The organism is Sphingobacterium sp. CZ-UAM (genome assembly GCF_002000245.1).
Taxonomy (GTDB): Bacteria; Bacteroidota; Bacteroidia; order Sphingobacteriales; family Sphingobacteriaceae; genus Sphingobacterium.
This window is the reverse complement of record NZ_MTCM01000002.1, coordinates 115,344-346,029: the sequence shown is the minus strand read 5'-3', so window position 1 is coordinate 346,029 and position 230,686 is coordinate 115,344. Positions and strand designations below refer to the sequence as shown.

The window sequence follows — 230,686 nt, the reverse complement described above, 5'->3', positions numbered from 1 at the left end:
ACAGGTCGCACTGGCAGATTTTGCCGATAGATGGGAATCCAAATATCCCTATGCCATCAGATCATGGCGGGAGAACTGGGACGAACTGACCGTCTTTTACGACTTCCCACTTGAGATCCGACGAATTATCTATACGACAAATATCATCGAAAACATGAATGGGAAGATCCGTAAATACACCAAGAATAAACTGTCATTTCCCAGCGATGATGCTGTACTGAAATCTGTATATTTGGCTTTGAGAGAAATCTCTAAAAAGTGGACGATGCCTATTCAGAATTGGGGTATTATCCTAAATCAGTTCTTAACTTTATTTGAAAAAAGAGTCCAGTTATAAGGAACATAACTGAACTCCGTATTTTATTTACACACTTAGTGGGACAGTCCCATAAATTTGAAGCGAGGAATGAAGACAATTAGTTATTACAATTTTAATTGCTGTCTTTGTTGATTTCTAAATATAATAGCAACCTGCCTTTCCTCCGAAGTATTTTTTTTAGTTGCGAGCAAAAGGTCTTCGACATGATCTATAGCAACCTGTCCGTATGACAATATAACATCACCCTGCCTCAGTCCATTTTTATAAAGACTACTTTGCTCATCTATTTGCACAACTATTACACCTTTCGTTTCAGACAGACCACTTGCTGATTGTTCTCCCAAAGTCTCTATAGATTTAATTTGCGTCCCGTTCCATTCAACAGGTTTACTAAGCTGAAAACCTTCCTTTTGAATATGTATATGTGGTATTGGAACCTTATCAGCAATCGCTCTCAGCCTTGTATTGATAATTCCAAAATGTAACATTTTAAAATTTTTAAAACCTGCATTATTCCAGTTTTTTAAACGAAAATCAGCATTTAACATATCCATAAAATTTAAATCGACAACCTTGCCATGCACCTCCACTCCTTTTGCCTGATCTATAATCAAATCAACCTTATTTCCATAAATATTATAGTCGACCTCGTCACCCCAGTTTGTAATATTAATATCTTGGTGCGCCATCATAACAATATTATCACGAAAAACATCATGGCTATTTTCAAACCAAACATGAGGATGGAAACCGTTATTAATGATCACGTTATTATAAACCTTCCTATAAAAACCTTCTCGAAGCTTCAATCCGCCATTTAAACATACATTATTGTAAATTTCATAATTAGATGATCCGTCGTCCAAATCGATATCCCAGCCATGATCGCATCGAAAACGATTATCGTGTATTTTGGTTGTTTTTAAAGCATCAAGCAAAATAAGATTGGTATGATGAGCTGTTAGTTTATCCATTTCATTTCTGTTAGGATGCCAAAACCGATCTCTTCCCCAAGAATTAAAAGCACCATGGTCTCCCGTCTCCAACACCGTATTGAAAACATCATTGAAGGCAATTTCATGACCTCCCCAAGTACCATCTCCTATATTTATTCCTGCACGCGGTACATTATAAATTGTATTGTGCAATATACGTAAAGATTGAGCCATGGATATCTGTATTCCTGCAACCTGTTTTTCAATCAAACCAATAGCATTGATTAAATTGTCATTGGCTTCACAATCAGCCGGATAATCGTTAGTTTTTGGTCCAGTAATAGTATCCATCTCATGAAAAGGGACAAACTTATCGTATTGGAACGATGGTGAACGTACCGCATCTGGGTTACCGACAAAGTTAATTGCTCCGCCACCTATTTGCTGGATAAGGTTCCCTTTAATCTTTATATTACGGTTATAATTACTTACAAATATTGCATTTCCTCCAAGTTCAGTTAGATCATTTTCTTGTATCAAACAATCTGTCGCGCCTTCAATCTTTAAGGCTCCCTGACGGTAAATCGTCCAATCACTCCGAAGCAGCGGTTCCTTAGTTTTCATAAAAGTCGGAGCCGTATGTATAAATTGAATTCCACGGATCTCTACCTGACGCACAGGGAGGTCTTCACTTCCAGCAATAGTCACTAAATTCTCTAAGATCGGCGCAATGAATTCCACGCCCCGGGGAGTTTTACCCTCCTCGGGTATATAATATAAGGTATTGGTCTGCTCATTTAAGAACCATTCCTGTGGCGCATTTAGCTCTTCAAAAATGTTTTCAACAAAACGATAAGTTTCATGCATTTCACTAGGTCTATTATTCTGTTCCCCGCCCTTCAGTATTAGCCTGTTATCTTGATCCTTCGCAACAATTTCATAATGAAATCCTCCCCATCGCCCACTATGTAACGCATGAATGATTCCTCCTTTGGGATTTTTCCAGCCTGAGATACGCTCAGGGCTGACAACATCTACTGCATAGCCATTAAAAGGTAATATAGATGAATTATAATCAGGGTAACGCGCTCTAATAAGTTTTTTATTATTTGCATATAAACTTTGGAAAGTGAGCCCTTTCGGTACCTTTGCTTGCCATACTCCAGACTTACCCCTAGTCCACTTTAAATCGAGTACCTTTCCCCCACTGATTGTTACCTTCTCTCCTTTAGCGGCTTTAATCCGAAAGGGATACTTCCCTGTCCCTGAAATTGTTTGATCAATCACTAAAGGATGATCTAAAAAATACCGCCCAGCCTTTACTATCAGTTCAACTTCACCCTGATTACTTGCCTTCTTCCATTCCTTCACACAGTTAATGCCTCTGTCAAGCGTTCTATATGGACTCGCAAGCGTCCCGCTATTATTGTCATTGCCATCTTTACTTACAAATATTCTTTTTATGACAGCAGTATTCCTTTGTGCAATTGACTTTGGCAAACCCATCATATACATTGCAATTAAAGGGATTATAATGAGTAATGTAGCCTTTATTTTCACGTTAATAATATTTATTGAGTTATATAAATTTCTTGGCAATCTATTGTGTTGAATCTGAATTATTTTACTGTATTTCTATACCATCAACTATCTTGATTTTTAACTTTATCATACTCTTTCACGTAATCCGGATTTTCAGTACCCATTAATCGATCCCAAATCCGAAAATATAACCCGTAATTTCCTTTAAACTTACTATGATGCATATTATGGTGTACAGAAGTATTTATAACCTCAAACAACCAGGTATGACGAAACCACTTCGGTGCAATTTCGTATCCCAAATGCCCGTAAACATTAATCAAAAATGCCAATATGGTGAATAAAAAAATCGTAATTGGATGTATTGGTAGCATAAAAACGATAGGGATGAGAACCAATCCCTCAATGACCGCTTCAAAAAAATGAAAACTATAGGAAGTCCAAGGGGAAGGATTCGTGCTTTTATAATGCACTAAATGTGTGAATTTAAAAATCGTTTTGTTATGCAACAATCGATGCATCCAGTAAAAATATGTATCGTGTATAATTAGGCTCATGATTAAACCAAAAGCAATAAACCATACCGGGTACTGGGCGATGTCGTTATAAATTAGTGTATATTGCTTTAATGGACTAACCTGTATAGCGACGGCGATTACAGTAAACACGAGTATACTCTGCATGGAATATCCTATCTCTCGTCTAAAATCTTTTTGAGATGCCAATTTCTGCTGGATTTTGTACTTCCCAAATTTTACCGGAAGTAATATGTAAAAAAGAACAAATGGGATCCCCGCAAGAAGAAAATAGCGGATAGTAGAAATACTTAGAATTTCGATTGATACTTCGATTAACTTTTTCATAAATTAACAAACATTTACCTCAAAGATAAAAAGCCCGTAGGGTCGAACTACTTTACAAAAGATAATTTCGAACCTTAACATATGATAATTTTTAGAAGGATTTCTGTTTTACATACATTCTTTTTCGAATACGGCTTAGCGATACAGGAGTGATACCCAACATAGAAGCGATGTATTTTCCTGGAACGCGATTAACGACATTAAAACGTTCAGCGAGTAGTTCGCGATAACGTTCTTCTGGGGATTGCATCACAAAAGATTCCATCATCTGCAATGTTTCTGCAAGCATACGCATTAAGAAAAAATTGCGTAGAGGTTCGTATTCAGGATAGGTTTTTAATATCGACTCCAATATGTCATAATCCATTTCCAGGAGTATGACCGGTTCTAATGTGCGATAAATAAATCGTGAAGGTTTACGATGAATGATCGTATCATGCGACGCAATAAACTGCCCTTCCCAACGTAAAAATAGCGTTGCGTCATCCCCATTATCTTTTATTGAATAGGAACGCATAATACCTTTTTCGATAAAAGCAAGCTTACGATTGGTATCACCTCTTCGAATATAAACCTCGTTGGCATCTAATGATACCATTTTTGTCATATTAAACAAAGGTTGGGTATCATCAGGTAATATACCAGACAATTCAAAAAGCAATTGCTGCAATATGTTAATTGAAGCTTCCATATGATTAAATAACAACGGCCTCATATAGACGCCTCAATTTAGAGATCTATTTAGTTCGCCTAACGCTCCTGTAACCTTTTTCTGGTTCACGAAGCTACTGTTTAGAAAGGACATGAATTGTCCGCCCATTAATTTTGAAATCTACAGTATCCAAGCTTGTTTTTAAGTATGTCAATATCGTTTGTATGTCATCTGGCTGATCAATATCGATCGTAAATCGTAAGTTCTTCGTAGACGGGTGATCAAAAACAAACTGATAATCGTATGTCCTTCCCAATCGCTCGGTAATCTCAAACAAATTTACATCATCAAAGTATAATATATGATCCTTCCAGGCAACCCATGGTCTCACTTCATCATTCGATAGAAATAATTTCGTCGAAGAGGTGCTATATTGACCAACTTCTCCTGCTGCCAATCGCTGTGTTTGTTTGTTGGCCTGTAGCTCCACACTGCCGCGTACAAGGGCAGTTTTGATTTCACCGCTAAATGTATTCACACCAAAAGCAGTACCTAACACTTTGATTTGTAGATCTCCACTATGGACTATAAAAGTTTTATTAGCGTTGTGGGCCACATCAAAATAAGCCTCACCCTCCAAATAAACTTCTCTTGTATCAGCTGTAAACACAACTGGAAACTTAATGGAAGTTCCAGCATTTAACCAAACTTGTGTTCCGTCTGATAATTCAATTTTAGTACGCTCCCCAGACGGCACAACAAGCTTATCCATGACGAGCTCATCGCCTTTAATCGCAATTTTATCTTTGCTGATATATCGGATAGAATTGTCAGTGAATTGAATTTCACTTCCTTGCTCCGAAATATTTTCATGATGTGTGCCCATAGGTATCTCCTCTCCGTTTCCGCGGTAAAGCACAATTCCCTTCTGCTTCTCACTTTCTAACGAAGCGAGTTTTCCGTCTACCTCTGGGTATTGATATAGAATAGCAATCCAAATTCCAATACCCACCACCGCCAATATTGCCGCAGCATAACTTATCATCCGTTTAAGCCGAAGCTTTTTCTTCCGATAAGCAAATTCCCGCATGCCTTCTGATAAGGAAAATTGTGCGTCGAATTTTGCGCCATGCAACTTTCCCTGGACCTGTTCTGCAAATAGTAGCATGTCTATTTCTTCTTCCGACATGTCCTCTATATTCTTCTTATCACTCGGATCGAGACGAGCTAATATCTTATCCCAGTCCATTGGATCTTTGTTCATATCCCTTCTATTTAATTAAAAACAAAAACACTATAATACCTATCAGCAATTGACATTCTTTTCGTAAAAAGATATACGCTAATTTAATCTGTGTTTTAACAGTATTGACTGAAATATCAAGATTTTCCGCGATCTGATGATAAGTCAATCCCTCTTTCTGACTTAGCAGAAAAATGGTCTTTCGCTTATCAGGCAATTGGTTTATGGCATTCCAAAGCCCATTCTCACGTTCATTTTCCAATATTTTCCGGTCAGCATCGGTCTGATACGCTAAGCTTTCAGATGCCTCTGAGATATAGTCACTATCATAATTTACTTTATCAGTCCTTTTAAGATGGTTTATGGATAAATTTTTTATAGATCGATAAGCATAACTTTTGAAACTCCCCTGAATTCGTATACTATTCTTTTTTTCCCAACAGGATAGAAAGAAACTCTGCACAATATCTTTTGCTGCCTCCGGATCTTTAACGACTCTTACGGCTATATGACAGAGAAAACAATAATGATCTCTAAATAATTCGTCCAGCAAGTGTTCCGTCAGCAATAAACTCACCGGAACAGGCTCCTCCCAATTCTCTTTTACAAAAGCGTTATGCATATCACGAATTTCGATAGGTTTTACCACCTCAATATACGAAGAAATCATAGTAACACAATAATAATCAGTTGATCCACTTTTTTGTTTTTTAATTACATGTATTTACCACGGACCCATTCATCAGTTCCAGAATACGTTCATTCCGAATAATCATCATTCCCTGCCGATCTTCAGTGATACCTTCTTGTAGACGATATGTGTAACGTGGAATACTATTTTCCAATACTGTTGGCATATAACGGAACTGAATATTGCCGACTGACTGAAGTGCCTCTCCTACTTCGATAATATGCGTAGAAACCACAAACAGACATGCTTCATATTCTGCAAACTCGCTTGTCACCGCCAAAGTACCGTCATAGGCATCTTTTACGTTGGTACCCTTAAACAATTCATCAAAAATCAACATCAATCTAGCGCCACTGGCGGCTGCTACAGCTGCTTCTTTGACACGCATGACTTCGGCATAGAAATGACTGTAGCCTAAACCGATGTTGTCCGCGACATTGATCGAAGAATATAATCCATCCCGGACCGAAAACTCAAAACTGTCAGCAGCCAGTGGAAATCCCATATGTGCTAAATAAAGAGCAATTCCTAAGGATTTCATCCATGTCGATTTTCCAGCCATATTAGCTCCAGTAAGGAAAAGTACATTATTGGATTCTTGCAACAATAGATCGTTTCCTACGGCTTTACTAATACTAGGGTGTTTCAAGTTTTTACATGCTAGTCTATTTTCTGTTGCAGGTAAAGCTGTGGCATATTGAAATCCTTTCACTCGCGCAATCTGAGCCACAGCATGATAAACGTCTACCTCATAAACAAAACGTAACAGAGATTCCATATCTGCGAGGAACTTACCCTTTAGCAAATGCTCATAAAATGCTAAGGTACTTAAAGGCAACGCGCGATAAATATCGGTTCGTTGGAGTTTAATTAAAAGTGGATTCAACATAATCGCTTTTATCTCATCGACACGTACTTGAAATTGTGGTACAGCAGATACAAAAACATCCAACATTTTTTGCACTGTATTCAACAACTGGATGACAGCTTGTAGTCCCTGTACATTTTTTTTGTACCGATCATCGCGGGCCAAACTTGACAAAAATTTATGCAATACCGTTGTACCATACACCAATGTCTTACTACGATAAGAAGTTGTATCCAAATATTCCCGCATGGTCGCTACGAGTTGTTTATCGAAGTCAAATCCAAAATTTTGCTGTTGAAAATAATTAAATATGGAACTACGATCATTAATAGCATGCATATCAGTTAAGGGATTGTTAAACATTTCGTCCAACAGCTGCTCCCCCCCGCGTGTACATACATTGTTAAATAGGTTATAGATAGTACCCGTTTTAAATTTACCTAACAGATTTAGCTCCTCTAGCGTCTGTTTATCGATTTTGAATTTTTCCATTTCGTTAACTGATTTGTTCCAAGCGTATCCCATTGATTTTTTTTTTGCCGTTTTTAAGGATTTCCAAAATCCCCTCATTTTGGATGATCAGCATACCGTGGCGGTCATTAGTCACACCTTTTTCTAAAACATAGGTATACACTGGTTTTGGTCCTACCATCTGTGTTGGTAAATACCAAAAATCGACAGCTTTTACTTGGCTCAATTGCTTGGCCGCTTCCACAATATGTGAAGAAATAATAAACCGACTAGTCTCTTTCGCTGCAAAAGCTCGAGCGACTTCTACCGTCGCTTCATGTGCATCTTTCACATTGGTTCCACGAAAAAGCTCATCAAAGATGATAAACAAAGATTTTCCTTTGCCCAGTTCCACCGCTATTTTTTTGACCCTTAGGACTTCGGCGTAGAAATGGCTGGCGCCAATCCCTAGGTTGTCGGGTAAATTAATTGTGGTATAAATGCCATCCATTACAGCAAAATCCATTGCTGTTGCTGCAATTGGAAATCCCATATGGGCTAGAAAAACTGCTGTTCCGATCGACCGAAGAAAGGTACTTTTGCCCGCCATATTCGCACCAGTCAATAGGGTCAGACTAATCGTACCTTCCATAGTCACATCATTGGCTATTGGTCGGTCGAGTTCGGGATGATACAGCCCCTTGATATGTAACACTTTACTACCTTTAGGGTGTGGGACGGGATAAACAAAATTGCGCCCTCGTGCGATAGCAGCAATAGCTAAATAGACATCTAATAAATAGATATGGTTCAACAAAGACTCGATCCTTGCATTTATTTTTGTTCTAAAAAGCAAATCATAAGCTGTCACGGCAGAGAAGGACACTTTTTCTTCCTGATGTTCCTTAAACACAGGTGCGAAAGCTTCCTCATCCAAAATCTCGTTGATGGCATCACGTTGCGCCCGATAGGCTACTGCGTGAACGATTACATCTGTATTTATAAACGTGCGAATGCCCTTTAAGAATTGGATTATGGCTGATACACCATTCTGAATATCCTTTTCTCCTAGTCCCTGGCTGGTGGACATCGTCGAAGTGCTACGATTGTGAATATATTTTTCCGTCATATCAAAAACGACGGAGTCAAACGGAAAACTGACCTCATTCGCGGTAAAATAGCTCAAAATAGCCACCCGGTCGGCGATTGCCTTTTCGTCGGCCAAAGGCTGGCGAAACAAGTCGCGGAGGAGGTTTTCTCCCCCTCGGGTCCGGGTTTTATTATAGATTTCAAAAATCCCTGTTTGCTCTCTTTTGCCAAAGATCCGAAGATCATCGAGCGTCTGTGCATCTGTTTCTAATAGTATCATCTTATTTACGTTTACGTCTAATTAATACAATTACTCCGATCAACAATAGCAACACCGGTACAATATAAACCAAGCTGAAGCGTATTATCTCTGCGGTTTTGTTGGAGATGGTAAAAAGAATATCGATCGGATCTGCTGGAACGACATAAATTGGTAGGCGGTTATTATCTAACCAGCTAAACATCGCTACTGAAAAACCGCCGGCTCCCTTTCTGATTGTAGAAAGGAAATCTGCATCACCAGCAACTAAAATCCGTTGTTCTTGTCCGTTTTTCTTCCGAGACAAACCCAACATCGCAGTATAACTTGCTTTACGGGTATCTCCCTTTGTCGGTGTGAAAACCGGCGGAACAGAATCTACGACTAAGGCGCTCACGGTATTATAGGCATGGCGTAATGAATCTGTTTTTAGAATTTCAAATGGTTTGAAATCGTTTTGCGCTGTCCGCTCCACTTCAACCATACCCTTCATCGATAAAGAGCCCTGTGTCACTGGTTTCCTTGCAGCTAACCTTCTTCGTTCCAATAGAAATTGATCACTCAAGTTGAATCCTTCCTTGGTGATCATAGGTTTGATCATATCAGGCGATTCATTTGGGGTTACTTCAACTATTTCTCCAGCAGCTAGCTGCACACCTAATCTCGACAACAACGGATTTAACATTTGTTGTTTTCCTGGTTCGCCAAGAAATACCGCTCGTCCTCCTTTCTCAATATATTCCCCAATTTTTTGTTGTTTTACCGGACTTAGCATTGTCTTAGGATCGGCTACAACAAGGCATGCTATATCAGAAGAAATATGTTGATGATCTAAGTTGATCGTATCGCTGTCAAACCCCATATTGATCAGCGCAGCCCGATTCGTTATATCGTTTGTGAAATAATTAAACTCCCGCTCCCCAGTTTTATAAATACTTCGCTCCAGATTTCCACTGGTAAATAGAATTTTAGGAAGATTATTTTCTTGCAGACGTTTAAATGCTGCAGCTATATTCATCTGGTCTGGCCAAAACAGTCCGTCGTCAAACGTACGTAAGAATGTTTTCTTTCCTTTGTACTCCAGTTGCATAACCAAACGTTTATTTTCTGGAGTCAGATCAATACGTTTTCTGAGTTCTTCCGGTGATATAAAGCGGTCGGGGTCTACCCTATGTATCTTAGCCACTAATCCTGCAATCTCTTTTAACGACTTCTTTGGAAATTGTTTATACAGCGTGCTATCTCCTGGCATGACATCGTAGAAATAGACGTAGTCAAATTGGATATCGGGTTTGAAGCGAACAAAACCTTCCCATAAGTACATCTCATATTGTTTCCGTTGCTCGGGCAATCCACCACGGGCAATGCTGTTGTCCAACAAATTGATATATAAAGTCACTTTTAAGGGTGATTTTCGATCAAATTTATGCAAGAGGGACTGAATATTAGGGTGAATGGTATTGACATCATTTCTTGTTACATCCCAATAGCCAATCAGAGCTGGTCTGGATGAGGCATATCCCAAGGTGAGTACGACGAGTACGACAGCTATGTACTGCGCAAAAGACTTCGTCCATTTCTTTGACTCCATAGCCCCTTTCACCTTAAAATATGTAAAACAAAGGAACATACCGATAATCAGCAAAAAATACAGTACATCGCTCGTGGTAATCAATCCTTTTAACATACGTTCAGTTCTACCAGATATGGATAAGAAATAGGTTAATTCCCGAACGAAATCGTATTGCTGCCAAAGGTTACCCACCGCAGACAAAGCAAAAATAACGATAAACGTCGCTACGCCCGATACAATCTGATAGGTACTGAGGCAGCTCATAAAAATCCCGATTGCCGCATACGTACTGATTAATAAAAACAACGATAGTAAAGCTGAAAGTACAATTCCGCCGTCAACATTGACAATAGTCAGTAGGCTGATAACTAAAAAGATAGATAAAATCCCCAAAAGGCAGACACAATAAAACACAATCGCCAGATATTTACCGAGCACAATATGAGCCGGTTTGACAGGTGATGAATAGAGTAGTTTGATGGTGCCATTGTTCAGCTCACGGCTAATTAAACCCATGGTTAATAAAGGCAAAAAGAAATATAAGTTACCGATGACACCACTAAACAGCCCACCACGCAATAAAATAATTTCAGTTAAGGAAGTCTGCACAAACCCCTCAAAGGCGGGATTATTTTGAATGCTGATATCCTGAAAGTTGGTCATTTGTGATAGGCTCCCCGTAAAAATAAAAGCACAAAGTAACCAGAAGGCGATTCCCAGAAACCAGGCAACGGGTGAATAAAAAAGATTACGAATCTCGTTTAACGCAATCTTGTAGATAAGTTTCATTTGATTAGCTTTAGAGTAAGTAAAATATGTATCAATCTGATTTTTAAGCCCTATTGGCTTGGGTAGAGAGTTGCTTAAATACGTCTTCCATCACACCTTTTTCCAAATTTATTTCTCTAAGCCGCCAACCATGCGCCACACTCGCTGAAATAAGACGTTCGGCAATATCTTCGCCCTGTTCGAAATATATTCGAACTTGTTTCTCCGATAAAAAGTCAACCTTAGTGACACCATCTATGATTTGTAGGCTATTTGATACTGGTGGATTTTCCAAATGCATCAATAGGCTCTGCGGTTGTAAATAATTATTGAACGCATCTATGGAATCCGAAAAAATGACCCGACCACCTTCAATCATAATAATGTCTCGGCATAAGGCGTGAATTTCACTCATTACATGCGAGGACAGTAACACTGTACGATCTTGAGCGATTTCACGGATTAGTTTGCGAACTTCGATGAGCTGATTGGGATCCAAACCGTTTGTGGGTTCGTCCATGACCACCAAACTAGGCTTATGTATGATGGATTGTGCAATTCCAACACGCTGCTTATATCCTCCAGATAGGTTTTTAATCAACCTATTGCTAAAGTGGCTGATCTGGCATTTTTCTTTCACTTCTTCAACAGCCGCCCCAATTTTCTTCTTATCTAACAGACGTAGTTCCGCCGCATAGCGCAGGTACTCATCCACCGTGAGATCTGTATAAAGTGGTAAAATCTGAGGTAAAAAACCGATTTCCTGTTTCGCACGAAGAGGATCTCGTCTCAGATCTATTTCATTGATCGAAACGGTCCCTTCGCTTTGTGTCAAAGCCCCACAGATAATATTCATCGTCGTTGACTTGCCGGCACCATTTGATCCCAATAGCCCTACGATTCCTGTTTCGTTGATTTCGATATTAATATCCCTGATAGCCCAATTCATGGAGTACCGGTGAGATAAGTTACTTACTTTTAATATACTCATGTTTATCAGCTTTTATTAGTCAATAAATATTAATGTAAATTGGCATCGCCTATTGCTTGCAGATCTAAGTTATACTTCGTTTTGTAGTAAGCTAATAAGGCCTCATATCTTCTACGGTATACTCCTGTTGGATCAAAGTCAGCGTTTAGGTATTCTGCTTCAAACGCTTCTTTGGTATGCGAGGTAATCCGACTCACGTAATCGAAAATATCATCAGCAGCAACGGAGGTAGGGTTGAACATACCAAATGATTTATAATTCCAAGAGCCCACATATGAATAATTAATTCCTTCAATAAACGCTGGGGCTTGTTCCATTTTCCCTCTCGCCACAGCCGAAGACCATAATACGCCATGAAGCTGGCCTCTAGCTTTTATTTTCCTCGCCGCCGAAAAGCTGTCCCATCCCGCATCTACGTTACTGAATGCAATATGCGTTTGGGTACTGGCCACATCGCTATACACTGGGGTTTCCTCGGTATTCATTGTGTATTCAATTTTTTTGCACAACAATATTTTATAGGGAAGCATAGTCTTTAAAAGCTCTGGAGAATAGTAGGCAAACAACTCTTTATCGAAAAAATTTAGGGCCGTCTCCACATGGGCTGGATCAGCCTGTTGGGCGACGTATGAGATGTTACCGTTGAAGTTCCAGCGGAAATCGGCATCAGTAAACTGATATAGGATAAAGGTCTTATACGTTTGATAAAAATTAACAATACGTGAATCATACGCATGATTTCCCTGTGGTAAACTATACTCTAACTTGATCACGGAAGGTTCCAGTACGGCCTCTTTTTTACAGCTTACGAGTAATCCGATAAGGGTAATTACGTAAAAACATATTTTTAGATAATTTTTCATAAAATTACAATTATTGAGGTTGTCGAATTTCGGCTAATGGATTTTGGACGATCTTGGGATTTAAACCGATCACACGAAGGGGTATTGGCCACACATAACTCGGATCCCGTTCTTGAAGCACAAATTTTTGAGCTTGAGATGCAGAAGAGAAACTAAGGTGTGTGATCTTGGGCATACCATAACGGCGTAGGTCAAACCAACGTCCACCTTCGCTATAAAACTCTCGACGGCGTTCCTCATGAATATGGCGCAGGAGGTCATTGCCAACAGTCTGCAATGTCCAAGGTACATATTTGTCTTCTTTGAGACGTTTTTCACGTAAAGCATTTAAGAGATCGAGACATTTTTGACCGGCCGCGACATTACCTTGTTTATATAACTGTGCAAAGGCCTCTGCGCGGTTCAGATAGACTTCGGATAAGCGGAATGACTGCGCTGGAGCAGCCCCTATATCGGCCGTCGACAACTTACGCGTAATTCCATTAGACCAATAAATACCCTTTCGTAAATCACCATCTTCATAACTAGACATTAATTCCGAAGACATCCTATAGACTAAACTATCGGCAACGATCACATCCCCAACTGTTCCAAATGCCCAAATGGTTTCTGGGTTGTTTATACTGATCACAGGCTTTTCTAACGGTTTTACCTCCCCCCAATTGCGCAAATCCATTAATTTATACGCTCCGGCCATCAAGTTTTCAGTATGCTGAATTACTTCATTCCATTTATCCATGTACAAGTATATCCTTGAGGCAAGCAAATGCCCTGCTTCGCTACCCATACGATATTTACTATACACCTGTCCGCTGCCTTCAATTAGTCGAATCCCTTCTTTAAGATCTGTTTCAATTTGTGCATACACTTCAGCAACAGTATTGCGGGATTTATAATCAGACTCCACACCGCCACTAATTAAAAGTGGAACAGCAAGATTTTTGTTTGGATCCGTCTGTGGATCATTATAAGGCATCCCATAAAGGTTTACCAGGTTGAAGTAATAAAAGGCCCGTAATAAATAAGCCTGTCCGCCCACATAATCTTTAAAGCGTTGTTCACCCGTCATTTTAGGCAGATAGTCTAGGGTGGTATTACAGGCCTGAATTGCAGCGTAGCAGGATCTCCACGAAGACACCGTCACAAGGCCACCGATTTTTTCAGGCATATCTGGTTGCCAAGTGTAAGCAGGATACATTAATTCGTTTTGCTTATAAGCGATCATCTGGATATCGTCATTGAGAAAAGGTTCTTCCGGATGGAGTGCAAAATCGTTTGGATATGCGTCACCCATCATATACTCATTCAACGATTCTGCCGAGCGAGGTACCACTTCGGACTGCGTAGACTCTTCCAAGAATTTTGAGCAGGAGCTCGTAACACCTATCAGGCCCACTGCGATAAAATACATATAACGTCTCATCATTTATCAATTAAAAGGATACATTTAAACCTAAATTATAGGTGGGTACCTGAGGAAGTGCGGAAGTACCTGACCCTGGTAATTCTGGATCCTGACCTTTCCAATCTTTGCTCACTACCCTGAAAACATTCGTCATCGAAAAAGACACATTTGCACTCATTAGATGCAACTGTCGAATAAAAGATTCGGGAATTCTATAACCAATTTGAATACTACGACATTTTACATAGTCGGCTTTGGCCAGTTGGGCTGTAGAGTGATCATACATCCAGTATCGGCTTTCAATATTGTTACCAAAATCAGCCGTCTGAATAATGTTGCCATCTACAAAGCCCGGAATATCTGTTTTTAATTCATCGCCAGGTTGTTTCCAGCGATCGATCATCCAGCGGGGCATATTTTGGTCGGGTTTGGGTACAGTTTGACTACTAGTTCCATTAAATAGTGCATTGCGCAGTTTATGAGCGCCAAAACCGAAGCTGAATTGCGTGGATAAACTAAAATTTCGATACCGAAGTTTACTCGCTAATCCTCCCGTGAACGGGTAGTGGTTTACACCGGCCTTAATGAAATATTGGTCCATGCCAAGTATATGCGGATCATCTACATCATCAATCTCCTTAAATAATGGCATTCCGTTTTGCGGATTTAAACCTTTAAAATCAAACACATAAAAGGTTCCCAAGGGCTGACCAGGAACTTGGGCGGAGCCAGCGGCATATTGTCTAAACGTATAGCTGACCACATCGGAGCCCTGATTTAGCTTATTCTTGTTGAACGAACTGTTTGCACTAAGGGACCATTCCCAATTTTGTTTCCGTAGAAAGTTGAAATTAATGTTTACCTCAAGGCCTTTATTGATTAATGTCCCCCCATTTATAATCATCTCTTGTATCCCATATTCTAATGGCAGGCTAAGGCGAGTCAAAGCATCTTTGGTTTTCCGATAGTAAAATTCGGTAGTGAGATTAACAAAGGATTGAAATAGACCTATGTTGATTCCTAGATTACTTACTCCTGTCTTTTCCCAACGCAAATCCGGATACGCAAGAGAACGCATTGTTAATTGATACTCGTTGGTTCTTGGATTTAAAGCACCTGCCAATCCAGATTCTTTATTTTTTAGTATCAAATCCGGTCCCACATCTTGCACTGCATTCCCTTGATAACCATATGATCCTTTCACGCTTAGATCACTTAACACTTGGTTATTACGTAACCAAGATTCATCCGATATATTCCACCGCCCAGATATACTCCACATCGGAAGGAAACGACTATTTGTGTATTGTCCAAAGCGATTTGATGCATCATAACGAAGGTTCGCATCAATGATATATCTTTGATCAAACGCATAACTTACATCCGCAAAACCAGAAAACAGATTATCTATCTTATTAACTCTATTTTGGATCATCCAGAAATAGTAGTTATCTTTTTTTGCAAAACTTTCGCCTCGGTCTTTAAGATAACCATATTGGAATTGGCTATTGCCAAGGCGTTTACTACTATTTATTTCCTGTCCGATTAAAAAAGTAAGTTGGTCCCGACCATTAAAAAGCAACTTTCTATAATTTAAGACATTTCGCCAGGAGTATTTGTACAGATTGGTATAGTTCTGGTCGAAGATACCACCAAAGGGTAAAGGCGAATTCAACTCGTCCATGCTCCCAGGGACCACAGTTCCATAATCATAACCTCTAACGGTAGCCACATCAAAACTCCTTTCGGTCGAATATTGTTCATTGTTTATTGTTGAAAGTGTCCCGCCGAAGGTTGATGTGAATTTCAAATCGTTTAAAATCTGATAACTTATATTTAATGCGCCGGAAAATTGACTGTTTACAGTTGTATTTCCAGTTTGGTCAATCTCATTGAAGATATTGAAATGCAGTGGGTAAGAAGTTTCATTCGGATTCGTTCCAAACATGGGTCTCTTAGATTCGTAAAATTGGGTCGATGGAATTGTTCTACTGGTGGTCAGTGCGTAGGTCATCGGATTATTGAGTTTAAGATTATACCCTGTACCCTTATTATAGCTACCATCTAACTTGAAATCGATTTGCCATTTGTTTCCAAGTTTCGTATTCATACCTATACTTCCACTAATGCTGCTCAATGCATCTTTCCTTGCCGATCCTTTGTTGTTGCTATAGTTCAAAGAAGAATAAAATGAACTTTTTTCACTTCCGCCACTCAGGCTGAGGGAATGGGATTGATTAAAGCTATTTTGAAACAAAAGATCAAACCAGTCGGTATTTTCTGTTTCCATCTGATTTACCCGGGCTTCAAATTCCGACTGCGTGATACGTCTATTCACCAAATCCAAATAGGCGGCTTCGTAACCCACGTCGAGGGGGGCACCTTGAAGAAGTAATCCCTGTTTGATCAATTCGGCCGACAATTGAATCCGCTCTTTCGAATTCATCAATTTCATATTGCCATAGGAAGGTTTTTGTACAAATCCAAGACTCGTGCTATAACTCAAAACGTTAGGACCAGCCTTTCCCTTCTTCGTTGTTATAACGATTACTCCATTAGCAGCACGTGTACCATACAGCGCTGTTGCGGCAGCATCCTTCAAAAAACCGATACTCTCAATATCATTGACATTAATCCCTGCTACGGAATTGCCCATTAAATCGGTATTGGCAACACTAGTACCACTACGTACCCACGAATCCAAAAAAGATGGATCTATCCCCAACGGATTATCGGGATTTATATCACTCGAATTTTCACGAACAATACCGTCGACTACCCAAATGGGGGTTGCATTTCCGATCAGGGTGGAGGTACCACGCATCCTTAACCGCGGAACAGAATTGGGACTACCGGAGAGTGTCTCTACAGATAATCCGGGCACCTTGCCTTGCAACATGGATGCGATATTGGGTACATTCGGTTCAGCGACGTCCTTTCCCTTTAGGGAAAAAATTGATCCTGTTGATAATTTTTTATCGATGGTTTGATATCCTGTCAAAACGACTTCATCTAGTGTCGAATCCTGAGGATTGAGCACAATTTGCAAATCCTTTAAATTGCGTATGGTAACCTTCAAAGGTGCAAAGCCAACGTGACTAAATTGAATTTGGTCACCTTTATTGGCTGGAATTGAAAAATTACCATGCTGGTCTGATAGTGTCTGAATACCTGTTGTACCATTGATGACTGTGACGAGCGCTTTCGGTTGATTATCGGCAAGTACGACCTTGCCATTTACAAAATTATTAAGTACCGCGCTTATACTTACAGCTATTGCAGATGTATTTGGGATATCAGCCTTACTGGCTTCTTTAATAATGACAACATCATTCTGGATGACGTAATAAAGCCCGGTACCTTTTAGAATTCGGTTTAATAGGTCTGTTAACTTTTCGTTTTTAGCTTCAACAGTTTGTACCGCGACTCGGTCCACCACTTGTTCACTGAAAACAATGCGGATTGAAGATTTATCCCGAATTGACCTTAAAATCTTTCCGAGTTTAGCTTTTTTAACGGAAAGCGTCACAGGTTTGTTGATCATTGTTTGTGCATAGGCCATCGTCCCCCCAAGCGACAGCCAAAACGATGACAACATAAGAACACGAGCAAAGCGATTTATTGCCATAATTCGTTAAATTTAGGTTAGCGATTAATGTTAGGTCGATTATTTCAACACATCTCCAAGTTGTTTATTAATATTTTCGCCATACAGACCAAAAGCAATTATTTTTCCAGTAGGATCAATTAAAAAATTCATTGGAATAAAAGCGACATTGTATAACGTTGAAACTTGTTGATTCGAGTCGTCTAAAAGTTGTTTCCAAGGCATTTTTTCATCGGTTAGCGCCTTACGCCATTTTTCGGGCTCTGTATCGATAGACACACTCAAGATAGTAAATTTTGGAGAGTTATATTTCTCAAAAGCAGCTTTCACAAAAGGCATCTCCTTACGGCAAGGTGCGCACCAACTTGCCCAAAAATCCAATAAAACATATTTACCTTTAAAATCCGATAATTTCACAGCAACACCTTTCTCATCGTTCAATGTAAAATCAGGTGCCTGCTGATTAAGCAAATTAGAGGACAGCTTTGGCTCTTCTAACGTTAACATTAGATGTGCTAACTTTGATCTTTGAGCATTTGCCCCCAGCCCTTTCACTAGAGCTTTTACTTCATTCAGCGGTATTTTATTTAATAAAAATGCATTGATCACATAAGCACTAATGGATTCATCTGGATATTTGGCGATCCAATCTTTTGCAGCACTCTTTCCTTTTTCCACATAAAGCAAAAAATCTTTTTGCAAGTTTTCCAGTGCTTGACCGTCCCCAATAGCCTGTGCTTGGGCCATTTTCTGAGCCAATTCATTCGGATAATTAATGCCACCACCACAACGATTCAACATAAATGCGTCCAATTCTTTCCATCGATCGACAAAGGAACTCCCAGTAATGGCAACATCCTTAAATGAACTGCCCTTGCCAGATATATTAACTTGGCCCGCTCCCATATCCATGAAAAAAAACTCATTTTCCTTGGGCTGCAATCCCAGCTGCACAATATAAATAGTACTTGAATCAGCGTTGGCCATAAACTGAAACTTATTATTGGCGACACTTGTAGAGTCAACGCGTTTGGTGATAAAATCCGTCAAATAAACTTTTTGACCATCGTTCAGTGTTTCGAACTCCGCATTTATTTTCAGTTGTTGTTGTGCCATCAATTGGACTGAAGACAATGCAAGCAGGCCTGTCCAGAGGCTTCTATTAATTTTCATATTCATAGTTGATTTAAAGATGTTTTCTCAAATATTCGTCTATTTCGTTATTTAGATTACCAATTGTACGCATCACGACCTTACCTTCTCTATCCAATAAGATTTTGGTAGGAAACGCAGTTATTCCATAAGCCTGAAGCACATTAATTTTTTGATTCCCCTCTTCGGCGAGTACATGAATCCAAGGAATATCATCTTTTCGAATCGCCTCCTTCCAAACTTTTTCACGATCCTGCATGGTTTTACTATGGCTTTCATCTGCTATTGCAAGGATTTCAAAGCCTTTATCTTTATATTGATGATAAAGTTCCTTCATGTGCGGGTGCGCCTGACGACAAACCACACACCAGCTACCCCAAAAGTCAAGCAAAACATATTTACCACGAAGATTACTCAACTTCACTAGGTTACCATTTTGGTCGGTACGTTGAAAATCAATTGCTTCGGCACCAGTGGTGGTCACTTTAAGACGCGAAATTTCCTTTTTTATCGATTCGGCTGCATTCAACACTTTAAGAGCCGGAGACAAAGACTCAAATGCCAATGAATACCCTTCGGCGGTATATGCATTGAATTCCTCTGCTAAAAGATAGAGACTAACGTAAGAATTAGGGTGTTGCCTAACAAAATCCTGTTTCGATAACTGTATGGATCGGGTGATATTAGTCCCCTCCTTGTTTATTATTTCCATTACATCCACCGAATCTTTCATTCGTGTAAGCTGTTTTTTCAATCTATAAATATCAGCATTAGTATTAAGGTTGACATTCAATTCATTGATATCATCTAGATAACATTCATCCCGAACGTTATCTCTCTCAAAAAAATGACGTAAGGTCGTCACTTCTAAAGCGTAGGTAGTTTGGAGAGCATCATTTTCCGCGCTCCAATTAGACAACAATGCACAGGCCTCAGCAACATAAACATCGTTTTTTGCGTTTTCTAGCCAATCAATGTACCATTTTTCACCTGCTGCAGATCTATCACTTTCAGATACTACATCAATCTGTTCATCCCGTGGTACCTTCAGAAGAGTTTTAAGGTAAGCTTTCCTTTCCTTTTTCTTGTCTTCCTGTTGTTGATAAGCTTTAAGGTTCAATGCAATTGGTTCCTTATCCGCTTTCGCTATTAATTTCGCTAAACTATCGATTTGTTTAAATATATATCCATAACGCAATTGTTTGGCCCATGCTTCAATTTGATCCTTAGCGAAGGAATTGGATAGCTGAAAGTTTGTTGTAGGGATAGGAACATTTGGAAGCGCCGAATTGTAATCCTTTTCCAACTCACTTACATAAGCACTAGGACTAGGGAGCAGAATATCCGGCTTTACACCAGTTTTTTGTGTTGTTTGACCTGTCGCCCGATAAAACATAAAAGATGTCAATGTCAACGAACCTAAACTTACTGCCGGAATATTCTTGCTTTCATCTCCCATTTTTCCAATTGGCCAAACGTCCTGTGCGGATCCTTTTCCATACGATGTCGGTCCTCCGATAATGACCCCTCTCTGATAATCCTGTATAGCCGCTGCAAATATTTCCGATGCCGACGCACTTCTTTCGTTTATCATAACCGCTAATGGCCCCTTGTAAATCTGTTCCAAATCGGCCTGCATCACCTGAACTCCAGCACGACCTCTAATCTGCGCTTTGGGTCCTTTGCCCGTCAATGCTCCAGCTAATCTAACTACTTCATTCAAAGATCCACCAGGGTTATTACGCAAATCAATAATCAGACTAGTCATCCCTTGTTTTTTTAACGATTGTATATGTTTCATTACATCCAAAGATGCGTGAGCACCATTCGGATTGGCTACATCATCATAAAAATCAGGCAAATAAACGATCCCTATTTTTTCTTTTCCTTTTTTAAATAGAGCACTTCGAGCCAATTGTGATTCGTTTTTAAGTTCTGTACGTTTTAAACTGACTATTTCTTGGATTGAGTTCCTTTTAATACGCAAACGGACAACCGTCCCACTTGCACCGCGGATCATATCGATGACATCCTCAGCTGGCAGAGAAAATACATCTTGCATTTCACCTTTCTCATTTTCAATCTGAAGTATTTGATCACCGACATGGATCAACCCCGTATTATTAGCCTCTCCTCCTGGCTGGACTCCATCTACAAAGTATTCACCTTCATCTTCTTTCATAGATATTCCAATTCCAAAGTAGCGTTTGGCTATATTTTCCTGCTTTTGTTTAGTTTCCTTGGGTAGGTTATATATCGTATGCGGATCCACCTCAAAAAGAATGGCGTTCATGAAATAGCTAAAATTTATATCCTCAGCTTCGGGTTTGGTCATACGATCGAAAAAGGCGTCCATCCACCTCTTTACTGCCGCTCTACTTTCCTTTTCTATCTCCCTATCTTTTTTACCATTATTCTTATCCTTTATCAAATTAAATTTACGTAACACACTAAATTTTAACGACTTTCGCCACCTTTCCCTCTGTTCCTTCAGCGAGCCAGCATATTCGTTTCCATCTCGAAAGGATTCATTAATTGTAAATACAAAAGGCTTGGCTAGGATTTCATTACAGATAGCACGTAATTCCTTTAAGCGTTGCAAATAGATTGTATTACTTTTTTCGAAAAATTCAATAGAATTCGCCTGAATATCTTCGTCCAGCCTACTTTTATACAATCTTAACTGCCGAATGTCTTCTTGCAAAAAGATCTTATGGTTTATATCTAAGTAACTAAAATATTTATCCCACACTTTTGAAGAGAATTCATCATTCAGCTCCATTGGATATACATGTTTCTGTGCAATATAATACATAGTCGTTTTTAAAATAAGCTTCTGCCTTTCCACTCGCGGTAAATTTTCAGTTGCTTCTACAATTGTTCCTCCTATCAAAAGAGACGAGAGCAGGATAGCTTTTATTCTCCAACGTGTTTTAGGAATTCTGATCATGGTTAGTCAATCGTGTTTTTATAAGATACTATAAACAAAGACAACCAGAACTAATGATAGGGTGAATCCAATATGATTTTTTTTTTATTTTTTTTTAAACGCACTGTTACCACTTGTCATTGGAAAGATCAAGTTGACATTCTTATTTTGCTTTTTAGCATTTTGTATTTAAGTTTGAATTGTTTTAACTACCGACTATAAACATCCCCTGATTATGGATTACACCGTTTACTCTGATAAACAAATTTTTGAATTAGTTTGTAAAGGCGATGAACGGGCCCTTCAACACTTTATGTCACGGTTTTGGCAATCGTTATATAAAACAGCTTTTCATACATTTCAAGATGCTGAGGTATGCCAGGAACTGGTACAAAATGTATTTATTAAAATCTGGAGAAACAGAGAAAAAATCAAATTAAAGTATTCAATTCATACTTATCTATTCAGTTGTGTTCGTTATGAAGTCTTAACAGCATCCAATTTTTGATTAATAAACTATGATCGCTCCTTCAATGATCATAGGATCGGAGGAATGTTGCTCTATAATATGAGAAATCGTTTGGTCAGTCTGTCCGGTTCAGTGATCGGTGCTATTCCTTATCGTAATCAGAGTTTAGCGGGCGGATTACCTATGGCTTCCGGGATAAATATCTTGTAGAGGTCAATGCAGGCTATACAGGGTCTGAGAATTTTGAGAAAGGCAAGAAATTTGGCCTATTCCCTTCCATTTCGGGTGGTTAGATCGCTTCTAATGAGGAATTCTTCGCTCCGCTAAAAAACACCTTCAGTTTATTAAAAATCAGAGGTTCTTACGGTGTCGTTGGTATCGATAACATTGATGGAGGGCGGTTTCTTTACTTAACGCAGATCGGTGATGGAGGCAGCACGGGTTTTGGACTCAACGGAAGTTGGGTACCAGGAAAACCCGAATACGTACTAGGTGTAGAGAACCTCACATGGGAGAAATCCTATAAAAGTGATATCGGTCTAGAAATTGGTCTCTGGAACAAGCTCAACATTGTACTGAGCAGATACCATGAAAACCGAAAGAATATTCTCATCCGTAGGCGATCCATCTCCTCTATTGCTGGTTATAACAATATGAATGTATTCGCGAATCTTGGCGAAATGAACAATACAGGAATGGATGCCAATCTGGAATATAATGATAAGTTCGGAAATGTAGGCCTGCGTTTATTCGGAAACATAACTTATAGTAAAAACAAGATTATCTACGCTGATGCCCCCCTGCGGAAATACGTTTATCAAGCTGAAACAGGCAAACGTTTTGGCGAATATAAAAGCTACGTAGCCACAGGTTACTTTGTCGGTAACGAGGAAATCGCAAATCCCCCGGAACAAAAGTTCAATCCGGTCTTTCCAGGCGACGTCCGGCACAAAAATCTGAATGCCACGGATGATAAAGTCATCGATGTTTTCGATGAAACCTATCTCGGAAAATCATGGTTCCCGAGATGGCTGTATGGTGCGGGATTTGGATTATCCTATAAAAACTTTGACCTTTCCATATTCTTTCAAGGTGTTGGTGATGTTGGTATTATGGCCAATGGTTCAGGCATCGACTGGCCTGGAGCAGGTTCCCGGGGGGCAGGAGTAATTCCGTTTTCAGGTTTTGGGCTTTACCCGAATAACACAATGTCTATTGTCGAAGATCGCTGGACTCCTGAAAATCCACGTCAGGATACATATTACCCACGCCTGACGATGGCAAACAGCTCGGACAACAATTATCTAAATAGTACCCACGGGCTAAAAGATGGCGCTTACACGCGTTTAAAACAGGCTTCAATCAGATATAACATGAAGACACCAAAGGTTTAGACAAACTCGGATTTACCTCACGTTACGTATACTCTTCGGGACAAAACTTACTGACGTTCAGCAAATTTAAAATTTGGGATCCAGATTTAGGAGATAATGGGGCAAAATATCCATTGAACCGTATGCCTGTCGGTTCATTTTTTACTTCAAGACACTATATAATTTTTCGCCGCTGTCTCTAAAAATTGTTGTGTTTTTTTCTAATAAATGATTAACAAAGTAATGGTTAAACTCGTGAAGTAAGGTGGGTAAATAGCTCTGTAACGGAAATTGTACCATACCAAGACTATCCATACTCCATGTCCCCATAATTGCGTATACTTCCTTATAGCCCCTGGATTTTTAATGGCTACCCCATAGTTACCACCACCATTCTCCACACTGTTCACAATCAAAAATTTCTCGGAGGGTTTCTTACCGTAGAATTTAGGATACCAGCCTAATTCAATATGTTCATAAATTGGAAGAAAGCGCTTTTGTACCTCATTATACAGTGCCTGGTTAGCCTGAAAGAACCGTTTACTATTACTGTCTTTGTAAAACTTCTGTAATAGTGTTGCAAACTGAACCGCATTATCCCTACCCCATCTTTTGTCTAGTGTTTCTTCGACATTTTTTTGCTTAAGATTGAACTTGTCATCCAGATGTATGGCCATACTCATCACGGCGTCGTAGCCTATACCATACTCCTGTTTAATCTTTTTGGCAAAGGTTATGGGAATACATATCCGCCGAAACACTTAAATGTGGATTTATTATTTTTCCTAAGCCTGATGTGGAGATTTTGATATCATTGGCCATAGATCAGGCGATAGCGGCTTCAATTTCTCCCGTCGCCAATAGCATATTTTCGTCCTTAAGCCCAGGTAACATCGTACCCTCGGTCTTGAAGACCTCCACATCTGATATCCCGATAAATCCAAAGAAAGTGCGAAGATACATTTCCATATTATCCACGATTCCATTGTCATAGATACCGCCCACCGCAAAGTTAAGATAGACCTTTTTATTTTTAAGAAGTCCTTTTACATGACCATCAGCATAGGAAAACGTCTTTCCAGCAATCGAAATATGGTCAATCCAGGATTTCAATGTCGAAGGGATACTAAAATTATAAAAAGGGACACCGATAACGATGATATCAGCATCTTGAATTTCCCTTATTGCTTGATCCGAAAATCTAGACAGTTCTTTTTGCGCATCAGTCTTTTCCGCATCGCTAACATTGAATGCGCTAAAATGCTCAAGTTCCATATGGGGAATCGGTTCCGTAGCGAGGTTGCGAACAACGACTTTACTAAACGGTTCTTTTTCCAGTAATCGATCAATTACAACCTGTGATAGTTTACTGCTGACAGAGTGTTCGCCACTAATACTTGTTTTGATATTTAAGATATTTGCCATTTTTATTGTTTTTGTTATTGATAGGAACAAAATTATTGTAAATTCACATTCTAAAGTATAGCAGTTACCTAAAGGATAGTGAAATGGGAAAACATCATGATCATCAGGATTGCCTACAAGCCCTGAGGCCAATTCGCGATACGCTGGACGTCATCAGCGGAACGTGGAAATTGCAGATTATTATTTCTGTGAATGCGGGAAACAGGCGTTTTACTGAAATACAGCGAAGTATTCCAAAATTGACACCGAAGGTGCTAGCGAAGGAATTAAAAGAACTGGAACAGAATGGGCTGATTGAACGTACCATAACGGAAGGTTATCCTATTCTTATTGAATATTTCCCCACAGATTATGCGCATACCTTGGATCAGGTAGTTGAATCACTGCAATATTGGGGCGAAAATCATCGACGGCATATTTTTGGGAAAGACTCGAAAAAAGAGAAGGAGACGAAATAATGCCCGTAATTTTTTAATCAGAATATATTACTCCACCCAGATTTCATCACAGGCAATAGAGACCTTTCGTGTAGGATGATAGCGCCATTCCGGCAGGGAGGAAAATGGTAAGGCATAAACACGAATTATTTTAACATCATCCGCTACCGAAGCTTTAAATTTGACTTTCTGCACCGTATAGTCCTCGTCTATTTCTTTAATATTAGATAAAAGTAACTCCTTAAAATTTTTGCCATCTTTTGAAGCCGTAATACGAATCTCTTTTGGAGGAAAAATCCAATGCCTTGCATCCTGAAGGAAACTGAGTTCAATAGTATCCACTTTTTCTGCCTTTTCGAAGTTGAACGCAATCTCCATCGGTTCTCCCGTCCATAAGAGCCAATTATAGCTATAATCGAGATAGCCAGGGACACGATCAGTCAGGGTCTGCATACCGTTGGCAGGGAATGAAGGGTCAAATGGGTATGTGATCGTCATTTTTGCTTCTGCCGCTTTATTCGCACGTACTCCTGCACTAAATATCTCACTCCATTCTTTCGCATAATGATCGGGCGAGGCACCGCCCTCGGCGAGTTCAACCACGCCGAGTTTTTTCGCATCTTCAACAAACTGTTGCAGCTTGCGTTGTACGCTTGACCTTACGTGCCATTTTCCATCCTCGTTGCTAAATATTCCATGTTGTCGTGGTCCATAAAACCGCGCCTGTTGTAAATAGGTATAATCTAGCCCTAAGCCCAATCGTCTAATACGTTGTTCCAATTGTGGGTTACCCTCACTCAGTATTTCAGCTTTTTCCAATAAGGTACTATAGTGATCCATTTGCTCCGGACTTAAATAATCCTTTCTATTATCAATGGGATTTCCATAAATTGATAAAGCGGATGAGGCAGCAGGCAAAGCCTCTCGCCGGACATTGAGATATGCTTTGACTGGCTCGCCCGCCTTGCCATAATAACCATGTAAAAATTCGTCCGTAAGCTGATCTTCGGAGACCGTACTGTCCCAGAGCCGATGAGCTAAAATATAAGCATTTAGTTCGGCCATGTCGCTGTAGCTCGCGCCCCCACCCTGCAAAAATACGCCCTCAACACCTTGCTGTTTTAAGTAGTCCAGACTTTTCTGCAAAGTTCCCTGAATAGGGAAAGGAACCAGATAATTTGTAAACTGCGTTAAGTAATCCCATACAAAGATATGTGCTGCTTTGGATTTCCAATCACGCAGCTGCCTGCGGAATGTAGCCGCAGAAGGTTCATTGCCAATATCACCTCTACGAAAAGCGTCAATATTGCTTAATATCACCGAAACATTGTCTGCCACGCGCAAATGCGCAGGGGCATTGGCCGTCTGTAGGTAAGCGAGTGTTGTAAATTGCTTATCCGGAAATTTAGCGGCTACCTTATTCACAAAGTGGATCAATGACCCCTGGGCTCCGCCTTCGCGTTTATCAATAGCTTGGCAGCGATCACAGGTGCAGCTTCCAATGTCGTCATTTTGCGCTATCGACCAGTATTTAGCTTGCGGATTTTCGAGCATTCTTTGTCTGAAATATGCAACGGTATGTTCAAAAACAGCTTCGTTGGAAAGGCAGAGCTGGGTAGCTTGTCTTTTCCCATGATACAGCGAGTAATATTCGGGATGTTCTTTAAAATAAATGGATGGCGGTAATATCTTGTTGAAGGTATGCCCCCAGTCGCCCCATTTTTCTTCTAAATTATGTAGACCATACCAGTCCAAATATTCCTGATCCAGTTCGACCGGGAAATATACTTCGCGAAACTGGAAGTTGGGTTTTGCGAAAACGTGAAAATCAGCATCAACCACGAGCGAAGATAACTTTGGAATGAAGGTATTCTCCCTGCCGGTATACCATTTTCTGGCGCCGATAACATCTCTCACATAACGGTAAGCACCATAAAGAACTCCTTTCCCGCTACCTTTAATATACATATTCGCCCCATTAAACTGGATCGAATAACTGTCTTCCGGATATGTTTTGTCTATTGGCACCTGCTCCAATATGATTGCTGGCTGGGCCTGTCCCTGGGCCTGCAAGTTAAAGCCCGTCCCCGTGCTCAATAAGGTAAATTCGTTGATTACCGCTGCTGCTTTCAGCAGGGTTGCATTGTTTTGGTCAGTGCGGATAACATAATTGGTCACACCTTCATTCACCAATGTAATCCGTTCTTTAGCCTGGGCGATTGTTGTGACAAAAAGCAGCGCTAACATATACTTCCACATATTAAAAATATTTCCTTAATGAGAGATTTAGATCATATTGATTCATAAACCTATTTTCAGCAACCTTGTAATAACTCCAACCGCCCATAAGCGTAAATCCCCAGCTTTCGATACGATGTTGCCATCCGGCATTGACTGATCGCGACAAAAATCCAAATCTGTTGTTCAAAAACTGATACCGGGAAGGGTCGTCCGGAGATGTGCCGATATTGCCAATGATAGTGACATAAGAATTAGGCTTTTCGCTATTGTAATAATGTCTTACAGCCAGTGAGTAGGCTTGATTCCAACGCTGTTCATCATGCAATAAAAATCCCCGGAGGTAGATAAAGGTCGGCCCAAAATAGCGGCCAGCGGAGGCCACCATGCCATAGTTGTTGGTATGGTCTGCTGACCGAACATAACGCCCACCTAGATCAAAGAGCCAAGGCCCTGCCTCCCGATAAAGACTATATGCGGCCCGCCAGGTCGGAAATACTGTTCCATCAGCCCAGGCAAGATGATGATAGGCATATATTTTTTCGCTATAATTCAGCCAGGCCTCTAATCCCACCTGATACCCTTTTTCGCCCCTTCTGTTTCCATAGTTAAATTGACCTATGACCATATCCTTTGCACCCACTTTTTTTCCATACTCCACCCCGGAAATAAAGAAGTGCCCATTGGGTCTATCTTGTGCGCTTTGGGTATGATTGAACCCTACATAGTAACGATAGGGTAAATTTTCCCGGTATACCTTTGCCTGTTGACGATAGCGCTCCACTTGCGGTGATTGCTGTTGCAGCTGTTCGGTATAGGACAAAGCGGTCCGATAATCTTTATTTACAGCAGCGATATTAGCTAACTGCTCACGAATAAACAGCGTAGTATCCCCTTTATCCCAAAGCATCTCATAGCCACTTTTGGCTTTATTATAGTCCTTACCGGCCATATAAGCACTGGTGCGGAGGTATAAATAACGCTTATCGCTAGCATCTGCCTGCTGCATGCTGTCCGAAATCGAAATGGCGTTTTGCAGCTCTCCTCGTTCAATACATTTGAGGCCTTCTTTGTACCAATTGTCGAGGTTACGGTTAACGGCATTCCGTATACTCCTGGCTTCAAATTCCCGATAAGCTGCTGCCAGCTCCATATCATCAGGAAATCGCGTTCGTGCCAGCTGCCAAACCTTAGTAGCTTTGTCTATATCGCCTTTCGCTTCATACGATAGTGCCAAGGCTGAGTAGCTGTCTTTATACTTCGCATCATTTGCTATTACAGTTTCGAAATAGGGAATAGCCCATTCTACCCGTCCCATCTTTTGATAACTCAATCCCAGGATATAGTTAAAATCAGTGTACTGCGGGTATTTTGCCAATACCGTCCGGCTCAGCATAATCGACTGGTCAAGCTTCCCCTGATGCAGATAGCGGATTGCCTGCGGCACTAAACTATCCACATCGTATTTTTTATTTTGCCAGACCACCTGTGCTAAAATGGTATCCGCTAACAAGGACTGACAGAAAACGACTATTAATATCAATAATTTTTTCATTGCTCTATTTTTTAGCTCCATTTGGTGATAAGGGTGTTAAGGTCCCTTTGCGTTTCATTTCTCCCCAAGCATGTTTTTTACCAAAGAGCTCCTGTATATATCCTTTGATTGAACTGTACACAATGATCGGGTGATAGATAAAAGGTTCTAAAAATGCGGTGAGGCATAAGCGGACAATATCCTGCCTACGTTTGTAATATTTATAGACATAATTGTCCAATAAGATCGAAAAGCTGGTTAAAAAAACCGAAAACATATATACGAAAACCAGCAGCAGGATGGCCATCTGCCAATTGATGCCGTTTGTCAGGATCAGGTAGATATAAAAGAAAATACCCAGAATTTCCATAATCGGTGCAAAGAATTCAAAAATAGCATTGTAGGGAAATACGACCAGCCCAAACCTTTTATAGCTGGGATTGAAGAAAGCCTTGCGGTGGGTACGCATGATCTGCATCAAGCCCCTAGCCCATCGGATACGCTGCCGGGTTAACATTTTGAGGCTATCTGGTCCCTCAGTCCAGCATAATGTTTGGGGAATATATTTGACCTCATATTTTTCGTTATTGTCGCACATCTTCATACACATCCTAGTGACCATCTCCATATCCTCCCCCAGCGATTTTGGATCATATCCACCGGCCGCAATAAGAATTTCCTTGTCAAACAAACCAAGACCACCAGATACATTGGGAATACAATTCAGATAATTCCATCCCATTTTACCGAGAAGGTATGACCGGATGTACTCCATCTCCTGAAACCGCGCCAGGATGGGTTTAGGTAAGGCCGCCTCAACCAACATCCCTGAGTCCACATAACTCGAGTTTGACATCCGTAAAGTGGCCCCCACAGCGATGACACGTTCCTTAGCGTCCAATACAGCCTCCATCAGATACACCAACGTATCATTGGCAAGTACGCAGTCAACATCTGTATTCAATATGTACGGAAAAGCCGCAACGTTTATCCCTGCATTGACCGCATCAGCCTTGCTTCCGCCGTTTATCTTGTCAACGACAGTCAGGTGTTTATGGGAAATATCACGCGATTTATAAATCCCTTTAATTTCCTTGCAGGGCACCAGGTAATCAACCAAAAAATCGACCGCCACCAGATCAAATTCTTTGATCAGTTTTGGCAAAGTATCATCTTTACTTCCGTCATTAACGATCACGACCTCATACCGTGGATAAAACAGCGTCATCAATGAACGCACATTATTTACGATAGTCACTGACTCATTGTAAGCAGGTGCGACGATACTAACTCCTGGCGCAATCTCGGATTCCAATAATGTTTGGATCCGTCTTGAGCCGCGCTGTCGGAGATTCCTGCGAATCGAAAGCGATGACATGCGAAACAGCATCACATACACAGCTAAGAGTAACAAACAGTACAATCCAAAAATAAACTCTACCGAAGAAATAAAATGTGTCATATCAAACCTTTCATCTAAATGTAGTGGACCATCGGATGATTAATAGAACGAACGAGTTTGCGCTCTTCGCCATCCACCTGCTCCTCAATTTTTCGCAACAGCGCTGAACTATAAGGTTTTTGGGCGACCAATGAGCGATAAGCATGCTTTCGCAGGCTCAAGGGCAAATTGGCGTCCATAAACAATCCGTTCAGAAAATCAATTGACTTTCCTTGGCCAACACGTCCGAGCGCCTTCAGTATTTCCAATTTAGCTGCCAGGCTGCTTTCCTCCGTATATAATGCCTGCAGTCGCTCCTCACTATCCTTAGCGAGTAGCTTTCCCAAAGAGTTAATCGCTTTTAACGCCGTTTTTGATTCTTTGTCGGCTGTAATTAATGTCCAGAGCTGCGCTTCGTTTAACTCTTGATAGTAGACCATCAGGTCCATGAACAAGCTATTGACAGCAAAGGACTTTGATACCTCCAACCACTGTGAAAATGCGTAATCGCCATAATAGTTTCCCTGAACAACTGTCTGAAAGATATCAAGCGCATGAAGCTGACTGATCCCGTATAGCCCGTCAAACACTTTATCAAAGGCCTGTTCGCCTTCTACCTGCAATAAGTATTTAGATGCTGCGACACGGATTTCAGCCTGAGGACTTTTCTGCAACCGATCCAGAATAGTGTCCTGAATCGACACCTTCATCAAGGCTAGATTGGCCAAGGACCTAACAGTGGTTACGATATTTGTCGCGGAATGCCTAATTTCATATTGCGATTCTTTGTCAAAACCCAGCTCATTGAAAAGATGGCGCATGCTTTGGCCCTTCTCCCCGCCGATTGTAAAGATAAAATCGTGCAAGATATGGCGTACAACCTTACTTACAAGCTTATTATCCAGATCCAGTCCCAATTTATCCACCGGAAAATGGCTTGTACGGTTCTCCACCAAAATATATTCATAGATAAAATCCCTTAATGCCGGATAAATCCGAGAATAGGCTCTACGATATCGATAATCCCGGTAATAAAAAAAGGCGATTCCAATAAGACAAGCAGTCCAAAAAAACACGCTCAAAACGAGGGCAACGATAACAAATACCGGCCAGCCGTTACCTTCAAAAAAGGCGCGAATATCATGGATGATATATCCCAATGTGCTAAGCATGGCCGATTCTTAAACGTACGCGTGAAATCAGTTCAGAAGGAGATATTGGCTTTTTGATATAATCATTTGCCCCCACTTCAAAACCCTCTACAATACTGTTGTCATCACGATATCCTGAAATAATAATAACCGGTACCTGATTATTGGTATTGCTCTTTCTGATCCGGTCTATAATTTCAAAGCCATTGGCAAAAGGTAGTGCCAGATCAGTAATGATCAGATCAATTGATTCGTCCGAGACCAGAGAAAGCGCTTCCTTGCCGGATTTGGCAAGGAGTAGATCGTACCCTTCCCGTGAAAGAACAAATTGCATGATGCCTAACAGAATCTCATTATCTTCGACAACAAGGATTCTCTTTTTTTTGTCCCACATAGTGTGATTATTTAGTTTTTCATAGTGAAACAAAATTTGATAAAAAAAAGATAAATCTCTGTAGTACAACCACTACAGGTCTTTCTAATGCATTTAAAAGCAATAATTAAGCAAAACAACCGATAAAATGACATTAAAAAGACAAAAAAAACGACAATTGTAAATAGCAATACTTGAGTTATTATGTAAAATTTAAACTTTTAGGATCAGTTCACTTATCGATGCTAAAGATGGAGATTTTTTCATTTCTGATTGATTTTGGAACAGAAACACCGTTGAATATCGGGTATTTGGGAAAGCATTTATACCGCCGTTGCTAATTATGGCGCATTCGCCATAATTGGAAGTCAGGCCAGACTTAACAGTTATAACATCAGTGATTTGGTTGAGAAGAAAAATGCCATTGGCTTATGTTATTATTTCTTATCCTATGGAAAGTTGATCAAAGAACAAATCTTTTAAATTTGTAAGACTGTAAATGATCAAAATGTAGATAGAATGGAATAGAAGTGTATCAGTTGTAGCCGGTACTAAAAAAAAATAACCAAAAAATATAAAGCTATGCAAAAGATAATTCCAAACCTTTGGTTTGACAACAACGCACTGGAAGCCGCAGAATATTACCTATCGGTTTTCAACGATGGCAAGATCATCAATATTACTTATTACCCGAATTCAGCAGCCGAAGGACTGGCAGATTTCCAGAAGGATTTTGCTGGCAAAGTGCTTACCGTAGAGTTTGAGATTCTGGGAATGCGTTTCATCGGGATCAATGCTGGACCGGAATTCAAATTTAACGAGGCTATTTCGCTGATGATCCCCTGTAAAGACCAGGCTGAAATTGACTACTACTGGGAAGCGCTTACATCGGATGGAGGACAAGAGAGCGTTTGCGGATGGCTGAAAGACAAATACGGATTAAGCTGGCAGGTATGTCCGGAAAATTGGGCGGAACTAAACAAAAAACCCGGCGCATTCAAAAAAATGATGGGAATGAAAAAAATTATTATTGCTGATTTCTAAAACTAGTACTGATAAAGTCCAACATTCCTATATTTAAAGAATTGGTCTGTCAACATAACGATTCATAAATCTCATCTCGCGAATTGTAAATCCATTATAAAACAATTCTAAACCGCTATATATTTGAGATTAAATTAAAGATGACCATGTTGAGTAAATACCAATTCAGTAAAAATCCACTACATTATATTTATGCCCTGATCTGGTTGGGTGTATTCGCAACCTTTGCTTTTTATCTTTTCACAGGGGCGATGTTCAGGCCGGAAAACGGCAAGATCCATATTGTCGCAATTCTTATCGCTTGGGTGGTGGAATATCTTGGTCTTACACTGACTTGTCTCATCATCTTATGTTTAGGGATATACAAAGCATTTCGAACTGTTTTAGATAAGAAAGAAACTGAATCTTAGTAATTCCTTTAGTTGTGCTACAAGTTCTGGCGTGAACAAATGGCTGCTGGGCTTAACAATGAAGAAAAATTGCTGCTTTCATATGCCTTATCCTATCTATTTCGTTTCTCCCTGACTTGCCAGTCTGAATGAAAGTTCATCATGTGCAGTCAGATCCAGCCGCAAGGGGGTAATGGAGACCAGCTTATTTTCTACGGCCCAGCGATCTGTGCCTTCTTCTGCTGGCTCAAGGGGTACAACCGTAATCCAATAGTTTTTTCTTCCCATAGGATCCTTGTCCGGAACGACATTTCCATCATAGAGCCGTACCGATTGCCTTGTCCATGAAATTCCTTGAGGTTTTGGGGGGAAATTCACATTATACAATGCCGGGCCCTTATCGTTAAGCAAGATTTTCAGTACATCGGCTGTCCATTGGGCTAGACCTTTAAAATCCGGTTCTGTCTTTCCAACAGGCGTACTCAGTGCGATACCGGTAGCCCCAAGTAGCATAGCCTGTTTGGCCGCAGCAAGGGTACCCGAGTGCCACATGGAATTACCAAGATTGGGGCCCATATTGATTCCGGATAGCACCACCTGGGTACCGGGAAACATATGCAGGCCTAAAGCCACACAATCTGCCGGTGTCCCGTTGACCCGAAAGGCTTCAATACCTTCAAAAGTAATGGGAGAACGTCGATAATTTAGTGGACGGGAATGGGTAATAGCATGTCCCATGGACGACTGTTCAACATCTGGCGCAACGATCCTAACCGTACCAAACTGCCTCGCGGTTTCTGCCAGCGCTGCTATTCCTGGTGAATAGATACCATCATCATTGGTGATAAGTATGTTCATATTTATACGTTTTATATAAAAACCAATCTCACCCACGCTTTGTTCAGCTGATATGAAAGAATATGGCAAAAGAGTAAGGCTGGTCCATAATCCCGCCGCCGGAGATAATAATAATGATGGTAAAGATGAGCTCTGTCAGCTGATTGAAGAGCTGGGGCATCAATGTACAGTGGTTTCAAAAAACGATGCTGTCAAAAAGATTGATCCATCCACCAATCTCATTGCCGTAGCTGGGGGTGACGGTACCATCAGAAAAACTATTATGGCTTTACTGGAAAAAAAAATACGGTTTAAAAGGCCAATTGCAATCTTGCCTCAGGGTACTGCAAATAATATTGCCCTTTCACTTGGTATTCCGTTGGACCCTGAAAAAGCAATTAGCCAATGGAAAAATTTTTATCCCAAAAAAATCGATATCGGCATGGTGACAGGTTTAGGACGAAGGCCCTTGCATTTTATCGAGTCCATTGGTTTTGGTTTATTTCCAGTACTGATGAAAAAAATGGACACAAAAAATACCGAAACACTTCCTGCTGAGGAGGAAATTAAATGTGCGCTGATGCAGCTCCGCAAACTGGCCCTGACATTCCCGCCAAAACGGCTAAAACTTGTTACTCCAGCAGGTAAAATTGAAAAAGAATGTATTATGGTCGAAATCATGAATATCTCCAGTATGGGCCCCCGGCTAGTCCTCGCTGCTGATGCCGATCCCGGAGATGGAGAGTTTGATATCATCATCGTAACCGCAGAGCAGCGTCAAGATCTGATTGCCTATATAGATGGACTATTGGCGGGGAAAAATAAGCCATTTAAAATAAAACCAATCAGAGCCAGCCGCTTATCCATGGAATGGCAGGGTGATGGGCTACATATTGATGACGAGCACAAAGACTACCGTGGACAGCGACTGAAGATCTCCCTACTCGATAGTCTATTGGAGATTGTTGTAGGGGACGCAAAAAACTAAAATGACATTATTATAGCCAATTCTTCCTCTTGAACCACAGGTAAATCACCACAGTGACAACAATCATGGCTACCATTACTGCCGGATACCCAAATATCCATTTCAATTCCGGCATATAATCGAAATTCATTCCGTAGATCCCCACTATAAAGGTTAAAGGCATAAAAAATACAGAGAAAATGGTTAATATACGCATCGTCTCATTAGTCCGCTGAGATGTTGTTGAAAAATAGATATTCAATAAATTGTGGCTATTCTCAGAGAGATAGGACGACAAGTTTTTGAGTCTTATAAAAAGATCTTTTGTATCTCTTGTATACACATTTCCCGACTTAGAATCTAAAGCATCAATTATTTCCTGAGAAAGCTCAACCATCCTTTTTATCAGGTCAACTTTCCGTTTCATATGGTAGAGTCCCTTAAGTAAGGGTATATTTTTGGGGCGAAGAAATATTACAGACTCATAATAATCAATCTCTGCAGATAACTTAGATAACGCAGGCTGATAGGTATCCAAACATTCAGCAACAAGAGAATTGACGAGCATCATTACACTTTTGTAGGGCTTATTCTCTCCCATGGCAATAATACGGTCGACTAATGGCTGTTTATGACGGTGGATTGTAATAACAAATGTTTCGCTATAAAATATGGCAACCTTGTGCGTTAACTCTTGCACGGTGTCAACGTTTTTTGGATTACTTTCGCTGTGCACCCTAAAAATAATAAAGGAGTAGTTTTCCATCACTTCATGTTTAGGTAAGTGATCAGGCTGAAGGCAATCCTTTATAAGCACCGGGTGTATCTTATATCTTTCGGCAACTTCCTGCAGTTCCTCACTCTCAGGAGCATATACATCCAGCCATGTGAAACCTGGCGTTATCTGCCCATTAACTTCGATTGTCATAATTATCCTTTTTTAATTTATAGGTTCTAAAATAGAGAAAATTATACTTTTTTCCCGACCCATTGTGAAGCGGACAATAGCAAATAAAACAAAAGATCCTATTATTTTTCGATTGATGATAGTACCGGGATTTAGTTCAATTTCGTCAACAAATAGATCTGACATCATACGAGAGAGATTTTATAAAAATCCAAACATTCTGTGTACGACTTTGCTTATAGATATAATATGTATGGAAAATAACGGCACCAAAAAGCCTTATTCTTTGGAATTGGCATCGAGCTATCTTAAACACAGCTCAACTCAAGAACTTCCGATGAAATGGGGAATTGATCAAGCCAAAGACGAAGGCAAGAATGCAATAATGATTTGCCCTAAAAGGCAAATCGACTACTTTTTTTGAAATTAACAAAATAAAAAATCACCGACTATGGAATGGATTACTGACCCGCAAATTTGGATCTCATTTTTTACTTTAACTGTGCTGGAAATTGTTCTGGGCATTGACAACATCGTATTTATTTCAATACAAAGCAGTAAGCTTCCGCTCGAACAACAGAAAAAGGCCCGTCAATTGGGTCTTGCATTAGCATTGGTAATGCGCGTAGCGCTCTTATTTTCGATTAAATGGGTCATGGGCCTAACAGCTACAATCTTGGATATTGCGGGCTGGTTCAATACGGATAATCCGGCAATCATCAGATACCTTTCGCTTTCAGGCCGGGATCTTATATTATTTTTTGGAGGGATGTTCCTGATTTATAAATCCACAACCGAAATCCACCATCGTGTCGAAGGGCATATCGAAACAGGCACAACAAAACTTAAAAAGGTAACTTTCTCTAACATTATTATCCAAATACTTATCCTCGACCTTGTATTCTCCCTCGATTCGGTAATCACAGCAGTAGGAATGGTCGACCGAATCGGTGTAATGATCGCCGCAGTAATCGTAGCGGTAGCAATTATGATGTTCTCGGCAGAACCTATTAGCAGATTTGTAAATAACCATCCATCCGTTAAAATGCTGGCTTTAGCATTTCTATTGCTTATAGGTGTTTCTTTAACAGCAGAAGCATTCGACCAGCATATTCCAAAAGGGTACATCTATTTTGCCATGGCATTTTCTGTCCTGGTTGAATTTTTAAATATACGATCGGAAAATAAGGCGTTAAAAAAACTTTCGGATTCAAACCCTACTGGCGTATAAATCCGATATTATTGTTTGTATCTTATATAATTCCAAAAAATTGTGGATTGAAACCACTACGTTAAAAATTGCTAAATAATAGCGGGACAAGGCAATTGGTTTTATAATTTTAATTATATTGTAAATTCATTAATATTCGAAAAATATGAAATGTCCAAACTGTAACGAAACACTACTGATGACGGAACGTCACCGAATTGAAATAGATTACTGCCCAAACTGCAGAGGAATATGGCTGGATAAAGGAGAACTGGATAAATTACTGGAACAAGCCAGCAATAATATCGACAGCAGCCAACCTCAGCATAAAGATGTTAGCGATTTCAATAAGTACGAAAGAGAAAATTATCAATCAAAGCAACACTACCGTGATAGTGACGGCTATACGGACAATCACAAATATCCACATGGGCGAAAGAAGAAATCTTTCCTCTCCGATCTCTTTGATTTTGACTAAAAAGAATTCTAAACCTGTCGAATTCGATGGGTTTAGAAAACAAGCTGGTAGCAATAGCTTGATAATGGAGCTCATTGGATTGTCAATAAATTAAATAGGTCTCTGAATACGATTCAAAGACCTATGCAAAAGTTGAAGTGAAGAACCTCATCTTTCATTTTTATTGGCGATTACAATCGGTAGGAAACTGTCGCCACGAAGTTTCTGCGTTGCTGCGGATTAACAGACCAGTAACCGATATAATATTGCTTGTTGTTGATATTATTGAGGTTGAAATTCACGCGGAATTTGTTGAAGCTATAGTATACCGTTCCATTCAAAAGAGCATAACTTGGAAGCTCAAATACACCGGTTACGCTATTGTCGATGACCTTATACTTGCCGCCATAGTTACCGCCGAGGCCAATGCCCAGATTTTTTAGTTTACCGTTCTGAATCTGGTAAGATCCCCAAACATTGGCCAATGTACTCGGTCCCTGTCCACCTGGAGCCCGCCCCTCTTCGTTGTAGAAATCATTTCCATTACCGGCGATGACCGCAATATGGTTGTAACTGAATCCGGCTTTGACCGAGAAACCTGCATATGGTATCGCTTCGATGTCAAAATCAAATCCCTTGCTCTCAACCTTTCCGCCCTGTATCTTGCCTGTCGGTGTGCTATACACCCGATTGGCCACCGTGATATCGTAGAGGGCCAAGGTGGTCCATAGCTTGTCCTTAATCAGGCTCGCCTTGGTACCCAGCTCCCACTGGTTGGCCCGCTCCGGCTTAAAAGACTGTACGCCGGTCTTGACATTATCAGCATTGTATTGAATAGTTGGCGCGACATTGTAAAATGCATTCATATAATTGGCGAACAGTGAAACGCGATCCTTGACTATCTGATAGACCAAGCCCAACTTTGGAGAAAGTGCCCACTGGCTATAATTGTCATCCGCATCGGAAACCTCGCCCTTTGAATCAAAGTAATCCGCCCGTAAACTCGCCATCAGCGAAAGCCGGTCGGTCAGATCCAATAGATCCGAAGCATAGACGCTGAAAGAGCTGTTCTTGATATGTGATGGATCGCCCGCCTCAGTACCTGCCAGCAGCTGGTCGATCGCCTGCCTGGTCAGTGGAACCGCCGGCAACTCATCCTTATTTTCATTCAGCGGTCCCTTGATCAGTCCCTGCGGATTTACCCGGCGTCCCAGACCCCAGCCCGAGCCATTTTCCTTGACATCGCGCACAAAATAGTCCACACCGACCAGAAGCCTGTTTCTCAAACCCGCTAGTTTAAAGTCGCCGTTAAAATTCTGCTGTATGTCAAAGGTTCTGGTCTTCTGATTCTCATTGTGAAAATACTGGTCAAAAAAACTGTCACCGGGTTGATTTCCCCAGATATAGCTGTAGATCCCATCAGATTTCACATTGCCCATGGAGACAACGGTCTGTGAGTTCCACTGCTCATTGATCTTATAGAGCACCTCTCCCTGCACGTTAGTGCGCGGATTTTTGATGGCCAGATCGTTGCTGGTAAAGGACAGTTTGGGATTGAGGTTCAGTTCGGCGATATTTTTAAAGGTTAGGGGAGCCACGCGGTCCGAATGGAAGAAAACTGGCGCGACGGCCCTTTTCATATCGAGGAGCTCAGCCATCAGGTTGACCGTCAGCCTGTCATTGACCTTATAGGTCAGCGAAGGCGCAAAGTAGAAGGAGTTTTTAAAACCCGCATCCTGAAAACTATGCTCGCGGTGAAAGGCCGAGTTGACCCGGAGGGCGACAGTCTTACTTTTATTCAAAGGTGAGTTGAGATCGACCGTTGCACGGTGCAGATCATTGCTGCCATAGTTGTAGGTAACTTCACCGCCGAAATCAAAGTAAGGCTTTTTGGTGATGGTATTGATCACCCCGCCATAACCGTAAAAGCTCGCTCCGAAAAGCGTACCCGAAGGCCCTTTGAGCACCTGTATCTCCTCTACGCCGGCCGGATCCAAGATACCACTCGACAAACCCGGAAGCCCATTGACGAGATTGCTCTGCGCCTCGAAACCGCGTAGCGAGAAATAGGCTCCCCCATCGCCGGCCCTACCGGTCGATTCCCAGGTGCGGCTGATACCCGAGACATTGCGCAGCAAAGCATCATCAAAATTTGTGATTGCCTGTTGTTTCATTATTGCATGGGAGACTGTCGTATACACCTGCGGGTTCTCTAGATTGCTCAGCGGCATTTTGGCGACAGAGCTAACCGTCCGGTTGGATTTTAAGGCAGATACCAGTACCTCCTGCAACTGTGCATAGTTTTCATCGAGTACAAAGTCAAGTACGGTAGGTTTATTCCCCTCGAGGGTTACTGGTTTCTCAATAGAATTTAAACCCGTAAAACTCGTGATGAGTTGGTAGCTCCCCGGCTTTAGGCGATCAAATTTGTAATGACCATTTTTATCTGTCTGTGTCCTTCTATTCGTTCCCTTAATGGTTAGGTTGACTGATTCCGCCGGATTCCCATCCTGCGTCGTAATCTTTCCAAAGATACTGGCCGTCTGCGCATTGGCGGCACCAGTAAGCGACAGCATCGCTACAGCAATATGTATAGATTTCATTCCCATAAAAAATTTATGGAACCGAATATAGTACTATTTCATGTTTAATTGAAATTAATTAGACTAATTATAAATAATTAATTATTCGAAGCTAACCTGATGGTTAAATAATCTAGGGATCAGCGTGCTTTATCGCTTCTCGGCAATTCAGGAGGGCTATTCGCTGCGAAAAAAAACATATCAAAAAGCGTTACCCAAAAAAGATAACTAACCCTATCGATATAAATTATTTTCAACGTCCTGTAACGGCAGATTATAGGCACTGCAGTCGCACCATTTACCGCGTGGTAAGCGCACAAAAAAAGCCAAATTTCACAAACCAGGATTCTTCGTTATGTCTGGGCAGTTTACAATTTGCTACCGTTAATTTGTTTTATTTGCCATACGGTCTCGCAAAATTTTCTCGCGACCAGCATCCCAGTATTTACAATCTAATTCAATAAAAATTGAGCTGTACGGTACCAAAGATTCCGTTTTCAATACAATAACCTGAAAAAGGGAGGCTGCTTGATCCATTTTGCGAAAAACATCCTCATGTATCAATGGCTGTGGTATAATGTGCTTAAATATGGTATCCAAGCTAGTTTTATAATCTTTTAGGCCTGGTGCAATATTTTCATCTAAGTATTGCAATTCTTTATCAGCATAGAAAATAGGTCTGATATGAGCTTGCTGATTGATCAATCCGACGACCCCTCCCAGGACTTCCGCCATTGGTTTTTCTGTGTCAATGACAATAATATTTTCTCCTGCCGGGGCCGGGTAGGCTTTGTCGACAACCAACACCCAATTGCGGTGGCCCAGCAAGGGCAGCTTTTGCGAAAATGCTTCATGCCAGCCTTGCTTTGGAACCGGATCCCCTAAATGACGCGGAGATGAGTTACAGCCAATAAGCACGCAGAAAGAAAAAATCAACAATAAATTGCTTAGCCTTATTTTCATAACCATTGTATTTTTAATTTATCGCCTTTATTAATAGTCAGCTTATCCTTGAAAACAACGACCAGACGTTCGTTTGTACGTTTTAACTCGGCAACTGCGATGGGCTTTTCGTTCTGCAAAACCCTTACCTTTTTCTTATCAGTAGCGAGATCAGTGGAATTTCCCAAATGGAATTCGTTGAGGACCAACTGTCCATAATGTAGTGTCAACTGACACTCACATTTTCCTGCCTGCTTTTGTTGCGAATAAGTTCCCCAACCCATGGCTGTTGTAAAAGGTGCTTTAAAGTCAGCTGCCCCAATTTTGGGTGCAAAACCAATCCGCCCTTTGGGGCCATGGTAAATGAAACCACAGGCATTGATAAATGTACCATAACTTGCCATGGCACGTGCATAATGATCACTGCATTCTATTTCATTAAATGGATTTCGTTTTGCTGCATGATAACGATCATGTATTACTCTAGTAAGTATTAGACTTTCATCGGTCATACCCTCCGCCATCATATGTGCTGCAACCTGATGTTCAAATCCACTCATGCATTCATGAAAATAGCCCAGTTGCCAAGTGGTATTATCACCATAGGCTTTATCTTCGTTTTTAGGGTTGGTATTCAACACCATTCCTCCCTCCCCAGCTAGCGCATAAGGTCTGCCACCAACATGTGTCTTAATATATGGACCTACGTCTATTGTAAAATTATATTTCCATAACGCTTTCAATGCGGAGATTGTTTTTTCCTTATTATTGATGCGTGGCATATCGACCTGAAAGCACCAGGCCTGCCCATATACCTGATCGATGTGACAGGTATTATACGATCCTAATTTCTTCCTTCCGAGCACAGCGTCCGGACGATGGATATAGTACTCGCCATTAAAGAGCTCCTTATCCATATTTTCTGCTCCCTTTTTGACATAATCCAAACAGGTCTGCTCAAATTTTTTATCGCCTACTTCATTGGCCATATACGCCGCGGACTGCACGGCTGCAAGACATAGGCCCACAATCCAGGCAATTTCACCTTCCCAAACCGCATCCAATGTATTTTCCATTGGTGTATCGGTCATTCCATCAGCATTTTTATCCTGGTTAAGAATAAATTGGACGGCCTGCTTCAGTTTCGGCCAGTTTCGTTGTAAAAACGTACTGTCCTTGCTGGTCTGATGGTCCCGATAAAAACGCAGGATAACACCTGCCTGCCCATCGATGGCGGGCCTTTTTTCGTATTCTGCCCGGAAGATAATTGCACCGGTTTCGGGCTGAAATCCCACCCCCAGGTCGGTAACCTCCCGTAAATTGCGCTCAATATCAGGGAATAGGCGTCCCATAGACTGTCCATACTGCCAAACATGGGTACAGGTCCCCGCGCAAGATCCGACACCCTCCCAACCCCAAAACCTTCCGGAGGCGAAACGCATGGTATTTGCCGTAGCCAACGTGCCGATATTGACAAATGTCCGATCCATAAACCAATGGGGCAGTGTTGTATTATTCCAGGTTTGTTGCCAAGCCCAGGTTTCTGCATCAAGTTTTTCCTTATTTGTCAGATAATATGCTATCACCGACGTTGCATCTTTAAATTTTGTACCATACCAATAGCCATCTTTAGCATCTTTGATATGCTGCTGCAACTTTGGATGAGGGTTATTAAAATGCCAGGAAATGGCAAAAGAACTATGACTATTTTCTTTCACTTTAAGTGTACGCCGTACGGTAAAAGCACCTACCTGAAATTCGGAAAAATCTACTACCGAATCATTAGTGTCAGGTTGTACGTTTTGCGGCACAATTGGCCAGTCCTTAAGTCTCGTCACGGCTTCCGCCTTAGGGTCTATACAGGTAAAGGCCATTGTCCCATAATCCCCGGCCTGTTTGGCGATATCAGGCACTTGATCGCAACTGTAGCTAAGCGTTTTGAAACCAGATCTTTCTACGACTTGTGACACCTTTTTTACCGCCTTAAAATCTTTACGCCCTTTGTGTACCCCATTTTCCATCCATCCCGTAAGGACTACTTCAATGGCTGTCTCCACTTTGTTGCGCAGTTCGATGTGCAAAGTTGTCAGGGGTAAGGAAGAATTGTCTTGATCCAGAGGAATAAACGGCGAATAAGCAGTGAGCACTACATCCACGGGGAAATCAGTACTCACATAGGTTATACGACAAGTCGGATAAGTGGGCTCAAAAAGAACTTCGTCCCAATGATTTTCTCGCAGTTCCTTGACGACATGTTTACCGTTCAAAAAAACGGAAACAGCAAACCCTTGTTCCATACTACGGAGATTATCCGCAATAGCTGGCTCAACATAGGCCGAACCATCGCGTGGGCGAACATGTACAAGCTCCATACCGTTATTCCACCGCACATTTTTGGGTTCTATTCCCTCCTGTTCACCGTCATAAGCTGTATTAAATATCTGCCACAACCATAAACGCCCATCGCCGCCGATATAAACTGTGCCTGCATGCAGACCACCTATCGGCATACCAATATAACGTAATTCGTTCTTGCTCTTGCTGTAGACAATCTTATCGCCTCTTTCATATAAAGAGGCGATCCATTGTTTGTCAATATTTTTTTCCTCCGGAATGTTATGTATGGGATTATCCCAGGCAAACATGGAGTTTGACCATACCGGAAACCTACTCGCTATCACAGCTAAGCCCAGTAAGCCGTTTTTTTTAAAAAAGCTTCTTCTATCCATTCGTTTCATTGAATTACCATCCGGGATTTTGCGGAAGTAAATTTTTGTTTCTGTCTATTGCATTCTGTGGAATTGGCCACAGTTAGCCCGATTTTTCCATATCATATAAAAGACATCCTGCGTAATATCAGAAGCGTCTTCTTCGGTCGGGAGTTTTTGTAATGCTGTTCGGTACACTTTTTCCCAATACGTATCAAACAGCTTTTTAAAGGCAATGGGATCCGCATTATTGATCGCTTCAATCAGTTCAACATCGTCTCGGTTCAAAGCTATGTTTCTCGTAAAAGGTACTTGATTAGAATTTATAATTTCCCAAGTATAGAAAAAAAAGTTTAGAAAGCAATTCTCAAAGCCTCATTTTTAGACAATTGATCCTGTTGAATTTTTCTATTCATTTATATTATGTGGTATGATATCCCACACCTCAGGGTATAAATCACCAAATCGAATAAAGTCTGTTTTTACGGAATCTGGAGGCAAGATTTTGACCTGATTTATGGAGATCATCTGTTACTATCACATCATAATATTACTTTGATTAACAATCGTCTGAGCAGGTTTCGCATCTCCCCATATATCTCTTATCTCATTCTCAATATGATCGCACATGTGAGAAATCGGGATATCATTGGGACTGCCTTCAAAAGGATTTTCAGTACTCTCTCCCACTTGATCTAATGAGGTATAAACCCAGGATATTATGATGCTAAATGGTATGACAAGCCACACCATGTGGCCTTTCATCCATCCAGTTGTAAATTCATTAAATGAATTAAATTCCTTTAACATAGCAAAAGGCAACAGAAGACAAAAAAGCCAAACAAATATCCGATTGACAGTTGCATATTGTCTGGGATAAGGAAAATTTTTTATTTTTTCACTTCTGGCTTGTAGCGTAGAAAATTCACGCAAATATTTATGTAGTTCGAAAAAACGGGCATTGTCAAGCTCAGCACGATCAAACAAGCTCACCAGTGCGGCGCTCTGTAGACTCATGAGCTGTGTCAGGGGATTACTGGCAGAAATCACTTTTTCAAGTTCATCATTACTCATATATTTTTGTAGCACTGTTGGCAAGGCTATTTCCCGTTCTGGAATCGTATAGAAGCTAGCGTATTCGCGATTATAAGACTTATCAATATTTTCCCAAGCCCGCTTGGAGCGTAACTCATACCGCAGCAATGTGAGCCATGCCAAATGGCGAAATGCAATCTCCCGCGCAATATAGCGGTCTTTGATAAAATCGCGGCACATTATTGCCCAAGCCCTGCTCATGCCGATCTTGAGTCCCCAAATGTCACGTGCCTCCCACGTCCTATTATACGTCTGCTGGTTTTTAAATCCGACGACAAAGGCTGTTGCTGTTCCTAAAAACGCTACTATTGGCCAGGGTACTACCAGCCATTGAAGGCCCAATAATTCATACAACACAACTGGAACAATACTGATCAAGAGCAACAAAAACAGGTTCCGTCGCGTCCAGAAAAGAAATTCGGTTATTTTATAGGTTCTTCCAATATACATCGTTCAATATCTTATAAAAAATGATAATCAATCAGGTAAAATACTCGCTCTTTCGAATATTTAGTTTTTTCATTTTTGAATGTAGGGTGTTGCCGGGAATCTGCAGAATTTCTGATGCACTACCCGGACCCGAAATCTTCCCCGCACAACGCTTTAAAACCTGGATAATATAATTGCGTTCCAATTCATCGAGTGAATAATTTAAATACGGCAGTTCTTCCTGTCCAGACTCGGCATGCACCTTAGGGAGATAAACATAATCAATCTCTGCAGTTGTGGTCAAAAGAATTGTCCTTTCAATCAAATGTTCGAGTTCGCGCACATTTCCGGGCCAGCTATAGCTACGCAATTGCTGAATTACTTTTGATCCTATCTTCTTCATTTTACGCCCTGTATTGCGACTATATTTCTGCATAAAAAAGTCGGTAAGCTGGGGGATATCTTCCACTCGCTCACGTAGCGGCGGTAGGTGTATAGGAAATACATTGAGCCTGAAATACAGGTCGGCCCGAAAACGTCCTGCCTTTACCTCTTCTTCCAAATTACGGTTGGTCGCCGCAATAAGCCGGACGTCAATCTTTATGGTCTGCTGCCCACCGATCCTTTCCAATTCGCGTTCCTGAATAATCCGCAACAATTTTGATTGCGCTTCTAAGGGAAGTTCTCCGATCTCATCCAAAAAAAGTGTACTTTGATGTGCCAGTTCAAATTTACCGATACGGCGTTCCACGGCGCCTGTAAATGCGCCTTTTTCGTGTCCGAATAATTCGCTTTCGATCAGATGGGCTGGCAAAGCCGCGCAATTTACCTTTACCATGACTTTATCTTTTCGATCCGAGGATATATGTATACCCCGGGCGACCAACTCCTTTCCAGTCCCGGTTTCCCCCGTTATCAAGACGGTAGTGCCGGTACCTGCAACGAGCGACATCAGGTGATATACCTGCTGCATAGCTTCTCCACTTCCGATGATTTCAGAAAAATTGTAAATAGTTTTGATCTGCTCTTTTAGGTAATCATTTTCTATTTCCAGGTTCTTTTTATAGGCCAATAGTTGCTCATTAGCACGGATATTATCAATAGCGATTGAAATCTGTGAACAGATGCCTTTAATTAGCATTTTATTAAGCTGATCCGCCAACAACCATATCGTACCGATATTTTTTTCACCGATGCGCAAAGGCAGGCCATACATATTCCTTCGCCCTGTGGTCTTCCATAATCGGGCATAGTCGTTTCCTTTTTTAATTTCCTCCTCAACATTGAATACCAGCCCTTCCTTGCTGGCCAATATTTGCGCAGTATATAGTTCATTAATTGTAATCGGGTTGCTTGCCAATTTATCAAAATCGGATTTTGCATCGGCAAACAGTGTGGCATCATACATAAAAGGAGATAAGTGGATACCATCGGCTTCGATCACACGAATCATGGACAACCGGGTGGACAGGGTTTTGTCCAAAACGCGACTGATAGCTGACTGAAGATCTTGCTTTGTCCGCAGTTGGGTAATATCATTGCTGAAATCTAATAAAAAAGATTGCTCTTCCTGCTTTTTAACAAGTTGTTCATTCGCTAGCGTATTGGAAATAGCTGTTGAGATCTGCGCACAAATGCTCTGGAGTAAGGGGATGTTAATTTCGGCTGTCTCCAATAACAACAGACCTAAATTTGTCTCACCATTCCGCAAACGTATCCCCGTAAATGTCGCTATCCCCAAAGACTTCCAATACTGGAGATAACCTGAGGAAATACCACGCTGCACTTCCCGGTCTACACTAAATAACAAAGGTATGGCACTCGTTAAAATGCGATTCTGTAAACCATCATTGAGGGGTAATTGTTGAAACCAATTCACTCTGTTTTTCGGTACGGGATGCGTTCCGAAGTCATAAATATAGGGTTCTGTAAAAGATTTCGTATCACCACAGATTCGCCGAACGACAAAACTTCCTGTCGGGCTAAGTTGCTTCAAGACATCGCGAACAGTCTCCGTTAACTCTTCCTTGGTCCGAACAGCGGCCATTCGGCTACTGAATTCGAGCAGAAAAGTCTTCTCCTTTTCCCTTTTTAGCAGCTCTTCGTTTTTTATAATATTGGAAACCGCACTCGATATCTGTGGAATAATACCAATGATGACATCTCTGAAATTCTGGCTAAAGCCATTTATTTTATCGGTATAAATATGAAGGAAGCCGATAGCGTGTCCCTCACGCATCAATTTGGCCATTAAAATTTCACGTACACCTTTTTCATAATTGACGCGCAGAAATTTTGGACTTCTGGGATCATCCATGATATCCGATAATACGAATGAAACTGGCTCGCATGAATTCAATACACGCTGAATAAATGGTTCATTAAGGGGAAAACGGGCTTTTATCATTTCTGCATAACGTGGATGATCCCGAATCGGGGACCCATCATTGTCAACAAGAAAGGGGCTGTAGGTGTCGTCTTTGTAATCGATGGTCGTAACAATGGTATGGGTAATAAAGTATAAGCCTTTTATACCTTCCTTAAAAAGCCGAATGAGATCATTTTTATCTCGAACTTTAGTTAGATCATTGCCCAATGCTAATAGTATCTCGCGTTCTTTTTGGTAATATGCGATGTTGGGCTTGGACACTTCATTTTTAGGACTGGTTGTTTTATTTGCTTTCATGATATACAGAAGTGCGGTACGACGGTACCCTTACATTTTTACTGATGTGTTTATGCAGTTGGCTATAGTTCGAATATACGCAATTCTGTTTAATCAATTTATCCACTTAAAATAAATCGACAGTGGCATCAAGAATAATACAAGCGGCACAATTACCGAAAAGCTCGTCCCCATCCATTTTATAAAACGGTTGTACCGCCGATGCGATAGTCCAAGCGAAGTAAAAGCACTGGTAAAACCATGCAAGAGGTGCCAGAACAGGGAGACACAACCAAATAAATAAACCAATACTTCCAGCGGGTTGCTAAACTTCTCCAGCATCATTTCATAAAGTGGCAGTTCCTCATCATAACGAAACTGGTGAATACGATTTGGTATCCAAAAGTTGGACGTGTGTATAACTAAAAACAGAAGCAAAAGTGTCCCCAGCAAGGTCATACTCTTACTATACCATTTTATTTTAGGCGTAGCCAATGGATAGGCATATTTGATGGGGCGCGCGTCCCTATTTTTTTTCCACAATAGAAGACCTTGCACGATATGGAGAACAAATCCAACAATAAGAACGATTTCCAAGGTCCTGATCACGGGATTTGTGGCCATAAAATGTGCACCAATTGTAAACGTTGCTCCACCATCATTATAAAATATGAGTGCATTGACCGACATATGCACCAGCAAAAAACTGATAAGGAACAGTCCGCTCAATGCCATTGTAAATTTTCGGCCCAACGAGCTCGTAAAGGTGTTATAAAAACTCTTCATTGTTATAATCTTGTTAAGATGGGATAGATAGGCTTCAAAATCCAAGGACATTGCCTGCCCTTGGATCAGAATATATTTATTTTTGAGCAATAAGGCGAAACCATTCTTCAAAGGTCAGCTTACCCAATTTTGCATCCACAGAAGGCACTAAGGTTAATTCTTCCAAGGGCGCACCAAAATATAAGGCATCTTTACTTCCAACAACTTTTTTGGGGTTTTGTGTTTTGAGCAAATATTGTTGCACCAGGCCCGCAAGTTCAAATTGTTCGGGGCCACCAATTTCGACGATGCCATTCATAGGTTGGCCAAGTGCGAATTCGGTCACAAAAGAAGAAACGTCTTCGGCTGCGATCGGTTGTATTTTAGCAGTCGACAGATTGATCACATCGCCATCCTGTGCAGAAGCAACGATGCCCCCTAAAAATTCCAAAAATTGCGTGGAATGAATAATCGTGTAGGGAATGCCCGATTTGACAATAAGATCCTCTTGTACTTGCTTTGCCCTAAAATATCCACTTGCCTGGAGGCGGCCCGTACCGACAACAGACAATGCAATATGATGTTTAACTCCAGCATTAATTTCGGCCGCCAGCAAATTTTTTCCAGAAGTCTCAAAAAACTCCATCACATCCTTATCTGCAAATGATGGTGAATTGGCTAGGTCAATCACAACTTCGGCTCCGTTCACAGCCTCTGCTAAGCCTTCGCCCGTAATCGTATTTATACCGGTATTCGGGGATGCTGCAATGACTTCATGCCCCAGTGTTCTCAACTTAGCAACAGTTTTTGTTCCAATCAATCCTGTGCCTCCAATAACTAAAATCTTCATTTTTTTTAAATTTAAAATTTATCAATTCTTTGTATATGGTGACTGGAACAACAGTGAGTCCAAAAGAAACAACTGTCAAATAATCAGACTTTTAAAAAATGCATCAATTTAATAGTTCATGAAATAAAGCGATTTCATCTTAGTTTTCACTATATATAGTGAAAACCATGAAATGTCATTTAAATAGCATACATTTTTGCCCCTTATGGAATAGACATATTCTCGCTTACCATTTTAAATCACTATTGAAATCCTAAAAATCCGTTTCGAAAATAAGGGCTGGGATCCTAAAGTTTGCCAAACTGTTATTAGGCTATCCTTTCAACGGATGCTGCAAATAAATAATGATAAGATTCAGCAAAAGAAATGGTAATTCTATTGCCATGCCTTTTAGATCTCTATCAAGCAGGTGAAGGCATATGATCATTAAAATACCTGCTGCCATTAAGAAATTTCCCCAAATAAAGGTTTTTGGAAAAATAATAAGCAGTGCGCTTAGCATAGTTGTAGCCCCGATAACCATCAAGCCTGTTTTACCGATGTTCCATTTGCCAAACATTGCTATCATTTCTGATTTGCCCGAAAGCATTGCCCATCCTTGTTTAAGGCCCATAAATATGGCAATGATCATTAGTGCAGCATTAATAATTTTTAGTGTCATATTGTGTTTTCTAAATGGTTAATTTTATGGTTATAACATTAAAGGGCCATAATCCAACAGATTAGTTTGCATACCAATAATACCGTAGTATCAATAGCGAAATAAAAAAACCAGCGGTATTTTTATAAACAGCTGGTTTTTCATTGACTATCTAGTGGTATAACCACCGTTTGCAAAAATTGTTTGTCCTGTGATCCACCAACCATCAGTAACCAAAAATTCGACTAGTGGGGCGATATCTTCTATTTTTGTCAATCCACCAAGCGCCGACGCTGATTTGTGATAGGCTACAGCATCTGGAGTTTCCTGGCCATAGAAGAAAGGAGTATCCATGGGACCAGGGGCAACAGCCGTAACAGAAATTCCCCTTGACCCAAATTCTTTAGATGCAGCTCTTGTAAAATGTTCAACAGGAGCTTTGGCTCCCGCATAGGTAGAATATAATCCCGTATATGCAGCCAATAAAGATGTAACTATCGTACAAATCTTTCCATTGTCATTCAATTTTTTCCCAGCTTCTTGAAGGAAAAAATAGGCTGATTTTGAATTGATTCCAAACATGATATCATATTCTTCTTCCGTAGTTTCAGTAAACGGCTTTTTTAGCACCATCCCAACAGTATTGATAGCGATATCAATTCCTCCAAATTTAGCTATTGCTTCGTCGAAAAAACGGCTTACATTTTCAACTTTCGTTAAATCGCCCTGATACAAAAATGCCTCTGCGCCTAAACTTTGGACTTCTGCCAAAGTTTTTTCGCTTTCCACCTTTGAGCTTTCGCTGTTATAATGTATTGCAAGCTTTGCTCCTTTTGAAGCAAAATCTCTACTTAATAGTCCACCAAGGTTCTTACCGCCACCGGCGATCAAAACAACCTTTCCTTTTAAATCATGTGTTGCCATAGTATAATTTTAAGATTACAATACAAAATTCAATATTCGGAATTATATCTATATGGTGAACTTTTCGGAAGATTAGCTTTCCAAAAAATTTTGCCTAAAATGCCCTGGAGTAACGCCAGTCCATTTTTTGAAGAATTTGGAGAAATTAGAGGGGTCATATGTTAATGCCGCGGCAATTTTCGCAATGGGCAACTGACTATGGACAAGCATTTCTTTTGCCCTATCAATGATCTTTAAATCGTAGAAGTAACATGGATGATTTCCCATCTCCAGTTTTACCACATCTGTCAAGTGGGTATGTGATATTGCCAATTCTGAAGCAATCTCATTGATTTCTAAAAATTCCATTTTACGACCGGCTATCACATCGTCTATGTGATTGTCCAAGAAGATCAAGTAGTTTTTACAGATTTCCTTGCTTCGTGTTATATTATCTTCCGTATACATAAATCTCCTATATTAATAGACTTAAAAGTACAAATAATATTTTTCTTTAATCTAGCCATAAATGCAAAATAACCCATTAAACATTAATAAAATAATATATAATGATAAAAACTTTACACCCAATACTACAAGAATAGCTTTTAAGTTTGATATTTTTATCGATACAAGTTTGGGAAGTTGTCCTTCATTTGTTATTTTAAATCTTTACCTATAGCAATTTATATATGATATTGACGCAACAGGGTGTTGACTTTCGTTTTTTATTTTTGAAAACAATGTCCTAAATTAGCTTTACAAACTAGTATCAATCAACAGCCAGGTGCAATACGATTACCACAATTTAAAAGAAGAAACACTCTTCCAACTTGTCAAGAATAACGACGCGTTAGCCTACAAGGAATTGTTTGATCGTTATAAAGAACTGCTGTTTCGCCATGCCTACCGAATGACACAGGACTACGAGCTAAGCCAGGATATTGTTCAGGACGTTTTCCTTGTCCTCTGGAATAAAAGGGCAATTATAGAAATCAGCCAATCGCTCGAACCGTATTTGATCAAATCCATCCGCAATAAAATACTGGACTATTTTAGCCATCAGGAATTGGTAGAAAAATACCGGGAGGATGTTTTATCCTTTGTCGAGGAGGGTATCCGTTATACCGACGATTTCCTGCTGGAAAAAGAACTTGCTGCTATGATCGAACACGAAAAGAGCAAACTGTCGCCCCGTACAAGGGAAGTTTTTGAACTCAATCGCGAGCAGGGCCATAGTTATAAAGAAATCAGCGCACTCTTATCCACTTCCGAAAAAACAATTAAAAAACAGGTCCATAACGCCTTACGCATATTGCGCACGAAATTTGGATCCTTCTTTTTTTTCTAATCATTTTTTTATTTTTTTTATACTCCCTTTTCCCTATTCGACCGTCATTATTATTAGATAGCCTTCTTATGGCTATCAGCCTAAAGAATGGAGAAAGACACAATACAGGAACTATTCCAAAAATATAAAGCGGGGACAGCGTCTCCAGAAGAACTGCGGATCATTCACAGCTTCTATCTGCATAAAGCAAAGCGTTCATCCACGGAGCTGGACGATCAATTTATTCAGGAGCAGCTCGATGCAATGGATCGGAATTTATTTCCACGAAAAGCCAACTATATTTCGATATGGAAATATGCTGCGGCAGCGATCGTCATTTTCAGCGCAGCATTTGGACTCTATCAGTATACACAGCAGCAGCGTGCTGAAAAGGAAGCTCAACAGGCGACCGAACTGTTTGCTGCCATAAAACCAGGGCATGACCAGGCTACACTTCGCCTGCCCAATGGCGAAGTCATCGCATTGGGTCAACAGGACAAACTGATCAATAAGAATGGCGTCGTGCAGCTGAATACAGGCAATATCGATCTCAGCAAAGCTGGGGGTAATCAACTGATCACGCTGGAAACACCGCGTGGTGGACAATTTCAGGTACAGCTCGAAGACGGCACCAAAGTATGGCTGAACGCCGGTTCGACCATCAGCTATCCGGCCAAATTTAATGGAAACGACCGATCGGTCGTTTTAAAGGGTGAAGCTTATTTTGAAGTCGCGCACAACGCGAAAAAACCTTTTAAAGTTAACGTCGGAAACGATGAAATCCAAGTGCTGGGTACCGGGTTTAACATTCAAAGTTACGCAGACAACGCCACGCCAATCACCACGTTGGTCCATGGAAAGGTAAAAGTGACCCGCAAAAATAACCAGCAGCAATCACTGATCTTACAGCCTGGACAGCAAACCTTAGCACAAACAAATCTACAAAAGACAAATACGGATATAAGCGGTATTACTGCCTGGAAAAATGGACTTTTCAGCTTCAGACGGAGTTCGGTAAAAAATATTGTCCGCGAATTGGAACGCTGGTATAATATTGATTTTGTCGTTGATCAAACCGCAGCCGAAAATCGCCTGATCACAGGAGAAATCCCTAGAAATGTCAATCTTGACGATGTCATGCAGATCCTTTCTTATTTTGACATCCAAGGCCACATGAAAAACAATAAAGTGTATTTAACCATCAAAAACAATAGCATAAACAGATAACTTAACCCAACACCTATATGAAACAATCCTATTCGCCCAGGCTGAACAAAAAAGCCAGGGCCGTGCTACTCTATGGCTTTACAGTACTGTGCAGCTCCTACAGTTTTGGCCAGATTAACATCCAGGCCAATAACGAATCAGCGCTTGCAGTGATGAAACAGATCGAAAAACAATCGACCTATCATTTTGTCTATGACGAGACTCAGCTGACGATTCCCAAAGTTAAACTTCGCCTCAGCGATGTCTCGCTCAAGGAAGCGCTGGATGCGATATTTACTGCCAATAACATCCAGTACAAGATTGTCAAAAACACCATTTTGCTGAAAAATGCACCAACCGGAAGGTCCACTTCCACGACGCCCTCAACGCCCAGCCAACAATACAAATTGCATGGCAAGATTTCCGATGCCGAGGGGAAGGCATTGAACGGTGCCACCATCACAATTAAAAACAGTGGAATCTCCACAAAGTCCGATCAAAATGGACAATTTGAATTGACTTCACCCACGCGTAGCGCCGTACTGAACGTTTCCTTCTTGGGGTACGAGTCCCTTGAATTTAATGCCAATGACGAACCGGCTGTCATTGTACTCCAGCCAAGTATGACCAGCCTTGCGGAAGTTGATGTGACCATCAATACGGGTTATCAGACCATTGCCAAGGAACGCGCTACCGGCGCATTCGCTAGCCTGCCCAAAAACAGCCTGCAACAACAGCGCCTCAACAACTTAGGAAGTCTGCTGGAAGGCCGCATTGCGGGATATCATGATGGCTTGCTTCGCGGGACAACCTCCATGAGGGGCGTCACCTCTCCTTTATACGTGATCGATGGTTTCCCCGTAGATAACGCAACCATGGATGTCAATGGCCGTGTAGTCGAGAATCTTCCAGATCTCAACCTGGAAGATATTGAGTCTGTTACTGTCCTAAAAGATGCGGCGGCAGCCTCCATTTATGGAGCCCGGGCAGCCAATGGAGTTGTCGTTATAGTCACCAAAAAAGGAAAAAATAAAGGCACTGAAATCAATGTATCAGCGACTTTGACGCATACACCTTATTATTTTAACACCGACCGCTTAGCATCGGCCGCGGACATGATCGCCATCGAACGCGAATGGGCAGCGAAAAACCCTAATTTGAAAACAATGACAGCCGAGCAGGCAAAAAGTACTTTAAACGATATGTCTTACCAAAGTCTTGGTATCCGCAGCATCCTTAAAAAATATGCCGGTCTGATCAATGAATCTCAAATGAATGCCGAGCTGGACCGCCTCTCCCAACAAGGCTATCGTTTTTATGACGATATCGCCAAGTATGCCAAGCGCAATCCTCTTTCGCAACAGTACAACCTGAACCTTTCCAACGGTACGGAAAAAAGCAAATACTACTTTTCGACGACCTATAAAAAGGATCTACTGGAAGACCGTTTCAGTAAAAACCAGAATCTCGGCATCAACCTCCGCAATATCACCCAGATCAACAAATGGTTAACAGTCGAGATGAGCTCATTTCTCAATTATGCCGATAATGACAGGCAAACCTATGATGTGCTAAAACCCGGTTTTTCTTTTCTGCCTTACAATAGGTTAAAAAATGACGACGGCAGTAATTATACCGCTTACATGGCCGATTATATGAGCCTGGCAAATATCAACAGCATTAAACAGTATGGCCTAAATACACTGGACATCACGCCAGTGGATGAGATAAAAAACAATATCGAACAGTCAAATGGCTTTTCAAATCGAAGTTTCCTCAAACTGAATGCAACGATTGCAGAGTGGCTCAGCTATTCAGCGTCTTTTCAGTATGAAATCAGCAACAGAAAGATCGAGCTTCTCTATGGTAAAAACTCGTATTATACACGATCGAGAGTCAATCAATTTGCATTAATAGCCGATGGAAAAGCGAAACTGATGATGCCCAATGGGAATATCAACAAAACAACGGATCTCAAGAATAATGCATTCAATTTTAGGCAACAGATCAATATTGACAAAGATTTTGGCGAAAAACATAGCCTAAATGCGATATTGGGCAGCGAGCTCAGAAACAACCGCATGCGTTCTCAGCTTCAAAATCTCTATAACTTTGATCCCGATGCGCTTACCTATACCATGCTGGATCCGGCCATAGGTACCGTGGGTTCTTTCAACCAAACTTATGATAATGCCAACCAATACGAATCCACCAACCGCTTTATTTCCTTTTATGGGAATGTCGGCTATACCTATTCGAAAAAATACCTTCTTACAGGAAGTTTGCGCTGGGATAGGTCTAATTTATGGGGGACAAGTTCAAAATACCAGAACAAACCAATCTGGTCTATCGGTGCCGGCTGGAATCTTCATGAGGAAAATTTCGTGCAGCTGGACTGGTTAGATCAACTTAAGCTAAGAACCTCGTATGGTATCGGTGGCAATATATTGCAGAATGTCGCGCCATTTATGACGGCCTATTATAATACGAACTCCCATGTGGGAGGAACTCAAGGTTCAGTCTCAGACCGTCCCAACCCATCACTTTCGTGGGAAAAAACAACAACCACGAATATCGGATTGGATTTTGGTTTGTTCAGAAACCGTCTTTCGGGCAGCTTGGATTACTATAGGAAACAAGGAAAAGACCTCTTCGCCTCCACCATGGGCGTACCTACCGAAGGCTTCGGCTATTCCACCTACGCCATCAACAACGGAGAGATGACCAACCACGGACTGGAACTTACCCTGAACGCCAATATCCTGCAGAAAAATGATTTTAGCTGGAACAGCAGTGTCCTATATGCCTATAATAAAAACAAAGTTACGTATGTCAATGTCAAGGCGCCATTCTATATCTTACAATTGGACTACCCTGACGCTTATCCCCGCATAGGAAATCCATACCAGGCGATATATGCCTACAAATGGGCTGGACTCGACCAGCAAGGCATACCACAGGTATATGATGAAAATGGAAATAAAAGCTCACAAACGCCAACCACATTGGAGTCTATTGTATATGCGGGTACGAAAGTGCCTACGCACACCCTTTCATGGACAAATAGCCTCTCCTACAAAAACTTTGATTTTTCGATGATGTTCACATACGAAGGCGGAAATAAAATCAGAAATACGGATCTCCCCTATATGGGTATCGGCAATTATCTGACATTCACTACCCTCGCTCCGATGAACAAAGATATCCGCAATCGTTGGCAACAGGAAGGCGATGAATCAAGAACCAATATTCCCCGTCTGGTGTTTCCCGAAGAGACAGATCTTTACAACTCAGCAAGCGGGACGGTCTACCAATACGCCGATATCAATGTGCTCGATGCGCGCAATGTACGCATTCGCAATATCAGTCTTGCCTACCGGCTACCGGCCGACTGGGTAAAAAAGATGCGCCTAGCGCAAGCCCGATTGCAGTTCAATGCTGAAAATGTCGCCATGTTTACCAAATCCAGCAATGCAAAATTTATGCTGGAAGGCTATCGTGCACCGAATTATGTTTTTGGTGCCTACCTAACTTTTTAATTTAAAATTCTTATGAAAAAATTATTATTACTACTTGCGATCACACCCTTACTATTTTTCGCATCCTGCAATAAATATTTGGACATATTGCCTAAAGGCAAGAAAATTCCACAGACTTATGCGGATTTCGAGGCGCTTTTGCGCGATGAAGCAACTGTTCATCAGGTTCCTATTCCGCAGGCCATTATTTTGGCCAACGATCGTTTCGTCTCTCCGGCCAATCTTAATTATTATAAATTATGGGATATTAACTATAACTGGAAGGAACAAGAAGACCGCAAGATTTACAATAACTCCGATGAAAGCACCTATTACAATGCCTATTCGAGCATATCTGTCTGCAATCTGATCTTGGAGCATGGGCCGGCAATGACCGAGGCCACGGCCCAACAGCGGGATCAATTGATGGCTACCGCCAAGGTACTCCGGGCCATCAGTTATTTTACCTTAGCAAATTATTATGCGGCGGATTATGACCCTAAAACGGCAGGCCAATTGCTATCGGTTCCATGGATTGAAAGTGCTGATATCGGTGCCCCTTCAAAGCAGGTTACGATTGCCGAAATATATGATTATATGATCAAGGATATCAAAGACGCACTCCCAAACCTGCCTACGACAGGACTAACTATCCTGCATCCGGGCAAAGGAGCAGCTCATGCACTATTGGCACGTATCTACCTCCAAATGGATAACTATCCGGATGCATTGGAAAATAGTGAAAAAGCACTGGGATACAACGATAAACTATACGACTGGACGGCCTATTATACGGCCAATAAATCACAGATCGAAGATCCGAATAATTATACCCTGAAGAAGACGCCTATGGATTTTACCTATGTCGAAAACTACTACTTCAGACATGGTCAATCGCCAAACTACACTGCTGCGGAATTATCCCTACAGGTAGAACGTGCTGCCCGATTTGAAAAAGGGGACAGTAAATTCGCCTCACGCTGGAAGTTGCGTACCGTCGTGCCCAACACCTATTTTGCGAGCACGATGACCGGATTCTATAATACCCAGGGCTTGACAACTGTCGAAGCCTATCTGATTGCTGCAGAATGCCATGCACGACAGGGAAATATCCAAAAGGCAATGGATCTCGTTAACAAAGTCCGTAAGACTAGGATCCTAGCGGCAGACTATGCCGACCTGACCGCACAAAATGCCACAGACGCCATCAAAAAAATACAACAGCTTAAACAGAATGAGCTGATTCATTCCATCGTCCCTTTTGCAGATTACAAACGCCTCAACCAAGAAGGTGCTTTTGCGAAAACACTGACGAAGACGGTCGATGGCAAAACGGTTCAGCTGAGCCCAACATCACACCTATGGATTATGCCTTTTCCATTAGGAGCAACCGAGAATCCTGGCAACGGATCCATTAAACAAAATGTTGAAAAATAAAAATAAAATACATGAAAGGAAAAGCTTTAACACTAGCACTGCTACTGGCAACAACAGTCGGTTATGCGCAGCAGCAAACCGCGAATAAATACCAACAATACCTTCCAATTATTGAGAAGGGCACATTAATACAAAAAGATTCGTTGGCCAAAGCATTACTCACAGAAGTAAAAACTTACAAAACGGAAGCGGACTATCGTACAGCCATCAATATTCTCCGTTCACTGGACAAACAAGAGGAAATGACCAGTGTTGAAAATATCGCCAAGAAAAAGTACCCCAAGGGAGCAATAACACGGGATGCTTTTATTACAGATGTTTTCTACAATGCAGAAACGTCGATGGCGAAAGAAAAGGCCTATACTGAACTTATCAAAAAATGGCCAGTCAAAAATTTCAGTGACGAGCCACTGACTTATGATTACGTTTTGGGAAATTTGGCGCAGAGTTTTGCCAATGATGGCAATGCCCAAAAGGCTGTTCATTACCTGGGCGCAATGAAAGAACGGTTCTGGCGCGGCAATGGCTATATTCCAGTTGGCCAGATCCTATTGAGGACAGGCGATACGACGACTGCGGCACCACTACTGAAGACTGCCATGGATGACAGTTATTATTATCTGACGCTGCCGGAAGATCAAAAAGACAATAAAGCCCGATTTGCATCAATGGGCTATGCAAGTTCAATGTCGGCTTATGTAAATATCCTTGTCGCACAAAAAAAATATACTGAGGCGATTAGCTATATCGAGAATGCCCTGAAAGCAGCACCTGAACAAGCGGATGGCCTTGCAATGGTTTACTATAAATCGCTGATTGGAACTGGCAGAAAGCTTGAAGCCTACAATATATTGACAAAATTATATGCTAAGGGGCAGTTTGCGATCGAAGAAGATCTGAAAAGATTATACACAGAATTGAATGGTTCAGCTCAGGGTTACGAGACCTTCAATGCTTCATTAAAAACGGAGTTAACCCAAAACATCCGCAATCACATCAAGGATATGGCAACCTTTAAACCAGCACCCAACTTTGAATTATTCAACCTCAAGGGTGAAAAAGTATCTTTGGCCAGTTTAAAAGGAAAAGTTGTTGTCCTGGATTTCTGGGCTACCTGGTGCCAACCTTGTGTACGTTCATTCCCGGGAATGAAAGCCGCACAGGAATCTTATGCAAACGATAAAGACGTCCAATTCTTGTTTATGAATACTTGGGAGCGGGATAAAAACTATAAAGAAAATGTCGTATCCTTTCTCACCAAGAACAACTATCCTTTTGAAGTGCTGTACGACGATCAAAAAGATCCGCAAACCGGAGAAGTTATGGCAGCCAAATATGGTGTAAAAGGTATCCCGGCAAAATTTGTCATTGACAAGGAAGGAAATATCCGCTATTTTCTAACTGGCTCCTCATCAAATGTAGACTATATCAAATTAGAAATGAAAGAGCTGATAGAAGCCGCTAAAAAACCTTATAAAGGCTAACGGTATTCATAAATGCTACTATGTCTGCCTCGATTTAGAGGCAGACATAGTTTCCTATCTTTCGCTATAGCACTTGCTTTACCTAGTTACAGTCCTGTAGCTGGTGGGCCGGATGAGTTTATTGCAGCCACATTTGTCAGCTTTACTTCTACCTCAAATGTTCCCTCCATCAATACCCGAAACCCAAAAACAGGATTGATATTGTGATTGGGGTGTCCATCCATTGCTGCAAAACGCATCGGTATACGGTAATAAATATTGTAGTCCCAATTTGTCTTCCCATCATTAAATTTTGTTAGGGGAAAGGGAGCCACTTCATAATCACATACCAATGCTGTGCTTGTGGCGACGACCGGATTGAAACGGACGTGTGATTCAAAGGTCGGGCGATCACCCCTTTTGATCACCTGCCCTGCTTTGGGATCCCATGGCCGGCCATTTTTGTCGACAATTTTCAGGATCACACGCGCCCCCTCATCAGAAACTTTGGTACAGGTCAGTTTGATATTACTATTATACGCCGGTGTAAAAGTCTCAGCAGCATTCGACCCGGTCAATGAAGCATAGGTCAACTCAAAGACATCCTCCAAAAAAGGTTCGATGACATGGATCTCCGCAAATGAGGGATAGATTTTTGTCCCCTTGCGGTTTGTTGCCTGCAAATCAAAGGTATAGATTCCCAGTGGCAAATTTGCAGATGCCCGATTAAAGCTAATCTGACCACTGACCGAGTTAAACTCCATGGGTGTCACCTGCTTGGTTTCGCGCTTTGCTTTCAGCAGCGCGACCGTTGTGTCTGTTGCCGCATTGAAAGTCATACCTTCCTTAAAAACTTCAATTTCATACATCTTTGTGAATTCCTCAGGTGCAGGCTCGCCTGTCAGCTTATTCCGCAGGTTTAACATCTTAAATTCAAATGGCGGAGTCGATCCATCTGCATTTATCCGATCCGAAAGGGTGAGTGTCATCCCACGTTTACAATAGATTACACTGTCACGATAACGAATGGTATCACTTAAAAAACCTTGCTCTATTTTCTCACAGGAGGATAGGATTACACCGATCATTATTCCTAATAGGACGGTATATCTGGTTATAGTTTTCATTTTCATTAGCCTATATTTTTAACCTCTATCAATTAGAAGCCATTTTTTCTTTATTAAAAAATAAACGATGATCACCGTGCAGCACATGTATAACACCTGTAGTGGTGATAATTCCTGAGGTCTGTACGTCTACCCGTACATCCCGCTCTGCTTCCGGGATCGCATTTTGGTTTGGTTCTTCCGAATCAAGCGTTCCATTGACTTTCGTGTAATATAAATAATCAACATAATCGACGTAGGAACTATAATCTCTCGTCCGTCTCAGCCCCAATTGAAATCGAACCCCAGGGATAGTGCCAAACAAATTGTTATAGTATGCCCCATTTAGATCCAGCTTGTCACGCTCCACCTTTCCTTTGAACATATATATCTTTAACGAATCCAGTCTTTTCGGATCAATATCATCAATGTCAAAGGATATATTTTCGTCACCCACCTCCGCAATACGCTGTTGTTTTTTGGCACTCACATAATCCGCAACGCCCCAATTTGTTGTCGCATAAAAGGTGATATCACTGTTCACCAGCTCTTTTAAATTAGCACGATCAATGATCCGCACCAAAGAATCAAATTTTGGATGCGATGCCAGATAATCATAGGTCGTCATATTTACTTTTGCTTGATGAACGCCGCCATCGTTGATATAATCGTTTTTCGAGCATGAGCTCAGTACCTGAAAAAACAACAGGGCAAAGAATGGATATACACAGGTCTTTTTTATGATTGTAGTCATTATTTCTAAAGAATTTAAGTTGCTAACGTTATCATTAAATCTTTCCACGCCAGTATTCGGTTTGAACTAAAAGTCTATTCTCACTAAATAAACGCGGATCTACCGGCCAGAAAAAGCCACCTTGCTTAAACCGCGCCTCGCTCAGCCAAGCGATATGATCCGAATACGTGCGTGTGCGGATCATGTCAAAAAACAGATGGCCTTCCAGATAGAGTTCTTTTCCGCGTTCGATCATATATTCTTTCATCACTTCTGTTTTGGCCAAGCCCGGCTTTAACAGACTTGAAGGATCGGCACCATAGCGCGTCCTTGATGCATTAATGATGCTGATTGCACGATCGGGATTATTTTGGTAGAGGGCGATTTCGGCCTGCAATAGTTTGATATCGCTCAACCGAAACAAAATCAAATTATTGCTATTATAAGGTTCAAGCTGCTGACCTGGATTCCGAAAGACGATGTTACTATATTTAATACATACGGGTTTATCCGAAGTATAATTGACAAAATTATTTTTGAATCGTACGTCCAATGTATCAAGTCCCCGGGTTTGCACTGTTTCCCAGACCCATTGCCTGATATCTTCATGCCAGACCCAATCCTCTTTCTCTTCGATCTTGTAAAAGTGACTACTTAGGTAAGCCGGTTTGGTAAAAAAGTCAGCTGTTGCGGCATAGGTTGGAATATAGCTACTATTCAAAAATTTCATTCCAATATGAGCACTTGATCCTTCTAAAGTATTTTCACTGACATTTAATTCAAAAATCCCCTCGCTCGATCTTCCTTTAAAAACATCCGCATATTTGGCGGTATCTGCCAGTGTATAGCCTCCTTGTGCGAGTAAGGTATTGATTGTCGTGTCAGCACGCATGATATCATCCATGATCGGTGTATTTGTGGTTAGGTCCGTAGTCGTTCCCCGCCATAGGTACAGGTGTGCCAAGAGCGCATAGGCCGATCCTCTGTTGGCTGTGACAGCGCGTTCTGCAACTGTTTTATACCCCCAACTCAATAAGTTTATCGCATGTTGGCAATCCTCCTCGATCTGTTTCATGACCGCAATGCGGGAGGTGCGTCCCAGATGAGGCGCATTAATCGGATCATCATAGGCCTCGGTAACGAGGGGCACATCACCCCAGATTTTGGTCAGCATGAAATAAGAGAAAGCCCGAATAAAATAGGCTTGTCCCATAATTTTTTTACGAAAAGCCTCGGGATCTGTCTGTTCTAACACCAAGATATCATTCGGCACTAATGGCATTTCTTTGAGAATGATATTGGACATCGCTATTGTTTTATAAAATACGGTCCAATTGCCATAAGACTGCGCAAAATAATTGCTGGTCCAATTTCCTTTTCCAATTTCCGGATGACTGTAGCTATCCCTATTGATCCCGATATAAATATCCGGCGTCATGTCCCCATAAATGTAATAGCGGTTTCCAACGCCATAAAAACCGTCCATCAGGGCATTCCTCAGCAGCGCATAATTACCTGCAATAGCACTTTCTCCGGCTTTGGGATCTTTCCAATAGACCTCTTTATAGGTGGAATTTCGAGGTTCCTCTTCCAAAAATTTGTTGCACGACGTGGTACCCATGCCGATAGCCAAAAGAAGTACCAACTTCCAATAATTGATTATAAATAATGTTTTCATGACGCGCTAATTAAAATTGTAATTCAACACCAAACGTGAACTTTCTGGGGATCGGATAACCATTCCCCTCATATTCACCATAATAATTTACTGCCTCAGCATCTGGTAATCTTTTCGAACGCTGGAACATCAGTAGATTATCCACGATACCATACATACGAATGCTTTTCATCCCCCAGCCTGTTACCAGGCGGTTGGGCAAACTGTAAGAGAGACTCACACTTTTCACCCGGAAATAATCCCCCTGATCCAAGAAAAATGTTTGACCAGCAACGGTATAGTAGCGCCAAGAACCCAAAGGATAAGCCGGATAATCGGCACGGTCACCAGGTTGGCGCCAGATATTGATCTTACTAAAATCGGGCGTCGCATACTGCGCAAATCCACTGGTTGAATTAGTCGCAGCACCATTTTCGAAGAGATCGGATTGATACAGATTGAGCACATCCCTGTCGAACAAAAAGGTGAAGAGTACACCCAGATTGAAATTCCTCCAGGTCACATTATTTGTCCAGCCCCCCGTGAATTTGGGATTTGGATCGCCGATCGGCAGTTTGTCCGGATTGATACCATCATTGAATGGATCGATCATGTAATCTCCGTCCACATCCCTAATCCACATATCTCCCGGCGCATAAGGACTTCCTCCAGCATTGTAGCGGTCGCCTGTCAGGGGATTAATCGGAATATCGTTCAGTGTTGAATAGATGCCTAACGTTTGGTATAAATAGAATGTATTGATCGGACTTCCCACCGATAGAATATGGGCTTTATCGAAACGGGAACCAGCGACCACCAAATCGCGACCGGAGTTCGGGAGATTCATAATTTTATTCCGCACATAGGAGACATTCAGACGGCTAAACCACTGCACAGGGCTTGTCCTTGAAAGAGGATTGGCCATTAATACCACCTCGGCGCCATAGTTACGTACTCCCACTGAATTGGTCAATGCCCGATCATATCCGGTTGTCACAGGCAAAGCCACGTCAAATAAAGATTGCTTATTTTCCTTATTAAAAACGTCAAAAGCAAAAGAAAAACGACCGTTGGCTACCTCACCATCCAGACCAATATTCCATTGCATCGAACGCTCCCAGCTGATATTCGGTTGCGCCACCCCATCGACCAAATTGGGGGTTATGGCTGTGACACCATTGTACGAAGTGGCATTGTCATTTCCCCAAAAATTACCGGCATTGACCCTGTAAAGATTATACTGTAGATAATTATTTCCCGGCAATCCACCGGTTGTGCCTAAACTCGCCCGAAGTTTTAACATAGAGAACGGGGACTGTCCATCTTTCATAAATGATTCTTCCGAAACGAGCCATGCCACTGATGCGGCAGGAAAATAGCCCCATTTATTGCCTACCCCAAAACGAGAGGAACCATCCCCACGTATGCTGGCTGATATCAGGTACCTGGAATCATAATCATAGGCCAACCGCGAATAAAAAGAGGCCATACTGTAAGCCTGATAATCGGAAAAAGCAGTTAGATAACGTTGCTGAAATCCTTGTATAACTTTGATTTGGTCCGAAGCACCATTCGAAGCACCTGCGCCTACGGACCGATATTGATTATATTCCAGATCGCTTCCCAAGATCATGCTCAGATTATGTTTATTAAATTCTTTATTATAACTGAAATAATTAGAAGACAACACGTTAACCTGGTTATCTGAAAAAACATCTTGTCTGTTACCGGTAAAATTAGCCACCGAAGAAGGTGTGCTCACATCGCGTCTGCTGTTTGAATAGATATAAGAAGTCTGGGATGTAAATTTCAACGCTTTTGAAAAATCATACCCTAGATTCAGGTTGAAAGTAAATTGATTTCCCGTATTCACATCCGAATCATCGTTATACATCCCAAGAAGATAATTTTTCCGTGTCTCGCTCAGGTTGAAATAAGATGCCGGTGTATATCTCGCCGTCACCCCGACTCCCCCACCGCCAGCCCGGGTACGTTCCGTACGCGAATAAGCTACAATCGGATTAATCATCAAACGTTCCTTCAGCGCTTTTGACATGAGGTTCAGCCGTGTTGAATAGCGCTTGAAGCCCGTTGCTTTGACAATTCCCTGCTCATCATATAATCCCGCACTGAAACGATAATTGGATCCGCCCGGGCCTCCACCACTCAGGCTCAGGTCCGCATTGTTCACCATACCTTTGCGGTAGTACATGTCCTGCCAATCGGTTGATCCATTAAAAGCCGGATTTAAACTGTCGGTCAGCAAAAAAGATATATTTCTATTTTCAATATCAGGACGATACTGCTGTAATTCTTCCAAGATACGCATTTTCTGCCTGCGCTCTTCGGCGCCCAAGGCTACGTCGCGCAACTCCGGGCGTTGTGTCAAACCCGTATAGGCCGAAACCATCACCTGTGGCTCCCGGCTGATCCCTTTCTTGGTCGTGATGAGGATCACACCACTGGAAGCTCTTGATCCATAGATGGCAGCCGCAGAAGCGTCTTTCAATACATCAATGCTTTCGATGTCCTGCGGATTTATTCCAGCAATAAAATTTGTACCCGTTCCCGTTACTGGCGAAGTGTATTGTTGTGGTGGTTGCGGAACGCCATCAACAACATACAAGGGGGCGTTTCCGACACTAAATTCATCGTACTCCCGATTTAAGCTTGTATTTCCACGTACTTGAACAGTGGGTGTTGCCCCAGGTTCCCCGGTGAAGTTCTGTACATTGACTCCGGATAAACGTCCTTGCAGGAGCTGATCAAAACTTGCCGCTGGCAGGTTCGCCAGTTCTTTTCCTGAAATACTAGAAATCGCTGCGGTGGCTTTCTTTCGGGAGACTTTTTGATAGCCAATGACAACGGTTTCGTCCAACGTGGAAAATGTGGCGTTCAATTGAAAAGTTAGCCCTGATTCCGAACTGACCGTGAGCCGCTTTGATTGATAACCAAGCAAGCTTGCTTCGATAACGTCGCCTGATTTTGCTGCCATCGTAAACTCACCTTTACCATTCGTTTGCGCACTTATCTGTGTAGACAAATTTCGCAGGGTAGCTCCTACCATTGCACTTCCCGAACCATCCCGTACTACGCCTGTTACCTGTTGCGCAAATAAATCAAATGAAAGGAGAACAACTAGGACTATTAAAAGACCTGCGTTTTTCATAACTGATTAATTTGGTTAATTGATATTAGTTGTTAATAGATAATCGAAGTTAGCTTAGAATCAGGTCTGATTTCAATCCGAATTTAACCAATCGCGCTTCGATTATGACCAAAACCCGGCGTTGGAAGAAAATAATAAAGGGATACTCTGCTTGACAAAGTACCCCTTTAATTGTTCGTTTATCTGGATGTTACTTTAAGGTAACATCCAGATAAACGGAGTGTCGCCCGTAGGTATCATAAAATGGTTTAAAATCAACCCCATCAATTTTGAAAGCTAACTGCCGCGGATCACCTGTGATAGATTTGCTGATATCTTGCGCGTCAAGCGTCACTTTACGCCAGTCTTTTCTAGCCTCAGGCTCTTGAGCAGCCAATAAGATCGGTCCATAAAATAAACTGGCAATATTTTGTTGATCCATGACCGGATCCAGGTGAAACTGAAATGGCATTTTGAGCCTAATACGATCGCCATTCTTCCAATTGCGACTCAGTTTCAAATACGTACCGGGCTGCGCCTGTACCTGCTGGTCTTTCCCATTAATAGTCACATAAAATCCTTTGGTTGCCCAGCTGGGCACGCGAACATACAGATCAAATTTGCCATTCCCCTGTATGGTCAGCTCCGTCTCGTCTTGCTTTGGAAAGCTAGTAGTCTGCTGCACAGTCAGCTTACGTTCTGTCCATTCCAAAGTTGAGGGAATAAATAGATTGACGTATAAAGCCTGATCATCCCGGCTTTTAAAATAAATACTATGCTGCAATTTGGTGCTACTCTCGATTGCGGTACCGTTACAACAGGTAAAGCCAGTCATATTGGGATTTCCAAATTGCTTTATTGCTCCCGGCCGCAGTGGCACGTGGTAGGTATTAGCCGGCGTATTTTCAGCTACCGAAGCTAAAATATGATTATACAAACCGCGTTCGTAGTAATCCATATATTCGGTGCGTTGATCAAAAAGAAACAGGTTGCTTGTTAATTTCAGCATATTGTAAGTTGCACAAGTTTCATTCTGTCCACCTTCAGAAAAACCATTTTCATATAGGGTCGCTGGTTCTGCCGTAAAAACCTCTGCATTGGCGGGATTGCGTGCCCCCGCTACACCGCCAATGCTATACATGTAATCATTGACTGCTTTATACCAGAAATTGTCTGCCACCCGGTAGTATTCCGGCAGATTGGAAACCTGGTAGAGCTCGATGCTGCCCACAACCTGTGGAATATGCTGATTGGCATGCAATCCACGAAATGTATCGACATTCTTGGCCAATCCATGTTCATGATTCGCATTACCAAAGAACATATCGATGTTATCAAACAACTGTGCGGTTTTCAAATAATGTTCCTTACGGGTGATGCGGTAGAGATGTGCCATCGCCTCATTCATTCCGCCAAATTCGCCAGCAATATATGTGTTCCACATTTGTATCAGCGTTTCCTTGGGCAGCCGGCTAAGGCGTGCATGCACCCAGTCTGCCATCCCTGTGGCTACCTGTAACGCCTTTTGATTACCGCTCACTTCGTAAATATCAATTAATCCGGCCAAAATTTTATGCAAGGTATAATAAGGCGCCCAAACCTGGGTTTTCTGTCCACCATACTTCGCTCCTTTTTCCAGCATAATAAATTGATCTGGCGGATAAGCGCTGATATAACCGACACCCCAATTCCAATAATCCGTCCGGATCCCTTCGCGGCTCAGATCCGAGTCATAAGCTGATTTGCCGGGCCCATAAGGTACGGCAGTTGGATCAGCTGTAGCCACAGCACTTGCTTGCTGCGGTTTACCCGACAATTGAGCCAGTTCGTACAAGGTATTGACCATGTAGGTCATTTTCTCGGCAAAATTAGCCTGCAACGTTTTATCATAGCTTGTACTCGCATAAGCCTGCGCGATCGCAGTCAGATAATGCCCCGTTGCGTGGCCCCGGAGCTTGGTATCCTGACTATCCCATACCCCCAAAGGCTGGGCCCCTTCGGGCTGCGGTTTCCCAAATGCATCGCGAAACATATATAGAAACGAGTTGGGGTCAGTCTTTGCTAAGGTGTTGATAAACTTATCGCGATTTTCAATAAATTTTGTTTGCTGGTTATCTGCGTCTGCTTGTAAGGAGACCTGATTCAGTGCAAAAGCCGCCAACTTCAGCGTCGGTGCCGAGGGGGCCTTGCTGGCCTTTACAGTCACGATTGCTTTAGGCTGTATAGCTGTTCCCGGCACCCGGCCTATAATCGTATATCGTCCAGCTTCCAGGACGGTACTGTTATCGTGGGGCGAAGGCCACAATACCCGCACTTTGGGGCCAATGATACCTTCTTGATATACTCCTGGCACATAACTTGGTAAGCGCGGTAAATCACCTAGAGCCGTTTCCACCTGCACATCTGGCACCGCAACCAGATAGGCATTATAAAGTTGCGCCCGGGTAATTGGAAACTCCGGCAAATTGTCCTCCATCTTGCTTACATTTACAGCCCGATTACTAACGCCGCGCTGTGAATTGCTGTAAATTCCGGTAACCTGATTTTTAGTCAAAGGAACACGGTAGATCCGAAAATCATGCAACATGCCATCCAAGGTCGGCGATCCCGTCAGCAGCGATTTTCCGATATATAATTTGTTCTTTTCACCAGCAGTTCCAAAAACCTCAGTCAACTCGCGCGGGATCTGCTGCGACTCCGCGACAGGTATAGCATCTACATAAGTCCGCATCGTTTTAGCCGGAATATCCACCACAATGGTCAGATAAACCCACTTATTCAATTGCAATGCTGGAGCAACAGCTCCTTTTTGATTATTTTTACCTGTAGTCATTAAACTTTGGAAGCCAGCCTGCGTGCTCGTCCCGAAAGGAGCGGCAAAGAAATGTTTATGCCCATCCTTTCCAAAGTCAAAAAAAACCTGATCCTTTTTTTCCGAACGCAGGTAAATCCAGCCCGATATACTCAAGGATTCCATATCGGTCAATGCATCAGCAGGTATCTGAACAAAATCATTTTTTTCACCCGATAATGACAATACTTTGCCAAAGCGCTTATCGTTGATAAATGTCGCATTTTGGCCAGCTGTAGCGTGCAGGTTGTTGCGCGACCAATCTTTCAGATCGCCATTAAAGACATATCGCGCGATCATGCCCGTCTCGCCGATTCCATCCAATATTTGATCCCCGCTTTGTGCCTGTAACTGGCTCAGCCCCTTCGTTAGGACCATGGCCATGAGGATAATACGTAAAAGAACTCTGTAACTTTTCATCTCTATCTCTTTATGAGCTCAAAAGCTCGATTTTTGTTCGTTAATAAGCATTCCATGCTGGTGGTTCGACACCAAGTAGGTGTTTGACAAAATAATCGCGACGTTTCTTTTCTCCGAAATCACCACCGGAAGCATGTCCCATACCCGGAACCATAATAAAGTCGTGATCTTTGCCATGCTTGATCAGCTGATTGACAAATTGATAGGTCGAAGCAGGATCCACATTATCATCCAGCTCCCCCACGATCAACAGCAGCTTGCCTTCCAGTCGATATGCGTTTTCGATGTTAGAACAGGCAGCATATTCAGGCCCGATCGGCCAGCCCATCCATTGTTCATTCCACCATATTTTGTCCATCCGGTTATCATGACAGCCACAGGAGGAAACTCCGACCTTATAAAATTCGGGATGGAACAACAGGGCTCCGGCAGCGGACTGTCCACCCGCAGAAGTCCCGAATATGCCAACTTTTTTAATGTCCATATAGGGATATTGAAGTGCTGCAGCCTTCATCCAGGCAATACGGTCTGGAAAACCAGCATCTTTTAGGTTTTTCCAGGCGACATCCTGAAATGCCTTCGAGCGGTTGGACGTGCCCATTCCGTCAATCTGAACGACGATAAAACCCAGTTCAGCCAGCTCGGCAAGCCCGGCCGGATTAGCAGAAAATGATTTCGGGACAAAGGCGCTATGCGGACCGGCATAGATATACTCAATTACCGGATATGTTTTGTTCGGGTCAAAATTTCTAGGCCGCACAATGATGCCCCAAATATCGGTTTTACCATCCCTACCCAGCGACTTAAACACCTCAGGCTTGCGCCATCCGCTAGCTTCCAGATCCGAGATATCCGCCTGTTCCAGCTTCATGATGATCTGTCCATCTGTCACCCGACGTAATACCGCCTGTGGAGCTTGGTCCACACGAGAGTAGAGATCGACAAATAAGGAATGATCCGAATTGAATGTTGCCTGGTGATTGGCTGCTTCCGGAGTAATTTCTTTCAAGCCCTTTCCATCAAAACCAATCGTATAATAATGAACTAGATAGGGGTCCTCGTCCCTATGCATGCCACTGGCTTCAAAAATAATATTTTTGTTATCCTCATTCACATGGACGACCTTACGCACCACCCAATTCCCCTTTGTAATCTGACGCTTCAAAGCGCCGGTTTTGGCATCGAACAGATACAGGTGATTCCATCCATCGCGTTCCGAAGCCCAGATAATATCCGCCGATTTTTTAAGATCATAGCGATATTTTTTTCCACTATAATCAATAAATGTGGCGCTTCGCTCGGAGATAATTGCTTGTGTTTTGCCGTCTATGGCACTGAGTTCCATAACGTCGTAACGTTGGTGACCACGCTGATTATATTCAAAGGTGATCCCGCTATTGTCCGATTTCCAGACGGGTCCAGACAGTGAAAACTGATTGGCGACCTGGGCAGGATCTACCGACATCAGCCGGCCATCGACTACATCAATAATAGTTGGATAATATTGAGACAATGCATCGCCCGGTTTATTATAATCCCGAGTTTGTAACTTAGGCTGTAATTGATCGGTTGGCGAAGATTCCAATAATGTCAACTGTCTGATTTCAGCCTTTCTCACTTTTGACACCGCCAATTTCTTTGAATCATTGGACCATAAGATACGTGCACTATAATACTCTCCGGGGCTTCCATCAAAGGTCAACTGCCGCTCAGTTTTTGCATCCGATTTTTTACTGCTGTATACATTATTATTTTTGATATAGGCTGTATAGACTTTATCGGGCGACTCTACCGGTTCACCTTTACTATCATCCCAGCGCGCTCCCCAATAGCCCCCCGATCTACGGTCTGTGCCCGTTGAAGGAATATCCCGCAATTTGCTCAACTTATTTTCCACAGTATTCCACTTCCAGACCGCTTTCTCTTCCGTGAATTCCACTTCGTTCGCCGTCAGGACTTTCAAATCCCTTCCCCACAAAACTCCCAATTCTACCGCTTTGCCTGACAGATCTGACAGCTGCTTTTCAATAGCAGCAACATCAGTTTCTATTGTTTTCTTCGTCGCTACATCCACTAGATATAAGCTTCGTTTCCCATCTTTGCGATTCACGCGATACGAAAAGCGATCTCCTTTTTCAGACCAGATCACCTGTTGTGGCACCTGATACACCTTAGCAAACGAACTTCTGATCTCTTTGGCACGTTTATAATCCTCCACTGTCCCCTGCGCCATCCCTGTAAGCTGCAATAGCAGTAATAAAACAGCCGTAAATGTTGACTTCATATGTATTGTTTTTTATATCGTATATATTAATCTGCCGTTCATCGCACCCAGGCAGCATTGAAAATCAGCGAGCTTACGTCTTCAGGTTTTTCTGTTTCACAACATAATAGAGTGGTATCCCCAATAGCGTGATGATAATACCGGGCCAGGTAAACTGCGGTTTATAGATCACCAACAAAATAATAAACGAGATGCCCATCACAATATAGATGGCCGGAATAAAGGGATAGCCAAAAGCCCGATAAGGCCGCGGTACATCCGGACGTTTATGTCTTAACCAAAAGATGCCGATGATACAGAGCACATAGAACATCACCACCACACAGGTAATCATATCCAGCAGGTCACCGTATTTACCGGTCAGACACCATATCGATGCAACGACTGCCTGCAACCACAGGGCGTAAGCTGGTACCGCATGCTTATTTAACCTTGCTGTTTTCTTAAAAAACAAGCCGTCCTTAGCCATGGAATAATAGATCCTTGCACCAGCGAGGATCAGTCCGTTATTGCAGCCAAAAGTGCTGACCATAATCATAATCGCTAAGACGGCTATGCCCAGGGGACCAAAAATTTCCTGCGCTACCAGCATGGCCACGCGGTCTTTTGGTGCGCTGGCCATCTGCTCGATTGTTAATACACCCGTATACATCAGATTGGTCAAAATATAGATCACTGTTACAACCAGTGTACCCAGCGCCAGGCTCAATCCAATGTTGCGTTGCGGATTCTTGATCTCGCCTGCTACCGCAGCAGAGGAATGCCAGGAGTCACTGCTGAACAATGCCCCGACCAATGCAGCAGATACGGCGCCAAATGCACCAAAAGTGGCATAAGCGGCTGTCGATCCGTCCACATTTAAATGCTGTAGATCCCATCTGTTCGATGTGGACCAATTTTGGTTCCATACCTCCAGATCGAAAGCCGCAAAACCGAATATGACCAATAAAACTAAACTTAATATTTTGATCAATGTCAGCACCGTCTGAATTGTTTTACCATGCTTTACACCGCCGGTGTTGATACGGGTGAGCAGTAAAATAACAGCGATAGCCAACAGCTGCGCCGATGAAATATGATAGTCACCGATGAGCAACAGGTAAACATCCTCATCAAGTACAGGAAACAAATAAGCTGTAAACTTGGCAAAAGCTACTCCCACAGCTGCAATCGTCGCCGTCTGGATGACCGCAAAAAAAGTCCATCCAAACGTAAAACTGACCACTGGACCGTAGGCTTCTTTGAGATAAATATACTGCCCACCGGCTTTCGGAAACATGGCACTGAGTTCGCCATAACTCAAGGCTGCAGCTAGGGTCATAAATCCGCAGATCACCCATACCAACATCAGCCAGCCGGCAGAGCCCGTATTTCTGGCGATATCCGACGATACAATAAAGATTCCCGAGCCGATCATACTGCCGGCAACGAGCATTGTGGCATCCAACAGTCCCAATGACTTTTTGAATTCCTGCCTATTTTGTTGACTACGCATAATTTAGGGTTAGGTTGCGCTTACTTAAAATTGTAGAATTTCCAAGTTGCCTGATGGTTAGGTTCGAGCTTTTGGTCTGTTAAGATGGCCCTTAGCATCTCCATGGGCAAGTAATTTTCCTTGATGACCCGGTCATGAAATTCGCTGTAGGACATTTTACCCGATCCCACCAATTCATCACTGATACTCAGTAACTGCAAACCGCCGATCAAATAAGCCAATTGATATAAGGGGTCGTAAGCACCTTCGAAAGACCGCTTCACTTCACCATGTGCGTTTGCAGGCTCATGGCCGACCTGATCAACTAGATAATCAATACATTGCTGGGGTGTCCATTCACCCAAATGAAATTTGATACTGAAGGTGATCCGCGCACAACGGTGCATCCTCCAAAATAACATCCCGATACGTTCTTCGGCTGTCTTTGCAAATCCCATCCGATAGAGCAGCAATTCCCAATATAAGGTCCAGCCTTCGGTCCAGAATGGCGTATTGAAATTTTGCTCGCGGTAAGGCTTGTAGCGTTTGTTCATAAAGTACTGCAGATGATGCCCCGGATTGAGTTCGTGCTGCACTGTACCTAACGAAAAATGCGGATTATTCCCTCGCATACTCATCATCTTCTGCTCATAGGTCATCGTGTTGGTCGGATAGGAAATACTGATCTCACGTCCGCCCGTAAAAAAAGGATTGACTAATTGCCGTTCAGGCGTCATCATGATCATTCCCCAGGTTTCATCCGCCAGTTCCGGAATATCGATCAGATCATGCTGTTTGATGAATGTCTGGGCCCGGTCATATAATGCATTGATCAGAGCGGGCTGCTGACCTTCGGGTACATAGGTATTTTTAACTTTTTCCTGCGCTGCTTTCCAATCGTTGCCAAACCCCATCTCATGGGAAGCTTTTAACAGCTCCGACAGACACCATGCCCACTCCTTGTCAGCAATGCGCAATAACTCATCCGCATCATAAGCGATCATTTCCTCGCGCAATTTTTTATTGAGCGCCGCTTTTCCAATCGGCTGCCCACCAATATTACTACCATCATTAAACACTTTCCAGTTGCTCTTTGCCTGCAATACGTCTTTGTATTGGATCAACTTTTCGTTTAAATGTTCATAAGATTTGGGCACCCACCAGGTAAACAAGGGGTCATAGCCATTATAAAAATCGTACGCGCTTTCCAGACGTAACCGCAATGACTCCACCATATTGACCAGGAAATTGACATCCGTTGATTCGATCGAGGCCATATTGGCTAACTTTTGGATTGCCACATCCACCTGCCCTGCCGTTTTCTCGAGTATGATAGCAACATCCTTTCCCACAACAGTGGCACCTCTACGACGTTGCTGTTCAAATTGAAAGATATTATCGGCGAAGGGCAAGTAGAATTTTAGCCGATTGTAAGAAGCTAATGTTTCTTTGAGTTCATCCTGATGTCGTCGCACTTTTTGGTTGAGCAGAATGTAATCGACCTGGCCATTGGTATTTAAACCTGTATAGTCAAATTTTTTGAGTTTGGCTAGGTAGCCATCGTCTATCTTAATTAGCCTATTGATCTGCTCGGGCGAGGCAGCCGACTGCTGAAATCCCCAGTTTTTAGGCATCGGGCCGTAAAAATAATTGACCGCTTCCAAGTCTTGGCGATATTGGATGATATAAGGTTCAATAGGTGTTGTGTGTTGATACAAATCCATATTTTGGGCATCTGTTAGCGAAGAAGCCGTACAAAGTACGCCAATGACTATAAATTTCTTTACGTTAGGGTCAGTGTTGTTTCTCTTCATCTTTTCGATTTATTGTTTACTATTGAAACCAATCTGTACTAAATGCCGAGATATTTGCTGTTCAAATCCATTTCACTCCTTACGCTACAATACCGGATGCTGCCAATCGGGTAAAATGACTCCGCACGATCATTCCTACATTGTCATAGGAACAATTGTTCTGTCTGTCAGCCTGCTCTGAAATCTGAACTTCCCGGCCATCCTGTAAGAGGTAATACGTGCTGCAATAGTTGGTCTTCAATTGAGTAATTTATAATTTTCTTATTCAAAGAAAGCAACTCTACAAACAGCAAACTAACCAGCTTTTAATCATTACTTACTGGATATTGACATTTACAATTATTCGTAAAGTAAATGCCTGTAATTAGCGATATACATCTTGGGTGAGATGCCGAGAATGCTTCTAAAAACCCGGTTAAAATTAGTGACACTATTAAATCCCGAACTATAAGCAACTCTTGAAATACTATCATAATCTTCCTTGCCCAATAAGCGACAGGCTTCTCTTACCCGCAATTCGTTTACATACGAAACGAAAGTTTTACCGGTACTTTTCTTGAAATATCGGCAGAATGCCTGGGGGGTAAGATTAGCCTTTTCGGCGATTTCATTTAAACTAATATGCTCCTTATAGTTGTTATCCAGAAAATCACATAACGATGTTATCCTAAAGGAGCTTCCAGTTCCAAAATCAGCAGTCGCCACTCCTGTAAGAGGTTTAAGTTTGAACGAAAGCCGGTTTAACGATTTCAACAGGTAAAAGAAACTTACGAGCTGACCTAAACTATCCGCATTCTTCAGCGATTCTATCCTCCGGCTTACCTGAGCCAGATATGTTTTAGGAACCTGAAAACCACGACCATTTTTATCGATAAAATCCAGTAGCATACTTAATTCAGGCAAATTTAAAATCCCCGATAAAGTGCCTTTTAAATTGAAGAAGACAGAAACAGATTGTACAAACCTATCCATAGAATCATTTTTAAAGACGTGAGCCTGATTCGAACCTAATAAGAAAATATCGCCATGTTCAAAACAATGCACATTATCATCGACCAATAGCTGCCCTGAGCCCTCCTTAATCCAAATCAACTGATATTCCTCGTGACGATGCATATAAGGATAAAATTTATCCAACAAATCCTCCTGAATAAAAACAGTCCTATCCTTAGGAATAGGAACTTGGTATTGAATTGGTTTCATAAATTAGAATCGTTAAGTTGAAATGATTTTCAATAAAGTGTCATTTATACATTAAATTTACTATTTAGCTATTTACAAAACAATCCGTTCATGTAAAATATCAAAAATGTATTAGCTTAGGTTAAAATCTGGCAATTAATAGAGATCCTAATCAATCAAATTTGTAGTAATTCACTTTATAGTCCTATTATAGAATTATAAATTGCTAAACCTGACAATATGAATTTAAAAAATAGTTACTATATCCTCATTACCTTACTTTATATCCTACTGACCAATGCTGCATTTAGCCAACAGGAGGAGCACCCCGTATGGAAAGCTACTAAAAACCAGCCGGCGACTTTGGGTATTGATCAAGGAACTAAAAGCTTCACTTTAGCGCAGCTGAAAATAAAGGTATTCAATCACTCACAGACGCTATCAGCCTTTCAACAGGTCGATGGCGATGCTGCTTTCGACTATACACCGGTGGAAATGTTAGCCAAGCGCGACCGTAACGGTTTCTTTCATATCGGTGACATCAACATCAGTTTGAGACGTCGCGGAGAAATGCAATGGTCGAGTTATTCTTCGGCTAAAGACCGCAAAAAGGTCATCGCATTGCCTCAGTCCAAAACGATCTTGGCTGCTGCTGACATCAGTCCAACATTAGGGAACATTCCCTTACAGGTCAAGCGCAGTTGGGAGAATGTAGGGGGTGATCTTGTCCTGAAATTTCAACTCAGTAATCCGACCGATCAAGCGATTGAAATCGGGGCTTTGGGAATTCCACTTCCATTCAATAATAATATGGACCGGAAGGATCTGAATCAGGCACATGCACAAAATGTATTTTTCGATCCCTATATCGGAAAAGATGCGGGCTATCTCCAAGTAAACCATCTGCATGGAAACGGACCAAGCTTATTGGTAATCCCTTACAGCAATGCCGGATTTGAAGCCTACAACCCTTTACTTGATGACCCTACGCCCAGAAGTATTACTTTCGAAGGCTTCCATGAGTGGATGATCCATAGCAAAGCACTTGCCGAAACGTCCTGGAAGGGCATAGAACAGTGGAATATCCCGACCTCGACGCTCTTACAACCAAAACAATCCAAAACTTTTGCCCTCAAGTTTGTCTTGGCTCCGGGCATTAAAGAAATTGAGCGTACCCTGTTAAAGAATCATAGACCTGTGGCCATTGGTGCTCCCGGCTATGTCGTTCCCTTAGATAATCCGGTTAAATTGTTTATAAAACATAACAAGGCTATTAAAAACATTGCGGTCTATCCGGAAGGCGCTCTAAGCGTTAGCAAGCTAAAAGACAGCCCACAGCAATGGCATCACTTTGAGATCAAAGGTCAGCGGTGGGGACGTGCACGTCTGACTATTACCTATCAGGATGGCATCGAACAAAGCATTCATTACAAAGTCATTAAGTCCGAAAAAGATGTGGTCAATGATCTTGGACATTTCTTGACGACTACCCAATGGTTCGAAAATGACAAGGACCTGTTTGGCAGGTCACCCGCTGTGATTAGCTACGATTATGAAGAAAAGAAATTAGTCACCCAAGAGCCACGCGCTTGGTATGCCGGTTTGAGCGATGAAGCCGGGGCTGCCAGCTGGCTAGCAGCCATCATGAAGCAGATCTTGCAGCCCAATCGCACCGAGATCGCAAAATTGAAACGCTTTGTGCATGAAACGATGTATGGCCGAATCCAGCACAAGAAAGGTGATCAAAAATACGGCGTTGTCAAAAGCTTATTTTATTACGAGCCTGATTCCATGCCGGCAGGCACCTACCAAACAGACATCAACTGGAAGACCTGGTCGGCATGGCCTAAAAAAGAGGCGGATAACATCGGTCGTTCGTATAACTATCCACATGTCGCTGCTGCCCATTGGGTCATGTACCGACTCGCCCGCGATTATCAGGATCTTATCCGGGAAGAGCGATGGAATGTTTATCTAGACCGTGCTTTTCAAACCAGTATGGCGATGATCGAGAAAGCACCTTATTATGCACAATTTGGCCAAATGGAAGGCAGCATTTTTTTGCTTATCCTCCATGATTTGCGCCGTGAGGGAATGACAGCTGAAGCGAATCAATTGGAAGCAGTGATGCGCAAACGGGCCGAACATTGGAAAAGCCTCGCTTATCCCTTTGGAAGTGAAATGCCCTGGGACTCTACTGGACAAGAAGAAGTCTATTTATGGTCCCGGTATTTTGGTTTTGACGACAAAACCCGGGTTACCTTAAATGCCATCCTCGCCTATATGCCTACCGTCCCCCATTGGGGATACAATGGTAGTGCCCGCCGCTACTGGGATTTTGTCTATGGCGGAAAATTATCCCGGATCGAGCGTCAGCTGCATCATTATGGTTCAGCCTTAAACGCAATCCCGGTATTGACGGAATACCGTGACCATCCAGATGATTTCTATCTGCTTCGTGTAGGCCACGCTGGTATGATGGGCGCATTAGCCAATGTGACTGCAGACGGCTTTGGCCCGGCTGCCTTCCATTCTTACCCATCTACCCTAGCCAACGATGGTATTTCGGGCGACTACGGCACTGGATTTTATGGATATGCTGTCAATTCAGGCACCTATATCGTCGACCATCCAGAATTTGGCTGGTTGGCATTTAGTGGAAATCTTAAAGAAAATCGGGATACCATCGAAGTGGATATAAAAACAGCTTCTAAAGGCCGTATTTTCTTAGCAAAAGAAAATTTGTGGCTGACCACGGATGCCGGAGAAATCGAAACCCTGACCTACAATCAAAAGGATAAAAGCATAGTCTTACAATTTAATCAATCCGTACTCGTACCCCATATATTGCTCAATATCAATCCAGAGAGTGGGTATATCGTTGAAGGCCTCGAAAACAAAGACAGATTCAACCGATATGAAGTTCCATCTTCCACAAGCAGTCTAATCCTTAGAAAAACAAAATAACGTATACTTCTTGTGATTCCTACTTCCTCATCTTTAAAAATGCCCTTCTGGTCGAACAAAACCCATATCGCGGAGCATATCAGCTACCGTAGGATCCAAAGGGCATTACCATTGTCTCCATGTTAAAGACATTGGCATTCAACGTGCGCTCTAATTCAGTCGGATAGACTAAGTCCAAACTGCTGCAGTTCAGAACTAAACTCCTCCAGCTCGGATAATTAGGATTACAGCCAAACATTAACGTGATAGACCGTAAGGCATCGAAGGAGGAATTACTTATTCGAGTTGGCACTTAAACTATTTTCACTTAGCTACTTTGGTAATTGCTCCCTGTGAATATCGGTCAGTACCTGATAAAGATCCTCAGGTTTAACAGGTTTTAATAACCATTGCTTAATTTCCAATGACTCACAAACAGCGACAACATTGCTCTCCTGTGGATCAAATATGGGAATAATAGGCTGTATATATTTTTCATTAAAAATCTTTTCCCGAATCTTCTTTATCGTGTCTATGCCACTCATAATAGGCAAGTCGTTCATCATGAGGATTGCTCCATAGCGGCTGCCGCGCATCAAAAGTTGCAAGACTTCGAACCCATTCTTTGCCTGTAGCACAGCGATATTTTTTTTTGTCAATAGCTGGACCAAGCTTTCCCGTTCCCATTCATCATCGGCAACGACCAGGACAGTGTCAATAGATGCCAGCTCTTTCCAATCTTCTGTTTCCCAAATAGAACGTAAGTCAAGGTCGAAAAAGAAATGGCTTCCGACAGCAACCGTACTTTCCAACTGCAGTTCACTGCCCATCATTTTTAGCAAGCGATTGGATATCGTGAGCCCAAGGCCTGTACCCCCATAGCGTTTGGTCATTGAAGTATCCTCCTGCGAAAAGGCTTCAAAGATCTTTGCCTGCTTATCTTCGGGTATACCTATGCCGGTGTCCCGAACGCTGAAACGCAGAAGAGCAGTTTCGGCCTCACGGGACAGAACGGAGATTTTAAATGTAATGTTTCCTTTCGCGGTAAATTTGATGGCATTGCTCATTAGGTTCATCAGCACTTGTTTGATACGAAGTGCGTCTGTCCAAATATAACTTGGCACCTCGGGTGCGATATCTAAATAGAATTCCAGGCCTTTGCCTGCGATCTGAACATTAAAAAGTTTATTCAGCTGATTGATAAGTTCATTAAGGTCGGTTTGCTCAATTTCCAATTCCATTTTACCGGCTTCAATTTTGGAGAAATCCAGTATATCATTGATAATGCCTAACAATAATCCGATCGACTGTTCGACCATCCCTAAATACTCGCGCTGTGTCGCATCGAGATTGGTTCTGGTCAATAAATCGGTAAAGCCTACTATTCCATTCAGGGGAGTCCGTATTTCGTGGCTCATATTGGCCAAAAACTCGGACTTTGCCATACTTGCCTGCTCAGCAAGTCCTTTTGCCCTTTCAAGCTCTTTATGTTGTTGAATAATTTTGCTGATATCTGTAGCTACACCAAGATATCCGATGACCTTCTCCTCGATGTTCCTGATAATGGTCACGGCTAAAGAAACAAACAATTGAGAGCCGTCTTTGCGGATGTAAGTCCATTCACGTTGCTCCGAACCATACAGTTCAGCTTTTTCCACAAAAACCCTGAATCCTTTGACAGGGTATCCCAGCTCTGTGGATAGCTCAGTTTCCCTTGATGCTAACTCGCTCTGCAAATGAAAATGTACCGGACTTAATTTACCGATTATTTCTTCGCTGGCATAGCCCAAAAGATTTTCGGCACCTTTATTAAACAACGTTATTGTGCCTTCGATATCTGTGGCGATAATGGCAACCGCAGAAGTGGCCTCGAGGATATCCTCAAATAGTTTTTTTGAATTTGACGACTCCGCTTCCATTCTTTTACGTCTGTCAATATCCTGGAAGGTACCATAAAGCCGTACACAGACACCATTTTCAAAATCAGCATTGCCCAATGCACGGATCCAAAGTGCATGCCCTTTAAAGGTGATAATTTCCAGTTCAAGATCCCAGGGCTCTCCAGTGGAAATAGCCTGCTCAATGGCCTGCTGGATTTTATTCCGGTGCACTCCTTCCTTGTAAAAATTCAGCGAGCTTGCAAGATCAGGCTCATAATCCTTTTCGACTTCATGGATCTCTTTGGTAATCTCGGACCAGATAATTTTTCCATTCTTCAGATTGTACTCCCAGCCACCGACCCGGGCAACCCGACCAGTCCTTGTCAACATTGCTTGGGTATGTTTTAGATCCTTCTCCAAATAATGCTGCTCAGTGATATCAACCGCATTACCAATTACATAAGCCTTCTTATTTCCGTTGGCCTGGAGAATATTATTAAACATCCAAATACGGATGCCCCCAGCACGTGTGACCGTACGCATTTCGCCTTTGACAATTCCTTTTTTTACAATTTCAACCAGGTAATCCCTAAGATTTAAATGGCCTTCCGCTGGCACAATATCAAAAAGCGAAAGCTTTTCTATTTCCTCTTTTTCATAGCCTAACAATCTGGCTCCAGCCTCATTCACGGTAATAAAATTGCCCTCGAGATCATGAGTACACATGAGACTCTGCGAGTGATCAAAAAAAGCTTTCAGCTTCTGCTCATTTTCTTTATATTTCTCCTTTTCTCGTCGATTGGTAATAAGCGTAACCACCTCATCCCGTAGCAGGGATAGGATGTGTTTCTGGTTTTCGTCGAGTTGCCTGGGCACCCTGTCAATAACGCATAACGCACCCAAAGAAAATCCATTGGCATCAACCAAGGGTAATCCAGCGTAGTACCGGATATGAGGATCCGCCGTTACGAGCGAATTGAACTTAAACCACTCATCTTCAGCAGCGTCCCGAACCTCCAATAATCGATCTTCTGTAAACGTATATTGACAAAAAGATAAATCGCGTGGCGTCTCTTCCACGTCGAGTCCAACGCGTGATTTAAACCATTGCCTTTCTTTGTCTACCAATGAAATTAAAGAGATAGGCATATCACAAACGCGTGAGGCGATCTCCGTGATACGATCGAATTCTGCTTCCGCAGCAGTGTCCAGAATTTCATATTCGTGCAGTGCCTGAATCCGTTGCGACTCATTCTTTGTCGGTGATTTTCCATCCATAAAATCACAAATAAAATTTATAAAAACAAGTTAAATTTCTACACCTTCATAACAAAAACACCAACAATCCTCCTCTCCCATCGGCAATTTACAATAACAGACAGTATAGACTAAACTCTAAACTAATATCGATTAATATATATAATATAGTGACTAACAAATGGTAGATAAAAATAGTTTATTAAAAAATAATGTTTCTTGAAACATAAGAACTAAGTAACGCAAAATGGACACTCGCTAAAACAAAAAAGTTTTCATTAAAACACATTTTTAACTACTTAAAAAATACAAGCTAAAGACGATTGATCATATAAAAATTACTTATTCCATTATAAATATAAAATTATGAAACGATCTGGGTCTATTTATTGTTGTTCAACATAATTGCTATCAACAAGAATATTATAAGAGATTTATTGAACATAATCACAATCTTATTTAATACACATTTGGGTAATTAGCATTCGTCATCATAACCATCAGGTAGCGTAAGCGCTTGTCGAACAAATAAAACAACACAAGAAATGACATTCCAGAATAAGGTAAATCAAGGGAACAAAAAATATAATGACATGGGCGGGATTAATCCTAACCAAAGAATTCTGGAAACGATGTGTAGTCATATCCAAATGAGGTATGGGTTGATACGCAAAAAAAAAGGTAATAAATGGGATAATTATTGTTTTTATGACTACCAGGCTCAACAGATCATCGTTCAGGATAGTAACACCTATGTAAAAATATATCGGGAAATAAGAAAAGGTTTTGAACCAATTTATATTGACAATATAGACCGATGTACAAAACAGCAATGGGGCGAGCTTCTTCAGGAATTTGGATTAAAAAGCTATATTTCCTATCCCATACTTAATAAAAACAACACTATTATTGGCCACTTAAGTTTTATGAATGATGAACCGGTTAAGTTTGACCAGCCTAAATTGGAAACGCTATTCCCATTCTGCAGTGATCTTATTGCTACTGACTTTAGCACAACAACTGAAACGCTGCATCTCCAAAATATACTCGAGCAGGAACGCATTTATTCCAAAAACAGAGATCTTATTTTATTTTCTTTGGCCCATGACTTAAACAATCCAGTTAGTATAATTAAGCTGTTATCTCAATATCTAGGACAGAGTCTAAATGGAGCGCAACAAGTTCTGGCAAAAAAAATAGAAAATGCTTCTAGCCGGATGAAGGGTGTAATCGATGATATTTTAGATTTTAGCAATACCCGGTTTGGACGTGAGGCTGAAAGTTATACAGACCTTGTGAATATGGAGCCGTTAATCAAACAGGTTTTGTCCGAATTTGAAGTGATACATGACAGAAAAGTCTTAACACATATGAGGCTTCCCCTCAATGTGCATTGCGACAAAGCCAAAATGGGAAGAGCCTTTGTTAACCTGATCAGTAATGCGATAAAGCATGGGGAACCGCATCAAGAAATTGAAATAAATGCTTTTATAGAAAAGGACAATTTTATATTCAGTGTAACAAATCAGCTCTCTGCTGCCCATCTATTAAATACTTCGGATCTATTTAAGCCATTTGTTCGTGGCTCGGGTAGCAAGGGGCTCGGTCTGGGACTGTATGTGACCAAAGAAATAGCGAAGTCCCATCAAGGGGATATTGAAGTAGTAATAGAAGACAGGAAAATTACGTTCAAACTCTTGATACCTATAAACTAGTATATTTCTTTTTAATGTTGCTCCAGTAGTACTGAATGTTGATTCAGAAAGTTCACTTTCCTTATCATAGATATCCTCGCTCCTGCCTGCTTGTGAGCCGAGTCCTGATTTCATAAAAGAGCAAGAAAACGGCACATCGACCGAAGAAAATGAAGATTCAAATACGGACTTATCACGTATAAAGAATGACGGTCCAGACGACACGGAAGAAGGACAGGCTAACGTGAAGAAAGATGTTGAGGATGAAATAACTATTATGCTTTTGGTACCGGTGCATTCGCTGCAATTAATTTTTCATGCTTTAATTCTTCCCAAAAATCAGCGGGAATTTTAGCCTTGAGAGACTCGGCATTTTGTACCGCCTGCGCGACCGTATGTGCTCCGGGTATAACCCCTGAAACTTCACTTGGTGCAGCAGCAAATTGTAATGCTGCTGTCCGTAGGTCTACGGCATGATCGTCTGCCACTCTTTGTAAAGCATTTAATTTTTCTTTAACCCCAGCAGGAAACTTGCCATCATACAGATAGCGGTCTTTGCCTGACAGAAATCCAGCACACAGGGGTGCACCTACAACAATGGACAAGCCTCTTTCAGCGATTTTTGGGAATACCTTATTCAGATCATCATCATGTTTGATTAATGAATATTGGCAGGCTGAGAGAAAAATATCGGGATCCGCCACATCCAATGTTTGCAATATCGGTTCGATGGTATTGACACCTAGCCCCCACCCTTTTATTATCCCCTCCTGCCTCATTTTAGTCAGCTCAGGCATGGCTCCTTTCGCCGCTTGCTCGAAATAACTAGCATAGCTATCTTTCATATCGCCATTGTCGGGTGAAAGATCATGGATATATACGATATCTATGGATGATACACCCAGGCGCTGTAAGCTATCCTCTACGCTTTTTCTGACACCGGCAGCACTGTAATCATATCGATAACTAAAATTCATTTTACCCTTCCATAACAACTGCTCCATTGTAAAACCCTCTTTAGGTGACAAGAGTCGTCCTACTTTAGTCGAGAGCGTAAAACTGTCCCGTGGCTGATCTTTTAAAAATAAGCCCATCCTACGTTCGCTGATGCCCAATCCGTACCATGGAGAAGTATCAAATAATCGTACCCCTGCATTCCAAGCCGCTTCCACTGCTTGGAGGCATTCAAGATCTGAGTGTTGCTGAAAACCGTTTCCTAATGCCACACCGCCAAAGCCGGCTTTTTCATTGGGACGAAACCTCTTATGTTGATCTAAATTTTCAGGTTTTACCATCTTATGTTCTTTAATTGTTGTTGTCAAAATATCTGGTGCTGCTGCGCTCAAGATTAACCCCGATCCTGCAAGGCCTGTCTGCACTAAAAATTTTCTTCTTTTCATACGTTCAACCTTATCTAAATTCCCTTGCCTGTGATAAAGTTTTTTTGTTACGGCCAGCTAGATCAAAAATTTAGCGTGAACAGTACCATCAGGAATCTTGCATAAAAAACCAATCTCAAACCTACTTTGTTTTAAAAGATCAGTAGTGGAACAGCAAGCGCTTCAGCTATTACCCGAATTCGATCCTATCCGCCATACTTGATGCTATATTTTGGTCGAAAATGGCGAATCGGGTCACGGCGAAGAGAAAGTGTATGCCCCTAATCATATCTCAGGTGAGCGTTAATGATAGACAGTCCAACTTAGTCTAAGGCGGGTTCATATTCAATGCCATTTATTCCATCAAGAACACCATAATTGATTTTGGCAGTAATCGTGCAAATTTCGTTAAATCTATTTTTCACTTGTAGATCAATGTATACCTTGGTCAGAAAACGCCCATTGACATCCCTAAAACTCCAATAATCCTTCAACCAGTGTTTTCTATGTTCAAAATTGCCTAATGACCGGTTTAAAACCTGATGTGCTAACAACTCGAGCTTTTGCTGTTCTAAATCAAAGCTTATGTATTCGTCCATCGCAATACGAACAATTTTCTTTCGCTGAAAATGGCCGTAAACCGACCAAGTCCCTGCTGTAATAGCCAAGAAAAAAACTAATATGTCCATAATCCGTCGTATAGATGATAGGACGAAAGGTAGCAAATTGTATGATAGAAAAAGAAAACACTGGTTTTATTTTTTGAAAGTGTATTTCTGGTTCGAACATCTATATTATAAAAAAATCTTATTTTTAATCTGTATTTTTCTAATGATAAGAAAACAAAAAATATAATCTAAATCTATAAAACTAAATGTTAAACATGATCAAGCCTATGAATCCGGGACAGTGGATGTTAATTCTGTTGATTTTTATAAGTAGTCAATCCAGCAGTTTTGCCCACGCAGCAACCACTTATTTTCAATTAAAAGTTTATCACTTCCAAACCACAGAACAAGAACAGGTGATCGATCGTTTTCTTGAAAAAGCCTATTTGCCGGCAATGCATAAATTAGGATTTAAAGAGATTGCCGTATTCAAACCGATTGACAATAAGGATAAAGCGGATAAATTGGTTTACGTCTTCAGTTCATCAACTAAACTTGAAAAATATGCAAGTCTTGATGTCGATATCTTAAAAGATAAACGGTATTTAGAATCGGGAAAGGAATACCTCGATGCCGCACATACCCATCCGCCTTACTCAAGGATTGAAACGATTTTAATGAAAGCCTTTGAGGGTATGCCATTTCTTACTCTCCCCAAATTAAACGGGGATAAAAGTGAACGCGTTTACGAATTGAGAAGCTATGAAGCTCCAACCGAAAAGTTATCTGCAAATAAAATCTCCATGTTCAACAATGGTGAGATCGATATCTTCAACAAGTTAAATTTTAATGCCGTTTTCTATGGTCAGGTTATTGCAGGCAGCACGATGCCTAATTTGATTTATCTTACGACCTTCGAAAACATGAACGAACGGGACGCGCATTGGAAAGCGTTTGGCCCTTTATATAAACCAATGGCGGAGCTGCCCCAATACCAAAATAATGTTTCTAAAAACGTAACTACCCTTTGTCGGCCAACACAGTATTCAGATATTTAATCAAATTGAGTCCCACTGAGATTTTTTATTCAGATTAAAGATTTCATTTTTTTTTCATAATCGGCGTTTAGCTTTGATTAACAAATTATAAAAAATGAAAATTTTGGGATTATTAGCCATCGGCTTGTTGCTAGGTACAACAGGGATGGCACAGGAAACAAAATCTAAAGTTCATTCATCGCAAAGCGCAGAAACTACCTTGCAGAACAATAAATCAAAAAAAACTGCAACGTTGAAAGCGGAAGGAAATGGGGTGGTCGAACAAGAAATCAGGGGCAAACAAGAAGTTGCTCAATCAATAGATGCTGCTGAATCAAAAGGCAAAACAGCGGTAAGCCAATTGACAAAAACGGTATCCGGAGCTGAAACAGGCAAAGCTGTCAGCGAATTAGCCACAGCTGGTAAAATAGATGCAAAAACCGAGCATCCGGATAATCATGGTGCTGCTGTAAGCACTGTCGCTAAATCAGATATTGCATCAGATGTTAAAGGAAGTACAGTAAGCACTGTCGCCTCTTCCGTAGGGCAGGCTCACGCTGCAGTAAAAACAGTGGATGTTGCTACACAAGCGGCGGTCAAAAGTACCCCCAATGTAAAGGCAAACGTCAATGCCAAAACAAAAATTGACGTAAACTCAACCAATGTGCGTACAAATACGAAAATTCGTACCGGAGTGGGTATTAAATAAGCAGATAAAATCTAACTTTGAGCTGAAGTCATTAGTTCAAAGTTAGATTGATCAGAATGAGCAGTATGTTTCACAAGGCATGGTTTACAGCTTTACTAATTTTCGCTATACGGATCGGCGTCGCTACAGCAGCTATCCCACAGGATACTATTGCACAGTCGGCATCCTCAAAACAAAAGCACGAGGAAGCTAACCGGCCAGCCAGTCAGGCCAAAGAAACTGTTAGCCAAACGAAAGAAAAAGTAATAAAATCTGTACCCAAGGCTCGCAATCAACAGATCCCCCGCCCTGTAATACCTCGAATTAATTCGGTGAACCCTGATGTTCGGGTAAAAGTGAAAACAAAGATCAACACAAAAATTAGGATAAAACTTTAAGCATCTATTTCCATGAAAACGCTATATTTTTTGATAGCAGCATTAGCCGTTACTCAACTATTCGGCAGCGTAGCTTGTTTTGCCCAAGAGCCTGACAGTACAGCCCGGAAAACGACGTTTACCTGGACTACATTACTGAGCAACAATGCCAATTACTATGGACAAACCGCATCGGAGAAACTTCCCTTTGCCTATACAGATCTACGCATGCTGACGACTTCGGGATGGCATATTTCCGCGGGTGGCTACCAGCTGCTGAAAGAAAACTCCGCTCCTTCCGAGCTTCATGTGGGAACGGGATTTGAATTTAAACTGAACAAAGCCTTGTCCCTGAACATTGGTTATACGCGTTCTTTTTATCAGAAAGAATCTCCCCTGTTGCAGGCCTCCAATCCAAACAATGTTTCAGCTGAACTGGGATTCAGCCATATCTTTCAGACCGATCTGGAAGGTGATTACAATTTTGGTAAAGAAAACGATGTATTCGTAACGCTGACCAATAGCAAAATCGTGAATATCCATAGTTTTACGTCAAAAGATCTCCTCTATATCAAACCGAATATCGCCTTGACCACCGGTACACAACGTTATTATACGACATATCTGGAGGAGAAAGAAAGGAGGCTTGGTCTTCCAGGATTTTTGGATGACAAATTACCACCTGTCAATCAAAAGCCGGAATATGAGGAAACGACTGTTGAGTCAACCGGGTTCAAAATGCTGTCTTATAATTTTCAGCTTCCCTTGATCTGGCAATATGGCAATGGTGCATTCTTACTCTCCTATCAACTCTCGGTACTGGGAAAGAATGCCGCGGCGGAGCAAAAACATAATTCGTTTTTTAATGTGGGATATTTTTATCAATTTTAATTGAAGCTATTTGCAAAGGGTATGAAGGTACTTATCGTAGAGGACGAACCGGAATTGGCCCGGGAAATTACCGATTTTCTCCGGCTTGAACAATACGATTGTCAGGTTTGCTCAACCCTAGCAGATGCGATACGCGTACTTAGGGATCGTTTCTTTGATGCCATAGTCCTTGATCTAAGCCTGCCGGATGGAGATGGCATGAACCTATTGGATATGATCAGAACGGATCACCCGGATAGCGCTGTCGTGATTGCCTCCGCGCGTGGTGCTCTTGAAGACCGCATACTGGGATTAAAAAATGGTGCAGACGACTACCTTCCCAAACCTTTCTCCTTGGCCGAACTGCACATACGCCTATTCGCTATCTATCGACGCCGTTTGGGCCATACCGCTCAGCCACTACAGGTGGGTGAATTTAGTATTGATATTGAAAACAGGGCTGTTTATTACCAGGATCAAGAAATCGTCCTCTTCAAAAAGGAATTTGATATCCTGACCTATCTTCTACTAAACAAGAATCGCCCCTTGAGCCGCTCGCAATTGTACGAGCATGTGTGGGGAGACCTGAGCTTTCCGAATACGGACTCAAATTACATTGATGTCCATATCAAAAATATCAGGAAAAAAATGTCGGTGTTTGCACCTGTCCCCTGGCTACAGTCGGTTCGGGGAATCGGCTATAAAATTGTATTGCCGTGAAACTGAACACTAAATTTACGCTCTATTTTGCTTTTTCGAAACTGCTGATCTTTGGCTTTTTCTTATGCATCTTGCCGATAGTCTTCAGTTGGTATACGCAATACTCCATCGATAGATTCCTACATGGCCAAGAGACCAAAGTATTTGACAAGATCCGTGAAAACGGCATGGAATACTATCTGCAAGGGGAACAGAACTACGGCAGTTATACCATGCTCAAAGAAGATTATATTGCCATTCAGACGGCCAGGGCTGACTCTTCCGATTTAGGCCCGTCACATATAGACAATCAGCGGCGCATTGTGGAAAGCGACACCTTAAACTACCGGATTTTGCATCGCTTTTTTGAAGCGGATGGAAAAATGTACTTATTGGAAATTGGTAGATCGCAACATAGCATCTCACTTTATGCGGCTATCCTGCAACAGGTCGCACTCGTTATTTTAATGGTATTGTTTTTACTGACCATCTCCGTGGATTATTTTTATGGACGCCATCTGTTGAGCCCGTTACAACGAATTATTCGCTATCGGCTTTCCGAACAACAGTTTCCATTTGACCTGGAATTTAAAGCAATCCCAACGACGACAACAGACTTCCGCCTGCTGGATGAACACCTTTGCGACCTTATGCAAAGGGCTACACACGCCTATACACGCGAAAAGGATTTTACCGCCAATGCTTCCCACGAACTGCTGACACCAATCAGCATCCTGCGAGGTAAGATAGAAAATATGCTAATCCAGCCAGATCTTAACCTGGAATTGCAAGAAAAGCTCCTTTCATCGTTACAAACACTCGATCGTCTGAACGGGATCGTTAAAACACTGCTCTTCCTGGCACGCGTCGATAGCGGCCAGTACCAGCGTACACACAAGGTTTTAATCAGACCATTGCTAACAAGGGTAACCGAAGAGCTTGAACCACTCATGGCTGAAAAACAGATTTATCTGTCTATTGAGGTTCCTAAAGATATTGCCTTAAGCCATCAACACGAAGAGCTTCTCTTCCATCTGTTCCATAATTTGATCAATAATGCAATCATATATAACCGTCCACAAGGTTGGATCAACATTACCCATAATTTTGATGGAACAAATCATCAAATAATAATTTCGGATAGCGGAGTGGGAATGACTGCGACCGAATTAGAGAACCTTTTCGAACGTTTCAGGAGTAAATATTCAAAAGGGAATGGGCTGGGTATGTCGATCGTAAAAAGCATTGCGGATTTTTTGCAGATCAACATACAAATAAATTCTAAACCCCAAAAAGGTACAACAGTCTATCTTTACTTTCCTTCAAAGGAACCAATCGATTAAATTTCCTCAATAACAAACTTATCCGCGCCCGGAAAATCATCATTTTTGTCCTGATCCACTGGAATGCAAACCTTATTGGCTATATAGCGGTAAAAAAATAATCATGCTTTTTATATATTCAACCAATAGGAGTAAATACTAAGCCAGGCTATGACGATCCATCACAATTTACAAAAGTCTAAATCGGTTTATGGTGAGTCTGTACAGAAAAATGGATATTAAAACAAGATCAGATACAACGAAAATACCTAGTGCTAGGTATTTTTTTTTGATCAAGGCCTAGATAAATTTGCTTTATCAATACGAAGCTATAAGAAAGGGTTTGTGCCAATCTCGAGAATATACAAATTCATCATACGTTAACCCTAAAAAATTAATCCTATGAAAAAAGTATTATATCTATCGTTAGTAGCTATCTTAGGAGTGGTAGCGATATATGCTTGCACACGCGAGGACGTAGTGGAAGAAAACAATACAGGAACGGTATCCTTTTTTACAAAGAGCGATCTGGGTAATATAGATATATTTATCGAAGGGAAAAAAGTAGGTACCATCAGACATTATCACGCTGGAGGTGTTACCTGTGGGCAAGCCGATGTAAACGTCAAAGAGTATGAAGGTACCCATTCTTTTACGGCTAGTTCTACAAATGGAACTACTTGGGCAAGCAGCGTAACATTTACTGCCGGTGTTTGTAACACCATGGAACTCACCGGCAGCAATGGAGGCGGCGGTGGTGGTGGAGGCAACAGCAATTGCAAACAATATAGTCTGGTAGGCAAATGGCTAAGAACTAATTCATCTACACACCCACCCTGTGTTAGAAATGAAGTGATTACCTTTAATGGCTCAACGGGTACAGTCACATCGTCAATCGGCTGTTGCTTCCCCGTTGGGGATGTAAAATGGAAAGGCTATAACCAAAATAATTGCACTATTTACACCTTGAATAGAGGTACAAATGATTGTTCAATTGGCGATTACAGCTCGGTATCCGTTATTTTTTCAGGCAATAATTATGTCGCTATCGGAAACGTTGGTTATACAAGAGTACCATAAGAAACGAGGAATGAAAAATGAAAGAAATTGGGGCCGTATCAAAACACCTATTTTGACACGGCCCCTTAACTAGCGTTTATCCACCTTACTGGTTAACGGGAAAATAGGACTTTCAACATGTGCCTGTTCAATCAAACGACCCAATTCCTTTACTTTTCCTGGATTAGCTTCCGCAATATTATGCTGCTCTTTTGGATCTCGTTTAAGATTATACAACTCTGTTGTAGGGGATCCGCTCCTAACTTTCTGCAAAATAAGTTTCCAGTCTCCTCTACGAACAGCCTGACGTCCACCATCCTCATGGAATTCCCAATAGAGATAATCATGTTGTTTTTGCTTTTTATTTTTGCCTAACAGGGTCGGAACAAAGGAAATTCCATCTGTATATCTTGGCTTATCAGCCTTTGCCAGTTCGACCATCGTTGGCATGATATCCCAAAAAGCGCCCAGATAACTGGATGTTTTACCTCCGGTGATCTTACCCGGCCAGTACGCGATGAACGGAGTCTTTATCCCCCCTTCATAAAGGTCACGTTTTGTCCCTCGCAATCCGCCCGAACTATTGAAAAAGCCGGGATCTGCTCCGCCTTCCTTATGCGCCCCATTATCGCTGGTAAATATAATAATGGTATTATCGAGCAAGTTATTTTGTCGTAATCGCTCGACAATCTGACCGACATACGCATCCATCCGACTTACCATACTGGCGTACATCGCGTGGGGCTTTTCGACACTGGCGTACCCGGGAACTGTTGCCCGAGGACCGTAATCGTTCCCCCGATAAGGTTTTTCATCAAACTTGTGGGCATATTGTTTGTAATACTCATCCTCCGGTCCAGCGAGTTCAGCATGTGGTAGTACCGTGGGGACAAAAAGAAAGAAGGGTTTATCTTTGTGGGCATCGATAAACGCAAGGGTTTTCTCCTGAATCAATGCCGGAGCATACTGGCCCCGCGCCATCAATCCATTACCATCAAGTTCTATCTTTTCCTTATTATGCCAAAGGTGTGTAGGATAATAACGATGGGATTGACGCTGACAATTGTATCCATAAAATTCGTCAAATCCCTTTTGGTCGGGCGCACCTGTCGTATGAACCATGCCCAGTCCCCATTTGCCAAATGCGCCGGTGGTATAGCCAGCCTTCTGCAACAGCATCGCGATAGTCTGTACTGAATCGGCTAATGGTTCTTGCCCCTCGGGTTCGATTTCTTTATTGCCTCTGACGTGGGTGTGTCCTGTATGCTGTCCTGTCATCAGTGATGAACGTGATGGTGCGCATACAGAAGTACCTGCATAAAAGTTATCAAACTTCATACCCGCACGAGCCAATGAATCTATATGCTTGGTTTCAATCTTGGTCTGTCCATAAGCGCCCAAATCCCCATAACCAAGGTCATCGGCCATAATAAAGACAATATTCGGTCTTTTATTCCCACTCTGGGCAAAAATGCTCGTTGTTGCGAATAGAAGAGCAGCCAAGACTGCTCGTTTTAGTACGATCAATTGTGATGCTTTCATATGTTCTAAATTACTGCTAAAATAGGAAGGTTAGTACGATGTGACTACCATCCTTCATTCTGTTTTAAGTTTTTATTCTGTACCAATTCTGCCGCTGGTATTGGATATAAATAATAATATTCAGGAAACGGAGATGGTGCTTTGCCTTCGTAAGCAATATAACCTTTTGCCTGTCCATTTTCGACCGGTATAGGGGCATTCGAAGGAACGTCTACGCCCTTGGTAATATACCGACCTAATTTCTGAGCGACAGCATAATCCATTTTTTTCCATCTTCTGAGGTCGTCAAACCGGAATCCTTCGCCCATCAATTCAATAGTACGTTCCCGACGAATTTCCCATAGCGCCGGGCTTACAGCCTGATCACGGGTAGGATCCTGCGGGATAGCGGTCAGCTGCAGCGGAGCCACTCCGCCGCGTGCTCTCAATCTATTTACCGTTTGATCTATAATTTGTTGGTTGATTTCCCCAAGTTCATATTTTGCTTCTGCATATCCCACCAACATTTCCCCAAGTCTGAATATCGGAGCATCGTTAATATCCACATTTTGGATCCGATTGATCTTATTGCTGAATTTGTAAAACCTGTAGCCTGTATAGCTCACACTAAAAGGTTGTCCATTGGTGAAATCTACATAATGTGGTTCCTCTTTCAATATCAGACCTTCCCAGTTCATCCACGGTAAAGTTTTATGTTTCTCATCTGAAAGTGTAGCCATCAGATCGATATATTCCCGATCCTTGGGCTCATCCGTAAACTCCCAAAGCATATTTGTTTTTCCCATTTTAACTTTATAGGGCGGGGGAATCGTAAAATATAAACGGGTATCCCGATTCCGGAATTCATCGTATGCATTTTGATCTCCATCAAATGTCGAACTTATCCAACGCGTTTTTCCATCTTTCATCAGGTACATATCCACAGCTTTCTTTGTGAGATCCCATCTGCCGGATGAATTACGCGCCAGAGATGCTAAACTATGGGTAATCTGATTCAATTCATACTGTTTGTAAAGAAAAACTTCGGCGACATTCGCCAATGATTCACTGTTGAACAATAAGTCATAATTACTCAATAACGGTATCGTACTGGATAGAATTTTTTCGGCCGCTGCTGTTGACAATCTTAGGTATTTTTCGGCGTCTTTAAGTTGGTGATATTTTCGCCATGTCCCCTCCCGCAAGCCAAACCGAGCGGTCAGCGCCAAGACGACTTTACGATTTATGGTATTGGGGCCGTCACCGTTTTCCTTGATATTTTCTCCGGCATAGCTGAGCATTTCTGTGATGTGTGTAGCGATCTCGTCACGGCTTGCCGGAGTGCCGTACAAAATATCAGTGTCACCGTCGTTAATGGTGCGTTCTACCCAGATCGCCTGACCAAATTTGTTCAGGAGATCCATATATTGGTAGGCCTTAAAAAAGTAGCCAATACTACGGATATGCTTCTTTTCCGGCTCAGACAATTGACCTGCCTGCTCAATATTATCCAAAAGTACATTGATAGCGCGTATCTGCACAAATGGATTGCTGTAATCGCTACTTGTTGAGGGAACTACCATCCGCTGCCAAGCCCAGTCAGAAGTGGCGTTTGCCTGCGCTTTGGCAAATAGGTCGCTGTGAACCTCAGCATCCGGCACAGCATTGCTGTAGCCCGGAAACGTACCATAGAATTGCCAAGCATAGGAAATAAAGTTATTATAGTTTGTGAACGTACTTTGTTCGGTCAATGTGCCTTCCGGATCGAGATCCAGTAAATTGCTGCAGCCTGTTAGCGATGTGGCTAGCCCTAGGCAAAGGATATAGTGTATAAATTTCTTTTTCATGATATTCTGCGGTTTTTGAAGATTTAAAACGTGACATTAACGCCGAAACTGTATTTTTTCAGGAACGGATAAATACCTCCCGACCCTATGTTTTCACCATCGGCTTCCATCCCTCTCGGCATATGATCAGCTTTAAATAAATTCTCACCCGAAACAAATACCTTGATGTTGTCAATCACTTTGCTCCGTAAGGTTTTATTGTCAACAGTATACCCCAATGTAATGTTCCGTACCCGAAGATACGAGCCATCAGAAAGATATTTGGTCTGTGTTCTTCGATTTGAGGCGGTATTTAAGCTTGCGTTGGCATATACCCTTGCGTAAGTAGCATCCGTATTGTCTGGAGTCCAGTAGTCCAGATTATTCTTATAGATCGTACCAAATTCGTTATTATACGGCCACATCAAGAAATTGCTCAACCATAGATCCCGCTTTCCCACGCCTTGGATAAATACGCTCAAGTCAATATTCTTATACGAGAAATTACTATTCAGACCAAACTGAAACCGTCTATTACTATTGCCTATAACCTTCATATCGCCAGGATCGGATACGGTACCCGTGCCACTGAAAATAATACCGTCAGCATTTAAATCAGCATATTTAATATCTCCTGGATTCTGCGCTACACCTTTAAAATACGGAATTCCCTCTTTTAGCTTCCCGTTTTGCAAATTGGGATTTAAAGTATTTTCCTGAAAATCATCCATCTTATAATAACGGTCTGTGACATATCCCCATATTTCGCCGAGTTCTTTTCCTTTGTAAAAACCATCGATCAACCCAGCACTATTATTGATTTTGGTAATGAAACCTCTATTATCTGAAAGATTGAATGTAAATGAATATTTAAAATCTTTGATCTTGTCTCTCCAGGAAAGTTCCAGCTCCCATCCTTTTGATTCAAGATCCGTAATATTCTGGAATGGAGGTTGAGCACCCAGAACAGCTGGTAAGTCAGCGCCCTGGTAGAGCATCCCTACGGTCTGCCGTCTGAACCAATCAAAACTTCCGTTCAATTTGCTATTGAACAATGCGATGTCAACTCCAATATTTAAAGTACGCGCTTTCTCCCAGGAAAAAGTAGAACTGATTAAATTAGGCGGATTGATTGTCAGATAGCGGATACCAGTATTCGGATCAATCCAATTGGCATTTCCCGCCCCCATTTGAGGTATTGCAGGAAAATAAACTTGATTTTTATTGGTATCAAATACGACCTGATTACCGATTTCCCCGTAAGATCCCCTGAATTTCAATAATGGAATACTGTTTTTTAGCCCCTCCATAAAATGCTCCTCGGTGATATTCCAACCAGCGGAAACTGATGGAAAAAAGCCAAACCTGCTCCCCTTGAGGAATCGGGAGGAACCGTCTAGCCGACCATTCAACTCCAATAGATAACGGTTCTTATAATCATAGTTAATCCTGCCGAAATAACCTAAAATAGCGTATTGACTAAAACTGTCGGATGTATTTTGTGTTCCTGTACTTGTGCCCAGAGAAGGTGAACCCGGACTTAAAATTCCATATCTTGTTGCTGAAAATGATTCTGTATAACTTTTTTCATAATTTGTTCCCACGAGCATTTTTAGATTATGATCATCCAATGCCCGACTGTAACTTGTATACAGGTTTAAAGCATTATAGTCGGTTAGGGAATTTGATCGGGTATAAAAATCTTGATTGAACAGGTATTCGGTATTAAAGTTATTCGGATTCATATACCGATTTCTGTTCTGTGCATTTTTATTGTTTAGATTATTCTTACTAAAGGTATATTCTGCAGTAATATTCCAGCCCGGTAAAGGATTATATTCCAATTTTCCAAAGAGCCTCAGATTTTCCTCATACCTGCGTGAAGCATCTTCATATTTCAGATAATTGTTTGGCGTGCCGTAAGGAATGGATTTTCCGTCGCTATCCGTAGTTTCCCCGGGATTAAGGTATGAACCGAAGGTTAGTGCCCGATAAAACATCTCACCCATATTGGCGGGAGTCAAACGATTATCTTTTTTATAAAAGACATTGACACTCGCATTAAAGTTCTTGAACAATTCGGCATTCACATAGGCATTGAAATTATATCTACTATAGCTATCTTTTTTGGTAATCATAATACCATCTTCATTGCTATACATACCAGAAAGTCGATAGGCTATTTTTTCCGAACCACCTCTGATGGAAAGATTATGCAAGTGCTCAAATCCGGTCTGGAATACCTCATTATATAAATCGTATTCTTTAAGAGGATATTTGGTATTATTGACTTCAGCTATTCCATCGGCATACTTAGCCGGATCCGTCTGGTAGTCTTTTAATAAATCAAGCCAGGTATCCACATTTTGTCCTGCCCAATTTGAGGTATTGCCGAAGTCTTTTAATGCCTGTACAAACTCGAGAGGGCTCGCCTTCTCGGGAAGTGTAGATGGCCGGCTCCAAGTCAAATTACTGGAATAATTGATGCTGGTCGGTTGATTTCGGGATCCTTTTTTTGTGGTAATTAGGATAACACCAAATGCTGCTCTGGCACCGTATATAGAAGAGGCCGCAGCATCTTTCAGTACAGTGACATTTAAGATATCTTTGGGATTGATATCGTCCATATTCATAGGGACGTTGTCTACCAATACCAACGGGCCGCCGCCATTGATGGAAGTGGCTCCACGAATGTTAAGTTCGGTGGAGGTTCCGGGACGCCCACCCCCAAATGTTACCTGTAAACCAGGCAAAGCCCCCTGCAAGGCCTGGGAGCTACTGCTTACAGGTCGATCTCCCAATACTTTCTCCATATCAACGGAGGCAACGGATCCGGTAAGGTTTGCCTTTCGCTGTGTACCGTAACCAACAACGACGACTTCTTCTAGGGAAGTCAGATCCTCCTGTAGGATCACATTCATAAAGGTTTGACTAACCGGAATCTCCTGACTGATAAATCCCACATTACTGACAAGTAAAATCGCATTTGGACTGCTTACTTTCAAAGTAAACTCGCCTTTATCATTTGTACTTGTACCACGATCCTTATCCTTTTCAACCACCGTGACTCCTGACAAAGGTAAACCCTGGCGGTCTAACACCCTTCCCTTAATATCAAGCCCTTGAACTTCTTTGTTATTCACGGTGATTACATAGGTGTTTCCATTCATATTTTCCATCCTGAGTTGAAATCTATTCAGCAATGGAACTAGGGCATTGTTCCAGTTTTGATTTTCAACAGAAATATAAGGAAGGCTTTTATTGGCTATTACATTGTCAAAATAGATGAATTTGACTTTTGTCTGCTTTTCAATCGTCTTTAAAATGGTCTTAAGATCGGTATTTTTTATTTTTAGTGATACCTTCTCCTGTGCTTTGGTACTTATTCCGAAGACCTTAACGGTAAATGCAAAAGTGAGCGCTAGGGTTAATTTTGTCATTAATGCATATTTAATGGTACCTGATTTTCGTGCAAAAAATACCTGACCATGTAAATTTTTTTTCATAGTTTTAAATTGATTATGGAACCATAGAGTGCTTTATCTTTCTCAGGGACTTCGCACTCTTATTTCATGAACTTGAAGGATACATCAGTAGGTGTATCCTTTTTTGGAATTTTAGGTATAGTCTTTCATCATCGTTTTAAGGTTAATATAAAATAATTGATTCGTTTTCTTCTCTGATATGTAGCGTAGGATTAGCTGTCAAAATGGTCTTTAAAGCCATCTCCAGGCTGTAATTCTCCATTGTCCCCGTAAAGGTGATTTTCTCCAATTCGGTATTATCGATTACGACATTTCTGTTATACCATTTACTAATTTTGGAAGCAACAATACTCATTGGATCAGCTTCAAAAGCAAGTTTGTTCTCCATCCATAACGCTTCGGAGGGCATTTTTTCTCCAGTCTGTACGGTAAGAGCTGTACGTTTTACCATAATTCTACCGATCTTGTCTTTCGCTGGGTGGACTATTCCGTTGCTTGCTATAGTGAGCTTCTCTCCAGGTACCATCCGATAGGTTTCGCCATTCTTTTTGCTTTTCAGTTCAATAGCACCCTCCACAAGTGAGGTTTGTGTTTTGTTCTCGTCCTGATACGCTCTGATATTGAATTTAGTACCCAATACCTTTACCTCTGAATCATTATACGATACGATAAATGGATGTTGTTTATTTTTAGCGACAGCAAAGAATCCCTCCCCCACTAATTTGACCCTACGCTCCTTTTTATTAAAATCTGCTGCCAAATAGAGTTTACTGTCTCCGTTTAACCACACGGTACTACCATCGGGTAAATTGAGGATACGTTTCTCCCCTTTACCACTACTGTATTGTATTTTATATTCAATACTACTCTCGCGGGATGAATACCACCATATGCCTGCAAGAAAGAAAATCATCAGACTGGCAGCTAGTAAATAAAGGTGATAGCGGCCCTTAATGGCGTCTCTTTTTGGGACAGGACCTGAAGCATCTGTATCTTCTAGCTTATGCCATAGCTGATCAAATGCCTTATCGGCTTTTTCGTTGGTAGATGGCTGAGTTCGATACTTATTTCTGATAAAATGATAAAGGACTCCGTTATCAGGATTGTCAGTGGTCAACCGCTCCAAAAGTAACCTCTCTTCGGCGGTCAGTGTTCCCTGAATCTCTTTATTTAATAATTTTAGAAATTGATCTTGATCCATCTTAATTTTGAGTCTTTAAAATAAGAGCCAAAAACCGACAAATATCACCAATGGAAAGCAGAGATAAAAAACAATAAACTGATTACTAGTTATTTATTTTTTTTAGAATTATAGAATCTCTCAAACGTCGGAGGGCCAATTGTATATGTCGGTCGACAGTATTTGTAGAAATCTCCATAATGGCAGCTGTTTCATGATAGGTACAGCCTAATTCCTTTACTAAAGTAAAAGCCATCTTACATTTGGAAGGTAATTCCTCAATTACCTGCTGAATCATCTTTAGTTTTTCACTAGAAATGTATTCTTGTTCTACGCTAGGATATTGATAGTTAAAGTCAATAATTTCTGAAATATCAACATGGGCATGTTGCCTTTCAAGATATTTTATGGCATTATTTCTCACAGACCTAAAAAGATAGGTCTTAATATTCTCTATTTCCATTAACTTATCTTCCAATAACCACAATTTCATAAAAATCTCGGAGATAATATCTTCCACAGGTTCGGCCGACTTAATAATTGCGTAGCCAAATTCATATAAATCGGAGTAAAATGTTTTGAACAAAGTTTTAAATGCCAGCTGGTCCCGATTGAATACAATTGCGTAGCGCAATTCAATCCATAAAAAGGGTTCTTGATCCAACTTTTGCATTTATATAAATCTATGAAATGGTCTATTAGAAATAAAGATATCAATTTTTGCAAAAATATAAGAATTTTAAAAATCGCATTACGACCCGAGCCTGTGTCGCTTGCTTTGAAATTTTTTAAAAAAGTAAAGAACCAGCAGAAATTGTGTATATCCGTAAACTGCATCTTCCACTGGAATCGTAAGTATCCTGATTCCCATAAATTCAGTTGGATTGTAGTTGACTATCGCTGACTCCAATCCTGTACCGGTGAGTAAACCATTGACAGGCAAAAACCCTAACATAAGCAAGGTAAAGACTAAAGAGGCCTGCGTAATCCATTGTACCCGGAGAAAAAAGTGGAACAGCACGAGTGTCACGATGGTCACCGTTGCGGTGAGGACTGTATAGATTCTGTCCGCATAGCGAAGTGCTACCACAGCACATACGATGATACTCACAAAGACTACGATATTGTTAAAAGCGGAAAGAGACTGTAATCTGAAAAATTTATCGATACAGAAGTAAGTAAATATACAGGAAAAAGGGATGAAGAAAAAGAACAGCCACTCTTCCAATGGCAATCCTGCCACAAGCAGCCCCAAAGTATATCGTGTATCAAACCACCATACCCCCTTACTCGTAAACCAGACATCCCAGGCGATAAAAAATAGGGCAACAAGCGCCGCTGCCTTTAAGAAAGGAACAAACTCACGGTCGAATCGTAGCCGCTTGTCGAAGGATGCGACAAAACAGATTATGACCGTAAAAAATAAGATAAGCGAATAAGTATATTGCATCATTTTTTGTCATTGTTATTATACATTTTAAAATACTTCATCGGAACATATAAAAAGCCGAAACATTCGCCCTCGTCCTTGCCCAAATGTTTATGATGTTGTTTGTGGGCACGGCGAAGCGCCAAAAAATAACGATTATTTGTTTTGCTCAGCAATTTGAACCGCTGGTGAATAAATATATCATGTACAAAAAAATAGGCCATGCCATAAAGCATAATCCCTAAACCAATGTAAAACAAATAATTGTAATCCCTTAACGAGCCGAAATACATCAACGCAATGGTGGGTAGGGCAAAAATGACGAAAAAGTAATCGTTCTTTTCCAAAAATCCCTCGTTACTATGATCATGGTGATCTCTATGCAAGATCCAAAGGAAGCCATGCATAATATATTTATGAATCAGCCAGGTAGCGCCTTCCATGGCGATAAATGTAAACAGTATAATAATTAAGTTCATATCATGTAAAGCTGAGCAAGTTATAGATAAGCTGTTTTATAGCGCAGATAGCTTTTAAATGCGACATAAGCTTTCTGGATATTGGGTATTCTGATCCTATTTTCCAGAATTTCCTTGGAAGATTTCTTCCGGATCTGTTCAAACAGGGAGAGGTAATATTTATACGCTAAATAAACGCCAAACTTAGCCGATGCTGGTAACTTTTTGATGCCCAGCAATGCTTCCCTAAATTCGTCATGAATTTCATCTTCAATCCGGCGTTTCATTGTATTATCAAAGCGGGTCATATCCAGGTTTGGAAAATAAGTACGTCCAAGTACCTGATAATCGTCTTTAAGGTCCCGCAAAAAGTTGATTTTTTGAAAAGCTGAACCGAGTTTCATCGCATAGGGCTTTAACTCTTCATAACGCTGACGGTTGCCTTCGGTAAACACCTGTAAACACATCAAGCCCACGACCTCTGCGGAACCATAGATATATTCTTTATAGCGTTCAGAATCGTACTCAATCTTATTGAGGTCCATTTCCATGCTATGAAGAAATTGATTAATAAGAGCAAGGTCGATATGATATTTATGTACGGTTTCCTGAAAGGCCTGCAAGATCGGATTTAATGAGATACCTTCTTCTAATGCACTGTTGGTTTCCAGGTAGAGACGCCCCAATAACCGTTGCCTATCATAGCCGTGAAAACTATCTACAATTTCATCAGCCAGCCGCACATAGCCGTAGATCGCATAAATACTGGCCCGAATGCTGGGCTTGAGCGCTAAAATACCGAGCGAAAAACTTGTACTATACTTTTCAGTTGTTTTTTTGCTTACTTCATAAGCGAGTTCATCAAATAGCTTTTTCATGGTCTTATGTTTTACGATGTAATTCAATGGCTTCTTTGGCAACAATTTTACCCGATATGATGGATGGCGGCACACCTGGACCAGGTACGGTCAGCTGCCCCGAATAAAAAAGATTAGGAATTTTCTTGTTTCTGATCTTGGGTTTCAATACCGCTGTTTGTTTTAAAGTATTTGCTAATCCATAAGCATTTCCTCCATAGGCATTATAATCGCTAATAAAGTCGCGCACGCAGTAACTTCTTTTGTATGCAATCTGTTCGTATAGATTTTGTGTACCGGTATGCTTTTCCAGACGTTTTAACATGTGGATCAGATATGCCTCACGTGTTTCTTCATCATCCGCAAGACCTGTTGCCAAGGGCATCAACAGAAAAAGATTCTCACCGTCTGGAGGAGCTACCTGAGCATCGGTTTTGGATGGACAACAGGCATAAAACAAGGGATTTTGCGGCCATTTTTTTTCACCATAGATACAGTCAATATGATCGTCCAGTGAGTGCTCAAAGAACAGCGAATGATGTGTCAGATTAGGAACGGGTGATTTCATACCTAGATAATATATCAAACTGGAGGGAGCAAAGGTCCTGCTCTTCCAATAGTCTTCGTCGTAGTTTCGCAACTCCGGAGCTAATAATGTTTCGATATGGTGATAGTCGGCTGATGCGACAACAAGATCAAATGCATGATATGCTCCATTAATGTACAGCGAGGTGATTCTATTATTTTCGATCTTTAACGCATCGACATTATGATCAAAATGGAAAGTGGCCCCTTGCTTCTCGGCAACCTGCTGCATAGCCAGCACCAATTGATAAAATCCTCCTTTCGGATAATGGGTACCCAATGCATAACCGCCATAGTTCATCAGGCTATATAATGCAGGAATATCTTTGGGTGAAGCGCCCAAGAATATAACGGGAAACTCCATCAGTGTCCGTAACCTTTGATCCTTAAAGTATTTTGAAACATAGGATCTGAAGTTAGAAAGTAAATCTAATTTAAAAGCGCTAAATGCAATCTTTGGAGAAAGAAATTCACTCCAATTGTGACAGGGTTTATTGACAAAATCGCGCATACCAACTTCATACTTGAATTTTGCTGCTTCCATAAACCGATCCAGTTGTTTACCAGCCCCGGCTTCGATCTGTTCGAATAATTGTTTCAATTCCTGATAGGATTCAGGTATACAGATCCTTTCGGAATTAAATATCATTTCGAATTGTGGATTGAGCGAAACGAGCTCAAAAAAATCGGCTGTACTGCATCCAAAATCCACGAAAAATGACTCAATAATGTCAGGCATCCAGTACCAACTCGGCCCCATATCAAATTTAAATCCCTCGGTTGTGGTAAACTGCCTCGCCCTCCCTCCGGGCTGCGCATGTTTTTCAAAAACATGTACATCATATCCTGCCTGCGCGAGATAGGCCGCCGCTGAAAGCCCCGAAAAACCTGCACCAATAACCGCTACCTTTTTTTTCATTTTTGTTGATTTAGCTACTTCTATATGAGTAATCCTACGATGTATTTATCCTGACGTTTTCCCGTCTGCTCTTTCCTTACGGCATTGTGCTGAAATCCATTTTTACAGATCAGGTTGAACATCTAGGGCTAGGCTACATCTAGCCAAGTTCAAAATATGGCCACACAATTGATCATCAGATTTCGCCAATACAGTCAATCCACAAAGCTGTTTTCTTTTACCCAATTGTGTCAATTATAATTTAACTTCCGCCAACAATTTATCCGGTGTGACATTTCTATCATAGATTGCCTGATGAAATTTGCTTAATTTATCCAATAGACCGATCAGTGTTATTTTTTCACTGTAGGTCAGATCACCCGAAACAATCTGTGTAGCATGCCGTATTTTACCCATCTGCCGATCCAATGCCAATAAGCCTTTTTCGGTAATATAAAGCACCTTACTTCGCCGATCCGATTTTGAACCTTGTTGACCGATCCATCCTTGTTTGATTAAACGGTTTATAATAGCCATTCCGGCTGGCTTTTCATGAATATTCCTTCTGATCAATTCCATTTTTGTCATCTCACCAAATGACCGTAGTGTAATAAGATAGATAAACTCCTCTTGTGTGGAAAAATCAGATTCCCAAATAGCAGCTTTTGAATAACTTTTTGCAAACCTATTCATATGCACTATTAAAGTGCTGATGACACTCTCCGCACTACGACCATTCTCCTTGCCTTCCCAGGAAGGTTCAACGCAACTGCCGGTTTCCTTTGTTACTATCCAACGTTTAAATCCATCGACGTCCGCACTATGGCTACCGCCCAGGTTATCCCGCTCATACTGCTCCAGCAATCCGATGACTTCTTTTAAAAGCTCATACTTCATATTTCTAAATTAGAACATAAATATACCATATAAAGTTTTATTTATTTTAAAAAAGGATAAATTTAGTATAAAAATAAATCATAAAAAGGATTAACATTACTATTTAGCCTATGCAAACTTGAATCAATTGTACAGCAGTTAGTATTTTACTTGACCTTCAGTAGAGCTCACTGACATAGAACTATTTCATTCACTTCAATGTACCATCTTTACTACAATCAAATAATTTAACTAACCATTAGTTTGTCTGCCATTACCAGGATTTATTTTATTTTTACTTCTCTAAAGTACTTACATGGACAGCAAAACAATCGCATTAAAGAATAAACTCGAGCCAAAGAAATTGTTAAAGGTCGCGGCATTTGACAATTCAAAAGCTGTAACCAAACCGCATCGACACAATGGATACCTTGAGCTTGTATTTTTGTCGGATACATCTGGAAAGCACGTAATTGATGGTAATGAAAGTCCTGTCAGAACGCCATGTGTTCTGATCATTCGAAAGGATTCTGTACATCATTGGGAATTGGCTGTCCCCATAGCGGGATTTGTCCTCCTAGTCAAAAAATCATTTATAGATCAGAGCTTAGATCTTGAAATCGCCAGGATGATCGATGAGATCAGTAAATCAGATACCATATATTTACAAGAGAATGGGATAATACCAGTCCTCCTCGAGCTATTGGCTCAAGAAGAAAACAAAATATGTCAGGAGGGATTGTTTAGATCATTATTGGCGAAGATACTCGAAAATACAGATAAGATGGAGCAATCCTCCTCGATATCCAATGACCTATATTTCCGATTTATCGAATTGTTAAACACAGAATCAAAAATCGTAAATAATGTCGCTTACTATGCAAATCTGCTACATACGAGCCCTCAAAATTTGAGTGCAGCCTGCAAGAGAAACGCTAATAATACAGCCTCTCAGATACTGGCTGCCTATATTATAAAAGAAGCGAAAAGACTTATTTTCTATACCAACAGCTCGATCGCTGAAATTGCTTTTTCATTGGGTTTTTCCGATAAATCGAATTTTTCCAGATACTTTAAACGGTATACAGCCTTCACCCCTTCTGAATTCAAGAAGCAACAGGGCTAAAATTCCTTCTCGCCAAACTCACTCTTAGGTAGTTTAGAAGATTGATTTAGCTTGTGCATATTAAAATTGAGGTTGAGCATCAATACATTTTTTTCGTAAATATAGTTGGTCGTTGTAAAAAAGTCAGTTGCTGATGTCGTAATACGCTGCTCATTGACTCCCCAATTACCAAGTTCGATAAACTGCCATTGAAGCTGCGCTTTGATCGCTCCTTTCAAAAAGCTCTTACTCAAATTGAAATGAGGGGTTACAAAGCGGGAATCCTTCCCTTGTACAGTAGGCCTTGCAGAGAGGTAGTTTACCTGTAAACCCGTACTCCAATCTCTGGCGAAATCGGCCTGAATCCCAGCGTTCAGGGAATAGACCCAATCGCTGTTTGTATTTGTTTCTTCATATGTCAATACCTGTCCTGATATTTTATAACGATACAGGTTCAGTCCACCATTCATTTTTAGCCAAGGGAGGATCTTCCCTTCCCCACCTATTTCGCTCCCCCATCGAGTTGCATAATCTGCATTGGTGAATACCCGATTGAGGATAGTATCTGCATATACTGAATTAACGCGTTGAATCGGGTTTTTAAGATGTTGGTAATAGCTATTAAAAAATACACTTCCCTTGTTGAACTTCTTCACAAAACCGGTCTCGATATTGGTTGTAAACTCTGGTAATAAGGTTGGGTCTCCCTGTTCCAAGGTCTCTGAGTGCTCTCGCTCGGGTATAGGATTTAGCTCAAAGTTATTATTTCGTTGAACCCGCCGGGAAGCAGCGAACTTCCAGGACCAGTCCTCGCTCAGCTGATGCATCAAATTGAATGTAGGATACAATTGATGAACCGAGTATGGATATTCTACTCCAGTATTGAGCAAAAGGACATCCCGTTGATAATATTCGTAACGAAGCCCAAGTGAAAATTGGGTTCGTTCAAGTTTATGATCATATTGGCTAAAAATAGCATGCACCGTATTATTTGCATTTAACTTTCCTGTAAATTCGGGAATAAGTTTCATCGCTTCACCCGGCTTCTCGGTGGCGAAATATTCAAAGTTGCCTTTCTGCCGGTCATTTCTCAATTGGTAACCGCTCAACAGCTCGCCCTGTGGCAATTTCCATTGGTGTTGGACCGAAATCCGTAGTCCACGTAAGGGGTTGGTATAATTATTATTTGTCCATTGAACAGTATCGGTCCCTCGTTCGATATTCGCATTTTTGGTCGATCCATATATATTGGCATATTCATAAATTGCAGCAGCCTGCAATAAATGCGCTTCGCTGAGCTTATATTGATAATTGAAATCGATAAGATAGAATTCCCCTTGCTTATTCTGAAGATTAGAGTTAAAATAATTTATTGCTGAAAGCTCCCTGCCTGACGAAGGCTGGATCGTGCGGTTTGTATAATAGATATCCGCTAGACGGTCTTGAAATTTCCGCGACGCCAGCAGCCCCAAATTAATCTGCTGTTTCTTTGACAGTGCATAAGCACCGTTCAATCTGATCCCAAAATTGTACTTGTCGAAACTCCTTTCGCCTTTGGATGGAAAGAACGTCTGCCGGTCTCCAATAATGGTATAGACATCACCTTCCCGAAATCCTGCATTGTCATTACGCAGATAATTGGCCGAGCCGTTCAATTCAAGTTTATTTTTTTTGAGCTGGAAAGAAATATCTCCACCAAACCGCTTTTGACTCTTATGATTTCCATAATCATCTATACTGGGCAATCCTCCCTGAAGATTGAGTATCCATGCAAAACCATCCGATACAGCTTTTTTTGTCCTGAGATTGATAATTCCCCCTTTACCATCAGGATCGTATTGGGCCGAAGGGCTGGTAATATACTCGACGTCGGTCACATCGTTCGCTGCAATCTGGCTTAAAATTGTCGCAGGGTCTAAAAAGGAAGGCTTTCCGTTAATAAGTACTATAATGCCTGTATTTCCCCGCATACTAATATTACCATTTCCATCAACAGAAGCTGAAGGTAGATTTTTCACAATATCCAAAGCGGTACCACCGACCGCATTCCTATACTGACTTGCTTGATAACGCTGCCTGTCACCACTATGTTTCTGTGCCGAGGGCTCTCCGGTTACCGCCACCTCATTCAACCGCTGATCCGTGCTCACAAGCGCAATTTCAGCTAGATTGATCTGACTTCTGCCATCGAAATCCACGTCAACCTTTTTTTGGCGATAACCGATAAATTTAACCACAAGAGAATAGCGCCCTTTTTTCAGATCGAAAAAACGAAAACTACCGACCGAATCTGCAACCATACCATCGATAACACCACCCTGCGGATTGAGGATAGCAACGCTCGCAAAAGAGATCGGTGAACCTGTAATGGAATCTTTTATACTTCCAAAAATTGCGGATTTTTGCGCATGCAGCGTTGTTAATATAAATAAAAGGTAGAGTAGGGTAAATAGTCTTTTCACTAGGATCTAAGTTTATCCAAAAATAGCAAAGTTAATTGCTATCCCATATTTACATTGAAATTATACCACAGTATTTTCAAATCGACCATTATAGATTCATCTATTCTTTTGCAGTATACATCCGCTAAGTATTGGCCATATCCGTGTTGATACCAAATCTAAATAATCAACATGTCTTCAAATAACAATGAAGAATGTTTACAAAAATTTCTGTAATTTCATCGATAGAAGGCAAGCCGCCCCCTACTCTTTACACTTTTCTTAATCCGAACTCACATAAATAAAAAATTGAATGAGCTTAAAAACAATTGATATATCATCGGCAACAGCATCCGAAATACAGGGTTATCTACATGCCGCCATTGCGCCACGACCGATATGTTTTGCATCCACGATCGATAAAAACGGAACAGTCAATTTAAGTCCATTTAGTTTTTTTAATGTGGTCAGTGTCAATCCACCGATATGTGTTTTTTCGCCCACAACCAGAGCACAGGATAACAGCACGAAACATACGCTTGAAAACGTCCTGGAAATACCTGAATGTGTAATTAATATCATTAGCTATGAGATGGTTCAACAAGCATATTTGACAAGCGCAGATTATCCAAAAGAAGTAAACGAGTTCTCGAAAGGCGGATTTACTGAATTGGCATCGGAGACGATAAGACCACCTCGGGTAGCGGAATCGCGCATTCAATTGGAATGTGTAGTAAATGACGTAATATCACTGGGAAAAAACGGTGGAGCTGGAAATTTGATTATAGCAGAAGTGAAACGGATGCATATCAATGAAGCTATTTTGGATAACAATGGCAAAATAGATCCGCATAAACTAGATCTAGTGGCACGTCTGGGTGGCGACTGGTACTGCAGGGTGACGAGTGATAATTTATTTAAGATTGCCAAACCAGCAGAGAAGTCTGGAATAGGTATCGGTATAGACGCTTTTCCTGGTGAGGTCAGACATTCCACTATATTAACCGGAAATAATCTAGGACTATTGGCTCTTGTTCATGCGCTACCCTCCAATGAAGAAATAGAAGCCTTTCGTAATACTGAAGAGATAAAAGAACTTCTTGATCCAAGAATCGAAAACCGCATTACGCAACTGCATTTAAAAGCAAAGGATCTGTTAGAACATGGCCGCGTGATGGATGCATGGAAGGTGCTGTTGATGTAGCTTGCCAGTAGTTGCCTTTCTTAAATTGGACATTTAAGAAAGGCAACCCGCAAAAAAACTGTTTAATGTCGGCTTCGCGAGTCTGTCCTATCGGATAAGAGAAATATACTAATCCATAGCAAACAACATGATACTGTTGCCATGATAGTTAATTTAAGTATTAACCCCGGAATAATCAGTGTACTCCAGCCAGAAAGAACAAGATTCGGAAAAGAGACATACAGTCAGACTATTACTAGTATCAGCATTAATAATGGAATAAAAAATCGCTTTGTTAACTTCGACTTCATATCTTGATTTCTATATCTTAAATATAAATACTTCAGTATAATTTAGCAAATAGCACCACCCTATACCATTCATTATCTGAAGAATAGCTTTCATTTGATAAAGCGAGATACTGTCTTGATTGGGGCTAGCTTTCAAAAAAGAATTTATAAAATTAACGTCAACCAATAATGATTTATTATTTTTAAAGTAAATGTTATTCATAATAAAATCAGAAAATGAACAAAATCACTAAAGAAGACGTCGCCGAAGCGGAAAATCAACTTTTCCTTGCCCAGAAGGCAAGCGATGTGGATACACTTGACCAACTTTTGTATGATAACCTCATAGCGCTTACCCCGACAGGAGAAATGCTAACGAAAGAAATGGATTTAAATGCACATCGATCGAAATCAATGATTATAGAAGAAGCTTCAACGGAAATTGATGAGATAAATATTATTGGAGATACTGCAATTTCTATTGTTACGATGACTGCAAAAGGCAAAATTATGGGCGCACCGTTGGCGGGAAAATTTAGGTATTTTAGGGTATGGAAGCATGTTAACGGTTCATTACAAGTAATTGGTGCAAGTTTTATGCAATTGCCTGAATAAAAAACAAAGACTTACAAACTGGGAGTTGCTAGTAGACTTTACTTATATATTCCCACATATCGTCCTTTGTATGATGATATACGTTTATAATTTAATCCGTCTTATTAAGTACATAGGATGTGGTCAAAGCTGCCTCACTGGGTTCCGAGAAATGTTACTCATTACGGTGATCAATAAAAGTTAAAATAAACCGGTATTGTACATACGCTTCTCACAGGTTTATTATCTTTTTTTGCTGGAGTCCAATTTGGCATTTTTTGAATGATCCGCATAACCTCTTTGTCACATTCCTTATGAAGTGATTTGATAATTTTTATATGAGATAGTTCACCCGTTGGTTCTACAACAAATTCTGCTACAACCTTACCTTTAATCCCCAGTTCAATTACCTCCTTCGGATACTCCAAATTGTTGCTGGTAAATTTTTGAAGAGCCGCAGCACCACCCATAAATTCTGCGGGGATGTCAGGTGTAACAAATGTCGTGTCTGCAAACGATAGCTGTGGGATAGATTTGGCCGTATTGTCTAGCAAGTTGCCCCCCACTTTTTGAGATTGCCCATTCACCATAAGAACAGCAAACAATAAAATAGCAAAAATCCTATTTAGCCCTATCATAAATTTAATAATTTCATATATCTAATTTAAGAAATAAATAGATTAAATCTTTCAAAGTAAATAATGCCGTTTTATATACTAACAGTTAGTATACCTTTATTTCTCATTTATAAAAATTTATCATCGGTAATACCATAAATTGATCGAGATATTAGATCCATTTAGCCGTGCATAAGACTTTATTAGATCGTACTAGATATCAATTTAATTAAATAGTCGAATAGTTATTGTTTCAATCATTGAAAAATAATATTTTTGGCAAAAACCTAATTATGAAAAAGTTTTTCAAGTTTCTTAAGTTCACATTTGTTTCCATATCAGCCATTCTTGCGCTTGCTTTTTTTTATATCATCATTTCCAATAAGACTTTCATCGGAACGGTAAACAAAAAAAATACAGATTACTTAAGCCTCCACAAGGCAGATGTAACGGACAGCATTCCAAGTACATTATTCGACGATAATTTCTTTAATTCGGATATTTTTTTGTTTGGAGAAATCCACGGTTATGCTGATAACCAAAAACTGGATAAGGAGCTCTTTTTATATTTAAATAAAAAACTGAATATTAAGTACTATATCGCGGAGATGGATAGTATAAATGCGGACAAATTAAATCTTTTTCTTTCAAAATCCATCAAAGATGAGACATTACTAAAAGAGGTTGTTATCGCCATACGCAAGCGTATCCCCCAACAATCCAGTATCGAATTATATCGTAAATGGGCTGAAATACATGATTATAATCAAAGACTAGCAGACACTGCAAAAATCAAAGTTATTGGCATTGACAAAAGCTTTGTCAGTGATAAATCGACTATATCCAGAGATTCGGCAATGGTGCAAAATCTAGCGAAATATATCAAAATACATCATCTGAAAGGTGAAAAATTTTATGGGTTATTTGGCTTTTTCCATGTTTTACAACAGGGAAAAGATACTTCTAGCACTCCCTTCGCTGCAAAATTAAAGAACTCTGGCCTCAAAATAACAAGTTTGATAAGCTATCCTATTGATAGCGAAATGTATCTTCCGAAGAATCCGCAATTCCCAACTCCATCGGATGAAAAAGTAAATTGGATAAATGCAGATGGGCCACTTATGTTAGTAAAAGGAATTAACGATCTCAAGAAACTGAGTCAGCCAAATAGCATTTCATTATTTAAGCTAAATGGGCAGAAGTCACCCTATTTCGCATCCCAAGACCTAATCACAGTAAAGTCAAGGATATTTGGTGAGAATATTACCCCGAGCAATACGACTTTTACGACAGATTATTTTCAATATGTATTTTTACTCAGAAATTCAAAAGCGCTTTCAAAATTGAACTAGAATATAGCGGCAAAGGATTGTCTAAAATTTTAAAAAGCTATTTCAATTTAAACTGATCTATTAAACTTTAGGTATTTTTAAATGAAAACTAAAGCTAACACAATGAATTTAAAAATCTTATCGTCAACCGGATTTGTACTCATATTTAATACGATCAATTTATTATTTAGTACAACGCCCCTCTCTGCGCAGCAACGATTCGAAATAGTAGGTGTTGGCAAGGCCATGTCAGATAATGATATCATCTATCTCACCTACAAGGAAAATGGGAAGCTTATCATAGATTCAGCAAAGGTAAAGCACAACACCTTCCGATTTAAGGGTGAAATCGGGAATTATCCGCTATCTGCGTCATTGTCTAGAAATCAGAATCCTACACATAATTATGATTTCATAAATGACTATAGGAGCATTTTCCTTGAATCCGGGAAAATAATATTAAGAAGCAATGATACACTCGGCAATTCTATTCTATCAGGCAGTGAGTTAAACCAAACGCTTCAATTGAAAGACGAAAGGCTATTCCGTATCTCAGATGAACGCAAACGCATAAAGGAACCTTGCTTTTTTAGTGCGGAGGAATTGAAAGATACTCTTCTGGTCAAAGTGAATCAACGGATTTTAGATTCGTTATTTTAAAATCCCCACTAATTCCTGAGTAGCATATTGTACGTAGCTGAATAATAATCATCAATCAACTGCAAAATCAAATTATCTTTTTTGCTGTCTATAGCAAAACCTACCCATTTTTTGGTCGGGAGGTACTTACTTCGGATCCATTGAACTGGCAGCTCTCCTTGTTTTTCGGTGCGCAACCACTCCAATCCGCTCTCGTTAAAATAAATCTTTTCGTTGGATAGATCCATAACGATAAATGGTCTTCTCTTAAAATAAAAAATACTCATATCGAGATCAGCGAACTCATTGATGCTGATATATTTTTTTAGATGCATATATGCATTGATTTCAGTTAACATAATGGTCTGTTTGTCTCTATTGGTTCTTAAAATCATCCGAAGATTTCCATCAGCGATCACATCTGATTGATTGGTTGATCAGCTCAAATTAACCGCTGCTTACTTTCTCGGAATTTGGTTTATTTTAGTTATGAGTCAAATCTACTAGAATATGCGCTCGAGGTTGGGGTAAATTTTGGTCTATTAGGTGGAAAAATAGTTATTCTATTCAATTAATTAATATCAAGTATAAAGCGCGAACTGGATTTTTGATTAAAATGGTGATATTCTTTAATTCAATTTTTCAGGATTAAAAAAAATATAAATTTCCGCAATCCAAGCAATCGAAAAAGTCGTAAATGCTTATAAGTACAGAAAAATTATAAACTAAAAAATTTTTGTTATGAAAAAGATAACATCAAAAACCGCCTTAACATCAATCTCCGATAGCGAAATTGAAAAAAAGGATTTCAGACGAAGAGACTTTCTGAAATTAACAGGTGCTAGCATAGCATCAATTGCCATACTTGGTATGACAAGCTGTAAAAAAGACCATGATAATGACATGGACAATAGTGGTAAAGGCATGTATTTTGGCAGTGGAGATATTGCCATATTAAATTATGCATATGCATTGGAACAACTTGAAGCTGCATTTTACATCCACTTAGTCAATAATCCTTATTCCGGTATTTCGGAAATGGAAAAAGCTTTCTTTACAGATCTCCGCGATCACGAGATTGCTCATCGCGAGTTTTTTAAAATGGCCTTAGGGGCGAAAGCTATATCTAGTCTTGAATTCAACTTATCAGGTATTAATTTTAGCAGTCGAGCGTCAGTCTTGGCCACCGCCAAAACATTTGAAGACCTGGGTGTTTCAGCCTATAACGGTGCGGGATGGTTAATTAAAGATCCAAACTATCTGTTGTTGGCGGGCAAAATCGTTTCGGTCGAAGCCCGGCACGCCGCCTGGGTCAGGGATATGATCGACAATGGTAGTTTTGCGAATCAGGAAGTTGTCGATTCCAATGGACTAGATCTAGCCAAGAGCCCAAGCGTTGTTTTGAGTGCTGCGGCACCATTTATTAAATCAAAAATAGATGTTAAGGATCTACCAACTTATTAATTCACCTAAAATCTGACAATCATGAATCTTTTAAACGTTTTTGAACAAATAAATACTGTAGATCCTGAATTTAGCGATCGAATCAGTCCTCGTCGTGAAGCTATTAAAAATCTTGCTTCTATAAGCAAAAAAATCACTTTCGCGACGCTCCCTTTTTTTGTTAGCGAGCTCTTTAAAAAGGCTTACGGTGCTACTGCACCCACTGACGTCAATGGCGTGTTAAATTACGCGTTGACGTTGGAATATCTCGAAGCGGAATACTATACAATGGGGGTAGCTAAAGCGGGCCTTATTCCATCAGGAAAGCCCCTTGGTGCCATCACCAACATTCGAGACCACGAAATTGCCCATGTCAATTTCCTCAAACAGGTGCTCGGTAATAAAGCCGTCTCTAAACCCACATTTGATTTTACTGCTGGTGGCACTTTTGGTAATGTCTTTAGTAATTACGACACGTTTTTAGCTGTAGCGCAAGCATTTGAAGATACTGGCGTGCGGGCATACAAAGGACAGGCTGGAATACTCCTTGGCAATCGGGTCGTACTTACAGCAGCCTTACAGATTCATTCGGTCGAAGCGAGACATGCCTCACACATCCGTCAGATGCGACGTGCCCGCGGAGGCGCCGCAGCTGATCAAAAACCGTGGATCACAGGAAGCAACGACACCGGTATTGGTGCAGTTGTAGACCCTATATATGCTGGTGAAAACAATATTATCCAAGCTGGAGTGGATATCACAAGCCTCTCTGGTCATATGGGAAAAATTTCATCAAATGCCGCTACTCAAGCATTTGACGAACCACTTGCTGCAGAAGCTGTACTTAATATTGCAGGTTTATTTATTAAAGCATAACAAAAAAACGTAGTTTATCTGTTTAGCATGTCCTGATTTGTTTATCGAATCAGGGCATTTTTTTAGATCCCGCCCATGACACAAAGTTCACTAAGCGTAGGCACATCTTTGCCACCTTCATCCTCGAGTGTAATCGCAAAAGCTTGCGCTTTGGGGATGTCTAGCATTTTGCTTGCACCATCTGTTTTTGCATCCAATGGAAATACACCAGCATTCACCGGCTTACCGTCTACCATCGCCCACAATTGATATTGCTTACCTTTTGGTGCGGTAGGCATCTGCTCAAGACTTAGGTAAACTGTTTTGGAGACCTGGTCCCAAAATACCAATGCTTGGAGATTAGGTTTATTTTCGACTCCTTTTAGCGGGATTGTTTTGATGGCAGGATTTTGTACTAGACGCCATTTATCCTGTAAGATAGCTAAGTTTGCTTGCTGTTGGTCAAACGACAAATTTGTTTGAGTCAATTGGTCCTTCACCTCATTAGTTTGCCGATAAAACAGTACATTCACACCAACACTGAGCACAAGTAATACACTTGCAGCGATTGCCCATCTATAGGACTTCAAATGTAATGTTTTATTTCCCTGTGCATTGCTGACCAGCCGTTCAGTGTTATTGTCCAATCCGTTTTCCTGTCCCTCTGAAGAACCATCGGGAGCAACTAGATTTTCTGCATTTAGCCTATTCCAGATATCCTGTTTTAAAGATGCAGGCATAGTCATCGCTTGGATATCAGCCAAATCTTCAAGCGTTTTCTCCGCTTCGGCGATGGCCTGTTCCACTTCGACATTATTTTTTCGAATACAGTTCAAGATGCTCACTTCCTCTTCCGATGCAAGCCCCAAAACATATGATTCAATAATCCCTGACGATATGTATGCTTTAATATCCAAAACTAACGATACTCCTTTAATAATTGTTGTAACTGCAAAAATGCAGCTCTGGTACGTGTTTTGACCGTTCCTAAAGGGACGTCAAGCTGTTCGGCAATTTCCTGTTGCGTATAGCCTTCATAGTATGCCATTTCAATTAAGATACGCCATTCAGGCCTTAATTTATCCAAAATATTTCTGAATCCAATAAAATCTGCTTTGACATTTTGTTCGATTTGAGTCTGATCCAGTTCTTCCTTACTATTTACGATATTTGAAAGCGGTTGGTTTTTCTGTTCGTTTAGCACAGCCTTGGATTTTCGGTAGTCTAATGCAGTATTTCGGGCGATATTGATCATCCAGGTATAGAGCCTACCTTTTTCAGCATCAAAAAGATCAACGTGTTTCCAAACCTTTACAAATACATCCTGTATGACTTCCTCCGCATGTTCAGCCGAAGTTACAATACGGCACACAACTCCATAGAGTGCTTCTGAATAGTTATCATAAAGATAACTAAAAGCCTGTTGGTTCTTTTTTTTCAATAAAAGAATCAGTGTCTCTTCGGGAAGGTTATGTAATGGACTCAAATTTTACGTTTATAACTTAATAAAGATGGAAATTATAAGTTTAAAAATCAAGCGATTCAGATAAAACAAGTTAAAATACCTGATGAGCCAAATAAATACCTAATCCATGTCCTGCTTTTAAGATTTATTGATCTCCGATTGGGCAGTGTGTACGACGAATACTTTTCAAAATATTATTTAAAATCGCCTTATTTGAATAATAATTACTCAACTTTGTATAAGTTGAATTCAAAAAAGAAAATGATGTTACATAAAATTCTTATTTTGAGCTTAGGAATCTACAGTCTGATAAGTTGTACTTCGCAAAAGAATATTAAAACAAATGATAAAGCTGCCGAGCGTATAGAGCTATCTGAAGGCCAACAAAAAATGTTGAAAGGATATCCTTTGCAAGTTAAGTTCAATGGTATTTTAGAAGAAAGCCGTTGCCCTAAAGGGGTAGACTGTATATGAGCAGGTGTTGCAGTTGCCGAAATTGAAATATCGGAAAAGGCTACCAAGCCTGTAATCCTGAGTCTTGCGACAACAGATATGCAAGCCAGAGGATACCAGAAGGAGACTAACGTCAACGGGCATACCGTTGCATTACAAAATGTATCTCCTTACCCTACAGCAAAACATGGAGCAAAAGAACTGAAAGGGAATTATAAGATTGTTATCACAGTACAAAAAAAGTAAAAAAGACGTGTTTCACACCATATGGTGAATCAACTAGTTCTATATTTCTTAAGAGTTCACTGATAAGCATCCTTCTAAGGGATATACATCCTGCGATCATTGGAATACATGATTGATAAACTCATCCAGCAGATGGAGATCACTTCCTCGCTGATCCGGGCAGTTCTTTGATCCAGATATTCCGAAAGTCTACTGGTTGGCCTTCGCTCTGTAAGGCGATAAAGCCACTGCTCAACAACTTACCGTCAATTTTCATTTTAGGGTCGTAACCGTTCGCAACCCCGCCTCCGATTTGCGGTTTTGAATATTCAAGAACAGTGTCACCATTAATGATGTGTTTGATCAGTGAATCGCCCAATACAATTAATTCGCCTTTAACCCACTGATCACCATCATAAGTTTTGGAAGTCGAATTTAAACAATGTGAGGCGGCTATCTTACCTTGATAAACAACATTTGTCCCAGGCGAACACATATTACCCGTAGGTCGAGGCTGGCCATCACCCAATCCACCCAAAAGTTGCATTTCTACAGAGATGGGCCAATCTTGTTCTTTCAGCATCGTTCGGGGATCTTGTGAATGAAACATAATACCACTATTGCGTAGCGTGTAGGAAGGAGCTCCCTTATGAAGGTCTCCTACAAACCTATACTCAAATTTTAAGTGATAATACGAAAAGGGCGTTTTATAATATAAATGACCAAACTGATCATTGAAATCATCGTATTGATCGTACCTGATCTTGATAATCCCATCTTCAACCCTAAAAGTATTACCAAAGTTAACACCTACTTCATGGTGATGAATTTTGACAAACCAATCTTTAATATCCTTACCATCGAATAATGGTTTCCAACCTTCGTTACTATCCCGATTCCCTTTTATTCCTATGCAGCCCTCCAATAACAGAATAACTGCTGAGATTATATAGATCAGTCTTCTCATTTAATACTTATTTGGTTTAAATTGTATAGCAAGATACGATATATTCCATTAAGCTTCATCGTTCAATTGTTAATTACTATGAGCAATAGCACAGAAAACTTCGAATGCCATTTTCATTCGGGAAAGTCTTTTTATAAAAAGCAGTGATAGTCTCATAATTTAGAACAATGCTGTAGCTGAGCACCTGTCAGGATCATCGCTGTTCGATCAACCGATTAGGTCGCTTCAATTTAACAAAGATTGTAAATCTAGAAGGCTCCTTGAAACATTGAAAGAATTCGCTGCAGAATATTTTCTACATAAAAATGCTCCCGAGATTATAATCCCGGGAGTTTTTTGCATTAATAGGCGACCAATCTTTCTTCGATCTCTTTGACAGCTTTCACAGTTTTCATAAAGGAATCGGGGGTAACGGAAATTGAATCTATCCCTTCTTCGACCAGAAACTGGGCAAAATCTGGATAATCGGATGGGCCTTGACCGCAGATGCCTACCTTGACTCCTTGCCTCTTTGCCGTGCGAATAAGGGTCGCAATCATGATTTTTACTGCAGCATTGCGTTCATTATATAGACCGGAAACCAAGGCTGAATCGCGATCCAACCCAAGTACCAGCTGGGTAAGGTCATTCGACCCGATGGAGAAACCGTCAATATGACGAGCAAACTCTTCAGCGAGGATAATGTTTGAAGGAACCTCCGCCATCAGATATACTTCCAGTCCGTTTTGCCCCCGTCTGAGACCATGTTCCTCCATCACCTGATAGACCCGTAGCAAATCATCTACCGTACGGCAAAATGGTATCATAACCACCACATTGTCGAGTCCCATTTTTTCCCGCACTTTTTTTATCGCTTTACACTCCATCCCAAAGGCCTCTCTATAGGCCGCTGAGTAATATCTCGAAGCTCCCCTCCAACCGATCATCGGATTTTCCTCTCCGGGTTCAAAGTACTTTCCACCGGGCATATTATAATACTCGTTGGTTTTAAAATCTGAGAAACGAACGATTACCTTATTCGGATAATATGCGGAAGCGATTTTTCCTATTCCATAGGATAGTTTTTCAATAAAATATTGTTCTTCGTCCCCGTAACCGGCAATAAGCGAACTAATGTAGTTGCTCAATTCCATATCATTCAGTTCCCGATGTTTTAAGAGCGCCATCGGATGAATCTTGATATAGTTGTTGATAATAAATTCTTCCCGCGCCAAACCTACTCCTTTTGCAGGATACTCTGCATATCGAAAGGCAATGTCCGGTGATCCGATATTCATCATTATTGGCGTACCCACATCCGGTAAGTCCGAGAGATCATGCTCATGTCTACTAAATGGAATTATTCCTTGGTAAACTATCCCGGTATCACCTTCGGCACATGAAACAGTTATTTCCTGTCCTGTAAGCAATGTTTCGGTCGCTCTATCACAGCCCACGATAGCCGGCACCCCCAATTCACGGGCTACAATGGCCGCATGACATGTCCGCCCACCTTTGTTGGTAATTATTGCAGCTGCCTTTTTCATAATCGGTTCCCAATCGGGATCGGTTATCTCTGCAACCATAATATCACCTGTATTAAAGTTGATCTCTTGTATATTTTGTTTATCGATACCTTTGAAATTATGAACTCTCCCCGAAGCAACCTTGTCTCCCACCGCGGTACCCTTAAGTAGAATCTGAGATGATCTGTTTTTTGCATTGATCCTATATTCTGTGATGCAGCTGGATCTTTTTAATGAATGAATAGTTTCAGGTCTGGCCTGAACGATGTATAGATCACCTTTCAGACCGTCAAGGGCCCATTCTATATCCATAGGACACCATTTTCCTTTGAGTGCTGTATAATACTCTTCAATTATACACACCCATTTGGATAACAGAAGAATCTGCGCATCACTTAGACAAAACCGTTTTGCGCTTTCCTCTGGCGTATCGATCACTTTCACCTTCTCCCCTTGCGAAGTACTGTAGATCATCTGTAACTGTTTTCCTCCCAGTTTCTTTTCTACAATCGATGCATAACCTCTTTTCAGCAAGGGTTTATATACAATAAATTCATCCGGATTCACTACGCCCTGAACAAGGAGTTCTCCCAAGCCATAAGATCCATTTATAATCACGGCTTCTTTGAAACCACTTTCTGTATCAATAGAAAAAGCGACTCCCGAACTCCCCAAGTCGGAGCGCACCATCTGTTGTATGCATACAGAGAGACCTATATTAAAATGGCCAAAGTTAAATGCTTCCCGATAACTGATCGCCCTGTCAGTGAATAGCGATGCAAAACAATTTTTAATCGCCATCAACAGATCTTGTTGCCCCCTAATGTTTAAGTAGGTATCCTGTTGGCCAGCAAATGAGGCGTCAGGCAGATCTTCTGCGGTGGCAGACGAACGCACTGCGACACCGAAGTCGTATTCATTCTCTAAGCCGATAAGCTTTTCGTAAGCTGCCAGAATTTCCTTTTCCATTGCTATCGAGAAAACACCTTGCTGAATCAATGTTCTTATCCTCTCCCCACAACTGGTCAGCTCACGTAGGTTTGTACTGTCAACACCCTGCAGTATGTCCTTGATCTTCTGATCGAGTTGATTTTCCGTGATAAATTGAAAGTAGGCCTTACTGGTCACAATAAATCCATCCGGAATATTTACCCCTAAAGGTTTCAAATGCTGTAACATTTCGCCTAGAGAAGCACTCTTCCCTCCTACCAGATCAATATCCCCTATAGAGGCTTCAATCAGGCGCATTGTAAATCTGTTGTCGTTCATTATACAATAATTTTACACGAAGTTAGGCCTCATTTTTTGAAGTCATTTGTTAAATATTAAGACAAACTGATATTATTTTAATAATTTTATTTACAACACAATCATATTCGTATTTATATTATATAAATGGAAAACTACTTCGGACAGACAATCCTAACGAAAAACTCAATCTTCACCTTTGCAACCGCCGATGTTTATCATGCTTCTAACAGCTTCCATAGCCATCGGGAACTTGAGCTGATTTATATCGTCTCCGGACAGGGAACTTTTTCGATAGGTCAGTCTTCCAAAAGAATTGCTAGTGGAACAATAATCCTCATTGGGGCTAATACGCCGCATATGTTCAAATTCGAAACGAACCGCTATTATGATTATGCCATGAAGCACGGCAGAACGCCAGTTCCTCTCAAACTATTAACCTTACATTTTGATCCTTACAAATTAGGGCAAGATTTTCTCAATCTTCCTGAAAACAACCCGCTCAGTAAGTTGCTAACAGCTTCAAAGGTTGGATTACAGTTAGAAGGGCGAACAAAAACAAGCGCGATAAGGAAGCTCAAACGGTTAGAAAGCTGCGAAAGCTACGAACAGCTCCCCTTGTTGCTATTGCTCATCAATGAAATCAGTGCCAGCCAGAATATACCCCACAGTGATGCAAGTGATGATATTAAACCTTTTAAGAAAATAGACGAGACACGCCTGAGCAGAATCTATCTGTACACAATGGACAATTTTTACAAAGACATCAAATTAAGTGACATCGCGGGCATTGTCTATATGGTTCCGAATGCATTTTGCCATTATTTCAAATCGCGTACTGGACGAAGTTACTTCGATTTTCTTATTGAAGTCAGAATTGAGCATGCCTGCAAGCTCCTACGGGACGGAAATGAAACTGTCTCCGCTATCTGCTCAAGCTCAGGGTTCAATAATATCTCGAATTTCAACCGCTACTTTAAACAGTTAACAGGAAAATCCCCGATCGTCTATCGGCAGGAACACAGGCCTTCCGATTCGTCTAGCTTTTACCCATTAAATGGATAAAAGGAGCTATTTTGAAAATATCTAGCTCATAATGTGCCCCGTACAACGAATATCGACAGAATATTTGCAAGATAACGGTTAGGTTTATATATTTGCGACATCAAAAGAAATCCTAATGCGGAAGTGGCGTAATTGGTAGCCGCACCAGACTTAGGATCTGGCGCCGCGAGGCGTGGGGGTTCGAGTCCCTTCTTCCGCACTGAGATCCTCCTGAGCTTAAAATCGCAGGAGGATTTTTTATATCCCCATTAAACGAGCATTTCGAATGACAAAAAGGAAAGGATAAATTATTCAGTAATGCTTAGTCAATTATATACGCTAATCTTTATCACCAACAAATAGTTTCACAAATAACAAAAAACATCTTTTGCTAGCCGTTGTTTTCCTTTTGAAGGTTATAGGCTTCATATAGCAGCTGACCGAGACGAAAAGGCCACAAGCATGTTGATCATAACTATTTTAGAGCTATTGACAGACAGCTGTCATCGTCGAATTTATCTTTGGGGTATTCAACTAAAATTATATAATTATGGCACTATTGCACGCGTATCTAAATTTCAATGGTAACTGCGAAGAAGCATTTGACTTCTACAAAACAGTTTTTAACACGCCACTAATCGGCGTTCATCGTTTCGGCGACATGCCTGCGGATCCCGAACATCCTATTGCAGAAGCTGATAAGGATAAAATTATGCATACTGCACTCAATATTAACAATTCGGTTATGCTAATGGGCTCAGACTGTCTGGAGAGTTTCGGCCAGAAAGCGACCTTTGGAACTGGCAGTTATCTGATGTTGGATGCACAATCTGCGACAGAGGCCACAGAACTTTACAATAAGCTTTCAGTGGGCGCCCAAAATATAGAAATGCCTTTGGGCGAACAGTTTTTTGCTGAATTATTTGCATCCTTTCAGGATAAATTTGGCATTGCATGGATGATCCATTTTGAAGGCAATAAAAAAATGAAAGGGTAACATCCGCTCCGCTTACAGGAAACGATGGAACAGCTATTTTACACATGCAGTGGGATGAAAGCCCTTTTCGGATATTGATATGCAGACGGAATAAATCTTGAAACGGGTCTTGGCACTTCGCAAAAAAGGTCAGCACGGATCTTCCATGCTGACCTTTTTTGTAGCGATTAACAAATTCGAGATTGCTGTATCACCTAAACCGACCAATCAAATGGTTTGGTACAGGGATCGCACTCAAATTTTAATACCTTGCCTAAACTTTTTGCTTTATTGCCTTTTTTCACAAACACATAGGCTAGATCTAAATATTCTTCGACATCCTTTCCATTTTCATCTCTACCCTTTAATATGACAGAATAATATTTCCCATCATTATCTTTTTTAAAAAACACCTCGTTAACAGTGACTTTTTTGGGAGTCTCATTATCACAACAGCTGCACCATAAAATAACAACCGCTTCTTTTTTAAGATACCCAACGGCTTTCTCTGCCTGTGCCTGAGTTAGCGCTTGGAGCTGATCTGCTTTTGAAAAAAAAGCTGTACAGAGCAATACAAAAAGTAAAATAACCTTTTTCATCTATTTAAATTTGTTTTTTAATTGTTCAGAACTATTCAATTTTTAAAGATTACGTTCAGCAAATACTATGCCTTTTGATTGCGTTTCCCATACCTCCTGCAACAAATTAAAAAATACTGTTCCAATCACGGACCTATTGACTCGCCATCTCCCACTCTAAATCCTCCGCATTTACCCACTTACTTTTCCCAAACCAAAGCACTCGCTCCAAGAATAGCGGCATCCGCTTCTTCCAGTTCACTGAAAACCAGTTTTACCTTATTTCTGAATAATGGAAAGAGATTTCTTTCCATATGTAATTTCGCAGGTTTTAAAATGAAATCACCCGCCTTTATTACCCCTCCAAAGAGGAGAATAGCTTCGGGAGAAGAGAACATGACAAAATTTGCCAATGCCTCACCTAATTTTTGTCCTGTATAACGAAAAACTTCAATAGCTATCGGATCACCCTGTACCGCACATTCATGAACAGTTTTTGAATTAATGGCATCTTCGGGATACTGATTTAGCATCGATTCAGGAAATTCAGCTCTCATTTTTTTTGCTGTAATTGTGATCCCTGTCGCAGAAGCATATGCTTCCAAACTTCCCTCCGAACCTGTACTCCAATGTTTCCTTCCTCCAGGTTTAACAATCGTATGGCCTAATTCCCCAGCAAACCCATCATGTCCATAAATGAGTTTTCCACCGGCGACAATACCACTTCCTACACCTGTTCCCAGAGTGATCATAATAAAATCCTTCATTCCACGTGCTGCGCCAAAAAGCATCTCACCATAAGCCGCCGCATTCGCATCGTTGGTAATGGTACAAGGAATATTAAACTTAGTAGTCATTAAATCACTAAAGTAAATCACACCTTTCCATGGAAGATTGGGAGCGTGATCTATTGTTCCCGTATAGTAATTTGCATCGGGAGCTCCCACACCGATTCCATCAAAGTTCTCTTCACCACCAAACCTTCTGATCAAAGGATAAGCTTTTTCATGCAAAGCATCAATGAAATCTTCAACATGCTCATAATCATCTGTTCTTAAACTTCCTTTTTCAAGCACCTCACCCCGATGATTGACCACTCCAAATTTCGTATTGGTACCCCCAATATCTATTCCTAGCGCTACGCGTTTTGATAAATCTATTAATGACATTGTTATCCCTTGTTTCTAATTTTTAAAAAATATAAAAAAGATAGTGTTTTATAAGGAATTAAACAAGGATTTTGCCTATAAGTTTCGATATTGATGGCCAAACGATCCGATACAAACATGGTCTTTTTAAACGGATATTACGATCACATACTGCCGAATATATGTGTTGGTTCGATTACATAAGGTCATAAGTTACATATCTAATCCGCGAACTTCGACGGGTTAAATATGGAACTTATGTGAAGATCATGTTTAATGTCGCTAATTCGTATTTTCGGCGTAGTATAAATCTGAAAAAATCTTTGCTAATTTCGAGGGATCTTCGCTCCAGGCCTTGTACATCCCCTGTCCCATTACATCAGGAACAATATCAAGCATACCCTCCGATACATATCCCAAAATTTTCAGAACTGTGTTATCCGCATCCGGCATATCCCAATCACTTCCTTTGTTCATATCCGTATCAATTGCACCTGGATTCACTGCATAAACAGCAACTCCATCTTTAGCCAGTTCTATTCGAACAGATTGTGTTGCAGAAAAAAGTGCTGCCTTTGAAGCTGCATATCCGGCGATAGAGGGTAAAGGTGAATAAGCTGCAATTGAAACAATATTAATCAATTTTGACGGTTTATTTTTTTTCAGAATAGGTTTAAACGCGCGCATCATTTTTATTGTTCCAAAATAATTTACATGCATATCATTCTCCATTCCTGTCAGGTCCCCCTCCAAAATATTTCCCGCGCTTAAAGCTCCCGCATTATTGATCAATATTTCAGTGTCCTGCGCGATCGACGCAATCATTGAGATCTGCTTGTCGTCGGTAATATCAAGAGGCAAAATAACGACTCTATTGTCATCAAATGTGGGTATCGTATTCAAATTTCTACAGGTAGCATAGATTTTTTTTGCACCATTGTTCAATAGAGCTTTTACAAATGCTTGGCCTATACCTCTATTGGCACCCGTAATGAGGATGACTTTATCTTTAAAAATCTGCATATCGCTTAATGTTTTAGTTAACACAAAGCTATCTGAAGAGAGGAAAAGATAAAATCCGAAACTTGCTACATTTGTCACTCTTTATTTGAGGTCATAGAAATTTTCCCAAGAAAAATCGAGCATTAAAGATCACGGCACCTGTATTGTTATCAGCATTTTGCGTCCCTATTTTTTAAAGGTCCATACCTGTGTTTTTGTATCGTATTGTCCCGCTTTATCATTTTGCCTCAATTCCTTTAGTTTATAGTCTCTACAGGGATCACTTTCGTCGATTTTTGCTGTATAGCTTATTCTATCAATCACATCTGATTTGAGCCGTATATAGAATGTTCCATTTTCCATTTTTTCTAAATTAACAGCAATAAATTTTTGCGAGCTGTTTATTGTAAAAGAAAGCGGAATATGTTGGTCATTTGGCGCTATTTTATATATTTCGATTCCTTCCACCGGATAAAGTGGATTGTCACTAAATATCAAATCCTTTCCATTTTCATTTACATAATTTATATTACTTACCATTGGAATATAAATCTCGGCACAAAACACATTATCATCGTTGCTTTTACAGGCTCCAACAGCAATAAAAATAACGGAAAGGGCAAATAATTTAAAGTAATTTATCATAATCTACCTATTTGATTAGCATAACATTAAACGGAAGTCCCATTTGATTCGCTACAACATCAAACGGGGGATGGATTTGCACGGTCAATAGAAATGTTCGAAATAAAGTTGATAGGAAAGACATCTTAGAAGACGAAGTCGGTTGGGTCTATTAACTTCGCAGATAAAACAACAGAACTGTAACTTAGTAGCTATTTGCTTCCAATCCCATATGTAAGATCGGATATTCTTTACCCTGTCCGTCCAATGGGGACCTTTTAAGCACTTTAAATCCGATATGCTTGTAGAAATCCACAGCTTGGATATTTTGTTCATTTACATCTACATTAGTCACTTTCAAATATTTTATAGCATGGTAAATAAGTTGTTTTCCAATTCCTTTACCACGATAATCATTGTGAATGAATAACATCTCAAGGTTTTCTCCAGAAATTCCCATAAACGCTACTAATACGCCATTTTCCTCATAGCCCAACAACACCACATGTTCAAAATAGGTTGGAATTTGCTCCTTATAATAATTAAAATCCGCCTCTTTCAGAAAATCGTGCGTGTTCAATACGGAACTCTCCCATATTAGAATCAGATTTTGATAATCGCTCGTCTCAATTTTTCTAATCATTGCCGTAAATTTTAAAAGACAAAAGTCTGATTTTATTTGCACATTATATTGCACAAGTAAAAAAATCAACCAGTTTGTCGAATTGTAAAAGGGTTACCACGGATTGTAAATACAAAGGATTTAATCTTACAGTAGTCATTAATTTTAGATGTATAAAGGCTGATGTTATTTGTTCAGCCCCTTAGACCTTAGACAAAATGACAACAGCAAACAACGTTCAGACAATTGCAGAAAAAGTTAAATCTTTCGCGATGGGATTTATTGGCGCATTTTTTTTGGCTCTTGGAGTCAGTTATTTCAGTGAACAATCATCTTATAGGGTCCCAAGGATATTACTTCCTGTCTATGAATTTTTAGGAAATATAGGTTTAGCGATCGGTTTGCTTATATTGGGAGGTATACTTTTATATTATGCTTACATCAAATTTAAAAAATATGGTGGTAGACCAGTTATTATGCTGATTGTTCTACCCTTGTTTACACTACTAGCTTTTGGCATAAATACATTGTTCAACAATAATCAGTCTGGCAAAAGTGCGCAAAATAGACAAGCGACAGAACAGGTTGGAAATGCAAATCGTCCCGAGTTAAACAACGAGAAAGCTGAAAAATATTTGGATAAACTGGAAAACCTATTCGCTGAAATGACCAAGGCTAAAGAGCGTGCTGATGAAAATAGGTTTAAGCTTCTTGAAACACAGTTTTTAGATTTGGGAACTGAATTAGCCATTATTATCCCAGAATTGGCTAAAACAGATCAATATCCAAGTTTCATAGAGTATAACGCCTATGTTTCCAACAAAATCCAAAAAATGCGAATGAACTAACAGACTCCAACATAACAATCGAAACGGATAGTCTTCCCAACAAGGGTCCTAGCGCTTTCAGTTGAAGAATAACATTTCCCTATGCTCCCGAAAAGGATAAGAGAAATGTGCTACACATCGCATTCATTTCTGTTCTTATTATAAATAAAAAGGCCTTACATTAAAATTAGAGCCAGCGTAGGATTTTTTTCGCTAAATAGAATTGAAAGAAAAGTAGACAATGAAATTGATTATTAAGCAAACAGTACATAAACAAAAAAGGTTTTCAAACGGGGAGGATGAAAACCTTTAAATAACCAATTATAAACCTAAATTATGATAGGACAAATATAAACATTTAAAAGTATAAAAGCAAAAATATCTACCAAAATAATAGACTTTTTTTACTTTATTTCTGCACATGTCAATTTTGAACAGCCGCGCTGCTCAGGCTTTCATAGATATCCTTCCCAAATACGTCCATAGCTCACGTTATTTTTAACCCGACGATAGAAGCTCAACCCCGCTCCCGATAGGATGGTTCAGCTGTAAACATGAACAGCTTGATACTCGATCGGTATATACTGATCTTATTATAAACTCAATCCCAGTGTAACTGCCACACCTTTTGATTGTAGGTTCACATTCCCATAACCTATTCCTGTCAGTGGTATCTTAATAAAGGGCTTTACCCCGATATTGACCTTGTCGCTGATTTTCTTTTCAACTGATATTGAAAAATCTGCTACACCAAAAATATGCTGGTTCTCTCCCTTGACCTCATAGGTTACACTTTTTTTATCTCCATAACTTCCTTTGGGTTCATAGACTGCCCCCTTTTTGCCACCATAGCTGCTTTCGGCTTCATAGTCAAACGTATATTTTTCTTTCAGCATAAAATAACTGGACAGACCAGCGCTGACATTAAACTTTATTCTTTTATTTTTCAAAACCGCATAATTGGCTGTCAATGGGACATCGATCACATCACATACGGCGCTGACCTGGCTAGGCAACTGCGTCATTTGCGGGGGATTCGAAGGAGCATAAAAGCTGTATGCTGACTTATAATTCTTCTTGGCATAGATCGCACCAACAGAGACACTCAACCCTTTAGTCAGTGGATAGGAATAAGCCAAACCAACGTTCTGACTTAAGGAAGATTTACCGGCACCTTTTACACTCGTTAGGTCGGGTCCTGCCAAAAGTGTTAACACCGACGGCTCTCTTTTTGCCGCACTAGGCTCCTCAATTCGCTTCTGATTATACAAGGCGGCCAACCGATCTCCTGTTGTTTCAACCGGATCCACGGATAAGTTAAAACGTGGTAGTTGCCCAGCTTTAAATTTCATCTTCGGAACTGTAAAATCGGTTTTAGTTTCAATCCGACTGAGGATACCATTATTTGCTTCTGGAAACGCTGCTAACGCATTATTTTGTATCAGCTCTTCACCAGTTTTTTCCACTAGACCAAAATCAACATCTGATTTCAACCCAGATTTTATATTTTCCGTTTTTCCTTGAGGCGTTATATGTGAAAAATCATGCTGAATAATCGTATCCCCAACCTGCTGCTCAGATCTATTTACAACAGTGGATTGACTAGCGTTATCCATTTTTTTGCTTTCTACCCATGCGTCCTCATTCCAAATAAAAAAAAGAGTGAGAACCGCAGCTGCTGCTATAGATAGTGCCGTAAGGAAATACAATGTTGACTTTCTTTTATTCCGGTCATTGTTCAATCTAGACTCCATCTTCTCCCAATCCGATTCATTAAAGTCAAAATTGGCATTATCGAGACCTTCTCTAAAGATCTCATCAATCTTGTTCTTGTCCTTTTCCATCATGTATTCTCCCCAGTTTTACCTTTTGTCTCCTCTTGGGTTTTCACCATTTCAGCTAGTCGTACTCGGGCTTTATGCAGGTTGGATTTTGAAGTTCCAACTGCAATACCCAGCATATCACTGATCTCTTCATGTCCATAGCCATCAATCGCATAAAGATTAAACACTGTACGATAGGCCGGTGGAAGCCGATGTATCATCCCTAACAGATCTTCGTAATTCAATTTTTGAGTTATCGTATCATGATCGGCAATAGCGTGTTCAACTACAGCAATATCAACCAAGTTACCCTGTCTAATTTTCGCGCGATAGAAATCTATTGCTGTGTTCGTCATGATTTTTTTTATCCAGGTAGATAAAGGCTTCTGATAATCGTATTTGATTATATTTTTAAATACTTTAAAAAATCCCTCGTTTAAAATACCTATTGCATCTTCTTTATTATCGGCATATCGTAAACATATGCCCAGTGCCAGTGCATAATATGTGGCATAAAGATCTTTTTGAGATCTACGGTCCTCATTTATGCATCCCTTAATAATATGGATAGATTTTTCGTCAACTTCTGTTATCGCCACTCGATATTGTCGCTTTTCTTTTGATAAATATAGTATAAAATGTAGTACGATGAGATAACAAAAAAGGTTGCCTGCCATGAAAAAAATATTTTTTTCATGGCAGGCAACCTTTTCCTCAATATGATCGTAATGGATAGTATCAACAATTAAAACTTAGTATTATGGAACTCAACAAAAAAAATGTAAAAACAGCCTTAATGGCCTTCGTCATGTTAGCCCTGTTTATATCTTGTTCTAAAGATGACGATAAAGCTCCTGAAGATAAAAAGAAAGGAATCCAAATAGCATCAACTGTTCAATTCGGTGCGATCCTAACGGATGCTAATGGAAGAACGCTCTATTTCTTCTCGAATGATACAAAAGGTGCGTCTACATGTACGGGAAATTGTTTAGCAACCTGGCCGATTTATCATAACAATGAGACTAGTTCCGATATGAAGATCGATAAAAGTCTTCTGGGTGAAATTACGAGAGCCGATGGTAGCAAACAGAGTACCTACAAAGGTTGGCCCTTATATTATTATGCCGGAGACAGCCAATCTGATCCTGTAAAAGGAGATGCCGTAAATAAAATTTGGTATGTGGCGAAGCCCGATTATCTACTGATGGTTGCCAATGCACAACTTGTCGGGCATGATGGGAAAAACTATTTGGGAGATTACACAGAAGGTACGGGCAGCACCTTGTATTTAACCGACGATAAAGGCCGAACACTTTATGCCTTTAACCCCGACAAATTCAATAAAAATACGTTTACTAAACCCGATTTCAGCAATGATAACGTTTGGCCGATCTATCAAATGGACAAAGGAGCCTTACCATCCCTCGTAAAATCGGCGGATATTTCGGTGATCGATGTTTTTGGTAAAAAACAATTGACCTTCAAAGGATGGCCTATGTACTATTTTGGTCAGGATCAACAACGTGGTGACAACAAAGGAATTAGCTTCCCTCGCCCTGGTGTTTGGCCAATCTTGAACGACAAAACAGCTACCGCACCTACCAGCTAAATTATCGTTTAGGAAGCTATCGTGACTTATTCCCATACACGACCCACTGCAACCTGAAACTTTTAAACCAGGTCCCGATCAGTGATCATTAATAAAAATGTGCAAAAATAAAGCTGATAGCTTCATCCACTTCGAGAAAAAATAATACAGATGAAAAAACTAAAAATAGCTAGACCGCTCATCCCGAACAATAAGTTCATGTTGACTATAGCGACTATTGCGATTGCACTTACAGGATGTACAAAAAAACAAGCAGCGGAACTATCTCCTGAACCTTCGGGGCCAGAAGAAGTTACCGTAAAAAATGTATCCTATACAAATTTTGCAAAAGCACTTTTTGAAACCAAATGCAGTTCATGCCATACCGCTGGACGACCTGCCAGTGCGCGCTGGGAATTTAACGGATATAACTCTGTCAAAAATCATATAACAAGAATTAACAACGTCGTATTGGTGACCAAGACGATGCCCATCGGGGGCACGCTGACAGCGAAAGAAATTGAATTGTTGGATGCCTGGATCAAACGCAATACGCCGGAAAACTAATGCAAAACTCATATGAATAAGATACATATCTATAGTATACTCCTGTTATTGCTCGGGAGTAAAGCGACGTTCGCTCAACAGACAAATTCTTTAGTCTCCAAAGCTGCAAGCATTTCTTTTTTCAGCAGCGCCCCTTTGGAAGATATAGAAGCAAAAAGCAGCTTAGCAGGGTCTGCCCTAAATCTCAAAACAGGAGAGATTATCTTTCGGGTAAAAATTACCTCATTCCAATTTGATAAAAAACTGATGCAGGAGCATTTTAATGAAAACTATATGGAGAGCGATAAATATCCACTTTCTGAATTTAAAGGTAAGATCGAAGACTGTGAAAAACTAACCAAAGATGGTACCTACAAATTGAATGTTTCAGGTACTTTACAAATCCACGGTGTCGGTAAACCCTATTCTACTGCTGCAACTTTCAATGTAAAAAATGGTATAATAAAAGCTATAGCAGCATTTGACGTCAGACTTGCAGACCATAAAATCAGTATCCCCTCAATCGTCGGAAAGAAAATTGCGGAGGTCGTGAAAGTAAAAATAGAAGCTGCTTATAACTAATAATTATTCAATTATGAAAAGTATACTAGGCATAATGCTATCTATTATTTCGCTGAAAGTAGCTGCACAGGAAGGTCTCGATAAAATGATCAAGCTTGATGGGCCAAAGAACGAAAAAGTTACGGCGACATTTAAATCAGGCAACTTGATCAATCTCAAAACCACCGAAACCATTCATCGAAATGAAATGGACTTCAGGGTGGATCACAGGTTTGGTGATATTGGAGGAAGTGCCGGTGGAGCAAAAAATTTCTTCGGTCTTGACAATTCGACAGATATCAGGATCGGTTTTGATTATGGTTTAACGGATAATATCAACATTGGAATCGCTAGAGCGAAAGGTGCCACAGAAGTCAGACAACTCTATGAAGGTAATATCAAATACCGCTTTGTTGAACAAACAATAGACAACAGTGTACCTGTTTCGATCGCCTTTTTTGGAAGCACAGTCGTGTCGGCAATGAAGGCTTCGGAAGAAAAACATTCAGCGGCAAGTTTCGAAGGGTTCAGCGACCGTCTGACCTATGTGACACAATTGATTATTGCCAGAAAATTCAGTTCGAGTTTTTCTCTTACTGTTGTCCCTTCCTATCTTCACCGTAATTATACAGCCTATAATGACCAGAATAACATGTTTGCTATCGGTATTGGTGGTAGGGCGAAAGTCAGTAAAAGGATAGCACTCGTTGCCGACTATTTCCTTCCCTTCCGTCAATCCTCGAAAAAGAAATACCGCGAAGAGCTAACTGGCCAGCGCTACTACAATGCGCTGGGAGTTGGTTTGGAAATGGATACCGGTGGGCATATATTTCATCTCAATTTTACAAATGCAACAGCGATACAAGAATCACAGTTTATCAGTGAGACCAACAGTTCATGGGGAAAAGGGCAATTTAGATGGGGATTCAGTATTGCAAGACGTTTTAATTTTAACAAAAAAGATAAAGGATAAAATCAGTAAACACACAGTGCTTATTGGTTTGCTATCAATGATACAAATCGTTTAAAGCTGAACTATTATCCCCTCACCGATAAAGGTGAGGGAGATAATAGTATCTTTTCTAATGCACATGAGAGGCATTTTTTCAAACAGCTACTTAAATATTCTTAACTGTGGTGTACCACTGGTAGCCACCATTTAGTCTGATTTTTATTTTCTCCGGCTTCGCGGAGCGTATGGTATATTTGATCAATTTACCATCTTTCCATTTCATGTCGACCGTATAATTTCCCCTCGCTTTGAGGCCTTTCACCTCGCCATTCTTCCATGCGTCAGGTAAAGCAGGTAACAGATCTATACAGCCATCGTGGCTCTGTAAGAGCATTTCCGCGATACCCGCTGTAGCACCGAAATTGCCATCGATCTGAAATGGAGGATGTGCGGAAAATAGATTCGGATAAACACCGCCACCACCGCCCATATTATTGGGATCAGCTACCGGTTTCAACATTTCCCGGATCAATTTGAACGCTCTGTTTCCATTATGAAGTCTTGCCCAAAACAAAGTTTTATAAGCGATAGACCAACTCGTACTATTATCTCCCCTCACTTCAAGTGTCTTCTTTGCAGCTTCCGCAAGGTCGGGAGTAGATAAAGGTGTGATTAATGGAGCCGGATAAACCCCATATAAATGAGAAACGTGACGGTGGGTAGGTTCGATTTCTTTATAATCTTCCAACCATTCCTGTATACGTCCATCTTTGCTGATCACTCCAGCCGGAGGTATCGTTTGCAGCAAATGCTCCAAATCCTGTCTAAATGCGTTATCAATTCTCAGCTTTTTGGAGGCGGTGATCACATTCGTAAACAGCTCCCGCACAATCTGATTATCGATGGTAGGTCCCATACAGATACTCGCGGTCTTTCCGTTAGCCATAAAGAACGTATTCTCCGGCGAAACTGAGGGGGAAGTAACCATCCAGCCTGTTTTAGGGTCTTTCACTAATACGCTTTTATAAAATTCAGCCGAACCTTTCAGCACAGGATAGATATCCTTTAGATAGTTTAAATCATTGGTAAAAGCATAATGATCCCATAAATTGCTACAGAGCCATCCAGAGCCCGCATTTGATGCTCCCCATGATGCATTCTCGCCGGGCTCCGTAAATCCCCAGACATTGGTAATGACATGCGCAATCCAACCATCAGCATTATAGTAAGCCTTAGCCGTTTTCGTTCCCGGTTCAACAAGACTTTTCACCAATTCCGCAAGTGGCAGATTCAGTTCAGATAGATTGACCACCTCCAAAGGCCAATGATTCATCTGTACATTCACATCCAGGTGATAATCCCCATTCCAGGGTGTGTTGATCTCCTGCGCCCAAAGGCCCTGCAAATTTGGAGGCAACAGTCCTACCCGTGTGCTGCTGATGCTCAGGTATCGCCCATACTGAAAAAACAACGTAGCGAGTGACGGATCGTTATTGAAATTATTGTAGAAATTGGCGATCCGGCGGTCTGTTGGTAAATCTGCTGCTGTCCCTTCTCCAAGATCAATATAAGCACGTTTAAAGAGCTTGCTGAATGCAGCTATATGATTGCGCTTTTGCAGATCATAACTTTTTTTCATCGCCGCAGACAACAATTGACCTGTCTTTTCTTCAAAGTCAAAGCCCCTGAAATCAGTTCCAGCAGAAACGTAAATCAACACCTCAGTAGCATCCTCAATAACCAGATTATTATTTTCCGGACGGATAGTCCCATCCTTCAATTTCGCCTGTACCCGAGCCAGATATTTCATGCCCTTACCATCGGTACCGTTATTGAGTTGGCCAGACATCTGCAGTTCGTTGCCCACCGTATTAACCTGATAACGCTCAGGCCGATTCATCGCAATACGACAATTGAGCTGCCCCGGCCTGTCTGCTGTCAGCCGAATGACATCGACATCATCGTCAAAACTTGTAAAATACTCCCGTTTATAATTTACACCATTACGTGTAAATGTACAGTTCGCGATGGCTTGGTCCAATAGGAGCTCGCGACGGTAATTTTCAACTTTTTGCCCCTCTCCTTGATCCCCCTTATAGGTAAAATCGATCTGCAATGCACCCATTGTCTGAAATTTACCCCATCTTTCTCCCGCTGATCCTTCGCCTTTACAGACAAAGTTGCTGTTTACCAAGGCTTGCGCTTCATCATTTTTACCCTGTAAAATAAGTTGCCGGATAGCTGGAAGGCTTTTATAAGCCTCATAGTTGTTGGCATCCTGTGGACTTCCGGACCATAAAGTAATATCGTTCAGGACAATGCGCTCCTTTAAGATACCACCATCGGGTGTCATTCCCAATCGGCCATTGCCCAGCGGTAATGTGGCTTCCCAAATTTCCGCTGGTTTATCATACCACAATTTTAAGGGCTTTTGCTGGGCATATACAGTTGTAAGAGCGAAGCAGCAAAAATAAAATACAGTTAACAGTTTCTTCATGATATATCGTGTTTCAAATCCCTCATTTTGTTGTGGAAAGCTAGTTAATCTCCATAAACCTTAAATTCATAGATATTGGCAATAGTCTTATCTTTTGCAGGTAACACTGTCAATCGTACCCATCTTGCGTTGGCATTGCCCTCATCAGCAAAACATGGAATTGATATTTTAGCGTTGTTGGTTTTATCTGCAAAAACAGACCATTTTACATTGTCGGCGGAATACTCAATTTTGTATTGTGCTCCTTTATCCACAAAATCCGTAAAGGTTTCACATCTTTTGATTTTCTGTACAGAACCAAGATCCACGACCAGATGCTGTTCGGTACCATCAGCTTTTGGACTCCACTTGGAAAGGCTATTTCCATCAAATGCACCAATCAAGCTATGTCCCACGGGATCAGCTGGAGAGGTAGCTGGTTTCCATGCGGACAGCAATTGACCTGAAGCTGGCGTGTAGTTAAGGACAAGATTGTCGAATCCAGCAAAATTAAAGCCCGATACGTAACCGGCTGCGCCAATTGAATAGGTATCATCCTGTACATCGACAACGAGGCGACCATCTATATAACCTTTGATATTGTTTCCTTTTCCGGTCAACTTTAGTTTATGCCATTTACTGGCATCCACATTTCCACTTGCAAGTATATTTTTCTTTGTCTGAAGTTTCCATGTACCATCTTTATAGATATTAAAGCGATAGCCGAAAGGAATATTTGATTGATTGGCTTTATCATAGGCGCCTCTCAAAATTAGTCCGGCATAGCCAACTCCATTAAAGGCATCGTTTTCGACAAAAACATCAGAAGAAATCTCGCCCTGCTCCCATTCTGTATTTTGCGCAACGAAAGTATATGCACATTCATCCGGAATCCAGTGGGTGATATCGTTTACGAGCAATTGTCTTAAGTATTTATTATTCCCTTCGGATTGTGCTAATTCAAAAGCTCCCGAGTTGTCATAAAAATATTTTGGCGAAAGCGGCGCTCTTTCTAAGGAGTAATTATCAAAATTATCACTGTATTTTGTTGGGAAGGCTTTTTCTTTAGGAATAGTATGCGCTCCCTTTTGCTGGCCTGTCGTTGTCGTAATCGTATAAATACTCTCCGGATCAACAGCTAATGTAACTTCTCCGTTGACTACAGAAACATCTTCCTGTTGTACAAATTGGCTTTTACTGTCCGACTTCCACACATGCAACTTATCTTTAGGAAGATCAGCGATATTGAATGTTAATTTCTGCCCCTCTGAACCACTGACCACCACAATACTATAATCATTGCTGCCATCCATGTTTTTATAAGTACAGTAAGCACCGTCACCACTGAATTCCCCACAGCCACTATCGAGGTACTTCCACCCCGGTTTGGCAAACTGGTTAAAATGCGCTACCGCCCAGATCGTTGGCCACACCTCATAATATCCCGACCAGGGCGTAGTCCCTTTCATCAAGCCTACATTAGAAAAACAAGAAATATCAGGCATTGAAGCAATCGGACACCACATGTTTACTTTCACTATTTTCCATTTGATGTAACACTTTAGAATGTTCTTGGCTAGATAGGTCGTGTTTCTCCAGGATGCTCCAGGCAATGAAAAATCCTCACCAGACCATAGAGGTAATTCTGTCAAAACAGAATTTGGGTTTGGTTCTTCACCTCTATATCCCCACATATAGGAGTCCGGATAATGATAGCTGATCGAAGAAATTGTATTTCTGAACACAGAGTCCTTAACCAGCAAATCACTGATTTCCCACGCCTTACCAGCACCTTCGGGCGCATTTATTTTAATATCTTTAAAGCCATTTCGATCGAGTGTAGGTCTTAAAACATTGACAATCCAATCTCTGTTATAATCGCGTTCATTCCAACAACCTGAAATATACTTCATCTTGAGTCCCCAGTGTTTTGCACCCTCAATAAACTTGACCAGGTAGTCGGCATTATCCTGTGACCATACCCCTTTAAACCATCCGGGCATGCTCCATTCCAAGGCATCGAGTTCTATATTCGGATTTCTATTTGCAGCTTCACGCATCAGCCAGTACTCAAATCCACGATTGTAATGGGGTTTTTCCATTTCGGCCCTTGTTCTTGCAAAACTTGGCTCCGAACCACAGGTAGTATTACCATCCCCCCCAATTTCAGTCTTAAGGTAAGTAAAGCCAGCACCAAAGTTCGGTTTGAACAGGTAATCTAAAATATCGCTTCTGGATTTATCGGCATAATCTATTAATAATCTTGATGAAGAGCCAGCACTCACAGCGCCGACCCCGTCAAAAAGCCGTCCGCTACCATTTCCGTCGATCTTAATTAGTTTAGATGAACCAGCATTTGTCTGCGCGAAAGCCGCACTGACTGCAAGAGCTAAGTAAAGTGTTGTAATTGTGTTTTTAAACATAGTTGATTTCATTATATATACCTGTTTGAATTTTGCATAAATTTCAGGGTAAAAATCAGACGGTTTTACCCTGAATATTCTTTGTATTAGCGGATACCAAAATGGTTTTTATTTTACGATCCGATCACTTGTCCAGAAAGTCAGTTCTCCCATGGTGATAAATGTACCTCCACCCCAAGTTTCCAGCACTTTAACTCGGATATACCTCGTTTTAGGCGTTCCCGGAGGAAGTACAAATTCTTCGCCCGCTTTTGCGTAGTTGATGTCTGCGTCTGTTGTTTGTCCGACCGGTAATCCCGAAGGTTTTATGGACTGACATTCGGCCAATTTTGTCCAGCTTGCCCAAGAACCATCTGGAGCCGGATTATTACTGCCCCAGATTTCGAATTTCTTCACATTCTCAGCTTTAAAGATACGGTCAGCAGCCTGCCAGGTTTTAAACCTGCTAATAGAAACAGATTCCCCCATATCAAAAGTAAACCATTGCGAAGACCCTTCAGTGGAAGCAAAGCCTTTGCCGTCATAATCTTTATTCCAAAGATATTCCATCAGCCAACCCCAATTATCCCGAACATCTGTTGGAAGCGAATATACCTTAAAGTTTGCCTTATCCACTTCGCGCTCGAATGCTGGAAGTGCGACCTCACTCGGTGCTACTGAGAACTCATCTATGGCCTTGGGTTCAGGTAAAAATATAGATTTGTAAATAAGCTTAGTACTGCTCTTAAAGCCCGAAATCTCCGTTTTCAAACTTCCACCGGGAACCACTATGGTTTGGGTAGTACCAGTTTCAGTAGTATATTTTAATTCGATGGACTTTTCACCCTCCAATGGAGAATTCCAGTCAATAAAGAGCTTGCTTCCATCCAATGAGTAAGTTAAAGTCTTCACCGTACGGTTAGATAATACCTTTAGATAATTATCCCCATACACCATACCAGTTCCTTGTTTTACTATTGATTTAGCTTTAGACCCGGTATACGTATATACATCAAAAGAATAGGTGCCTTGAGAAAGATTATTGATTAGCATATCAACAGTATCTCTGCCAGTTGTTTTTACAACGTCAACTTCGGCTGAGTCAGCATAATTATTCCAAAATGCCTTAACTTTGGTTATCAATGGATCGTTTCCCAAAACAACCTGTAATTTAATTCTATTATTACCACCATGGACGAATACTGTATCCGCTCGACCTGGGTAATAAATTTCGCCATCCTTTGTTATTTTTTTATACTCATCTTCTTTGGTACAGGAATTCATATATAATCCTACGGTGACAAGGAAGAAACAGGTCAGATATTTAGTCATTTTCATATTTTCACTATTAATTATCATTATAATAAATTCCTATTGTGGGTTTCCCCACACAGCTAATTCAGTGAAATTCACATAAACTCCATCTGACCAATTGCGCAATGTTTTAAATCGGATATACCTTACTGCGGGAGCATCCACGGGGATATTTACGGTCTCTCCTTCTAACGCCGCTTCAATATCAGCATTAGAATTTTGCCCTGGAGGCAACCCCGATGGTTTAATCTGCTCGTGTTCGGCCAATAATATCCAATTAGTGAAACTACCGTCCGGGCTCGGATTGTTTGAACCCCATATTTCCACTTTTCTCGGATTATGAAGATGAAAATACCACCCTTGCCTCATAAACCAGACTAAACGGCTCAACTTAGCAGTTTGCCCCATATCAAAGGTAAACCATTGGGGCATACTTACCGGATCAATGGTATGATAAGCTGTTTTATTACTTACATCACCATCAAAAAGATATTCCACTTCATTTCCAGGATAATTCTTCGCATCTGTACCATTTATATTTATTCCTTTCATTTTTGTTCTATCCAATTGTGCTTCAAAGAAAGGCTTTAAAGTCACATAAGTAGTATCAGATAAATTACCCCAGCGATCCCGTACCATCAGTCCAAATCGGGTTTCTACTGAAGCGAGATTTCTTGCACCGAAAGTCCCCGTTTTTAGCTTGGTATTCAGCGTTTTCAATGGCACAAAATTGCCAAGTTTATCATTTGCTAAAATAACTATGGCGACATCCGATTCAGTTACATTCTGATAACCAACATCCAACCCGCCAAAAGCGGCACTAGCGACTAGCTTTTGTTTAACAAGCTCAAAAGGCGGTGTTTTGGGTTGTACTTTGACTACTAATGGGACAGAAACATTTTCACTTTTATCCACAGCATATAGCCTTGCCTCGTAAACATCTGTATCGGCAAAACCCTGTAAAACAACACTATCCAAATACCTACTAACCTTTGTGTTCCTAACGACCCCTTGTTTCGTGGTATACTCAGCCCTTATATACAATAAGTCATCATCTTGTGGTAAGCTATAGGTTATTTTGGCGGCTCCATTTAAATTCTCAACCTTGGCATTGCTCACAGGTCCCGGAGCCTGCGTATCACTTTTGTCTATTGTCCCTACCTCCGTTTTACGACAGGAACCGATTGTTCCGACGAACAACAGTCCTACATACAACATATATATTAATCGTTTCATTTTTGTTCTTTTCTAATGATTGATTTTGAATACTAAGTTTTATCTAGCTTTTTACCAGCCTCCATTTTGAACCAGATTCGGATTTACTAAGATATTATCGTCTTTTATCGGCCAAAAATAATCCCTCGGACTGTTAAAACTTTGATTGAATAATAATATCCTTCGGTTATAATCGACATATTCTGACCGAATCACATCCCAGCCATAAATAGGCTGATTCAGGATCTCTCCAGCTTTTTTCCAGCGTCTGAGATCCCAAAAACGGCTGCCTTCAAAGGCCATTTCAATTAAACGTTCCTGCTGTATAATCTCTCTTAAACCATTTTTATCGGTATATTTATTTGGATTCTTAGAAAAGTTAGCCCACGAAGACTCAACGGATTTAAGCCCTGCCCGATCTCTTACCTTATTCACATATTCCAATGCAAGAGTCTTATTATCCGTTTCGTTTAATGCTTCTGCATACAGCAAATAAAGATCTCCTAGTCGCACCACAGGCCAAGGGTAGCGCTCAACAACTACATTTATCGGTGTTGCGACCATTTTCCAGTTCACCAGTTTCTTGGTATAGTAACCTGTTACTGAATATATACGAGTTTGCTTTTTCCCGGAATGCTGTCCCGATTTGGCTTTAATGTTAAAATTCCCATTTTCCATATACCATGTCGACCCATCAAATGCCATATCCGCATAGAAGCGCGGCTCTCTGTCAAAGTGCAGTCCAACTGACTGATAGCCATTCTGTATCCCATGATCCGCAGCTGTTGCAGTCCGCAGCTGAAATCTATTGACATAGTCCCAAGTTTTATCCTCTGTAATGGGAACACCATTTTTTGTATAGAATAATTCAGCCATTTTCAAGGTAGGTGCCAGCTGCCCCTTTAAGCTTGGATTGGCTACATTCGGATCAAGCTGTGGGCTAGCATAAAGTTGCAAGGTCCAGGTGTCGTCCGGCTTGGTGGTTGTCCCCCAGATCAGCTCTGTATTCCATTTTTCACATACGGCATTTCGGATGCTCATTTCCGTTTTCGTGAAATCATCAACGGGGTTCCCTGGTGAATTAAAGCGATACAAACCGATATTGGCTTTTTCGGCGGCAGTGATGGCTAGTTTACATGCCTCTAAGGCTCTATCCCATTTTTTTTGATCATAGGTTGCATTAAATAGTGTTTTTCCATCGCGGTTCTTAATATTTGCAAAATCCGGATTTCCATTGAACAAGGGACTTGCTGCAGTAACCAGTATTCTGGCCTTAATTGCCAAAGCAATCGGTTTGGTTATTCTCCCAAGCTCTGTACTTTGGTCCAATATTTTTTCTGGTAGCCCAACACTTCCCTCACCGGCAGCGGCCTCATCGAGTAGACCAACGATATAATTTACAACGTCATCGGTAGACTGACGACTTACCTTTACTTCGTCAGGCGAGGCATTAATTGGCAAATTTTTATCAACAACAGGTATAGGGCCATACATTCTGAATAAATACCAATGAAAATAAGCCTTCAAAAATTTTGCTTCAGCAATCCAACGATCTTTCATATAAGGTTCAACATCTTTGACTCGATCGATATTTTCAAGGAATATATTACAGTTCCGAATTCCATTCCACATAGACTTCCCGTCAAAACTATCCCAATAATTCATTTCTGGCTGGTTTCTATTTTGAAGTCCCCTGGCAATATTATACGGAGATAGGGTCGAATAATCTTCACTGCTATGCATTGGCCAATAAATCCAAAACTCATCGCCCGTGTTCATACCCGGATTCATCTCCGGATGTCCCTCTCTCGGCAAGCCGTCATAACAGGTAAACAAAAACTTCTCGGCTTCATTCCGGTTTGAAAAAGCATGGTCGATGGTAGAGACATTGTCCGGAACCACATCTAGAAAATTTTTCTTACAGGAATTCATCATAAATAGCAGCAAGGCCGCCGAAAGGGTCAAACGAATCGTATATCTTTTCATATTGAATTTCTTTTTTGTATTAGAATTGGACATTTAATCCGAAATTGTAGACTTTTTGAAGCGGGTATCTGAGGCCATTACCGCCCATCTCCGGATCCCAGAGATTAAAGCTACTTTTAACGAACAGGTTACTGGCATTTAAATAAAGTCTGATTGGCCCTACCCCCATTTTATCAAGCATTTTGCTCGAGAGGTTATAGCCCAATTCCACTGTTTTTAACCGTAAAAATGAGCCGTTACGCATCCACCAACTGGAAGATTCAAGATTATTCCGGTTCAGATTCGGACTCAAGCGAGGCCAGAACGCATAAATGTTCCCGTTCTCTTCTGACCAATGATCGTCGGCAATGGCTTGTAGTAAACCATGCTGATAGGGGCCATTCATAACAAAAGGACTTGTTTTATCCGGGTCAATCCAGAATGATGACCTGCCAGAGCCCTGAAAGAATCCACTAAGATCAAATTGCTTATAACCGACAGATAGTCCAAAACCGTAGATAATTTCAGGTACTGTAGGCAGCCCCAACGGAACATAATCCTGTGATGTAATTACGCCATCTCCATTCATATCTCGATATTTAATATCACCTCCCATGACCTCCCCAAAATTCTGAACCGGAGAGTTTTTCACCTCTTCATTATCGACAAATAGCCGTTCGGCGATCAGTCCATAGCCCTGACTAAGCGAACGACCGATTCTGGAAAGGTATGCTAAATTGGATGGGTAATTAGGTTCTTCATTGACAAGTAATTTACTCGTCGCGTAGGTAAACGTTCCTCTTGCCTGGATCCACATATCGCCAAAATTCTTATTATAATCTACGGAGAGGTCTACACCTTTTCCTTCGGCCTCGCCCACATTAGCCCGTATACCAGCTGATAAGCCCATTGTTGTAGGAATATAAGACCGGTTCATTAGAATATTTTTTCTATGCGTTTTATATGCATCCAGAATAATATTGACACTATTAAACAGGCTAAGATCCATCCCCAGATTGACAGTCGATGCTTGTTCCCAGGTAATCGCTTCATTTGCATATCTAGAAATCGTCACCCCAGGTTTGCTGTAGATATAATTGGTACCAAAAGACGATCCGTGAGCACCATCTTTCAGATTTACATCCGATAAATAAAAGAAACGGTCATTGCGATCACCTATCTGGTCATTACCGATCAATCCATAAGTTGCTCTGAATTTTAGCTTTGTTATTGCCTGTCTTAATGGTCTAAAAAACTCCTCATTGGAAGCATTCCAGGCCACACCGATCGAAGGGAAGAAGCCATAACGATGATTTTTCGCAAAACGTTCAGAGCCATTTAATCCAAAATTTGCTTCGAGCAGATATCTACCGTCATAACCATAAGTAAACCTTCCCGAAAGTCCCTGATTTCTATAAGGCAGCGAATTTTGAAGCTTATCTGCATCACCTGATACAAAACTCCGCAGTTGGGTAACTAACAAACCACCGACACTATGTTTTTCTGAGAAAGTGTGATTATAGTTAACCGCGGCCTCTAGATAGGAAACTGTATTTGCAACCTTCGTTCCAGGCTTAAAATCCAAATACTCTGTTGCATCTTTCTCATTCAACAACTCCAAAGTATATTTATCACCCTCCGTGCTGGTTGCGTTTGCACGATAATAAAAAGGAGTATATCTCCTACGCACATCAAAATAAGAATAGCGTTGTGTATAAGCCATAACTCTTGCACTCAGGCCCTCTGTCAGGAATTTAAAATCCTGCTTAACTTCGAGCTGTACATTTAATGTCGAGGAATTTGATTGCTGAAATCCTGAAACCATCTCCGCATAGGGATTGAAATACATCGCCTCTGTCTGTCCGTTAATTCTGGCGTTTCCAAATAAAGGATGTTCAGCAAAAGGCATATCAGATGCCGGAAAAACAGCTGGAAAATTAACAGGATTTGCCGCTATTGCGCCCTGAAAGATATTCCCCCCACCGCCAATTGGTCCTTGATAATCATCAAAACTCCCCGAAGTTCTCACAATCCCTTCTGTTGTAGGTGTCAGTTTAACATTGACATTCGAACGGATCTGATAGCTTTTCAGGTTAATATTGTTATCGAACTTGTTTTTATGGTCGGACTTTAACACTCCATTATCTACATTATAGGTTCCCGCAATATAAAACTGTGCATTTTTCCCGCCCCCGCTCATATTCATATTAAATCGCTGATTGATCGTATAATCTTTGATCAACAAATCGATCCAATCATTATTAGGATAAAGAAAAGGGTTATCTCCTGCTATAGTACGATCAATCTTATTCTGACTGTAAGGTAAGTCTTCAAGCGCATTTCTAGTCAGTACAGCTTCATTCGCCAATTTCATATACGTAATGTTATCGGCCAATTTGAAATTTTGTGTATTCGATGAAATCGAATTCTCTGCACGTACATTGAACTTTGTTTTGCCTGTTACGCCGGATTTTGTGGTCACTAATACGACTCCATTCGCCCCCCTGGCTCCATAAAGCGAGGATGCCGCCGCATCTTTTAAGACGGAAAAACCGGAGATATCATCAGGTTGCAACCTTGCCAAATCGTTAGATGTGGATTCCATTCCATCAATCAAAATCAATGGATCTACCTTCCCACTTCCAAATGTTGTGATCCCACGGATAAAAAACTGTGCATTATCGGCGCCAGGTTCACCACTCCGCTGAAAGGCAACGACCCCAGAAAGTCTTCCTGCAAGCATCGTCGTCAGATTGCTGGTCGGCCCCTTCAATTCTTTCGGATTGATTGTTGTAATGGAACTGACCATACTCTCTTTTTTCTGCTGTCCATAAGCGACAACGACCACCTCATCCAATTCGCTCTTATCCTCCGTTAATTGTACATCTATCTGTTGAAGCCCATCAATCGGCACTTCTTTTCTCGCATAACCAACAATAGAAAAGATAAGAACTCCCCTAGGGTTGGATACTTTGATACTATAATTTCCATCAACATCTGTTGTCGTTCCATTGCTTGTCCCTTTTTCCACAACAGATACACCCTGTAATTTTTTATCTCCTTCTCCGGAAACTGTACCTTTAATCGAATGTTGAATGATCCGGTTCTCTTTTCTTTTGGAGATGATAATCATTCTATCTTCTATCGCATACGCTAGACCTAAATTAGTTGTAACTTCCTTCAAGGCATCCTCAAGTGTAGCATTCTTCACTCGAAAATTTGTCTTTTTCAAGGGGCTGATCAGATCGATATTATAGAACATATCGTAGCCCGATTGTTTCTTGATCTCTTTCAGCACAGATTCTACCGCTGCATTTTTCAACTCGATATTGATACGTTGGCCATAGCCTTCCGCAAATGCCGAAATTGAACATAAAAATGTAATTACAAATGTTAGCTTCATTATGATTAGATGCTTGCGAGTACATATTGCAGGCCAAAATAGGCGCTGTAATAAACAATACAAATGCTTGTATTGAACTTTTAAATTCATACTTTTGTGATGTTAGGTTTTTAGAAAATTTTGTATTACCCTAATGTGTGCCGACGGTATGGCAGTACTGTCGGCTTCTTTGCTTAAGTTTTTTTCCCCATCTATTTTTCAAATTTTAGTGTAGTTCCAATTCGGTTAATCTTGATATTTGCTGTTCGCGCAATAACATTCAGCGCTCTGTCCAGTTCATAATTTCTAGGTATAGTTCCACTAAATGTAAGTGCTGGAAGGGATTCCAGATCCACCTCAATGCTATACCATCTAGCAAAATCCCGCATAATCTCTTTTAATGTCGCATTATCATAAACAAACACGCCATTTTTCCATCCCAATACCTGCTCCTCGTTTTCAGTCTTATCTTGTTTTAAAGCTTTGGATTTTTTATCGAGGACAATCTGTTCACCCGGTTTAAGGATGTACTCCTTCTGCGGAGTGGATCCGATCAGATTCTGCACAGACACTTTACCGTGAAATAATGTGGTTTTGGTTGTCTGTTCATTTTCATAATTATTTACATTAAACTTGGTTCCGTATACTTTGATACGTTGATCGTGCGTTTTAACGATAAAGGGCTTATGTTTGTTAGATTCCACGTCGAAAAATCCTTCTCCCTGAAGTTCGACCTCCCGTTGACCTTCAGCATAGAAAAGTGGGAATTTGAGCTGTGAATCAGAATTTAAAACCACAGCACTACCGTCGGTAAGATAAATACGTGACTGTCTGCCCTTGGCTGTCCGGATGGTTTGATAATTGATTTGACGTTTAAGACCTGATAGACTATCCAGTGTTTTAACATGGATATCTCCTAAACTATCCTGTAAAATCACTGCACCATTTTCCCGCAATAATTCAATGTTGGAGGTACCATCAAGCTTTATCTCTTTACCATTACTTGTTATCAGCGTGCTTTGATTTTCCGTTATTCCCACAGGCTCAGATTCATTATCACCATGAGTGTACCATAATACCGAAATTGCACAGATTATTGAAGCTGCAGCTGCGATTGATAGCCACGGGAATAATCTCCTACTACTCTTTTTCCGATTCTGATGAAAATATTCACGATCGAAATATTCATCAAGCCGCTGAATAGCCATTCTGGCATCTTCATCTAACTCGATTTCATCTTCAAGCTGCAAATCTTCTAAGATCAGTTCCTTGAAAAGCTTTGTATGCTCCTTTTGTCGCATATAATGCATGAGCAGATGGATCTCCTCATCTGTACATTGTTTAGCGATGTATCTTCTATATAAGCTTATTAATTTGGTTTGTTCCACAGTATAATTGGTCTTACTTTACCTCTTATACGTAAGCAAAAAAAATATCAACTATGCCGAATCGAAAAAAAATAATAATTATCTGCAAACACATGAGCTGTTGGGCTCTCTCCTGAATTATTAAAGCATATTTTATTGAGTTGAATAGTATGAAGGGCAGAATCACTTTCATGACCTAAATAAAAATATCGAGTGGTATTCTTTAAAAAAAATCGCAAGAAAAACAGCGACGATTAAAGCGCTAGGTAAGAAATATCGGATGATAATCTGCAAACAACATCATAAGAAAGCAACAGTAATTCCAATTCCAATGTGATTTAATAATACTCGACGCTTTAACCATATGATTGTTGATGGTTGCTGTAGAAATATTCAAAAGTTTGGACACCTCGTCATAGCTCCTGCCCTCGAGTTTGCAGAGTACATAGACTTCCCGGCATCGCTCGGGAATAATATCCAATATATCATTGAGGTATTTCTCCATTTCTTTATAAGAGACTCCATCTTCAATATTATTTGAACATGTGCCCCTCGATAGAATCATCAATTGATCGCATTTAGCTTGGTCTGAAGCTATTTTCCGAAAATAATCGTAGACTGTACTTTGTGCAATTGTATAGAGATAGGATTTAAAATTTTTTGAAACATCTATCTGCGCTCTATTCTGCCAGACCTTTACAAATACATCCTGAACGATATCCTGCGCAAACTCCACCGATCTGACCTGCTTTAATATTCTGCCAAAAATCTGAGTTCTATAGTTATAATAGAGCTTTTCGAATGCCTTTTGATTCCCCTCAGCCAATTGTAAGAGCAATATTGCGTTGTCCTCTAGACTCATAATTCTATTTCTATCGAAGTTCAATAATCCATGGTTTTTCAATTGCATTACGATGTGCGGGAAAATAACTACTTTCTGCACATCTGCTTTTCTAGGTACTTGACGAGTTGAAAAAGCAGCAAAATTTCCTTAGGCCGCCTGACAGTCGCTTGACAATTGATCTTTAAACAAAAGAAATAATATAAATTAGATCCGAGATGTATAAAACGCGTAAAAACATGTAAAATATTACGATGTAATCGATACGAGCATATTTAAAAGGGAAATCTCAGACCATTGGTTTCACAACCAAAAAAACAGGATCATTTGCTCCTACGAGGAGGGGAGACTTTTGGAGTAGCATCATACAGGCAGGCGAGTTAGGGAGCGGGCTGCTCAAAATGACGACATAAAAAATTCAAAACTGGCAGCACCACAATGGTCAATAAAGATCATGTGAAATCGACATACTAAACCACCATATCATAATTTATTACTAGGACAGATAAGGATGTTGCCAGGGCATTCGATAAGGTCTTTTCAACAACTTGGTTGCTTCGGGATCATCTGTGCATATTTTTTTCAATGGATCATATCGCAATGGTCTATTTAATTGCATAGCAATATTGGCAAGTATACAACAGGCTGTCGATATATAGCCCTCTTCGATATCAGCTACAGGCAATCGATCATGTTCTATTGCAGACAATAGATCCAATAGATGTTGCCGTGTAGCAGGAGCGGTGTGCAGTTCAATCCTAGGCTCCTCCAGATCAGCCGGAAATTTTTCCTTTTCATAAACCACGTCTTTTTTAATCGGAGTACCTTTACCTACTGGAATAAACTCATATTTCATCACACTTCCTTTTAGCGTTCCTTTATCTCCATAGATAATAAACGCCCAGGGATATTCTGGATCCACAGGATTACCCCACGTACGGTGTTGCCATATACAATTAAGTTCATCATATTCAAATACAGCTGTCTGTGTATCCGCAATAGTCGACTTTCCCTCTTTTTGCACATAGATTCCACCCGTTGCACTAATTTTCGTTGGCCATTTGAGTTGTAATAACCAACGGACAGTGTCAAACATATGCATACCCATATCACCTGTGATACCATTTCCATATTCCATGAAAGTTCGCCACCAGCCCCCGTGAGGTAAGCCGTCGTAAGGTCGTAAAGGAGCTGGTCCAGTCCATAGTTCATAATCAAGAAAGTCCGGGACAGGCTCCGATGCCGGATTACCGTTCCTTCTCATATGATAATAACAGCACATTTCCACATGCGATATCTTACCAAGTAAACCTTGGTCTATAATCTGCTTCTTTGCATCAATCAAATGTGCTGTACTCCGCCTTTGTGTTCCTACCTGTACTTTTTTATTATATTTTCGTGCATATCGTAGTATTGCTTCCCCTTCAAGTACATCAACACTAACAGGTTTTTGCAAATAGATATGTGCTCCCGAACGTATCGCATCTATGGCCTGTCTCGCATGCCAATGATCAGGCGTGCCAATCAGAATGAGATCGAATTGATGATCGGCAAGCATCTTCCTATAATCTTTGTAAAGCTTTGGAATCTGCCCTGAGCGTTGGCGTTCTCCGACCAATCGCCCGGCCTCCTCCAAATGACGGCTATCCACATCGCAAATCGCCACTACATTGACATCGCAGACCTGCATTAGCCTAAATAGATCGCTTTTTCCATACCAACCCGCCCCGATCAGTCCGACCTTGATAGTTTTCGCTAGAGGTTCAAGGGACAATCCTTTAGCTTCTAAAGCGGATAAAGTAACAAAAGCACTTGCACCCAGAAGGAAGTTTCTTCGGTTTAGCATATAATCACCCATAATTTACTGGCCTATTGTTTAGTTTGTTATAAGACAAAACAATAAACTCTAGATAATGTTTTCCACACAAACATTATGGAGAAAACAGATCATCAATATGCTCATTACGTCTTCTCGGATAAAAATACGATGTGATCAACGATATGGATGACACCATTATCCGGAACTAAATTAGATGTGCGGATTTGCCATTGGTTGTTGGTCCCTTCATTGATCAGCCCCACATAAGTACTGGTATGAGACAAGTACATCGTTTGACCTTTTTCAGTCGTATAAGCAATTGGTTTGTTACTCGGAGCCAAGGCAGGATCGCTAAAATTCACGACCGCCTTTACAATATGGTAACGCAAAATATCCTTTAATATCGGTACCGGAATAGCGGCAATATTGTCGTATTTATTTTCTTTTAGATATGCCGTAAAAGCTTGATTCGTGGGCAGAATAAAGGTCGCTTTTTCCTTACGTTCATACAATGCTTCATCCTTACATTGCAAGATAGCTTGTTTCAGTAAGGATAATGAATCCTGCCCCTGAATATATGTCCATGCTGACATATTCAGTTTACTATTGTCTTCTGCGTAGTCATATTCGAAGCTTTCCTGTATTTCGCAACTAGAAAACAATGACAGTGTACCAAAACCGCATAGAAAAAAAATAACAATATATTTTATCTTCTTCATAAGATTATCTATAAAATTCATTTTGTTGCAAATTTGGGTTTTTAAGAAGTTCACCTTCATGTATTGGCCACAGCAAATTTCGTTTATCGGAGAGACCATTGATCGGTTTCATTGTCGAAATAGCAATTTCATTTCGCAGGAGATCAAACCAACGGTGTCCCTCAAAACAAAGTTCTACAGATCTTTCATGCAAAATACTGCCAACTAAACTTCCGAATTGGCTTTGCGCCTTATTTTGATCCAAAACTGGAAGTCCCGCACGAGTACGGATACGGTTCAGTAGGCCCAATGCTTCAACAGGCTGATTTAAATTGGCATGTGCCTCAGCCTTTAGCAGAAGGATATCAGCTAATCGCGTTAATACAATATTGCCTGCGGAAGGTTCTGGACTCTCGTCATTAAATCCTTGCCCAAAAAACTTCCATATCTTACGGGGCTGAACTTGGGACACATCGTAAATACGAGGTTTGCGAAGATCGTGAGGTTCGATTGATGCGATAAAACCCGCACTTGGGACATAATCACTATCCGATCCATTAGCATACCATACACGAAGATTATTGGGTTGCACTTCATTGTACCCGACCTCAAAAATACTCTCGGTACTGCTTCCTTTTACAAAGATGTTATTCCAATCCTCAATGGGCACCAAGGCATACTGCGGGTCCGCAAGTACTTTTTCAGCCATTTCTAGCGCTTGTGCATACTTTTTTTGCCACATATAGAGCTGTGTCAGAAAAGCATAAGCCGCCCCTTTGGTAATCATCACGCGGTTTCTGGCACCTGAATAACTTGAAGCACAATTCTCCGTCGCCAAGATTAGATCTGCTTCCACCTTAGTCAATACCTCCGCCTCAGTGTTCTTCTTGACAAACAGATCTTGATCCAATCCCTCGTATGGTTCCGTAACCAAGGGTACTTGCCCCCATATCCGAACCAAGTAAAAATAAGCTAATGCTCTTAACGCATGAGCCTGCCCAAGTAATTGCCTTTTTTGTTCGCTATCTTCGGTTCCAAATGCCTGTGGAATATATTTGATCGCATAATTGGCACGGGATATAACTGTATAAAAATTATCCCAGCGCGCCGAATTGATAACCGGAGTCAATGTGTTCTGTTGCAGCGCAGCAGGATCACCGGCATGGCGGGTCACAATATTATCAGCCCGCCCCTCGCCCCAGTAAGCAAAGTTCTGACGGAATAGAGCTTGAAGACCATTATAGATCCCATTAACGCCAGCCTGAGCATCACTGGGCTTTTTATAGTAGCCCTGTCCAGAAACATTGCTAATAGGCTCCTTATCCAGTAACGAGTTCGAACAACCGCAAACGGATAAAAATAAAAGAGAATAAAAGGTATATTTTAACAAATTTTTCATCACGATTTATTAAAGACCAAGGATTAAACCAAGCATAAATGTGCGGCTCTGTGGGTAAGAGCCCTCATCCAACCCCACTCGGAGACCAGAATAGGAATTGACATCGGGATCAAAACCTGTATACTTTGTCCAGGTAATCAGATTTGTAGCCGTAACAAAAGCATCGAGCTTACGTAGACCAATACGTTTGCTCCAGCTGGGATCAAAAGAATATCTTAAATTGACATTTTTTAATTTCAGATAAGATCCATCTTCAACCCATCTACTCTGCACCCGACTATCCGACTGTTTGGGATCATCTCGAATCAACCGCGGGAAGTCCGTCTGATCTCCCTGTTCCCGCCAGCGATTGAGCGCGTCCGTGGACAGATTATTGTAACGAACAATTGAATTGCGCTGATGATTCAATTCGCTATAAATCTGATTACCAAAAGAATATTGGAAAAACACATTCAAATGGAAGTTCATATAGCTAAAATCATTGGAGATTCCTCCAAAATACTTTGGCTCCGCGTAGCCAATAATCTCGCGATCGTTTTGATCGATCATATTATCATTGTTGATATCCTTCCAAATGGGATCTCCACCAACGAATGCAGGACCGTTTGCTCCATTTGTTAGCCCACTTGTATTGTCTTCATCACGTGCATACACACCAAGGAAACGCCAACCATAAAATACACCGATAGGCAAGCCTTCCTGTAGAATGTGGAAAGCCCCATTTTGAATATGACCGCCAGTCAGGAGATTCTTAGGCAAGGACGTAACCTTATTTCTATTTAAACTAACGTTTATATTTGTGTTCCAGCTAAAAGCCCCCTCCAGATTACGGGTCTGTAGGCTAAACTCTAATCCTCGATTCTCAATTGACCCTATATTTTGTGTAATAAATTCAAATCCCGTGGTTCCGGGAATAGGTACGTTGTAAAGCAGATCTTTCGTTTTCTTCAGGTAAGCATCGGTAGAAAACAGGATTCTGTTTTTAAAAAAGCCAAGCTCCAGACCAAGGTTATATTGACGTGTTGTTTCCCAGGTAAGGCTTGGGTTGGGCATTACTGTTGGTGCCGCTCCCGAAAAATCCAGATAATTCGTTCCTAAAGTAAACTCACCTCTTGAGGTATAGTCGCCGATCGCCTCGTTTCCGGTACTTCCAAGACTAAAACGCAGCTTACCATCACTTAGCCAGCCCAAGTCCTTGATCCCTTTTTCCTCAACAAAACGCCAACCCGCCGACGCTGATGGAAAGAATCCGAACCGTCGGTTACGACCAAAACGGGAAGAGCCGTCCGTACGAAGGTTGAATTCCAACAAATATTTACCTAAATAATCATAGGTTACCCGACCGAAATAAGAAAGCATGGCATGTTCGGAAGCAATATTAACACCTTGATTTGAAATGATAGATGCTCCATTCAATGTACGGATATCATCACTTGGAAAGTATTCACCATCCAGGCCTGTCCGGTCATAACGCCATTTTTGAAAACTCATTCCCAATACCGCCCCAATATTGTGCGCATTAGCTATATTTTTAGCATAGGTAAAATAACTCTCATTACCCCAGGTAAGGTTTCCAGAAGATCGTACAGCCCCTTTATTATACCCCTCACGGTAATCCAATATGGATGGCATAAATTCGTCTTCTTTCATTGAAATATAATCCAAATTTACATTACTTCGGAACTTAAGATCCTTATATAAATCTATTTCCACGTACTGGCTTCCAACGATCCGGTTACTCTTGTTCAAATTGGTCGAAAACAATGCCATCCCAACGGGATTTCGCTGCCCGATCATGTAACCATTCAATGATCCATTGGGTAGATACATCGACATAATAGGCGGCCGTATCAATAAACTCCGGATAATACTTAGGTTCCCTGAGCCCGCCGCATTTGTCCGGTTGTTCACTGCATTTGTATAAGAAATACTCTGACCTATCCTGATACGGTCCGAAATCGTAAAGTCGACATTCAATCGGGAGGTAAATCGCTTGTAATTGGAGTTTAATATCACACCATCCTGATCCAAATAAGATGAACTCCAAGCATATTTTGTCCCTTGGTTCCCGCCTCGTACAGAGAGATCCAGCTTATATTGCTTTGCTGAACGCATCAACTCATCCTGCCAGTCCACATCGCCGCTGTTCATGGGGTTGAGCGAATCTATAATTGTATAAAACGGTTCCTCAGGTTTGGCCATCCCTCGATAGGAATCCAAAACTGCTTCCCGGTATTGCCTTGCGTTCAAAACACTAAGTTTGCGAGTCAGGGAACTCACTCCCGTAGTGGCATTTAATATCACTTCGGGTCTCCCTTCAGCACCTCGTTTCGTTGTAATCATCACAACTCCATTGGCAGCTCTAGACCCATAAATCGCAGTAGAGGCCGCATCTTTAAGAATCTCAATTGAAGCGATATCATTTGGATTGATATCCGTCATCGGGTTTAGCCCAGAATTTTCGGTACCGTTTAAAGAAGAAATGGAATTGGATTCGAGCGGAATACCATCTACAACAAAAAGTGGATTATTACCCGAGTTCAATGAGGAACTCCCCCGGACACGAATACTCATCTCACCACCTGGTGCTCCAGAATTGGACGAAACCTGCACGCCCGCAGCCCTTCCCTGCAAAATTGAAATGGGATCCTGCAATGTTGTTTTGGCAATTTCTGAAGCACCTACCGAAACGATAGATCCTGTTAGGTTCCGTTTTTTCTGACGCCCGTATCCTACCACAACAGTCTCTTCCATCAGATTGGAAACGGCAACTAGTGCGATCGTATAGCTTGAGCGTGAATCTATTTTTATCGTCTGAGTCGAATAGCCCACAAATGAAAAAGTAATGGATTGCCCTATTGTTACATCGTCCAATACAAAGCCTCCCCTTTGATCCGTACTCACTGTCACATTTTTTGTGTCGCTAAGCTTTACGGTGACTCCAAGTAAAGGCGACTTGGTGGTCGCGTCAATCACCCTACCGGTGACGGTCTTTTGCTGGGCGACCACTATTGCGGGAAAAATTAAATTGCTGCACAAAAAAAATAAGGATAGAACATAATACAGTCCTTTAAGGTTACATTGGTTAGCACTAGATTTCATATGAAAACTTTAAGTATATATCACCTATTAACTATCGATAATGATTAATAAAAAATATTTTAATGAAAACATTTACATTAAAACGTTAAGCATTACCAAATAATTAACGTTTTAAAAAAAATAATAGTATGCACGAAGTTAATTTTAGTAACATTTATGTGACGTAACCACTTTCAAGAAACATTATATTGCCGCACTATCTATTTCATAAAAACTGTTTTCTTTTCCAACCTAATCAATAAAAACTCCCAATGTGCTCTTCGAAAATTGGATATACTCCCAACCTGCGAACCACCTTGCTCGCAGAAATTATTAATCTCGAATAGAAGGCAAAAAAAATAGGTCATAAAAAAGCCCTAGAGCGGGGAACTCTAGGGTCTTAGCCATATATTAACCTATTTTATGAAAAGTATTTGCATTATTAACGCAGTATTGTGCAACTTATTTTGTGCTATATTGAAAAAAATTAATAATTATAAAAAATCCCATCTATAACGCTATAAATGGGATTTTTACGGGATAAAAAAATATATTTTGTTATTTGATCGTTACTGCAAAAGCATATTCATCCGGCGGAAGACATTGTGATGCATCACATGCCTGCCATTCCACGCTACCTTTTACAGTTGCTGTTCCTTTTTTCAACGTTACCTTTTGTTGGAAGATCACCTCATTTGTAAAATATCCCACATCCATTTTAAAAACCTCTTCGTGTTTTACTTTCGGTTTTGGCTCAGCAGTCTTTCCTGCCAATACATAATCGGTCGCATTAGCAAATGTGAATGAAGTCGGAATAGGTCCGCCATCCTTTACGTTTTGCGAATAAATATGCCAGCCGTTTTGAATGGTCGCTTTTACATAGACGATTGCCTCTTTGTTGTTCAGCTTTTTGCTAGCTACAGTCCATTTTACCGGTTTGTGAATCTGAGCAAAGGCGGCAGTTATCATAAAAATAACCGCAGTCATTAACAATACTAGTTTTTTCATTTTTTTATATTTATTTTGGTTTATTACACAATATTCATCCTCCTACCTTCATATCATCCCCTTCTTTTTGTCAGTATGACGATATGGAAAGACAAAAAACGCTACAACAATATTCGCCATAAACAATATAAAACACAACAACAGGTTGATAAAACCATAAATTTTATTGAAAACAACATCAAAAACAATATTATTCACATTTAGCAGTGCTTTTTCATTGCTCTCGCCTTATTTTTTTGCGTCTTAATAATGAAAAGCAAAGCGATATCACGCTGACTATATCACCCAAAGTCTGCCCGTTATCCACTTAAACCAAAAACAATAGATTTGTTACGTTACGGCACCTGTCAAAAATGATCTTTGGCACAGAAATCGCATGATATAAAACTCATAATTTAGGTTAATAATTGGTTAGGTTAGACCGCTTGAAGTTCCCTGCTTCAAGCGGTTTTTTTGTAAAAATCTCTTTCCTCCGAATCCATACTGACATATAGCTGTCAATATCCAAACCTATCTTTGACCTAGCATACAAAAAACAGAATGACTGATTCTTTGTTTAAAAGGATGGAAAAAAACAAGATGAATACATCTAAAATTAAACTAATATATTCCAAAACAAGATGAACACACTTCAACAACTAAAATCTGAACTTGAAAATGAGTACCAGATCACCAAAAATTTTATTGAACTTTTTCCAGAAGGCAAAAATGACTATGCCCCACATGAAAAAAGCATGAAAATAATGCCCTTAGCTACGCATTTAGTGGAGGTGTTTGAATGGCCAAGTACAATTTTAAAAACAACTGAACTCGACTTTGCTGATGGAGGTTATACACCCACTATCCTATCAACGCGTGAAGAATTGCTCCAGAAATTAGACCAAGACTATGAAGCGGGCAAAATAGCCTTGGAAAATGCAGTCGAAGATGATTTAAATCCAAGTTGGACGATCAAGAATGCGGGGCAAAAACTGGCAAGCTGGACAAAATATGAGGCAATCCGTCACTCTTTAAATCAGATCACACATCACAGGGCACAACTAGGTGTCTACTATAGGCTGAATAATATTCCTTTACCATCAAGTTACGGCCCTTCTGCCGATTCACAGAATTTTTAGACTATACGATCATTTTTTTAATAAATGTGCATACAAACAGTCCCATGGTCAACCATCGCTTATGATCTAAGACTGTTTTTATGCAGTTTCGTAATGCCTCCTATCCCCACCTGCAACATGCTTCAGTCGTGACAGCCGCAGGATGAATCCCTGGTGTTTCCGGAGTGAGTCCGTGCTGAGTCCGTGTTATACTTATTAAAACCACGTTCACATCCTAGCCAGATCACCCTCACAATTGCCCTCGGGCATGTTTAAAGAGCGATTCAGGTAGGAATGGTTCTCGAATGGTTACCGAAAATAGGCTAAATACTCGGACTCACTTATCGGAAACGCAGTTTTTTGATGAATAACCTTTCTGCATCCATCAAGCGCACTGAGCGTCAATATCATGGCATAATATTTGAAAAAAATTATCGACAAGCCAATTAAATGGTATACAAAATGGGCTAAAGAACCCGTAAGCCAAAATATAGCGTATATTTAAACCTTGAATCTGATTATTTTCGGAAGCGCGGGCAGAAGTGACCAAAATAAAAGATGACAATCGGACATCAACGATCGAAAGAAAATAGAACTGGAGCTTATGGACAAATCCGTTCCCAAATGAAAAGACATCTTATTCTTGCAGGACTTATCCTGCTAAAGTTTATTATTCAATATCAATTGATAAGTCCAATATATGATTTACATCGGGATGAGTTTTTACATTTAGATCAGGCCAATCACTTGGCTTGGGGATATTTGTCCGTTCCGCCGTTGACCTCATGGTTTTCCTACCTCATTAAGATTTTAGGAAACTCAGTATTCTGGATCAAATTTTTCCCTGCACTGTTCGGAGCGCTAACCATTCTAGTCGTCTGGAAAACCATTGAAGAACTCAAAGGAAATCTCTTTGCCTTGCTATTTGGTACATGTTGTGTTAGTTTTTCGGTCTTATTTCGTTTAAACACGCTGTATCAACCCAATTCATTTGATGTTCTGTCATGGACATTGATCTATTATTTTATCATAAAGTATCTCAACAGCGAACATCCTAAATGGCTATACTTTATTGCGGTAGCCTTTGGCCTGGGATTTTTAAACAAATATAATATCGCCTTTTTGATCCTAGGGCTTATACCAGCCATTATAGCTGTTCCAGAACGTAAAATATTATGCAATAGCAAACTTTATTATAGTATGCTAATTGCTTTTTTGATCATCCTCCCTAATTTAATCTGGCAATACATGAACAATTTCCCTGTTTTTTATCATTTCAAAGAACTTGCGGAAACCCAGCTCATCAATGTCAACAGATGGAGCTTTCTCCGATCTCAATTTCTATTTTTTTTCGGAACTTTTCCTGTTATTGGCTTTGGATTATATGCTTTATTATGTTATCCCGCATTTCGAAAATATCGGCTATTCTTTTTGTCTTTTTTTATTACAATTGGTATTTTTCTATTTTTAAAAGCCAAAGATTATTACGCAATCGGTATATATCCCATTTATTTTGCTTTTGGTGCAGTCTATATCTCAACACTTTTAGAGAATAAGGCTGGAAGAATTTTAAGCCCCCTTTTAATTGCACTACCTCCTGTTTTCTTTATTCCTGCTTATTTGCTGACATTCCCCAACAAGAGCCCACAATATATTGCGAACCATCCCGAAAAATACCGCAAAATTGGCATGTTGACCTGGGAGGATGGTAAAGACCATCAACTTCCGCAAGATTTTGCGGATATGCTGGGCTGGCAGGAGCTCGCCAAAAAAGTCGATGACATTTATAGCAAAATTCCCAATCCACAAAATACGCTCATACTTTGTGATAACTATGGTCAGGCGGGCGCTATAAATTATTATTCCAAACTTGGAATCCGTGCAGTTACCTTCAACGCTGATTATATCAATTGGTTTGATTTCAGCCATGAATTTCGCAACTTGATTCGCATAAAAAATTCATGGGAAAACCAATCTGAAATGAACGAAACCGCGCCTTATTTTGTACAATCTATACGGTCAGACTCCATTACAAACAAGTATGCAAGAGAATATGGAGCTGTGATTTTCACATTCATCAATGCAAAAATCAATATCAACCAACGAGTCCGGAAGGAAGTCGAACAAGAACAACGTCAACATATGTTGCCTGTTAAATAATTACTTAATATAGCGATCAGATGAAAACAATATTATGGCGAGGAGTTGCTTTCAACTCCCTGGAATATTTCAACATACAGGAAAAGCAGGATCATCATATCGTGGTCTCAAGAATTATAGGTTACTATCAGGAAAAAATTTATTCAGCAACTTATCAACTGACTATAAACAAACAGTGGGAGATCGAGGAGTTTTTTATTGATTCCGAGGTCGATATGATCAAAAATACCCTAACTGGGAAAAAAACAGGTATCAATTGGGAAATCAATCATTTCGATAATCCTAGCTTCAAAGGTTTTCTATATATAGATATCTCTTTAACTCCCTTTACAAACACGCTACCAATAAACAATCTACAGCTTAAAATTGGTGATTCAAAAGAAATAGATATCATCTATATCGATCTGATCAATAACCAAATCACACCTGTTCGACAACGTTATACAAGGACAGATTTCAACGAATATCTATACGAAAATATCGTCAGTGATTTTACAGCTCATATTCAGGTGGATGAGAATGGACTGGTCCTAAACTATCCCGGTTTATTTGAAAAGATAGCTGGAAATTAGTTTCAATTTTCCCGAAATAAAACCAGCTTAAATCCCACCCTCCCCCTTGCCCTAATAATGCCTTCCGATCCAAAAAATAAATCAACATGCGTATAGGTTTTATAACGATGTCATTAGATAACAGTATTTCTAGCATATATCTTTTGTTACCTCCGTTTACATAAAATATTTCTATATTGGTTCCGAGTTTTTCATGCTAAACCGACAAATTCTATTTGGTAAGATCACAAACACGTAATTATTAAGAAATCACAAAAAACTTTATGTCTAAAGCTATTTCACTGCTCCTGCTATTATCCGCTTTCTATTGGCCTAGTACAAGTTATGCGCAAGAAAAAAATCATCCTCCCCAGCTGATCCCTTTTCCCCAACAACTGGAATCATCTACGGGTTTCTTTCAAATAGCCAAGGGAGAACTCTCTTATACCATTGATCCCGACATCTCCTCAAACGCCTTAGATCAATGGATACGTCAAGCGTTATTTGGAAATATTTCCAAAAAGAAGGTGACACATGCTAGTGCAACGTTACGATTGATTAAAAAAATGGCCTTTCCAAGGAAGGTTATGAATTAACAATTGACAAAAAAGGAATACAAATTTCAGCGTCCTCGGATCAGGGGATATTTTATGGATTACAAACCGTACAGCAGGTTTATCTCCTAGCTAAATCCAGTGGTATTATTCGTTTGCCCTATCTGTCAATTAAAGATCAGCCAGCATTTCAATGGCGTGGTGTAGAACTAGATGTAGCGCGACACTTCTTCTCAAAAGACTATTTGTACAAGTTTATCGATCTCTTATCGTCCTATAAATTCAACAAGCTTCACTTGCATCTCACAGATGATCAAGGCTGGCGTATCGAGATAAAAAAATACCCAAAACTTACTTCAGAAGGTGCGTGGAGAACCTATAATAACCAAGATTCAGCATGTCTTGCCAAAGCAAAAGACAACCCCGATTTCAATCTTCCCAGCGAACACAAGCGCATCCATAATGGACAAGAGGAGTATGGTGGATTTTACACGCAACAGGATATCAGGGATATCGTCGCCTATGCATCGAGCAGACAAATCGAGATTATACCTGAGATCGATATGCCCGGTCACATGATGGTCGCTACCAAAGCTTACCCCGAGCTACTCCTGGATAGCGAGACTGCAGGCTGGGGAAAACAGTTCTCCGTACCAATCAGTCCCTGGAAGGAAAGCAGTTATACGTTCATAGAAAACGTACTTAGCGAGGTTATCGAGCTTTTCCCTTCCACTTATATTCATATTGGTGCTGACGAAGTCGAAAAAGATTCCTGGTCAAATTCAGCTATAGCCAAAGCATTTATGAAGGAGAAAGGCATAGCAAATTTACATGACCTACAGAGCTATTTTGTAAAACGGGTTAATAACTTCATACGTTCGAAAAACAAACGCAGCATTGGTTGGGATGAAATACTTGATGGTGGTTCGGATACATCGATGACAGTGATGTATTGGCGGGGGTGGGTAAAAAACGCTCCTCGTGAGGCAGTTAACCGTGGTCATCAACTCATCATGACACCTACCAACCCCTTGTATTTTGACTACCTTCCCAATAGTAGCAGTTTGGATGCGGTATATAATATGTCTGTCATACCTTCTGATATTCTAAGCAACAAATCAAATTTAGTTCAGGGCGCACAGGCAAATATATGGACAGAAATGATTCCATCGACAGCCCGGTTAGAATTTATGATTCTGCCAAGATTGAGCGCTTTGGCAGAACGGGTCTGGACCAATAAACCACTATATGAGAGCTATAGAAATAGATTAATCGCTCACTTTGGGCTCTGGAACAAAATGGGACTGCGTTACCGGATGCCGGATTTAAATGGTTTTGCCGATAATCAGGTTATCATTGATGGACGATCCATGCTAAAAATTGAGAATGAACTTCCAGAAAATGCAATTCATTATACCACTGATGGTAGTCTACCAACGCAGAAAAGCCCGGTGCTAAGCGATTCACTTATTGTCAAAGACGAAGGAACCATACGTTTCGCAACGATATCTTCTTCAGGAGCGAAAAGCGAATTGTACCAAGTGAATTTCAAGAAAGACACCTGGAAAAAAAGTGTTACCGAAGATGTGAAGAATATGCAGCCGGGATTGACCGCAACGCTATTTAATGGAACGTTTGCAAACACAACTGCAATAAAAGGTGAAGCGGTACGCCAGGAGATTATTAAGAATATCCATTTGAGCGATACAATTAAAATGCCTTCATTTGGTGCAAAAATTAAGGGTTATCTATACGTAAAAGAAAAGGGGATCTATAATTTCTATTTCACTTGCGATGACGGCGGAGTTTTGCGCATACATGATCAGGTGGTCGTAGACAACGACGGACAGCATGCCCCAATTATGAAAAGCGGACAGATCGCTTTAGAAAAAGGATATCATCCGATTAGCATCGATTTTATAGAAGCGGGGGGTGGTTTTACCTTGAAACTTCAATATCGTGTTAACGGTTCTAAAATGACCGACATACCCGAAGAAAATCTATTCCGAAAAAATTAGACGTAATGGCTGTCTCTTCTATAAAAAAGAGACAGCCTACATCATACCTTTCGTTCCATTATTCTCCCTATTCTCCCTTCTATAGAAATTGAAAAAGATTCAGCTTCGGATCCGCATCAAAATCTTTGGATATTATCTATCGTAGCCCTGTTGCACAATCAAAACTTTTACTATCTTTATTTTACTTAGCCAGAGTTATGATAACGACAAATAAAAAGCCATCTGGCTGAACCAGATGCAACCAAGATAATTTGTTAAGATCGGCTCAAAAATATATTAACACAATATGAGCTTTTTAAATTTCTTAAAAGGACAACATAAATTGAAGCAGATTGATGTGAGTGAAGACCAGGACTTTGTAGATCTGCAACTAACGATAACCAAAAACTGGAATGATGAAAACCTAAATCATATTATCCAGGCAAAGGGTCTTTGGGGGAAAGAAACTGTAGGTATAGAGCTCTCATTTCGACGCGATATGAAATTAGGTATCGTCAATACAGAAGTAGACAAGAAAAGATTTTATCGAGAAGGAGTCAACTTCTATTCCATAGGGGAATTGAGTGATAATTTCGCTAAGGCTGTAAGTACCTTGTTTAAAACTGAGGCCAGCTCTTTCAAGATGCTCGACACCATAAGCTCCACAGCATTTGTACTTAGTGGCCAACCAGAGTATTTTGACGAAGAGTATATAAAAACCAAAATTTTCTTTGATGATACAAACGAAAAGGATCGTTATTCAGAATGGTATGTGAATATTGACCTCAAAAATAGAATTCTTGAATTAAGGGAAAAAGATCAGGAGTATCGAAAAAACATCATTAATGTGTTGACAAATAACTAGTTTTTCGATAATTTAGCGATTACTACATGTGTTTTCAACCTTTAAAACTTGATTCTGCCCCCTATTCTATTCGTCAGTTATTGGAAAGCGAATTTGAATATTATAAATCAATTCGTCTGGAAGCAATTCAGACGGAGCCCACCTTATTTCGATGGAGCGATCCGGCAGAAAGCGATCTCTCTGATTTAGACTGGCAAGAGCGTATAAAATATCCGCGGATTGTCTTTGGACTTTTCAAAAAAGACGAACTAATCGGTATGACCAGCATGCTATTATTAAACGATTCTGAAGCCTATTTTGGGCAATCTTTTATTCGTCCTAAATATCGCGGACAAGGGCTTTCAAATCTTTTATACAAAATTAGAATGGCCTGGGTCGATGCACAACAGATCAAACGGCTCGTCATCAGTCATCGGGAAATCAACACGGTTTCAAAAAAGGCGATCCATCGCGCAGGTTTCGAATATAGTCACCGGGAGCTTGTGTATTGGCTTGATGGCACAACTGGTTACTCATTGTACTACCGCTTAGAACTTTAACACACATTTGATCTGATTTCGAAAATAAGCATCACAGTAATCATTTCACCCAAGTGAAAACCTATTGTAAATTAAAGAACAAACCACCTATATAGCAGCTGGACTAGTCTCGTTTTTTTGATAAAGTGTGCTTCTGTAAGTAATACCCCATTTAGCTATTTCATCAATAATAGGCCCTAAAGTTTTACCGCAATCAGTAAGCTCATACTCCACAGTAAGTGGCTTGGTATTCAAGACGGTTCTTCTGATAAGACGGTTCATTTCCAGATCTTGCAGCTCTTTGGACAGCATTTTTGCCCCAATCCCATCAACTTCTCTTAACAATTCCATAAACCGTAACTTTTCAAACAACATTAATGTCCCAATAATGTGGAATTTCCATTTACCTGCCAAAATCTCCATGCTATCATTTATCGCCAATATCCGCGTTTTACAAGCAGTGGAGGAACTTGATAGTGCTTCCTTTTTCATTTTACTTGATCTCCTTCTATTGAGTACAAAAATACTGAATTACAGCTACACAGCCCACTATCTTTTTGGAAAGTAGTTTCTTTAAGGAAACTAATACCAAAAATAAACTATCTATAATCTACCTTTGTAATCATAAATTAAAATGGCATGATTGATGCCAACGTTACAGAACAATACAAACATCTTATTAAAAAATAAAACGATAAAAAAATGAAAAAACAATTAATCTCAGGTTTAGCACTTATTCTGTTATTCGCTTCTTGTCAGAATACAGGTGGAGACAAAGCAAAAACAACATCAGCACAAGAGGTGACTGAACAAAAAGGACAGACCTATACTGTAGAGGCAGACAAAAGCACAGTAAAATGGACTGGTTACCACAAAGGTGGTTTGAATCCAAGATACGGTGTATTAAAAAGTGAGGGTACACTTTCGGCTGAAAACAATGCTGTTACTGGTGGATCGTTTACTATTGATATCAATTCAATTGTAACAGATAGCGCTTCTGTAGACCCTACTACCGCAGGTGGCAAAAAATCAACAGATTTGGATGCACACTTAAAAAGTGCTGATTTCTTCGATACGGCTAAATATCCAACAGCGAAGTTTGAAATCACCAAAGTTGCTCCATTTGATGCTGCGCAAGGAAAAAGTGTTGTTGCCGATGCTACAAACACAGTCAGTGGAAACTTGACAATCAAAGACAAAACAGTAAATGTGACATTTCCTGCTAAAATCACTTTCAATGGTGAAGAGGTTACATTCTATTCTAAATTTACGATCCAAAGACAAGATTGGGGACTTACTTATGGTACAGAAGGTAATCCACAAGATTGGATGATCGCACAAAATGTCGACATTGAACTTAATGTTACAGCGAAAAACGCAAAATAGATTTCTAATGGCTGATACAGCCTCCTAGATTTCCAGCTATAATCAAGTTGGCTTACAGAAGAGCCAACTTGATTATTCTTTATCCTAATCGCATCCTTAACCTACCAAATCCCTATTATTTCCCATCCTGACCAGGTACATATCGTTAAATTAGTACGGATTCATTTTAATCACCCACTTCCATCTTTTTCTTTAGACGTTGTTTTGCTTTTTTTATTGCTTCATTAGACACGCAGAGGAGCTCACTCATACTGCTGTTGTTAAGTTCCAATTTTTGCAATGCAAGTATGCGCAGGTCGTTATCTGTAATTTTTGAATAATTTTGTTTCATTTGTGATAAATAACCTGGATACACTTTATCAAAAACATGCCTGAACTTTAACCATCGTTCATCAGTCATAATATGTGTCTGCAACATGGCATTTAAAGTATCAGAAACTTGGGCCATATACGCTGGGCTTTGTTCGGATACCTTCACAATCTCCTGCCGAAGCTCTTGAATAGTTGTATCATTTTGTTTGATTGTATCGGTAAATTCGCTAAGAGAATCTTTTAAGATCAAAAGCTCCTGATCGAGTAATTGCCGCTCGTAACCTAGCTTGAGCTGGTCTTTTTCAAGAAGAGTATTTCTCATTTTGATTTTTGCTTTGGACCTGTTGATTAAGAGCAATACGATCGCAAACACTAAAATCAAACAGAGCCCTATAAATTGATAGATCCGTTTGGTATGGAGTCTTTTTTCCTCGGCAGATTGAATCGCTCGATGATATCGTTCGGTTTCCCTTTGCCAAAGGGCCCTTTGTATCTCTTTATCATTTATCCTTTTTTCTAATGAGTCTTTTAAAAGCAGATAGACATGTAAATATTTAAGTTCATCTCCTTTTTGATTTAATCCCTGGGCAATAGCAGACAATAATTTTGAGGCTTCCATCTTATATTGCAGAAAATAGGGTTTTTCTTCCATTAGGTTCATGCTGGTTACAACATGCTGTCGGGCCAGTGCCCACTTTTTTAGGACGATATACCAATTAGCCAAATTGAGATTTGCCCGCATGGCATCTTTTCGCTCATTAAATTGCATAGAAAGCGCTATGTTCTTTTGAATTAAAGCAATTGCTTTTTGTTTATTGCCAGCTTTCCATGCCTGATCAGCTAGATTCCCAGAAATAATGCCAATCCACACGGAATCTTTGGCCAATTTTGCTTCCGACATCGCGCGGTTGAAATAAGTAACAGCTTGATGATTAAGCGAATCCTTCGTTAGATAAACCGCAATGGCATTGATAAGGTCAACACGTTCTCTTGATGCTGCTTTCGAAAAAGGTAATGCCTCCTGCAAGTAATCAACGGCGATACTATGATCTCCAATATAACTATAAAAATTTGCGATGAATTGGTAGTGCTTAACGACCAATGGTATTTTTTTGATGTCAATTCTGGATTTTAAATCATTTGCACGCAAGAAGAATGGAAATGCTTCCTTTACTTTTCGATAGACAAAGTTATAGTAGCCCTGCCTCGCATAGCCTATCATTTCCAATTCAATACTAGGATACTTTTGAAGCAATTGCTCCGCAAGCCGATAGTACTGATCAGAAACAGCATTAGTCCGATCAAACGCAATCGAATATCCATCTGCCATACGCATATAGTATCCCCATTTCAGTATATTATTATGTTTCCTATCGGCGAACGTTAGAACAGGAGCCAACGTATTTTTTAATGCAACAGTATCCTTCCCAAAGTTAGCTGGAAATTGGAGGATAGCTTCCAATTGACGAACCGGATCTTCAATATGTGTTATTTTTTCTATAGATTGTCCAAGGGCTATACTCGTAGTTTTTATTGTCAGAATAGCTAAGAACAACATACAAAATAAATAAACTTTCATTTTTAAAAAGGTCAAATTTTTATTAAAATGGCTAATGGTAACAGGTCAACTCGTAATAGATTTAATTTCCAGATCTGCCCTCTTAAAATCAGACATTCCCCATAAACAGTTGGATTCCCCAATAGTATTGGAATGACTTTTTTAATTATTTAGCAAAATGGTTAATATAGACTAATAAAACGAGGGTAAAGGCCCTGATTCGTTGTCGTAAATATACAATTTATCCAACTAAGAAATCAGTCTCTTTTGTTAAAAAATTGTTAGCTCGAGCAGCAAAAGACTTTTTAACACCGACGCGTCCACCCGAAGATCAAAACTTCTCGCCATATGCTATGATTTGGGTTTCCATCAGCAAAAGCTCATGTTCAGCATTTTTTAATCGGGCAGTCGCCCTGCCATTTTGGGTATCTACGCTAATTTCCATCTCAGCTTTTATATTTTTATCGCGATCAAAAAAAGCTTTGAATTTGTTAAAAATATCCGTTTCATCAAATTCAAAATTTACAGCACAACGGTTTTGATTTTTATCATACCATTTGACATATATATGCTGTGGGATTCTCCTTTTTTCAGCAACTATATTTTGTGCCCTTTCGTCGAAAGCAAAACGTTCAGCATTAAAATACCGAAAAATAGCATCATACGTTTTTATTTCTGGAGCGACCACAAACTTTGGGTTCCAGGTGTAAGCTGCGCCCAGTTTTTTCCAATAATCATTAGGAATAGGCTGATTTTTTTTTGCCATTTGTATGGCCAAAGGAATAATCATCGTATCTGTCAAGACCTTATTGCGCCACTCCTGATTAAATAAATCGCCATACACCATCTCCTTACTGTCAGAAACCTTCCGACCAATATCGATTTTCTTCGCTTGATACTGACCTATTTCAACTTGGCGATACCCAGATCCTCCAGCCCATACCACGAGTCCTCCACCGGGAGCAAACCCGAAAATAATCTTGTTATAATGTTCCTCAACATCACTGTTTATTCTTCTTTCGATATAAGGCTGCTTAAAAAGTGTAAGCAATTTGTTGTAATCTATTGTGTCATGGAATTGATAGAAAGTATTCTCTGAAAACGAATACCAAGTTACATCAATTGCCTTTGGCAATGACATTATACGTTTATAGGTTTCAGCACCTGCCTCTCCCCATTTCGCGTGATAATTCACAGTATTTCCTTCACTAAATGTAAACTCATAATTCTTATCTTTCGGGAAGATGAATGTCCCTTTGTAGAGTTGTACCGGATAACCTGCTGGATTACTCATTGCGGCAGCCCATTCAAATCGACCCTCTTTTAAATTATCTGCCTGATCTTGCCGCTCCCGTTCAGCTTCCCGAACCTCACGGCCAACAGTCGAAAAAATAGAGACAAGTACAGTGAATAAAATACAGGCCAAAAACGTCAGTATCAATGCTGTCCAAGATTTTAGGCCCCAAACAAAGGTAATGCTACTAAATAAACTCAAAAAAATACTCAAAATTAAAATCAGCGGGAACATCTCAGAAATTACTCCCCCCAGATCAGCGTATATCTTGTGCTCATATGCGTCACCTAGTGTACCGACAAAAAGCAACACCGGTAACAATGTGGAAAATATAAAATAATATAAAAAACTGTAAATACCCTCAAAGACAATACTGGGCTTCTCAAAGACATTACATCGTTTCCGAAGCTTATTAAAATGAAAGTAAATAAGGGTAATTACAAGAAAATAAGGCGAAACACAAAATGCACCATAAACCAAGTCCATATCAGCATCTTGTGTTAACAACATTGCCAATAATCCCAAAACAGTCACAATGAAGGCCGAAACCGTAGCTTTAAGAACCATATATAGGTTTTATTATTTATTGATACAACTTTACCCAAAAGTAATAAGAAATGGATGCATTGGGATACAACAATTCATATTCAGTGCAATTCGTTATATATTCGTTCTATTTATTCACCCCACTTAAGAAACCAATATCGCAACATTTAAAAGAAAACAGATCATTTTATTAACTTAGCTCCTATACAGCAAATACGAATTATGCATTTGACGATTAGACCAGCACAACAAGATGATGCCGCCGTTGTACCTGAAATCATGTTACAGGCGATGGAAGATATTATCTTTCGTTTTATACAAAAAGAGGACAAAAAAGAAGCAGTATATTTTTTAACAGATCTTTTTCAGCAAAGCAAAAATCTATATAGTCATGAAAATACTTTTGTTGCTGTAGATCCCGAAGGCAATATTATGGGATCATTGACTGGATATGATGCCGATCATTTTATTGCACTACGACAACCGATACTGGAGGTCATGCAAAAACAATACGCCAATGATCTAATCCCTGAACCTGAGACAACAGGCCAGGAATTTTATATAGATTCTGTTGCGGTATCCCCTGCTGCAAGAGGTAAGGGCGTAGGCACTGAATTATTGAGACATGCGATCAAACATGCCAAAACAGACGGTTTTAAACAAATAGGTTTATTGGTTGACCTAGATAATCCTAATGCCAAGAAGCTTTATGAACGGCTTGGCTTCACATTAGGGAACAAAATGCCTTTCATCGGTGGCGAATACTATCATATGTATATTCGACTTGTTTAGGTGAAATTATAACGTCAAATTCGTGAAAAACCTTAACTTTCCTATTCAAATGTTCTTTTTCAGAACTAAAATCGTTAACTCCATAAATTCGTTAAAATAGAATTTAGGACAACATATTGTCTAGCTTATTTATAAATACCACAAAAATTGATATAAAAGATATAAAAATGAAATCTTAAAAATCCCTATTTTTGCGCAGATCAACATGAAAAATCAACTTCATCGGCAACTCCGCATTTACAGATATGTTATCTATCGGGAAACATTAATTGATCCCTGGGAACATTTTTGGTCTTTTATCGGTGCATTTGTGGGTATATTTATTATCGCTTTTATTCAATCACTTCATTTTCCTCCCTTGGAGAATATATTCCTGATCGGATCATTTGGAGCTTCCTCTGTTCTTGTTTATGGAGCCATACAAAGCCCGCTTGCACAACCTCGAAACTTAATCGGAGGTCATGTGGTTTCAGCAATAGCTGGAGTTACCGTAGCACAGCTACTTCCCGATATCATCTGGCTCACTGCCCCCTTTGCAGTAGCCTTGTCTATTGTATGCATGCAACATACCCGCACATTACACCCTCCAGGGGGAGCGACGGCGCTAATTGCTGTCAGTAGTGGAACCAAAATTTCTTCCTTAGGGTATTGGTATGTATTGAGTCCCGTACTCTCCGGCTGCCTGATTTTATTTGTAGTAGCACTTATTTTTAATAATATTACCAAAAACCGGCATTACCCTGTCAAAAGATCACGTTTACGGCGTTCACGGCGACAACATCTAAAATCACGATTTCAACGAACCAAAGCGACATCCGCCTAATTTGATCATTCGATCTACTTCACTATCATAGCAAAAACTTATATAAACGTAAAATCGTATACTTCAATGCTCATTCCTAGATAACAATCGAAGCATACGATCTACAAAATTTTGAATCTTATCATGCAATTTCCGTAGTATAAAGCCTATTAAGCACCTGGAAATTTACTCATATCCATATAAAATATTTCCCAGGTATGACCATCATAGTCTTCCAACTTTCTTAACTGCATAAAACCATGATCCATCATTGGCATTGGTTCAGTTCCTCCCGCAGCCAGCCCCTTATCAACAATTTCATTTACGCGATCCAGACTTTCCACAGAGAGGGCAAATAGCCCAGCAATATGATTTTTGGTATCGGCTAGAGGTTTATTCGTAAAGGATTTAAATTTATCATGTGTCATGATCATAACAAATATATGCTCACTCCAGACCATACATTTAGCATCATCATCACAAAATTGTAGATTTACTTCAAAACCCAATTGAGTATAAAAATCCATCGATTTGTTTACATCCGCCACTGCGAGATTAATAAATACCTGTTTCATCTTTTAAATTTTTAATTGCTATTGATAATACAAACTTGCGCATTTGGATTTAAAAAAATCTTGGCCTATGCCAAGATTTAAAGGTTTCTGTGAATATGTTCCGCGTTGAATCTTCGCTTTAATACTTTTCTAATTTAAGTGTAATAAATTGTTCCCAATTACCATCTTCCGAAAGCAAATACAAATATATTACGAGGCACCTCCGCTAACTTATATCTGCTTATTTGGAAAGTTCGGCAAGTTCTTTCTGCGAGAATATATGCTCCCCCTTAAGATAGCTATTTGCCTCCTTCAGGTAGACATAAATTATTTTTCTAGCTTCGGGATTAGGCAACTTGTACAGGTTCTGCACCAAAAATTTTTTATCCCGCAATCGGTCTTTACTGTAATTCAAAAACGATGGTGCATGTGTCTGCACACTCCAACGGATAAAACGTAAATCAATATTATCCGGATATTTGATAATAACCGATTCCAATAATTTCTTACCTTTTTTAAACTGGCCCAACTTCGAAAAGGGATTTCCCATATGCTTTGCCCAAAGAATCTCATAAGCAGCAAGATATCCTTTCTCTGTCGCTGTATTTGCCGCTGCTTCCAAAGTCTTTAAATTGGCTTCACATAGTTTTTTATCTTTAACAGCTGCGGCATAATCGGCTCGCATTTTGTCTACATTGACTTGACCAAAACAATAAATTGTACTTAATATAAAAGAGAAACAAACAAAAAATCGTACTACCATCCCAAATTTAATTAATGTAATTATCCGCGGACTATACCCAGTCCTATTCTAGTTCATATAACAATAGATCAAGTGCAAGAGTTTTCTATTTCTATCGTTTATGATTCGCGAAAGACTGAATATAAAAATGGACGGTCAGTATCGAAAATTGAATGGAACAGCGCAAATTCTAAAAGAATTAGATTTTTTTTACTCACAATTATTATTTTTACCGAACAGAAAAGTCAAAAAATGATAACAGTAGCGATAATAGAAGATGAACCCGCTGTCCGTAAGGAAATCAGTTACCTCATACAAGAGGAAACCGACACAGCACTAATTGGCTGGAGCGACAGTGTCAGAACTGCTGCAAAATTAATTGAAGAAAAGAAACCGGACGTAATCCTAATGGATATTCAACTTAAGGATGGTACAGCCTTCGATCTTCTAAAAAAACTCAACGTTATCCCACAAAACGTCATATTTATCACCGCCTATAATCATTTTGCCATCAAGGCAATCAAGTATGGTGCTCTGGACTACTTGTTAAAACCTGTTGACCAAACGGAGTTAAAAGAGGCATTAGAGCGCTACCGTCGTCGGAGTGATAATAATCCGCAATGGATGCAGCAGCTAAATATGGCGCATGGTGCCATGCAACATGGCGATTTACCAGAAAGTATTGCTTTGACATCCATTCATAATGTACGTATCGTTGCTGTTCACGACATTGTTTACTGTAAAGGTGATGGTCCATATACTTTTTTCTTTCTGAGTGATGGTTCCAAGGAGCTTATATCCAAACCACTGAAATATTATGAGGAATTGTTGCCCGCCCCATACTTCCTACGCACCCATCAATCCTATCTGGTCAACCGTAAGTACATAACCGGTGTCAACCGTTCGGAGTATATCGTATTGAAAAACAAGGAAGAAATCCCCATTTCATCGCGGCGGAAGAACATCATTTTAACCCAGCTTTTCCCAGAGAAATGAGACATCTATTACACAGTGTTTTCGTTTTGCTGCTTATTTTACATATTGTAGCTTGCGGCGAAAGACCGACTTTTTCCGCTCAGGGTAATGAGGCTATTTTAAAGCAGATAAAGGAGCTCGAAGATACGAGGTTAACCCGCACGAACGGTGACTCGCTCAAGAAAGCCTGGCGGCAACTTGGCGAAAATCCTGATGTAAGAAAAGACACCGTGTTCTTTGCAAAAGTTAAATACAATACCGCCCGCTTATATGCCATGCTTCAGCAGGATTCTGCTGGCTTTTTTGTGGAGCAGGCACTCGAATTGATCGAACCCACAAGCGGTAATCTAAAATACAAAGCGCTTATCTACAATGGCATTGGCAATATCCGAAGTGTCGAAGCAAAAGAACGTGAAGCCGGCTATTACTACAACAAAGCAGCTGCGATCGTTCTCTCGGACAGCACTGCAGGACTTTCTGCCGAAGCGAAATCGGCCATATTGCTCTCCGCAGCACAAAATAACCTAAGTTCGTTTCAGTACAATCTTGCCGAAAAGATGAACCGGGCGGCACTCCCACTTTCAGATTCGCTTCCAGCAGGACATATCAATCGCCAGCGGGTATTCGTACAAATGATTCAGGTGTTAAATGCATTGCAGAAACCTGCAAAAGAAATCCTTCCTTATCTCCAAAAACTAGAAGATCTACACCGTACATTTCCTGATAAATATAACATCAGTTTTTTATACGATTCGAAAATACAGTACTTTGAAACAACAAAACAGCAAGATTCTTTATTACATTATCAATTGCTTAAAATAAAAATTGATGAAAGCTCGGGTAATATCAAAGAGTCTACGGTATTGATGAATAATCTGTTTGTAAATTACTGCAATGTTGCAGCAATTTATGTATTATTTAAAAATCCGAAACAGGCAGTACATTATATAGTTAAAGCAAAAGAGCTTAGAACACAATTTCCTAAATTGATCTTTCCCCATAATGAAATACTCTTTCAAAAGAGCTTAGCCGAGCTGTACCGTCTACAAGGTAAAAAAGAAGAAGCCATAGCTGTCCTAAATCATATTGTGCAATTACAGAAAAATGTCTACCATTCGGAAAACACACAAGCTATTGCCGAAATGAATGCCTTGTATCAACTACAAGCCAAGGACCAGTCCATTCGAACCTTGAATGAAAGCATTAAGATCAATAAATTACAGTTACAGCAAAATCGCCTGTGGCTGATAATATCCTCTTTGGGTCTTATCTTATTGATCATTATATTGTTCTTTCTATACTATAGTTTCCGTCAGCGACGCCTAAGTCAGGAAAAAGAAAAAGTCCTGCTGCAGCAACAATTACTACGCACACAGATGGAACCACATTTTATCTTCAATACCTTAGCAGCGGTACAGAGTTTTGTGCGATTAGATAAGAAAGAAAGTGCCATCAAGTATCTCAATCGCTTTAGTCGTTTGTTGCGGAGCAATCTGGAGTTAAGCCGGGAGAATCTGGTCCCTCTAAATGAAGAGATCGAAACACTGGAAAACTATCTGAACTTACAACAAATGCGTTTTGAAGATGCTTTTACCTATCAGATCATACAGCCAGACGAGCAGGATCTTAGTGCCATCATGTTACCTCCAATGTTGATACAGCCTTATGTCGAGAATGCCCTACTACATGGTATTGACCTCGAAACCTGTAAAGGCAATGTGGACATTCATTTCCAATTGGATGGAGATATTTTATCGGTTGAAATCCTTGATAGTGGCAAGTCTGAGTCAAATGTCCAAGAAACCCCTCATCGCTCATTATCTGGAACCATCAGTCACGAACGGATGCAACTCCTGGGCAGGAAAGCGAGTATAAAAATCACGAGAAATCCTGCAGGAGGGACACTTGTCAAATTGCAAATACCTGTGACATCCTGACTGATATTTGCGAATCGTAAAAACTATTTACGATTCGTAAATATCACTGCTGTGGTAAGTATTCCTTTCTTAGCTTTGACAAATCGGTAATGATATGTTTATGAAAAATACATTCTTTAATAACGTAGGCATTAGGCGAATCATAATAAGTTTCGCTGTCCTTATTGTTATAAGTAGAAATATTATGGCACAAGAAATTATTCATTATATCGCTACTGGCAAAGATAGAGTCAAGACGATCAGCGGGCAGTACGGTAATCTCAGTGGCATTAGTCTCTTTGAAGACGGCAAATTCATGTTATATGGTTATGCTACCATGGTTTTTGGATCCTATGTCTTCGAAAAAGATTACCTTCTTTTTTATCCAGACCAGTTACCACAATTTCTACTATATGCAAATCATAACCCCACTTTAGGAGATAACGTATCTGTCAATTTTAGAGGTTTCGAAGAGGGAAAGACTTTTGTACAGCTTGGAGATGACAATATGCAACCAGTTTTCAACGATGGGGCCAATTGCTTTGATTTCCCCTATATCTATGAGCAATCACAACCGATATCACAGTTGAAATTCGCTGTACAAAAAGAAGATTTTGATGCTGGACCAGCATACCATACATTCCACTATCAAAATGACCAGCGCTTCAATGACTTCATTGCAATCTATAATAAACCACAAAGAGCGCGAGCGAATTTCGCTGCCTATCTGTATTTAACTGAAGATAAAAAGCTTGCCATTAGTCTTTCTAATTATGGCGGCAGGGAGGGCTTTTTAAGAGAAAATCAAGTAGACTCTACTCAAGCGCGCTGGCTTGAAATACTCGCAATGAAAAAAGAATATGAAAGGGCTGGAAGCATTGAGCTAACGGCAATATTTTCCAATGCGGCGTATAGCATTTCTTATCCCGACCTGGAGGAATATAATTTTGACAAAGCAACAAATCGATACATCAGCAAGTCCACGGAAGATAATAACGAAGAGGTTGATCAGGATGATCGTTACCTGCGTCAATATACCAAAGAGCTATTAGTATCCAAACAAGACAAGTTTGATACCAAAACTGCCACCGTCCCAAGCTTGTTTTTTTCCAGCTGTAGCCAATCTGACGAATCGTATAATCACATCAAAAGAGGAAGAGAAAAACATCAAAAGAAGAAAAGAAAAGATTAAATGATCAAACAACGTTTATACCTTCAGATGTCGAGAATGTCCACGTTCAATTTCATTGCTACTTTGGGAGTCAATAACCGTTGGACACATAGGCCAAAAATCTCTTTCCATACAAATTGTTCGATTAACGCCACTTACCAAGACAAAATATTTCTTAGTAATTTCAATTAAATTCCTTAATTTAGCATGTAGACCAAACGACTACGTTTTGAACACAATTCTTAAATTTATAGTTGCTTAATTAGCCTCACAAACCACAGGCTAATCATTCTTTTATTTGGATAATCCTATCCAAACAGGTTTTCACTTGATTTTATTATTCACCCTATTGCAGTAGCAAATATTTCTTTTTTGCTATGCAAGCTACCTATACGCTCGTGTTGCGATAATAGAGACATCGTGAATAATATCAAAAAAATTAATAAAGAATATTAAGCACGACTATAAATAATGCAAAAGGAATATACATGGGCTGTCAGCCCAAACAATACACCGTTACTAAAAAAATCATGTAGCCACTGCGATAGTAAACAATTTTATTGCAGTGAAAAATTCAGAATAAATGCACAGAAAAAAAACGTTGACGTATGGTTGATTTATCGATGTGTTAAATGCGATAGCACATACAATTTGACTATATTTTCACGTACTCGACCAACTGCAATAGATAGTATATTGTTCAACAAATTTCAAAACAACGATACAGAGCTGGCTTGGAAATATGCGTTTTCCGAAGAAACGAGAAGAAAGAATAAGGTAGAAGCCGATTTAGCTACAGTAAACTATGCTTTGCAATATAACCAGATTTCAAGCGATGAATTGCTGTCTTCGAATGACAGGATCTTAAGATTTAAGGTGGACTATCCCTTTGACTTTCAACTTAGGATATCATCCCTTATTCGCACCTGTCTCAATCTTTCCTCAAGGCAGCTCGATCACCTGATCACGCAAAAAGCAATTACGGTAGCTGGAAAATACCTACAGAAAAAACATAAGGCAAAAGACAGAGACCGCATTGAAATTGATTGTCAAAAACTTAAAAGTATACTGTGTGACAAGATCCATAATACACAGTAACGGATTGATCTAATCCTCGATTATCTGAAAACCGATAACCTCAATTTCTGTTGCTGTTTTTTATTAGAAAGCTATAGTCTATCAAAAAAAGGGAACCCTTGGTTCCCTTAATTTTTTATATCAAACTGAATTACTTTTTAAAAGCTATTCATCTCCCTATTTTTGCTGAAGTTTATCCGATAGCATCTTCATATAAAAACCACCTACAACACTACGCGCTTTAAAATTCTCACGTATCCCCGTATTCGCATCGTAAAAATCATTTAGTGGAACACGTGATTCTGTTTGGATCGCATGGTTGTACACCGGATGCACCAATGCTTCGAATTCATCCCGTGTTGGTGCAAATGTTGCTGTCCACAAAATCCAGTCATTTTTGGTATATGCTTTTCGGCTATCTAATGGAATTCCAAATCTACTTTGCTTAGTAAGGTAATACTTGATCTCCGTGTCATAGACTTTCTGTGGAAACAGATTTAGTCCCAGCACCTTGTCCCAAATCAGGTTATATTTTTGGCTCCAGGTATTTTTATCGTCAAATGTCAACGCGTAATGGTCTCCGGCATCTGCCATTTCCATCCATTTTGGCACCATCTCCTCCGCAATGGCACGATATTTCTTCGCCGTCTCAGTTTCGCCGATCGCTTCAGCCATTTGCGCATAACAGGCAATCCCCACAATAGCCTTTACCGATAAGTTTACGTTACGGGCAAGATGGCCCGCAAAATCATCTGTACATAATTGCGTTTTAGGGTCGAAACCATCCTTTACAAGATAGTCTACCCAAGTGGTGAGCGTCTTCCAGTGCTTGCGTGCATAGCTTGCATCCCCCTGTACTTTTGAAATCGCAGCGGTCAAGATAATCATATTCCCAGACTCTTCGACCGGCATTGGTTCGCCGTAAGTCTGTCCATTGGCCAATGGATATGTACCCAGATCATGGGCTGCCCAAGGGTGAGGGTATTTGCCACTTTCACTAAAGTAAAAGATACCTGTCAACATGCCTTTCAACAATTCCGGATTATAGATCAAGTATAAGGGTGCTGAGGGATAAGTAACATCAACCGTATTAATAAAACCGCCACTGTTGTTCTCTTTGGACAACCAGAGCAATTCATTCTGTGGACTTTTCACCAAGGTATGCGCAGCAATACTCTGACGATAAGCCAGTGTTGTTAAATGTGCGTATTCCTCTCCTCCTGATTTCAAAGCATCGGCATAAACTTGTTTGTCGAAAGCAACACACTTATCCATTACGGAGCGATAGTCATTGGCCGCTAAGGTAAGCTGATTTTCAATGGTTTCCTTACCAGAATTATTCCACCAAGGACGTAGGTTATTTTTGAAATATTGGATCGCATAAATCTCATCATAGCCAAGTTCAACAAAACGTTCTATTTCCTTGTTGCCCACCGTCCCAAAAGGAATAATTGTATTCAAGGATAATGCTGTTCCCCTTGTACTAGTTGATTTTGTATTCCCTTTTCTAAAGTCATCCACAGCCGTTGCCATTGGACTTACAAACTGCTGCGACTGATCTTTTTTGGGTGCGGCAACATAAAAATAGCCCCAGTCAATACGCATATCATCGGCTCCTTTTTGCAACATAGGTTGTTCGACTGTTCCTGTTTTCAAAATAGCTAATTTGTCAGTCTCATATTTTTTAGCAACGACCTCCTGTGATGGTTTATAAACCGCAATGTTGGATGCCGCACTTAAAAAGACTTTTACAGCATGTTGTTTTCCATCATTTGCTTTTACCTGATAAGTAATATAAGATACAGGACGAGCCAATAGATTAAGATCATCCATCAACAGCGGCGATGTAAATGTGAGCTTCAGATCGACTTTGCCTGCCTGGAAGTTATATATGGTACGTGTGGCTGTTATCTCCACATCTTTCTGTATGGCAGTTTGTATTTTAGGTCCCCCCTCTTTAAGCCTATCTACTAGTCCAAAGTCAAGAAAACGGCCTCCGGCAGTATTGCGCAGATGAATAGCGATCTGATTTTGACCCGCCTTTAGGTCCGACTTATTTATCGGCAAATACTGGAAGCTGTTTGTCCAGCCCGCCTTTTCATAAACCTTTTTCCCATTTAAAAACACCACGACATTATCATCATGGTTTAATTTTAAGAAGAGTTCGTTGATGCCTTGCGGATCGGTCACATTAAAGGCACGACGTACCCAGATATCATCCGATTTCCACAAAGTCTTGACATGTTTTTGATCGTCTCCTAGCGGGGCAGCACCTGATTTCCAGCCACTGGCTTTATAAGAAGAGGACTGCCAATCTCCTTCGGGTTTAGACTCGGTATATTGTACAGTAAAAGACTGATCTTCCGTAGTGGGAAGAATCGTTTTATAATTGGGTTCCTCCTTACCAAGAAAACGATAAATATTGCCGTCGACATTGATCAGTCCCAATAGTGAATGATCTGCTTCGGTCCAATGTTTGGTGGTTGATGCATTCAACTGATCCGTCATTGACCAGATACTAAAGTTTGGATTGTGGGTAATCAATGGGTAAGCTGGAGCTTTTCTCTGTTGCGCCTGTGCATCAAAAAAGCTCGATATACAAGCTAACAAGCAACAAATACTCACTTTTCCGAGTTTGTTCATCTTAAAAATAGGTTTTTTAAAGGGTTTAATCATATATTTTGATAAAATTAGCGGCTTAGCTGTTTTCAGGCATAAAAAAGAATCATTAAAAATGCCTAAAGAAAAATATAAGCTTCACAACAAATAACGTTGGAATAACTGACATTCAGCAGCCTCTTCGTATCATTTTATATGCAATTTATATCATATTGCAGCAGGTCCCCCCATAGATTAGCGGATAAAAAAGATAATCGAAAAAAGATTAGAACATCCGATAACTGGGTTCAACAAAAAACATTATTATCTTTGGCTATCCGATCAGGATCAGCTAAGTTAAGCTGATCGATTGGAGTCAATTTTACCTTGGAGAATATGAGAAGATTTTACATTTTTTTCTTTACGATTATACTATGCTTCTGTTCAACAATCGTTGGGCTTTATGCGCAGGAAAACGATTCAATCAATAAAAAAGAACTTGGTTTAAGCACTTTATTAAATGATATCCGACAACAACAGATCAACGATTCACTCGAACGTCAGAAATTACAGCATGAAATCGCTAATCTTAAAAGTCAGAATAGTCCCAAGAAAGAAAATCTAAAACAGCAACTCAATGACTTTGACGAAGAAAACAACTTGCGCAAGCAGCAGTTAAAAATCAAAGTTGACTCGATCAAAAAAAACACTAAGCGTTATGCCGTCGCACCATTTAATGACACCCTTTTTTATATCTATAACAAATTAGGCTCATCCCTGGCCAAAGATCGCGCCTACAATGTGGTCAACAGAATTGAGAATCTCTATGAAGATGATTTTGTAAAAGTAGATTCCTTCAAAATCGAAAACAACGAAATCAGCGCCGATATTGTTTTCAAAGATCTGATCATTACTTCCATCACAGAACTTGATGCCCTACTGGAAGGGAAAAGCAAAGAAGAGATTGCCACACAATACCTCAAGCGTATCCAACAGGCTATCAGTCAGGAAAGAGCGGACAATAGCATTACCAAAGTGCTGATCCGTACAGGACTTGTTCTCCTTATCCTTGTGGTCTTTTCGATTTTGGTGTATTTTATCAATAGACTAAAAAGATATGGCACGAATCGTCTATTGGCCGAACGTACAGAGCGGATCAAAGATGTTAAGATCAAAAATTACGTGTTCCTAACCTCTGTTCAGAAAACCCGTACCAAATCTGATCACCGTTTTTGTCATTCTCTTTGTCATGCGTTATGCCGTACGGTTTGTGAAATATATTTTCAACGAAATTGATAAAGGAAAATTAGAGATCAATGGCTTTCACCGGGAGTTTGCCATGCCTACCTTTACCATTGTCCGGTTTCTGCTACAGGCCTTTACATTGGTACTCGTATTTCCCTATCTTCCGGGAGCAAACTCTGATATCTTCAAAGGAATATCTGTTTTTATCGGAGTACTATTCTCTTTGGGATCATCCTCTGCTATTTCAAATATTATTGCGGGTCTTGTCATTACCTATATGCGCCCTTTCCGTATCGGTGACCGGATCACAATTGCGGATAAGACAGGTGTTGTCATTGAAAAATCACCCCTGGTAACCCGGTTAAGGACAATTAAAAATGAGGAAATCACCATTCCAAATTCCTCCATCCTATCGGGCAATACGGTTAACTATTCGACCTTTTCAGAAGAAGGAATATGTTTTCAGGTTGAACTCACCGTGGGCTATGAAGAGCCTTGGCAACGGATACACGAATTGCTCTTAAATATTCCCTCACGTATAGCACGTGTCAATCAACTTCCGGCACCATTTGTCTTACAAAAAAAACTAGATGATTTTTATGTTCTCTACGAGCTGAATGTTTATATTTCCAAATCAGGTGAAATTGAACTGGCCAAATCCGAAATTTATCAACATATTCTCAATGATTTCCTGGCTGCAGGCATTGATATGAATGGCCCACACCTATTTGCAAAAGTGGATCATGTACCCCAATATCAGCCTAAAAACATGGATAAATAATATTAAAGCCTGAGCTCGACTTCTGGATCAGTTTTATTGGCATGGTGCATCATTTTGGCTAGAGTTCCCAACTGTACCAGTGCAAAACGGAGTTCATCCGTCCAGGGTAGTCCTAAGCAGAGGCGCATGCAATTTTGAAATTGATTTTGCAGGGTGAACATTCTCCCCGGAGCGATACTTATTTTCTTTTTTAATGCGTAGTTGTAAAGCTTTGTCGTGTCTATGCTTTTTGGCAGCTCAACCCAGAGTGCTAACCCTCCCTGTGGTCTACTTATCCGCGTTCCTTCCGGAAAAGATTCCGCAATCACATGGGCGAACCGTTGATAGTTTTCCAGCAACGTTTTCCGTAACTGACGAAGATGATGTTCGTATCGCCCTGTTTTCAGAAAATTCCCCACTGCCTCGTGAATCAATGTTGTGGACGACAGCGCATGGATTAATTTCAAACGGAGAATTTGATCCTTATATTTCCCCGCAGCCACCCAGCCCACCCGGTAACCAGGGGCCAATGTTTTTGAGACCGAGCCACACCATAACACATTGTCCTCTTCGTCAAAGGCTTTACAACAAGTGGGACGTTCGCTGCCAAAATAGATATCACCATAAGTATCATCCTCAATCAGGGGAATAGCGTGCTTAGCAAGTAACCTGACCACTTCCATTTTATTTCTATCGGGCATACAATAGCCTAATGGCGTATTGAAATTCGGCACCAGCAGGCACACATTGATTTCTGGCAACAAATCTTCCAACAACTGTACATCAATTCCCAAGATCGGATCGCAGGTCAATTCAATAACCTTCAAACCCAAACTCAGAACCAGCTGCAAAATACCGGGGTAGCAGGGACTCTCTAATGCTATCGTGTCTCCGGGCTTGGTCAATGCCATCAGACAGAGCGATAAAGCATGCATACAGCCATTCGTCGTAATGACATCATCCGCTGTCAATCGGCCATCCCAGCTCAGGGAACGGGCCGCTACCATCCTACGCAATTTCAAATTCCCCTGTAGAGGTTCATATTCAGCACCACCAGCATCCAATTCCCGGCTTGCGAGTAAGATTTCCTTTTTTAATTTCGCCAAAGGCAGTAAATCTCCTGAAGGGACACCGATGGAAAACAACGTGAGATCCTTTCTTCCCATATTGGCGTAAACACTACTGATCAGCTCATTTGGTTCAACACTATCCTCCACAAGCCGTATCTGGCCAGTTTCGGGCAGTTGTAATCTGAATTGAGTCAACGCGTTCACAAAATACCCTGACTGTGGTATCGAATAAATTAGTGATTGCGCTTCCAATGCGAGGAATACCCGCTTAGCGGTATTCATGCTAATGCCATGTTCTTTACTCAACATGCGCACCGACGGTAGCCGTTCATTGGGCCTGAGAACACCATTTTTTATTTTACTCGCTATATTTTGAGCCAAAATACTGTATAGAAAGTCTTTTCCCATGTTGTAAATATAACTGTATCCATTAATTAAACAAAAACTGTAACTGTGCTCAATATTAACTATTCGCGAGATTTGTATCAAAATATAGATCATCTGACAATGAGCAGAAATACAGAAGTAACGAAATCATCCAATGCTTGGCTAAACGGTTTACTGGGCGTCATTATATTTAGTGGATCATTGCCCGCAACACGGATCGCAGTCTTAGATTTAGATCCATTTTTTGTGACCGTAGCCCGTGCTACGATCGCAGGCATACTCGCCCTTATCGTATTATTGATCAACAAGGAAAAATTCCCTCAAAAGACACAGTTTTTATCCCTTGGCATTATAGCCTTGGGCGTAGTCATTGGTTTCCCCTTATTAAGTGCCTTGGCCCTACGCTATGTGACCTCCGCGCATTCCATTGTCTTTGTAGGTATACTTCCCGTATCAACTGCTGTTTTTGGTATCATTCGTGGTGGCGAGCGTCCCCGCCCGGTGTTCTGGATCTTTTCGATATTGGGCAGTCTTTTTGTTGTAGGCTATGCGCTTATGCAGGGCATATCTTCCTCTCCTGTTGGTGATATACTCATGCTGCTGTCTGTTATTCTTTGTGGACTGGGTTATGCCGAAGGGGGCAAGCTTTCAAAGACATTGGGCGGCTGGCAAGTAATTTCCTGGGCATTGGTATTTTCATTGCCGGTAGCTCTGCCCCTGACTTATATCTTTCTTCCAACCACGATAGCACATGTAGGCATTGGGGCTTGGACAAGTCTTGCTTACGTTTCCTTCTTTAGCATGTTTATTGGCTTTATCTTTTGGTATAAAGGGTTGGCCCAGGGTGGCATTGCCTCTGTTGGACAGCTACAGCTTCTTCAACCCTTCTTTGGTCTCATCTTAGCGGCCAGCCTACTTCGCGAAGAAGTAAGTATTGGCATGCTATTCGTTACCATTGCTGTCATACTTTGCGTAGGGGGTGCTAAAAAATTCGCCAGTTAACAAGAAACGAAATACAACAGACCTCGTTGGCTGATCATTATAAAACCAACACATACATTAGTTCAGCTGCGACAGTACCATCCGGCCACTCAACCTCGCGGGAATGTGTATAGGTAAAATTAAAGGCTTGATTAGCTGCCTTTGAAGATTCATTCCCAGCGCGATGTGATACGGTGATCCGTGCGCAACCTTTCTCGCGGGCCCATGCAATACGTGCCCGGTAAAATAATTTTGACAGTCCTTTTCCGCGATGAGGTTCGCGAACAAAAGAAGCAATCAGAATAGCATTTGAGGCATCATTACGATCCATCACCACACCAGTCAGTCCGACGATATCGTCTTGATCGTATAGTCCAAACATCGCACAATTTTCATTCTCAAGTAGTGCTACCCAATCCTGCTGGCTGTATGCCGCCTCTCGTTGGTAATTACTTCCAAATACCCCGGGATCTGTATGCAACGCCTCCAGCCTAATCTTCTTATAATCTTCCCATTGTACTGGAGCCAAGCGCCGCAATACGTAATTCTCTTTCGCCATTTCTCCTGTTACTATCATCAAGGTAAATATAACCAACAATCTCAATTATACCCACTAAAATTATCACTGGACTATCCACTTTATTGGATTTGGACCATTTATTCCCTTCACTTTAACCTTATTTTTGATATGATCAAAAAATACGCATGGCATGTACGTACCCAAACATTTTCAATTTAAAGACTATACTGAACAGATCGCATTTATGAAACAATATAGTTTTGCAACGATTGTATCCATTAAGGACAATACTCCTATAGCGACACAACTTCCCTTCCAGATCAAAGAGCAAGCAGATAAGTTATTTTTAAGTTCACATTTTGCTGTAGCAAATGAGCAGGCCAGCTATATCGTAGAAAACACTTCGTTGGTTATTTTTTCAGAACCACATGCTTATATATCCCCTATGCATTATGACAAAGAAGAAAGCGTTCCCACCTGGGACTATATTGCTGTACATGCCTACGGGACAGCACGGATTATAAATAATGAGGACGAAAAAACAGAAGTGCTTGAACAGATGATCAAGTCTTATGACAGTGACTATTTGACCCAATGGCAAGGACTCTCGGACCGTTTTAAAAAAGGCATGATGCGTGGCATCGTCGCCTTCGAATTGGAAGTAACGGATCTACAAGGGCAAAAAAAGATCAGTCAGAACAAAACTGCTGCAGAGAGAGAACGTATAGCCGCCTATTTAGAAAAAGGGGACAATCCTGTCGAAAAGAGCATCGCTAAATCAATCAGGAACTTGCAGTCTTAATTTATTACATACAGACAAATGGACAAAAATTCAATAAACATAAAAATTCTAAAAGTGAAAATGACAGATATTGATCTATTGAAGAGTATCGCTCAGCAGACCTTCATCGAGACATTTTCCGAAGTCAATACAGCAGCTAATATGGCCAAATACATCGCGGAGAAATTTTCAAATGAAACCCTATTGGCTGAATTGAGCAATCAAGGATCGGAGTTTTATTTTGCACAACTCGGTAATAGGATCATTGGCTACCTCAAAATAAACAGTAAACAGGCGCAAACAGAATTACAAGATGAGCATGCACTGGAAATAGAACGTATCTATGTATTACAAGAATTTCATGGAAAAAAAGTAGCGCAGCTTCTTTATGAAAAAGCATTGGATATCGCTAGGTTAAAAAATGTTAGGTTTATTTGGCTGGGTGTATGGGAGGAAAATCATCGTGCAATCAGTTTTTATCATAAAAATGGCTTTGTAGCCTTTGATAAACATATTTTCAGATTAGGTGATGATGAACAAACCGATATTATGATGAAAAAAAGCGTCATTAACAATTAATTTCAAACTATGAACGCGACTATCAGTGACAATATAAAAACGATACTTCATCGTATCGAAAAGGCTTGCCAGAATAGTGGTCGAGATCCACAAGAAGTAACATTATTGCTCGCAACAAAAACTGTAACAGCGGATCGTATTAAAATCGCCTTACAAGCCGGACAGACCTTGATTGCCGAAAACAAAGTGCAGGAGTTAAAGGATAAATACGAAGACCTAAAGGAAATTCCACATCATAATCATTTTATCGGGCACTTACAAACCAATAAAATCAAAGACATCCTTAGATATGATGTCTCCTGTGTGCATTCTGTAGACCGCTTCGATTTAGCTCAAAAGCTCCATCAGCGACTCACTGCCGAAAATAAAACCATTGATATACTCATCCAGGTCAATACATCTTACGAAGAAAGTAAATATGGTGCTGACCCAGCTCAGGTCATTGACCTCGTCAGGCAGATCGCCCCTCTGAACAGCTTACACATAAAAGGATTGATGACGATCGGCCTCCTGAGTGCCGAAGCTGATCAAGTCCGTAAGTGTTTCCAGTTGCTCAAACAGATTCAACAACAAATCATTATGCTCGATATTCCGAATGTATCGATGCAAGAATTATCCATGGGAATGAGCGGGGATCTGGAAATAGCAATTGCCGAAGGCGCAACTATTGTACGGGTAGGTACGGCAATATTCGGACAACGAAATACCCCCGATAGCTATTATTGGAACGAGAATTTGATTTAAAAATAGAGCTTATGAATGTGCATTTTATACAACATGAAGATTTCGAAGCCCCTGGAGCCTATTTACAATGGGCATTAGCACGACACCATAAAACGAGTTTCTCCAAGGTATATCAATATGAGGCGCTACCACAAGACGGCACGATGATAGACTTATTGATTATTATGGGTGGTCCCCAAAATCCAGATTCGTCTCAACAAGAATATCCCTATTATGATGCGCACGCTGAAATCGCATTGATCAGGCAATGTATCTATGCTGGAAAAGCCGTTGTTGGGGTCTGTTTGGGAGCACAATTAATTGGCGAAGCCCTGGAGGCAGCATACGAACCGAGTCCAGAGAAAGAAATAGGCGTCTTTGGGATCCAACTTACTCAAGACGGTTTAGCAGATCCGAAAGTTGGGCATTTTGGCGAATTTCTACCTGTCGGTCACTGGCATAATGATATGCCGGGACTCAGTCCAGCAAGTCAAGTTCTTGCGGTTAGTACAGGTTGCCCTCGACAGATCGTAAGATATACCGACCTAGTTTATGGCTTCCAATGCCATATGGAACTCAATGCGGAGGTTGTCGAACTGTTAATTCAGGCAGAGAAAGATCTTCTGCGCAAAAGCAAACAGGATAAATTTGTGCAGACTCCAGATCAAATCCGTGGTTACGACTATACCGAAATGAACAATAAGTTATTTCAGTTCCTCGATCACCTTGAAGTTGCCTATCGACATACAAAAACCAACTTTTAGAACAGATCACATCAATTCAAATCAGGTTCATCAAACATAGACATCAATCCCACATTACAGTGCATCTACAACAGCATGAAAATAACCGACAGCACAGTATCTGTACTAGATTTAGCAGATTTTAAGAGGGAGGTATGAAATAAGTACAAAAAAATAAATTGTGAACGAATAATATCACTGGGAATGAATACCCGAGCAAAACGAGCTCATGAATGCCATTGACTATAAATACTTATGAATAATACCTTAAAGAGAAAATCGAATAATGAATAAAAAATTCATATCGATGAAAAAAAACTGTAGATTTAATTACAAAACAAACGTTGATGGATTTTACACTTAAGCATTTTTTTAAATCAGCCACGCTATTAATCTTCGGTCTATTGTTATTTTCATGTTCGGTCAAAACGAATGATGAAAATCTAATTTGGTATGAAAACCAGGTGATTGAACAGGCAGTGCCCGAACAAGACTCGGTTTACAGAATACAGATTGGTATGATGGCTTCTTCTTTCTGGCTGGATAACAAAGGTAACGAGCGGAAAGATCAGTTATCTCTTTTACAAGAGAGTCTGAAGCAACGGAATCCCCTTACTCTTGGCGTTGAAAAAGGAACCAATAAAATCATTCGTGTTACTAAATAGCAATAAACGATCTGCACTCCGTAACGCTAACACGAATGATTTCAACAGTTTTTAATACCCAACATATCCCAGTTTAGATTATAAATTTTGTTCGCCCAGTCAAAATGGAATTAGGCTATTTTTTCCATTAAGTAAATCTGTGGTGCCTCTTGTAGCTTCTCTTCTGCCATTTCCCCAAATGCCTGAATATAGGGTTGCTGATTATGTGCATCCAGTCCGGTCCGGTTTTCCCAGATTTCATAAAAAATAAACTGATTCTCATCCGCATCCACCTGATGCAGGTCGTATTGAATACAAGCAGCTTCCTTTCGGCTCTCCTCGACCATACGCTGCAATGCAACAATGACTTCCTCCCGAAATGCTGGATTCGCCTTTAAAATAGCGGTTATATAGATCTTCATGATAACTGAGTTTCAAAATAAAATACCTCTTCCAAATATGCCTTATATTCCTTTTCATAGTTATCCACACGCTCCTGCGTTGCACCTTTCTCCATATCGTGGAAATGGAAACTTCCAATACTTTCCAGTCCTGCAAATTGATTCATCTTATGAAAGCCAAACAGAACCCCTTCATCAACAGAATGTTGGTCAAAAAACTCACCTTCCAACGTAAAGGCGGTATCCGGCGCATTCCAACTTGAGGTTACAAAATATTTTTTCCCATGCATCAATCCACCGGTACCGTAATTGATTGCTGGGTTCTTACGTGAACGGCCATCACTCCGATAGATTCCATTATTGTGCCCGGCTGTAAACACTTCATCTATATAAAGCTTTAGACGGTTAGGCACCTGAAACCACCATACCGGGAAGTGATAAACAATGATATCCGCCCATTTGAAATTTTCAACTTCGACCATTGCGTCAAACGCATCATTTACATTGGTTACACGGATTTTAAATCCATTTTTAACTAAAGTCTGCTCCGTCCAATTTGTAATTGTGGTATTAAAAGAACCACCGGAGTGTGCGAACTCCTGTCCGCCATTGATAATAAATATATTCATCTCTATTATTTTTATTATTGATAACACAAATTTCTATCATTTTTATAGATAATACAAATAATTTAAATTGTATATTTGTATCATTAAAATAATAGATATGAAATGGAACTTAGAATGGCTTCGTACATTTAAGGCGATTTATGAGACAGGCACACTGTCAGCAGCCGCACAGGAATTATTTATTTCGCAACCTGGTGTGAGTCTACACCTCAATTCGTTGGAAGCCTTTACAGGGCACAAGCTTTTCGATCGGTCAGCACGTCGTATGGTACCTACAGAGAAGGGAAAAATTTTATATAATTATATTATAGATCCGCTTAAAAAGCTGGAAATAGGCGAGCAACATTTTCACAATCGGGCACTGGATGAGCGTATTACTATCAGCGTTGGTATGTGTTTTGAAACCTTTCAATACACACTTGAAGAGCATATTGCCCAGCTTCCCTTTAACCTCATTATTAAATTCGGCGAATATCCTCAGATGCAACAGGATCTGGATAATGGGCTACTCGATCTAATTATTACACCGCAAAAAGGCAATCAGCAGAATTTAGTCTATCAGCCCTTTTCAAAAGAGCGCATCGTACTGATCGCAGGCTGCCAAACAGATACAACAGCGCTCGAAGCTTTATTGCACGACAACAAGATTAAGGAAGCTTCTGAGCTCTTAAAAAAACAGCTATGGTACAGTACCGCAGCGGATATGGATCACCTCAGGAATTTCTGGTCAACACATTTTGGCGAACATCCTGATTTCAGCCCCAATTACATTGTACCAAATATCAGTTCCATTATACGTTGTCTGAGCAATAACAAAGGCTTTTCTATTGTTCCTGATTTTTTATGTGCGGAAGCTATTGCCTCCGGCAAAATTAAACTGGTTTGGGAAGGTCAATCTCCGGTTGAGAATACCCTTTATTTCGGCACACGCAAGAAAACGATGTACCAAGAGGAAATCAGCAAGCTGGAAGCATTGCTACAGGAAAAATGGTAGATTTCGCTTATTGATTCAGCATCTTACTTAAGAATTCGGGGGTCACGCCAATATAGGCGGCCACTTGCTTTTGCGGAAGACAGGCGATCAAGCTAGGATAGCGTGTACAAAATCGTTCATAGCGCTCCCTTGCTGTCAAACGGAGGTTTTCCATGGCACGGCTTTGGTAATATACCAAGGCATTTTCCGCTAGTACCCTAAAATAGATGTTCAATTTTGGGATCTCTACATATAACCTATTCAGGTCCGTTTTTGCGATCATAGCGATTTCGGAATCAAATATAGCATCTACGGCAAGATAGCCTGGTTTACCCGTGACAAGGCTATACATATCCCCTATCCACCAACCTTCGGGTGCAAACTGCTGAATATATTGATACCCAGTTTCATCCACGCAATAACTGCGCAGACAGCCCGAAACGACAAATAACGCATAACGGCTCACATCCCCCTCCAACAACAAAAATTGTTTTTTCTTGACCTTTTTCAATTTGACACTTGAAAAGAAAAGCTCCAGCTCCTCCGCATTAAGATCAATCTGATTCAGGATGCTCTCCGCCAATATATGTTGATCCATATAATCATGCTGATTGGTATATAACAAATATAGTCTATCCGTATCGTCGAACCAAGGATTCCGGCAATTTCACCCCCTGCTCTACGATCGGCTATTTAATAAATCTTTGGTCCCTTCTTGGGCCAAATGCGCAACCAGCGGTTCACAAGGGACGGGAAGCGCTATAATCCTTACAGGTCTCTATATATTTGTTTTCAACACTTACTCAGACCAGCACTTTCTGGACATTTAGAATATACACAAAAAAATATTTCGGATATTTTATAACTTCACATGGAATAAACGATAAATACATCATTTCTCGATGAAAGAACATCAATATAAAGCGACCGTCGAATGGACGGGCAATCTAGGAAGTGGTACAGATCATTATAAAAATTATGAACGAAGCCACCAGGTCAGCATAAAAGACAAAGTGATTATCCAGGGCTCTTCTGATCCTGCCTTTCGTGGCGATCCAAACAAACACAATCCCGAAGACCTTTTACTTGCGTCCTTGTCTTCCTGCCATATGTTATGGTATCTCCATTTCTGTTCGGTCAACAATGTTATCGTGGAATCGTATATTGACCATGCCACAGCAACAATGATGGAGGAAGAAAGTGGCATGGGCTTCTTTAAAGAGGTTGTTCTTAGTCCCTCGATCCGTGTACAGCAACCCGAAATGATCGCCAAAGCAATAGCTCTCCACCAAAAAGCCAATGAATATTGTTTTATCGCAAATTCAGTGAATTTCCCGGTACGACATCTTCCTCAGGTAAGCGCCGGAGAGTAAGCTTATCTATTCCCTAAACGTTCCTGTAGTTCCCTTCTAAAGGTGATCCCAACAGGTAAGCGTTTATCATTGATGTGAACCACACCATGTTCATACTTGCTGACCTTATTGATGGGGGCAATATACGATTTATGGATGCGGATAAATTTGGACGCAGGCACCTGCGTTAAAATCTGTTGGGTGGTACTGGCAGTAAGGTAAGTCTGCGCCGGTGTCACGATTTTTACGTAGTTACCAAAACTCTGGATAAAATCGATCTGAGAAAGCTTCACCTCAATCAACCGTCCATCCATACGGATACTAATTGTTTTTGGTTCCTCCTCCTGTGGTATTGTACTTTGGTTAAAAGATAGAAAGCGCTGTACAGCCTTAATAAAACGGGGAAAAGATATTGGTTTCAACAAATAGTCCACCACCCCATAGTCATAGCTTTCCAATGCGTACTCCGAATAAGCTGTTGTCAAGATCGTTTTGGGAGGATTGTCCAACATTTTCAAAAATTCCATTCCGGTAATCTCGGGCATATCAATATCCAGAAAGATCAGGTCAACCCGGTTATTGCGCAGATATTCCAGTGCTTCAAAGGCATTATAGCATTGAGCAACCAATTCCAGATCAGCACTTCTTTCAATATAATTTACCAATACATAATGTGCTGCTGGTTCGTCGTCAACCACAATACAGCGATTTTTCTCCATGGCTAAAGATTTATAACTAAAGACACCTCAAACTCCTCTTTACTTGCATTTGTATTTAACTGATAGCGGTTGGGATAGAGCAATTTCAATCGGGCTATCGTATTTTCCAGACCTATTTTTGCTGAAAAAACATTCCGCTTTTTCACTGGAACCGAATTTCGTACATGCAAATATAAGTTACCTTGTTCAATCCTGATCGAAATTGCTACGTAACAATCTTCTATACTACAGGTACCATGCTTAAAGGCATTCTCTACAAATGTGATCAAAAGCATCGGTGCAATCTGATACTTGATTCCCTCTTCCCGTTGAAAATCAAAGTCAATCTTGGTTCGATAGCCCAGACGTTCGCGTTCCAATTCAATATAACTCGATATAAAGTCAATCTCATCATCTATTGAAACAAACTCCCGGTCGCTACTTTCCATCTGATAACGCAATAGTTGCGATACCTTTATAATCAGTTCGGAGGTACGTTCTGGGAATTTAAGGCTGATACCATGGATGGTATTTAAGGTATTAAACAAAAAATGTGGATTCAGCTGTTTTTTCAGATTAGACAATTGCGTCTGATTGGAGAGCAGTTCCCGTCGTGTTTTCAACCGCTGGAAACGATAGAATTCAATAAATTGGATACTCCCCAAAATACAGATCAACGAACCTAATAATACACCTAACTGATAGTGAAATGTTTTCTGCGCAATACTCTTATATAGAAAACAGTTCTTATAGATAAAATTCTCGGTTATTTCTTTTAAAACCAAGGCAAATACCAGCAATATGGCTATAGAGGATAGCGCATATAGTATGGCTTTATTCTTTTTGAGCAGAAGCGGCAGCAGAAAAAAACGATTCACCTGCGCATGAATATATAAGATCAAAAAATAGATCACCCCCATGAAGAAGCCTTTCCAGCTCAAAATCAGAATCCAATCATTCAATGTAAAGAGGATAAACGAGAAAACCAGTAAGAAGGTTTCCTGTATGATCTTATTTTCCAGAACTTTTCTCATACTCCCTTATTTTGTTAAAAATCTGTTACAAAGTAAAAGTATTAAGTTTATAACAACCGAAAAATAAATGACGAATTACATTGGTCACTTTTAAATGCCATAGATCATTTTAAACCGACTATACAACGAGCTTCAGTCCTATCTTCGTTTCCATAAAATGATATATAACCTATGCTGAAATTGAATTTAGTGTTGTCATTGGCTGTATCACTTGCGACCTCAACCTCATTTGCACAAAAGCTTACCATCCGTGATGCTGTAGACCAAGGTCTTGCAAATTATGGAATTATTAAGGCAAAGGCGTATTATGTCCAGTCAGCACTACAGACCAACGAACAGGTAAAACGCGACTTCTGGCCTAATTTGACCGTTGCAGCCCAACAAGATTATGGAACCATCAACGGACAGAATGGTCCCTTGTATGGATTTGGAGGGCTTGGCGTCGCTTCTTCGGGTGCGGCACTTCCGGAGCAAAATTGGAATTCCGCTTTTGGAGCGCTTTATCTTGCCAACATCAATTGGGATATCTACACCTTTGGCCGCAGAAAAGAGCGCATCGAATTGAGTAAAGCGGACAGCAAACGATTGGAAATTGACCTCCAGCAAGAACAATTCCAACATAAGATCAAGATTGCTGCAGCCTACCTGAATCTTCTGGCAAGCCAGCGCCTTCAAAAAAATCAACAGAAAAACCTGGAGCGTGCGCTGGTATTCTTCAACATTGCGGCCACCAAAGCCAAGAATGGGATTTTGCCCGGTGTCGATTCAACCTTGGCCTCGGCAGAAGTATCCCGCGCGAAGATCAGCTTGAATCAGGCCGGAGAGAATGTGAAGGAGCAAAACAACAAATTAACGGTACTGATGGGGATCAACGCTACAGACCTTCAGATTGACACTGCACTGGTCACAAAAACACCCACTCAGCTACTGACGACCGACCCGACGTTGGTGGACAATAACCCCGTGCTTCAATATTACAAAAGCCGGATTGAAGTTGGTGAACAACAGCTGCGACTGTCAAACAAGGAATATCTGCCCACCATATCGGCCTTCGGTGTTTTCCAGGCAAGAGGCTCTGGCTTCAAAAGCGATTACACGACAGACCTCCATGCCTTTACAAGAAACTACTGGGATGGTATCCGCCCCAACCGACAAAACTACCTTTTGGGCCTAGGGATCAACTGGAATTTAACCACGATCGCCCGAATCAACAAAAAAATCAGCGCACAACGCTATACTAACGATGCTTTACGGGAGGAATATCAAACCACCGCAGCACAATTTGTTGCCCAGCTGGATGCCGCCGACGTTAAGATCAGACTAGCACAACAGAGCGATATCGAAGCCCCGCGACAGGTATCAGCGGCCCAACAGGCCTACAATCAAAAGATGGCTATGTACAAAAACGGTCTGGCGACACTTGTGGATGTCACCCAGACCCTATATACACTTAATCGAGCCGAGACAGATCGCGAAATCGTCCATATCAACCTCTGGCAATCACTTTTGCTGAAAGCCGCAGCAGCTGGAGATTTCGATATTTTCAACAAAGAACTATAAATAACACCGCATGAATTTAATCCGTTTTGCCTTACGTAAGCCAATCTCCATCCTTGTGTTGGTCATGGGACTTATTGTATTTGGAATAGGCGCAGTACGCACGATCAAGGTAGACATTTTACCCAAAATGAACCTTCCTGTTATTTATATTGCGCACCCCTTTGGAGGTTATTCTCCAGATCAGATGGAGTCTTATTTTGCTAAAAACTACGTCAATATCCTGCTCTTTGCCAACGGAGTCAAATCCATAGAGACCAAAAACATTCAGGGGCTGACCTTAATGAAGATCTCCTACTACGAAGACACCAACATGGCTCAGGCTGCCGCCGAATTGAGCGCATTGGCCAATCGTATCCAGGCCTCCTTCCCCCCGGGATCGCAACCACCCTTTATTATCCGGTTTGACGCCTCTTCGCTCCCTGTAGGACAACTGGTACTCAGCAGTGATAAACGCTCCAACAACGAACTACAGGATCTAGCCAATGTCTATGTACGGGCTTCTTTTACCTCCATACCGGGATTACTTTCCCCGCCACCATTTGGAGGTAGTCCACGTACAATCGAAGTCAATGTCGATCCTGATCTGATGCGCAGTCACAATATGACCCCCGATCAGGTCGTCGAGGCTTTAAAACTCAACAACCAGACCGCGCCTGCCGGAAATGTCCGTATAAAAGATAAAAACTACATTACACCCACCAACAACACCATTCGTGATGTGAAGGAGTTTGAGAAAATCCCGCTATTTAAAGGCGGCGTACAAAATCTCTATCTGGGTGATATAGCTACAGTAAAAGATGGTGCCGATGTTACGGCAGGTTATGCATTGGTTAATGGTAAACGATCAGTCTACGTCAGCATTGCCAAAGCTGGCGATGCCTCCACCTGGGAAGTCGTACAAAATCTGAAGGCCGCACTTCCAAAAATACAGAATACCCTGCCCGAAGATGTCAAATTATCCTATGAATTTGACCAATCCGTCTATGTCATCAACTCCGTCAAAAGCTTGATTACCGAAGGCGCTATCGGAGCAATACTCACTGGCCTAATGGTCTTATTATTTTTGGGCGACCGTAGAGCAGCTTTAATCGTTATCCTAACAATCCCAATCTCTGTTATTTCGGGCGTACTCTTCCTGAAACTATTTGGACAGACGATCAATCTAATGTCACTGAGTGGATTGGCACTGGCAATCGGTATCCTCGTTGACGAGAGTACGGTGACGATAGAGAATATACACCAGCACCTCGATATGGGCAAACCCAAAGCATTGGCAATCTGGGATGCCTGTAAGGAAATTGCCCTGCCAAAGCTGTTGATTTTATTGTGTATCCTAGCCGTATTTGCGCCTGCATTTACAATGACAGGTATTCCGGGATCCCTATTCTTACCCTTAGCCCTATCCATTGGATTCTCCATGATCATCTCATTCCTGTTGTCACAAACATTTGTACCGATCATGGCCAACTGGTTGATGAAAGATCATCACAAGACCGGTCCACATAAAATAAATCCAAAAGGACTGAATGCAGATGAAGTAAAATTTGCCGAAACGGGTCTATCCGTTGAATCCGAACAAGATACCCTGAATCAGAAGAAACTTCTTGTCGAACGGGAAGATTTTAACAATGATGGCAAGATCAGCCTGTTTGAACGTTTCAGAAATCGGTTTATGAAAATGATCGACAGACTGTTCAAACAGAAGAAAATTATCACCGTCGTCTACCTAGCCGGAGCCATAAGCCTGGTACTCGTTTTGCTCAATACGATTGGACAGGACGTATTTCCAAAGGTCAATTCAAGTCAATTTCAGATGCGGCTGCGTGCTGTTGAAGGAACCCGCATCGAACGTACTGAGGAGAAAGCCAAACGCGCATTGGCCGAACTTGAAAAACTTGTTGGAAAAGAACATATAGGAATCTCCTCCGTGTACATTGGTCAGCACCCCGGGCAGTTCTCCGTATCGCCGATCTACCTATTTATGGCCGGGCCTCATGAGGCAGTTTTTCAAATCGCTCTTAAAGATTACGAGCACGATATGGACAGCTTCCGCGATGAATACAGAAAGCGACTCAAGGCCGCTCTTCCAGATGTGCAAGTTTCCTTTGAACCCATCGAACTCACCGATAAAGTCCTGAGCCAAGGTTCACCGACACCGATCGAGGTGCGAATTGCCGGCAAGAACAAAAAGAACAATGAGAAATATGCCGGTAAATTAATCGAAGAGCTGAAAGCTATTTCCTATTTCAGGGATGTACAGCTGGCGCAATCCATCAAATACCCGTCCTATGATATCAATATTGACCGGGTACGTGCCGCTCAGCTCGGTATTGACCTTGCTGAAGTGACCCGATCATTGATCGCGGCCACATCCTCCTCCCGTTATACAGAAAAAAATACCTGGATTGATGAAAAAGCAGGGTTGTCCTACAACGTGCAAGTACAGGTTCCCATTGATAAAATGAAAGATGAGCAAGAGATCGGTGAAATTCCATTGTTAAAAAACTCGTCAAGGCCGATACTGAGCGATATTGCAACCATTACGCCATCCTATACTTATGGTGAGAACGACAACTTAGGTGCCATGCCCTACATTTCTGTCACGGCTAATATCGATCATACCGATCTAAAAACCGCCTCCAATGATGTACAACGTAGTATCAAAGCTTTGGGCGAACTTCCACGCGGTCTTTCGGTGGAGCAAATCGGATTGGGAAAAGTATTAAATGAAACCATGGACAGCCTACAGGCAGGTCTGGCTGTAGCAATTATTGTGATATTTCTGATGCTCTCGGCCAACTTTCAGTCGTTCAAAGTATCCATGGTTGTTCTCACTACCGTGCCAGCAGTTGTCCTTGGGTCCTTGCTGATGCTCATATTGACCGGTTCAACGCTTAATCTGCAATCCTATATGGGTATTATTATGTCTGTGGGTGTATCCATCGCCAATGCGGTACTATTGATCACCAATGCCGAGCATATCCGCAAACACAATCAAAATGCACTGGCAGCAGCACGCGAAGCAGCCTCGCTGCGTCTACGTCCTATTATTATGACCAGTTTGGCCATGATTGTCGGGATGTTGCCGATGGCCATCGGTCATGGTGATGGCGGTGAACAGGTAGCTCCATTGGGACGAGCCGTTATCGGCGGTTTACTCTTTTCCACCTTTGCCGTACTGGTGATTTTACCTTTAATATTTGCCTGGGCACAAGAGAAAAGTAGCACTCAATCGATCTCCTTAGATCCCGAAGACAAAGAAAGTAAACATTATATCGCAGCATTAAAACCTTTATCATGAAACACAATCTCCTAAAAATATTATCCGCAGTAGGCTTGCTCGCCTACTTAACCGGATGTCAGTCCGCTGCCGAGGAAAACAGCACTAAAGTAGCAGCAGTAACGGCAAGTCCAGCAATGGAAACATTTGCGCCGTCCAAACAGAAACTAACGAATAAAATGCAGATACCGGGCGAGATCAGCGGATTTCAGCAGGTGGAAATTTATGCCAAAGTGAGCAGTTATGTACGGGCATTAAAAGTTGATATTGGCAGTCGGGTTCATGCTGGGCAGCTGTTAGCTGTACTTGAGGCACCGGAATTGAGTTCACAGTTGTCGGCTGCAAAATCAAGGTTAAAGTCGCAGGAAGCGATTTACATGGCCACCAAAAGTACCTACGATAGACTGTTCGAAACCAGTAAAGTCGAAGGTACTGTAGCCCGACTGGATCTTGAGGTCGCCGAAGCGAAAAAGAATGCTGATTTTGCCCAATTTCAGGCGGCAAAATCAGCCTATGCAGAGGTCCAGAATCTATTGAACTACCTCGAAATACGTGCTCCATTTGATGGTGTTATCGCGACACGTAATGTCAATCAGGGTGCCTATGTCGGACCAGCGGGCAGAGGTTCGGAGATGCCCATCATGACCATCCAGCAACAGAGCAAGCTCCGCTTGGCTGTTGCCGTACCCGAACAATATGCCGGCTTCCTGGCAGCGGATCAACCGCTGCAGTTTACTGTAAAGTCCTTACCGGGCCAACAGTTTTCAGGTAAGATCGCACGCAAGTCAGGGGCGCTGGATAGCAGATTCAGATCCGAACGGGTTGAAATCGACATTACCAATACCAACAACAAACTCCTCCCGGGTATGGTCGCTGAGGTCGAGTTGCCCCTGACTTCTCAGGATAGCACCTTTGTTGTCCCCAAAACAGCGGTTTTTACCTCAGGTGAAGGAAGTTTTGTCATCGCCGTTGTGGACAACAAAACAAGTCGTGTCCCCGTGCAAAAAGGACGTAGCATTGACGGACAGGTAGAAATCTTTGGCAACCTTAATCCGACCATGCGGCTAGTGAGTAAAGCCGATGAAGAAATCGCCGATGGTACCGCTGTTAAATAAAAGTAAGGAAGCTGTCCTAAAAATAAAAACGAAGCCCAGGCGCACTTAAGGGTGAAAAGAGGCTCTCGAGAATACAAGTAAATTAAAAGCCAATAGGCTGTCCAAAAATATCGGACATCCTATTGGCTTTTATTATTTTCACAGGACTATATGCCCATAAATTTAAAGGCGTTGGCAGATTTAAATAGTCCATTTGAGATGCCATTAATTGCTACACCCTGTTTTAAATCCAGTTTCATTACAGGGGAGCCTTTCTTCAAATCAAATTTAGTAAGATCCACCCATAAAGTTCCCGGAGTCAGCACATTCTCAAAATAATAAACTTTATTCTTTTGATCTGCGACTGACCGCCATCGGGTAGAGGAAATATTAGGTTCAGTTTCCGAACTGATACCAAATGGGACAGAGCAATTACGAATAACACTAAATACACTCGCAACAGCGGTTCGTGTATCCTCCGTTTGCGGGATGGCATTGATATAATACGAAGCACGCACAAAACGATCTGCAGCCCGATTGGTACCCGGAAGCATAATTGTCCCCGGGATTCCCTGCCAATATCTGTTTAAAGCCAGCTGATCCTCAAATACGGGTGAATTTGTCATCACCGTATATGCTGCATTATGGTGAATAACCAATTTTCCATTGATGTATTCAAAGATGGCATTGTCACCCGTTGCATCCGAAAGGGATAGGTGTACGGTTGTAAACTTTTCGGTTCCCGGAATATAGTCACTCACAATTACAAAAGGCTCGTCCTGTAACACCTTCACCGCCTCAGCTACCGTCGCAAAATTGTCAAGTACATATTGTGCCCAGGCTGAGATCGCTACCCCTTTTTTTGTTCCGGCGGGATCAAATTTAGGATAAGTAGACTCGACCAGCCAAAGGACATTGGCGACCAGTCCCTTTTCATTCAGTCCATCCACGGTCGCAATATCCCATGCGCTAGCAATCACACTACCATATTGTGATGTCCAGGTCAGCGATTGTGGCCCAACTTCGCCACTTCTTTGCATACCCCGCGGAAATACCCAAATATTAGCAGCAATGTCATCCTTCCAGTCCATGCTACGTGCTGTAATAACCGTTTGACCGGGTCCTTTGTAAACCACCCTGGTGCAGGCATTCGTCTCTCCATACAGGAGGACTACAATTAAGATCATTGAAAAAAGATACTTCATAAAATAGTTGTTTGATATATTAACAAATACTTAATGATTTTGTTTAGACAAAACTATTAAACAAAAAAAACACCATTAAAAGCAAGTCCCCCAGACAGTTTAACATCTTATCCGCTGAAAGATCCCGTTTTCAAACTCAGATCATTTTTTGTAGCTTGAGTCTTTTAGTTTTTAACCTTATTTTTTGCTATTTTCAAAATAGGTCGCTACAACGACAGTGAATCATTTAACTAAAAAATCAATTGCTAATATCCCCGTATTCGAGCGCATCTCCCAGCTGATAACCTTCCACGAGCCATTCAATCAAAAAGAAGTTTGTTTTATCGTCAAAGCAAATTATATTTACGGCACACTAAACCAATCAAATGAAAGAGAAATTTATTGACAGAAAAGACCAACAGGCAAATAAAATATTTGAAAGACGAACATTAGCAAACGACTATCGGACCATTCTTCCACTGTTAAAACCCGGTTTAGCCATCCTCGATGTAGGCTGTGGTACTGGAACATTGACAAATGAAGTTGCCTCACTAATCGCGGACGGAACAGTAACCGGTTTGGACAACACGCAGTCGTTTATTGATATAGGGAATCAACAATACGGTGACAGCGCCAATCTTAGCCTGGTCTGTGATAATATTTTCAGTTATGAGCCACCACATCAGTTTGATCTGATTATGACTGCAAGAACAGTGCAATGGCTAAGTGATATTCCTACGGCCTTACAACGGTTCAAATCCTGGTTGAAACCCGGAGGGCAGCTTTCGATCCTGGATTATAACCATACAGCAATTGAATGGAATCCAGCACCACCGGCCAGTATGTTGGAGTTTTATCATACATTTCTGAAATGGCGTGCCGATGCGGGGATGAACAACCGTGTCGCAGATGAAATCGCCACTTTACTCCAACAACAGGGATTTACAGGCATTGAGACAATCAACGCCGATCAGACCTATACCAAGGGCGACGATCATTTTCAGACAAATCTTGGAATCTGGATCAAAGTGGCCCAGTCACAACAAATGGTAATAGAAGGATATATTACAGATGAACTGCGTTTAAAAGCCATTGCAGATTACAGCAACTGGATCGAAACTGAAGCCCTATCAATGACACTCAAAATGAACGACGTAAGAGGAAAAGCATAGATTACAATTTTATTTGTAGCTTAGTATTATTGTCAATGTCCAATCAACACAATATTTTATGAACAATCAAGCACAGAATGTTATCGATTCACCCAGCAACAATACCGTTTTTATGGTATGGAATTTTCAGGAAAATAAAGAGCTGAAACCTGTTTTTGAACGGATCTGTGCCCTGGTCGTCAATCTGAATAATTCGGCTCAGGTACGTTCGACCGGTATAAAAGCAAGTATTGTCATGGGGATCAGTTATCATGCCTGGAAAAAATTAGGATTACAGGAGCCATTACCAAAAGAATTGGTTCCTTTTGAGCCCATCGTAGGTCAAAAACATGTCGCTGTTGCTACCCCGGGTGACCTCCATTTTCATATTCGCGCTGAAGAGCAAAGCTATTGTATTGACATGGCAGCCGAAATTTCCGATGTACTGGCAGCAGTTGCTGACTGCAAGGAAGAAATCCACGGCTTTCGTTATTGGGATGGGAGAAGCATTCTAGGTTTTGTCGACGGCACCGAAAACCCGACAGGTGAAGACCGTGCTTTCTTTGGTATTATTGGCTATGAAGATCAAGCCTATAAAGGTGGCAGCTATCTTTTTGTTCAAAAATACATTCACGACATGAACAGCTGGCGGGCCTTACCGGTTTCCGAACAGGAAAAAGTTATTGGGCGAAGTAAAACCAATGATATTGAAATGTCGGATGAGGTAAAACCGGCCAATTCGCATTCGGCCCTAGCCAATGTAGGCGATGATCTCAAAATCGTTAGGGATAATATGCCCTTTGGTCATATCGCCAATAATCAAATGGGCACCTATTTTATTGCTTATGCCAGCAGATTTAGCACCGTGAACCAAATGCTAAGGCGAATGTTTATCGGTGAGCCTGAAGGTAACTATGACCGTATCCTGGACTTTAGTACAGCGCAGAGTGGCACATTATATTTCTGCCCCTATATTGATATGCTGAAAGATTTTGCCGGATAAGGCAATCGTTACAAACTAAAGACTTCATTAATCTTAAAGACTTCACTAATACTACATATCATACAACTATGCAAATCGACCTTATCCAAGTAAACGATAGAAATATCGCTGAAGTAAAAGACACTGATATCCTCATCAACAATCTCGATGATGGTTTACAGATCATGGTAGACTGTGCTGCACAGGAAGCATACAAAGCAATCTTATACCAAGAAAATATTTCGGCTGATTTTTTTGAACTCAAAACTAAGTTGGCGGGGGAAATTCTTCAAAAATATACGCAGTACGATTTTGACGTTGCCATTGTTGGTGACTTTTCCATCTATAATAGCAAAAGTTTGAATGATTTTATCTATGAAAGTAATAAAGGCCGTAAGATCAACTTTGTTGCTACACGGGACGAAGCTATTACTAGACTATCAAAAGGTTAACGACGACGCTCGATCCATTCAAGGCAGTCTTTACCTTGCCTAATAATACGCACGTAACTTAAATGCAAAATCGTAATGCTTTCTAGGCATAAAAATGCCCAAAAAAGTTAGACAGTTTTTTGGGCATGCTAAAATAGCCGCTTATTTTTATGAAAGCTGCAACCAATCCTCGTAAGACATTACTCCCAACTCTGGCCTCCCCTCGCCTTCCAATAGCGCAATAAATTCCAATTGATTGCCATCTGGATCATTAAAATAAATAGCCAGTGCCGGCATCCAGGCAAATACCATTGGTTTTTCTACGCCATTTTTCAAAAAATTGTAAGGTTGCAAATCCCTCTCTTTGAGATAGTCTACCGCGTAATTCAAGATATCTTCTTTACTGGCTTTAAAAGCAAAATGCCGCGGTTGAAAATTTGCTTCCTCCTGCCAGAGTCCCAACATATACTCCTTTCCTGTACCTACCCACAAAAAGACAATAGGTCGATTGGGATCACGGTGTGCAATCCGCAGACCAAGCACCTTTGTATAAAAATTGACCGACTCCTCCAGATTACGTACCTGGATATGCGTTTCATATATTCCTGCTATCTCCATTATTACAATTGTTAAATGTGATTTTCCGTCCATCATTCCAAACCTTTGTTGGCATAAACGGATGTATTTATTCTCCACGACAATTTAAGTTAAATCCGCATCTATTAAACGACAAAATCATAAATAAGACAGAAAAATGATTATTTGGAGTCTAACTTTTGATTTAGTAAAAAAACAACCTTATCTTGTGTAGAAGACACATGAGCCATGTACAACACACTAGAATTAAAAAAATATATAACTGAAGATTTTCCCCTTTTTAGAGAACTTACCAAGGACGACGAGATCATGAAATATATTTCCGGCAAGGGATTGACAGCCGAGCAGGCCGAGAAAAAATTCGCTTCTATTCTCGAAATCAATACAGATCCATTATTGGGTTATTTTAAGGTGATCGATTCCGAGAGTCAGTTATTTTTAGGCGACTGCAAATTGGTCAACTATAGAAAAGATCCAACCGTCTTTGAGATCGGTTATTTACTTAAAAAGGAGTTTTGGCGTAGAGGTCTCGGTACCAAAATCTGCGAATCGCTACTGGCCATGGCCCAAAACATCGACGCCAATAAGGATGTGATCGGCATCATTTACCCAGATAATGCTGCCTCCAGACAATTACTGACAAAGTTTGGGTTTCAAAGCTACTTTGTTGGTACAGAAGATGACATTGCTACAGAAAAGCTTATTTTGAAACGCACATAATCCTATTTTATCCGCTGCAAGAATAAAGTCAATTGCAGGCGACAATACGCTGTTATGAAGTTTAGCATCAAGATCAATCCAAACACACACGACAGTCTACAAGACACTTTATCTTTTTTTGGTGTAGATTGCAATCGCCCTTATTACATCTCATCGGGCAATCCCCTTTTCGAGTACCCCAGAAATTCCTTCCGTATTGATTTTTACGCCATTTGCATTTGTACGGCCGGAACGATTACGGTGGAAATTGATAATCAAGAATATACACTAGCACAGCATAGCTTACTTGTTTCAGCTCCTTCCACCGTCATCAAATTTACAGCGGTCAGCAGGGATTTCAGAATGAAACTACTTTTCTTCGACAAGTTGTTTCTACTTAAAAACATTGCTAACCCATTTTTTATAGAAAAACTGGGAATATTCAACAACGCGACATTCGCAATTATACCCGAGGCAGAAAATCTCACCGGAAAATTATTAAAGCTCCTTGAATATTTAAGCGAGGTGACCCTCAGGGCGACGCGTTTTACTCCCGACATTATCCGCACCATTATATTTAACCTGCTGCTAGAAATAGCCGATGTGCTCGCTGTGGAGGACCAACATGCAGTTGAAACAATTCAGGAGGCCAATAGCCTCTACTTTAAGTTTACAGATCTGGTACAGCAACACTGCAGCCAGTCCAAAGATGTGAAATATTACGCCGATCGGTTATTTATTTCAAACAAATACCTGATTAGTATTGTTAAGAAGGCATCTGGAAAGACGCCACATGAAATCATAGACGAAAATTTGCTCAAAGAAGCGTATGCGCTACTCGGAAATCCGGAGAAGACCATTTCCGACATAGCCTACGCCATAGGCTTCAATTCGATCTCTGCATTTGGCCGTTTTTTCAAAAAGTACGCCATGTTATCGCCTTCTGAATATCGAAAAAGACAAAATATGTAAAAAAAGGAAATTCGGTAGAACAATAGCGAATTTGAGGGCATAAATGATCGAAGGAGTATGGCTAACTTTACTCAAGAATTAAAAACAATAAGAATCATGAAAGAAATCACCTCAAAATTCGACAAAGTATTAAATGCATCTGCTGAATATGGAAATGTAAATCATGAACCGGATTCAAGCACAGAACAACAACGTAACACGCCTAAAAAGGCAATGCCTTTTTCAGATCAGATAGGAAATTACCAACGCAATAAAGGTATACCGAACAAATCCTACAAAGACAGTAAAATCTATATTGTCGGTAGCGGGATCGCAGGTATGTCCGCAGCATACTATTTCATCCGTGATGGACATGTACCTGCGGAAAATATCACCTTCCTGGAGCAGTTACATATCGAAGGCGGATCCCTGGATGGTGCCGGTAATGCCAAAGATGGTTATGTCATCCGTGGTGGACGTGAAATGGACATGACTTATGAAAATCTATGGGATATGTTTCAGGATATTCCAGCCTTGGAAATGCCAGCCCCCTACAGTGTACTTGACGAATATAGATTGATCAACGACAACGATTCCAACTATTCTAAAGCACGGCTTATCCATAATCTTGGCGAAATCAAAGATTTTAGCAAATTTGGATTGGCCAAAAAAGATCAACTTGCAATTATCAAACTCCTGTTGAAAAAGAAAGAAGAACTAGATGACCTGACAATTGAAGATTATTTCAGCGAATCTTTCCTAAGCAGTAATTTCTGGACCTTTTGGCGTACCATGTTTGCTTTTGAAAACTGGCATAGCTTATTGGAGTTGAAACTGTACATGCATCGCTTCCTTCATGCAATTGATGGATTAAACGACCTTTCTTCCCTTGTATTTCCTAAATACAATCAATACGATACCTTTGTCACCCCATTACGCAAAGTGTTACAAGACAAAGGTGTTAAGATCCAGTTTAATGTACTGGTCAAAGATCTTGACATACAAAGCAACACCGAGGGAAAAACCGTGGAAGGAATAATTACCGAACAAAGTGGTAAAGAAGTACGTATCCCACTGGGGCCAAATGACTTTGTGATTGTCACCACTGGATCAATGACCGAAGACACTTTCTATGGTGACAATACCAAAGCACCGATCATCGGTATTGACAATAGTACAAGTGGACAAAGTGCTGGTTGGAAACTCTGGAAAAACCTGGCCGCCAAATCCGATATCTTCGGTAAACCCGAAAAATTCTGCAGCAACATTGAAAAATCGGCCTGGGAATCTGCGACCCTGACCTGTAAACCCTCGGCTTTGATTGAAAAATTAAAGGGCTATTCGGTCAATGATCCCTATTCAGGAAAAACAGTCACCGGCGGTATTATTACAATTACAGACTCCAACTGGTTGATGAGCTTTACCTGTAACAGACAGCCACACTTCCCTGGCCAGCCCGATGATGTCCTTGTACTTTGGGTCTATGCCCTGTTTATGGACAAACAAGGAAATTATGTTAAAAAGACTATGCCCGAATGTACCGGAGATGAAATTTTGGCTGAACTATGTCACCATCTGGGAATCATTGATCAGTTGGATGACGTCACCAAAAATACGATCGTCCGCACGACTTTTATGCCTTATATCACATCGATGTTTATGCCTCGTGCTAAAGGCGATCGCCCAAGAGTCGTTCCAAATGGCTGTAAAAATCTAGGTCTCGTTGGACAGTTCGTCGAAACCAACAACGATGTGGTATTTACCATGGAGAGCTCAGTCAGAACTGCGCGTATAGCTGTGTACGAGCTCTTGAATCTCAACAAGCAAGTGCCTGATATCAATCCTTTGCAATATGATATCCGTCATTTGTTGAAAGCCGCCAGGACGCTCAATGACGATAAGCCGTTCATAGGCGAAGGACTATTGCGTAAAATCCTGAAAGGATCTTATTTTGAACATATTCTTCCGGGAGGAGATGAAGAAAGTGAAGATCATGAATCATTTTTGGCCGAACAGTTCGGTAAATTCAGAGATTGGTTAAAAGGAATTAAGGGTTAATTCTAATCCCCACGCCAAATCGCCTATGTCTTTTCTAAAGACATAGGCGATTTTATTTTCAATCAGCAGACATGCTAATTCGCATAGACTGCATTTAGCCAGCCAAAAACAGATTTGTTTTGGGCACTTGGATTCATGGGCTTAGGCAGTTTAAGTACAGCAAGCAGCGCGTCAAATGCATCCGCAATCAAGAGGTCATCACGATTGCTAAATAAAGTGATAACAAGGTCTCTCTGTTGATCTAAATAAACAATATTATGGAAGCCCGTTGATTCTCCCGAATGGAAGAATAGCCTATTTCGCTCCAAAGGATAGATAAACCAGCCTAAATTGTAGGAAACACCATCTTTTACCGGAAGGCGCTCTGTTTCCAGAAAATCCTGTATAACAGCTTCGGGAAAACGCTTATCAAGCAAATAATTGGCCCATTGATGGTACTCCAAAGCCGATAGATAAACTCCGCCATCACCTTGAGTCGCACTGGTCACGCTCTGATCAGCAAACACAAAGGTATCCCCCTTAGGATGATAACCGAAAGCCCGATTGGGGATATTTGAATCAACAGTATAGACGATTCCATCGCGGATACCATTCGGCAGAAACAAATGCTTTTTTACAAATGCCGCAAAAGGCTCCTTTGCCACCTGCTCCACAATCAAAGCCAACAGGCAATAGCCTGTATTGCTGTACCTGAATTGACTCCCCGACGGAAAATAAACCGTATCGGTCTGCCGGATATAATCCAGCACATCTTTATCCGAAACCTGTGCTGTCCGATCACTTGGTATCAATGCCTCATAATCCATGATTCCTGAACGATGTTGAAGTAATTGAGCGACGGTAACACCCTGCAAAGCCAAGGGCAAATCGTCAAAGAAAAGTCCCAATTGATCCGTTGGTTTTAGCTTCCCCTGAGCAAATAAACTGCAAATAGCTTGCGCTGTCACCTGCTTACTGACGGAGGCCATCCGAAAATGGGTCTTTTCTGTGATCTTTTGTTTCGTTTTTAGATCTGCTATTCCGACTGCATATTGGTAACGGACCTGTCCATGCTGACTAATCGCAACAGCTATCCCAGGCTCATTTCCATTGGGATAATAGCTGGAAAGTGTTTTATCCAATACAGATTTTTCAATCTTCTGCCCCATTGCAAAGTTAGTTACGCATATAAAAAGTAAAATAAGTTTTAGGCTTCTGGCGCTATGGTGTTGCATGTCTATTGTTTTTATATCAAAAACATTGTTTTTAACCGCCCTCAATTTACCCATTTTTTGGACAATACTCAAATCTCCATTGTTACGCCTATGCTTTTTCATCTTTTATGTTTTTCGCGTTCAGGCTGGTTAAAAAATCAACTAGATTGTGCTGATGTTACATGGATGCAAGGTTCGAAACAAGCTTAAACACAGGACATTTTTTGGTCTCTCTCTGAAATTACAGCATTTTTTTTAGCTCCCGATTGAGGCTTCTGACCGAAATGCCGAGGTAAGCAGCCATATCCTCTTTCTTTATCGCAATATCCTGCTGGGATTGGATTTCCAATAAACGATGTAAACTATGTTCCAGACTGTATAACTGCTGGTAAGATGCCCGGCTCGAGGTATGCACAATACGTTGTGCCATCACATCCAGCAACATATTGCTCCATGTGATATCTCTTTCCAATAGCTCCCTAAAATACGTTTTGGAAAATGCATAGACCATCACATCGGTCATGGCCTGTATACTACACAGACTGGGAATATGACGGATGCTTTCGATCTCCCCAACGATTTCCCCGACCGAAAGAAATTCAACGATATACTCCTTATCATTGGCCTCGGTAAAATAACACTTGGCAATCCCTTCACTGATAACCATAACCTTGGTGGATGCTGTTCCCTGATCATATAAGTTTTGCCCCTTGGTATACTTTCTGACCACGATATCCTCCTGACGCTGCTGCTGAGCGTAAAGTGTTATCGTACGATCCAAAAATGATTGATTTGTTCTTAACATAACGATCCGGGACAAATGTCCTTTTAATAATGATTTCCTTTTGAGAAATTAGCTTTATAAAATTACAAAAGTAGATTTAAAAACAGCATGATTTATTCAAGACGGGGCTTGCGAGTGGGTTTGTTAAACATGACCAACTGAGCGCAGCGAGTTCATAAACACAAATTACGGATGAATACCTCATCAGTTGAATAGGCCGAATCCAAACAGTCGAATGAACCCTTAAACACGATACCGCCGTAGGCAGCGTGAACCGAACGATTGAGCCCACGGATACCTGAAAATACGAATTTAATGAGTAAGCGATCTTATGAAGATCATTGAAAATAATTGATGAACAACGAATGATACAAATGAAAAATAAGATAACTACCATCGCTTTTGATGCTGATGATACCCTCTGGGCCAATGAATCTTACTTCCAGGAAGCAGAAAAACAATTTTGCATGCTTTTGGAAAACTACCTTCCCCAACATACCGTCTCGCAAGAGCTCTTCGCTACCGAAATGCAGAATCTGCACCTGTATGGTTATGGGATCAAAGGCTTTATGCTATGTATGATTGAGACCGCAAACCGGATCTCCGAAAATACAGTCCCTATTCAGGTTATCAATCAAATAATAGCGATCGGACATGAGCTCTTGCAGAAACCCATCGAATTACTTCCCGGTGTAACCGAAACCCTGAAACACCTAAAGGGTAATTACAGACTGGTCGTAGCAACCAAGGGTGACCTCCTCGATCAGGAACGGAAATTAAAAAATTCGGGACTGGAAGACTATTTTCATCACATCGAAATCATGAGCGATAAAAAAGAAAAAGACTATCGTAAATTACTCAAGCATTTGGATTGCGCGCCTGATCGCTTTATGATGCTGGGCAATTCCCTCAAATCCGATATTCTACCTGTCCTCGAACTTGGTGGCTTTGCTGTTCATATCCCCTATCATGTGACATGGACGCATGAACAGCATGAGGTTAATTTAGAACATGAACGCTTTATTGCCCTCCAACAAATCGATGAGATCCTGATCCATTTGGGTTAAGGACATTTGAACAGCATAAGCCAGCACATTGCCTACAGGGTGCTAACTTATGCTGTTTGACGCTTAATAGGTTATCTGCTCGTCCACTTCATATTTCATACCCGGATAACCGAGTATACGCCGCATCAATGCCATCTGTCCACAGAGATAATCCTGCCTTCCGATGCACATCCCCACAAAGTTGAGCTTATTCTCCTCAACAAAGGGAATGTTCATATCAATTTTGAAAATCTCTGCCAGTTCTGCATCGTCTACTTCCAGCAGCCGCTGATAGACTTTGGGTGAAATGGCATAGAAACTATCTTTCAATTCTTTTATGGTCGGATATTTAAACTGTTCATCCAAGGTTTTACCCATAAAAAATAAGTCATGATAGGGATCTTCTTCCTGAAGTCCCAAGACGTATGCAATTCCATAACGTACATTAACAAAATTACCTGCCATCCACACAATATGGTTGCTCTGCCCATTGATGCGCTGACGTGCATGTTCCTCCGAAATCCCATCCAGCACATTGATAAAGCTCTGACTGTGCATCCGGTACGCAGGAATAACGATTTCTAGTTTTGCTGATTTTGGTTTATCCATTGCTCATTGATCTATAGGTGACGGGCACCTGGTTACACATCAAAGTTACCTGATATAGAGCACAGTACACTTGTCGTATGACAAGAATATGAACTTATCGAAAAGAGCAGACACTCAGCTGACCTATGATGAAGCACGCTACAATTGTACGGTCGCATTGATGGAATTACAACGTGCTGCAGCCATTTGGGATATTGATCAATTGTGACATCGTTATACTGGTGAAATCTGATTCTTTTTAAGCTTCTTATACATGCTTTTCAAGGAAGGGGAAAGCAGTATCAGCAGCAAGAGGCTGATACTGATTATGGACATCAATTCATAGTAGTCCATGCCATACCGGACGAAAGATTGTATGTTAACCCGCTCGCTGATGAGCTTCAATCCCGCGGCATGCTCTTTGTACCGCAACCCATGTTGCAGTATCCTCTGAGACTCCCGCTGTAGATAATCTTCAAATATCAGATTGCTTGATTGCAGCTGATCCCGAAAAACCTCCCGGTGCTGGGCATGTTCAAATAATTTAAAGAAATTCTGCAGACCGATACTACTGGTATAGCCCAGATAACGGACTGCCAAACAAGCTGCCGCCGCTGAAGCCCCCAAATGAGGACGTACACTGGCAATCACAAATAGGATTGTCGGCACCATAATCAGACCAACCCCCAGCCCATGCAATACCAAAGGCAACCAGAAGTGCTCCTCATTGCCCTCACTTTCAAATGAAAAAAACATGTATTGATGAAAGGCTAGCAAGCAACAGTAGCCAACAATCCATATCCATTTCACTGTACGTCGTTTTAATAGCCAGTAGAAGGATAGCATGACACCACATACAATCCCGAGGATATTAAACCATTGGATATAGGACAGGTGAATGGGATCCAGACGGATGACCTGTAGAAAATACTGATTGGAGATCGCCAGCGAAAACCGTTCGATATACATCATATACAAGACTAAGATTCCGAACAGGAATTTCCGGTTTCCAAAGATGGACAGCTCGATATAAACACGTTTTATTGCTTTCTGCCGCAGAATAAACAGGCCCAGGCATAAAATCCCACCCATCAGTACGGTTAGCATGGAGGTATCCGAAAACCAATAAAGTTCCTGTCCGTAGACCATCAGATAACCGAAACTTATAACAATGAAACTGTAGAGGATAAAGCTGGCCCAATCCAATGAAAATAAAGGGTACGGTCGATTATGCCGGATGGGTTTCATTGTGACGATAATCAATAATAGCCCAGGTACAAAAGATAAGGCAGCATACAGGTAAAGTTCATCAAAGTTGAATGAGTCAATAAATTCCGCTGTAACAAAGGTATTGAAAGGCGAGCTACAGAGCAGCATACCAAAAAATATGGCATAACTTCCCTCCTTTGCACGTTCCGTTTTCAGTCGGGAAAATATCATGGATATAGAGAGGTTGACAGCCGATGCGAACAGCATACCCTGAAAAAAGCGTAAGCCATATATCCAACTGATCTCGTTGATACGATACATCAGGTAACAATTGAGCAACTGCAGCAGGTTAAAAATTATATAGTACTGCTTGACCGGGAAATACTGAAAAAAGCGACGTTCCAGGACGTAGAATCCGACGAATCCCGCGTAGAAAAGAATAATGAGGAACTGTACATCACTGGGCTGTGCACCGTAGAACCCCGCGGTGACATTAACATTGGCACCGGGCAGAAAAAACAAGACCATGCTTGGCATCAACCCGCTGAATAATATCAGCTTAATCAACCATTCGGGTACCCAGTCTTTGAAGATCCCTTTCACTGTTATTGATTTTTTGAGACCGAAACATTGACATTCATTCCTGAGAGTAATTTTGCAGCTCCCTTACTCCGATCCAGTTCGATACGAACAGGAACCCGCTGTACGATCTTCACAAAATTACCGGTCGCATTGTCCGGTGGAAGCAATGAAAAAGAAGATCCTGTTGCTGGCGAAATAGAAATTATCTTTCCATAGAATGTTTCATCTGGGTAGGCATCCGCAACAACCTCTACCCGCCCACCAAGGGAGAGATAACGTAATTGCGTTTCCTTAAAATTAGCCGTCACCCAAGTTGGTGTCTCTGCATTGACAATAAATCCCAGCACCTCACCCGGATTTACCATCTGTCCTTTTTCAATGCTACGTTTCCCTACCCGGCCATCATAGGGAGCCCGGATTACGGTATATCCCACATCAAGATGCTTTCGGTTTGCAGCAGCTGACAAGCGTGCTTTCTCCGCATTGATTACCCCTTTTTTCACATCAACATCATTCACCCGATCCCTTGAGGCTTCCAGCTTATGCTGTAATGCGGCGAATTCACTTTTGTACACCTCCAGTGTGGCTTTTATATCCTCCAATTGCTGTGCCGTAGCAGATTTTTCATCAAACAAAAACTTGTAGCGGTCGTATTCAAGTTGCTGTTTCGTCACCCGCGCTTCAGCCGCTGCAATGGATTGTTCCAATGATTCATGTTCGGCCTGCAATATTTCTTTTTGACTGCCCAGCACACTGATTTCCGCATTTTCTTTGTTTATCGAAGCTGAAGCCTGATCAGCTTCATATTTGTATTCCCGGTTGTCGATCAGCAGTAAGGTATCGCCACGCCTGACCGATTGATGATCTTTATAATGAGCCGAAACAATGTAACCGCCCACGCGGGAGATGATAGGATTAATATACTGGGTCACTTGTGCATCATTGGTATAAGTATACCGGAAGCGTAGCCAGAGTATCCTCCCGCCCCATAGTAAAAGTGCCAACAAAGCAATCCCAGCCAACCAATTGGTGATTCTGGTCAATTGTACTTCGGTCATTAACCGGCCTGATTTAGGTTTCATTAGATCGTACCCTTCAAAAATTCAATAAAATAATAATGTTTTTGTATCGCGATCCGGGCGGATTCCAGATCAAAGTTTATCTTGAGGCATTGCATATCTGCATCCAACAGATCCGTGATCAATGCCGAAGACTTGAAATACCTATTTTTTATAATACGAGCGTTTTCGTTGGCAAGGGCCAGATTTTTTTGACAGACTTCCCGTTGTTCCAGTGCGAGGTTATAATCCAAGTAGGCCTGTAACAGTTCATTTTCTACCGTTTCCTCTTCATGATGGTGTTTTACCTCTTCCCGCTTCAAAGCAAGCTGGGCACCCCGAACAATATTTTTATTAAGGTACAGGGCGGATATCGGGATGTTCAATTTAAGTCCTACGATATTTAAATTGTACCAGCTCGCATTATATGGATATAAAAATACCTGTGGATTCGCAAAAGTAAATGTATTGGTTAGGCCCAGTTCGGGCAGGTAGTTTGATTTCGCCTGTTTGATACTCATTTTTTTTAGCGCAACTTCCTGTTCCGATTTCAGCAGTACAAAAGCCTGTTGTTTGGCAACGGCTACAATCTCGGCATAATTCAGCGGATGAATGTCCATCGTGGTACACATCGGGATAATTTCCTGTCGTATATCAGCGATCAGCTGCAATTTTTGGTTGAATGCTTTGATATCATTTGTGATCTGTACCAAAAGCAGTTCGCGCTTGGATAATTCGAGTGAAATCCGTAACACATCACTGTGCAGCACAACACCCGCGGTATAACGGTGTTCGATCTCTTTCAATTGCGTCCGTTGATCTTTGATATCCTGCTCGATCAGCAATTTGTTGCGATAGGCTAAATCCAGATCCAGAAACAAGTTACAGATCTCCAGCTTGATCTGTGCTGTGGTGCTTTTCCACTCAATATTGGCCAGTTCCATTTCGAGTTTTTTTGATTCTATTTTCATAAGGTCCCGATGGCCATTGTAAAGGTTCAGGTAGAAATCGAGTCCAGTGTCATATAAATAATGGATAACCTCATGTTGTGATGGTTTGGCAAATATCCCCCGATCGTAGACCGGCATATTGCTCGCATAACTGGCGGAAGCCCTGACAGTGATTTTCGGCAGCAATTCCATCCGTTGCTGCTGTACGGCGACCGCTTTTTCCTGTAACTGCAAATGCGATTGTTCAATGTACTTACTGTTTTGCAGCGATTTACTGATCAGATCAGCAAGCGAGATGCGCAGCGAGCCTTGAGCCTGCGTTTCTAAAACCGAGCATAGGAGCACCGCTACTGTGCTTATTGCTTTTGTCCAATACGACGAAAAAAAATTCAATGTCTTTCTGTTATTTTTTGCGTTGCAAACTTAGATACTAATTGGAAAATGCATTTCTTCACAAATGCCAATATGTTACGAAAAAAAGACATTTTTCAATCAATTATCAATAAAAGAGTGAAATCTGCCAAAAACAGGAGCCAGATGGAAAACAATACGACGGCTTTGCCTATTATACTTATATATACTATCCACAGTAGCTATTAGGTTGATATCATTTACATATTAGTTGATCATGAAAAAAGCCATCTTATTATTCCCATTAATCCTGATACAAATGAGCCCGGCGCAAGAATTTCTATCTGCGGCAGATTCCGATCCCAATAAATTGGGGTGGATGCAGGGATTTCCGCCACCGCAAGACCGAATTATTTCGGCGTTGGACGGTACATTTTTTAAGTTTCCAGCGCTACGTTACAGTGTTTGCCATATGCGTGAATTCTTTCCCTCGAAACTAGTTCCTGCGCCCCTGATCAATCGTTATTCTTTTTCCACCGCCCAAGATTCGGCCATTGATAGCCTAAGCTTTCGACCTCTTGGGGATGAAAAGTCTATCAGCTGGGCAGAATCTCTTTTAAAAAATTATACTGATGGCATCCTTATTCTTCATAAAGGGCGTATTATTTACGAAAAATATTTTGGTGCATTGACTCAAGAAGGCATACACGCGGCGATGTCCGTTAGCAAAACATTCACCGGTACCCTGGCTGCGCAACTCATTGCAGAAGGTCTCTTGGTTGAAAACAAGTACTGTCGGGATTACGTTCCTGAACTTGCACATTCTGCTTTTGGCGATGCTACGGTACGTCAGGTGCTGGACATGACCACAGGCCTGGAGTTCAGTGAAGACTATGCTGATCCGAATGCGGAAATATGGGCCTTCTCCAAAGCCGGAGATCCCTTCCACTTCCAGCGAAGTAGCGATGAACCGGCAAACTACTTTGATTACTTAAAGACGGTAAAGAAAAAAGGTCAGCATGGTGACGCATTCGGCTATAAAACGGTCAATACGGATGTGATGGGCTGGATAATTTCGCGGGTATTGAACAAGCCCCTGTCGCAAGTTCTCTCCGAAAAGATCTGGCAACCACTGGGAGCTAATTTTGATGCCTATTATCTGATCGACGGCGCGGGTATATGCTTTGCGGGCGGAGGACTTAGCGCCAATCTTCGTGATATGGCCATGTTCGGTGAGATGGTGCGCAACAAGGGCTATTTTAACGGTAAACAGATCCTCGCGAAGGAAGTGGTTGAATCCATCCGCTCTGGCGGAAGCCAGCCGGCTTTTGCAAAAGCCGGCTATACTAATCTCAAACAGTGGAGTTATAAAAATATGTGGTGGGTAAGCCATAATGCGGATGGAGCTTTCTGTGCACGTGGCGTCCATGGACAGACGATCTATATAGATCCCAAAGCAGAAATGGTGATCGTCCGATTTGCCTCACATCCCATAGCTTCCAATTCAGCCAACGATGCGTATTCCCTGCCTGCTTATCAGGCCGTGGCGGACTATTTATTGAAAAAATGAAATTAAGATTTTCACAAATATTTCCGCAACCGGACTAACGGTATAAAACCTTACCAAAAAAAAATAAAACAACTATAAATCAGGCAGTTTCAGTTTATCAACTTATTTTTCAGTTTTAAAACTGAAAAATAAGTTGATAAACTGAAAAATAAGTTATAGCTTTAAACTATGGAAGAATTAACAAAAAAAGAAGAAGAGGTTATGCACGCAATATGGAAATTAAAGCAGGCCTTTGTCAAAGATATTATTGAATATATGGATCCGACCCAAACAACACCCTATAATACGATATCATCCATTGTACGGATTTTGGAGAAAAAAGGATACGTGGGTTTCAATGCCTATGGAAAGACGTACCAATATTATCCATTGATCTCCAAGATGCAATACCGAAAGTTTTTCTTTTCGCGTGTAATGAACAAATATTTTGATGATTCTGTCGAAAACCTGGTGTCATTCATTGTCAAGGAACAAAAGATCAGCGAAACGGACATCGAGAAAATCAAGGAAATTATCAATAAAAATAAAGAAGATGAATAACCTGTTTTCCTATAGTATAGAGGCCAATATCAGTTTACTTATTTTAGTCTCGCTCTTTATCCTGGCTTTTCGGCAGCTTTCATTTTTCGGCTTGAACCGATATTTGCTTATTGCCCTGGTTAGCTTTTGTACCCTGGTTCCCTTTCTTAAATTTAAGACCGATTCTGTCGAATTAATCGATTCGAAAACAAAGCCAAATCCGGAAATACTACAGCAAGAGCAGTTAGATTATTCCAATGCCCACCTTTCGATCGAATCCGAAGAGCAGCCCAATCTATGGGATCGGATGGAGTTTAAAAAAATACTCGCGTATGCTTATTTAGTGATTGCCGCCTTCTTTCTGACCCGATTAGTTTATCGCAGCTTAAAACTCGTATTTTATTTAAAGAAGATGGATTTTCAGAAGCATCAGGGAATTAAAGTGATCGCGCCATTCAATCGCTTCAATAATTGCTCGATCTTTCATTATATCTTGATGGATAAAAACAAACTTGAAAGTCCCGAAGGTAAGCTCATCTTTGCCCATGAGGCGCAGCATATTCTAAAAGGACATGCCTGGGACAAATTATTTATCGAACTGATGTGCTGCTTCTTCTGGATAAACCCGGCCATTTATTGGGTCAGGAAAGAATTGCATCGTCTGCATGAATTTCAGGTCGACCGTGCGGTGGGAGAATGCTATGGAAAGACCGATTATGCGAGCTTCCTACTGAACCTGACACAACAACATCAACAATTAGATTATATGCAAAGTAGAATTTTAAAAAACCAAAATGAACTGGTAGAACGTGTCGACAGACTGATGCGAAATCTATCACCACGCACGAAAGGTTATCAGTATCTGCTGTTAGTTCCTTGTATATGCGTATTAATTGTCTCTTTTTCTTTTATTAATCCCCCGAAAGAAAAAATTACCGTTTCCAGAGCTGTTAAAAACGGTGCAAAGACCATTGTGCTGGATCCGGGCCATGGCGGCAAAGATAGTGGAGGCACCAATAGCAAAGGGCTCAAAGAGAAAGATCTCACTTTACAGGCTTGTAAAATGATTCAAAATGAACTCGAAAAAGAAGGTTTTCAGGTTGTATTGACCCATTCGAAAGACGAATTTATGATGCTCAAAGACCGTGCAGCCTTTACTGGCGATGCCTTAATTTCGATCCATTTTGATGTTGACCCTTCCAATGCCAAACGGCCAATCGGCCTGCTGTATCCAAAGGCGGTTGAACTGCCCAAGATACAGGATCAAAGCCGCGAGCTCGCGTTCCGTCTCACACAAAATTTACAAAAGCATGGATTGAACACGCAAAAACCAGCTGAAAGCCATAGCCACGCGATCTTACGGGGAGCGAAAATACCGGCACTCATTGTCAGCTTGGGAAATATGAATACCTTTTCCAATACCTTGGATCCAGAATTTATCAGCGCTTTTGCCCAAGCCTTAAAAACTTCGCTGTCGGAATAATTTTCTGTAAAATTACCAGACCGATCCTTTTTACAGAGATGTCAAACAATAGAAGGTTCCCTACAGGGAATCTTCTATTGCGTTCCAGAGTTCAATACGCTTTTTAAGCGCCTCTTTACTGACTATTTTCATTTCCTCCCACTTTTCATCATCGTCTTTGGCCAGATCGCCGATCATCTGCATGGCCAAGGGACCATGTTCATCACCGTCCAGATCAATATGACGTTGGAAATAGTAGATAAAATTATCTAAGCTTGATTCAGGAAAGTTGGACTTCAATTCCTGTAAGATGGAAGTAAACATTCCCGGGATAAGGTCTTCACGACCGAATGTAAAGGCAGCAGCAATTTTATGTACCTCGCCTTCTTCGATCAGTTCAAATGTAAAATTCAGAAAATCTTTGATCCTTTTATCCAAGGTTGTCACTGCGATGGCATCAAAAATACTTTTAGATTGCTTAGCATGGGTTATAAACTTATTGACAAGGTGAAGATCAGCTCCCATTTCATTCATTGCGTCCAAATACATTTCAAAATGGCTCAAACGGCGACCATCAATATATTCGTCGGACTCCTCCGCTAAAACAATTTCATTGATCAGATAACGTGTTGATGGATGTTCACTTGCAAACCAAGGCAATGTTGTACAGGTCAATTTAATCTGTAAAGCTTTTAATAAAGACATAAAATCCCATACAGCATACACATGCCCTTCTGTAAAAGAACGTAGATTCTTGATCGTTTTGATTTTACGATACAAAGGGTGTTGCAATAATACCTCGCGTTCGGCAGCAATGTATTCGTTAATTTCCGCAATTCTATTCATGCCGCAAAAGTATTGTCTTATCGCTGTTTTTTAAAGTATTTTCGACGAGATTACAGTATCATGATAAATTATCAGTCACCTATCCACTTCATAACCAAATCAAAGCTGAATGACTAACCTCACTTTTGTATGTCTTATCTTCATAACTACAACCAATTACTGCTAAAAACAAAAATATTTTTAATTATAAAAAATAATCTACTATATTTGTAGAGTATTCAGAATTGCATGATGCAATACCAACCGAGTGTAGACACCGCGGTGGTAAATTAATACGGGTTTCGACCAAAATAAACGTTAAACAACGCTTATTTTCCCAACAAGATCTGGATACAGTTTATGGTTTAATCCTTTAAATTTTTAAATTGTATGGCTACAACAACAAATCTTTACCAACACTTACTGGAAAAATTCAACTACTATTCCACCGACGAACTGATTCAGCTCAACAACGACACAATCTTAGGCCAAGGCTGGGGCTCGGCCAAAGCAACTTTTAGAACCGCTTTAATCAGCACGTTCTCCAAAAGAGGACTGGATCTTTCTAATATTATTTCTAAGGAAGATGGGTTTACCTCAGTGAAGCAGGTACCAGTGCGTTTGGAACACAATGTATTGATTCCACTGCAATCCTAATTTCTAGCTACATCATCTCAATTTTTCGTCTGCTCTTCTGATAGCCAAGCATACATTATGCGATTTATACTGTTGGAAGAGCGGATAAAAAAGTTGTCACAAGGAGTAGAATCGAAAAAGGTAGGCCTAGCCTACCCTTTTGTCAATGAGTGGTGATATTTTAAGGTATGATTGAGCGAATATGCAGTCTGCCGGGCATCGTCCTGATAAGACGATAGATCTTCACAATTCCGAATATCTGCAACATCTACTTTTTTTCTTACTTTGCTGATGACTTGATTTAACTCGGTTCTCCAGTTGCCCGGATCGCCAAAATCGTCCATCCAATTTTTACTGATAAACTTCTTGTAGTTCAAAAGCAAAATATACAATTCCTCACCACTACCAGCGCGATTAATTGATGTACGCCAGTTCTCTAATTTTTCTTTAAAACTCATAACCAGCAATATACAAAAAAATAGGGACATTCCAAAATCACCTTAGTTGAATTGGATGAATATTATATACTTTTCCTTTCTCCGCGATAATTTTTAGGTGTAGCAAACGGAGAACAGGTAGTGACCAAATTATACCTTTTAACGGTACTTGTTCAGTGCTCGTTCAGTCATTGTTCAGTGATTACTCAGTACGGACTGAATAAACAGAGACTGACTACTGTCTAAAAACTGATTGAAATTTGTCTTTAGGTATAATTTGATATCAACATGTTTCCGTTTTAATATCTATCCGGATTATCTATAGCCTCACCAGGCTATTGCTTTGGAACTGCCGAACCTCATTTCATAAATTTTAGTATCTTTCATCTTCCTACTGGAAACCCGCCCGATCATGGAGTTCGGAAATATAGACTGACAACATCAAAATTATATGCGATAAAAAAAGCGGAGAATAAACAGTTTATTCTCCGCATAAAATAATGTTTAGGATCACTTACGGATTAATAACCAAGCTGCTCCCCAATCCGGTCATAAATCCCGGACCTATATTTTGTGCTTTCAGCAAATCCCGATGTTTGGCATCCAATTTTGGAGCGCCAGCATCCGCTGCGGCCGCAAAAGGATAGTTACCCACAAAGGCACCCAACACCGGACTAGTACTGGTCGGCTCATAGATTCCGTCGGTTGTCAGTGTATATTGTGGGTTCTGACGTATAAATCCAGCTGGAAGCTGTTGGCTTGTTGGCACATCAAATACAATATTTCCCATATAAGTAAAATTAACAGGTTGATCTGTAAAAGTCAGCATGGTTGAAGTAGCAGCTTGTGACACCACATTATTGGCGATATGTCCGTCTGTCGGTGGCAAAGTACGACCGTTTCCCCCTTTCCCTGAACCAATATCAAATGACTGTTTACATTTAATCATCGTATTGGCCACTACCTTCACACGTTTTACCTGAAAATAGCCGCTTAATGGTGAGTTAGGTACACCGTCCATGATGGCCAGGGGAGCTTTCTGTCCTGTTCCTGCCATATTCTGGAAGTAATTATTGTAGACAATATGGTCCTCTCCGATTATCCGGATACCACCCGCTGCACTATTGCCGTTACCGACAAAATAGTTTCCATAAACAGCAGAACCATTACCATGTCTTAAGCATAGCGTTCCCTGGCTCTCATGGAAGAAATTATTGCGGATGGTATCGGCTCCCATTTTATTCGAGATAATTTCCGTTTCGCCGTTACAGCGTTGAAAGATATTATCTTCAATCGTCGTGTATGCATTGGTCATGGACCAGTCGCTTGTTCCGATACGGATTGTTTCGCCACCATTATCAGGTAACGCAGCCCGTTCGCCAAAGAAATTGTGATCAATCCGATGCTTCATCGTTTTACTTGTTCCCCAAACAACCATTGTAGGTCCTTGATGTAATTTCCCCTTGAGATAACAATGATCAATACGATGGTTGGATCCGTTAATGGAAACCCATCTATAGTCAGTAGTCGCAGCAGGTGGATTATAATCCACAATAGCGGTGTTTGTTAACCTACAGTTGGATGAAGAAGAGGTAAAATCAACCACATTCTTTCCAGAAGTATAGCCCTCCTGAAAGACCAGACCATTGACAACAAGCCATTTACCTGTAATGCTAATGGAGGAAGTACCCGTCATGGTCACAGTGCCGGGTTGCTCAGCCATTAGTACAATAGGTTGCTGGCTGGTACCTTGGGCATTAAATGTCAATTCCTGATTTGTCCATTGTCCCGATTTCATGATCACCGTGTCGCCTGGCTGTAGACTTAAGGCCTGAAGGTCGGCAGCCGATTGAATGGTATGGCACTGCACACAGGCGATACCATTTAGTTGCAATTTTACCGCAGCTGGTTTTTCACAACTACTCCCCATCACCAATAACAGTGATAAAGCGGATAATACTGAAAAGTTTCTCATCATATTTATATTTGTTTATAAGGTTCTTTTTGCAAGGTTCACCTAAAATGGATACACCGTGGTATTTCCCTTAGATCCAAAAACATGGACTACGCCATTCGTTGTCACATAACCGCCAGACCTATTCGTTGTTTTATCGTTGATCTGAATCGGCGCCAGATCATTGTTATTGACCAGTTTTAGATACATCACCCCCTCCTGGTTGAAACCTTTGCCCTCATTCATGTACCCTAACAGCGAGCTTTTACTTGCCACGGTATTTTCGGGTAGCAATGTCTTGGCTTTTACATTGGAAATAGTCAATTTATCAAAGTTGTAATTTCCCTGTAAAATGAGATAAAGAAAATAGTTCCGGACATCATCCCGGTTATAATCTTCCCATTTTGTAGCCGGGCGGGTAATGGGTTTACCTGTACCATCAACACCGGTCACAATGGGGACATCGAAGAAGAGGCCCGCAGTTACCTTCTTCGTTTTGGCATCCCAGGTCTTTATCGCCTCATTATGTAAAAAGATAAAGGTGCGGTCCGTCTTATCCAGTTCCTCAAGACCGATACCAGCATAGTCCAGCCCCTTACGCATCCATTTAAAGACCGTATCCGACGGGTTCTCGAGGGTCTCATAGGAACGATTTTCCAAAAATTTACGGGCACTGATCCCAATATTGGGATCCAGTGTTTTATGCTTATAATCATAGTTTTCCTGCAATTCCATATCAAAAAGGGAACAGCCCGTTGTCAGTAAAGTCAGGAGCACTACTCCTACTTGTATCCACTTGATGTTAAAATTTCTTTTCATGATTTCCTTTTCTAAATTCCCGCATTAATCTGTATACCCCGGATTTTGAACCAACAAACTATTGGAGTTCAAAACATTTCTATTCAGCGGCCAGTAAGCTCGATTTTTAGGATCTAAGAATCCCGGCATTTCCAGATTTCCGGCATCCTCTTGCCTACGTTTCAGAATAGGGTCCATCACGGCCTTAACACGATTTGTCCTTACCAGGTCGAACCACCTTTTCCCTTCTCCGAAAAGCTCCAACTGCCGTTCGTTCAGGATTGCCGTTTCCAGTGCGTAGGGGCTTCCCACTTCAGCTGCATTCACATCGTACAATGGTAGTTGAGCTCGTTTGCGCACAAAATTCAAATATTTAATGGCTTTTTCCCTGTCGCCCCTGGCATTCAGGGCTTCGGCATATAATAGATAGATGTCACTCAGACGGTACATGGTTAGATAGACCGGAAGCAATTGATTTGTTGCTGGCCAAGGGTCAGCCTTAGTTGGATTTGCTTCTGTCGGATACCACTTAATAAATCGATCACGCTTATTGCTTGGCATACCGAAATAAACATCCAACGTCTGTTTTGGTCGAATATCCGGACTTGGGGTATTCGTTGTCTGCGGTAGAAACCAACTGGCCCAGATCCCCTCGTCCACAATCACCTGTTTGTTATTTGAGGTCCAGGAAGTTTGCATGCATGCACAGCCATTTTTCAGATAATCCCAGTGGATACTCCAGATCGTCTCTTTACTAGAAGATGGGTTTGTAAAGATGGTCTTCCAGGTCGCTGCATCCTGTAGATTGGTTTCATTTAAACCGGCATAAGTGACATTGGTCGGCGACTTTGCCAAGAATAATTTCTCGATCCACTTTATCGCATTTTCATGATCCCCTTGCCACATATATACGTCGGCCATGATCGCGCATATCCCAGCCTCGCCAATTGTCCACAAGGGGCTTTTGGCATCTTTTATAATCAACGAATAGGCTTTTTCCAGATCAGGAATGATGACGTCTTTTATGAGCTTCTCTTTCGGCTCTCGTGCTCTTTCAGCGGGTTGCTGCACATCTTCGTATGGCTCTAACCAGATCGGTGCATCACCCCAGACACGGACAATATAAAAGTAAGACATGGCACGAAGCGCATAACTCTGTGCTAAATAATCGTTCTGCATGGCCATGGTTATGCGACTATCCAATTGTGCAGCCTGCGGAATATATTTGATGTTATTATTCGCCCGCCCGATCGTTGTATATAGGCCGCTCCAATCTGAAAAATCATTGGAAGGAGTGATACTGTTCAATACAATTTCATCGACATAGTCCTTGGTATAGCTAATAAAGCGATCAAAATTATCGGATCGATATTCTCCCCAGTAAAGATATTTCTCGGTATACTGTTCTTTTCCGACCATTTCAAGCTGAAAAGCACTATACATGCCAGCCATTGCAGCCCGTACATCATACATATTTTTATAGTGCTGCTCCAATGTTCCATCTGCAAGGGGTTTTTCGTCAAGGAATTTTTTACAGCCACCCAAGGTGCCTAAAAAAAGTAATGCTGCTAATATTTTTATTTTGTACATAACTGAAATCTTCTAAAAATTAACATTTACACCGAAACCAAACTCTCTCCTTCTTGGATAACGACCATCGTCCTCCCCCGGTGTCAACGGATTCGATGTACTGAATTCAGGGTCATAGCCCGTATAGTTCGTCCAGGTCAATAGATTTGTTCCATAGATATAGGCAGTAAGCCCTTTCATTTTCAATTTATTAGCCAAATTTGGACTAAATGTATAGGCGAGACGTGCACTGGCAAGCCGAATAAACGAAGCATCTTCGATATAAAGACTGTTTTGGTTCGTCTTCATGTTTCCGCGGTTATTTCTTTCAGGATAGTAGGGATACTTGGCCTCATCGCCTGGTTTACGCCATACATTGTATACCATATCCGGTGACCCAGCTCCAGTATTTGAAGGATAATTCTGGCGTTGTAGCAAAGCGTTATACACTTCCCCGCCGATTGCACCGTTGAACAAAACATTTAAAGAAAAGCGTTTGTAGGTAAATGTCTGCATAAAACCAAAATAGAAATCAGGGGTAGGATTTCCCAGAATCATACGGTCATCATCGTTGATCAAGCTATCGCGTTTGTTGTTGAGCCACTCAGCATCCCCGCCTTTCAGCTTGCCGTCCGGAGCATACAGATGATGTACCGTACCCTCGTAATTTTGACCATTTGATGTATACACTGGTTTACCGTCACGGTACAATGGCTTACCTTGGTCATCGAGCACCAGTGTCAGCTTATCCCAGTTGTCGTTATAGGCATTGGATTCATCCCAAGCATATACACCGAGATTACGCCATCCGTAAAAATTACCGATGCGTCCACCTTCTTCGAGATACCATTTATTACCCGGAAAGAAAGGAATACCGTCGGCCAGTTTTACCACTTTGCCACGCTCAAAGGAGATATTTCCATTGATTTCCCAGCTGAAATTTGATTTAACAATCGGTCTGGCACTAACAACAAACTCCATTCCTCGGGTTCGGATTGATCCCACATTTACCTGAAGTTTGGTATACCCGGTTTCTTTTGGCAGTTCCCTTGGATATAATAGATCCGTGGTTGTTTTCACATAGTAGTCCGCAGTAAAGCCCAACCTTCCATTGAGAAATGTAAGATCCAAGCCCACATTATTCTGCGTAGTCATTTCCCATTTGATCAAATAATTACCTAATGTCGGCGTCATCGCAGCTCCCCCTACACCATTATAATTTCCGCCAAATGCTACTTTGGCATACGATTCGTAATCCCCAATTTTATCATTTCCGAGCTGTCCAAAACTATATCTGAGTTTAGCATCCTGTAATGCCGGTTTAGCCCATTTCATAAAATTTTCGTCAGAGAATCGCCAAGCGGCTGACCCCGAGAAAAAATTCCCCCATTTGTTACTAGGTCCAAACCTTGAAGACCCATCTCTCCGATAGGAAGCCTGCAGGAGGTAACGGCTTTTATAATTGTAGCCGATCCTGCTGAATAAGGAAGCTGTCGCATTTGCAGTCGCCGATGTATAGGTCTTTGATGAAGTCAGGTAATCTGGAAATGTAACCAGAACCTCCTCGTTGACGCTGTTCAGATATTCAGAGTGGAAACGATCGAAACGTCTACGATCTGCACTGAATCCCAATAGGGCATATACATTATGGTCCTGTGCGAATGTTTTGTTATAATTGGCAAATGCCTGGAATTCCCAGGAAAATGTCTTGGTAAATTCATTCGAACCACTGTTCTGATCTTTATTGGCCGAAAGAAAACGAGGCGAAAAACCCGTATTTTGCAAGTTGTCCAACCGCGCATTAAACAACGTTGTCAGCTTCAGATCATTTGTTAATTGATAGTCCAATTGGTTATTAAATTGCCCTGAATAGGTTTCGTCAATGTTTTGTTCATACAATGCATTGGCGATGGGATTTCGTTTAGATCCAACATAACTCGTTAATGATCCGTCAGGATAATAGATTAATGAATATGCCGGCCTGTCCATAACGACGCGCACCGTATTGGCGATTGGAATAGTATTGCCTTTTTGCCAGGAAAAGGAGATATTGTTTGAGTATCTCAGTTTCGATGAAGCTTGATACTCCACGTTGATCCGCGACTGCAAACGCTTTGCGTAGCTATTCAGGATAATGGACTTATCATCCAAATAGTTTAAACTGCTGTAATAACGAAGATTTTTTTGACCACCTCCTACACTTAACTTGATCTCCTTCTTTTGGGCAAGATTGCCGAGAAGCAATCGCTGAAGATCATTATCTGCATTAAAGCTTGGATTTAGGGAGTCGATATTGCTATTTTGTCCCTGTATATTTCTAAACTCGCGGACTTCAGCCGAATTGCTCACCGGAATATAATGTGCCAGACGGCCAAAGAGATGATTATAATTAACATTAATCAGAGGTTTCCCTTCGGCACCACGCTTGGTTGTGATCAAAATAACACCATTCGCTGCGCGCGATCCATAGATTGAGGCAGATGCAGCATCTTTTAATACTTCGATGTTTTCGATATCCGTAGGATTAATATTTGCGCCATCCGGATTGATAACACCATCGACCAGATATAAAGGCCCGTTACCGCCATTCAAAGTTGAGGTTCCCCGTACCTGTATAGAGCCCGTTGCCCCCGGAGCACCACCGCCATCATTAACAATCAGTACACCAGCTGCTTGTCCCTGTAAGGCATCAAATAGATTAACGGGTTGTCTTTCCTGGATTTTTTTTGCGCCGACAGAAGATATTGCCCCGGTTAAGTCCCGTTTTTTGGCCACGCTGCCATAACCTGTTACAACAATCTCATCCAATGCATTGTCATTTTCGACCAGCTGTACATCAATTTGTCGCTGTGCACCGACCGTTCGTTCCTCTACCTTCATACCCACTTGGCTAAAAACTAGCGTACTTGAGGGAATAGCCTCAATCTGATACTTACCAGCTGCATCTGTGCTTGTCCCTTGGTTCTTTCCTTTTACCCGGACGCTTACCCCCTGCAGTGCCTCACCTTTGCTATTGCTCACCTTGCCGGAAAGCCTAACATTTTGCTGTGCAAAGATCGGTAAACCCATACTTCCCATCATTAAAAATAGGCAGAGTACAAAGCACCCCATTTTTGTGATACTTTTCATCATAAGTTAGATATTTATTAATTGGTTATTTATTATGCTAAGGTATGCTTGGCTCCCATAGCCACATTCCGTCACAGCTTCCATATAGATCGAAGCTCATGACAAAACTATCCGTATTCCTTTTTTGGTTATTTTTTATAATTCGTTATTACCCCAAATATCGCGTACTTACGCTCGTCGGAGGGTGTAAATTCTGTTCTTTTTAGCGGTAAAAAATGATCAATTGACCTCAAATATTTATTTATTTGATCAATAGGAATCAGTTATTCTGTTTTTTTCAATTTTGACATAAATTCAAATTGAACCCTTCCGTACGTGTTTGGTTTTCCGGCCTGCGTTCCGGATATTTCTCCGAAAAGCTGCCCTTTTGCATTTTTTTTGATCAGCACCCGGCGCCATGAATACATTCCTTTTTCATAGTCAAAGCTCACACCATCATCATCGTAGAGCTGATAATTTCCCTCCTTCTCCCCGTAGTGACGAATGGTCAGATCAACTTTCTCATTGGGGAGCGGTGTATGTAAACGACTGCCCATCATGGGTATAATTCCACCATCTTTGACGTAAACAGGTATACGGTCCATGCCCGGATCAGCAAGGATCTCTTCGCCATTGCCCACATATTTTCCGGTATAGAAGTCATACCAGTTGCCTTTGGGCAACAATACCTTTCGGGATGACTCTCCAGCAAATAAGGGCGCGACCAGGATATATTCGCCACACATATATTGATCCTTTACTTCCCTATTGACAGCTTCCAGGTAAGGATTGGTTTCCAGATCCTGATTGCCCAAGACAGCCTTAGCCTGCCCCTGAAACCCTTCTTCCAATACCATTGCCCTGAAAGGCGG

The 230,686-nt window shown here is 40.8% G+C and carries 189 protein-coding genes, 1 tRNA gene, 1 pseudogene and 1 riboswitch (2 of these 192 only partly in view); of the genes and pseudogenes, 78 read left to right on the top strand and 113 right to left on the bottom strand.

The window, feature by feature from the left end:
• Window positions 1–337, top strand: the final stretch of a protein-coding gene (locus tag BWD42_RS11685; protein ID WP_077436476.1) for an IS256 family transposase. The gene continues 845 nt to the left of window position 1, outside the view; only the last 337 of its 1,182 coding nucleotides appear in the window; its start codon lies beyond the left edge, outside the window; it ends in the stop codon at window positions 335–337.
• Between the two features lie 86 nt (window positions 338–423).
• Here BWD42_RS11685 and BWD42_RS11680 read toward each other — a convergent pair whose 3' ends face one another.
• The 14 genes from BWD42_RS11680 to BWD42_RS11615 form a co-directional block, all read right to left on the bottom strand.
• Window positions 424–2,814: a PDZ domain-containing protein gene (locus tag BWD42_RS11680; protein ID WP_139351127.1), complete on the bottom strand. Its 2,391-nt coding sequence runs from the start codon at window positions 2,812–2,814 to the stop codon at window positions 424–426.
• 83 nt (window positions 2,815–2,897) lie between these two features.
• Window positions 2,898–3,659 (bottom strand): sterol desaturase family protein, encoded by a 762-nt coding sequence (locus BWD42_RS11675; protein ID WP_077436474.1) that lies wholly within the window; start codon window positions 3,657–3,659, stop codon window positions 2,898–2,900.
• A gap of 91 nt (window positions 3,660–3,750) precedes the next feature.
• The gene (locus BWD42_RS11670; protein ID WP_077436472.1) at window positions 3,751–4,350 is read right to left on the bottom strand and encodes a Crp/Fnr family transcriptional regulator; all 600 of its coding nucleotides are present in this window, start codon (window positions 4,348–4,350) and stop codon (window positions 3,751–3,753) included.
• Window positions 4,351–4,444: 94 nt separating this feature from the next.
• Window positions 4,445–5,575 carry a FecR family protein gene (locus BWD42_RS11665; RefSeq protein WP_077436470.1) on the bottom strand — a complete coding sequence of 377 codons (1,131 nt, stop codon included), beginning with the start codon at window positions 5,573–5,575 and terminating at the stop codon, window positions 4,445–4,447.
• Between the two features lie 7 nt (window positions 5,576–5,582).
• Entirely contained in the window at window positions 5,583–6,224 is a 642-nt protein-coding gene (locus BWD42_RS11660; protein ID WP_077436468.1) for an RNA polymerase sigma-70 factor, read from the bottom strand.
• A gap of 40 nt (window positions 6,225–6,264) precedes the next feature.
• The gene (locus tag BWD42_RS11655; RefSeq protein ID WP_077436987.1) at window positions 6,265–7,605 is read right to left on the bottom strand and encodes a MutS-related protein; all 1,341 of its coding nucleotides are present in this window, start codon (window positions 7,603–7,605) and stop codon (window positions 6,265–6,267) included.
• A 4-nt stretch (window positions 7,606–7,609) separates the two neighbouring features.
• On the bottom strand, window positions 7,610–8,932 hold the full coding sequence (locus BWD42_RS11650) for a MutS-related protein (protein ID WP_217700060.1): 1,323 nt from the start codon (window positions 8,930–8,932) through the stop codon (window positions 7,610–7,612).
• A gap of 1 nt (window position 8,933) precedes the next feature.
• Entirely contained in the window at window positions 8,934–11,273 is a 2,340-nt protein-coding gene (locus tag BWD42_RS11645) for a Gldg family protein (RefSeq protein WP_077436466.1), read from the bottom strand.
• 43 nt (window positions 11,274–11,316) lie between these two features.
• Entirely contained in the window at window positions 11,317–12,243 is a 927-nt protein-coding gene (locus BWD42_RS11640) for an ABC transporter ATP-binding protein (RefSeq protein ID WP_077436464.1), read from the bottom strand.
• Window positions 12,244–12,272: 29 nt separating this feature from the next.
• Window positions 12,273–13,106, bottom strand: a complete 834-nt coding sequence (locus BWD42_RS11635; protein WP_077436462.1) for a hypothetical protein — start codon at window positions 13,104–13,106, stop codon at window positions 12,273–12,275.
• A 10-nt stretch (window positions 13,107–13,116) separates the two neighbouring features.
• Window positions 13,117–14,532, bottom strand: coding sequence for a RagB/SusD family nutrient uptake outer membrane protein (locus BWD42_RS11630; RefSeq protein ID WP_077436460.1), 1,416 nt, complete (start codon window positions 14,530–14,532; stop codon window positions 13,117–13,119).
• Between the two features lie 7 nt (window positions 14,533–14,539).
• Window positions 14,540–18,139, bottom strand: coding sequence for a SusC/RagA family TonB-linked outer membrane protein (locus tag BWD42_RS11625; protein ID WP_077436458.1), 3,600 nt, complete (start codon window positions 18,137–18,139; stop codon window positions 14,540–14,542).
• Window positions 18,140–18,178: 39 nt separating this feature from the next.
• On the bottom strand, window positions 18,179–19,291 hold the full coding sequence (locus BWD42_RS11620; RefSeq protein WP_175992037.1) for a TlpA disulfide reductase family protein: 1,113 nt from the start codon (window positions 19,289–19,291) through the stop codon (window positions 18,179–18,181).
• Window positions 19,292–19,304: 13 nt separating this feature from the next.
• On the bottom strand, window positions 19,305–22,220 hold the full coding sequence (locus BWD42_RS11615; protein ID WP_077436454.1) for a S41 family peptidase: 2,916 nt from the start codon (window positions 22,218–22,220) through the stop codon (window positions 19,305–19,307).
• 214 nt (window positions 22,221–22,434) lie between these two features.
• On the opposite strand from BWD42_RS11615, the gene BWD42_RS25205 reads away from it, so the two are divergent.
• Window positions 22,435–22,707, top strand: coding sequence for an RNA polymerase sigma factor (locus tag BWD42_RS25205; protein ID WP_077436452.1), 273 nt, complete (start codon window positions 22,435–22,437; stop codon window positions 22,705–22,707).
• 614 nt (window positions 22,708–23,321) lie between these two features.
• Window positions 23,322–24,062, top strand: coding sequence for a hypothetical protein (locus BWD42_RS11605; RefSeq protein ID WP_077436450.1), 741 nt, complete (start codon window positions 23,322–23,324; stop codon window positions 24,060–24,062).
• Window positions 24,063–24,262: 200 nt separating this feature from the next.
• On the opposite strand, the gene BWD42_RS11600 is transcribed toward BWD42_RS11605, so the two are convergent.
• Both BWD42_RS11600 and BWD42_RS11595 read right to left on the bottom strand, forming a co-directional pair.
• Window positions 24,263–24,802, bottom strand: coding sequence for a DUF4932 domain-containing protein (locus BWD42_RS11600; RefSeq protein ID WP_077436448.1), 540 nt, complete (start codon window positions 24,800–24,802; stop codon window positions 24,263–24,265).
• Between the two features lie 64 nt (window positions 24,803–24,866).
• Window positions 24,867–25,466 carry an FMN-dependent NADH-azoreductase gene (locus tag BWD42_RS11595; protein ID WP_077436446.1) on the bottom strand — a complete coding sequence of 200 codons (600 nt, stop codon included), beginning with the start codon at window positions 25,464–25,466 and terminating at the stop codon, window positions 24,867–24,869.
• An 83-nt stretch (window positions 25,467–25,549) separates the two neighbouring features.
• On the opposite strand from BWD42_RS11595, the gene BWD42_RS11590 reads away from it, so the two are divergent.
• Window positions 25,550–25,924, top strand: coding sequence for a winged helix-turn-helix transcriptional regulator (locus tag BWD42_RS11590; RefSeq protein WP_077436444.1), 375 nt, complete (start codon window positions 25,550–25,552; stop codon window positions 25,922–25,924).
• A 27-nt stretch (window positions 25,925–25,951) separates the two neighbouring features.
• Here the strand turns inward: BWD42_RS11590 and BWD42_RS11585 are convergent, their stop codons facing one another.
• From BWD42_RS11585 to BWD42_RS11565, 5 genes are read right to left on the bottom strand one after another with little or no spacing between them, the layout of a single operon-like run.
• Entirely contained in the window at window positions 25,952–28,162 is a 2,211-nt protein-coding gene (locus BWD42_RS11585) for a DUF4838 domain-containing protein (protein WP_077436442.1), read from the bottom strand.
• 1 nt (window position 28,163) lies between these two features.
• On the bottom strand, window positions 28,164–29,696 hold the full coding sequence (locus tag BWD42_RS11580) for a YaiO family outer membrane beta-barrel protein (protein ID WP_175992036.1): 1,533 nt from the start codon (window positions 29,694–29,696) through the stop codon (window positions 28,164–28,166).
• Window positions 29,697–29,700: 4 nt separating this feature from the next.
• Window positions 29,701–31,137 (bottom strand): glycosyltransferase family 2 protein, encoded by a 1,437-nt coding sequence (locus tag BWD42_RS11575; protein ID WP_077436438.1) that lies wholly within the window; start codon window positions 31,135–31,137, stop codon window positions 29,701–29,703.
• A gap of 14 nt (window positions 31,138–31,151) precedes the next feature.
• Complete coding sequence (locus BWD42_RS11570) at window positions 31,152–32,288, bottom strand: HEAT repeat domain-containing protein (RefSeq protein WP_077436436.1); 1,137 nt, start codon at window positions 32,286–32,288, stop codon at window positions 31,152–31,154.
• On the bottom strand, window positions 32,281–32,661 hold the full coding sequence (locus tag BWD42_RS11565; protein ID WP_077436434.1) for a PleD family two-component system response regulator: 381 nt from the start codon (window positions 32,659–32,661) through the stop codon (window positions 32,281–32,283). The genes BWD42_RS11570 and BWD42_RS11565 overlap by 8 nt, the downstream gene beginning before the upstream one ends.
• 561 nt (window positions 32,662–33,222) lie before the next feature.
• On the opposite strand from BWD42_RS11565, the gene BWD42_RS11560 reads away from it, so the two are divergent.
• Together BWD42_RS11560 and BWD42_RS11555 are read left to right on the top strand one after the other, a co-directional pair.
• Complete coding sequence (locus tag BWD42_RS11560) at window positions 33,223–33,684, top strand: VOC family protein (RefSeq protein ID WP_077436432.1); 462 nt, start codon at window positions 33,223–33,225, stop codon at window positions 33,682–33,684.
• Between the two features lie 146 nt (window positions 33,685–33,830).
• Window positions 33,831–34,094: a hypothetical protein gene (locus BWD42_RS11555; RefSeq protein WP_077436430.1), complete on the top strand. Its 264-nt coding sequence runs from the start codon at window positions 33,831–33,833 to the stop codon at window positions 34,092–34,094.
• Between the two features lie 96 nt (window positions 34,095–34,190).
• Here the strand turns inward: BWD42_RS11555 and surE are convergent, their stop codons facing one another.
• Entirely contained in the window at window positions 34,191–34,931 is a 741-nt protein-coding gene (gene surE, locus BWD42_RS11550) for a 5'/3'-nucleotidase SurE (RefSeq protein WP_077436428.1), read from the bottom strand.
• 52 nt (window positions 34,932–34,983) lie between these two features.
• Here surE and BWD42_RS11545 point away from each other — a divergent pair, with 52 nt between their 5' ends.
• Window positions 34,984–35,898 carry a diacylglycerol/lipid kinase family protein gene (locus BWD42_RS11545; RefSeq protein ID WP_077436426.1) on the top strand — a complete coding sequence of 305 codons (915 nt, stop codon included), beginning with the start codon at window positions 34,984–34,986 and terminating at the stop codon, window positions 35,896–35,898.
• 10 nt (window positions 35,899–35,908) lie between these two features.
• Here the strand turns inward: BWD42_RS11545 and BWD42_RS11540 are convergent, their stop codons facing one another.
• Window positions 35,909–36,805 carry a CorA family divalent cation transporter gene (locus tag BWD42_RS11540; protein ID WP_077436424.1) on the bottom strand — a complete coding sequence of 299 codons (897 nt, stop codon included), beginning with the start codon at window positions 36,803–36,805 and terminating at the stop codon, window positions 35,909–35,911.
• 232 nt (window positions 36,806–37,037) lie between these two features.
• On the opposite strand from BWD42_RS11540, the gene BWD42_RS24720 reads away from it, so the two are divergent.
• From BWD42_RS24720 to BWD42_RS11530, 3 genes are all read left to right on the top strand, one after another.
• Window positions 37,038–37,208, top strand: coding sequence for a hypothetical protein (locus BWD42_RS24720; RefSeq protein WP_175992035.1), 171 nt, complete (start codon window positions 37,038–37,040; stop codon window positions 37,206–37,208).
• Between the two features lie 27 nt (window positions 37,209–37,235).
• Window positions 37,236–38,015 carry a TerC family protein gene (locus tag BWD42_RS11535; RefSeq protein WP_077436422.1) on the top strand — a complete coding sequence of 260 codons (780 nt, stop codon included), beginning with the start codon at window positions 37,236–37,238 and terminating at the stop codon, window positions 38,013–38,015.
• A 145-nt stretch (window positions 38,016–38,160) separates the two neighbouring features.
• Window positions 38,161–38,472, top strand: coding sequence for a zf-TFIIB domain-containing protein (locus tag BWD42_RS11530; RefSeq protein WP_077436420.1), 312 nt, complete (start codon window positions 38,161–38,163; stop codon window positions 38,470–38,472).
• A gap of 170 nt (window positions 38,473–38,642) precedes the next feature.
• Here BWD42_RS11530 and BWD42_RS11525 read toward each other — a convergent pair whose 3' ends face one another.
• From BWD42_RS11525 to BWD42_RS11475, 12 genes are all read right to left on the bottom strand, one after another.
• Complete coding sequence (locus BWD42_RS11525) at window positions 38,643–41,054, bottom strand: TonB-dependent receptor (RefSeq protein ID WP_139351124.1); 2,412 nt, start codon at window positions 41,052–41,054, stop codon at window positions 38,643–38,645.
• Window positions 41,055–41,417: 363 nt separating this feature from the next.
• Window positions 41,418–41,996 (bottom strand): hypothetical protein, encoded by a 579-nt coding sequence (locus BWD42_RS11520; protein ID WP_077436416.1) that lies wholly within the window; start codon window positions 41,994–41,996, stop codon window positions 41,418–41,420.
• Window positions 41,993–44,704 carry a GH116 family glycosyl hydrolase gene (locus tag BWD42_RS11515; RefSeq protein WP_217700059.1) on the bottom strand — a complete coding sequence of 904 codons (2,712 nt, stop codon included), beginning with the start codon at window positions 44,702–44,704 and terminating at the stop codon, window positions 41,993–41,995. The genes BWD42_RS11520 and BWD42_RS11515 overlap by 4 nt, the downstream gene beginning before the upstream one ends.
• Window positions 44,705–44,717: 13 nt before the next feature.
• On the bottom strand, window positions 44,718–44,762 hold the full coding sequence (locus BWD42_RS25200) for a hypothetical protein (protein ID WP_410528287.1): 45 nt from the start codon (window positions 44,760–44,762) through the stop codon (window positions 44,718–44,720).
• Window positions 44,759–44,971, bottom strand: a complete 213-nt coding sequence (locus tag BWD42_RS11510; protein ID WP_077436412.1) for an RNA polymerase sigma factor — start codon at window positions 44,969–44,971, stop codon at window positions 44,759–44,761. The genes BWD42_RS25200 and BWD42_RS11510 overlap by 4 nt, the downstream gene beginning before the upstream one ends.
• A 249-nt stretch (window positions 44,972–45,220) precedes the next feature.
• Window positions 45,221–46,228, bottom strand: a complete 1,008-nt coding sequence (locus BWD42_RS11505; protein ID WP_077436410.1) for a bestrophin family protein — start codon at window positions 46,226–46,228, stop codon at window positions 45,221–45,223.
• Window positions 46,229–46,259: 31 nt separating this feature from the next.
• Window positions 46,260–48,893: a sigma 54-interacting transcriptional regulator gene (locus BWD42_RS11500; protein ID WP_077436408.1), complete on the bottom strand. Its 2,634-nt coding sequence runs from the start codon at window positions 48,891–48,893 to the stop codon at window positions 46,260–46,262.
• Between the two features lie 93 nt (window positions 48,894–48,986).
• Window positions 48,987–49,658, bottom strand: a complete 672-nt coding sequence (locus tag BWD42_RS11495; RefSeq protein ID WP_077436985.1) for a succinate dehydrogenase cytochrome b subunit — start codon at window positions 49,656–49,658, stop codon at window positions 48,987–48,989.
• Between the two features lie 76 nt (window positions 49,659–49,734).
• A complete protein-coding gene (locus BWD42_RS11490; protein WP_077436406.1) occupies window positions 49,735–50,487 on the bottom strand; it encodes an SDR family oxidoreductase in 753 nt (250 codons plus the stop codon).
• A 313-nt stretch (window positions 50,488–50,800) separates the two neighbouring features.
• Entirely contained in the window at window positions 50,801–51,148 is a 348-nt protein-coding gene (locus BWD42_RS11485) for a hypothetical protein (RefSeq protein ID WP_077436404.1), read from the bottom strand.
• Window positions 51,149–51,295: 147 nt separating this feature from the next.
• Complete coding sequence (locus BWD42_RS11480; RefSeq protein ID WP_077436402.1) at window positions 51,296–52,051, bottom strand: SDR family oxidoreductase; 756 nt, start codon at window positions 52,049–52,051, stop codon at window positions 51,296–51,298.
• Between the two features lie 72 nt (window positions 52,052–52,123).
• Complete coding sequence (locus tag BWD42_RS11475) at window positions 52,124–52,498, bottom strand: helix-turn-helix domain-containing protein (RefSeq protein ID WP_077436400.1); 375 nt, start codon at window positions 52,496–52,498, stop codon at window positions 52,124–52,126.
• 319 nt (window positions 52,499–52,817) lie between these two features.
• Here BWD42_RS11475 and BWD42_RS11470 point away from each other — a divergent pair, with 319 nt between their 5' ends.
• From BWD42_RS11470 to BWD42_RS11450, 5 genes are all read left to right on the top strand, one after another.
• Window positions 52,818–53,381: an RNA polymerase sigma factor gene (locus BWD42_RS11470; protein WP_175992034.1), complete on the top strand. Its 564-nt coding sequence runs from the start codon at window positions 52,818–52,820 to the stop codon at window positions 53,379–53,381.
• 87 nt (window positions 53,382–53,468) lie between these two features.
• Entirely contained in the window at window positions 53,469–54,587 is a 1,119-nt protein-coding gene (locus BWD42_RS11465; RefSeq protein ID WP_077436396.1) for a FecR family protein, read from the top strand.
• A gap of 17 nt (window positions 54,588–54,604) precedes the next feature.
• Window positions 54,605–58,105: a SusC/RagA family TonB-linked outer membrane protein gene (locus BWD42_RS11460; protein WP_077436394.1), complete on the top strand. Its 3,501-nt coding sequence runs from the start codon at window positions 54,605–54,607 to the stop codon at window positions 58,103–58,105.
• A 12-nt stretch (window positions 58,106–58,117) separates the two neighbouring features.
• Window positions 58,118–59,521 carry a RagB/SusD family nutrient uptake outer membrane protein gene (locus BWD42_RS11455; RefSeq protein WP_077436392.1) on the top strand — a complete coding sequence of 468 codons (1,404 nt, stop codon included), beginning with the start codon at window positions 58,118–58,120 and terminating at the stop codon, window positions 59,519–59,521.
• Between the two features lie 11 nt (window positions 59,522–59,532).
• Entirely contained in the window at window positions 59,533–61,005 is a 1,473-nt protein-coding gene (locus BWD42_RS11450) for a TlpA disulfide reductase family protein (RefSeq protein ID WP_077436390.1), read from the top strand.
• A gap of 86 nt (window positions 61,006–61,091) precedes the next feature.
• Here BWD42_RS11450 and BWD42_RS11445 read toward each other — a convergent pair whose 3' ends face one another.
• From BWD42_RS11445 to BWD42_RS11405, 10 genes are all read right to left on the bottom strand, one after another.
• Window positions 61,092–62,111, bottom strand: coding sequence for a DUF5007 domain-containing protein (locus tag BWD42_RS11445; RefSeq protein ID WP_217700058.1), 1,020 nt, complete (start codon window positions 62,109–62,111; stop codon window positions 61,092–61,094).
• Window positions 62,112–62,139: 28 nt separating this feature from the next.
• A complete protein-coding gene (locus tag BWD42_RS11440) occupies window positions 62,140–62,844 on the bottom strand; it encodes a hypothetical protein (RefSeq protein WP_077436386.1) in 705 nt (234 codons plus the stop codon).
• A 34-nt stretch (window positions 62,845–62,878) separates the two neighbouring features.
• Complete coding sequence (locus BWD42_RS11435) at window positions 62,879–64,501, bottom strand: RagB/SusD family nutrient uptake outer membrane protein (RefSeq protein WP_077436384.1); 1,623 nt, start codon at window positions 64,499–64,501, stop codon at window positions 62,879–62,881.
• Window positions 64,502–64,511: 10 nt separating this feature from the next.
• Entirely contained in the window at window positions 64,512–67,649 is a 3,138-nt protein-coding gene (locus BWD42_RS11430; RefSeq protein ID WP_077436382.1) for a SusC/RagA family TonB-linked outer membrane protein, read from the bottom strand.
• 190 nt (window positions 67,650–67,839) lie between these two features.
• A complete protein-coding gene (locus BWD42_RS11425; RefSeq protein WP_077436380.1) occupies window positions 67,840–70,899 on the bottom strand; it encodes a beta-L-arabinofuranosidase domain-containing protein in 3,060 nt (1,019 codons plus the stop codon).
• A 40-nt stretch (window positions 70,900–70,939) separates the two neighbouring features.
• Window positions 70,940–73,183 (bottom strand): S9 family peptidase, encoded by a 2,244-nt coding sequence (locus tag BWD42_RS11420; protein WP_077436378.1) that lies wholly within the window; start codon window positions 73,181–73,183, stop codon window positions 70,940–70,942.
• Between the two features lie 73 nt (window positions 73,184–73,256).
• Window positions 73,257–74,678, bottom strand: a complete 1,422-nt coding sequence (locus BWD42_RS11415) for an APC family permease (protein ID WP_077436376.1) — start codon at window positions 74,676–74,678, stop codon at window positions 73,257–73,259.
• Window positions 74,679–74,698: 20 nt separating this feature from the next.
• Complete coding sequence (locus BWD42_RS11410; protein WP_077436374.1) at window positions 74,699–76,471, bottom strand: DUF885 family protein; 1,773 nt, start codon at window positions 76,469–76,471, stop codon at window positions 74,699–74,701.
• A gap of 79 nt (window positions 76,472–76,550) precedes the next feature.
• Window positions 76,551–76,712 (bottom strand): hypothetical protein, encoded by a 162-nt coding sequence (locus BWD42_RS24715; RefSeq protein ID WP_175992033.1) that lies wholly within the window; start codon window positions 76,710–76,712, stop codon window positions 76,551–76,553.
• A gap of 98 nt (window positions 76,713–76,810) precedes the next feature.
• Window positions 76,811–77,674: an AraC family transcriptional regulator gene (locus BWD42_RS11405; RefSeq protein WP_077436372.1), complete on the bottom strand. Its 864-nt coding sequence runs from the start codon at window positions 77,672–77,674 to the stop codon at window positions 76,811–76,813.
• Window positions 77,675–77,893: 219 nt separating this feature from the next.
• Between BWD42_RS11405 and BWD42_RS11400 the strand changes: the two genes are divergently transcribed.
• On the top strand, window positions 77,894–80,620 hold the full coding sequence (locus BWD42_RS11400; protein ID WP_077436370.1) for a DUF5695 domain-containing protein: 2,727 nt from the start codon (window positions 77,894–77,896) through the stop codon (window positions 80,618–80,620).
• Window positions 80,621–80,931: 311 nt separating this feature from the next.
• On the opposite strand, the gene BWD42_RS11395 is transcribed toward BWD42_RS11400, so the two are convergent.
• Window positions 80,932–83,757, bottom strand: coding sequence for a PAS domain S-box protein (locus tag BWD42_RS11395; protein ID WP_077436368.1), 2,826 nt, complete (start codon window positions 83,755–83,757; stop codon window positions 80,932–80,934).
• A 524-nt stretch (window positions 83,758–84,281) separates the two neighbouring features.
• Here BWD42_RS11395 and BWD42_RS24490 point away from each other — a divergent pair.
• A complete protein-coding gene (locus tag BWD42_RS24490; protein WP_139351123.1) occupies window positions 84,282–85,451 on the top strand; it encodes a sensor histidine kinase in 1,170 nt (389 codons plus the stop codon).
• 254 nt (window positions 85,452–85,705) lie between these two features.
• Here the strand turns inward: BWD42_RS24490 and BWD42_RS11385 are convergent, their stop codons facing one another.
• Together BWD42_RS11385 and BWD42_RS11380 are read right to left on the bottom strand one after the other, a co-directional pair.
• Window positions 85,706–86,830 carry an aldo/keto reductase gene (locus BWD42_RS11385; RefSeq protein ID WP_077436366.1) on the bottom strand — a complete coding sequence of 375 codons (1,125 nt, stop codon included), beginning with the start codon at window positions 86,828–86,830 and terminating at the stop codon, window positions 85,706–85,708.
• A gap of 302 nt (window positions 86,831–87,132) precedes the next feature.
• Window positions 87,133–87,498: a hypothetical protein gene (locus BWD42_RS11380; protein ID WP_077436364.1), complete on the bottom strand. Its 366-nt coding sequence runs from the start codon at window positions 87,496–87,498 to the stop codon at window positions 87,133–87,135.
• A 194-nt stretch (window positions 87,499–87,692) separates the two neighbouring features.
• Between BWD42_RS11380 and BWD42_RS11375 the strand changes: the two genes are divergently transcribed.
• From BWD42_RS11375 to BWD42_RS11345, 7 genes are all read left to right on the top strand, one after another.
• The gene (locus tag BWD42_RS11375; protein WP_077436983.1) at window positions 87,693–88,475 is read left to right on the top strand and encodes an NIPSNAP family protein; all 783 of its coding nucleotides are present in this window, start codon (window positions 87,693–87,695) and stop codon (window positions 88,473–88,475) included.
• 94 nt (window positions 88,476–88,569) lie between these two features.
• Window positions 88,570–89,163, top strand: coding sequence for a hypothetical protein (locus BWD42_RS11370; RefSeq protein ID WP_077436362.1), 594 nt, complete (start codon window positions 88,570–88,572; stop codon window positions 89,161–89,163).
• A gap of 56 nt (window positions 89,164–89,219) precedes the next feature.
• Window positions 89,220–89,540: a hypothetical protein gene (locus BWD42_RS11365; protein ID WP_077436360.1), complete on the top strand. Its 321-nt coding sequence runs from the start codon at window positions 89,220–89,222 to the stop codon at window positions 89,538–89,540.
• Between the two features lie 12 nt (window positions 89,541–89,552).
• Window positions 89,553–90,410 (top strand): hypothetical protein, encoded by an 858-nt coding sequence (locus tag BWD42_RS11360; protein WP_077436358.1) that lies wholly within the window; start codon window positions 89,553–89,555, stop codon window positions 90,408–90,410.
• 21 nt (window positions 90,411–90,431) lie between these two features.
• Entirely contained in the window at window positions 90,432–91,109 is a 678-nt protein-coding gene (locus BWD42_RS11355) for a response regulator transcription factor (protein ID WP_077436982.1), read from the top strand.
• Entirely contained in the window at window positions 91,106–92,431 is a 1,326-nt protein-coding gene (locus BWD42_RS11350; protein ID WP_077436356.1) for a sensor histidine kinase, read from the top strand. The genes BWD42_RS11355 and BWD42_RS11350 overlap by 4 nt, the downstream gene beginning before the upstream one ends.
• Before the next feature lie 381 nt (window positions 92,432–92,812).
• Window positions 92,813–93,490 (top strand): hypothetical protein, encoded by a 678-nt coding sequence (locus BWD42_RS11345; protein WP_077436354.1) that lies wholly within the window; start codon window positions 92,813–92,815, stop codon window positions 93,488–93,490.
• A 69-nt stretch (window positions 93,491–93,559) separates the two neighbouring features.
• Here BWD42_RS11345 and BWD42_RS11340 read toward each other — a convergent pair whose 3' ends face one another.
• The 10 genes from BWD42_RS11340 to BWD42_RS11295 form a co-directional block, all read right to left on the bottom strand.
• Window positions 93,560–95,011 (bottom strand): arylsulfatase, encoded by a 1,452-nt coding sequence (locus tag BWD42_RS11340; RefSeq protein WP_077436352.1) that lies wholly within the window; start codon window positions 95,009–95,011, stop codon window positions 93,560–93,562.
• A gap of 44 nt (window positions 95,012–95,055) precedes the next feature.
• The gene (locus BWD42_RS11335) at window positions 95,056–96,837 is read right to left on the bottom strand and encodes a RagB/SusD family nutrient uptake outer membrane protein (RefSeq protein ID WP_077436350.1); all 1,782 of its coding nucleotides are present in this window, start codon (window positions 96,835–96,837) and stop codon (window positions 95,056–95,058) included.
• Window positions 96,838–96,860: 23 nt separating this feature from the next.
• The gene (locus BWD42_RS11330; protein ID WP_077436348.1) at window positions 96,861–100,322 is read right to left on the bottom strand and encodes a SusC/RagA family TonB-linked outer membrane protein; all 3,462 of its coding nucleotides are present in this window, start codon (window positions 100,320–100,322) and stop codon (window positions 96,861–96,863) included.
• A 142-nt stretch (window positions 100,323–100,464) separates the two neighbouring features.
• Entirely contained in the window at window positions 100,465–101,502 is a 1,038-nt protein-coding gene (locus BWD42_RS11325; protein WP_077436346.1) for a FecR family protein, read from the bottom strand.
• Between the two features lie 85 nt (window positions 101,503–101,587).
• On the bottom strand, window positions 101,588–102,154 hold the full coding sequence (locus BWD42_RS11320) for an RNA polymerase sigma factor (RefSeq protein ID WP_077436344.1): 567 nt from the start codon (window positions 102,152–102,154) through the stop codon (window positions 101,588–101,590).
• A gap of 78 nt (window positions 102,155–102,232) precedes the next feature.
• The gene (locus tag BWD42_RS11315) at window positions 102,233–102,934 is read right to left on the bottom strand and encodes a lycopene cyclase domain-containing protein (RefSeq protein ID WP_077436342.1); all 702 of its coding nucleotides are present in this window, start codon (window positions 102,932–102,934) and stop codon (window positions 102,233–102,235) included.
• Window positions 102,931–103,389, bottom strand: coding sequence for a sterol desaturase family protein (locus BWD42_RS11310; protein WP_077436340.1), 459 nt, complete (start codon window positions 103,387–103,389; stop codon window positions 102,931–102,933). The genes BWD42_RS11315 and BWD42_RS11310 overlap by 4 nt, the downstream gene beginning before the upstream one ends.
• 20 nt (window positions 103,390–103,409) lie before the next feature.
• The gene (locus tag BWD42_RS11305) at window positions 103,410–104,246 is read right to left on the bottom strand and encodes a phytoene/squalene synthase family protein (RefSeq protein ID WP_077436338.1); all 837 of its coding nucleotides are present in this window, start codon (window positions 104,244–104,246) and stop codon (window positions 103,410–103,412) included.
• Between the two features lie 4 nt (window positions 104,247–104,250).
• The gene (locus BWD42_RS11300) at window positions 104,251–105,762 is read right to left on the bottom strand and encodes a phytoene desaturase family protein (protein ID WP_410528286.1); all 1,512 of its coding nucleotides are present in this window, start codon (window positions 105,760–105,762) and stop codon (window positions 104,251–104,253) included.
• A gap of 201 nt (window positions 105,763–105,963) precedes the next feature.
• Window positions 105,964–106,605 carry a MarR family winged helix-turn-helix transcriptional regulator gene (locus BWD42_RS11295; RefSeq protein WP_077436334.1) on the bottom strand — a complete coding sequence of 214 codons (642 nt, stop codon included), beginning with the start codon at window positions 106,603–106,605 and terminating at the stop codon, window positions 105,964–105,966.
• Between the two features lie 295 nt (window positions 106,606–106,900).
• On the opposite strand from BWD42_RS11295, the gene BWD42_RS11290 reads away from it, so the two are divergent.
• Window positions 106,901–107,710 (top strand): AraC family transcriptional regulator, encoded by an 810-nt coding sequence (locus tag BWD42_RS11290; RefSeq protein WP_077436332.1) that lies wholly within the window; start codon window positions 106,901–106,903, stop codon window positions 107,708–107,710.
• On the opposite strand, the gene BWD42_RS11285 is transcribed toward BWD42_RS11290, so the two are convergent.
• Window positions 107,707–110,151 carry a TonB-dependent receptor gene (locus BWD42_RS11285; protein ID WP_077436330.1) on the bottom strand — a complete coding sequence of 815 codons (2,445 nt, stop codon included), beginning with the start codon at window positions 110,149–110,151 and terminating at the stop codon, window positions 107,707–107,709. The genes BWD42_RS11290 and BWD42_RS11285 overlap by 4 nt on opposite strands.
• A 292-nt stretch (window positions 110,152–110,443) precedes the next feature.
• Here BWD42_RS11285 and BWD42_RS11280 point away from each other — a divergent pair, with 292 nt between their 5' ends.
• Both BWD42_RS11280 and BWD42_RS11270 read left to right on the top strand, forming a co-directional pair.
• Window positions 110,444–111,334: a flavin reductase family protein gene (locus tag BWD42_RS11280; RefSeq protein WP_077436328.1), complete on the top strand. Its 891-nt coding sequence runs from the start codon at window positions 110,444–110,446 to the stop codon at window positions 111,332–111,334.
• 506 nt (window positions 111,335–111,840) lie between these two features.
• Window positions 111,841–112,218 carry a nuclear transport factor 2 family protein gene (locus tag BWD42_RS11270; protein ID WP_077436324.1) on the top strand — a complete coding sequence of 126 codons (378 nt, stop codon included), beginning with the start codon at window positions 111,841–111,843 and terminating at the stop codon, window positions 112,216–112,218.
• A gap of 170 nt (window positions 112,219–112,388) precedes the next feature.
• On the opposite strand, the gene BWD42_RS11265 is transcribed toward BWD42_RS11270, so the two are convergent.
• Window positions 112,389–112,835, bottom strand: a complete 447-nt coding sequence (locus tag BWD42_RS11265; RefSeq protein WP_077436322.1) for an energy transducer TonB — start codon at window positions 112,833–112,835, stop codon at window positions 112,389–112,391.
• Window positions 112,836–113,107: 272 nt separating this feature from the next.
• Between BWD42_RS11265 and BWD42_RS11260 the strand changes: the two genes are divergently transcribed.
• Both BWD42_RS11260 and BWD42_RS11255 read left to right on the top strand, forming a co-directional pair.
• Entirely contained in the window at window positions 113,108–114,166 is a 1,059-nt protein-coding gene (locus BWD42_RS11260) for a hypothetical protein (RefSeq protein ID WP_077436320.1), read from the top strand.
• 102 nt (window positions 114,167–114,268) lie between these two features.
• Window positions 114,269–114,805, top strand: coding sequence for a DUF4369 domain-containing protein (locus BWD42_RS11255; protein WP_175992031.1), 537 nt, complete (start codon window positions 114,269–114,271; stop codon window positions 114,803–114,805).
• Between the two features lie 8 nt (window positions 114,806–114,813).
• On the opposite strand, the gene BWD42_RS11250 is transcribed toward BWD42_RS11255, so the two are convergent.
• Window positions 114,814–115,179, bottom strand: coding sequence for a hypothetical protein (locus BWD42_RS11250; protein WP_139351122.1), 366 nt, complete (start codon window positions 115,177–115,179; stop codon window positions 114,814–114,816).
• A 346-nt stretch (window positions 115,180–115,525) separates the two neighbouring features.
• Between BWD42_RS11250 and BWD42_RS11245 the strand changes: the two genes are divergently transcribed.
• Both BWD42_RS11245 and BWD42_RS11240 read left to right on the top strand, forming a co-directional pair.
• Entirely contained in the window at window positions 115,526–116,248 is a 723-nt protein-coding gene (locus BWD42_RS11245) for a ferritin-like domain-containing protein (RefSeq protein ID WP_077436314.1), read from the top strand.
• A 21-nt stretch (window positions 116,249–116,269) separates the two neighbouring features.
• Window positions 116,270–117,103: a ferritin-like domain-containing protein gene (locus BWD42_RS11240; RefSeq protein WP_077436312.1), complete on the top strand. Its 834-nt coding sequence runs from the start codon at window positions 116,270–116,272 to the stop codon at window positions 117,101–117,103.
• Between the two features lie 62 nt (window positions 117,104–117,165).
• On the opposite strand, the gene BWD42_RS11235 is transcribed toward BWD42_RS11240, so the two are convergent.
• From BWD42_RS11235 to ppsA, 4 genes are all read right to left on the bottom strand, one after another.
• Entirely contained in the window at window positions 117,166–117,951 is a 786-nt protein-coding gene (locus tag BWD42_RS11235; protein ID WP_254846221.1) for an anti-sigma factor domain-containing protein, read from the bottom strand.
• Between the two features lie 50 nt (window positions 117,952–118,001).
• Window positions 118,002–118,568: an RNA polymerase sigma factor gene (locus BWD42_RS11230; RefSeq protein WP_077436308.1), complete on the bottom strand. Its 567-nt coding sequence runs from the start codon at window positions 118,566–118,568 to the stop codon at window positions 118,002–118,004.
• Between the two features lie 817 nt (window positions 118,569–119,385).
• A complete protein-coding gene (locus tag BWD42_RS11220; protein WP_077436304.1) occupies window positions 119,386–120,192 on the bottom strand; it encodes a DUF1080 domain-containing protein in 807 nt (268 codons plus the stop codon).
• Window positions 120,193–120,533: 341 nt separating this feature from the next.
• On the bottom strand, window positions 120,534–122,966 hold the full coding sequence (gene ppsA / locus BWD42_RS11215; protein ID WP_077436302.1) for a phosphoenolpyruvate synthase: 2,433 nt from the start codon (window positions 122,964–122,966) through the stop codon (window positions 120,534–120,536).
• Window positions 122,967–123,092: 126 nt separating this feature from the next.
• Here ppsA and BWD42_RS11210 point away from each other — a divergent pair, with 126 nt between their 5' ends.
• The 3 genes from BWD42_RS11210 (at window position 123,093) to BWD42_RS11200 (ending at window position 124,986) form a co-directional block, all read left to right on the top strand.
• Complete coding sequence (locus BWD42_RS11210; protein ID WP_077436300.1) at window positions 123,093–124,010, top strand: AraC family transcriptional regulator; 918 nt, start codon at window positions 123,093–123,095, stop codon at window positions 124,008–124,010.
• A gap of 117 nt (window positions 124,011–124,127) precedes the next feature.
• Window positions 124,128–124,209: transfer RNA gene (locus BWD42_RS11205), tRNA-Leu, on the top strand.
• 330 nt (window positions 124,210–124,539) lie between these two features.
• On the top strand, window positions 124,540–124,986 hold the full coding sequence (locus BWD42_RS11200; RefSeq protein ID WP_077436298.1) for a VOC family protein: 447 nt from the start codon (window positions 124,540–124,542) through the stop codon (window positions 124,984–124,986).
• A 194-nt stretch (window positions 124,987–125,180) separates the two neighbouring features.
• On the opposite strand, the gene BWD42_RS11195 is transcribed toward BWD42_RS11200, so the two are convergent.
• The 5 genes from BWD42_RS11195 to BWD42_RS11175 all read right to left on the bottom strand — a co-directional run bounded on the left by BWD42_RS11195 (window position 125,181) and on the right by BWD42_RS11175 (window position 128,960).
• On the bottom strand, window positions 125,181–125,564 hold the full coding sequence (locus BWD42_RS11195) for a hypothetical protein (RefSeq protein ID WP_077436296.1): 384 nt from the start codon (window positions 125,562–125,564) through the stop codon (window positions 125,181–125,183).
• Between the two features lie 179 nt (window positions 125,565–125,743).
• Window positions 125,744–126,712, bottom strand: coding sequence for an ROK family protein (locus BWD42_RS11190; RefSeq protein WP_077436294.1), 969 nt, complete (start codon window positions 126,710–126,712; stop codon window positions 125,744–125,746).
• Window positions 126,713–126,973: 261 nt separating this feature from the next.
• Window positions 126,974–127,714, bottom strand: coding sequence for an SDR family NAD(P)-dependent oxidoreductase (locus BWD42_RS11185; RefSeq protein WP_077436292.1), 741 nt, complete (start codon window positions 127,712–127,714; stop codon window positions 126,974–126,976).
• 165 nt (window positions 127,715–127,879) lie between these two features.
• Window positions 127,880–128,338, bottom strand: coding sequence for a hypothetical protein (locus BWD42_RS11180; RefSeq protein ID WP_077436290.1), 459 nt, complete (start codon window positions 128,336–128,338; stop codon window positions 127,880–127,882).
• A gap of 184 nt (window positions 128,339–128,522) precedes the next feature.
• Entirely contained in the window at window positions 128,523–128,960 is a 438-nt protein-coding gene (locus BWD42_RS11175; protein ID WP_077436288.1) for a GNAT family N-acetyltransferase, read from the bottom strand.
• Between the two features lie 197 nt (window positions 128,961–129,157).
• Between BWD42_RS11175 and BWD42_RS11170 the strand changes: the two genes are divergently transcribed.
• On the top strand, window positions 129,158–129,787 hold the full coding sequence (locus BWD42_RS11170; protein ID WP_077436286.1) for a hypothetical protein: 630 nt from the start codon (window positions 129,158–129,160) through the stop codon (window positions 129,785–129,787).
• Between the two features lie 572 nt (window positions 129,788–130,359).
• Here the strand turns inward: BWD42_RS11170 and BWD42_RS11165 are convergent.
• Together BWD42_RS11165 and BWD42_RS11160 are read right to left on the bottom strand one after the other, a co-directional pair.
• On the bottom strand, window positions 130,360–131,613 hold the full coding sequence (locus tag BWD42_RS11165; RefSeq protein ID WP_077436284.1) for an outer membrane beta-barrel protein: 1,254 nt from the start codon (window positions 131,611–131,613) through the stop codon (window positions 130,360–130,362).
• Window positions 131,610–132,266: an RNA polymerase sigma factor gene (locus tag BWD42_RS11160; protein WP_077436282.1), complete on the bottom strand. Its 657-nt coding sequence runs from the start codon at window positions 132,264–132,266 to the stop codon at window positions 131,610–131,612. The genes BWD42_RS11165 and BWD42_RS11160 overlap by 4 nt, the downstream gene beginning before the upstream one ends.
• Window positions 132,267–132,349: 83 nt before the next feature.
• Between BWD42_RS11160 and BWD42_RS11155 the strand changes: the two genes are divergently transcribed.
• The 4 genes from BWD42_RS11155 (at window position 132,350) to BWD42_RS11140 (ending at window position 135,257) form a co-directional block, all read left to right on the top strand.
• Complete coding sequence (locus BWD42_RS11155) at window positions 132,350–133,198, top strand: hypothetical protein (RefSeq protein WP_077436280.1); 849 nt, start codon at window positions 132,350–132,352, stop codon at window positions 133,196–133,198.
• Window positions 133,199–133,348: 150 nt separating this feature from the next.
• Entirely contained in the window at window positions 133,349–133,744 is a 396-nt protein-coding gene (locus tag BWD42_RS11150; RefSeq protein WP_139351121.1) for a c-type cytochrome, read from the top strand.
• Window positions 133,745–133,756: 12 nt separating this feature from the next.
• Window positions 133,757–134,305, top strand: a complete 549-nt coding sequence (locus BWD42_RS11145) for a YceI family protein (protein WP_077436276.1) — start codon at window positions 133,757–133,759, stop codon at window positions 134,303–134,305.
• Between the two features lie 13 nt (window positions 134,306–134,318).
• Entirely contained in the window at window positions 134,319–135,257 is a 939-nt protein-coding gene (locus BWD42_RS11140) for a DUF5777 family beta-barrel protein (protein ID WP_077436274.1), read from the top strand.
• Window positions 135,258–135,402: 145 nt separating this feature from the next.
• Here BWD42_RS11140 and BWD42_RS11135 read toward each other — a convergent pair whose 3' ends face one another.
• The 13 genes from BWD42_RS11135 to BWD42_RS11075 all read right to left on the bottom strand — a co-directional run bounded on the left by BWD42_RS11135 (window position 135,403) and on the right by BWD42_RS11075 (window position 158,203).
• Complete coding sequence (locus BWD42_RS11135) at window positions 135,403–137,733, bottom strand: glycosyl hydrolase family 95 catalytic domain-containing protein (protein ID WP_077436272.1); 2,331 nt, start codon at window positions 137,731–137,733, stop codon at window positions 135,403–135,405.
• 44 nt (window positions 137,734–137,777) lie between these two features.
• The gene (locus BWD42_RS11130; RefSeq protein ID WP_175992030.1) at window positions 137,778–140,135 is read right to left on the bottom strand and encodes a discoidin domain-containing protein; all 2,358 of its coding nucleotides are present in this window, start codon (window positions 140,133–140,135) and stop codon (window positions 137,778–137,780) included.
• Window positions 140,136–140,243: 108 nt separating this feature from the next.
• Window positions 140,244–141,452: a DUF4998 domain-containing protein gene (locus BWD42_RS11125; protein WP_175992029.1), complete on the bottom strand. Its 1,209-nt coding sequence runs from the start codon at window positions 141,450–141,452 to the stop codon at window positions 140,244–140,246.
• A gap of 33 nt (window positions 141,453–141,485) precedes the next feature.
• Window positions 141,486–142,664, bottom strand: a complete 1,179-nt coding sequence (locus tag BWD42_RS11120) for a DUF5000 domain-containing lipoprotein (RefSeq protein ID WP_077436266.1) — start codon at window positions 142,662–142,664, stop codon at window positions 141,486–141,488.
• Window positions 142,665–142,715: 51 nt separating this feature from the next.
• A complete protein-coding gene (locus BWD42_RS11115; protein WP_077436981.1) occupies window positions 142,716–144,629 on the bottom strand; it encodes a RagB/SusD family nutrient uptake outer membrane protein in 1,914 nt (637 codons plus the stop codon).
• A 19-nt stretch (window positions 144,630–144,648) separates the two neighbouring features.
• A complete protein-coding gene (locus BWD42_RS11110; RefSeq protein ID WP_077436264.1) occupies window positions 144,649–148,011 on the bottom strand; it encodes a TonB-dependent receptor in 3,363 nt (1,120 codons plus the stop codon).
• 191 nt (window positions 148,012–148,202) lie between these two features.
• Entirely contained in the window at window positions 148,203–149,378 is a 1,176-nt protein-coding gene (locus tag BWD42_RS11105; RefSeq protein WP_077436262.1) for a FecR family protein, read from the bottom strand.
• A gap of 241 nt (window positions 149,379–149,619) precedes the next feature.
• Window positions 149,620–150,219, bottom strand: coding sequence for an RNA polymerase sigma factor (locus BWD42_RS11100; protein WP_175992028.1), 600 nt, complete (start codon window positions 150,217–150,219; stop codon window positions 149,620–149,622).
• A 475-nt stretch (window positions 150,220–150,694) separates the two neighbouring features.
• The gene (locus BWD42_RS11095; protein WP_077436258.1) at window positions 150,695–152,056 is read right to left on the bottom strand and encodes a Gfo/Idh/MocA family protein; all 1,362 of its coding nucleotides are present in this window, start codon (window positions 152,054–152,056) and stop codon (window positions 150,695–150,697) included.
• Between the two features lie 104 nt (window positions 152,057–152,160).
• The gene (locus tag BWD42_RS11090; RefSeq protein WP_254846220.1) at window positions 152,161–152,736 is read right to left on the bottom strand and encodes a fasciclin domain-containing protein; all 576 of its coding nucleotides are present in this window, start codon (window positions 152,734–152,736) and stop codon (window positions 152,161–152,163) included.
• Window positions 152,737–152,740: 4 nt separating this feature from the next.
• On the bottom strand, window positions 152,741–154,114 hold the full coding sequence (locus BWD42_RS11085) for a RagB/SusD family nutrient uptake outer membrane protein (RefSeq protein WP_077436254.1): 1,374 nt from the start codon (window positions 154,112–154,114) through the stop codon (window positions 152,741–152,743).
• 9 nt (window positions 154,115–154,123) lie between these two features.
• Window positions 154,124–157,216, bottom strand: coding sequence for a SusC/RagA family TonB-linked outer membrane protein (locus BWD42_RS11080; protein WP_077436252.1), 3,093 nt, complete (start codon window positions 157,214–157,216; stop codon window positions 154,124–154,126).
• A gap of 537 nt (window positions 157,217–157,753) precedes the next feature.
• Window positions 157,754–158,203: a protein-disulfide reductase DsbD N-terminal domain-containing protein gene (locus BWD42_RS11075; RefSeq protein WP_077436250.1), complete on the bottom strand. Its 450-nt coding sequence runs from the start codon at window positions 158,201–158,203 to the stop codon at window positions 157,754–157,756.
• A 620-nt stretch (window positions 158,204–158,823) separates the two neighbouring features.
• Between BWD42_RS11075 and BWD42_RS11070 the strand changes: the two genes are divergently transcribed.
• The 8 genes and pseudogenes from BWD42_RS11070 (at window position 158,824) to BWD42_RS11045 (ending at window position 165,966) form a co-directional block, all read left to right on the top strand.
• Window positions 158,824–159,321 carry a DinB family protein gene (locus tag BWD42_RS11070; RefSeq protein ID WP_077436248.1) on the top strand — a complete coding sequence of 166 codons (498 nt, stop codon included), beginning with the start codon at window positions 158,824–158,826 and terminating at the stop codon, window positions 159,319–159,321.
• Window positions 159,322–159,924: 603 nt separating this feature from the next.
• Window positions 159,925–161,460, top strand: coding sequence for a glycosyltransferase family 39 protein (locus BWD42_RS11065; protein WP_077436980.1), 1,536 nt, complete (start codon window positions 159,925–159,927; stop codon window positions 161,458–161,460).
• A 20-nt stretch (window positions 161,461–161,480) separates the two neighbouring features.
• Window positions 161,481–162,032 carry a putative glycolipid-binding domain-containing protein gene (locus BWD42_RS11060; protein ID WP_077436246.1) on the top strand — a complete coding sequence of 184 codons (552 nt, stop codon included), beginning with the start codon at window positions 161,481–161,483 and terminating at the stop codon, window positions 162,030–162,032.
• A 263-nt stretch (window positions 162,033–162,295) separates the two neighbouring features.
• Window positions 162,296–162,607, top strand: a complete 312-nt coding sequence (locus tag BWD42_RS24975) for a hypothetical protein (protein WP_254846219.1) — start codon at window positions 162,296–162,298, stop codon at window positions 162,605–162,607.
• Window positions 162,608–162,609: 2 nt separating this feature from the next.
• Window positions 162,610–162,687: pseudogene (locus BWD42_RS24970) on the top strand (hypothetical protein); the annotation flags it as partial.
• Window positions 162,688–162,810: 123 nt separating this feature from the next.
• Window positions 162,811–164,583, top strand: a complete 1,773-nt coding sequence (locus tag BWD42_RS11055) for a family 20 glycosylhydrolase (protein ID WP_254846218.1) — start codon at window positions 162,811–162,813, stop codon at window positions 164,581–164,583.
• Between the two features lie 286 nt (window positions 164,584–164,869).
• Window positions 164,870–165,427: a hypothetical protein gene (locus BWD42_RS11050; RefSeq protein WP_077436244.1), complete on the top strand. Its 558-nt coding sequence runs from the start codon at window positions 164,870–164,872 to the stop codon at window positions 165,425–165,427.
• 26 nt (window positions 165,428–165,453) lie between these two features.
• Window positions 165,454–165,966, top strand: coding sequence for a GNAT family N-acetyltransferase (locus BWD42_RS11045; protein WP_077436242.1), 513 nt, complete (start codon window positions 165,454–165,456; stop codon window positions 165,964–165,966).
• An 87-nt stretch (window positions 165,967–166,053) separates the two neighbouring features.
• On the opposite strand, the gene BWD42_RS11040 is transcribed toward BWD42_RS11045, so the two are convergent.
• Complete coding sequence (locus BWD42_RS11040; RefSeq protein WP_077436240.1) at window positions 166,054–166,437, bottom strand: winged helix-turn-helix transcriptional regulator; 384 nt, start codon at window positions 166,435–166,437, stop codon at window positions 166,054–166,056.
• A 210-nt stretch (window positions 166,438–166,647) separates the two neighbouring features.
• On the opposite strand from BWD42_RS11040, the gene BWD42_RS11035 reads away from it, so the two are divergent.
• Window positions 166,648–167,331 (top strand): YceI family protein, encoded by a 684-nt coding sequence (locus BWD42_RS11035; RefSeq protein ID WP_077436238.1) that lies wholly within the window; start codon window positions 166,648–166,650, stop codon window positions 167,329–167,331.
• Between the two features lie 166 nt (window positions 167,332–167,497).
• Here BWD42_RS11035 and BWD42_RS11030 read toward each other — a convergent pair whose 3' ends face one another.
• Both BWD42_RS11030 and BWD42_RS11025 read right to left on the bottom strand, forming a co-directional pair.
• Window positions 167,498–169,222: a tetratricopeptide repeat protein gene (locus BWD42_RS11030; RefSeq protein ID WP_139351119.1), complete on the bottom strand. Its 1,725-nt coding sequence runs from the start codon at window positions 169,220–169,222 to the stop codon at window positions 167,498–167,500.
• Between the two features lie 310 nt (window positions 169,223–169,532).
• Window positions 169,533–171,062: a DUF2931 family protein gene (locus tag BWD42_RS11025; protein WP_077436234.1), complete on the bottom strand. Its 1,530-nt coding sequence runs from the start codon at window positions 171,060–171,062 to the stop codon at window positions 169,533–169,535.
• Between the two features lie 201 nt (window positions 171,063–171,263).
• On the opposite strand from BWD42_RS11025, the gene BWD42_RS11020 reads away from it, so the two are divergent.
• Both BWD42_RS11020 and BWD42_RS11015 read left to right on the top strand, forming a co-directional pair.
• The gene (locus BWD42_RS11020; protein ID WP_077436232.1) at window positions 171,264–171,833 is read left to right on the top strand and encodes a GNAT family N-acetyltransferase; all 570 of its coding nucleotides are present in this window, start codon (window positions 171,264–171,266) and stop codon (window positions 171,831–171,833) included.
• Window positions 171,834–172,038: 205 nt separating this feature from the next.
• A complete protein-coding gene (locus BWD42_RS11015; protein ID WP_077436230.1) occupies window positions 172,039–172,656 on the top strand; it encodes an HPP family protein in 618 nt (205 codons plus the stop codon).
• Between the two features lie 149 nt (window positions 172,657–172,805).
• On the opposite strand, the gene BWD42_RS11010 is transcribed toward BWD42_RS11015, so the two are convergent.
• Together BWD42_RS11010 and BWD42_RS11005 are read right to left on the bottom strand one after the other, a co-directional pair.
• Entirely contained in the window at window positions 172,806–173,210 is a 405-nt protein-coding gene (locus BWD42_RS11010; RefSeq protein WP_077436228.1) for a VOC family protein, read from the bottom strand.
• Window positions 173,211–173,430: 220 nt separating this feature from the next.
• Window positions 173,431–173,952, bottom strand: coding sequence for a hypothetical protein (locus tag BWD42_RS11005; RefSeq protein ID WP_139351118.1), 522 nt, complete (start codon window positions 173,950–173,952; stop codon window positions 173,431–173,433).
• A gap of 231 nt (window positions 173,953–174,183) precedes the next feature.
• Between BWD42_RS11005 and BWD42_RS11000 the strand changes: the two genes are divergently transcribed.
• The 4 genes from BWD42_RS11000 to BWD42_RS10985 all read left to right on the top strand — a co-directional run bounded on the left by BWD42_RS11000 (window position 174,184) and on the right by BWD42_RS10985 (window position 179,091).
• Window positions 174,184–174,927: a LytR/AlgR family response regulator transcription factor gene (locus BWD42_RS11000; RefSeq protein WP_077436224.1), complete on the top strand. Its 744-nt coding sequence runs from the start codon at window positions 174,184–174,186 to the stop codon at window positions 174,925–174,927.
• Window positions 174,924–176,843, top strand: coding sequence for a histidine kinase (locus BWD42_RS10995; RefSeq protein WP_077436222.1), 1,920 nt, complete (start codon window positions 174,924–174,926; stop codon window positions 176,841–176,843). The genes BWD42_RS11000 and BWD42_RS10995 overlap by 4 nt, the downstream gene beginning before the upstream one ends.
• A 184-nt stretch (window positions 176,844–177,027) precedes the next feature.
• Window positions 177,028–178,014: a hypothetical protein gene (locus BWD42_RS10990; protein WP_077436220.1), complete on the top strand. Its 987-nt coding sequence runs from the start codon at window positions 177,028–177,030 to the stop codon at window positions 178,012–178,014.
• Between the two features lie 450 nt (window positions 178,015–178,464).
• Window positions 178,465–179,091 carry a DUF1062 domain-containing protein gene (locus tag BWD42_RS10985; protein WP_077436219.1) on the top strand — a complete coding sequence of 209 codons (627 nt, stop codon included), beginning with the start codon at window positions 178,465–178,467 and terminating at the stop codon, window positions 179,089–179,091.
• Between the two features lie 156 nt (window positions 179,092–179,247).
• Here BWD42_RS10985 and BWD42_RS10980 read toward each other — a convergent pair whose 3' ends face one another.
• Window positions 179,248–181,713: a glutaminase family protein gene (locus BWD42_RS10980; protein WP_077436979.1), complete on the bottom strand. Its 2,466-nt coding sequence runs from the start codon at window positions 181,711–181,713 to the stop codon at window positions 179,248–179,250.
• Between the two features lie 351 nt (window positions 181,714–182,064).
• Here BWD42_RS10980 and BWD42_RS10975 point away from each other — a divergent pair, with 351 nt between their 5' ends.
• Together BWD42_RS10975 and BWD42_RS10970 are read left to right on the top strand one after the other, a co-directional pair.
• Window positions 182,065–182,964, top strand: a complete 900-nt coding sequence (locus BWD42_RS10975) for a hypothetical protein (protein ID WP_077436217.1) — start codon at window positions 182,065–182,067, stop codon at window positions 182,962–182,964.
• On the top strand, window positions 182,939–183,694 hold the full coding sequence (locus BWD42_RS10970) for a mechanosensitive ion channel family protein (protein WP_175992027.1): 756 nt from the start codon (window positions 182,939–182,941) through the stop codon (window positions 183,692–183,694). The genes BWD42_RS10975 and BWD42_RS10970 overlap by 26 nt, the downstream gene beginning before the upstream one ends.
• A gap of 2 nt (window positions 183,695–183,696) precedes the next feature.
• Here the strand turns inward: BWD42_RS10970 and BWD42_RS10965 are convergent, their stop codons facing one another.
• The gene (locus tag BWD42_RS10965) at window positions 183,697–185,151 is read right to left on the bottom strand and encodes a PLP-dependent aminotransferase family protein (RefSeq protein WP_077436213.1); all 1,455 of its coding nucleotides are present in this window, start codon (window positions 185,149–185,151) and stop codon (window positions 183,697–183,699) included.
• 99 nt (window positions 185,152–185,250) lie between these two features.
• Here BWD42_RS10965 and BWD42_RS10960 point away from each other — a divergent pair, with 99 nt between their 5' ends.
• A complete protein-coding gene (locus tag BWD42_RS10960) occupies window positions 185,251–186,132 on the top strand; it encodes a DMT family transporter (protein ID WP_077436211.1) in 882 nt (293 codons plus the stop codon).
• A gap of 37 nt (window positions 186,133–186,169) precedes the next feature.
• On the opposite strand, the gene BWD42_RS10955 is transcribed toward BWD42_RS10960, so the two are convergent.
• Window positions 186,170–186,688, bottom strand: a complete 519-nt coding sequence (locus tag BWD42_RS10955; protein ID WP_077436209.1) for a GNAT family N-acetyltransferase — start codon at window positions 186,686–186,688, stop codon at window positions 186,170–186,172.
• Window positions 186,689–186,821: 133 nt separating this feature from the next.
• Here BWD42_RS10955 and BWD42_RS10950 point away from each other — a divergent pair, with 133 nt between their 5' ends.
• The 5 genes from BWD42_RS10950 (at window position 186,822) to BWD42_RS10930 (ending at window position 190,122) form a co-directional block, all read left to right on the top strand.
• Window positions 186,822–187,433, top strand: coding sequence for an FMN-binding negative transcriptional regulator (locus tag BWD42_RS10950; protein ID WP_077436207.1), 612 nt, complete (start codon window positions 186,822–186,824; stop codon window positions 187,431–187,433).
• A gap of 60 nt (window positions 187,434–187,493) precedes the next feature.
• Window positions 187,494–187,991: a GNAT family N-acetyltransferase gene (locus tag BWD42_RS10945; protein WP_254846217.1), complete on the top strand. Its 498-nt coding sequence runs from the start codon at window positions 187,494–187,496 to the stop codon at window positions 187,989–187,991.
• 9 nt (window positions 187,992–188,000) lie between these two features.
• Window positions 188,001–188,735, top strand: coding sequence for a YggS family pyridoxal phosphate-dependent enzyme (locus BWD42_RS10940; RefSeq protein WP_077436203.1), 735 nt, complete (start codon window positions 188,001–188,003; stop codon window positions 188,733–188,735).
• Between the two features lie 11 nt (window positions 188,736–188,746).
• The gene (locus BWD42_RS10935; protein ID WP_077436201.1) at window positions 188,747–189,478 is read left to right on the top strand and encodes a glutamine amidotransferase-related protein; all 732 of its coding nucleotides are present in this window, start codon (window positions 188,747–188,749) and stop codon (window positions 189,476–189,478) included.
• Between the two features lie 326 nt (window positions 189,479–189,804).
• Entirely contained in the window at window positions 189,805–190,122 is a 318-nt protein-coding gene (locus tag BWD42_RS10930) for a hypothetical protein (protein ID WP_077436199.1), read from the top strand.
• Window positions 190,123–190,232: 110 nt separating this feature from the next.
• Here BWD42_RS10930 and BWD42_RS10925 read toward each other — a convergent pair whose 3' ends face one another.
• On the bottom strand, window positions 190,233–190,523 hold the full coding sequence (locus BWD42_RS10925) for a putative quinol monooxygenase (RefSeq protein WP_077436197.1): 291 nt from the start codon (window positions 190,521–190,523) through the stop codon (window positions 190,233–190,235).
• Entirely contained in the window at window positions 190,520–191,131 is a 612-nt protein-coding gene (locus BWD42_RS10920) for an NAD(P)H-dependent oxidoreductase (RefSeq protein WP_077436195.1), read from the bottom strand. Before BWD42_RS10920 ends, BWD42_RS10925 begins: the two co-directional genes overlap by 4 nt.
• Before the next feature lie 97 nt (window positions 191,132–191,228).
• Between BWD42_RS10920 and BWD42_RS10915 the strand changes: the two genes are divergently transcribed.
• Entirely contained in the window at window positions 191,229–192,125 is an 897-nt protein-coding gene (locus BWD42_RS10915; RefSeq protein WP_077436193.1) for a LysR family transcriptional regulator, read from the top strand.
• Window positions 192,126–192,132: 7 nt separating this feature from the next.
• On the opposite strand, the gene BWD42_RS10910 is transcribed toward BWD42_RS10915, so the two are convergent.
• Complete coding sequence (locus BWD42_RS10910) at window positions 192,133–192,702, bottom strand: Crp/Fnr family transcriptional regulator (protein ID WP_077436191.1); 570 nt, start codon at window positions 192,700–192,702, stop codon at window positions 192,133–192,135.
• 304 nt (window positions 192,703–193,006) lie between these two features.
• On the opposite strand from BWD42_RS10910, the gene BWD42_RS10905 reads away from it, so the two are divergent.
• Entirely contained in the window at window positions 193,007–193,477 is a 471-nt protein-coding gene (locus tag BWD42_RS10905) for an OsmC family protein (RefSeq protein ID WP_077436189.1), read from the top strand.
• A gap of 2 nt (window positions 193,478–193,479) precedes the next feature.
• Here the strand turns inward: BWD42_RS10905 and BWD42_RS10900 are convergent, their stop codons facing one another.
• Together BWD42_RS10900 and BWD42_RS10895 are read right to left on the bottom strand one after the other, a co-directional pair.
• On the bottom strand, window positions 193,480–194,175 hold the full coding sequence (locus BWD42_RS10900) for a LytR/AlgR family response regulator transcription factor (RefSeq protein WP_077436187.1): 696 nt from the start codon (window positions 194,173–194,175) through the stop codon (window positions 193,480–193,482).
• A gap of 2 nt (window positions 194,176–194,177) precedes the next feature.
• Complete coding sequence (locus BWD42_RS10895) at window positions 194,178–195,188, bottom strand: sensor histidine kinase (RefSeq protein ID WP_077436185.1); 1,011 nt, start codon at window positions 195,186–195,188, stop codon at window positions 194,178–194,180.
• A 171-nt stretch (window positions 195,189–195,359) separates the two neighbouring features.
• Here BWD42_RS10895 and BWD42_RS10890 point away from each other — a divergent pair, with 171 nt between their 5' ends.
• Genes BWD42_RS10890 through BWD42_RS10880 form a run of 3 tightly spaced genes read left to right on the top strand, consistent with a single transcriptional unit; the run spans window position 195,360 to window position 201,143 of the window.
• Window positions 195,360–196,748: a TolC family protein gene (locus tag BWD42_RS10890; protein WP_077436183.1), complete on the top strand. Its 1,389-nt coding sequence runs from the start codon at window positions 195,360–195,362 to the stop codon at window positions 196,746–196,748.
• A gap of 10 nt (window positions 196,749–196,758) precedes the next feature.
• Complete coding sequence (locus BWD42_RS10885; protein WP_077436181.1) at window positions 196,759–200,049, top strand: efflux RND transporter permease subunit; 3,291 nt, start codon at window positions 196,759–196,761, stop codon at window positions 200,047–200,049.
• Window positions 200,046–201,143: an efflux RND transporter periplasmic adaptor subunit gene (locus BWD42_RS10880; protein WP_077436179.1), complete on the top strand. Its 1,098-nt coding sequence runs from the start codon at window positions 200,046–200,048 to the stop codon at window positions 201,141–201,143. The genes BWD42_RS10885 and BWD42_RS10880 overlap by 4 nt, the downstream gene beginning before the upstream one ends.
• Before the next feature lie 146 nt (window positions 201,144–201,289).
• On the opposite strand, the gene BWD42_RS10875 is transcribed toward BWD42_RS10880, so the two are convergent.
• Window positions 201,290–202,327 carry a linear amide C-N hydrolase gene (locus tag BWD42_RS10875; RefSeq protein ID WP_077436177.1) on the bottom strand — a complete coding sequence of 346 codons (1,038 nt, stop codon included), beginning with the start codon at window positions 202,325–202,327 and terminating at the stop codon, window positions 201,290–201,292.
• 365 nt (window positions 202,328–202,692) lie between these two features.
• Here BWD42_RS10875 and BWD42_RS10870 point away from each other — a divergent pair, with 365 nt between their 5' ends.
• The 3 genes from BWD42_RS10870 to BWD42_RS10860 all read left to right on the top strand — a co-directional run bounded on the left by BWD42_RS10870 (window position 202,693) and on the right by BWD42_RS10860 (window position 204,891).
• Window positions 202,693–203,478 (top strand): class I SAM-dependent methyltransferase, encoded by a 786-nt coding sequence (locus tag BWD42_RS10870; RefSeq protein ID WP_077436175.1) that lies wholly within the window; start codon window positions 202,693–202,695, stop codon window positions 203,476–203,478.
• 58 nt (window positions 203,479–203,536) lie between these two features.
• The gene (locus BWD42_RS10865) at window positions 203,537–204,460 is read left to right on the top strand and encodes a Dyp-type peroxidase (protein ID WP_077436173.1); all 924 of its coding nucleotides are present in this window, start codon (window positions 203,537–203,539) and stop codon (window positions 204,458–204,460) included.
• A 68-nt stretch (window positions 204,461–204,528) separates the two neighbouring features.
• Window positions 204,529–204,891 carry a DUF4180 domain-containing protein gene (locus BWD42_RS10860; protein WP_077436171.1) on the top strand — a complete coding sequence of 121 codons (363 nt, stop codon included), beginning with the start codon at window positions 204,529–204,531 and terminating at the stop codon, window positions 204,889–204,891.
• Window positions 204,892–205,038: 147 nt separating this feature from the next.
• On the opposite strand, the gene BWD42_RS10855 is transcribed toward BWD42_RS10860, so the two are convergent.
• Window positions 205,039–205,488, bottom strand: a complete 450-nt coding sequence (locus BWD42_RS10855; protein WP_077436978.1) for a VOC family protein — start codon at window positions 205,486–205,488, stop codon at window positions 205,039–205,041.
• Window positions 205,489–205,695: 207 nt separating this feature from the next.
• On the opposite strand from BWD42_RS10855, the gene BWD42_RS10850 reads away from it, so the two are divergent.
• From BWD42_RS10850 to BWD42_RS10840, 3 genes are all read left to right on the top strand, one after another.
• A complete protein-coding gene (locus BWD42_RS10850) occupies window positions 205,696–206,187 on the top strand; it encodes a GNAT family N-acetyltransferase (RefSeq protein WP_077436169.1) in 492 nt (163 codons plus the stop codon).
• Window positions 206,188–206,241: 54 nt separating this feature from the next.
• Window positions 206,242–207,138: a helix-turn-helix domain-containing protein gene (locus BWD42_RS10845; protein WP_077436167.1), complete on the top strand. Its 897-nt coding sequence runs from the start codon at window positions 206,242–206,244 to the stop codon at window positions 207,136–207,138.
• Between the two features lie 96 nt (window positions 207,139–207,234).
• On the top strand, window positions 207,235–209,175 hold the full coding sequence (locus tag BWD42_RS10840) for an oleate hydratase (protein WP_077436165.1): 1,941 nt from the start codon (window positions 207,235–207,237) through the stop codon (window positions 209,173–209,175).
• A gap of 74 nt (window positions 209,176–209,249) precedes the next feature.
• Here BWD42_RS10840 and BWD42_RS10835 read toward each other — a convergent pair whose 3' ends face one another.
• Window positions 209,250–210,491: a serine hydrolase domain-containing protein gene (locus tag BWD42_RS10835; protein ID WP_077436163.1), complete on the bottom strand. Its 1,242-nt coding sequence runs from the start codon at window positions 210,489–210,491 to the stop codon at window positions 209,250–209,252.
• A gap of 118 nt (window positions 210,492–210,609) precedes the next feature.
• On the bottom strand, window positions 210,610–211,173 hold the full coding sequence (locus BWD42_RS10830; RefSeq protein WP_077436161.1) for a Crp/Fnr family transcriptional regulator: 564 nt from the start codon (window positions 211,171–211,173) through the stop codon (window positions 210,610–210,612).
• Between the two features lie 353 nt (window positions 211,174–211,526).
• On the opposite strand from BWD42_RS10830, the gene BWD42_RS10825 reads away from it, so the two are divergent.
• Window positions 211,527–212,219 (top strand): HAD family hydrolase, encoded by a 693-nt coding sequence (locus BWD42_RS10825; protein WP_077436159.1) that lies wholly within the window; start codon window positions 211,527–211,529, stop codon window positions 212,217–212,219.
• Between the two features lie 63 nt (window positions 212,220–212,282).
• On the opposite strand, the gene BWD42_RS10820 is transcribed toward BWD42_RS10825, so the two are convergent.
• From BWD42_RS10820 to BWD42_RS10805, 4 genes are all read right to left on the bottom strand, one after another.
• Window positions 212,283–212,807: a hypothetical protein gene (locus BWD42_RS10820; protein WP_077436157.1), complete on the bottom strand. Its 525-nt coding sequence runs from the start codon at window positions 212,805–212,807 to the stop codon at window positions 212,283–212,285.
• Between the two features lie 213 nt (window positions 212,808–213,020).
• Complete coding sequence (locus tag BWD42_RS10815) at window positions 213,021–214,598, bottom strand: hypothetical protein (RefSeq protein ID WP_077436155.1); 1,578 nt, start codon at window positions 214,596–214,598, stop codon at window positions 213,021–213,023.
• A gap of 2 nt (window positions 214,599–214,600) precedes the next feature.
• Window positions 214,601–215,659 (bottom strand): HlyD family secretion protein, encoded by a 1,059-nt coding sequence (locus BWD42_RS10810; RefSeq protein WP_077436153.1) that lies wholly within the window; start codon window positions 215,657–215,659, stop codon window positions 214,601–214,603.
• Window positions 215,659–216,978 (bottom strand): TolC family protein, encoded by a 1,320-nt coding sequence (locus BWD42_RS10805; protein ID WP_077436151.1) that lies wholly within the window; start codon window positions 216,976–216,978, stop codon window positions 215,659–215,661. Before BWD42_RS10805 ends, BWD42_RS10810 begins: the two co-directional genes overlap by 1 nt.
• Window positions 216,979–217,213: 235 nt before the next feature.
• Between BWD42_RS10805 and BWD42_RS10800 the strand changes: the two genes are divergently transcribed.
• The 3 genes from BWD42_RS10800 (at window position 217,214) to BWD42_RS10790 (ending at window position 220,508) form a co-directional block, all read left to right on the top strand.
• Window positions 217,214–218,506: a serine hydrolase domain-containing protein gene (locus BWD42_RS10800; RefSeq protein WP_077436149.1), complete on the top strand. Its 1,293-nt coding sequence runs from the start codon at window positions 217,214–217,216 to the stop codon at window positions 218,504–218,506.
• Window positions 218,507–218,674: 168 nt separating this feature from the next.
• Window positions 218,675–219,046: a BlaI/MecI/CopY family transcriptional regulator gene (locus BWD42_RS10795; RefSeq protein WP_077436147.1), complete on the top strand. Its 372-nt coding sequence runs from the start codon at window positions 218,675–218,677 to the stop codon at window positions 219,044–219,046.
• Window positions 219,039–220,508 (top strand): M56/M15 family metallopeptidase, encoded by a 1,470-nt coding sequence (locus BWD42_RS10790; protein WP_175992026.1) that lies wholly within the window; start codon window positions 219,039–219,041, stop codon window positions 220,506–220,508. The genes BWD42_RS10795 and BWD42_RS10790 overlap by 8 nt, the downstream gene beginning before the upstream one ends.
• A gap of 60 nt (window positions 220,509–220,568) precedes the next feature.
• Here the strand turns inward: BWD42_RS10790 and BWD42_RS10785 are convergent, their stop codons facing one another.
• Window positions 220,569–221,333: a DUF3050 domain-containing protein gene (locus BWD42_RS10785; RefSeq protein ID WP_077436143.1), complete on the bottom strand. Its 765-nt coding sequence runs from the start codon at window positions 221,331–221,333 to the stop codon at window positions 220,569–220,571.
• A gap of 209 nt (window positions 221,334–221,542) precedes the next feature.
• A riboswitch (SAM-I-IV-variant riboswitch) is annotated at window positions 221,543–221,636 on the top strand.
• A 66-nt stretch (window positions 221,637–221,702) separates the two neighbouring features.
• Between BWD42_RS10785 and BWD42_RS10780 the strand changes: the two genes are divergently transcribed.
• A complete protein-coding gene (locus tag BWD42_RS10780; protein ID WP_077436141.1) occupies window positions 221,703–221,969 on the top strand; it encodes a hypothetical protein in 267 nt (88 codons plus the stop codon).
• Between the two features lie 131 nt (window positions 221,970–222,100).
• On the opposite strand, the gene BWD42_RS10775 is transcribed toward BWD42_RS10780, so the two are convergent.
• From BWD42_RS10775 to BWD42_RS10750, 6 genes are all read right to left on the bottom strand, one after another.
• On the bottom strand, window positions 222,101–222,406 hold the full coding sequence (locus tag BWD42_RS10775; RefSeq protein WP_077436139.1) for a hypothetical protein: 306 nt from the start codon (window positions 222,404–222,406) through the stop codon (window positions 222,101–222,103).
• Between the two features lie 493 nt (window positions 222,407–222,899).
• Window positions 222,900–224,363, bottom strand: coding sequence for a polysaccharide lyase 6 family protein (locus BWD42_RS10770; RefSeq protein WP_077436137.1), 1,464 nt, complete (start codon window positions 224,361–224,363; stop codon window positions 222,900–222,902).
• 39 nt (window positions 224,364–224,402) lie between these two features.
• Window positions 224,403–225,158: a hypothetical protein gene (locus tag BWD42_RS10765; protein ID WP_077436135.1), complete on the bottom strand. Its 756-nt coding sequence runs from the start codon at window positions 225,156–225,158 to the stop codon at window positions 224,403–224,405.
• Between the two features lie 24 nt (window positions 225,159–225,182).
• Window positions 225,183–226,727: a RagB/SusD family nutrient uptake outer membrane protein gene (locus BWD42_RS10760; protein WP_077436133.1), complete on the bottom strand. Its 1,545-nt coding sequence runs from the start codon at window positions 226,725–226,727 to the stop codon at window positions 225,183–225,185.
• Between the two features lie 12 nt (window positions 226,728–226,739).
• A complete protein-coding gene (locus tag BWD42_RS10755) occupies window positions 226,740–229,838 on the bottom strand; it encodes a SusC/RagA family TonB-linked outer membrane protein (protein ID WP_077436131.1) in 3,099 nt (1,032 codons plus the stop codon).
• Between the two features lie 260 nt (window positions 229,839–230,098).
• Window positions 230,099–230,686, bottom strand: the final stretch of a protein-coding gene (locus BWD42_RS10750) for a TIM-barrel domain-containing protein (protein WP_077436129.1). Its footprint extends 1,563 nt past the window's final position; the window shows 588 of its 2,151 coding nt (coding positions 1,564–2,151); the start codon falls outside the window, past its right edge; the stop codon is at window positions 230,099–230,101.

What these genes read in the sequence shown, in the direction of transcription:
- BWD42_RS11675 (WP_077436474.1), bottom strand. Translation starts at nt 3,659, where the DNA reads ATGAAAAAGTTAATCGAAGTATCAATCGAAATTCTAAGTATTTCTACT.
- BWD42_RS11670 (WP_077436472.1), bottom strand. Translation starts at nt 4,350, where the DNA reads ATGGAAGCTTCAATTAACATATTGCAGCAATTGCTTTTTGAATTGTCT.
- BWD42_RS11665 (WP_077436470.1), bottom strand. Translation starts at nt 5,575, where the DNA reads ATGAACAAAGATCCAATGGACTGGGATAAGATATTAGCTCGTCTCGAT.
- BWD42_RS11660 (WP_077436468.1), bottom strand. Translation starts at nt 6,224, where the DNA reads ATGATTTCTTCGTATATTGAGGTGGTAAAACCTATCGAAATTCGTGAT.
- BWD42_RS11655 (WP_077436987.1), bottom strand. Translation starts at nt 7,605, where the DNA reads ATGGAAAAATTCAAAATCGATAAACAGACGCTAGAGGAGCTAAATCTG.
- BWD42_RS11650 (WP_217700060.1), bottom strand. Translation starts at nt 8,932, where the DNA reads ATGATACTATTAGAAACAGATGCACAGACGCTCGATGATCTTCGGATC.
- BWD42_RS11645 (WP_077436466.1), bottom strand. Translation starts at nt 11,273, where the DNA reads ATGAAACTTATCTACAAGATTGCGTTAAACGAGATTCGTAATCTTTTT.
- BWD42_RS11640 (WP_077436464.1), bottom strand. Translation starts at nt 12,243, where the DNA reads ATGAGTATATTAAAAGTAAGTAACTTATCTCACCGGTACTCCATGAAT.
- BWD42_RS11635 (WP_077436462.1), bottom strand. Translation starts at nt 13,106, where the DNA reads ATGAAAAATTATCTAAAAATATGTTTTTACGTAATTACCCTTATCGGA.
- BWD42_RS11630 (WP_077436460.1), bottom strand. Translation starts at nt 14,532, where the DNA reads ATGATGAGACGTTATATGTATTTTATCGCAGTGGGCCTGATAGGTGTT.
- BWD42_RS11625 (WP_077436458.1), bottom strand. Translation starts at nt 18,139, where the DNA reads ATGGCAATAAATCGCTTTGCTCGTGTTCTTATGTTGTCATCGTTTTGG.
- BWD42_RS11620 (WP_175992037.1), bottom strand. Translation starts at nt 19,291, where the DNA reads ATGAAAATTAATAGAAGCCTCTGGACAGGCCTGCTTGCATTGTCTTCA.
- BWD42_RS11615 (WP_077436454.1), bottom strand. Translation starts at nt 22,220, where the DNA reads ATGATCAGAATTCCTAAAACACGTTGGAGAATAAAAGCTATCCTGCTC.
- BWD42_RS25205 (WP_077436452.1), top strand. Translation starts at nt 22,435, where the DNA reads ATGGATTACACCGTTTACTCTGATAAACAAATTTTTGAATTAGTTTGT.
- BWD42_RS11605 (WP_077436450.1), top strand. Translation starts at nt 23,322, where the DNA reads ATGAATGTATTCGCGAATCTTGGCGAAATGAACAATACAGGAATGGAT.
- BWD42_RS11595 (WP_077436446.1), bottom strand. Translation starts at nt 25,466, where the DNA reads ATGGCAAATATCTTAAATATCAAAACAAGTATTAGTGGCGAACACTCT.
- BWD42_RS11590 (WP_077436444.1), top strand. Translation starts at nt 25,550, where the DNA reads ATGGGAAAACATCATGATCATCAGGATTGCCTACAAGCCCTGAGGCCA.
- BWD42_RS11585 (WP_077436442.1), bottom strand. Translation starts at nt 28,162, where the DNA reads ATGTGGAAGTATATGTTAGCGCTGCTTTTTGTCACAACAATCGCCCAG.
- BWD42_RS11580 (WP_175992036.1), bottom strand. Translation starts at nt 29,696, where the DNA reads ATGAAAAAATTATTGATATTAATAGTCGTTTTCTGTCAGTCCTTGTTA.
- BWD42_RS11575 (WP_077436438.1), bottom strand. Translation starts at nt 31,137, where the DNA reads ATGACACATTTTATTTCTTCGGTAGAGTTTATTTTTGGATTGTACTGT.
- BWD42_RS11570 (WP_077436436.1), bottom strand. Translation starts at nt 32,288, where the DNA reads ATGCTTAGCACATTGGGATATATCATCCATGATATTCGCGCCTTTTTT.
- BWD42_RS11565 (WP_077436434.1), bottom strand. Translation starts at nt 32,661, where the DNA reads ATGTGGGACAAAAAAAAGAGAATCCTTGTTGTCGAAGATAATGAGATT.
- BWD42_RS11560 (WP_077436432.1), top strand. Translation starts at nt 33,223, where the DNA reads ATGCAAAAGATAATTCCAAACCTTTGGTTTGACAACAACGCACTGGAA.
- BWD42_RS11555 (WP_077436430.1), top strand. Translation starts at nt 33,831, where the DNA reads ATGTTGAGTAAATACCAATTCAGTAAAAATCCACTACATTATATTTAT.
- surE (WP_077436428.1), bottom strand. Translation starts at nt 34,931, where the DNA reads ATGAACATACTTATCACCAATGATGATGGTATCTATTCACCAGGAATA.
- BWD42_RS11545 (WP_077436426.1), top strand. Translation starts at nt 34,984, where the DNA reads ATGAAAGAATATGGCAAAAGAGTAAGGCTGGTCCATAATCCCGCCGCC.
- BWD42_RS11540 (WP_077436424.1), bottom strand. Translation starts at nt 36,805, where the DNA reads ATGACAATCGAAGTTAATGGGCAGATAACGCCAGGTTTCACATGGCTG.
- BWD42_RS24720 (WP_175992035.1), top strand. Translation starts at nt 37,038, where the DNA reads ATGGAAAATAACGGCACCAAAAAGCCTTATTCTTTGGAATTGGCATCG.
- BWD42_RS11535 (WP_077436422.1), top strand. Translation starts at nt 37,236, where the DNA reads ATGGAATGGATTACTGACCCGCAAATTTGGATCTCATTTTTTACTTTA.
- BWD42_RS11530 (WP_077436420.1), top strand. Translation starts at nt 38,161, where the DNA reads ATGAAATGTCCAAACTGTAACGAAACACTACTGATGACGGAACGTCAC.
- BWD42_RS11525 (WP_139351124.1), bottom strand. Translation starts at nt 41,054, where the DNA reads ATGAAATCTATACATATTGCTGTAGCGATGCTGTCGCTTACTGGTGCC.
- BWD42_RS11520 (WP_077436416.1), bottom strand. Translation starts at nt 41,996, where the DNA reads ATGAAAATAAGGCTAAGCAATTTATTGTTGATTTTTTCTTTCTGCGTG.
- BWD42_RS11515 (WP_217700059.1), bottom strand. Translation starts at nt 44,704, where the DNA reads ATGGATAGAAGAAGCTTTTTTAAAAAAAACGGCTTACTGGGCTTAGCT.
- BWD42_RS11505 (WP_077436410.1), bottom strand. Translation starts at nt 46,228, where the DNA reads ATGTATATTGGAAGAACCTATAAAATAACCGAATTTCTTTTCTGGACG.
- BWD42_RS11500 (WP_077436408.1), bottom strand. Translation starts at nt 48,893, where the DNA reads ATGAAAGCAAATAAAACAACCAGTCCTAAAAATGAAGTGTCCAAGCCC.
- BWD42_RS11495 (WP_077436985.1), bottom strand. Translation starts at nt 49,658, where the DNA reads ATGAAGAGTTTTTATAACACCTTTACGAGCTCGTTGGGCCGAAAATTT.
- BWD42_RS11490 (WP_077436406.1), bottom strand. Translation starts at nt 50,487, where the DNA reads ATGAAGATTTTAGTTATTGGAGGCACAGGATTGATTGGAACAAAAACT.
- BWD42_RS11485 (WP_077436404.1), bottom strand. Translation starts at nt 51,148, where the DNA reads ATGACACTAAAAATTATTAATGCTGCACTAATGATCATTGCCATATTT.
- BWD42_RS11480 (WP_077436402.1), bottom strand. Translation starts at nt 52,051, where the DNA reads ATGGCAACACATGATTTAAAAGGAAAGGTTGTTTTGATCGCCGGTGGC.
- BWD42_RS11475 (WP_077436400.1), bottom strand. Translation starts at nt 52,498, where the DNA reads ATGTATACGGAAGATAATATAACACGAAGCAAGGAAATCTGTAAAAAC.
- BWD42_RS11465 (WP_077436396.1), top strand. Translation starts at nt 53,469, where the DNA reads ATGGAGAAAGACACAATACAGGAACTATTCCAAAAATATAAAGCGGGG.
- BWD42_RS11460 (WP_077436394.1), top strand. Translation starts at nt 54,605, where the DNA reads ATGAAACAATCCTATTCGCCCAGGCTGAACAAAAAAGCCAGGGCCGTG.
- BWD42_RS11455 (WP_077436392.1), top strand. Translation starts at nt 58,118, where the DNA reads ATGAAAAAATTATTATTACTACTTGCGATCACACCCTTACTATTTTTC.
- BWD42_RS11450 (WP_077436390.1), top strand. Translation starts at nt 59,533, where the DNA reads ATGAAAGGAAAAGCTTTAACACTAGCACTGCTACTGGCAACAACAGTC.
- BWD42_RS11445 (WP_217700058.1), bottom strand. Translation starts at nt 62,111, where the DNA reads ATGAAAACTATAACCAGATATACCGTCCTATTAGGAATAATGATCGGT.
- BWD42_RS11440 (WP_077436386.1), bottom strand. Translation starts at nt 62,844, where the DNA reads ATGACTACAATCATAAAAAAGACCTGTGTATATCCATTCTTTGCCCTG.
- BWD42_RS11435 (WP_077436384.1), bottom strand. Translation starts at nt 64,501, where the DNA reads ATGAAAACATTATTTATAATCAATTATTGGAAGTTGGTACTTCTTTTG.
- BWD42_RS11430 (WP_077436382.1), bottom strand. Translation starts at nt 67,649, where the DNA reads ATGAAAAACGCAGGTCTTTTAATAGTCCTAGTTGTTCTCCTTTCATTT.
- BWD42_RS11425 (WP_077436380.1), bottom strand. Translation starts at nt 70,899, where the DNA reads ATGAAAAGTTACAGAGTTCTTTTACGTATTATCCTCATGGCCATGGTC.
- BWD42_RS11420 (WP_077436378.1), bottom strand. Translation starts at nt 73,183, where the DNA reads ATGAAGTCAACATTTACGGCTGTTTTATTACTGCTATTGCAGCTTACA.
- BWD42_RS11415 (WP_077436376.1), bottom strand. Translation starts at nt 74,678, where the DNA reads ATGCGTAGTCAACAAAATAGGCAGGAATTCAAAAAGTCATTGGGACTG.
- BWD42_RS11410 (WP_077436374.1), bottom strand. Translation starts at nt 76,471, where the DNA reads ATGAAGAGAAACAACACTGACCCTAACGTAAAGAAATTTATAGTCATT.
- BWD42_RS11405 (WP_077436372.1), bottom strand. Translation starts at nt 77,674, where the DNA reads ATGAAACCAATTCAATACCAAGTTCCTATTCCTAAGGATAGGACTGTT.
- BWD42_RS11400 (WP_077436370.1), top strand. Translation starts at nt 77,894, where the DNA reads ATGAATTTAAAAAATAGTTACTATATCCTCATTACCTTACTTTATATC.
- BWD42_RS11395 (WP_077436368.1), bottom strand. Translation starts at nt 83,757, where the DNA reads ATGGATGGAAAATCACCGACAAAGAATGAGTCGCAACGGATTCAGGCA.
- BWD42_RS24490 (WP_139351123.1), top strand. Translation starts at nt 84,282, where the DNA reads ATGACATTCCAGAATAAGGTAAATCAAGGGAACAAAAAATATAATGAC.
- BWD42_RS11385 (WP_077436366.1), bottom strand. Translation starts at nt 86,830, where the DNA reads ATGAAAAGAAGAAAATTTTTAGTGCAGACAGGCCTTGCAGGATCGGGG.
- BWD42_RS11380 (WP_077436364.1), bottom strand. Translation starts at nt 87,498, where the DNA reads ATGGACATATTAGTTTTTTTCTTGGCTATTACAGCAGGGACTTGGTCG.
- BWD42_RS11375 (WP_077436983.1), top strand. Translation starts at nt 87,693, where the DNA reads ATGATCAAGCCTATGAATCCGGGACAGTGGATGTTAATTCTGTTGATT.
- BWD42_RS11370 (WP_077436362.1), top strand. Translation starts at nt 88,570, where the DNA reads ATGAAAATTTTGGGATTATTAGCCATCGGCTTGTTGCTAGGTACAACA.
- BWD42_RS11365 (WP_077436360.1), top strand. Translation starts at nt 89,220, where the DNA reads ATGAGCAGTATGTTTCACAAGGCATGGTTTACAGCTTTACTAATTTTC.
- BWD42_RS11360 (WP_077436358.1), top strand. Translation starts at nt 89,553, where the DNA reads ATGAAAACGCTATATTTTTTGATAGCAGCATTAGCCGTTACTCAACTA.
- BWD42_RS11355 (WP_077436982.1), top strand. Translation starts at nt 90,432, where the DNA reads ATGAAGGTACTTATCGTAGAGGACGAACCGGAATTGGCCCGGGAAATT.
- BWD42_RS11345 (WP_077436354.1), top strand. Translation starts at nt 92,813, where the DNA reads ATGAAAAAAGTATTATATCTATCGTTAGTAGCTATCTTAGGAGTGGTA.
- BWD42_RS11340 (WP_077436352.1), bottom strand. Translation starts at nt 95,011, where the DNA reads ATGAAAGCATCACAATTGATCGTACTAAAACGAGCAGTCTTGGCTGCT.
- BWD42_RS11335 (WP_077436350.1), bottom strand. Translation starts at nt 96,837, where the DNA reads ATGAAAAAGAAATTTATACACTATATCCTTTGCCTAGGGCTAGCCACA.
- BWD42_RS11330 (WP_077436348.1), bottom strand. Translation starts at nt 100,322, where the DNA reads ATGAAAAAAAATTTACATGGTCAGGTATTTTTTGCACGAAAATCAGGT.
- BWD42_RS11325 (WP_077436346.1), bottom strand. Translation starts at nt 101,502, where the DNA reads ATGGATCAAGATCAATTTCTAAAATTATTAAATAAAGAGATTCAGGGA.
- BWD42_RS11320 (WP_077436344.1), bottom strand. Translation starts at nt 102,154, where the DNA reads ATGCAAAAGTTGGATCAAGAACCCTTTTTATGGATTGAATTGCGCTAC.
- BWD42_RS11315 (WP_077436342.1), bottom strand. Translation starts at nt 102,934, where the DNA reads ATGATGCAATATACTTATTCGCTTATCTTATTTTTTACGGTCATAATC.
- BWD42_RS11310 (WP_077436340.1), bottom strand. Translation starts at nt 103,389, where the DNA reads ATGAACTTAATTATTATACTGTTTACATTTATCGCCATGGAAGGCGCT.
- BWD42_RS11305 (WP_077436338.1), bottom strand. Translation starts at nt 104,246, where the DNA reads ATGAAAAAGCTATTTGATGAACTCGCTTATGAAGTAAGCAAAAAAACA.
- BWD42_RS11295 (WP_077436334.1), bottom strand. Translation starts at nt 106,605, where the DNA reads ATGAAGTATGAGCTTTTAAAAGAAGTCATCGGATTGCTGGAGCAGTAT.
- BWD42_RS11290 (WP_077436332.1), top strand. Translation starts at nt 106,901, where the DNA reads ATGGACAGCAAAACAATCGCATTAAAGAATAAACTCGAGCCAAAGAAA.
- BWD42_RS11280 (WP_077436328.1), top strand. Translation starts at nt 110,444, where the DNA reads ATGAGCTTAAAAACAATTGATATATCATCGGCAACAGCATCCGAAATA.
- BWD42_RS11270 (WP_077436324.1), top strand. Translation starts at nt 111,841, where the DNA reads ATGAACAAAATCACTAAAGAAGACGTCGCCGAAGCGGAAAATCAACTT.
- BWD42_RS11265 (WP_077436322.1), bottom strand. Translation starts at nt 112,835, where the DNA reads ATGATAGGGCTAAATAGGATTTTTGCTATTTTATTGTTTGCTGTTCTT.
- BWD42_RS11260 (WP_077436320.1), top strand. Translation starts at nt 113,108, where the DNA reads ATGAAAAAGTTTTTCAAGTTTCTTAAGTTCACATTTGTTTCCATATCA.
- BWD42_RS11255 (WP_175992031.1), top strand. Translation starts at nt 114,269, where the DNA reads ATGAATTTAAAAATCTTATCGTCAACCGGATTTGTACTCATATTTAAT.
- BWD42_RS11250 (WP_139351122.1), bottom strand. Translation starts at nt 115,179, where the DNA reads ATGATTTTAAGAACCAATAGAGACAAACAGACCATTATGTTAACTGAA.
- BWD42_RS11245 (WP_077436314.1), top strand. Translation starts at nt 115,526, where the DNA reads ATGAAAAAGATAACATCAAAAACCGCCTTAACATCAATCTCCGATAGC.
- BWD42_RS11240 (WP_077436312.1), top strand. Translation starts at nt 116,270, where the DNA reads ATGAATCTTTTAAACGTTTTTGAACAAATAAATACTGTAGATCCTGAA.
- BWD42_RS11220 (WP_077436304.1), bottom strand. Translation starts at nt 120,192, where the DNA reads ATGAGAAGACTGATCTATATAATCTCAGCAGTTATTCTGTTATTGGAG.
- ppsA (WP_077436302.1), bottom strand. Translation starts at nt 122,966, where the DNA reads ATGAACGACAACAGATTTACAATGCGCCTGATTGAAGCCTCTATAGGG.
- BWD42_RS11210 (WP_077436300.1), top strand. Translation starts at nt 123,093, where the DNA reads ATGGAAAACTACTTCGGACAGACAATCCTAACGAAAAACTCAATCTTC.
- BWD42_RS11200 (WP_077436298.1), top strand. Translation starts at nt 124,540, where the DNA reads ATGGCACTATTGCACGCGTATCTAAATTTCAATGGTAACTGCGAAGAA.
- BWD42_RS11195 (WP_077436296.1), bottom strand. Translation starts at nt 125,564, where the DNA reads ATGAAAAAGGTTATTTTACTTTTTGTATTGCTCTGTACAGCTTTTTTT.
- BWD42_RS11190 (WP_077436294.1), bottom strand. Translation starts at nt 126,712, where the DNA reads ATGTCATTAATAGATTTATCAAAACGCGTAGCGCTAGGAATAGATATT.
- BWD42_RS11185 (WP_077436292.1), bottom strand. Translation starts at nt 127,714, where the DNA reads ATGCAGATTTTTAAAGATAAAGTCATCCTCATTACGGGTGCCAATAGA.
- BWD42_RS11180 (WP_077436290.1), bottom strand. Translation starts at nt 128,338, where the DNA reads ATGATAAATTACTTTAAATTATTTGCCCTTTCCGTTATTTTTATTGCT.
- BWD42_RS11175 (WP_077436288.1), bottom strand. Translation starts at nt 128,960, where the DNA reads ATGATTAGAAAAATTGAGACGAGCGATTATCAAAATCTGATTCTAATA.
- BWD42_RS11170 (WP_077436286.1), top strand. Translation starts at nt 129,158, where the DNA reads ATGACAACAGCAAACAACGTTCAGACAATTGCAGAAAAAGTTAAATCT.
- BWD42_RS11165 (WP_077436284.1), bottom strand. Translation starts at nt 131,613, where the DNA reads ATGATGGAAAAGGACAAGAACAAGATTGATGAGATCTTTAGAGAAGGT.
- BWD42_RS11160 (WP_077436282.1), bottom strand. Translation starts at nt 132,266, where the DNA reads ATGGCAGGCAACCTTTTTTGTTATCTCATCGTACTACATTTTATACTA.
- BWD42_RS11155 (WP_077436280.1), top strand. Translation starts at nt 132,350, where the DNA reads ATGGAACTCAACAAAAAAAATGTAAAAACAGCCTTAATGGCCTTCGTC.
- BWD42_RS11150 (WP_139351121.1), top strand. Translation starts at nt 133,349, where the DNA reads ATGAAAAAACTAAAAATAGCTAGACCGCTCATCCCGAACAATAAGTTC.
- BWD42_RS11145 (WP_077436276.1), top strand. Translation starts at nt 133,757, where the DNA reads ATGAATAAGATACATATCTATAGTATACTCCTGTTATTGCTCGGGAGT.
- BWD42_RS11140 (WP_077436274.1), top strand. Translation starts at nt 134,319, where the DNA reads ATGAAAAGTATACTAGGCATAATGCTATCTATTATTTCGCTGAAAGTA.
- BWD42_RS11135 (WP_077436272.1), bottom strand. Translation starts at nt 137,733, where the DNA reads ATGAAGAAACTGTTAACTGTATTTTATTTTTGCTGCTTCGCTCTTACA.
- BWD42_RS11130 (WP_175992030.1), bottom strand. Translation starts at nt 140,135, where the DNA reads ATGTTTAAAAACACAATTACAACACTTTACTTAGCTCTTGCAGTCAGT.
- BWD42_RS11125 (WP_175992029.1), bottom strand. Translation starts at nt 141,452, where the DNA reads ATGAAAATGACTAAATATCTGACCTGTTTCTTCCTTGTCACCGTAGGA.
- BWD42_RS11120 (WP_077436266.1), bottom strand. Translation starts at nt 142,664, where the DNA reads ATGAAACGATTAATATATATGTTGTATGTAGGACTGTTGTTCGTCGGA.
- BWD42_RS11115 (WP_077436981.1), bottom strand. Translation starts at nt 144,629, where the DNA reads ATGAAAAGATATACGATTCGTTTGACCCTTTCGGCGGCCTTGCTGCTA.
- BWD42_RS11110 (WP_077436264.1), bottom strand. Translation starts at nt 148,011, where the DNA reads ATGAAGCTAACATTTGTAATTACATTTTTATGTTCAATTTCGGCATTT.
- BWD42_RS11100 (WP_175992028.1), bottom strand. Translation starts at nt 150,219, where the DNA reads ATGAGTCTAGAGGACAACGCAATATTGCTCTTACAATTGGCTGAGGGG.
- BWD42_RS11095 (WP_077436258.1), bottom strand. Translation starts at nt 152,056, where the DNA reads ATGGGTGATTATATGCTAAACCGAAGAAACTTCCTTCTGGGTGCAAGT.
- BWD42_RS11090 (WP_254846220.1), bottom strand. Translation starts at nt 152,736, where the DNA reads ATGAAGAAGATAAAATATATTGTTATTTTTTTTCTATGCGGTTTTGGT.
- BWD42_RS11085 (WP_077436254.1), bottom strand. Translation starts at nt 154,114, where the DNA reads ATGAAAAATTTGTTAAAATATACCTTTTATTCTCTTTTATTTTTATCC.
- BWD42_RS11080 (WP_077436252.1), bottom strand. Translation starts at nt 157,216, where the DNA reads ATGAAATCTAGTGCTAACCAATGTAACCTTAAAGGACTGTATTATGTT.
- BWD42_RS11075 (WP_077436250.1), bottom strand. Translation starts at nt 158,203, where the DNA reads ATGAAAAAACTAGTATTGTTAATGACTGCGGTTATTTTTATGATAACT.
- BWD42_RS11070 (WP_077436248.1), top strand. Translation starts at nt 158,824, where the DNA reads ATGAACACACTTCAACAACTAAAATCTGAACTTGAAAATGAGTACCAG.
- BWD42_RS11065 (WP_077436980.1), top strand. Translation starts at nt 159,925, where the DNA reads ATGAAAAGACATCTTATTCTTGCAGGACTTATCCTGCTAAAGTTTATT.
- BWD42_RS11060 (WP_077436246.1), top strand. Translation starts at nt 161,481, where the DNA reads ATGAAAACAATATTATGGCGAGGAGTTGCTTTCAACTCCCTGGAATAT.
- BWD42_RS24975 (WP_254846219.1), top strand. Translation starts at nt 162,296, where the DNA reads ATGTCTAAAGCTATTTCACTGCTCCTGCTATTATCCGCTTTCTATTGG.
- BWD42_RS11050 (WP_077436244.1), top strand. Translation starts at nt 164,870, where the DNA reads ATGAGCTTTTTAAATTTCTTAAAAGGACAACATAAATTGAAGCAGATT.
- BWD42_RS11045 (WP_077436242.1), top strand. Translation starts at nt 165,454, where the DNA reads ATGTGTTTTCAACCTTTAAAACTTGATTCTGCCCCCTATTCTATTCGT.
- BWD42_RS11040 (WP_077436240.1), bottom strand. Translation starts at nt 166,437, where the DNA reads ATGAAAAAGGAAGCACTATCAAGTTCCTCCACTGCTTGTAAAACGCGG.
- BWD42_RS11035 (WP_077436238.1), top strand. Translation starts at nt 166,648, where the DNA reads ATGAAAAAACAATTAATCTCAGGTTTAGCACTTATTCTGTTATTCGCT.
- BWD42_RS11030 (WP_139351119.1), bottom strand. Translation starts at nt 169,222, where the DNA reads ATGAAAGTTTATTTATTTTGTATGTTGTTCTTAGCTATTCTGACAATA.
- BWD42_RS11025 (WP_077436234.1), bottom strand. Translation starts at nt 171,062, where the DNA reads ATGGTTCTTAAAGCTACGGTTTCGGCCTTCATTGTGACTGTTTTGGGA.
- BWD42_RS11020 (WP_077436232.1), top strand. Translation starts at nt 171,264, where the DNA reads ATGCATTTGACGATTAGACCAGCACAACAAGATGATGCCGCCGTTGTA.
- BWD42_RS11015 (WP_077436230.1), top strand. Translation starts at nt 172,039, where the DNA reads ATGAAAAATCAACTTCATCGGCAACTCCGCATTTACAGATATGTTATC.
- BWD42_RS11010 (WP_077436228.1), bottom strand. Translation starts at nt 173,210, where the DNA reads ATGAAACAGGTATTTATTAATCTCGCAGTGGCGGATGTAAACAAATCG.
- BWD42_RS11005 (WP_139351118.1), bottom strand. Translation starts at nt 173,952, where the DNA reads ATGGTAGTACGATTTTTTGTTTGTTTCTCTTTTATATTAAGTACAATT.
- BWD42_RS11000 (WP_077436224.1), top strand. Translation starts at nt 174,184, where the DNA reads ATGATAACAGTAGCGATAATAGAAGATGAACCCGCTGTCCGTAAGGAA.
- BWD42_RS10995 (WP_077436222.1), top strand. Translation starts at nt 174,924, where the DNA reads ATGAGACATCTATTACACAGTGTTTTCGTTTTGCTGCTTATTTTACAT.
- BWD42_RS10990 (WP_077436220.1), top strand. Translation starts at nt 177,028, where the DNA reads ATGGCACAAGAAATTATTCATTATATCGCTACTGGCAAAGATAGAGTC.
- BWD42_RS10985 (WP_077436219.1), top strand. Translation starts at nt 178,465, where the DNA reads ATGCAAAAGGAATATACATGGGCTGTCAGCCCAAACAATACACCGTTA.
- BWD42_RS10980 (WP_077436979.1), bottom strand. Translation starts at nt 181,713, where the DNA reads ATGAACAAACTCGGAAAAGTGAGTATTTGTTGCTTGTTAGCTTGTATA.
- BWD42_RS10975 (WP_077436217.1), top strand. Translation starts at nt 182,065, where the DNA reads ATGAGAAGATTTTACATTTTTTTCTTTACGATTATACTATGCTTCTGT.
- BWD42_RS10965 (WP_077436213.1), bottom strand. Translation starts at nt 185,151, where the DNA reads ATGGGAAAAGACTTTCTATACAGTATTTTGGCTCAAAATATAGCGAGT.
- BWD42_RS10960 (WP_077436211.1), top strand. Translation starts at nt 185,251, where the DNA reads ATGAGCAGAAATACAGAAGTAACGAAATCATCCAATGCTTGGCTAAAC.
- BWD42_RS10955 (WP_077436209.1), bottom strand. Translation starts at nt 186,688, where the DNA reads ATGATAGTAACAGGAGAAATGGCGAAAGAGAATTACGTATTGCGGCGC.
- BWD42_RS10950 (WP_077436207.1), top strand. Translation starts at nt 186,822, where the DNA reads ATGTACGTACCCAAACATTTTCAATTTAAAGACTATACTGAACAGATC.
- BWD42_RS10945 (WP_254846217.1), top strand. Translation starts at nt 187,494, where the DNA reads ATGACAGATATTGATCTATTGAAGAGTATCGCTCAGCAGACCTTCATC.
- BWD42_RS10940 (WP_077436203.1), top strand. Translation starts at nt 188,001, where the DNA reads ATGAACGCGACTATCAGTGACAATATAAAAACGATACTTCATCGTATC.
- BWD42_RS10935 (WP_077436201.1), top strand. Translation starts at nt 188,747, where the DNA reads ATGAATGTGCATTTTATACAACATGAAGATTTCGAAGCCCCTGGAGCC.
- BWD42_RS10930 (WP_077436199.1), top strand. Translation starts at nt 189,805, where the DNA reads ATGGATTTTACACTTAAGCATTTTTTTAAATCAGCCACGCTATTAATC.
- BWD42_RS10925 (WP_077436197.1), bottom strand. Translation starts at nt 190,523, where the DNA reads ATGAAGATCTATATAACCGCTATTTTAAAGGCGAATCCAGCATTTCGG.
- BWD42_RS10920 (WP_077436195.1), bottom strand. Translation starts at nt 191,131, where the DNA reads ATGAATATATTTATTATCAATGGCGGACAGGAGTTCGCACACTCCGGT.
- BWD42_RS10915 (WP_077436193.1), top strand. Translation starts at nt 191,229, where the DNA reads ATGAAATGGAACTTAGAATGGCTTCGTACATTTAAGGCGATTTATGAG.
- BWD42_RS10910 (WP_077436191.1), bottom strand. Translation starts at nt 192,702, where the DNA reads ATGGATCAACATATATTGGCGGAGAGCATCCTGAATCAGATTGATCTT.
- BWD42_RS10905 (WP_077436189.1), top strand. Translation starts at nt 193,007, where the DNA reads ATGAAAGAACATCAATATAAAGCGACCGTCGAATGGACGGGCAATCTA.
- BWD42_RS10900 (WP_077436187.1), bottom strand. Translation starts at nt 194,175, where the DNA reads ATGGAGAAAAATCGCTGTATTGTGGTTGACGACGAACCAGCAGCACAT.
- BWD42_RS10895 (WP_077436185.1), bottom strand. Translation starts at nt 195,188, where the DNA reads ATGAGAAAAGTTCTGGAAAATAAGATCATACAGGAAACCTTCTTACTG.
- BWD42_RS10890 (WP_077436183.1), top strand. Translation starts at nt 195,360, where the DNA reads ATGCTGAAATTGAATTTAGTGTTGTCATTGGCTGTATCACTTGCGACC.
- BWD42_RS10885 (WP_077436181.1), top strand. Translation starts at nt 196,759, where the DNA reads ATGAATTTAATCCGTTTTGCCTTACGTAAGCCAATCTCCATCCTTGTG.
- BWD42_RS10880 (WP_077436179.1), top strand. Translation starts at nt 200,046, where the DNA reads ATGAAACACAATCTCCTAAAAATATTATCCGCAGTAGGCTTGCTCGCC.
- BWD42_RS10875 (WP_077436177.1), bottom strand. Translation starts at nt 202,327, where the DNA reads ATGAAGTATCTTTTTTCAATGATCTTAATTGTAGTCCTCCTGTATGGA.
- BWD42_RS10870 (WP_077436175.1), top strand. Translation starts at nt 202,693, where the DNA reads ATGAAAGAGAAATTTATTGACAGAAAAGACCAACAGGCAAATAAAATA.
- BWD42_RS10865 (WP_077436173.1), top strand. Translation starts at nt 203,537, where the DNA reads ATGAACAATCAAGCACAGAATGTTATCGATTCACCCAGCAACAATACC.
- BWD42_RS10860 (WP_077436171.1), top strand. Translation starts at nt 204,529, where the DNA reads ATGCAAATCGACCTTATCCAAGTAAACGATAGAAATATCGCTGAAGTA.
- BWD42_RS10855 (WP_077436978.1), bottom strand. Translation starts at nt 205,488, where the DNA reads ATGGAGATAGCAGGAATATATGAAACGCATATCCAGGTACGTAATCTG.
- BWD42_RS10850 (WP_077436169.1), top strand. Translation starts at nt 205,696, where the DNA reads ATGTACAACACACTAGAATTAAAAAAATATATAACTGAAGATTTTCCC.
- BWD42_RS10845 (WP_077436167.1), top strand. Translation starts at nt 206,242, where the DNA reads ATGAAGTTTAGCATCAAGATCAATCCAAACACACACGACAGTCTACAA.
- BWD42_RS10840 (WP_077436165.1), top strand. Translation starts at nt 207,235, where the DNA reads ATGAAAGAAATCACCTCAAAATTCGACAAAGTATTAAATGCATCTGCT.
- BWD42_RS10835 (WP_077436163.1), bottom strand. Translation starts at nt 210,491, where the DNA reads ATGAAAAAGCATAGGCGTAACAATGGAGATTTGAGTATTGTCCAAAAA.
- BWD42_RS10830 (WP_077436161.1), bottom strand. Translation starts at nt 211,173, where the DNA reads ATGTTAAGAACAAATCAATCATTTTTGGATCGTACGATAACACTTTAC.
- BWD42_RS10825 (WP_077436159.1), top strand. Translation starts at nt 211,527, where the DNA reads ATGAAAAATAAGATAACTACCATCGCTTTTGATGCTGATGATACCCTC.
- BWD42_RS10820 (WP_077436157.1), bottom strand. Translation starts at nt 212,807, where the DNA reads ATGGATAAACCAAAATCAGCAAAACTAGAAATCGTTATTCCTGCGTAC.
- BWD42_RS10810 (WP_077436153.1), bottom strand. Translation starts at nt 215,659, where the DNA reads ATGAAACCTAAATCAGGCCGGTTAATGACCGAAGTACAATTGACCAGA.
- BWD42_RS10800 (WP_077436149.1), top strand. Translation starts at nt 217,214, where the DNA reads ATGAAAAAAGCCATCTTATTATTCCCATTAATCCTGATACAAATGAGC.
- BWD42_RS10795 (WP_077436147.1), top strand. Translation starts at nt 218,675, where the DNA reads ATGGAAGAATTAACAAAAAAAGAAGAAGAGGTTATGCACGCAATATGG.
- BWD42_RS10790 (WP_175992026.1), top strand. Translation starts at nt 219,039, where the DNA reads ATGAATAACCTGTTTTCCTATAGTATAGAGGCCAATATCAGTTTACTT.
- BWD42_RS10785 (WP_077436143.1), bottom strand. Translation starts at nt 221,333, where the DNA reads ATGAATAGAATTGCGGAAATTAACGAATACATTGCTGCCGAACGCGAG.
- BWD42_RS10780 (WP_077436141.1), top strand. Translation starts at nt 221,703, where the DNA reads ATGGCTACAACAACAAATCTTTACCAACACTTACTGGAAAAATTCAAC.
- BWD42_RS10775 (WP_077436139.1), bottom strand. Translation starts at nt 222,406, where the DNA reads ATGAGTTTTAAAGAAAAATTAGAGAACTGGCGTACATCAATTAATCGC.
- BWD42_RS10770 (WP_077436137.1), bottom strand. Translation starts at nt 224,363, where the DNA reads ATGATGAGAAACTTTTCAGTATTATCCGCTTTATCACTGTTATTGGTG.
- BWD42_RS10765 (WP_077436135.1), bottom strand. Translation starts at nt 225,158, where the DNA reads ATGAAAAGAAATTTTAACATCAAGTGGATACAAGTAGGAGTAGTGCTC.
- BWD42_RS10760 (WP_077436133.1), bottom strand. Translation starts at nt 226,727, where the DNA reads ATGTACAAAATAAAAATATTAGCAGCATTACTTTTTTTAGGCACCTTG.
- BWD42_RS10755 (WP_077436131.1), bottom strand. Translation starts at nt 229,838, where the DNA reads ATGATGAAAAGTATCACAAAAATGGGGTGCTTTGTACTCTGCCTATTT.